The organism is Chromobacterium sp. FG22, from assembly GCF_057809415.1.
Genome location: NZ_JBMDJX010000007.1, coordinates 1 through 208,358 on the forward strand (window position 1 = coordinate 1; position 208,358 = coordinate 208,358).

Consider the following 208,358-nt stretch of genomic DNA (forward strand, 5'->3'; position numbering starts at 1 on the left):
GCGCCGATGATAGTGTGGCATTCGCCATGTGAAAGTAGGACACCGCCAGACGCCCCATTGCAAAGCCCAGCTCACACGAGCTGGGCTTTATGCATTGCATCGCCGTCTGGTGGACGATCCCTTTCCCGTTTCTGCTCCTTGTCTTTCCCTTCTGTCTTGATTTAGTTGCCGCTTGTCCAGCCAGGCTTGCCTGCGTTCGCTTCTCTATACAATCCTGAAAAAACAGCTTAAGCAATGGGAATGGAATGGGCCGGCGAACGACGTTGGGTGGTTTCACCATGGTTGAGCTATTGGTGACCATTGCGGTGGTGGGGATTGGCCTGGCATTGGCGGTGCCGGCGTTTAACCAATTCATCGACACCAATCGTTACCAGGCGTTGTCGCGCGCCTTGGTGGCGGACATGACCAATGCCCGCGCCGAAGCGATTCGCCGCGGCGTGCCGGTGGGCGTGTGCGCGTCGACCGATGGCAGCAGCTGTTCCAATGCGGCCAGCAATTGGTCGGTGGGCTGGCTGGTTTTCGCCGATCTCGATGGCAGCGGCGCGCCTTCCAGCAGCGAAATCCTGTCGGTGCATAACCCTGGCGGCGCCGCTGTCGCTTCGAGCACGGTGGCCGGTTTTCGTTTTGCGCCCAGCGGCGAGGCGAGGGGAGCGACGGCCAGCGGCACGCGCCTAACCACCACGCTGCAGATTCAGTTTCGTAGCCAGACCACTACGGCCAGCAGTACGGTGCAGGTGGCGCCGTACGGCTTGATCAGCGGGAATTGATATGCGCGCACGGATAAGAGCGGAGGCTGGGTTCTCCTTGCTGGAGGTGCTGATCTCAGTGCTGGTGGTGGCCCTGGGCATGCTGGCCATGGCCGGCATGCAGCTGAAATCCATCCGCGATTCGCATGATGCTTATATGCGCAGCCTGGCCTCGGAACTGGCGGTGGAGGCGGCGGAGCGGGTGAGGGCGGCGACCGGCGATCAGGTTTACGCCCTGAATACCGCCAGCAATCAGATGGATTTGAATGGCGCGCTGGGGTGCTACGCCTCCGGGGTGGCGACGTCGGATTGTACCGCCAACAGTTCCGCCACGCAGACCATGGCGACGACAGACACTTCTTACTTTTCATCCACGGCCAATAGTTTGCTGGGCTCGGGCTCGGTGCAGGTTCTGCTGAAAAAGGCGGACGGCAGTTCCGCGGCTACCTTGAGCGCGTGTAGCTACAGCCTGGCAGGGGCTTCCGGCACGGGTACGGCTTGTCAGGTTTCGGTCAGCGTCAGCTGGCAGGAAAAAGCGGCGAGCGGCACCACTCCCATGCAAACCCAGACCTTCGAGTACCGATTCCGATGAAAACCTTGGCGATGCGCAGCCGCCGTGAAGGCGGCATGACCTTGATCGAGCTGATGGTGGCGTTGACACTGGGCTTGATGGTGGTGCTGCTGGTCGGCCAGGTGTTCTATTCCAATAAGACCGTGTTTCGCAGCCAGGCGGCGCAGGCCGAGGTGCAGGAGAAAGGCCGTTTCGCCCTCCGCTGGATATCGGAGCAAGTGCGTCAGGCCGGCTATGTGGACACCACCAAGCTGGCCAATGGCCTGGCCGTCAATTTCCCCGCCAGCGGTACCACATTCACGAGCGCGGGAACGGTGTTGCTGGAGGCGAGCGGCACTTTGAACTACCGCTTTTACGGAAATAACGATAATCAGATCATAGATTGCCAGGGCAGTCCGGTGGCCAGCGCGTCGACGGCTTATAATTTCGCAATTGCCCGTACCGCCAGCGATGTGATGACCTGCACCACGGCGGGCAGCACCAGCACGGTGTTGAGCGGGGTGAAGCAATTGGTGCTGACGTATGGGGTGGATAGCAGCACGACGCCGGATAATATTCCAGAGAGTTATGCGGCGGCGGCAGCGGTTGCAGACTGGACCAAAGTGCATGTGGTGAGGGTCTGCATCCTGGTGGAGTCGGACACTCAGTACACCGCGCCCAGCGGCTACTCCGTGACCGACTGCAATGGCAGCGCCTATCCGGCGGCCGGGGTGTCCAATAGCGGCAAGCTGGCGCGTACCTTCCGGACCTCCATCTTCTTGCGGAACAATCTGTCATGACGGCCAAGGCGCAACAACAGGGGTTTTCATTACTGGTGGCCCTGATCTTCCTGACCGTGCTGGCGATGCTCGGTTTCGGGGCGGTGCGTTCGGCGCTGATGGAAGAAAAACTGGGCGGCAACAATCGCGAACGGGCCATCGCCTTCATGGCGGCAGAAGTGGCGATGCGTCAGGCCGAGACTTATATCGCCACGGCCGACAATCTGCCGGCAAGCGGCACCATGGCGAGCGGCACTGTCGCCGTGCCCAATTCGGCCGCGTCCGCCACCTATACCATTAGCTATGTCAGCACCAACGGGGGGCGCGATTACTACCGCCTGCTGGCGACGGGCTACGGCGGTCGCAAGACCCTGTTGAACACAACCCAGACGCAATTGGAGTCCGTTGTCTGGGTGGAGCAGTAAGGAGACGGAAGATGGCGCGCATCTTGATGCAAGGTTGCTTGAGTCTGATCTTGGCCCTGACCCAGGGGAGCCTGGCCTGGGCGTTGACCATTCCGACCCAGCCCTTATTGCAAAACACTTTGCAAGTGAACCCGATCAATCTGCTGGTGATGGGCAAGAGCCATAATCTGTTTGTCGCAGCTTACAACGACTATACGGATCTGGACGGTGTCGGGATGCCGGATATCGGCTACAAGCCCAAGTCCATCGACTATTACGGCTATTTCGACTCCTTCAAGTGTTACACCTATAGCTCGTCCAGCAGCGCTTTCATTCCCTATGCGACGACCAGCGACAAAACCTGCGACGGCTCGCACTGGAGCGGGGACTTCCTCAACTACGTCACCATGTCGCGCATCGACGTGCTGCGCAAATCGCTGTATGGCGGCAAGCGGGCCAGCGCTTCGCCCGCGACGCTGATCCGCTCCAACATCCCGCTGGACGCCCATGTCTGGGGCAAGTCTTTCGGCAGCGTCATTTCCACCAGCCCCACGGTGTCCTTGGCCTCCTACGTCGATACCACGCTAGGCGTGTCCAAGTATGAAAACGGCGCCGGCACTTCCACAAGCACCATCGCCAGCATGCTGTCGGCGGGCCGCAACATCGTCATGGTGAACATGGATAGCGGCACCTATCCGGGTACGCCGGTGCTGCGGATCGCGGCGATGGATCCCACCAAGAACGTGATGACGGACTGGGTCAGCACCGAGAGCAACGGCAAGCTGTCTCAGAACTTCACCGCCTTGACCATGCAAGTGCGGGTGTGCGTGGCGGGCTTGCTGGAGAGCAATTGCAATCAGTACGGCAGCAATTACCTGCCCACCGGTCTGCTGCACAAATACGGCATCAGCAGCAATATGGAGTTTGGCTTGCTGACCGGCTCGTATGACTCGCCGCAGTTGGGTGGGGTGCTGCGCGATGCCATTGGCAAGTTCGGCGACGAATTGAACAGCGACGGTACTTTTAAGGCTGGGGGTACGGCCGATACGATCGACCGCCTCAGGATCAATAAGCCCAGCTCCAGTTACGACACCTCCACCAGCGGCAGCGGCAACTGGGGCAACCCGGTGGCCACCATGTATTACGAGGGCCTGCGTTATCTGGCGGGCAAGAGCGGGCCCAAATTCATCACCGGCACCACCTCGATCGATACCAGTACTTTGGGCCTGCCCAAGATCACCAGCTGGACCAACCCCTATAACGGCAGGGCCTGGTGCACCAAGCCCTTTGTCACTGTGATCAGCGAGGCTTTGACCTCTTACGACAGTCAGATGCCGGGCTCGCCCTGGGGCTTCTCCTACAGCAACGATTTGAGCGGGATGAACGTCAGCCAGTTGGGCAACACCTTGTGGGGCTACCAGTTTGGCAGCGGTAGTAAGAACGTGATGATAGGAGAGGTGTCCGGCGGCACCTCCGACGGTTTGCCGACCAGCAAGCCCGCCTCCAATTTCGATGTCCGCGGCTTGTCGCCGGAGGAGCCGACGCGGCAGGGCAGCTTTTACGCGGCGATGGCCGCTTATTATGCGCGCACCAATATCCTGGTGACGCCGACCAGTCCGCCCAGCGGCGCCACCTTGGCGCCGGTGCGCACTTTCGCGGTGGGGCTGTCTTCGCCCCTGCCCAAGATCACCGTGCCCTTGACCGGCGGTTCGGTGACGCTGGTGCCTTTCGGCAAGGTGGTGATTGGCGCAAGCAATACCTTGACCATTACCAACTTCTTCCTGACCAGCGCGGCCAGCGACGGCAGTTCCTATTCCTTTCAGGTGAACTTCGACGATAGCGAGTTCGGCAGCGACTACGACCTGGATGCTATCGCGACTTATCAGATCAGCAAGGTGGGCAGCAATCAGGTGCAGGTGACGGTCAACTCCACCTATGCGGCCAGCGGCTACGCAAACCATCTGGGTTTCATCATCTCCGGCGTGCAACCCTTGGCCGGGGCCTCCACCGAGAACAAGGCCGGCGCCTACCTGGTGGTGCGTGAGAACGAGTCAAGCAGCGCTACTCAGTGCATAGGCACCAGCAGCGGGCAGTCAGGCTATAACCCGCTGAATTACGGCCTCAGCAGCGGCTCTTGCCGTGTGCTGCCCTTGACCTTTACCGCCACCTTCACGCTGGATCCGACCAAGGGCTCGACTACGCTGTTCGAGAGCCCGTTGTGGTATATGGCCAAGTACGGCGGTTTCACCGACAACAAGACCAATCCCAGCAGCCCCAACTCCTTTGACCCGAACAATGTCTGGCAATGGGACGCGGACGGCGACGGCAACCCCGACAATTACTCGCTGGTCAGCAACCCGTCCAAACTGAACGCCCAGCTGGATCAGGCCTTCCAGAACATCAGCAATCAGAACGGGTCAGGTTCGGCCGGGGTGGGCAGCAAGTCCACGATCAGCGGCGATACTTATTACTATGAAGCCTCGGTCAACAGCGCGGACTGGTCCGGGGACTTGAGCGCCCGCAAGATTCTGGTCAGCGGCACCAGCCTGTCCCTGAGCAATCCCCTGTGGAACGCCAAGCTGAAGGTGAACAGCGACACCGGCCGCCAGATCATCACTTCCAGCGGCGGCATCGGCGGCGGGCAAGCCTTCCAGTGGTCCAGCCTGAACACCGTGCAGCAGCAGGCTCTGCGGGCTTCCTCGTCCGAGCTCAGCTCAGTGACGCAAAGCCGGCTGACTTATCTGCGCGGCAGCCCGGCGAACGAGGGCTACGGCAGCACGCAGTTCCGGCCGCGGCCTGCCACCAAGCTGGGAGACATCGTCAACTCCTCGCCGGCTTACATCCCGGCACCGGCGAACGGCTCCAGCGATCCGAACTACAGCAGCACCAGCTACCAGTCCTTCGTGACGAGCAAGGGCAGCCGTTCCTCCATGGTGTACGTGGGCGCCAACGACGGCATGCTGCATGGCTTTCAGGCTACCACCGGCGCAGAACTGCTGGCCTACATCCCCTCGCCGGTGTTCGGCAACCTGAACCTGCTGGCCAGCAACTCCTATACCCATAACTTCTATGTCGACTCGACCCCGGTTGCCGTCGACGCCCAGATTGGCAGCACCTGGGGCAGCTATCTGGCCGGCGGCCTGGGCGCGGGCGGTAAGGGCTTGTATCTGCTGGATATCACCAATCCGGACGCCTTCAGCGAAAGCAGCGCCGCCTCCATCGCCAAATGGGAGTTCAACGCCACCAACGATCTGGACATGGGCTATGTGTTCGGCGCGCCGCAGATCATCAAACTCAATGACAACAAGTGGTATGTGGTCAGCCACAACGGCTACAACAGCACCAACGGCGACGCCGCCCTGCTGATTCTGTCGCTGGATTCCAGCGTCAGCTGGGTCCTGAACAGCAATTACTACAAGCTGTCCACCTTGTCCGGCACCGCGGTGTCGCCTAACGGCCTCTCCACCATCGAGCCGGTGGATCTGGACGGCAACGGCACGATAGACGTGGTCTACGCCGGGGATCTGAAGGGCAATATGTGGAAGTTCGACCTCAGTTCCAGCACGCCGTCCAATTGGAAGGTGGCCTTGAACCGCGTGCCCTTGTTCAGCGCCAAAGACAGCAGCGGTGTGGCCCAGCCCATCGTGCTGGCGCCGGTGACCGCGCCCATGCCAGTCAGCAACGGCGCCACTTCGGCGAGCAACACCAACCGGATGGTGATGTTCGGCACCGGCAAATACATAGAAAGCTGCGACAAGACCAGTAGTTGCACGCCGGAATCCAACAGCCACAGCGTATACGGCATTTGGGATTGGGGCGCGCCGGTCTGCGATCGCCGTCTGTTGTTGCAACAAACCCTGTCCACCAATGTGATCAGCGGCACCACTTACCGGCAGGCCACCAATACCTCGATCAGCTGGAAAGACTACACGCTGGCCAGTGCGACGGCGAACCAGAGCTGCTCGACGCAGTACGGCTCGATCAGCTCCACCGCCGGCAAGCTGGGCTGGTACGAGGATTTGAACATTAGCGGCGAGCGGGTGGTGGGGATGCTGAACTATTATTCGAAGACGCTGGAATATCAGACCTATATCCCTTCTTCGGACAACAGCGATATTTGCACGCCCAAGGACGCCGCCTATATTCTGCGGGTGCAGTACGACAACGGCGGCGCCGGGATCAAGCCCAAGCTGGCGGACACCGTGGCGCAGACGACGGATTCCTCCGGCAACTACAAGCCCATTATCGGCAAGCAGATGGGCGGCTCGTTGGGCACCACCGATTTTGTTCTGAGCGGCAAGGTCTACTCGCTGTCCAGCAGCACCACGGGCAGCACCTCGATCACGGGCTGGAACCTGGGGCGCAGCTGGAAGCGCGTCACCTGGCGCGAACTGACCAATAACTGAGGATGGGGAATGGGATATCGCAGCAAAGCGGCGAGGCGAGTCAATCGAGGCTTCACCTTGATAGAGCTGATTATCGTGGTGGCCATTGTCGGCATTTTGGTCAGCATCGCCTTGCCGTCGTACACCAACTACGTGCAACGCACCTATCGGGCTGAAGTGCAGACCGAGCTGCAAGCCATCGCCCAGGCGCAGGAAAAATACTTCACGCTGAATAATGTTTATGCGTCCTCGCTGACCGCGCTGAGCTACGCCTCCTCCAGCATTAGCAGCCAGGACAGCCGCTACACCATCACCATGGGCGATCTGAGCGCCTCCGCCACATTGGCCAACGGCCAGGGCTATACCTTGCAGGCGGCCCCGGCCGGCGGGCAAGTGGGAGAGAGCTGCGGCACGCTGAGCCTCAATAGCCTGGGCAGCAAGAGCGCTGCCAGCGGCACCGTCAGCAATTGCTGGCGCTGAGGGCGAAACGAGACAGCCGCGGATCGGAGTCCGCGGCTTGGCTAGCGGCAGCGGTGGGGGGCTGTGGTATCCTTCGCAACTTGATGTCCATGGGGGCGTGGCCGCCCATGGACGATTGCCGAGTTTGAAGGAAGCCGATGTCCTACCCGACACCTTTGTTCGAAAATAAAGTCTGCACTCAGGAACAGCTGGCGGACAAGCTGGCGGCCTTGCCGCGCCCCATCGTCTTCACCAATGGCTGCTTCGATATCCTGCACCGCGGGCATGTGACCTATCTCGCGCAGGCGCGCGCCTTGGGCGCCAGCCTGGTGCTGGGTTTGAACACCGACGCCTCGGTGCGCCGCCTGGGCAAGGGCGACGACCGGCCCATCAATCATCAGGACAACCGCGCGGCGGTATTGGCCGCCTTGGAAAGCGTCAGCCTGGTGATCTGTTTCGACGAAGACACCCCGGCGCAGCTGATAGAGCAGGTGCGTCCCGATGTGCTGGTCAAGGGCGGTGACTGGACGCCGGACAAGATCGTCGGCAGCGCCGAGACGCTGGCGCGCGGCGGCCAGGTGCACTCCATTCCCTTCCTGTTCGACACCTCCACCACCTCCACCTTGAATAAAATTCGGGCCAGCGAGGCCGGCCGGTGAGCGAACACGCTTTCGCGGTGCTGCGCCGTCTCGCCGACGGCCGTTTCCATTCCGGCGAAGACATCGCCGGCGAACTGGGCTGTTCCCGCACCCTGGTCTGGCAGGCGGTGCACGCCATCCAGCAAGACCTGGGCGTCACCGTATTCAGCGTGCGCGGTCAGGGCTATCGCTTGGAAGCGCCGTTTGAATGGCTGGACGTGTCGGCCATCCGCGACGGCCTGAGCGAGGCGGCGGCGGATACCTTCACGCTGGCGGTGGCGGAGCGCACCGACTCCACCAATTCCCAGCTGCTGGCGCGCGCCGCCAGTGGCGGCCTGCACGGCCTGGTGTTGGCGACGGAGCTGCAAACCGCCGGCCGCGGGCGCTTGGGGCGGCGCTGGCAGGCGCGGCTGGGCTCGGGCCTGACGTTCTCCCTGCTGTGGCGCTTCGACCGCGGCCTGTCCCAATTGGCCGGCCTGTCCCTGGCGGTAGGGGTGGCCTTGGCGCGGACGCTGCGGCGGCTGGGCGCGCCGGTGGCCTTGAAGTGGCCGAACGATGTGTTGTTGAACGAGCGCAAGTTGGCCGGCATCCTGATAGAACTGTCCGGCGACGCGCTGGGCCCGACCGCGGTGGTGATCGGCATCGGCATGAATGTGGGCGAACCGGGCGAAGTGGATCAGCCGGTGGCCTGTTTGGCCGAGGCGGGCGTCAAGCTGGCGCGCAGCGCGTTGCTGGCGGAGTTGCTGAACGAACTGCACCGGGTGCTGAGCGATTTCGACCGTCATGGCTTCGTGCCCTTGCGGCAGGAGTGGATGAGCTTGTCCGCGCATCAGGACGCGCCGGTCTGCCTGAGTTTTTCCCATGGCGAGCCGGTGCAGGGCGTGGCGCGCGGCGTGGCCGAGAGCGGCGCGCTGCTGGTGGACACCGCCGACGGCGTGAAGACGTATCACGCCGGCGAGGTCAGTTTGAGGAAACTGGCATGAAGTTGTTGATCGACGCCGGTAATAGCCGGGTCAAATGGGCGGTGCATGATGGCCGTGACTGGCTGGTGCAGGGCGCGGTGGAGCACGGCGACATCGCCAGCCTGGCTGAAGTCTGGCGACAATGGCCGATCACGGCCGCCTGGGGCGCGTCGGTGGCGCGGGCGGAGGCGGCGCAAGCCTTGGAGGCGGCAACGCCCTGTCCCTTGCGATGGGTGCGGGCGGAAGCCGGTTTCGGCGATGTGCGCAACGCCTACCGCAACCCGGCCGAGCAGGGGGCCGACCGCTGGCTGGCGGTGCTGGCCGCGCGGCAACTGCACCGGGACGATGTGATCGTGGCCTGCGCCGGCACCGCGCTGACCGTGGAGGCCTTGACGGCCGAGGGTGATTATCTGGGCGGGCTGATCGTGCCCGGGCTGAAGCTGATGTTGAGCAGCCTGGCGCGCAACACCGCCAATCTGGACCGTTCCGCCGGCGTGGTGACGCCGTTCCCGCAAGGCACGGAAGACGCCTTGGCCAGCGGCGCGGTGTACGCGCTGACCGGCGCGGTGGAAACGCAGCGTCGGCAATTGCAGGCGCATACCGGACGCGCTCCGGTGCGGGTGCTGTTGACCGGCGGCGACGCGGCGCGCTTGGCGCCTTGGCTCGCCGGGCCGGTCGAGATCGTGGATAATCTGGTGTTATTGGGCTTATTAAGAGTGGCCGACGAAAAATGAAGTGGTTTCTAGCCTTGGTCGTGGTGCTGAATTTGCTGGTGGCGATGTATGGCTCGTTCAAACAGCGTCCGCCGGCGGACGTGCGGGCGCAGGAAGTGAGCCCGGAACTGGTCAAGCTGCTGCCTGCCAATTGGAAGCCGAACGCCTCCGCGCCGGCCGCGTCCGCCCCGGCGGCGGAGCCGCTGCGCGAATCCTCCGCGCCCAAAGCGGACAAGCCGGCCGCGGCCAAGCCTAAGGCCCAGGAAGCGTCCGCGCCGAAAACAGCGGCCGCCAAGGCGGAGGTCGCCAAAACGGAGACCGCCAAGCCGGAGCCCAAGGCCGAAACGGCCAAGCCGGCGGAAGCCGCCGCGGCCTGCCTGCAATGGGGACCGCTGGACGACAAGCTGCTGGCCAGGGTCAAGGGCGGCGTGCCGCAGCTCAAGCTCAAGGCCGGCCAGCTGAGCGAGGCCAGCAAGGAAGAAACCGCCGGAGGCGGGCGCTTCTGGGTCTATTATCCGCCGCTGGCCACCCAGGCGGAGACGTCGACGCTGTCGTCGGAACTGAAGGGCAAGGGCTTTGACAACTACATCGTCAAGAACGACGACTTCAAAGGCCATCTGTCGCTGGGCCTGTTCGGCAAGGAAGACGCGGCCAAGGGTCTGGCCGCGCGGCTGAAGGCGGCCGGCTACGACAAGGCGCTGGTGCAGCAGAAGGGGCAGAAGGCGAGCAAGACCACGCTCAGCTTCAAGACGCTGGACGCGCAGCAGGCCGACAAGCTCAAGGGGCTGCAAAAGCGGCTGACGCCGGGAATCGGCCTGAAATCCTGCGGATGAGACGGATAGTCTTGATCTGACCGCTTGCCAGCGCCGGCGCGGCGATGCACTATCAAGCATCGCCCCAAGCGGGCGCAGGCGCAGGTCTTCATTTCTCCGATGACGGCGGCCTCTGGCCGCCGTTGTTCATTCTGTCAGCAGGATATGTCCAGACGAAGCAACATCACCCGGCTGTTGGACCGGGGCCGTTTCAATGACCGCACCTTGCGGCATTTGGGATGGTCCATGGCCTTCATCGCCGGCGCGCTCAACGCCGGCGGCTTTCTCGCCGTGCACCGCTACACCTCGCACATGTCCGGCATCGTGTCCGGCATGGCCGACGAGTTCGCGCTGGGCGAGGTGACGCTGGGCCTGTCCTTGCTGGTGATGCTGCTGTGCTTCATCGCCGGCGCCATGCACAGTTCCTGGCTGATTCTGTGGGCGCGCCGGCAGCGTCTGCGCGGCGGTTACGGCGTGTCCATGATGGAAGAGGCCGGCCTGCTGCTGCTGTTTGGCCTGCTGGGGGCCGCGCTGTCCTTGCACAAGGGCTTTTTCACTCCGCTGACCGTGATGCTGCTCTGCTTCATCATGGGCATGCACAACACCATCGTCACCAAGCTGTCCGGCGGCCTGTTGCGCAGCACCCACATGACCGGCATCGCCACCGACATCGGCATCGAGCTGGCCAAGCTCAGCTACTACGGCCGGGAAAGCATGCCCAAGGTCAAGGACGTGCGCGCCAACCGCGTCAAGCTGCGCACCTATCTGCTGATCCTGCTGTCGTTTTTCGGCGGCGGCGTGGTGGGCGCGCTGGGCTTCAAGCATATGGGATACAGCTTCACCCTGCCGCTGGCGCTGCTCTTGTTTCTGCTGGGGCTGCGCCCGGTCTGGTACGACGTGAGGCTGCGTTTCCGGCTGTGGCGCATCCAGCTGGAAAGCCATTGATTCGATTGGCTCTTGTGCGTCCGCGCGCATCGCGGCAAACTTCGGGGTTCCGCCCCAAGGGGGGCGGCAGCCTCAAGCCGTCGGCTGTGCAAGATGGACGGTAATCGTCGGGACGCCTGAGCCCGGCGTACTCTCTCGCGGAGAGTATTCATGAGCGAAACCATTTACGGCGACGGCGCGATCCGCCGTCAGGGCCTGTACGGCTCTTCCATTGAAAACACCTATGCCGGCGTGCTGTCCTTCATGCGCCGCAACTATAGCCGAGATCTGACCGGCGCCGACGTGGTGGTGTCCGGCATTCCGCTGGACCTGTCCACCACCTTCCGCTCCGGCGCGCGGCTGGGTCCGCAGGCGATTCGCGCCGCCAGCGTGCAGCTGGCCGAGTTGAGCCCCTTCCCCTGGGGCTTCAACCCCTTCGACGATCTGGCCGTGATCGACTACGGCGATTGCTGGTTCGACGCGCATAATCCGCTGACCATCAAGCCCTCCATCATCGAGCACGCGCGCACCATCCTGGCCTCCGGCGCCAAGATGCTGACCTTCGGCGGCGACCATTTCATCACCTACCCGCTGCTGATCGCGCACGCGGAGAAATACGGCAAGCCGCTGGCGCTGCTGCATTTCGACGCGCACTGCGACACCTGGCCGGACGACGAGCCGGACAGCCTGAACCACGGCACCATGTTCTACAAGGCGGTGAAGGATGGCCTGATCGATCCGAAGAAGTCGGTGCAAGTGGGCATCCGCACCTGGAACGACGACTTCATGGGCATGAATGTGCTGGACGCGCCCTGGGTGCACGACAACGGCGTGGACGCCACCATCGCGCGCATCAAGGAAGTGATCGGCGACAGCCCGGTCTACCTGACCTTCGACATCGACTGTCTGGACCCGGCCTTCGCGCCGGGCACCGGCACCCCGGTGCCGGGCGGCCTCAGCAGCGCTCAGGCTTTGAAGATCGTCCGCAATCTGGGCGATCTGAACATCGTCGGCATGGACGTGGTGGAAGTAGCGCCCGCGTACGACAATAGCGAGGTGACCGCCCTCGCCGCCGCGCATCTGGCCTGTGACATGCTGTGCCTGATGCGCAATAAGAAGCTGGCCGGCACGCTTTAAATCGTTGACGCATGCAAGAACGCCGCTCTCATCAAGCGGCGTTTTTATTTGCGCGGAACCAGGACCAGGCGCGCGCCGGCTGCGCCGCCGGCTGCGCCGCCGGCTCGCGCCGCAGCTCCATATAGCGTTCGCCGTCGCGCAGTTCGGCAAAGCCCAGCCGGCGGTAGAACGGGCGCGCGTCGCGGGACACCAGCAGAAAGCGCCGCAGCTGCTGCAGCTCGGGGTGGGCCAGCGCCGCCTCCATCAAGGCGCGGCCGACGCCGAGGCGACGGGCCTCGGCCAGCACGAACACATCGGACAAATAGGCGAAGCTGGCGTAGTCGGTGACGATGCGGGCAAAGCCCAGTTGCCGTTGTCCGCGGTAGGCGCCGAACACCAGCGAGTGCGCTATGGCCTTGTCCAGCTGCTCCGGCGTCAGGCCTTGCGCCCAATGGGTTTGAGACAGGAAGCGCTGAATCATGTCGCGGTCCAGCCGGCCGCGCTCGCAGCTGATCTCCAGATGGGCCATGGCGGCTCCGTGCGATGACGACGCCGCCAGTATCCGCGCTCGGCATCACCGCCGGATGACGGGGAGATGGCGGTATCGTTGCAGCGTTGCTAGAGCGCCGGCCAGCGGACCGCCAAAAGCAGCAAGAGGCCGATTTCGCACAACTCAATGCCCGCGCCCAGGCAGTCCCCGGTCATGCCGCCCAGCTTGCGCAGCAGGAAGCGCCGCCAGGCCAGCGCCGCCAAAGGCGCCAGCAGCAATGCCGGGGCCAGCCAGGCCGACAACACCGCCAGCAGCGCCGCGTTGACCGCCAGGCTGGGGCCGTGCCGCCGCCAGGCGAAGCGCTCGCCGCTGCCGGGCGCGATCGCCGGCAGGCTGGCCGACCAGTACACCGCGAAACAGCGGCACCAGGCGGGGATCAGCAGCAGGCCCCAGGGCGGCGCCGGCTGTTTGGCCAGCAACATCAGCAAGACCAGCTTGGCGACGATGGCCAGGATCAGCGCCAGCGCGCCGAAGCTGCCGACGTGAGGATCTTTCAGCACCTCGAAGAAACGTTCGCGCGAACGGTGGGCGGCGCCCAGCGCGTCGGCGAGATCGCCCAAGCCGTCCAGATGCAGGCCGCCGGTGACCCAGGTCCACATCAAGAGCGCCAGCAGCGCCGCCAGCCAAGGATCGCTCAGGCGGCCCAGGGTCAGCGCCGCCAGCAATAGCGCGCCGACGATCAAGCCCACCGCGGCGAACCAGCGAGCGCTGTCGGCCAACCACTCGGGCTTGAACTCGCGCAGCTGCGGCGTGGGCAGGCGGGTCAGGAACTGCAGCGCCAGAATCAGTCCGCGCACGGTGCTTCCAGCCGCATCAAATAGGCCGGGTGCCCGTCCAGGATGGATAATTGGGCAAAGCCGCCGCGCTGCACCGTCATCAGCTTGGCCACCGCAAAATCGGCGCCCAGCAACTCCGCCAGCAAGGTGGTGATGACGCCGCCGTGGGTGACCAGCACGCGGTGGCTGCCGCTGGCCGTGGTCATCCACTCGGACAGGCCGGCCAGCACTCGGGTGCGGAAGCCATCGTAAGCTTCGCCGCCCGGCGGCGTCAGCTCCCCGGCCGCCAGTTTGGCGCGCCAGTCCGGATAGCGCTGCGCCAGCACCTGCACGTCCATGCCGTCCCAGTCGCCAAAGTCCATTTCCGCGAAGCGCGGGTCCACTTTCAGCGTCAGCGAGCCGTGCAGAGCGTGCTGGACCGCGAACTCGCGGCAACGCTGCAAAGGCGAGCTGGCCATCGCCGTCACCGGCGCCAGCGCGCAAATGCGCTGCCAGCTTTGCGCCATCTGAATGTGTCCGGTGGCGTTCAGCGGCAGATCGCAACTGCCGATCAAGCGGCCCTCATGATCGATTTCGCCGTGACGCAACAGGGTCAGGGTATAGGGGTTCATTCCGCTTTTCCGGTGATGCCCGCCTCGGCGAAGGTGGCCATCTCGTTGTGCAGGCGGATGGCCATTTGCAGCAAGGGCACGCACAAGGCAGCGCCGGATCCCTCGCCCAGATGCATGCCCAGGTCCAGCACCGGCTCCAGCTTCAGCGCGTGCAGCGCCAGCAGGTGGCCGGTTTCTTCCGAGCGGTGGCTGGCCAGCAGCCAATCTCCCGCGCGCGGCTCCAGCGCCAGCGCGCAGAGCGCGGCGGCGCTGGAAATGAAGCCGTCCACCAGCGCCGGCGCGCCTTGCGCGGCGCTTTCCAGATAGAAGCCGGCCATGGCGGCGATTTCCAGGCCGCCCAGCTCGGCCAGGATGTCCAACGCGGACAAATCGCGCTCGGCGACGCGGGCCAGCGCGGTGCGCACCACTTGGCGCTTGGTGTCCAGGCCGGCCTCGTCCAGGCCGGTACCGCGGCCGACGATGCGCTCCGGCGGCAAGTCCGCCAGCCGGCAGATCAGCGCGGCGGACGCGGTGGTGTTGCCGATGCCCATGTCGCCGGCGATCAGCAAATTGGCGCCGCCGTCCAGCGCGCGGCGCGCGGCCAGGCGGCCCACTTCCAGCGCGGCCTCCGCCTGTGCCGGCGTCATTGCGGCCTCCCTGGCCAGATTGCCGGTGCCGGCCCGCACTTTGGCGTGGACGATGGGCAGCGCGGAGACGTCGCTGAGCACGCCGGCGTCCACCACCTCCAGCCTGGCATCCAGGCTTTGCGCCAACACGCAGATGGCCGCGCCGCCATTGGCGAAATTGCGCACCATTTCGCCGGTCACCACCGAGGGATAGGCGGACACGCCTTCCGCCGTCACGCCGTGATCGCCGGCGAATACCGTGATCGCCGGCCGCAGCGCGTCCGGGCAGACCTTGCCCTGCCAGGCGGCGAAGCGGCAGGCCAGCTCTTCCAGCCTGCCCAGGCTGCCCGCCGGCTTGGTGAGTGTGGCCTGGCGGGCGCGGGCGGCCTGGTAGGCGGCGAAATCGGGTGAGCGAAAGGTATCGATGAATGTCATGAGATGGCCAACTCCAGCCTGGATGAGAGAGTGATTCAGCGGCGACTTTAAGCGATAGCCCGCCACCGGGGCAACCCGCAGCCGGTGGACGATTTGATCCTAACTAAACATATTTCTTTTGGCGCCATCCCGTCGGGATGCTCTCCGGTATAATCCGGAACCTAGCAGGTGTCCGCGGCTCAAGCGCCGCGGATGAAACGGGAAGCCGGTGCAAGACCGGCGCTGCCCCCGCAACGGTAAGGCCTGGCGTGTGAAGAGGTTCAACCGAGTCGCGCTCGACGCGCGAGACGTTGAACCTCAACGCCCAGGCGATGCAAGGGCCACTGTCCATCGGATGGGAAGGCGCATCGCCGCAAGGCCGAGCCCGGAGACCGGCCTGCTGGCATGCGCGATCATGGAAACCACACTCGCGCCCGCCCAATGGCCGCCCGGAAGGCGGCCGCACTGGAGTATCGCGGGGAGGCGATCCGACAGACGGCCCGGCGTCCTGCCGCGGCGTCCCCCTTTTCATGCCTTCTTCGCACTCTTCCTAACCATGCCGCCCTGGCGGCCAGATTCCATGTGGAGTGTGTTTCATGTTCAAACCCCAACAATGCGCCTTGCTGGTCTCGCTGGCCTGCGCCGGCCAGGCCTATGCCGCCAATGTGCCCGAGTTCGCCGGGGATCCGGTAGTGGTGACGGCGGGCCGTGTGGCGCAACCGCTGTCGCGCACGCTAGCCGATGCGACCGTGATCACGCGCGAGGAAATCGAAGAAAGCGGGGCGCAAACCCTGCAACAAGTGTTGTCGCGTCAAGCGGCTGTTTCTATCGCCAGCAATGGCGGCCCAGGCAGCGCCAGCAGCATCTATATCCGTGGCAACAAGGATAGCCATACGGTGGTGCTGGTGGACGGCGTGCGAATTTATTCCGCCACGCTCGGTACCACGACGATTCAGAATATTCCATTGGCCCAGATCGAGCGCATTGAAATTCTGCGCGGGCCTGCGTCCAGTTTATACGGCGCAGACGCCATCGGCGGGGTGATTCAGATCTTCACTCGTAAAGGCGAGGGCGAGCCGCGATGGAACGCGGGGGTGGAGTTTGGCAGCCGAGGCACCGGCAAGCTAAGCGCCGGCGTAGCGGGGAAGTCGGGAAATACCGCTTATAGCCTGCAGTTGTCGCACGCTCAGTCCGATGGTTTTTCGGCGACGAATTCACGCAACACGTATTACTACAACCCGGACAACGATGGGTATCGCAATGATAGCTATGCCGCTAGCCTGACGCAGACCTTGTTGCCGGGCCATGATTTGACTGTGCGTCTATTCCAGACCTTTGCGGAGGCTGACATTGACTATACCAGTGCGTGGAAGGGGCAGGATCGCTCCAAGTCGCGCCTGACTGGGCAGAGCGTTGAATCAAAAAATCGTTTCAACGATGTCTGGACAAGCACTCTGCGTTTTGCCCGCAGTCAGGACAAGTCCGAGGAGTTTCATAACGGCAATTTCGATCGACGTGCCAGCTTTTTTCAGACAACGCAGAACGAATGGCAATGGCAGAACGACTTGAATACCAAGGTTGGCGTATTTATTTTGGGCGCCTCCCATTTGGACCAGAAAATCGCTAGCGATGGTATCTATACCAAAAACACCCGCACCACCAATGCCGGATTCGTGAGCTACCAGTTGGAGTTGGGCAAGCATCTTCTGCAAGCTAGCCTTCGAAACGATCATGATGATCAATTCGGGGGGAAGATGACCGGTAAAGCCGGTTATGGCTATCGTTTCGCCGATGGTTGGCTTGCGCGTGTAGGTTATGGCACAGGGTATAAAGCACCGTCCTTTAACGATCTGTACTATCCGGGCAGCGGCAACCCCAATCTAAAGCCGGAAAGTTCAAAGAATACAGAGCTGGCCCTGCAATACCGAAAAGATGGCCGTTCGGCTAGCTTGACCCTATTCCAGAACAAAGTGGAGCAGTTGATTCAGTGGGCGCAAACCGACCCCACGGATTTCAATTCATGGCGCCCGAGCAATGTGGATCGCGCAACGATCCGGGGGCTGTCATTGGAGGCGGGGGCCCAATGGCTCAGTATCGACTGGCAAGGTAACTTGACGCTGATGGATGCGCGAGACGATAAGACAGGCAATTGGTTGGCAAACCGGCCGCGCCAGAGTGCCAGCGTATCCGCCGCCAAGCAGTGGGAAAAATGGACGCTGGGAGCGGAGCAGCAAGTCGCGTCGCGTAGAGCGGGAGATGCGGCTAATTCGGAGGCCAAAGCGCTGCATGGTTACGGCGTGACCAATATTTTTGCCAATTATCGTTTTGCCAAAAATTGGACTGCCACGGCTCGAGCGGACAATCTGTTCAATCGTGAATATGAAACCGCTTATGGGTACAACACCGGCGGACTGGGTATTTTCCTTGGGGTTCGTTTCAGTCAGTAAGGAATTCCCATGCCCCACCTGATCACCGGCGGCGCGCGCAGCGGCAAGAGCCGCTACGCCGAAACCCTGGCCTTGGCCCACCCGGGTCCGGTCTGCTATCTGGCGACGGCCGAGCTGCGCGGCGGCGACGCCGAGTTCGCCGCTCGCGTCGAACACCATCGTCGACGGCGTCCGGCGGCGTGGTCGCAAGCGGAGGCCGGCCGCGGCTTGGCCGCCGAGCTGCTGCGTCGCGACGCGGCGGGCGGCCTGCTTTTGGTCGACTGCCTGGGCATGTGGCTGATGCGCTTTTTCAACGAGGACGGCGGTTTCGACACCGCCGGTTTCGAACAGGAACGCGCCGCGCTGCTGGCGGCATTGGAACAGGCCCGAGGCGAGGTGCTGCTGGTCAGCAATGAAATCGGCTGGGGCGTGGTGTCGGCCAATGCCCAGACCCGATGCTTCGTCGACGAGCTGGGGCGGGTGAATCAAGCGGTGGCGGAGGTCTGCCAGCGGGTGACGCTGGTGGCCTGCGGCTTGCCGCTGGTGTTGAAAGGCGAGATATGAGACGGTTGCCGGTTCTGGCCTTGCTGCTGGGCGCGCTGCCGGCTTTGGCGGCGGTCAGCGCCCAGGACGGCGGCGGCCAGACCATCACGCTGGCGCAGCCGGCGCAAAGGATTCTGACCCTGGTGCCGCACGCCACGGAAATGCTGTACGCGGTGGGCGCCGGCGACAAGCTGGTGGCCACGGTGGAACATAGCGACCATCCGGACGCCGCCAAGCGTTTGCCGCGGGTGGGCCGCTTCACCGGCTTCAGCCTGGAGGCGGTGATGCGGCAGCGGCCGGATCTGGTGGTGGCCTGGCGCGACGGCGGCGCGCCGCGCGAACTGGAGCGCTTGCGCGGCCTGGGCATTCCCGTCTATCTGAGTCACCCTTTGCAGCCGGACGACGTGGCCAAGGAAATGCTGGCCTTGGGGCGGCTGGCGGGCGTGGACGCCGCGGCCGGCAAGGCGGCCGCGAGCTATCGCCAGCGCCTGGCCGAGTTGCGCCGGCGTTACGGCGCGCGCGCGCCGGTGCGGGTGTTCTATCAGGTTAGCCAAACGCCCATTTTCACCGTCAGCGATCAAAGCTTCATGGGGCCGCTGATCAGCTTATGCGGCGGCGTCAACGTGTTTGGCGATGTCCGGCAGCCGGCGCCGCAAGTGTCCGCCGCCACCGTGGTGGCCGCGCGTCCGCAGGCCATTCTGGCCGGCGACGAGGCCAGCCTGCGGATGTGGCGTCGTTGGCAGACGCTGCCGGCGGTTGCCAAAGACGCCTTGTTCGCCTTGCCGGGCGACGCCATGGTCGTGCCCGGCCCGCGGCTGGTGGACGGCGCGGCGGCCCTGTGTCTCGCGCTGGACACAGCGCGGCAGCGGCTGGGTTTGACGGCCAAGTAAGCGCCGGCTATCCTCGCCGCCATGGACAAGGAACTGGAATATCTCGAGTCGCGGGTGACGGCGTTGGTGGCGCGCATTCGCGAACTTGAAACACAAAACGGCCGTTTTGCCGAAGCGCTGTCCGAAGCGCTGCGCGACAATGCGGAGCTGAACTTCAGAGTGAACGAAACCCGCGCGCGGGTGGCGGCTCTGGTCGAGCGCCTGCCCAAGGCGTCGGAGGATGCGGAATGAGCGACGTGGCTCAGGTTGAAATCGAACTGCTGGGACGTTCCTTCACCATCGGCACCCCGGCGGAAGAAAAGGAAACGCTGCAAGAGGCGGTGCGTCTGCTGGCCGGCAAGATCGAAATGATCCAGCAGCACGGCAAGGTGATGGACGCCGACAAGATCGCCATCATGGCCGCCTTGAACATCGCCCACGATTTGTTGAAGACAAAAGTGGGAGAGGGCTTGGAGATGGCGGCGTTTCAGCGTAAAATACGCAGTATGAGCGAAGCAGCCGACCAGGCGCTCCGCGAAAGCCAGCAAGCGCTGTTTTAAACCGCAGCCCGCTGGCGAACACCAAGGTCAGTACCCCCTGCGGTGTTTGTGAAGGCACACAATTCCTTTGTACCAATGCGTTCGCTTCAGGCTGCCAGCGTGAGTCATGGGCGTGCCGCGTCCTCTTGAGGATGCGCCCGAAATGACTGGCAGGCGGCCCTCCCTGGAAACAGGGTACAAGCGAATTTTGCCCGAACGACACTCGCGGGGGCTCCCCCCTCTGCCATGACCGCACCCTCTCTTGTTTCCGATCCGTTTCCCGTCGACAAGCCCGCATTGCGCAGGAAAATTCGCCGCGCGCGTCAGGCTCTGAGCGCTTCTTACCGTTTGCAGGCGATGCGGGCGATCGCGCGTCACGCCTCGAGGCTGCTCAAGCGCGACAAGCGCGTGGGCGCTTATCTGGCCGCCGGTTCGGAGCTGGATCTGGAAATCCTGATGAGCGCAGCGCTGTGGCGCGGCGCGGAAGTCTATCTGCCGCAGATTCCGCGGCGCGGCCGCCGGCTGTGGTTCAGCCGTCTGGGCGCGGCTGACCGCTGGTATCTGCATCCGCGCTACCGGATCGCCGAATACGATGGCCCGGCGCTGCGCGCCGAACGACTGGACGTGTTGTTTGTGCCGCTGCTGGCCATCGACGACGAGGGCTATCGCATGGGGCAGGGCGGCGGCTTCTACGACACCACGCTGGCCTTCCGCCAGCGCGCGCGCTTACTCGGCAAGCCCTTGCTGGTGGGCGTGGCCTACGATTGCCAGCGCGTCGAGCGCGTGCCGCGCGAGCCCTGGGACGTCCGGCTGGATTATTTGCTGACCGAATCCGGTTTGCGCCGGCTGCCTTTGAGCCCCCTATGCCGATAGCCATCGTCTTCCTGGCCGTTTTGCCGGCCTTGGCCCTGCTGGGGCGGCTGGAGTGGGCGGTGGCGTGGCTGTATCTGAGCTTGAGTCTGCTCTGCTTCATTCTGTACTGGCGCGACAAGCGGGCGGCGGAGCGCGGCGGGCCGCGCACGCCGGAAGCCCGGCTGCTGTGGCTGGGTGTGCTATGCGGCTGGCCCGGCGGCCTGATGGCACGCCGGCTGTTTCGCCACAAAACCGTCAAGCAGCCGTTCCGGCTGCTGTTCTGGTGCGGCGCGGCGCTGAATCTGGCCTTGCTGGGCGGCTGGCTGTATCTGCGCGCGGCTTAGCGCCAGGGGCGGCGGCCGTAGTCGCCGTAATAGCCGTAGACGGGCGTCACCACGACGGGCGCCGGGCGCACCACCACCGGCGCGGGTCTGACGACTACCGGCGCCGCCCGGGGCGGCACCACCACGCAGGCGCTCAAGGCACCGCTCAGCAACAGGCCCATCACCAGCTGTTTTTCATGCGTTTTCATGGTCTTCCCTTTCCATATCGCTTCAGAACCCCCTTTCGGGGCGGTGAAGACAGCCTAAGCCGCAATCTTTCCAGTAAGATTGAGCAAGCGTTAACCCTTTCCCTGACTGATTAACAGACATTGCCCATGCGATACTGGCTGATGAAGTCCGAACCGGACGATACCTCGATCGACGATCTCGCCGCCGAGCCCGAACGCTTGTTCGAGTGGACCGGCGTGCGCAATTACCAGGCGCGCAACTTCATGCGCGACGGCATGAAAGAGGGGGACCGGCTGCTGTTCTGGCACTCGTCCTGCCCGGAGCCGGGCGTGGCCGGCCTGGCGGAAATCGCCGCTGCCGCGCATCCGGACTCCAGCCAGTTCGACCCGGAAAGCCCTTACTACGACCCCAAGTCCTCTCCCGACGCGCCGCGCTGGCTGGCGGTGGACGTGCGTTTCCTGCGCAAGACCCGGTTGCTGTCCCCGGCCGAGCTGCGCCGACACCCGCCGCTGGCGGAGATGACGGTGCTCAAGCGCGGCAACCGGCTGTCCATCACCCCGCTGAGCGAGGACGAATGGCGCTATATCACTGAACAGCTGCTGGCATGCTGAGCGTGCCGCTGATTTTGGCGCTGCTGGCCTGCGGCGCGGTGGCCGGCTTTCTGGCCGGCCTGCTCGGCGTCGGCGGCGGCCTGGTCATCGTGCCCGTGGTGTTGGGGGTCTTGTCCGCCGCGCATCTGGGCGGCGACCATGCTCAGCATCTGGCGGTGGGCACCTCGCTGGCGGTAATGGTGTTCACCAGCCTGTCCAGCGTGCGCGCTCATCACAAAAAGGGCGCGGTGGACTGGCGCATTGTGCGGGCGATGGCGCCGGCGATGGTGGTCGGCACCTTGCTGGGCAGCCTGATCGCCGGCGCGATTTCCGGGCTGGCGTTGAAATGGTTCTTCGTCGGCTACGCCTACCTGGTCGCCGTGCAGATGTTCTTCAATCTCAAGCCGCAAGCCAGCCGCGGAATGCCGGGCCAGGCCGGGCAGTGGGGCGCCGGCGGCGCGATAGGCATGATTTCCAGTTGGGTGGGCATAGGCGGCGGTTCCATGAGCGTGCCTTATATGAGTTGGTGCAATGTGCCGGTGCACACCGCCATCGCCACCAGCGCGGCCTTGGGCTGGCCCATCGCCGTGTCCGGCGCCGTCGGCTATCTCTACAGCGGCTGGAGCGTTGCCGGCTTGCCGGCAGGCGCCTTGGGTTTTATCTATCTGCCGGCGATGCTGGCGCTGATGCTGATGACGGTGCTGATGGCGCCGCTGGGCGCGCGCGCCGCGCACAAGCTGCCGGTGGCCCGTTTGAAGCAGGTGTTCGCCGCCTTGATGGCGACGATGGCCAGTGAGATGTTGTATAGCCTGCTGCGCGGCTAAGAACCTGTTCATAGTCTGCTGTGCTTTGGCGATACGGCGTTAAAAACCAGCTCAAAATGCTCAGTACCCCTCGGACATTCCGCTTTTTCGCTAATTTTCGCCTTGTCTCGCACTGGCTCACGAGACTTTCAACAGGTTCTGAGAAACCGAACTTTTGATGGAGAAGCCATGCTGTATCCGCCGATAGAACCGTTTGCCAGCGGCATGCTGCCGCTGGACGGCTTGCATTCCATGTATTGGGAGCAGTGCGGCCTGCCGCAGGGGTATCCGGTCCTCTATCTGCACGGCGGGCCCGGAGACGGCTGCGTGCCGGCCTGCCGCCAGTTGTTCGACCCCGGTTTTTACCGCGCGGTGCTGTTCGACCAGCGCGGCAGCGGCCGCTCCTCGCCGCGCGGCGAGCTGCGCGACAACAGCACCGCCCATCTGGTGGCGGACATCGAGCGGCTGCGCGAGCAACTGGGCATAGAGCGCTGGCTGGTGTTCGGCGGCTCCTGGGGCAGCACGCTGGCGCTGGCTTACGCCCAGGCGTATCCGGAGCGGGTCAGCGGCCTGATTCTGCGCGGCATTTTCCTGGGCGAGCGCCGCGAGATCGACTGGTTTCTGCACGGCATGGGTCAGTTCTTTCCCGAGGAGTGGCAACGCTTCGTCGCGCCCATCCCGGAGGCGGAGCGCGGCGATTTGCTGGCCGCCTATTACCGGCGGCTGACCGATCCGGACCCGGCGGTGCACCTGCCGGCCTGCCGCGCCTGGGGCCGCTACGAGGGCGCTTGCGTCGCGCTGCGCCCCAATGCCGACGCCGCCGAGCGCGCCGGCAGCGAATACGTGGCCTTGTCGCTGGCGCGGCTGGAGGCCCATTACTTCGTCAACCGCGTGTTTTTGCCGGAAGGCGCGCTGCTGGATGGGCTGGCGCGCATCCGCCACATTCCCGCCGCCATCGTGCAAGGCCGTTACGACGTGGTCTGCCCGCCCTCCACCGCGCTGAGGCTGGCCCAGGCCTGGCCGCAGGCCCACTACGAACTGGTGGAAGCCGCCGGCCACTCTGTGTGGGAGCCGGGCATACTCGAGGCGCTGCTGCGGCAACTGGAGCGTTTCCGCGACGCCCATCTGGCCGGCCGGGTCTAAGAACGTGTTTACGATCTCGCGAGCGAAGGCGAGGCAAGGCGAAAACGCTTGAAGAGGCGGAATATGCAGGTGGCGCATGAGCATCCTGAAAGCGTTTTCAACGCGGTATCGCCGAAGCGCGGCAGACTTTGAATCGCTATCTAAGCCCGCGCAACTATTTGGCGCGTAGGCCGGTCGAATCTGGTTTTCGACAAGGAAAGACTGGCAATTGAAAACCATCGTTCTCTGCGCCGCGGCCTTACTGGCCGGAATGCCCGCCGCCGCCTCCGCCTATAGCGACGAGACGCGCTTCCCCTTTGCCGGCCAGCCCGGCGAACTGCCGCTGGAAGTGGTGTTGCGCTTCGCCAAGAATCGGCTGGGCGAAGACGGCCAGTTCGAATACCGCAGCCTGAAAGTGATCCAGACCAGCCCGCCGGAAGCCTTCGACAAGGCCAGCATCGCGCTGCTGCGCGAAGGCCTGATGGACGACAGCGTCAAGGGCATGCGCCAGCGCTTCCAGCTCTCCCGCGAAGGCAATGTCTGGACCATACGCTCGGTGAAGGAGGATTTCTCCTGCTGGCGCGGCCGCAAAGGCTGGGGCGTCAAGCCCTGCCCTTGACGGCGACGGGTCAAGGAGCCGGCCAAGCATTTGTTTTTTTGGGGTCTTATCGCGGAAGCGAAGACGCCGTTATAATGGGGGCAACCTTTTTGCGGACGGGCTATCCGGAGCGGAGCGCATCACTGGCGCCTCCGGGCAGCCCGCCTTTTGTATTTCAGAGTCCAGATAAAGATCGCCATGCAAGAACAATACAGCCCGCGCGCGGTGGAAGCCGCCGCCCAGCAGAAATGGCAGAAGACTGCCGCTTTCAAAGCCGTGGAAGACGCGTCGCGTCCCAAATACTACGCGCTGTCGATGTTCCCCTATCCGTCCGGCAAGCTGCACATGGGCCATGTGCGCAACTACACCATCACCGACGTGCTGGCCCGCTTCAAGCGTCTGCAAGGCTTCAACGTGCTGCAGCCCATGGGTTGGGACGCCTTCGGCCTGCCGGCCGAGAACGCCGCGATGAAAAACGGCGGCGCGCCGGCGGCCTGGACCTACGCCAACATCGAATACATGAAGCAGCAGCTGGACAGCCTGGGCTTTGCGCTGGACTGGGAACGCGAGCTGGCCACCTGCAAGCCGGACTACTACCGCTGGGAACAGTGGCTGTTCACCCGTTTGTTTGAAAAAGGCGTGATCTATAAGAAAAACGGCGTGGTCAACTGGGACCCGGTGGATCAGACCGTGCTGGCCAACGAGCAAGTGGTGGACGGCCGCGGCTGGCGTTCCGGCGCGCTGGTGGAAAAGCGCGAAATCCCGATGTACTACTTCCGCATCACCGACTACGCCGAGCAGCTGCTGGCGGATCTGGACAAGCTGGACGGCTGGCCGGAACAGGTCAAGACCATGCAGCGCAACTGGATAGGCAAGAGCTTCGGCTCCGATGTGGCCTTCGCCTACGACGAAGCCAGCATCGGCCACGCCGGCCAACTCAAGGTCTACACCACCCGCCCCGACACCCTGATGGGCGCCACCTATGTGGCGGTGGCTGCTGAACACCCGCTGGCCAGCCAGGCCGCGGCCGGCAACGCCGAGCTGCAAGCCTTCATCGCCGAATGCAAGGCCGGCTCCGTGGCCGAGGCCGACGTGGCCAAGATGGAAAAGAAGGGCATGGACACCGGCCTGTTCGTCGTTCATCCGCTGACCGGCGCCAAACTGCCGGTATGGGTGGCCAACTACGTGCTGTGGGGTTACGGCGAAGGCGCGGTGATGGCGGTGCCGGCGCATGACGAGCGCGATTTCGAGTTCGCCAACAAATACCGCTTGCCGATCCAGCAGGTCTACGCGCCGGCCAGCGGCGAAGACAACTTCGACGCCGCCGCCTGGCAGGACTGGTACGCCGCCAAGGACGACAGCATCCGCACCGTGGGCAGCGGCAAATACGACGGCCTGAACTTCGCCGCCGCCTTCGACGCCATCGTCGGCGATCTGGAAGCCAAGGCCTCCGGCCAGAAGAAAACCCAATACCGCCTGCGCGACTGGGGCATTTCCCGCCAGCGCTACTGGGGCTGCCCTATCCCCATCATCCACTGCCAGAGCTGCGGCGACGTGCCGGTGCCGGAAAAAGACCTGCCGGTGACGCTGCCGGAGAACGTGATTCCGGACGGCGCCGGCTCCCCGCTGGCCAAGATGCCGGAATTCTACGAAACCAGCTGCCCGAAATGCGGCGGCGCGGCCAAGCGCGAAACCGACACCATGGACACCTTCGTCGAGTCCAGCTGGTACTACGCGCGCTACGCCTCGCCCAAGTGCGACACCGCGATGGTGGACAAGAAGGCGGCCGACTACTGGCTGCAAGTGGACCAATACGTGGGCGGCATCGAACACGCCATCCTGCACCTGCTGTACGCGCGCTTCTTCCACAAGCTGATGCGCGACGAGGGCCTGGTGTCCAGCGACGAGCCGTTCAAGAGCCTGCTGACCCAGGGCATGGTGGTGTGCGAAACCTTCTATCGCGAACTGCCCAACGGCGCCACCGACTGGATCGCGCCGCAGGACGTGGTGCTGGAGCGCGACGCCAAGGGCAAGATCGTGGCCGCCAAGCATCGCGTGGACGGCCTGCCGGTCGTGGTGGGCGGCATCGAGAAAATGTCCAAGTCCAAGAACAACGGCGTGGACCCGCAGGAATTCATTGAAAACTACGGCGCGGACACCGCCCGTCTGTTCATGATGTTCGCCGCGCCGCCGGAGCAGAGCCTGGAATGGTCGGACGCCGGCGTGGAAGGCGCGTTCCGCTTCCTCAAGCGCTTGTGGAAGGCGGCGAACGAGCATGTCGCAACCGGCCTGGCGCCGGCTTACCGCGGCGGCGAACTGAGCGCCGGCCTGAAAGACCTGCGCTTCAAGCTGCACGCCACCATCCAGAAAGTGGCCGACGACTACGGCCGCCGCCAGCAATTCAACACCGCCATCGCCGCGGTGATGGAACTGCTGAACACCTACGACAAGACCGACACCTCCGGCGACGCCGGCCGCGCCGTGGCGCAGGAAACGCTGGAAGCCGTGACCCTGTTGCTGTCCCCCATCGTGCCGCATATCTGCGACGCGTTGTGGAACGCCTTGCGTCCGGGCAGCGAATTGCTGCAACAAGCTTGGCCGAAAGTGGACGAGAGCGCGCTGATCAAGAGCGAGATCGAACTGATGGTGCAAGTGGGCGGCAAGCTGCGCGGCAGCGTCACCGTGGCCGCCGACGCGGCCAAGGACGCGATCGAGGCGGCGGCGCTGGCGCATGAAAACGTGCAGAAGTTCATGGAAGGCAAACCGGCCAAGAAAATCATCGTGGTGCCGGGCCGCCTGGTCAACATCGTGGTGTAAACCGGCGTGGCTTAGGCTCCGGGACGCGGATCGCGCCCCGGGCCGGGCCAGGCAAGCATTGTTTCCCGATAAGGAATCGCGAATGAGACTTTCCCTGCAATGGCTGTGGCTGGCGCTGCTGGCCCTTACGCTGAGCGCCTGCGGCTTCCACCTGCGCGGCCTGGGCGGCCCGATGAAGCCGCTGCCGTTCGCCTCGATGTATTTTGACGGCGGCAACACCGCGGTGGCCGGCGACGTGCGCACCGTGCTGGCGCGCGACCCGCGTCTGCAAGTGCTGGGCAATCCCAAGCAGGCCGAGGCGGTGGTGACCATCCTCAGCGAAAATCAGTCCAAGGACATCCTGACCCTGAACGTGGGCGGCAAGATCAACGAGTACCAGCTGACTTACACCGCCGTGGTGCGCACCGTGCTCTTCGGCGTGCCGGTGGAGCCGGACATGACGGTGGTCGTGCGCCGCAGCATGAACTACTCCGACAGCGCCATCCTCGGCAAGGAGCAGGAAGAAGCGCTGATCTGGGCCGATGCCCGCCGCGACGCGGCCGAGCAGATCGTGCGCCGGCTGGCCTATCTGAAAAAGCCGGCCGCCGCGCCGCTGACCGGCCCGCAAAGCCTGAAGCCCGCCGATGCCCAGCCTAAGCCCTGACGCGCTGATCGCGGCGCTGGGCAAGGGCCTGGCGCCGCTTTACCTGATCCACGGCGAGGAAGCGCTGCTGGCGCTGGAAGCCGCCGACGCGCTGCGCCAGGCGGCGCGCGAGCAAGGCTATCAGGAGCGAGAAGTGCTGACGGTGGAGGCCGGTTTCGATTGGTCGCAATTGCGCGACGCGATGAGCAGCGTCTCGCTGTTCGCCGAGCGCAAGCTGCTGGAAATCCGCATTCCCAACGGCAAACCCGGCACCGAAGGCGCGGAAGCGCTGCAACAGCTGGCGGCGCAGCCGCCGCAGGACACGGTGACCTTGATCACCCTGCCCAAGCTGGAGCGCGCGCAGCAGCAGTCCAAATGGTTCCAGGCGCTGGAAAAGCTGGCGGTGACGGCGGAGGCCCGCCTGGTGGGGCGCGCCGAGCTGCCCGGCTGGATCACGCGCCGGCTCAAGGCCCAGGGCCAGGTGCTGGGCGGCGAGGCGCTGGCTTTCTTCGTTGATCGCGTGGAGGGCAATCTGCTGGCCGCGCGCCAGGAAGTGGACAAGCTGGCCTTGCTGTATCCGGCCGGCGAACTGACGCTGGAGCAATTGCGCGCCGCGGTGGCCAATGTGGCCCGCTTCGACGTGTTCCATCTGTCCGAATCCTGGCTGGCCGGCGACGTGCCGCGGGTGCTGCGCATGCTGGACGGCCTGATGGCCGAAGGCGAGGCGCCGGTGCTGGTGTTGTGGTCGCTGACCGAAGACGTGCGCATGTTGCTGCGTCTGCGCCAGGGCCTGAAGGATGGGCGCAACGCGCGCGACATGGCGCGCGAACTGCGTTTGTGGGGCGACAAGCAGCGTCTGGCCGAACCGGCCTTGCGCCGCATCGGCCCGCGCAAGCTGATGACCGCGCTGGACGAATGCGCGCGCATAGACCGTCAGATCAAGGGCGTGGAAGTCGGCGACCCCTGGCAGACCATGCGCGGGCTGGCGGGCCTGCTGGCCGCTTGATCCGGCGGGACATTCACCAAGATTCGCGCCCCGTGCGCGGCAAACAGGAGAGCACCATGGCTTTATTCGATACCTTGAGCGGTTTGCTGTCCGGCGGCGCGGAAGGCGGCGCCGGCGAAGCCCTGCAAAGCTTGTTGCAACAACAAGGCGGCTTGTCCGGACTGCTGGAACAGTTCCAGCAAGGCGGTCTGGGCGAGCTGGTGTCGTCGTGGGTGGGGCAGGGCGGGAATCTGCCGGTGTCCGCCGAGCAGATCCAGCAAGTACTGGGCGGCGATCAACTCGCCGGCATCGCGGAAAAAGTGGGCCTGGACCAGGGGCAAGTGTCGCAATTGGTGGCCGAACATCTGCCCGGTCTGGTGGACAAGCTGACCCCCAACGGCCAGCTGCCACAGGGCGATGATTTGCTGTCCCAGGGCGCGGATCTGCTCAAAGGCTTATTCCGCTGATCCCTCCCATCCATGCAACAACGCCGGCCGCGAGAGACTCGCCGCCGGCGTTTTTCATGCCTTTGGCCGGCCCGCTTGCAAGCGGGATCAGGCCGGCGCAAGGAATCCGTTCCGAGAACGTGTTTACGATCTCGCGCGCTAAGGCGAGACAAGGCGAAAACAGCTGAGGAAGCGGAATGTACATAAGGCACATGAGCGCTTCCAAGGTGCACTCACCGAGCCACGTTCCACGACGCGCAGCAGATCGTAAATAGATTCTTAATGATGATGACCGGCCGCGCCGGCGGTCACCGTCAGCTCCGCCGCCGGGCTTTTCAAGTCATGGGCGTCCTGGCCGGGGGCCGGAATGTCCGCCCAATTGGTTTCGCCCTGTTCGCACAGCTGTTTCACCTTGAAGTAGAGCTTGCCCGGCTGGGCGGCGATCTTGGCCTGGAATACGAACTCATCGTAGAAATTGGACGGCAGCTTGCCGCCCTTCCAGGTGATGCGGCTCACATCCTCGCTCACCTTGCGGCCGTAATTGTCGAAAGGCTTGACCGCGCTCTTGCTCACCTCCACTTCCCAGCCGGCTTTCGGCATCGGCTGCGCCAGACGCACGCCCTCCGGCATTTCCACGCTGATGGCGGTGGTGGGGCTGCCGTTGCAGCCATGGCCGATTTTCAGCACGCCCTTGTAATAGCCGCCGCTGGCGGCGGTGGGCGTTTCCAGGGTGACGTGGGCGAGGGCGGAGCCGGAAGCGGCCAGCAAGGCCAGCAGGGCGATCTTTTTCATCGTAGCTCTTTGCGGATCAGGGTTAGCGCGCGTGTCGGCCATTGGCGGCGACAAATGCGAATGAGGATTAGCCGCATCAGTTTAGCGCCTGCTCATCCCCCTAGCATGCGACAAAGTGTCGCAGAGTCGGCATGAGAATAATGCAAATTGCGATGGCTTTGTCATGGCCGCTATACTGGTCGCCCGCCCAATGGTTCAGGAGTCGTCATGATGGTCCGTGCCTTATCCACCGCAGCGTTGATGATGTTGTCCACTCATGACTGCGCCGCCGGCGGCTACAGCGGCCTTGGCGCCGCCAGCGTCAGCGCGGAGGAGGTGGCGCGCTACCGCGCCGCGCCCTTGCCGGCGGAGCTGAGCCGCAAAGTGCAGAATATGCTGGACCTGCGCGCGCCCGGCGCCGGCGTGTTGTCCCCGGACGGCAAGGCCTTGTATTTCAGCTGGCGCGTCACCGGCGTGCCGCAGGTCTGGAGGCTGGACGGTCCGCAACGCTTTCCGGTGCAGCTTACCGGCGGCGAAGACGCCACCCTGATCCAGGACGTCAGTCCGGACGCGCGCTGGCTGGTGCTCAGCCGCGACCGCAAGGGCGAGGAAAATCCCGGCCTCTATCTGCAAGCCGCCGCCGGCGGCGCGCTGCGCGAAGTCCAGCACAAGCCCGGCGTGCAGACCCAGTTCCAGTTTCTCAGCAAGGACGGCCAATGGCTGTACTACCGCAGCAACGACGAGCGGGCCGACAGCTACACCCTGTATCGCTATCGGCTGGCCGACGGCCGCCGCGAGCGGCTGTTCGGCGAGCGCGGGGCCTGGAGCATCGCCGACCACCGCGACGACGGCCGTCTATTGCTGCAAAAGACGCTGAGCAACGCCAGCGCGGAATTCTATTTATGGACGCCGGACGGCAAAGCCTTGCAGCCGCTGCTGGGCCAGGGCGAGGCCGTCGACTATCGGATGGACTTCGGCCTGCGCGACGGCGAATACCTGGTGCGCAGCAATAAGTTCGGCGAATACCACCGTCTTTATCTGTGGAGCGCCGGCGTTTTCCAGGCGCTGACGCCGGAAGCGCGCGGCGACGTGGAGAACCTCAACATCGACCATGAGCGGGGCCGTGTCTACTACACGCTGAGCCAGGATGGTTACGGCAAGGCCTTGGCGCTGGACGGCCGCCGCGGCTATCGCGCGCTGAAGCTGCCGGCCTTCCCCGGCGCGGCCCAGGTCAACGTCGTCAACCTCAGCCGCGACGGCCGCTACGTCAACTTCAGCGTGGAAACCGACACCGCGCCGGCCAGCAGCCACGTTTGGGACAGCAAGCGCGGCAAACTCAGCCAATGGCTGTTGCCGTCCGCGCCGGAACTGGATACCCAGGGCTTCGCCAAGGTCAGCCTGGAAAGCTACCCGGCGCGCGACGGCACGCCGATTCCGATGTTCGTGCGCCGGCCGACGCGCTGCGCGGCCACGCCCTGCCCGGTGGTGGTCCACTTTCACGGCGGGCCGGAGAGCCAGAGCCGGGCCGGCTTCTTGCCGCAGGCCCAGTTATTCGTCGACGCCGGCTTCATTTATGTGCAGCCCAATGTGCGCGGCTCCGTCGGCTACGGCAAGAGCTGGCTGGACAGCGACAACGGTCCGCGCCGGCTGCAAGTGCTGTCCGATATCGAAGACGCCGCGCGCTACATCCGCAGCCAGTGGGGCGCGGACGGCGTGGCGCCCAAGATCGGCGTGATGGGCGGCAGCTACGGCGGCTATTCCACGCTGGCGGCGATGACCATCTTCGCCGGCGCCTACGACGCCGGCGTGTCCAATGTCGGCATCGCCAATCTGGTCAGCTTCCTGCAAAACACCGCGCCCTACCGCCGCGCGCTGCGCGCCGCCGAATACGGCGACCTGGAGCGCGACCGCGCCGCGCTGGAGCAATTGTCGCCCATCAATCACATCGACAAGCTGCGCGACCCGCTGCTGATCATCCAGGGCGTCAGCGACCCGCGGGTGCCGGTGGGCGAGGCGCTGCAAATGTACCGCGCGATGGCCGGCAAGGGCGTGGACGGCGGCCTGATCCTGTTCCCGGACGAAGGCCACGGCGCGGCCAAACGGGAAAACCAGGTGCTGCAACTGGGCCATAGCCTGTGGTTTTTCCAGCGCCACCTCTTGGGGCAGAATGAGGGCGGCGGCGCCAAAGCCGGGCGCGCCGAATTGGGAGAGCAACATGAGTCCACAGGCGCTTGAAGACTACCTCCATCAACACATCCCGCTGTCCGCCGCGATGGCGGTCCGCGTGGCCGAGGCCAGCGGCGAGCGCGTGATCCTGAGCGCGCCGCTGGCGCCCAATATCAACCACCGCGCCACTGTGTTCGGCGGCAGCGCCTCGGCGGTGGCCATCCTCGCCGCCTGGTGCCTGGTGTTCATACGCTTGCGCGAGCGCGGCCTGGCCGGCCGCGTCATCATTCACGGCAACGACATGCGCTACGACAAGCCCATCGTCGCCGACTTCCTCGCCCGCGCCGCCGCGCCGGACGCCGCCGACTGGGACAAGCTGGAGCGGGCTTTGCGGCGCGGACGCATGGGGCGCTTGCGGCTTGCCGTGGCGCTGGAGTGCGGCGGCGAAGCGGTGGGCGGCCTGAACGGCGAGTTCGTGGTGCTGCCCGGCGAAGGAGATTCCCAGCACTGAAGCCCCCCGGCGCAGCGCTATCGCTTATCAAACTTTAAATCCAATCTGAATAGCTTATTTTTTGTGCTAAAAAGAAATATCTTGTGCCGGGTTGGGTTGAGCGATAGCCAAAATAACCGCGCCCCGGCGTTTCGGCCGCAGCCGCGCCGCAACGCCAGCGGACGCAGGCTGGGGGAGGCCGATGGCTTCAAAAGCGCAAAAAGAGCTGGAACTGGTGCTGCGTTTATTGCAGCGCAAGGGTTTGCACGCAGTGGACCGGCAGTCCTGGCCGCCGCCGCTGCCGGATGTGGGCGCCACCCTCAGCGACGGCCGGCGGATCGCTTTCGAAGTGACGGAAGTGCATGCGGACGAGCACTTGTTCGGCGGCGGCAAGGGCTGTCTGCGCGCCCGCGAAGTGCGCCAGGCGCAGCAGGGCGAGGACGCGGCGATCAGCGTGCCCAACGCGCCCATCGCCGCGATCAAATACCGTATCCAAGCCAAGTGCGTGAAGCGCTACGCGGCCAAGCCCGGCTATGAATTGAGCCTGCTGCTGGCGGCCAATATCCCGCAGTTCGGCGGCGTGGCCGCCACCACCCTGTTTCCCGCCTTCATCCAGGAAGCGGCGCTGACCGCCGCCACCCATCATCTGTTGGAGTCGTCCGCCTTCGAGCGCGTCTACCTGCATCTGATCCAGCCCGGCGTCTTGTACGAGTGGAGCAAGCAAGACGCCTGGGTGGAAATGGCCAAAACAACGGAGGAGGCCGTCCGTCCGCCTTTTTGGGCGGAACCCATGCTCGGCGGCGTCTGTTGGCAAGGCGGCGCGTCCTGAAGGTTAGGACGCGCGTTTTCATTCCGGCTCGTGTTTGCGGTAGCCGTCGTTCCACACACTCCTTAAGCGTGACGCGCAAGGAAAGGCGGCGGGGCTTGGTGGGTATCGCCTATCGGCTCCTCCCACCCTACAAATACCCCCGACCAAACCTCCTGCCGTAGGGTGGGTGGAGCGCAGCGATACCCACCACCAGACGCTTAGCGGTTTCGCAGGCGGATGCGGCGGAAGCGCGCTTCCAGGCTGAAGCGCTGCCCCAGCGCCAGGTAGATCTGGTGTTGGCTATCGACATGGCGGTAGACCCGGACCCGGTCGGCGCCCAGCAGCATCATGATTTCCAGATAGTTGAAGAAACCCATCCACTGACCGCGTCCAGCGCGGTCGTCAAAATCAATGTCGCGCGCCACGCGGCTGAGCAGACCTTTGCCGACGTATTCCCGATTGTCCTTCAGCCATTGCAACAGGTGAGCCGCGCATTCGCGGCCATAGGCGTGGTCGGCGAGGAGATCCTTGCTGGGCGTGGGCATTTGCCAGTAATGCGGGTAGGTGCGGCCGGGGCAGAAGCGGACGAAGGGGAGCAGCGCTTCCTGTTGTCCCAGGGCGTTCAATTTGTAGCGACGGCGCGGGGGAAAGTTTTGAGGCTGTTGCATGGTGTTTCTCCTGCTGTGACACAAGATAAACCACCTGCCGGGGAAGGCTGAGGTATTGGGCAGGCGCGTGGCAGGATTGGCGTACCGGACTGTCTCCAAACCGGCGAGTGCCATGGCACTCCCCCACCATGCGCCTGCCAAATGGCGCGGCCATGGTAAAGCAGCCTGCGCAGTTGCTGCGTAGGCCACAAAGATGGAGATGTACCGGGACGCCAATCCCGGGTGCCGCGTGTAGGCGGCAACGGGGGGATTGTTGCCGAGCGGCGGGCGGGGGTCAAGGCGAGGCGGCTTCTTCTTGATCGTTTCAAGATATCCACAGATGGGGCGGAATGGGAAAGTTATCCCCAGTCAACCCATATGGCTAAGCCGCTCGCCACTTTCAAACGGGTCGGCGTTGCGTTAGCGGCCGGGCGCCGGCCCCCATTTCGCCAGAGTCTCGCGCTCCTCCTGGGTCATCTGGGTCAAGTTGGCCAGCGGCATGTATTTGGACGCCACCGCCTGCTTGATCCGGTGCGCGTTGATGAGAATCTCCTGCGCATCGTCAAACTTCAGGCCGGCCGGCGGCGCCACGAAACCGGCCTGACTGGGCGTGGCCGAGTGACAGGAGAGGCAGCGGTTTTGAATGATGGCGTGAATCTGTCGCAGACGGGCGTCGGCCGCCGTTTGCGCCGCCGCCGGTTCAGGGGCGTCCGCCGCGGCTTGCGGCGCCGCGGGCGCGGTATTGGGCGGGGGCGGCGCGGCCAATACCGCCACGCCGACCAGCAGCAGGCCGCCCAGCGCAGGCAGCAGCGGCCGCTGGCGGCCGGAGTGGCGCAGCACGAAGTATTGGCGGATCAGCGCGCCGGACAGGATGAACAGCACCATGATCAGCCAGGCGTGGCGGCTGCCGAAGGTGAAGGCGTAGTGGTTGCTGATCATCAGGAACACCACCGGCAGCGTGAAATAGGTGTTGTGCACCGAGCGCTGCTTGCCGCGCAGCCCATCCAGCGGATTGGGTTTGTCGCCGGCCTGGATGGCGCGCACCATGCGGCGCTGACCGGGGATGATCCAGAACAGGACATTGGCCGACATGCAGGTGGCCATGACCGCGCCGGTGATCAGGAAGGCGGCGCGGCCCTGGAAGATGTGGCTGCTGGCGTAGGCCGCCAGCGCCATCAGCAGCGCCACGGCCAGGCTGAGCGCGCCGTCGCGGTTCATGTCCGGGCTGATGCGGCGGCAGAGCTGATCGTAGGCCAGCCAGCCGCCCAAGAGGAAGGCGACGGCGATTAAGGCGGCCGCGCCGCCGGACAAGGCCGCCGCCCAGGCCCAGGGGCTGGCGGGGTTGACCAGGTAGAAGGCGGGATTGAGCAGGTAGAGCAGGGAGAACAGGCCAAAGCCGGACAGCCAGGTGGCGTAGGATTTCCAGAATGACCAGTGCAGTTTGTCGTCCAGCGGGAAGGGCGGTTGGCCCAGGTATTTCTGGTTATGGTAAAAGCCGCCGCCGTGTACGGCGAACATCTCGCCGTGCAGGCCGCGCCGGGCATCGGCGGCGGCGGGCGGCGACAGGCTGTTGTCCAGCATGACAAAGTAAATCGATTCGCCTATCCAGGCGATGGCGGCGATCACGTGCAACCAGCGCAGCAGCAGGTTGCCCAGCTCCAGCAGGTAGTTTTCCATGGCGAGGTTTCCGGGTGGGGGACGGGAACAGCGTCAACTGCCGCGGTAGGTGGAATAGCTCCACGGCGTCAGGACCAGCGGCACATGGAAGTTTTCGTCCGCCTTGGCGACGCCGAAGCGCAGCAGCACCTGATCTAGAAAGCGCGGTTCTGGCAGCTTCACGCCTTGGGCGGCGAAGTAATCGCCGGCATGGAACAGCAGTTCGTACACGCCGGCGCGCAGTTGCTCGCCTTCCAGCAGCGGACGTTCGCAGCGGCCGTCGCTGTTGGTCGTCGCCTCGGCCAGCAACAGCCGTTGTTCTCCGTCCAGCCGGTACAACTGGCAGCGCACGCCCGCCGCCGGCTTGCCGTGCATGGTGTCCAGCACATGGGTGGTCAATTTGCCCACGGTTGTTTCTCCTTTGTTGTGCGGCCCGATCTGGCGGACCTGTTGTCGATCTTGTTGTTCGCGATGGCGATTTAAAATTGTCGACAATTTGTGTTGACGATAGTGTTTGCCAACGACAATAATTGTCAACAAAATTCTGAAGGCATAGAGCGGGATATGGAAATACCGGGAGAGGACATGTTGCATTCCGCTAACGGAACGCAGGCCGCGGCGCCCAGAGCGTCCACCTTGGTGGGCGACGGCGCGCCGAGCAATGACGCCGATCGCTTGTACTGGGAAATCTTCGACGCGGTGATAGACCAGCGCTTATTGCCGGGGGTCAAGCTGACCGAGGCGGTGCTGTGCGACGCCTTTCAATGCTCGCGAAGCAGCGCCCGCAGCGCGCTGGCTCAGCTGGCGCATGACAAGATCGTCGACATCCTGCCCAACCGCGGCGCTTTCGTCGCCAAGCCGGACGAGAAGGAAACCCGCGATGTGTTCGAGGCGCGGCGCATGGTGGAGGCGGCGATTCTGGACAAGCTGCTGGCCTTGCCCGATCTGGCCGAGCGCCTGCCGCCGATGCGGCGCATGGTGGCCGACGAGCGCGCGGCTTTCGAGCGCGGCGACCGGGTCAGCTGGATCCGTCTGTCCAACGCCTTCCATGTGCAGCTAGCGCGGCTGGCCGACAACGAGGTATTGACCGAGTTGATGCACGGCCTGTGTTCGCGCACTTCGCTGATCATCGCTTTGTACGATGTGCCCGGCCGCAGCGCTTGTTCCTTCGACGAGCATGAGGCGATTCTGGCGCGGCTGGAGGCCGGGGACCGCGCCGGCGCGGCGGCGGCGATGCACCATCATCTAGAGGATTGCGAGCGGCGGATGAAGGTGGAAACCCACACCCATTTGGACCCGTGGACGGTGTTCAATCTTAAGCGCTGACAGCGGGAAGGATGGCCATGCAGGCGGATTATCCACGCGATTTGATCGGCTACGGCCGCGATCTGCCGGAGGCCAATTGGCCGGGCGCGGCGCGCATCGCCGTGCAGTTCGTGCTCAATTACGAGGAAGGCGGCGAGAGTTGCGTGTTGCACGGCGACGCCGGCTCCGAGCAGTTCTTGTCGGAAATCATCGGCGCGGAGGCCTACCCGGCGCGGCATCTGTCGATGGAGTCGATTTACGAGTACGGTTCGCGCGCCGGGGTGTGGCGCATTCTGCGCGAGTTTGAGCGGCGCGGCCTGCCCTTGACGGTGTTCGGCGTCGGCATGGCTTTGGAGCGGCATCCGGAACTGGCCGGCGCGCTGGCGGAGCTGGGCCACGAGATCGCCGGCCACGGCTATCGCTGGTTGCATTATCAGCAGGTGGACGAAGCGGTGGAGCGCGAGCACATGCGGCGCTGCGTGGAGGCGATCCGTCGTTTGACCGGCCAGCGTCCGTCCGGCTGGTACACCGGCCGCGACAGCCCCAATACGCGCCGGCTGGTGGCGGACGACGGCGGCTTTCTCTACGACTCCGATTACTACGGCGACGATTTGCCGTTCTGGACCCTGGTGCGACGCAGCGACGGCGGCGAGCAGCCGCATCTGATCGTGCCTTACGCGCTGGACACCAACGATATGCGCTTCGCTACCGCGCAGGGCTTCAATACCGGCGAGCATTTTTTCAGCTATCTGAAAGACGCGTTCGACGTGCTTTACGCCGAAGGGGCGGACAAGCCGCGCATGTTGTCGGTGGGTCTGCATTGCCGCTTGATCGGCCGGCCCGGCCGCTTTGCCGGCCTGTGTCGTTTTCTCGATTATCTGGAGCGTCATCCGCGGGTATGGATCTGCCGGCGGCTGGACATCGCCCGGCATTGGCGGGAGACGCATCCTTTCACCGGAGAGCGGCCATGTCCTTGACGCTGGAACGCATCAACGCCCTGCCGACGGAGCAGTTCGTCACCGCGCTGGGCTGTGTTTTCGAACACTCGCCGTGGGTGGCGGCGCAGGCTGCCGGCCTGAGGCCGTTCGCCAGCGTGGCGGATCTGCACGGCTGCATGCGGCGGCAGGTGGAGGAGGCGGGCGTGGAGGCGCAATTGAAACTGATCCGCGCCCACCCGGAGCTAGCCGGCAAGGCCGCGCTACGCGGGGAGTTGACCGCCGAATCCGCCGCCGAGCAAGGCGGCGCCGGCCTGGATCAGTGTTCGCCGCAGGAACTGGAGTTGTTGCGGCGGCTGAACGCTGACTACCGGGCCCGTTTCGGTTTTCCCTTTATCCTGGCGGTGCGCGGCTATGGGCGCGCCGGCGTCATCGCCGAGTTCCAGCGGCGGCTGGCTGCCGAGCCGGAGGCGGAACGGCTGGCCTGTTTGCAGCAAATCTATCGGATCGCCGGCCTGCGCTTGGCCGAACTGATTTCTTCCTGATCCCGCGACTAGACCGGAGCCGCCATGTCCAGCCAGATTCTCGTCATGTACTTGTTGTCCATCCTGGTGGTGATCGCCGTGCCCGGCCCCCTGTCGCTGTTCATGGTCGCCACCAGCGCCGAGCATGGCCTGTTGCGCGCCTGGCCGGCGTTTGCCGGCGGCGTGCTGGCGTCTTTGTCGCTGCTGCTTTTGTCCGCCTTGGGCGTGGGCGCGCTGATTCTGGCCTCTCCCGGTCTGTTCTCCGTCCTGCAGACGCTGGGGGCCGGCTATCTGCTGTGGCTGGGTTTCAAGACCTGGCGCGGCGCCGGCCGGACCGCGGCGGCTCAGGGCAGCCGAAAGGCGGCGCCGGCGCAATGGTTTTCCCATGCTTTTCTGCTGGGCATCAGCAATCCCAAGGACATCGCTTTTTTCGTGGCGCTGCTGCCGCAGTTCATCAACGCCCAAGCGCCGCTGGCGCCGCAACTGGGCTGGATGGCGGCCGGCTGGGTGGCGATCGATTTATCGTGCAAGACCGCGTACGGCCTGTTGGCGGAGCTGTTCTTCCAGCGTCTGGCGGTACTGCGGCTCGTCTTCCTGAAGGTTTCGGCCTTGTTTTTTCTCGCCTTGGGGCTGGCGCTGATTTGGAGCCGGCTGGCGGCATGAACGGCGTACGGCGCGCGCGCCGACGTCATTGATAAGGAGAAAGTCTGATGGCGCTTGTCAATCACCCGGCGGGAACGGCGCTGCACGCCCCGGCGGTCGAGGTGCCGGAGTTCGCCCGGCGTTACGCCAATCTGGCCGCGGCGGATTTCGGCGCGAGGGTCCTGGCCTGTTCCGATCAGTGGTTCGCCGCGGCGGAACGGATGCTGCAAGCGTCCGAGCCGGTGTTCATCGTCGGCGAGTTCGACGATCACGGCAAATGGATGGACGGCTGGGAAACCCGCCGCCGCCGCAACGGCGGCTACGACCACGCGGTGATCAAGCTGGGCCTGCCCGGGGTGATCAAGGGGCTGGATATCGATACCAGCCACTTCAGCGGCAACTACCCGCCGGCGGCCTCGGTGGACGCCTGCCGTTCGGCCGGCGATCCGGATGAAGACAGCGAGTGGGTGGAAATCCTGCCGGCGACCTCCTTGGGCGCCAGCGCTCATCATTTCATCGCCATCGACGATGCGCGCGATTGGACCCATCTGCGTTTGAATATTTACCCGGACGGCGGCGTGGCGCGTTTCCGCGTCTACGGCCAGCCCGCCTGCGACTGGGCGCGGCAGGACCCGGCCGCGCTGCATGAGGTGTCGGCGCTGGAAAAGGGCGGCCGCATCGTCGCCTATAACGACGCCCATTTCGGCGTGCCCTTCCGGCTGATCATGCCGGGGCGCGGTGTGAATATGGGCGACGGCTGGGAAACCCGCCGCCGCCGAGAGCCGGGCAACGACTGGTGCATCGTCGAGCTGGGACATGCGGCGCTGGTGGACAGCATCGAAGTCGACACCGCGCATTTCAAGGGCAATTACCCGGATCGGGTCTCGGTGCAGGCGGCTTACGTCCGTCATGGCACCGATCAATCCATTGTGACCCAAGCCATGTTTTGGGAACACTTGTTGCCGGAGCAGAAAACCGAGATGGACCGGCAGCATTTTTACGACAAGACCATGCTGCGCGATCTGGGCGCGGTCACCCATGTGCGGCTGAACATCTTCCCGGACGGCGGGGTCAGCCGGCTGCGGATTTGGGGACGGCTGGCGGATTGAGCCGCTCGCCCTTGCCGACGGCGTTCTGTTGAGGAGCGAGGCATGAGGATTCTAAGCTTGGAACCGTTGACCAAACAGGCGTTCGCCCCGTTTGGCGATGTGATCGAAATCGACGGCAGCGATTGGTTTCCCATCAATCATGGCAGCACTCGCCGCTATCACCGGCTGGGCCTGGTGGAGGCCGGCGGCGGCCAGCCCGGCATCAGCATGGCGCGCGGCGACGCGCATGGCCTGCCGTTGGAGATCCGCATGCTGGAACGGCATCCGCTGGGCAGCCAGGCCTTCATTCCCTGCAGCGGCGCCGCCTGCGTGGTGGTGGTGGCGCCGGCAGGCATGGGCGACCGTCCGGACGAAGACCGGATCCGCGCCTTCCTGGCGCGCGGGGATCAGGGGGTCAACTACCACCGCGGCACCTGGCACCACCCGCTGACTTGTCTGGAGCAGGTGGGCGATTTCATTCTGCTGGACCGCATCGGCGCCGGCGACAACTGCGACGAGGCCGTCTTGTCGCGCCCCTGCCTGATCAAACCGGGCGGCGCGGGCTGAGCCTGCGCCGCCTTCCCTTATTTGCTGTCAAGGAGTCGATTGTGTAATACCCGCAAGTCGCCAGGACCGCGTGTTTGAAAAAGCGGCCCGGCATCTACCAAGGAGACGAGCATGGATGGCAAGCAGACGGTGCACCCGGTGGATCAGCCCCTGCCGGCAGGCAAGCTGTTCACCCTGGGCCTGCAGCATGTGTTGGTGATGTACGCCGGCGCGGTGGCGGTGCCGCTGATCATCGGCGGTTCCCTGGGCTTGCCCAAGGAGCAGATCGCGTTCTTGATCAGCGCCGATTTATTCTGTTGCGGGCTGGTGACGCTATTGCAGTGCGTGGGCTTCCGCAGTCTGGGCATCCGGCTGCCGGTCATCATGGCGGTGACTTTCGCCGCCGTGGGCCCGATGGTGGCCATTGGCGGCAACCCGGCGCTGGGCCTGCCCGGCATCTTCGGCGCCACTATCGGCGCCGGGGTGCTCAGCCTGTTGCTGGTGCCGCTGATGGGGCGCTTGATCGGCCTGTTTCCGCCGCTGGTCACCGGGGTGGTGATCACGTCCATCGGCCTGTCCATCATCCGCGTCGGCATAGACTGGGCCGCCGGCGGCAGGGGCAACCCGGATTACGGCCATCCGCTTTATCTGGGGGTGTCGGTGGCGGTGCTGGTGTTCATCCTCTTGATCACCCGCTATCTGAAAGGCTTTTTCTGCAATATCGCGGTGTTGCTGGGTTTGCTGTTCGGCTTTGTCCTGGCCTTGCTGCTGGGCAAGGTCAATTTGGGCGGCCTGGGCGAGGCGGCCTGGTTCGCGCCCATTGCGCCCTTCCGTTTCGGCATGCCGCGTTTTGAGCTGTGGTCCATCCTGACGCTGACCGTGGTGATGCTGATCATCTTCGTGGAGTCCATGGGCATGTTTCTGGCGCTGGGGGAGATCGTGGAGCGTCCGGTGGACAGGGCGGCCTTGGTGCGCGGTCTGCGGGTGGACGCGCTGGGCACGGTGATCGGCGGTCTGTTCAATTCCTTCCCGCATACCTCGTTTTCCCAGAACGTCGGCCTGGTGGGCGTCACCGGGGTCAGCAGCCGCTGGGTGTGCGTGATGGCCGGCGGCATCCTGGTGGTGTTTGGCCTGGTGCCCAAGATGTCGCTGATCGTGGCCTCGATTCCGCCCTTTGTGCTGGGCGGGGCCGGCCTGGTGATGTTCGGCATGGTGCTGGCCACCGGCATCAAGATTCTGGGCAAGGTGGACTATCAGACGCAGCGGCATAATCTGCTGGTGGTGGCCATCAGCCTGGGCCTGGGCATGATTCCCACGGTGTCGCCCGGTTTTTTCCGGCAGCTGCCGGAGGTGCTGGCGCCGCTGCTGCACAGCGGCATCCTGTTGGCCACGGTCAGCGCGGTGGCGCTGAATGTCTGGTTCAACGGCCTGGCGCGGCCGCGGGAGACGGCGTCGTCAGGCGTCGCGCTTGGGGAGGCCGCGCATTAGCGGGGGCGGGGTTGCGGCGGCCTGGGATCAGGCCGTCTCGGCGCCCGCCGCCGCGATCTCGCGCTTGTCGCCGTACATTTTGCGGTCCGCCACCGTCAGCAGCTCGTCGATCAACAAGCCGTCCTCCGGGTAATAGGCGATGCCGATGCTGACGCCCACCGTGATCAGGTTATCGTTGACCTCGTAGGGCTGATGAATCACCTGTTTCAGGCGATTGACGATTTTGTCCGCCTCGCGGTTGGATTCTATGTCTTCCATCAGCACCACGAACTCATCGCCGCCCAGCCGCGCCACCGTGTCTTCGCCGCGCAATTCTTCCTTGATGCGGGCGGCGATCAGTTGCAGGATGCGGTCGCCGGTGATGTGGCCGTAGGTGTCGTTCACCGGTTTGAAGCGATCCAGATCCAGGAACAGCAAGGCCAGCCGCTTGCCGCTGCGGTCCACCCGCGAGATGGCGTGTTGCAGCCGGTCGTAGAACAGATTGCGGTTGGCCAGGCCGGTCAGACGGTCGTGATTGGCCAGGTAGAACAGTTGGTTTTCGCGCTGGCGACGTCCGTGCGCCAGTTGCAGATAGTGGTGCGACACTAGCAGCAGGCCGGCCAGCAAGGCCAGCGACAGGAATAGCAGCATGCCCCATTCAAACGCGCCTATCTGCCGCCAGCCCAGTTGCTGGCTGATGGTGAGCAAGAGCGGCTGGCTGGCGCCGCCCAACGGATGGCGGGCTTCCAGCCGGGGGAAGAGCAGGGTTTCCAGGGCGCTGGCACGTGCCGCGTCGCGCAGCAGGGTGGGCGGGCCGGGCGGCGGGTCGTTGCGGTGGAACAGGCGCACTTCCACGCCCTCGCGCAGCGCCAGCGGGCTGGGCAGCAGGCTGTCGGCGCGTATCGCCATGGCGGCGAAGTGGGCCGGCGCCAGCGGGGCGGCCAGCGGTTTGCTCAGCATATCGTCCATGGTGCGGATCAGCAGATAGCCGGCCGGCAGGCCGGGCAACTTGATCTGACTGGAGATTTCCATCCGTCCGCTTTCCAGCGCGTTCTGAAGGGCTTGGCGCGCGGCTTGCAGCCGGCCCAGGTCCGCGGCCAGCAGGCCGGGCTGGGGCATGGGTTCGATGAAGGCGAGCGGGAACAGGCCGAAGCGGCCTTCCCAGCCGTCGCCGCTGGCGGCGGGCAGGGGCAGCGCCTGGCCGTACAGCTGCTTCAAGCGTTGTCTGAACATCGGCAATTGGCCGGGACTGATGCGTTCGATATGCCCCAGCCACTGGATCTGGGGATAACGGCGCAGCAGTTGCCGGGCCAGCCTTTTCTCGGACGGCAGGCTCCAGCTGCGGTCCAGCGTGCTGAAGGTGGCGTAGCTGTCCAGCACGGTTTCATGGCTTTGCAGTTTTTGATTGAGCTGTTCGGACAGCAGCAGGGCGTCGCGGTTGAATTGCTGCTCCGCGCCCAGCAGCGCGTGACTGGCGACCGACAGGGCCACTAGCGCACTCAGCACCAGCCATATCGCGATGCATCCTGCATAAACCAGCCGTGTCCGCATGTAGCAACCGTAGGAAGGGGGAAAGAGGGGATGACAGATTTTATAAGAAGGAGCGGCTATTTTTTAGCTTTGACTGATGAAAAAGCGGGTTTTAAGTAGTTGTACGTAAAACAATACTGTGGTTTTTCGGGATGAGATTGAAATCAAACGGCCCGCCAGGGCGGGCCGTTTGGGCGTTGAAGAGACGGGGCTTTGCTCTTTGAAGGCTGTTTTAAAGCGCTGTCTCGCCGTTGCTCAGCGCGCCTGCGCCCAGTCGGCGATCAGGCGTTGCGGCGTGCCGCAGGCTTTGCGCTTGAGCACGAAGTTGCGGCATTTTTCCAGGAACTGGCCGCGGTTTTCCACCATGTCCTGGCGCATCTCCAGCAGCTCGGTCTGGCGGCAGCGCTCCATGCGCTCCAGATCCAGCTCGGCCTTGCGCGCGCGCTGCGGGCGGAAGCGGTCGTCGCTCAGCGCCAGTCCGGCGGCCTGCCGCAGCCAGACGCCGAAGTCGTGCGGGTCGTGCGGGCCGATGTCGTGGACCATGCCCAGACGCCAGGCTTCGCGCGCGCTCAGCGGCAGGCAGGCTTCGGTCAGCTGCCGGGCCTGTTCCTCGCCCACCGCGCGCGGCAGGCTGTAGGTCCAGTATTCCGAGCCGTACAGGCCCATGGTCTTGTAGTGCGGGTTGAGCACCACGCCGCCGCGGGCGAACACCAGATCGGCGGCCAGGGCCAGCATCACGCCGCCGGCGCCGGCGTTGCCGGTCAGGCCGGACACCACCAGCTGCCGCGCGGTCAGCATTTCCTGGCAGACGTCGTCTATGGCCTGGATATTGGCCCAGGCTTCCAGCCCCGGTTCCGGCGCGGCCTGGATCACGTTGAGGTGGACGCCGTTGCTGAAGCTGCCGCGGCCGCCGCGCACCAGCAGCACGCTGGTGTCCTGGGCCTTGGCCCAGCGCAGGGCCTCGCTCAGCCGTCGGCATTGCTCGGTGCTCATCGCGCCGTTGTAGAACTCGAAGGTCAGCTCGCCGACGCGGCCGTATTCGCGGTAGCGGATGGGCTGATAGCTTTCCTCGCAGTGAGGATGGGTGGCGAGGCTCCAGTCCAGCCGCGGCACGTCGTCCAGCAAGCCGGCCAACACATGGCGCGCCGGGCGTTTGAAGGTTTCTTCGCCGGCCTCCGGCTTGCGGCGCAGCGCGCCCAGCCACAGGCTGTGCTCGCCGGCGCCTACCAGCACGGCGTCGTCGTGCACCGCCAGCAGTTGGCCAGGCTGGCCGGCGCGGTAGTCCAGATGGGCGTCGTAGACGTAGTAGTCGCCGCCGGCCAGTTGCGTCAGCACGCCGGGCTGACCGTCGGCGGCGTCGATGCGGCGCTTGATCTCGGCGGCGGGCTGTTGCCACAGGAAGGCGCGGTCGCTTTGCCGCATATTGGCTTGCAGCCGGCCGCGCACATGCGCTTGGCCGTAGTCCAACGGCGCGGGCTTGAAGCCGGTGCCGAACTTCTCCACCACGTCGCGGATGCAATACAGGGCGGCGTCGCTGACCGGGCCGTTGTAGAGCTCGGATTTGCGCACGTCCGGCGGCATGTCGAATTCGCAGCTGGACCAGATCGGGCCGGCGTCCATTTCCTCCACCGCCTGCAGCGCGGTGACGCCCCAGCGTTTTTCCCGCAGCGTGATGGCCCAGTCCAGCGCCGAGGCGCCGCGGTCGCCGACGATGCCGGGGTGGATGATGACCACCGGCCGGCTGGCGTCGCGCCACAGGGTTTCCGGCACCCGGTCCTTGAGGAAGGGGCAGATGACGAGATCGGCGCCGGATCGCTGGATGTTGGCGCTGACTTCCTGTTCATTGGTGAACAGCTGCACGCTGACTTGGTGACCGGACTGGCGCAATTCCAGCCAGGCGCGCTGGGTGAGTCCGTTGAACGCCGACGACAACAAGATGATTTTCAATGACCGCATGACCGCTCCTTGCCCAAAAATGAATGTATGGCCGGCGGCGGGACGCTGCCGCGCGAACCGTGCGCATGGGCGAGGATGATAGTTTTAGTTCTGATAATGACAAATGACTAAAGTCAAGCTTGATGCGATTGAAAATCAGAACGCAGCTTTCTGCCATCAATGATTACAGATGCTTTGGTTTTATGATCTGTATATATGGCGACGGCGCGCGGGGAGGGAAGGGCGTGCCTAGTCCTGCTGGTGCAGGCATTGCTTGATGCCGGCCAGCTGCCGCCGGCTGACCGGCAGAGGCTGGCCGATATCGGCCAGGCGCACCTGCCATTGTTCCTCGCCGTCCGCGCTGGCGCGGAACAGCTCGCGCAGCGCGTGGCGCATCACCAAGCAATTGCGGTGGATGCGCACGGCGGCGTCGCCCAGCCGCTGTTCCAGCGCGATCAGGGTTTCGTCCAGCAGGTATTCCGCGTCCGGGGTCACCAGGGTGACGTATTTGAGTTCGGCCTTGAGGTAGCGGGCCTGGGAGAAGGGGATGGGCAGCAGGCGGTCGCGCTGGCGCACGGTGAAGCTGGCTTCCGGCTGCGGCGCATCGCCGCGCTGGCGGCCGGCGCGCTCCAGCGCCTGACGCAGGCGTTCGCGCCGCACCGGCTTGAGCAGGTAGTCTATGGCCTCCAGTTCGAAGGCGCTGACCGCGTACTGTTCATGGGCGGTGGTGAAGATCAGCTGAGGCGCCAGCGGCTGGCGCCGCAGTTGCTGAGCCAGTTCCAGGCCGGAAACGCCGGGCATGGAGATGTCGGCCAGCACGATGTCGGCCGGGTTTTGCGCCAGCCAGCTCATGGCCTGGCGGCTGTCGGTCAGGCAGTAAACATGCTGCAGGCCTTGCTCGCGCAGCAGTTGGCGCAGGCGCTCGCAGGCCAGCGGTTCGTCGTCCACCACCAGCGCGCGCCAATCTTGCCAGGGGCTTACAGCACCCATTGCGGCTTGCCCAGCTTTTCCACCAGCATGCGCCAGGCTTGCAGGATTTTCTGGAACTTGTTGTTGGTGGGGGCGAGGTCGCGCACCTTGCTCAGCATGTCGTGGGCGCGGCGCATATGGCTTTCGTGCCAGCCCTGGCGGTGGACGTAGGCCATGGTGGCGTTGATCAGGTTGAGCATGACCTGGATGTTTTGCGGCATTTCCTCGTGGGCTTTGACGAAGCGCTCGATGGCGGAGTCGAATTGCCCGGCCTGGGCTTCGCGCACCGCCTGGTTGTTGAGTTCCAGCACCGATTGCACATTGTCGGCGATCAGCTGGCGGCCGTCCTCACCCAGGCCCACTTCTTCGAACATGTCGCCGAAGCGCGCCAGCAGTTCCTCGTCGTCGTGATGGTTGCGCACCAGATCGCGCATCACGCTGTTGCCGGCGTCCTTGTGGCCCTGGGCGTAGCAGGCGCGGGCGAACTCCATCTGCGCGTCGCTGCTGAGTTTGGGCGCCAGCTGGCGGAATTTGGTCTCGGCGTCGCTAAACAACTGACGCGCCTTGTCGCGGTTGCCCTTTTTGTTTTGCAGCTGGCTGTCCACCACGCCGGCCATCCATTCGCCTTCTTCGTTGTAGCGGTAGTCGCGGCGCAGATTGGACAGGGTGCGGCCGACGTTGGCGGTGTCGCCGCGCGCCAGTTGCACCCGCGCCAGCGCGGCGTAGTGGGTGGGGCTGCGGTGCCAGGTGTATTTGGCGATGTCCAGCGTGGTCTGGCAGGCGCCTTCCGCCACTTCCAGCTGATTATTGAGCAGGGCCACTTCCGCCAGCTGCTGCTGGCGGCGGAACACCACCGGCGAGATGTCGGTGGCCTGTTTCAAGGTGGCCTGGGCTTCGTCCAGATTGTGGTTGCTGCGGTAGAGCTTGGCCAGCCAGTCGTAGGCTTCCATCACCCGGTCGTTGTCGGTGAGCACCTCTTCGAACAGCAGCCGCGCCTCGTCGTAGGCTTTCAGCCCGGTCAGCGATTTGGCCAGGCCCATCTTGGCCCAGGGCACCGGCTTGATGCGCAGCACGTCCATGTACAGGGAACGCGCGCTGTCGAAGTCGCCTATCTTCAGCGCCAGCGAGCCCTTGAGCTTCATGAAGTCCAGCGTGAATTCGCCGCGCTCGCCGATCAGGCGCGTGCAGACTTCGATGGCGCTCAGGTATTCGTGGCGCATGATGGCCTCGTCCACCAGACGGAAGGCTTCGCGGCGGCGCATCGCCTTTTCCAGCCGCTCGCGCAGCACTTCGCCGGTGAAGGGTTTGAGCAGGTAGTCGTCGGGCCCCAGTTCCGCGGCGGAGATCACGCGCTGGGAGCGGCGCTCGCCGGTGACGATCATGAACACGCAGGACTGCTTGATCAGATTGCGTTCCTTGACCTCTTCGAACAGGTAGAGGCCGTCGTAGCCGTTGCCCAGATCGTAGTCGCACAGCACCACGTCGAACTCGTACTTGCCCATCTTGGCCAGCGCGTCGCCGGCCTTGCTGGCGTACTCCACCTTGTCAGCGCCGAAGGAGGAAAGGGTCATCGCCAGCGCGCGCTGCATTTCCGGCAGGCTGTCTATGATCAGGAACAGACGCTTGCTGTACGGATCGTCGTAGCTTTTCCGCGGCGCGGCGCCGGTCTTGCTGGCGGCGGCGACGCTCTGGAAGGTGGTCGAGTTGGTGTTGGCTGTGCTCATCTCGCTATCTTTGACGATTCTCCGCAAACTGTCATCAGTGCGACTTACAAAAATCGCTCAAGCGGCCGCCGCCGCGGCGAGAGGCTTAGCCGGCGCTCAGCTTGGCGTAGCGCAGATCCAGCCACTTCACGCCGTGCTCGGCGAAGTTGATTTGCAGGCGCACATCCTCGCCGCCGCCTTCGGCGTTGATCACCACGCCGCTGCCGAACTTGGCGTGTTCCACCGATTGGCCGATGCGGAAGCCCTGGCTGTTGTCGGCGGCCACGCGGCCCACCTTCGGAACCGCGCGCCAGGATGCATTTGTCGATGCATTTGTCTTGGCCGTCGCTTTCACTTTAGCAGATAGGTCGTGGGTGAGCTCCGCCGGGATTTCGTCGACGAAGCGCGAGCGGATGGGGTAGCGGCTCTGGCCGTGCAGCATGCGGCTTTGCGCGTTGGACAGATAGAGGCGCTGACGCGCGCGGGTGATGGCCACGTACATCAGCCGGCGTTCTTCTTGCAGGCCCTTGCCGTCGTTCATGCTGTTTTCATGCGGGAACAGGCCTTCTTCCAGGCCGGAGACGAAGACGGCGTCGAATTCCAGGCCCTTGGCGGCGTGCACCGTCATCAGTTGCAGCGCGTCGCTGCCGGCTTCGGCCTGGTGTTCGCCGGCTTCCAGGCTGGCGGCGCTGAGGAATTCGGTCAGCGCTTGCGCCGGCTCGTCCGGCATGAAGCCGGCGGCGGCGTTGATCAATTCGTCCAGGTTGGCCAGGCGCTCTTCGCCTTCTTTCTTGTCTTGCTCGTACATCGCGCGCAGGCCGGAGTCGTCTATGGCCAGGCTGACGGCTTCGGCCAGCGGCAGCTCGCGGCCGCGTTCGCGCATGCGTTCCACCAGCAGCACGAACTCGCCCAGTTTGGCCGCGGTGCGGCCGCCGCCGGAGGCGCAGGCGGCCTGCCACAGGGTGACGCCCTGCTCGCGGCTGACCGCTTGCAGGCCTTCCACCGTGCGCGCGCCGATGCCGCGCGCCGGCACATTGATCACGCGCAGCAGCGCGTTGTCGTCTTCCGGGTTGGCGATCAGGCGCAGATAAGCCAGCGCGTGTTTGACTTCCTGGCGTTCGAAGAAGCGCAGGCCGCCGTAAATGCGGTAGGGAATCTGGGCGTTGACCAGCACGTGTTCCAGCAAGCGCGACTGGGCGTTGGAACGGTAGAGAATGGCCATGTCGGACAGATTGAAGCCGTCCCGCTTGAGGCTGCGCACCTCGTCGCTGATGAACTCGGCTTCCTCGCCGTCGGAGTAGGCTTCGAACAGGCGGATCTTTTCGCCCTCGCCGGCGTCGGTCCACAGATTCTTGCCCAGCCGGCCGTCGTTCTGCTCGATCAGCGCGTTGGCGGCGTTGAGGATATTGCCCATCGAACGGTAGTTCTGTTCCAGCCGCACCGGCTCGCTGACCGAGAAGTCGTTGAGCAGGGAGCGCATATTGCCCACTTCCGCGCCGCGGAAGGCGTAGATGCTCTGGTCGTCGTCGCCGACGGCGAACAAGGAGCCGCCGTCGCCGGCCAAGAGCTTGAGCCAGGCGTACTGCAGGCGGTTGGTGTCCTGGAACTCGTCCACCAGGATGTGGCGGAAGCGGCTGCAATAATGCTGGCGCAGCGCCTGGTTGGCGCTCAGCAGCTCGTAGCTGCGCAACAGCAGTTCGGCGAAGTCCACCACGCCTTCGCGGCGGCATTGGGCGTCGTAGGTGGCGTACAGCTCCACCAGCTTGGCTTCGTAGGGATTGAGCGCCGGCGGCAGCTTGTCGGCGCGCAGGCCGGCTTCCTTGCTGCCGTTGATGAAGCTTTGCACCGCGCGCGGCGGGAATTTCTCGTCGGACAGTTCCAGGCTTTTCAGCAGACGCTTGATCGCCGCCTGTTGGTCGGCGGAGTCCAGAATCTGGAAGGTCTGCGGCAGGCCGGCGTCGCGGTAGTGGGAGCGCAGGAAGCGGTTGCACAGGCCGTGGAAAGTGCCTATCCACATGGTGCGCACGTTGACCGGCACCATGGTCGCCAGCCGGGTCTGCATCTCGCGCGCGGCCTTGTTGGTGAAGGTTACCGCCAGAACGCCGCTGGGACTGGTTTGTCCGGTGGACAACAGCCAGGCGATGCGGGTGGTCAGCACCCGGGTCTTGCCGCTGCCCGCGCCGGCCAGCACCAGCGCGCTCTTGTCGGGCCAGGTGACGGCGCGCAGTTGTTCTGGATTGAGGCCGGCGAGGAGATCTGTCATGGCGAGGTGTCTATCTGGTTCAGGCAAAACGCCATTTTACACCAGGCGTCGGCATCGTCGGCATTGCGTGGGTAAAAGCGAAAATGGCAGCCGGGAGGCTGCCATTTCGAGGAGGGCGGGTTCAGCGTTCGGCGCTTCTCGCCCAGTCGAAGCTGGGGCGGAAACTATCCGTCAAGGTCAGCGCCATGCTGGCGGTGATATGGTCCTTGTCCTGGTAGCGCACTTTGCCGTCGCGGCTGGCGAAGCAGGTCTTGGCGTCGCAGAACTGATCCAGGGGGTCCCACAAGCGGATGTTGGGGTGACGGGCGGCGACGCGTTGCAGCAGCTGAACAATCTGCAGGCGATGTCGCTCAACGTCCGCGCGCGGCGCGTTGCAGGCCGCCGCGCCCAAGCGGGCCACGCATTCCGGCGGCGACTTGCTCATCTCCGCCTCCGGCAGCACCAGGACGATTTTCAGTCCCAGGCCGGCCATGTCTTGCGCGCTGCGGTCCAGCGATTGCTCCAGGACCTGCAGCGAGGAGGCGCGGTCCAGCGGAGCGACGCCGGCCTTCATGCCGCCGGATACGCTGGGGACGCCTTCGAGACCGGCGGCCACCAGACCGGTCATGGCCGGTCTGCCCGGCAGATCTTGGGCGGTATAGCTGTTCCAGCGTGCGTTGAGCAGCACGCCGGTGACGCCTTGGGCCGCCAGCTGCGGCAATTCCGCGCGCACGGCCCGCGCGAAGCTGGGGCACCAACTGCGTTTTTTGCCTTCGCCCACCGGCATGGCGTCGGCCAGCGGCGGGCAACCGTGGTAGACCCGGCGCAGGATGGCGATGCCGCGCTCCTTGGCCAGCGCGTCGTACAGCGGCATCAGATGGTCGGTGTGGGAATCGCCCCAGGCCAGCAGTTTAAGCGGCGCGCCGGGCGCGCCGATCAGGCATTGGGCGCGCGGGGACAAGGGGACGCCGGCGGCCGGCATGCCGCAATCGCCGACAAAATGGAAAGCGTCGCGCTTGGCCTGCAGAATGCTTTGCTGTCCCGGCCAAGGAAAGTGCTTGGGCAAATACATGGCGACCGTGCCCAGCAGCCATAGGCCGAGGGTGATGCCGAGGCCGGTTCGCAGCGTGGACCGGGTGTCGCGCAGCTTCCGCCATTGTCCCCGGCGCAGCGGTTGTTCCACATAGCGGTAACTCAGCCAGGCCAGCGCCAGCGCCAAGACGCCGCCCAGAAGCGCGTCGCGGCCCAGATCGCGTTCGCCCAGGCCCCAATAGCGGCCCAGCGCCAGCAAGGGCCAGTGCCACAGATAAAAGCCGTAGGACAGAAGGCCGATGCTGGTCCAGGGACGGGAGCCGATGCAGCGGCTTATCGGATTGGACGGGTCCAGCATGCCGGCCAGAATGAACAGCACGCTGCCGATGACCGGCAGCAACACGATGACGCCGGGAAAGACCATGCGTTCATTCAGCAGCGCGATGGACGCCAGCAGCAGCGCCAGACCCAGCGCGGCGATGGGCAAGGCCAGGCGCCGGCCTCCGCGCGGGGGCGGCAGCAAGGCCAGCAGGGCGCCGGCGGCGAATTCCCAGGCGCGGGCGGGCATCAGGTAAAAGGCTTGCGGCGTATCGCGATAGCTTAGCCATAAGCTCAAGCCCAGCGATCCGAGCAAGACCGCGCCCAGGGCCAGACGCATGCGCAGGTCGGTGACATGGCGATCCCCCTTGCTCAGGCGGAAGACGCTCCATAGCAGCAAGGGCCAGACCAGATAATATTGCTCCTCCACCGCCAGCGACCAAGTGTGCAGCAAGACTTTGAGGTCGGCGTCGGAGTCGAAATAATCAAAAGCGTGCTTGAGAAAGTGATGGTTGGCGGACAGCGTGGCGACCGCGCGGACTTCCCGTCCCAGCTTGATCTGGTCGTCCGGCAGCATCACGAAGTAGGCCAGCGCCAGACTGACGGCCAGCACCAGCGCCAGCGCGGGCGCAAGCCTGCGGATGCGGCGAGCGTAGAAAGCCTTGAAGTCGATGCGGCCTTGCGCAAGCAATTCCTGCCGCAGCAGGCCGCTGATCAGGAAGCCGGAAATGACGAAGAATATATCTACGCCGACAAAGCCGCCGCCGAATCCGGGCAGGCCGATGTGGAAAGCGACCACGCTGAGCACGGCCAGCGCGCGCAGGCCGTCGATGTCCGGCCGATAAGCTTTGGCGTCGATACAGGAGTGGGGAGTGAGCGACATAGTGCGGAAAGCTCAAGCCATGATTCTGGCTTGAATAATAAAAAACCAAACATTCTATCCTTATTCCTGCTCAAGCTCCCGGTTTTATCACCATTAGAAAGTATGTCGTAAGCATGACCAGGAAGGCCGGATAGCCCAGGCATTCCCAGTAGCGGGCGTAGCGCCAGTAGCGCGCGGGCAGCGGCTGGCCGGCGGCGACGGCGGCGCGCGCCATCGCCGCCATGCGGGTTTGCAGCCGCAGCACCGGCAGCCAGCACAGGCCGGCGAACAGGAACAGGCCGATGGAGGCGAGCAGCCAGCCGCTGGCGAGCGGCCAGCCTGCCTGCCGCGCCAGCCACAGGCCGGATAGCGGTTGGAAGATCACCGCCGGCATGGTGAACCACCAGTCGGCGCGCACCACCAGCCGCGCCACTTCGGCCTGGGCCGCGGTCTGGCGGCCGCGGTTGGCGAAGAACAGGTAGAAGGCGGAGCCGAAGCCGGTGCCCACCATCAGGGTGGCGGACAGGATGTGCAGGGTTTTGACCACGAGATAGGCGTTCATGCGGAAGTCTCCCGGCGGGCGCCCAGCCACAGCAGCATGGCCAGGATGGGCAGGTTTTTCACTAAGGGGGCGAACGGATGCAGCCAGTTTTCCGGCAGCCAGAGCACCAACGTCAGGCTGTAGCCGGCGACGACGGCGGCCTGGGTTCGCCACAAGGCGCGGCAGGGGCGTCCCAGCGTCAGCAGGCCGAAGACGAGGTCCAGGCCGCAGGCGGCGAGGAAGAGCGGCGCGGCCCAGGCGGCGGGCAAGGGCAGCCGCTGCAGCATGGCGACGGACGCGTCCCAGGCGCTGAGCGGCGGCTGCAGGCCGCTCCACAGCCACAGCGCCGCCAACGCGTATTCGATGTTGCGCGTGGAGGGCGTCATGGCGCTTCCCGGAATTGGCCGCTGGCCAGCGGCGCGCGTTGCAGCAGCGCGCCGAGGGTGGACGGGTCGCCGCAGCTGCCGTGGTTCAGCATCTCCAGGGTGTCGCGGCTGATCAGGCTGGACGGCCAGCGTTCGGCCAAGGCCGCCAGTGTCCGGCTGGCCTGGGGCGGCAGGTTGAGGATGTAGGCAGGGGCGTTCAGTCCTTGCAATCGACGCAGCTGGCGCAGGTAGTCGGCCAGGGTCAGCGCCTCGGCGCCGACGAACTCGATGACGCCTTCCGGCGCGTCGTCGGCCAAGGCCAGCCGCGCCAGCCCCTCCACCGCGTCGTCCAGCGCCAGCGGCTGGAGGCGCTGATTGCCGCCGTCGGGCAGCAGCCACAGGGGCAGCCGCGCCAGTTGCAGCAATAGCCGGCTGCTGGCGCCTTGCGGGCCGTAGATCAGCGAGGGCCGCGCGATGCGGGCTTCCAGGCCGCTGGCCAGCAGGGCGGCGTCGCCGCGGCCCTTGCCGGCCAGGAACGGGGTGGCGGCCTGTGGATCCGCGCCCAAGGCCGACAGTTGCACCCAGCGGCGCACATCGGCTTGATAGGCCATGCTGGCCAACTGCAGCGGTCCCAAGTGATGAACGGCTTCCAGCGCGCCGGCTGGGCGGTCCAGCAACTGGCCGGCGGCGTTGACCACCGTGTCGACGCCTTCCAGCCATTGACGCCAGTCGGCGCGCGGCTGGCGCAGGTCCAGCTGCCGGCGCGAGGGCGCGCTGACTTGGTGCCCGTCCCGTTCCAGCCGCTGGCGCAGCGGCCGTCCGATGAAGCCGCCGCCGCCCAAGAGCAGTATCTTCATTGCGCGGTCTCCTGAGGCGCGGCGGGCAGGGGCTGGGCCTGCCGCGCGACGGGGCGGGGCGCCACCTGCCGCCAGACCAGGCGCAGCAGCACCAGCAACTGGGCCACCACGCCCAGCAGCGCCCACATCAGGATGGCGCGGATGTCCAGCCATAGAGAGGCGGAAGGGGCGTCCGGCGCGAACAGCAGCACGGCCAGCAGCGGTCCAGCCAGGATCAGGATCAAGAAGGCGCGCTGCCAGAACGGGCCGCCGGCGCCGTGCTCGCACAGGGCCTGGGTCACTTGCCGCAAGGGGCCGGCCAGCAGCCACCAGCACAGCAGGCTGCACAGCAGGGGGACGATGATCATGCTGGTGATGAATCCGCTCATGGTGTTATCCTTTGTTTCTGAAATTTCTGTCAAAACAGAAATGTGATGGCAAAAAAAATGCGCGGGGTTTCCGGCGGCGCAAGGCCGCCCGGCGCCGCCCGCGTGCGCGGCGAACTTATTTATCCCGTCCCAGCAGTTTCTGAATGCTGGCGCCCATCTTCAGCACCCGGCTCAGCGTGGCGGTGGACAGGCGCAGCATTTCCCTAGTCCAGGAGGTGAGAGTGTCCATGAACTGCCAGGTGTTGCGGATGCGTTCCTGCGCCAGCGGGCTCTCCTGCTGGAAGTCAGGGCTGTCCATGCATTCCTTCAGCACCAGCAGGGTGGGCTCGATTTCACGGCGCTGCCGCTCCGCCACGATGATGCGGAACAGTTCCCAAACGTCGCCCGAAGTTTCAAAGTGGTCGCGGCGGTCGCCCAGCACGTGCACGATGCGGATCAGCTGCCAGTTCTGCAGCTCTTTCAGGCTGTTGCTGATGTTGGAGCGGGCCACGTTGAGGGTGTCGGCCAGTTCTTCGGCGTTCAGCGGGCGGCCGGTGATGAAGAGCAGCGCGTGTATTTGAGCGACGGTGCGGTTCACGCCCCAGCGGGTGCCCATTTCGCCCCAGTGCAGCACGAAGCGTTGGGATACGGGTGTCAGTTCCATGGTGCTTACGATAGTTGTTTCCGAAATTTCTGTCAATACGGAAATTCATTGGCATGGAGCGGGACGAAGTGCCGCGAAAGCAAGGCCGCGCCCGGACAGGGGCGCGGCGCCGTTGGCGTCAGTGCTGATGGAACAGGGCGTTGTGTCCGGCGGCGCCGGTTTCGGCGGCTTGGGCCTTGCGGCCGCGGATGCGGTCCCACACCTTCTCGTGGAAGTAATAGGCCACGGTGTTGACCAGCGGTTCCACCAGGGCCAGCAGGCTGGAGACGCCGATATTGCCGGTCAGCAGATAAGCCACGCTGAAGGCGACGGTGAAGTGGCAGATGGCGAAAGTAATGGTCTTGAGCATGGCAGGGCTCCACGTTGAGTATTTATTGAATGATAGTCATTATCATTTGAGTGGGCCAGTTGAATATTTTGCTCAGAGCGATAGCATTTTTCTAATGAATTTTTGGCTTTGATTGCGGAGGGTCGCCAGCGGCGGTGGGAAGCCGCCGCTGCGAGGGGTTTGCCGTCTGTTCACGATCGCGCGAGCGCAGGCGAGACAAGGCGTTGCGGCAAGGGGACGATGGATGAGGCTGCGAAGCCGCACCCACCGGGTTAGGCCGCGCGACGCGCGGCGGTTCTTACATCTTGACGCCCAGTTCGCGCAGGCGCTCGTTCAGATAGCTGTCCGCGGTATAGCGTTCGGACAGCACCACTTCCGGACGCGGGTGCAGGAAGAGCGGCAGCGAGATGCGGCTCTTGGTCGCGCCTTCGCCGCTGGGGTTGACCACGCGGTGTTGGGTGGACGGATAGTAGCCGCCGGAGGCCTCTTGCAGCATGTCGCCGATATTGACCACCAGGGTGCCGAAATCACAGGGCACGTCCAGCCATTCGCCTTGCTTGTCCTGCACTTGCAGGCCGGGCTCGTTGGCGGCGGGCAGGATGGTCAGCAGATTGATGTCGCCATGGGCGGCGGCGCGCAGCGAGCCGGCCGGCTCCTGGCCGGTGAGCGGCGGATAGCGCAGCACGCGCAGCAGGGTTTTCTGGCTGTCGGCGATCATGTGGGACAGCGGCTCGGTGTAGCTGGCGGCGATATGGGCCGGTGTGTATTGCTGCACCCAGGACAGCAGCTCCTGCGCCAGCTGGTTGGCGACGGCGTAGTAGTGGTCGGCGTCGGCCTTGAGTTCCGGCGGCACGCGGCCCCAGGGGTAGATGTGGAAGTATTCCTTGATGTCTTTCAGGCTTGCGCCCTTGGCGGTTTCCGATACCTCCGGGGAGAACCAGCCGTCCTGACGTTCCATGGAAAAGGCGTAGTCGTATTTGGTCTGGCTGTTGAAGAAGGCCAGCCAGTCGGCGTAGATCTTTTCCACCAGGCTTTGCGGGATCGGATGGTTGACCAGCACGCCGAAGCCGGTTTCGTGCAGGGAGCGGGTGAATTGTTCCGCCGCGTCCGGCGCGTGGTAGTCGACAACTCTGACATTCATGGGGTGGGGTTCCTGAGGATTGCAGGACGCTGCCATTCAATGGCGGGGCAGGCGCCGAGGGCTGGGATTTTACCCGCGGCTCCCGGCATCACCAAGCGCGGGCCGCGGGGGTGTCGCGTCGCGGCAACGTCGGTTCAGCCGCCGGCGCGGATGAAGGGCGAGGAGCCGCCGCCGACCGTGGTGTCGGTGCGGAGCCGGCCCGCGCGCAGCAACTGCTGGACGCGCCAGAACAGGATGTCGGAGGACAGCAGCGCTTCCCGGATGTGGACGAGGGCGTCGCCGACCAGGCGGGACACCGCGCGCGGCTGCTCGCCGCTCAGCTCCAGCAACAGCGCGTCGTAGCGGACCAGCGGCGCTTCGACGACGTCATCGTCTTGCAGGCGGCGCAGGCCTTGGCCGTGTTCGCGCCAGCGGCGCCATTGCGAGGCCAGCGTCTGGCGTTCGCCGGCCGCCAGCGGGCGCTCCCGCCGCCGGTAATCCGCCAGCCGTTCCAGCGGCAGCATGGCCATGCTCCATTCCGCCATCTCGTCGCCGGCCTGCCAGACGGGCTCCGGCGCGGCGCAGACGGTCAAGGGACAGTCCGCCGGCAGTTGCTCGGCCAGCAGCGCCAGCGCCAGGCGGTCGCCGGCGTTGCGGCCTTGCCAGACGGTGAGCGGCCGCGGCCGCTCCAGCAGCCGCAGCAGCGCTTTGCGGCCGGCTTGATGCCGGCGCAGCCAATCGTCCTCGTATTCCGGCAGCCAGGGCTGGGCCTGCAGCAGTTGCTGATGCCAGGCCAGGCGCAGGCCTTGATCGATGGCGTCGGCGTCCAGCAGAGGCCCGGCGCTCAGGTCTTCGATGAAGGGTAGGACCTCGCCGTCCAGCAGGCCGTCGCGCCGCAGCGCGTTCAGCATGCCGGCGGCGGAGTCGCCGACGGCGAGGTGAACCCGCTCCGCGCTCATACGCGCTGGTCCATGTCCAGCGCCGGGGTGCCTTCGGCACGGGCCACCACGCGGGCGGGCACGCCGACCACGGTGGTGTGGGCCGGCACGTCTTCCAGCACCACGCTGCCGGCGCCTATCTTGGCGCAGGCGCCCACCAGGATGTTGCCGAGAATGGAGGTGTTGGCGCCGATCAGCACGCCGTCGGCGATCTTGGGATGGCGGTCGCCGTGTTCCTTGCCGGTGCCGCCCAGGGTCACGCCCTGCAGCAGCGAGACGTTGTCGCCGATGACGGCGGTTTCGCCCACCACCACGCCGGTGCCGTGGTCCAGCATCACGCCCTGGCCGATGCGCGCGGCCGGGTGGATGTCGGCGCCGGTGACTTCGGAGATGCGGTTCTGCAGAAAGAGCGCCAGGGTTTTGCGCTCCTCCCGCCACAGCCAGTGGGTGATGCGCTGGCACTGGATGGCGTGGAATCCCTTGAAGTAAAGCAGCGGGGTGGAGTAGTTGTCGCAGGCCGGGTCGCGGTCGAAACAGGCGCTGATGTCGGCGCGGGCGGCGGCGCTGATGGCCGGATCGGCGTCCAGCGCCTCGCGGAACAATTCCATCAGCGCGCGGGCGTCCATCACCGGGCTGGCGAGCTTGCTGGACAGGTGGAAGGCCAGCACGTCTTCCAGGGTGGTGTGGCGCAGCACGGTCATGTGCAGGAAACTGGCCAGCATGGGCTCGTCTTGCGCGGCTTGTTCGGCTTCCCGCCGGATGGCGGACCAGAGCGGGTCGCCGTTTGCTTCGTTCATTTTGCGAAACTCCCTTGCGCTGGGGCGGCGCGCCTCAGCGGTCTTTCAATTGCCAGAATAGTGCGCGGTCGAACGGGGACCACCAGGCGGTGCGCGCGCCGCTGGCGGCCAGCGCGTCGCGCACCCACTGGTTGCAGGTGGTCAACGGGCTGTAGCGGCCGTTGGCCAGGTAAAACGCGTCCTGATCATGATAATGATAGCCCGGCATCCACAGGGCCTGGCCGGCCGCGTCGCGGGCGACGGCGGCCTGGATGAAGCCGGTCAGCCGCCGGTATTGTTCCGGCGCGAGCAGCAGGCGCCGGGTGGCGGCGCCTTCGCGCGGCGTCGGCAGGTATTCCACGTGCAGCACGGCGCCGTCCAGCCCGGACAGCGCGTAGAGCGCCTTGCCTGGGGTGAGGTCGGACCAGTTCTGCGTTTCCAGGTAAAAGCTGCGGCTGCCCCAGCCTATGCCCACATAGGGCAGTTTGTCCAGATTGGCCCCGGTCCGCGGATGGCGCGGGGAAAAGGTCTCGTCCCAGTCCATGTCCGGGGCGCGGCGGGGCAGCAGCAGGCCGGCGTGCACGCCGTTGCTGTCCAGGTAGACCGGTATGCCGGACTCGGCCGGCCGCCAGTCCCGGTTGACCGGCAACAGGCCCAGGGTCAGCGCGGCGAGCAGATAGAGGGCGATCAGGGCCAGCAGGCCTAGCGCCGCGCGGGACAACAGGCGCGGCAGCCGGGCCGCCGGACGGGGCGGGCGGGATGGCATGCGCGGCTTACAACAGGACGACGTCGAATTGTTCCTGGGTGTAAGTGGCTTCCACCGACAGCGAGATCGGCTTGCCGATGAAGTCGATCAGCATCGCCAGGCTTTGCGATTCCTCGTCTATGAACATGTCGATCACCGATTGCGCGGCCAGAATGCGGTAGCCCTTGGCGTCGAACTGGCGCGCCTCGCGCACGATTTCGCGCTGGATCTCGTAGCACACGGTTTGCGCGGTCTTGATCTCGCCGCGGCCCTGGCAGGTGGGGCAGGGCTCGCACAGCACGTGGGCCAGGCTTTCGCGGGTGCGCTTGCGGGTGATTTCCACCAGGCCCAGGCTGGTGAAGCCGTTGAGGGTGACGCGGGTGCGGTCGCGCGCCATCGCCTTGGCCAGCTCCGCCAGCACCGCGGACTGGTGCTCGTCGTTGTCCATGTCGATGAAGTCGACGATGATGATGCCGCCCAGATTGCGCAGCCGCAGTTGCCGGGCGATGGTCTGGGTGGCCTCCAGATTGGTCTTGAAGATGGTTTCGTCGAAATTGCGGTTGCCGACGAAGCCGCCGGTGTTGACGTCTATCGTGGTCATCGCTTCGGTCTGGTCGATGATCAGATAGCCGCCGAACTTGAGGTTGACGCGGCGCGCCAGCGCCTTGTCGATCTCGGCTTCGATGCCGTGCAGCTCGAACAGCGGGCGTTCGCCGCTGTAGCGCTCGATCTTGTCCACGGCGATCTGCACGTATTGCTCGGCGAACTCCACCATGCGGCTGTAGTTCTCGGTGGAATCCACCACCACCTTGTCGGTGAAGTCGCTGACCATGTCGCGCAGCACGCGCACCGCCAGCGGCAGGTCCTCGTAGAGCAGGCTTTGCGCCGGCAGGTGCTGGGACTTGTGGCGGATGTCGGACCACAGCTTGGACAGGTAGTCGATGTCGGCGGCCAGTTCGTCGTCGCGCGCGGTCTCGGCGCTGGTGCGGATGATGTAGCCGCGCGGGCTATTGGCCGGCAACAGCTTTTCCAGCCGGGACTTCAGATTGTGGCGCTCGCTTTCGCTGTCTATCTTCTGCGAAACGCCGATGTGCTCTTCCTGCGGCAGGTGAACCAGGAAGCGGCCGGCCAGAGAGATCTGAGTGGACAGGCGCGCGCCCTTGGTGCCGATCGGGTCCTTGATCACCTGCACCAGCACGGTCTGGCCTTCGAACAGCATTTTTTCGATGCGTTGCGGCTCGGTCGGGTGCTGGCGTTGTTCCAGCACGTCGGCGATGTGCAGGAAGGCCGCGCGCTCCAGGCCGATTTCAATGAAGGCGCTCTGCATGCCGGGCAGCACGCGCTTGACCTGGCCCAGGTAGATGTTGCCGACGATGCCGCGGCTGGCGGCGCGCTCCACGTGCAGCTCCTGGACGACGGCGTCTTCCAACACCGCGACCCGGGTTTCCTGCGGGGTGATGTTGACCAGGATTTGTTCTTTGGGGCGCGGCAGATCGCGCGGCAGGGGTATCGATTGATGCAGCATGGTGGTTCCCCGCGCGCTCATGGAAACTGAAAGCCGAATTCGCTCAGCAGCGCCGCGGTTTCGAAGATAGGCAGGCCCATCACGCCGCTGTGGCTGCCGTGGATGCGCTCGACGAAGACGCCGGCCTTGCCCTGGATGCCGTAAGCGCCGGCCTTGTCGAAAGGCTCGCCGCTGTCCAGATAGCGCTCGATGTCCTGCTCGCTGAGCGGACGGAAGAACACCTCGGTCACCGAGGTCTTGAGTCTGACTTGTTCGCCTTCGCGCACCGCCACGCTGGTGATGGCCTGATGGCCACGGCCGGAGAAGGCGCGCAGCATGCGGCGGGCGTCGTCGGCGTTTTCCGGCTTGCCGAAGATTTCGCCGTCCATTGCCACCGTGGTGTCGGCGGCCAGCAAGGGCCGGGACGGCAGTCCGCAAGACTCCACCACCTGCCAGCCAGCCTCGGCCTTGGACAGCGCCAGCCGTTCGGTATAGGCGACGGCGGACTCGCCGGGCCGCACCGATTCGTCGATGTCGGCGTGGATGCGCTCCAGGTGCATGCCCAACTGTTCCAGAATTTCGCGGCGGCGCGGGCTGCCGGAAGACAGGTAAATCCGGGTGTCATTTGCGGTCATGATAGTCTGCTCATTTGTTCTTTCGGTCGTCGTCTAGGTTACCAGACGCGTGATGCCGCAACCATCGAATCCATCAGACGCCGGGCGTTTTCAGGCCGGCAAGCTCCCATTCAAATGGCGTCAATTTCCTGTTTTTAAAGGCGTGGAAGCGGCGTGCGGACGGGTTTTTTTCCGGCGGCCTGCTGCGGCGGAGCGCGCTGCCCGGTATCATGGCGGCTTGCTTCCCCATCTCCTGTCGTCATACCCCGATGCCCAAGTCCAGCGTTTCCCCGTTTGCCCGCGCCGCCACTTTGGCGGCCATTCTGTTGATCCTGTTCAATCCCTTGGGCATTGATCTTTACCTGTCGGCGATGCCGGCGATGCAGCGGCATTTCCAGGCCGACGTCGCGATCAGCCTCAGCGTGTTCATCTTCAGCCTGGGGCTGGGGCAGTTGCTGTTCGGCCCGCTGGCGGACCGGATCGGCCGCAAGCCGGTGGCTCTGGGCGGCCTGCTGCTGTATGCGGCGGCGGCCTATCTGGCCAGCCGCAGCGACAGCCTGGGCGGTTTCCTGGGCCTGCGCGCGCTGCAAGGCCTGGGCGCCAGCGCCAGCTCGGTGTGCGCGTTCACCCTGGTGCGCGATTGCTTCTCCGGCAACGCGGCGGCCCAGCGCTACAGCCTGCTCAACGCCGCGCTGAACGTGGTGCCGGCGATGGCACCCTTGCTGGGCGGCTGGCTGACCGCGCGCTGGGGCTGGCAGTCCTGCTTTCTGGCGCTGGCCGGCAGCGCGGTGCTGGCGGCGGCGTGGCTGGCCTGGAAAATGCCGGAAACCCGGCCCGCGGCTTCCAGCGCCGCCGGGCCGGCGATGGGCATGCGCCAGGTGCTGGCGACGCCGGCGCTGCGCCGTTACGGCGCTTGCTGCTGCGCGGCGCTGGCCTTGATCGTCAGCTATGTGACGCTGGCGCCGGCGGTGCTGATCGAGCGCGGCGGGGTGGACAGCACCACCTTCGGCCTGCTGTTCGGCGGCAACGCTCTCTTGGTGATGGCGGCCAGCTTCCTGGGTCTGAAGCTGATCGGCCGCTTCGGCCAGAAGGCGATGTTGCGTTACGGCCTCAACATCATGTTGCTGGCCGGCGTATTGCTGCTGGCGCTGTCCGGCCAGCCGGGCGCTTGGCATTATATGTTGCCGATCGGCGTGCTGAGCGTGGGCTTCGCCTGGACGCTGGGGCCGGCCAGCGGCATGGCCATGGCGCCGTTTTCCCAGGGCGCCGGCCGCGCCGCCGCCTTGCTGGGCTGCGGTCAGATGCTGTTCGCCGCCGGCGTGTCGGCGGGGCTCGCGGCGCTGCCCTTGCCGGGCGAATGGGCGCTGGGCGCGACGGTCCTGCTGCTGGCCGGCCTGTGCCGCTGGCTGACCCGGCCCGCGGCGGCGATTCGGGAAAATCCTCACTGATTTTCAAGCGTTTGGCATGTATTGTGAGATTTGTGGCGCGGGTCCGGCTTTAGCTCTTGTCGGGCAGCCTACAATCGGCAGACAATTGGCCCAAATTTGAGAGTTGACTTCGACAATGAGGCGCGGCGGCAAATCACCCGGCGCTTCTCCGTTCTTTGCACTGATTAGCAGATTTCATGAACAAACATATTCCGCGCAAGCGTTTCGGCCAGAATTTCCTGCAAGACGCCAGCGTCATCGCCAACATCGTGCATGCGGTGAACCCGCAGCCGGACGACGTCGTCATTGAAATCGGTCCCGGCCTGGGCGCGATCACCAAGCCGCTGCTGGCGGCGCTCAAGCACTTGCACGTGGTGGAGATCGACCGCGACATCATCAGCCGCCTGCAAAAGGAGTTTCCGGCCGAGCGTCTGAGCATCCACGCCGGCGACGCGCTGGCCTTCGACTTCGCCTCCGTGGCGGAGGGCAAGCTGAAGATCGTCGGCAATCTGCCCTACAATATTTCCACGCCCTTGCTGTTCCATCTGGCCACTTACGGCCAGAAAGTCACCGACATGCATTTCATGTTGCAAAAAGAGGTGATTGAACGCATGGTGGCGGAGCCGTCCACCGCCGATTACGGCCGGCTGACGGTGATGTTGCAGTACCGTTTTGAAATGGAGAATATCCTGCACGTGCCGCCGGAAGCGTTCTGGCCGCCGCCGAAGGTGGATTCCGCCGTGGTGCGGATGATTCCGGCGCCGGGCCGCTGCGGCGTGGCCAGCGACGAGCTTCTGCTGGAGCAGGTGGTGACCACGGCGTTCTCGCAGCGGCGCAAGACGCTGAAGAACAATCTGAAGGGCCTGCTGGACGCGGACGGTTTCGCCGCGCTGGAAATGGACCCCGGATTGCGGCCGGAGAATCTGCCGGTGGAGGATTACGTCCGCCTGGCCAATTATCTGAGCGCGAAAGGCCACAAGGCCAAACGTCAGTAACGGGGCTTTGGCAACGTAAAAAAATACGAGCGGGCGTTCAGCGCCCGCCGCACTACAAAGAGTCGTCCGTCCCCGTCCTTGTCGGCGGGGGCTGTCTATCACAGGAAGTGAAAAAGGAGAAACTTCATGCGTATTCGCTCCACCCTGATCTGTGCCGCCACTCTGGGCGCCTTCTGCGCCGCTCCGGCCATGGCAGCCGAACTGACCGGCACCCTGAAGAAGATCAAGGATTCCGGCGTGATCGTCCTGGGCAACCGCGACGCGTCCATTCCGTTTTCCTACTACGACAACAACCAGAAGCCGGTGGGCTACTCGGTGGACTTGGCCAACAAAGTGGTCGAGCAGGTGAAAAAAGAGCTGAAAATGCCCAACCTGCAGGTCAAGTACAATCTGGTGACCTCGCAGACCCGCATCCCGTTGGTGCAGAACGGCACCGTGGACCTGGAGTGCGGCTCCACCACCAATAATGTGGAGCGTCAGAAGCAAGTGGCGTTCTCGGTGGGCATCTTCGAGATCGGCACCCGTTTGCTGACCGCCAAGACCTCGGGCATCAAGGACTTTCCGGATCTGAAGGGCAAGAACGTGGTGACCACCGCCGGCACCACCTCCGAGCGCCTGATCAAGGCGATGAACGCCGACAAGAAGCTGGGCATGAACATCATCTCGGCCAAGGATCACGGCGAATCCTTCCTGATGCTGGAGTCCGGCCGCGCCGCGGCGTTCATGATGGACGACGCGCTGCTCTACGGCGAGATGGCCAAGGCCAAGAGCCCGGCCAACTGGGTGGTGACCGGTAAGGCCCAGTCCTACGAGATCTACGGCTGCATGATGCGCAAGGAAGACCCCGCCTTCAAGAAGGTGGTGGACGCCGCGCTGAGCAACACCTTCAAGTCCGGCGAGGTCAACAAGATCTACGCCAAGTGGTTCACCAGCCCGGTGCCGCCCAAGGGCCTGAACCTGAACTTCCCGATGTCCGATGAGTTCAAGGAGCTGATCGCCAAGCCGACCGACAAGTCTGCCGAGCAGATGTAAGTCGCGGTTGGCGCGCCGCCGCCCCGTCCTCCCCGCTGTCTGGCGCGGAGCCCGGGGCGCGCGGCCGTACCCGCTTTCTTTGTGTGTGGCCGGGCGTTTGCGCCGGCCGCGGCCCGCCTGCGCATGAGCGCGCCCGGCGGGCTGGCGTTGTGGGAGTGAAGCATGAATTACCACTGGGACTGGATGGTGTTTTTCAAGTCCACCGGGGTGGGTAGCGAGATCTATCTGAACTGGTTCGTCACCGGCCTGGGCTGGACCATCGCCGTGGCGCTGGCTGGCTGGGCGATCGCCCTGGCCTTGGGCTCGGTGCTGGGCGTGATGCGCACGGTGCCGAATCGCTGGGTGGCCGGCATCGCCGCCGCCTATGTCGAGTTGTTCCGCAATGTGCCCTTGCTGGTGCAATTATTCGTCTGGTACTTCCTGATCCCGGACCTGCTGCCCGAGGGCGCGCAGACCTGGTTCAAGCAGGACCTGGCGCCGGCCACATCCGCCTTCTTGTCGGTGGTGGTGTGTCTGGGCCTGTTCACCGCGGCGCGGGTGTGCGAACAGGTGCGCACCGGCATCGAAGCTTTGCCGCTGGGGCAGCGCAACGCTTCGCTGGCCATGGGTTTCTCCCTGGCGCAAACCTATCGCCACGTGTTGCTGCCGCAGGCTTTCCGCATCATCATTCCGCCGCTGACCAGCGAGTTTCTGAATATTTTCAAGAACTCCTCGGTGGCCTCGCTGATCGGCCTGATGGAACTGCTGGCGCAGACCAAGCAGACCGCGGAGTTCTCCGCCAACATCTTCGAGGCCTTTACCTTGGCCACCATCATCTATTTTGTGCTCAATATGAGCCTGATGACGCTGATGGCCTGGATTGAACAGCGGGTGCGCATTCCCGGCATGATGGGGGGCAAATGATGGATTTCGATTTCAGCCAGATCGGCCCGGCCTTGCCGGGACTGTGGCAGGGCATGCAGCTGACGCTGAAGCTGCTGGTGATGGCGGTGGTGGGCGGCGTGGTGCTGGGCACTCTGCTGGCGCTGGCCAGGCTGTCCGACAACCGGGTGCTGGCGCCGTTGGCCAAGTTCTACGTCAATTACTTCCGTTCGATTCCGCTATTGCTGGTGATCTCCTGGTTCTACCTGGTGGTGCCGCTGTTGCTGAACTGGATCACCGGCAATTTCGAGCCGGTGGGGGCGTTCACTTCCTGCTTGGTGGCTTTCGTGATGTTCGAGGCGGCGTATTTCTCCGAGATCGTCCGCGCCGGCATCCAGGCCATTCCCAAGGGACAGGCCGGCGCCGCCTACGCGCTGGGCATGAATTACGGCCAGGTGATGCGTCTGGTGATTCTGCCGCAGGCCTTTCGCAAGATGACGCCGCTCTTGCTGCAACAGTCCATCATCCTGTTCCAGGACACTTCGCTGGTGTACGCTGTCGGCTTGATGGATTTTCTCAACACCGCCCGCTCCAAGGGCGACGTCGTCGGCTTGCCGCATGAGTTCCTGCTGTTTGCCGGCGCAGTCTATTTCGTGATCAGTTTCGGCGCTTCGCGGCTGGTGAAGCGTATGCAAAAGAGGTTGGCTGTATGAGCGCAATGATTTCCCTGAAGCAAGTCAGCAAATGGTATGGCCAGTTCCAGGTCCTGACCGATTGCACCACCCAGGTCGCCAAGGGCGAGGTGGTGGTGGTGTGCGGGCCGTCCGGCTCCGGCAAATCCACCCTGATCAAGTGCGTGAACGCGCTGGAGCCGTTCCAGAAGGGCGAGATCATCGTCGACGGCATTTCGGTGGGGGCGCCCAAGACCGATCTGCCCAAGCTGCGCAGCCGCGTGGGCATGGTGTTCCAGCACTTCGAACTGTTCCCGCATCTGTCCATTACCGAGAATCTGGCCATCGCCCAGGTCAAGGTGCTGGGCCGCGGCCAGGACGAGGCGCGCGACAAGGGCTTGAAATTGCTGGACCGGGTGGGACTGAAGGCGCATGCCGACAAGTTTCCCAGCCAGCTGTCCGGCGGCCAGCAGCAGCGGGTGGCGATTGCGCGCGCGCTGGCGATGGATCCGATAGCGATGCTGTTCGACGAGCCCACCAGCGCGCTGGACCCGGAGATGATCAACGAAGTGCTGGACGTGATGACCGAACTGGCGCACGAGGGCATGACCATGATGTGCGTGACTCACGAGATGGGCTTTGCCCGCCGCGTGGCCAATCGCGTGATCTTCATGGACCAGGGCCATATCGTGGAGGATTGCGACAAGGACGAGTTCTTCGGCAATCTGGACGGCCGTTCCGAGCGCGCCCGTCACTTCCTGTCCAAGATCCTGCAGCACTAAGAACCTATTCACGATCTAGCGAGACAAGGCGAAAACGGGCGAAAAAGCGGAATGTACAGGTGGTACATGAGCATTTTGAGCTTGGTTTCAACGCCGTATCGCCGACGCGCAGCAGATCGTAAACAGCTTCTAAGCCAGGTTCTGGTCAAAGTAAAAGCCCGCCGTTTGGCGGGCTTTTCGTTTGGACGGCGCGATCAGTTGCCGTTCTTGATCTGTTGGCTGACCTGGTTCTCCTCCTGATTCAGCGTTTTTTGCTCCTGCTTGGTGATGTGGCCGTGATCGAGTTTGGCCATGTCTTGCTCCTGCTGGCGGATGTCGCGGTCTTCGCCGTGCAGCTTGCGCGCTTCGTCGCGGCTGATCTTGCCTTCCTTCAGTTCGCGGTGAATGCGGCGGTCCTGATGATGCAGGCGCTGATTGACTTCCTCGCGGCGCGGATGCTCCTTCTGCCATTCGGATTCGGCCCGGGCCTGGGCGGCGAGCAATAGGCTGGCGGCGAGCAGGCCGGTCAGCAGCAGGGGGCGAGCGTTCGTTTTCATCTTGATCTCCTGGGATGGCAATGATTGCCAGATGTCATCCTAGAAGGGGGCAGGGCAAGTGTTTGTTAAGGCTGTTTAATCTGTGTTGCCCGCGGCGGGCTTAGACATGAAAACTAAGAAATCTCCGTCCGCGGGCGCATGGCGGTTCAGAAAATCCAGTTTGGCTGCGCGGTCCAGCCGCTTGAACGCGTATTCGGCCTTCAGTGCCTCGGAGCGGCCTGCGCAGACCAGCACCAGGGCCAGCGCCTGCGGCGGGTTGAGCCGGGTGTAGCGCGCGCCCTTGCCGGCGGCGTGCTGGGCGTAGCGGCGCGCCACATCGGTGGTGACGCCGGTGTAGAGTGCGCCGTCGCGGCAGCGCAGCACATATAAAAACCAGGGCCGGGGGGAAGCCCGGCCCTGCGTGTCCCGCGCGTCGGCGGATTTAGATGCTGGCATCCAGATTGGCCAGCGGGCTGATCAGCACCCGTTCGGTGCGGTTGCCCTTTTGCACGGTGACGCGCAGCTTCCATTCGCCGACGGTGATTTCATCGCCTTCGCGCGGAATGCGCTCCAGGCAGTCCATCAGCAGGCCGGCCACGGTGTGGAAGTCTTCGTCTTCGAAGTCGCCCAGCACGATGTGCTGCTCCAGCGTCACCAGCTCCAGGCTGCCTTCCACGTCGAAGCTGCCGTCGGCCTGCGGCACGATGGCCGGCAGTTCGTGACGCTCGTGTTCCTCCGGAAACTCGCCGGCGATCGCCTCCATCAAGTCCTTCTGGGTGACGATGCCTTCCAGGCTGCCGAACTCGTTGACCACGAAGGCCATGTCCGCCGAGTGCTGGCGGAAGCTCTCCAGCGCCTTGAGCACGGTGACGGTTTCCGGCAGCACCAGCGGCTGGCGCAGCGCGGCGTCGATATTCATGTCGCCGCCGTCCAGCAACTGGGTCAGCAAGTCCTTGCGCGCGACGATGCCTTGAGGCTCGTCGATGCTGCCGTCCTTGATCACCACCAGTCGAGAGTAAGGACTGTCGCGCAGCACTTTGCGCTGCGCGTCCTGGCTCTGGCTCAGGTCCAGGCGGTGCACGTCGGCGCGCGGCGTGGCGATCACGCGGATCGGCCGCTCGGCCAGGGTCAGCACGCTGTGTATCATCGCGCGTTCGTTCTGGGCGAAAGCTTCCTGCGGCTCGGCGTCCTTGCTGTCCTCCACCTTGCCTTCGTCGGCGCTGGGGCTGGTCAGCTTGCTGCCCATCAGGCTGAGCACCGCGTTGGCGGTGCGTTCACGCAAGGACTGGTTGCGGTTCAGGTAGCGGATGCGATTGGCCTGCGACACCTGGTTGAAGGCTTCAATCAGCACCGAGAAGCCGATGGCCGCGTACAGATAGCCCTTGGGAATATGGAAGCCGAAGCCTTCCGCCACCAGGCTGAAGCCGATCATCAGCAGGAAGCCCAGACACAGCATCACCACGGTGGGGTGGGCGTTGACGAAGGCGGTCAGCGGTTTGCTGGCGGCGATCATCATCAGCATGGCGACGATGACGGCCAGCATCATCACCGGCAGGTGTTCGGCCATGCCGATGGCGGTGACTACCGAGTCGATGGAGAATACCGCGTCCAGCACCAGAATCTGGGCGACGACGGTGCCGAAGGCGGCGTAAGCCTTCTGGCCGTTGCTCTTCACTTCATCCACGCCTTCCAGGCGTTCGTGCAGTTCCGTGGTGGCTTTGAACAACAGGAATACACCGCCGCCCAGCATGATGAGATCGCGCCCGGAGAAGGGCTGGCTGAGCACGTGGAACAGCGGCGAGGTCAGCGTCACCAGCCAGGAGATGCTGGCCAGCAGCACGAGACGCATAATCAGGGCGAGCGACAGGCCGGTGATGCGGGCGCGGTCGCGTTGGTGCGGGGGGAGCTTTTCCGCCAGGATGGCGACGAAGATCAGGTTGTCAACGCCCAGCACCACCTCCAGGATGATCAGCGTGAGGAGGCCAAGCCAGGCGGAAGGGTCAGACAGCCACGAAACGTCCATGATGAAAACGAAGATTCCTTATAGATAAAAACGGGGTAAAAATAGCACAGTCGGGGCGCGATTAACAAAAATCCATTGCGCCCGGCCGCGGCGGCAAGAAAAAACCCCGCCGAGGCGGGGTGGCTCGGGAGGCGGTTTACAAGCCGCCGTAGGAATGCAGGCCGGCCAGGAACATATTGACGCCGAGGAAGGCGAAGCTGGTGACGAACAAGCCCACCACCGCCCACCATGCCAGCGGCGCGCCGCGCCAGCCCTTGACCAGGCGGATATGCAGCCAGGCGGCGTAGTTCAGCCACACGATCAAGGCCCAGGTTTCCTTCGGGTCCCAGCTCCAGTAACCGCCCCAGGCGTCGGCGGCCCACATCGCGCCCAGAATGGTGGCGATGGTGAAGAACAGGAAGCCGACGGCGATGGCCTTGTACATCACCTCGTCCAGCACTTCGGCCGGCGGCAGCTTGTCCTTGAGCCAGCCCTTCAGCGCCAGCAGTTCGGCGATGCCGAGCATGGCTGCGATGGCGAAGGCGCCGTAGCCGACGAAGTTGGCCGGCACGTGTATCTTCATCCACCAGGATTGCAGCGCCGGGATCAGCGGCTGGATCTCATGGGCCTGGCGGTCGAAGGTGTACCACAGGATGAAGCCGACCGAGGCGCAGATCACCAGCAGCACGAAGGCGCCCATCTGGCGCGCCGCGTACTTGGCCTCGTAGTACAGATACATCAGCGCGGTGATCAGCGTGAACAGCACGAAGACTTCGTAGAGGTTGGAGACCGGGATGTGGCCGATGTCCGGGCTGATCAGATAGCTTTCGTACCAGCGGGTGAACAGGCCGGCGAGACCCATGACCGACGCGGCCCAGGTCAGGCCGCTGCCCATGCGGTTCAGCGTGTCGGAGCGGGTCAGCAAGCCGGCCCAATACGAGAAGGCGGCCAGGAAGAACAGCGTGCACATCCACATGATGGAGGATTGGCTGGACAGCATGTATTTGAGCAGGAAGGCGGTCTGGCCGCGCGCCAGCTCGTGCTGATACACCTGGATCGCCAGCAGCGAGATACAGCCGGCCAGCGGGAAGAACCAGCGCCAGGCTTTCCAGAACCAGCCCAGGCCGATCAGTCCCAGCGCGGAGCCGGCCAGGATGGCCTGTTCGTAGCCGTCCATGTAATGGTTGTACAGCGCGTAGCTGTAGCCGGCGGCGGCCAGCACCAGCAGCGCGTAGAGCCAGTCGGCCGGGGTCAGCCGTTTCAGTAGCGGCTGCCGCGAGAAAGAAGCGTGGGCCAGTTCCATCATGCACCTCGTACCAGCTGTTTGATAAGTTGAGTATGGCGCGCAAAGTCGCCGTCCAGATCGCGATTATGCCGGTTTGACGTCATCGCGACCCGTACTTTGGAACCGTTGACGCGCACCCACAGGCGCAGCTCGCGCACATAGAACATCAGGATGATGCCGAAAACCAGCAGCACCGAGCCCAGATAGACCAAGGTCTTGCCGGGCGAGCGGGTCAGTTGCAGTCCGGAGGCCTGCACCTGCTCGAAGCCTTCCAGCTGCAGGAAGACCGGCGCGCCGTAGTCGTGCAGCGAGCTGGCCGCCACCAGGCTGTCCAGCAAGAAGCGGTAATGCTCGCTGTCCAGCTTCATCGGCGGCAGGCCGGCTTTTTCGTCGGCCACCGACATCACGTCCACCACCGCGCCTTGCAGGATCTTGATATAGGTTTGCGCCACCGCCTGGCGCTTGTCCTGCGGCACGCGGTCGTCCAGGAATTTCTCCAGGCCGACGAAGCCGCTGTCGCCAAAGCGCGCCAGCACCCATTTGACGCTGTCGGTGAACTGCTGCTGCATCGCCGGGCTGATGGCGTCGCCTTTCAGCGCCTTGTGCGCGGCGCGGCGGGCGATCTCATCGTAACGCGCCGGGTCCAGCAAGGCGGCGCGCAGGCGCATGAAGCGCTCCACGCTCATCTCCTCGTCCAAGGGGATGCGCACGTACTGGAACGGTTCGGCCACGGTCTTGCGCACGCCGGCCATCATATAGCTGGCGCCGTCCTGCTGGATGGGCGCCATATAATGCATGAACTCCACCGCCTGGCCCTGGGCGTCGCGCAGCTTGAAGCTGATCGACGGGCCCTGGTTTTTCAGCTGCTTGTCCTGTTTGACCTCGCGCGCGTCGTGCATGCGCTGCGACAGCGTGCGCTGGCCTTCCTGCGGCTTGCCGATGTTTTCGATATTGAAGACGCGCAGCTCGCCCACTTCCAGCGTGTAGTCCTTGCCGTTGGCTTTCAGCGGCTGGCTGGACATCGACACCGCCGGAATCTCGGTCGGACGCGCTTGCGGCGCGGCCAGATTCCAGGCCTTGAACTTGAGCGGGGACGCGCCGTCGCCGAAGCTGGACTGGTAGATGGCGATGCCGTCGACGATCAGCGGGTGGTTGACCTTGACCGTGGCCTCGGTGGTTTTGCCGCTGGCCTTGTCGGTGACCACGATGTCGCTGGCGAACAGCTTGGGCATGCCGTTGCTGTAGTAATCGACGTGGAACTTCTTCAGGGTGATGATGAAGGGCAGTTCCTGCACCAGATAGCCGTTGCCGGCGTTGAGGAAGGTGACGTCGGCGCTCTTGTTCTCCGCGATGGTGACGTTGCCGCGGAAGGACAGATTGTTCGAGCCCAGCCGGCTGGCCGCCGGAATCTGGTTTTGCGGCACGTCGCGGGTCTCCGGCACCACGCGGCCGGTGAGCTCGCCGATTTTCAGCGGCAGGTTGCCGTCCAGCAGGCCGCCGATGCAGATCACCACCAGCGCGATGTGGGCGAAGAAATAACCGAGCTTGCCGGCCGCGCCCTTCTTGGCCGCCAGCACCAGGCCGCCGTCGGCGCGAGGCTGCTCCTTGAGACGGAAGCCTTGCGCCTGCAAATAGGCGCGCGCGGCGTCGGCGTCGAAGCCTTCGGCCTGGAAACTGACGCTGTGCTTCATCGCCGCCAGGGAGTTGTCGGAGGCTTTTTCGCGGTAGGCGCGCATGTCCTTGATGAAGCCGGGACCGTTGCGCAGAATGCACAAGCTGGTGGACAGCACCAGGAAGGTGAGGATGGTGAGGAACCACGCCGAATGGTAGACGTCGTACAAGCCTAGCCATTCAAACGCTTGAAACCAGAATTGCCCGAACTCGAAAGCGTAGTTGGGATAGGGTTCGTTCTGTTTCAGAACCGTCCCGATCACCGAGGCGATGGCCAAGATGGTCAGCAGGCCGATGGCGAATCGCATCGAACTGAGCAACTCATACCAGGCGTGAGCCAGGCTGTTGCGGCTAGTTTTTTTCATAGTGGCGTAAAGTGCAAAAAGGAAAGCCCGTGGACGGGTCTTCCCTTTTGAGCCGGCGTGCCGGGCAAAGTTGCCGGCGCGCCCCGGAGCGCGGGCGGCGGAGCCCCCGCAGGGGCGGCCCCTGAGGGGCCGTCAGGCTCGGCCGGTGCGGCCGGGCTGCTCAACGCTTAGCGCAAGCCGGAAATGTATTCGGCCACCGCTTTCATTTCGGCGTCGCTCATGCGATTGGCGATGTCCTGCATCGGGCCGTTCTTGCGGTTCGCGCCGCCCTTGAATTCGTTCAGCTGCTTGACGATGTAGCCGGCGTGCTGGCTGCCCAGACGCGGATACTGGTCGGGCAGGCCCTTGCCGGCGGGACCGTGGCAGGACATACAGGCGGGAACCTGAGTGCCGGCGTTGCCGACGCGGTAAATCTTGGCGCCCAGCGGCATTTGCGCCTTGTCGGAGGCTTCGCGGTCCTTCGGCTTCTGCTCGCTGTAGTAGGCGGCGACATTGCGCATATCGTCCTCGGACAACATGGAGGCCATGCCCAGCATGGTCGGGTCCTTGCGCACGCCGGCCTTGAACGCCTTTAACTGGGTGTACAGATAGTGCGCGTTCTGACCCGCCAGCGTGGGGTTGGCCGCGGCTACGCTGTTGCCGTCAGTGCCGTGGCAAGCCGCGCAAACCGTTTCTACGATCTGTTTGGCCTTCACCGGGTCCGCCTTGACGGCTACCGGCGCAGCCGCCAACGCGTTTCCGGCCAGGGTTGCAGCCGCCATCGCCAACAGCATCATACGTTTCATGGTCGCTCCTTTAGGGGCTATCCCTAAATATCTGTAAAAGTGGCAATTTCAAACCTGCTATTCTATACCAACTGATTTCACCCTTACTACTATGTCGACTTTTCAAAACGCCCGATTTTATACCACCGTCAACCACATGAAGGACTTGCCGCCTACCCGAGCGGAGGTCGCTTTCGTGGGACGCTCCAATGCCGGCAAGTCCAGCGCCATCAACACATTGGCCAATCACGGCCGCCTGGCGCGGGTGTCCAAGACGCCGGGCCGCACCCAGCACATCAATTTTTTTGAGCTGGGTAACGAATGTTTTCTAGTCGATTTGCCCGGTTATGGCTATGCCGAGGTGCCTGAAGCGGTTCGCGCGCACTGGGTGGAACTGCTGGGACGCTATCTGCAGTCGCGCCAGAGCCTGATCGGTCTGCTGTTGATCATGGACGCACGCCATCCTTTGAAAGAGCTGGACCGCAAGATGCTGGAGTTCTTCCGGGTGAACCGGCGACCGGTGCATATCCTGTTGTCCAAAGCCGACAAACTGTCGCGCCAGGAGCAATCCAAGGTGCTGGCCCTGGTCAAGAGCGAGCTGAAAGACTATCCGGACGTCAGCGTGCAGATGTTCTCCAGCCTGAAGAAAAGCGGGGTAGAGGACGTGGAGCGGGTGGTGAACGGCTGGTTCGAGCAGTACATGGGACAGCCGGCCGCGGACGAGGCCGCGCCGCCGGAACTTTAGGAACAGGCCCGCACCTAAACAAGCAGGTGGCCAACACCTCCCGCTTGCCTCCCTGAGCGGGGCCTGGATTGATCAGGCTTACCCCGGCAGCAGCTTGCCGGGGTTTTTTATCGTCGGCGGAAACGAAAAAGGCGAAGGAGATTTCTCCTTCGCCTTTGTCATGAACCCGGCTTGATGGCTTACAAGCTGGTGACTACGGTCTCCACGTGCAGGTTCTCGGCGGCGTTGCGCACCGCGTCGCTGGAGCGGAAAGGCCCCAGGCGCACTTTGTAGACGCCTTCCTGATTCACGATGCCAAGTTTGGACTCGTACTTGTCGTCCATCTCGCCCAGCATTTTCTGCACCATCGCCTCGGCGTTGGACAGTTTGGAGAAGCTGCCCAGTTGCAGATACTTGGGCGTGTCTTCTACGCGTCGCGCGGTGTTGACGGGACGGGTGCTGGCGATGTTCTCGCCGCCGGCGTCCGGCCATACGCGTTCGATGGCGATCTTGGCGCTGCCTTGCTTGATGAAGCCCAGGCGGTAGGCCGCCGCGTAGGACAGGTCCATCAGGCGGCTCTTGTGGAAGGGGCCGCGGTCATTGACGCGCACCACCACGGATTTGCCGTTGTTCAGATTGGTGACCCGGGCGTAGCTCGGGATCGGCAGCGTAGGATGGGCGGCGGTCATGGCGAACATATCGTATTTCTCGCCGGAGGACGTCTTGCGGCCGTGGAACTGCTTGCCGTACCAGGAGGCGCGGCCCGTGGCTTGATAGGGCTTTTCGCGCGTGTCGGGACGGAAGCTCATTCCCAGCGCCGTGTAGGGCAGATTGGCCGACTTGATCAGCGGCTCTTCCTGCGGCACGGCGTCCGGCACCAGGTTCAGGTTGACCGGGATATGGTCCGCGGGACCATCGTTCTGGAAATAAGCTCCATTCTTGGCAACGGTTTTCTTGTTGCCGGTCGACGAGGACGCCGACTGGTTGGTGGCGCTGGCCGTCTTCACGGTGGAACAGGCCACGAGTACGAGACTGACGAACACAAGCCACAGCCATCGGAGTACTGATTGCATAGATCTCCCTTATGCTGTCGGAACCACTGCAAAACCTTGGCGCGCCGTTTCAACGTCGGCGCTTCGCGCTTGCTTGCAAGCGCCAAGTCCAGGCTTTCCAGAGTCCCTTGTTGGGCCGATCTGCGAACCGCTTCAGCTTCCCCCTGCGAAATCGAGCTGTCGCCAAGCCTCGAACACCGTCACCGCGACCGCGTTCGAAAGATTGAGACTTCTTGATTCTGGACGCATCGGCAAACGAATCCTCTGCTGCGGAGGCAAAGACTCCAGCACTTCAGGCGGCAGACCGCGGGATTCGGGACCGAACAAAAAAACGTCCCCAGGTTGATAGGATATCCGGTCATGGCGCTCGGAGCCCTTGGTGGTGGCGGCGAAAATACGCCGTCCGCGCAAAGTCTCTTGACAAGCCGCCCAATCCTCATGAACCACTACGCGAGCGTACTCGTGGTAATCGAGTCCCGCGCGTCGAAGCTTGGCGTCCTCCAAAGGGAAGCCCATGGGTTTGACCAGATGCAGTTCACAGCCGGTGTTGGCACATAAACGAATCACATTGCCCGTGTTGGGCGGTATTTCCGGCTGAAAAAGAATTACAGTGAACATCGTTGGCAGCCTGGATTGTTCCAAAGAATCAAAATCTTGGTCAAGTTTTAGGAGAAAAGGCCCTGGCGAGCACCCAGCCATCGACCCGTTTTGCCCCCTGTTTTTTCAAAATTTCGGCCAGCGCCGACAGGGTGGCGCCGCTGGTGGCGACGTCATCGACAATGGCGATGGAAAGCCCGTCACAGCGGCAATTTACGCCGAAAGCATGGCGGAGGTTTTTCCGGCGTTCGGCGCGCCCGAGCGAGGCCTGGGACGGAGTGTTGTATTTTCGCCAACAAACCTCGGCGCTCAAACGGCTCGCCATTGTAGCAGCGAATGCTTTTGCCAACTCATGACTTTGATTGAAACCGCGCTCGGCAAGTCGTTCTTTTGCCAGTGGAACGGGAATGACAAGGTGATAGTCTTGGCGGCGCGGACGGGCGAAATCGGCGAGCAGGCCGCTAAGCGCCGCGCCCATCTGCAGCTGTTTTCCGTATTTGAAGGCGTGGATCAGCGCGGCGAGCGGGTAGTCGAAGCAGTAGGGCGCGTACAGCGCGTCGAAGGCGGGCGGGCGGCGTTGGCATTGGCCGCACAGGCCGGAAACCGGCAGGGGTTCGGCGCAGCGCGCGCATTGCGCGGACGGCAGCGCCGGCAGCCGGCGGCGGCAGTCGGCGCAGAAACCCCGGCTTGCCCGCCAATCCCCGCAGAGCCAGCAGGGTTGATTAAATATTGTGCACTTGTCAATTATGAGGCTTGTCAGGTTTGACAGCATGGCGCCCTCCCCAGCAAGATGCGCTGATTCGCCCCACGCCCGGCCGGGCGTGGCACTCTGACGGTCCTGACGGCGCAAGCCGGAATTATCCTTGCCTGATCAAGGTCTTCCATCGCCGGACAGCGACCACAGCCAGGATAGACCATGCATTCTTCCGCTATCGAATTCAAGCCTTCCGCCACCCCGCACCCGGAGTCTCCCAGCTGGACTGTGGCGGAAATCGAAACCCTGCTGGCGCTGCCCTTCATGGAGCTGGTGTTTCGCGCGGCCGAGATTCATCGTCAGTTTTTCGACCCCGCCAAAGTGCAGCTGTCCACGCTGATTTCCATCAAGACCGGCGGCTGTCCGGAGGACTGCGGCTACTGTCCGCAATCGGCGCATCACGACACTCCGGTGCCCAATCAGCCGATGCTGACGGTTGATGAAGTTTTGAGCGCCGCGCGCGCGGCCAAGGCCAACGGCGCCAGCCGCTTTTGCATGGGCGCGGCCTGGCGCGGCCCCAAGGACGCGGACTTGGAGAAAACTTTGGAAATGGTCAAGGAAGTCAAAGCCTTGGGCCTGGAAACCTGCGCCACTTTCGGTTTGCTGAAGGGAGGCCAGGCGGAAAAACTGAAGGCGGCGGGCCTGGATTATTACAATCACAATCTGGACACCTCGCCGGACAAATATTCCGATATCATTGCCACGCGCGACTACGAAGACCGCCTCGACACTTTGGGAAAAGTACGCAGCGCCGGTCTGTCGGTGTGCTGCGGTGGTATTGTTGGCATGAATGAAACCCGCAACGATCGCGCAGGTCTGATTGCACAGCTAGCGAATCTTGAGCCGCAACCGGAATCGGTGCCTATCAACAAGCTGGTCAAGGTTGAGGGCACGCCGCTGGAAGGCGCCGCGCCGCTGGACTGGACCGAGTTTGTGCGCACCATCGCGGTGGCCCGCATCGTGATGCCCAAAACCTATGTGCGATTGTCCGCCGGACGCCGTGAAATGGATGAGTCCACGCAGGCTTTGTGCTTCCTGGCCGGGGCCAATTCCATCTTCTACGGGGACAAGCTGTTGACCACCGGCAACCCCGAGGTGGACGCCGACCGGCTCTTGCTGGAAAAGCTTGATCTGACGCCGCTTTGAGCGGTTTGGGCGGCGGATTCGCGGGCGATGTAAAAAATGTATATATAAGGAATAGCTTGGGCGGACGGCGAGGCCGGTTTCCGCCAAGCCCATTACACGGGATATTTCGAGCCGATATGCGCCTTCAAGACCTGCCTGCCGCCCTGATGGATCTTTCCGCCACCCACCGCCGCCGCCAACGCGCGGTCGTCGACAGCCCGCAGGGGGTTGAAGTGGTGGTGGACGGACGTTCCTATGTTTCTTTCGCCAGCAACGATTACCTCGGGCTGGCCGATCACCCGGCCCTGGTGCGCGCCGCGCAGCAGGGCCTAGAGCGTTGGGGAGTGGGCGGCGGTTCATCGCATCTGCTGGCCGGCCACTTCAGCGTGCAGCAAGAAGCCGAGGAGGCGCTGGCGGAATTCGTCGGCCAGCCGGCGGCATTATTGTTCGGCTCCGGCTACGCGGCCAATCTGGCGATTGTCAGCAGCTTGCTGGATCGCGGCGACGCGGTGTTCGCCGACCGGCTGAACCACGCCTCGCTGAACGACGCCTGTAGGCTGAGCCGCGCCGAGTTCAAACGCTTCCATCACAACGATTTGACGCAGCTGGAGCGCTTGCTGGCCGAGTCCGACGCCAAAACCAAGCTGATCGCGGTGGAGTCGGTGTACAGCATGGACGGCGACGAAGCGCCGCTGCCCGCGCTCTTGGCGCTGGCCGAGCGTTACGAGGCCTGGCTGTACGTGGACGACGCCCATGGTTTCGGCGTGCTGGGCGAGGGCCGCGGCGCGCTGGCCGAGCACGGCCTGTCCAGCCCGCGCCTGATTTACATGGCGACCCTGGGCAAGGCCGCCGGCGTGGCCGGCGCCTTCATCGCCGGCGGCGCTGATCTGGTGGAATGGCTGATCAATGCGGCCCGCAGCTATATCTACACCACTTCCCAGCCGCCGGCGCTGGCCTGTGCGATCTTGGCCAGCCTGCGCCTGATTGCCGAGGCCGACGAGCGGCGCGCGCGCTTGCGCGAATCGATAGCAATCATCAAATCCGGACTATCCGAGTCCAAATACTCCGCAGGGGCTTCCCGAACGCCGATTCAGCCACTTATCATAGGCGGCGATGAACAGGCGTTGGCCTTGGCCGCCCGTCTGCGCGACCAGGGTTTGTGGGTGCCGGCGATCCGCCCGCCCACGGTGGCCGCAGGGACGGCGCGCTTGCGTCTGTCCTTGTCGGCCATGCACCAGCCGGAACACTTGCAGCGCCTGCTGTCCTGTATTCAGCACGCCGCGGCGTCCTGAGCCGACGCGCCCATGGGGAGGGGCGCGCCGGCATGGCCGGATTTTCCAGCTAACTCATACTACGATAATCACATGAAGAGCATGGCTGAATATCTGGCGACGCCAGAGCAGGCCGCCGCTATGGCGCTGTCTCTGCTGCAAGAGCAGGGAGGGGTGCGCGTTGCCGCGGTCTGGCGGCAGCTGGGGGCGGCTTGGCAGCTTTTGGCCGCGCTGGGCGACGCCGACGCCTTGCCCGGCGCGGAAGCGCTGGCGAGCGGGGACAGGCTGGACGCCGGCTGCGAGGCGATGCCCTTGCGCGCCGGCGAGCAAGTGCTGGGTTGGCTGGTGTGGCGCGGCGACGCCGGTCCGGCGTTGAATCCGTCCGCCGCCTTGCTGTGCGCCCATCTGCTGTGCGCGCGGCTGGGCGCGGAGCAGGTGGCCTCGCGCGAGGCCAACGAGGCCTTGTTCGATATTTCTCAGCTGGCCGAAGAGTGCGGCACCATCGATCAGGTATTGCCCGGCCTGCACCGGCAGATGATGCGGCTGATGGACGCCAGCAACTTCTACATCGCCCTGTACGACGATGAAGCCCAGGTCATTCACTTTCCCTTCTACATAGACCAGCGCGATCCCGCGCCGCCCGCCAGCGACGCCATTTTCCCGCTGAGCGGCCACGCCCAGTCCCTGACCGCCTGGTTGATACGCGGCGGCAAGCCGGTGGTGTTGAGCCGGGAGCGCCTGCTGGAAGTGTGCCAGCAGGAGGGCCTGAGCCGGCAAGGGCTGTTGCCGGCCAGCTGGATGGGCGCGCCGCTGGCCAATGCCGGCGGCCATGTCATCGGCGCGGTGGTGCTGCAGCTGTACGAGGATCAAACGCCGCTGACCTCGGCCGAGCAGCAGTTGTTTCTGTTCGCCGCCCGCCATGTCGGCTTCGTGCTGGAGCGGGTCTTGCACCGCAGCCAGCTGGAGCGTCAGGTCTGGCTGCGCACCAGCGAGCTGGAGGGCGCCAACGCGAGGCTGCGCGCCGAGGTGGCCGAGCGCAAGCGCGCCGAGCGTTTCCAGGGCGCCTTGTTCCGGATCGCGGAACTGTCCAATACCAGCTTGTCGCTGGAGGCCTTTCTCGGCGGCCTGCACCGCTTGCTGGCCGAGATGGTACCGGCGCGCAATTGCCTGGTGGCCTTGTACGACCAGACCGAGGATTGCATCAGCTTCCCCTATTGCGCAGACGAATACGCGCCGCCGCTCAAGCCGCACCGGCCGGGCAAGGGCTTCGTCGAACAGGTGCTGCACAGCGGCCGGCCCTTGTTGATCGACCCCTATTCGCAACAGAATCGCCAGCCGGACGCCGACGAAGAACTGCCCCGGCCCAAGAGCTGGCTGGGCGTGCCCCTGTATTGCGGCACCGATCTTCTGGGCGTGCTGGCGGTGCAAAGCTATGAAGACGACGTGGTCTACAACTTCCGCGACCAAGAAGTGCTGGAGTTCGTCGCCAACCACATCGGCGCGGCGCTGACCCGGGTCAAGGCGCTGGAGAGCCTGCAAACCGCTTACGTGGAACTGGAGCAGCGGGTGCGTGAGCGCACCAGCGAGCTGGACGCGGTCAACGCCCAGCTGGAGTTCGACAGCCTGCACGATCCGCTGACCAAGCTGCCCAACCGCAGCTATTTTTCCAAGGCTTTGCGCCGGGCCTGGGAGGCGTACGCGAATGGCGGCGGCGAACGCTTCGCGGTGCTGTTCATCGATCTGGACCGCTTCAAGCTGGTCAACGACACCCTGGGCCATCTGGCCGGCGACCACCTCTTGTTCGAGGCCGGCGCGCGCATCCGCTCCTGCCTGCGTCATTACGATTTCCTGGCGCGGCTGGGCGGCGACGAATTCGCGGTGCTGATGTTCGGCATGGACGGCGGCGGCGACTGCGAGCGCATCGCCCAGCGTATCGTCAGCGAGTTCGAACGGCCGGTGATCCTGGCGGGGCGGGAGGTGTTCTCCACCGCCAGCGTCGGCGTGGTGCTGGCGGACCATGAGCATTACCACAAGGCCGACGATCTGCTGCGCGACGCCGACCACGCGATGTATTGCACCAAACAGCAAGGGCGGCAGGGCTATACCCTGTTCAACCACGAGTTGCGCATCAACCAGGCGGACCAACTGGCGATGGAGAGCGAACTGCGGCGCGCGCTGGAGGAGGAGGGGCAGCTGCAGCCGTATTTCCAGCCCTTCATCGACGGCGACAGCGGCGAGCTGGTGGGCTTCGAGGCCTTGGCCCGCTGGCAGCACCCGCAGCGCGGCCTGATTTCGCCCGGCCTGTTTTTACCCATCGCCGAGGAAAGCGGGCTGATCACCCGGCTGGACCGCTATATGCTGAACGCGGCCTGCGCCCAATTGAGCGCGTGGCGCGTTCAGGGCCGGGTGGGGCCGGAGGTGGCCTTGCACATCAATCTGTCCTCGGCCCATTTCCACGATCCGGAACTGGCGGCCTGGATAGGAGAGCGCATCCGGCATTACCGGCTGCCGCCGGCGACGCTGCACCTGGAAATCACCGAGAGCGCGCTGATCGATCAGCCGGAAATCGCCGCCACCGTGATGCACGCGCTGCATGAACTGGGCGTGAGGCTGGCGCTGGACGACTTCGGCACCGGCTATTCGGCGCTGTCCTATCTGCACCGCTATCGTTTCGATGTGCTGAAGATAGACCAGTCCTTCGTCTTCGATCTTGACCGCACCCAGGAGTCGGCGGCCATTGTGCGCGCCATCCTGGCGCTGGCCAAGGCGCTGGATCTGGAGGTGGTGGCCGAGGGCGTGGAAACCGCCGCCCAGCTGGCCATGCTCAAAAAAATGGGCTGCGGCAAGCTGCAGGGTTTCTACTTCGCCGCCCCGGCGCCGGCGGAGGGCGTGGACTGGGAGCGGCTGGCCCGCTTCCGGCAGGAGTTCCAGAGTGAGCGCTAGCGGATGGCGGCGTTGGCCGCTGGCGTTCAACCGCTGGCGCTACAATCTGTACGCGCCGGTCTACGACCGGGTGGCGCAGGCCTTCGCCGCGCGCCGGCGCCGCTCCATCGCCCTGCTCAACCCGCAGCCGGAGGAGCGCATCCTGCTGGTGGCGGCCGGCACCGGCCTGGATCTGGATTTCATGGTGCGTTGCCGACATGTGGCCGCCATCGACATCTCGGACGGCATGCTGGAGCGGCTGAGCGCCCACGCCGCGGCGCTGGGCATGGCGGTGGACGCCAGGGTGATGGACGCGCAGGCGCTGGATTTTCCCGACGCCAGCTTCGACGCGGTGGTCTTGCATTTGGCGCTGGCGGTGGTGCCGGACCCGCAAGCCTGCATCCGCGAAGTGGAGCGCGTGCTCAAGCCCGGCGGCCGGGCGGCGGTGTTCGACAAATTTCTGCCCGACGGCCGGCGGCCGTCCTTATTGCGCAGCGCCGGCAATCTGCTGTCGCGGGCGATCGCCACCGATATCAACCGCCGGCTGCAAGATATCCTGGCGGCTTGTCGTTTGAGCAAGGTTCATGACGAAGATGCCGGACTAGGTGGTTTCTTTCGCATCGCGATCTTGCGAAAATGAAGGTTTCACCCCATCTGGTCGTCCATGAGTCTGTTTGTTGAAACGCTGGGCCAAGGCCCGGACGTGGTCCTGTTGCACGGCTGGGGCCTGCATGGCGGCGTGTTCAGCCGCGTGGCGGCGCGCTTGGCCGCCAGTCATTGCGTGCATCTGGTCGATCTTCCCGGTCACGGCGCTTCCGCCCCGCTGGCCTCCTTCGACGCCGACGCGGTGGCCGATCTGCTGGACCAGGCCTTTCCATTGCCGCTGCAATTGGTGGGCTGGTCGCTGGGCGGTTTGATCGCCCAGCACTGGGCCGCTCGCCATCCGGACAAGATCAAAAGCCTGGCCTTGGTGGCGACCAGCCCGCGCTTCGTGCGCGACGACAGCTGGCCGCACGCGCAGGAGCGCAAGTCCATCGAAGCGGTGGCCGCCAGCCTGGACGGCGCCTTCGAACAGACGCTGGAGCGTTTTCTCGCCTTGCAGATGATGGGCGCGCCGTCGGCGCGCGACACCCTGAAGGCCTTGCGAGCGGACTTGTTCGCCCACGGCAGGCCGCAAGGCCTGTTGCCGGCGCTGGAACTGCTGCTGACGGCGGACGCGCGCGCGCTGGCCGGACGCATTCACTGCCCGGCGGGCCTGTTCTACGGCGCTCGCGACGCCATCACCCCGATAGGCGCCGGCCGTTGGCTGGCCGACGCGCTGGGCGACGCCCGGCTTTATGAATTTCCGCAAGCGTCGCACGCGCCGTTTCTGTCGCACGAAGCCGAATTCGTCGCCGCGCTTGCCCAGCATTTGGAAGCCCATGCATGACTGAAGCGTTTTACACCGACAAGGCGCGAGTGCGCGCCTCGTTCGAAAAGGCCGCCGCCAGTTACGACTCCGCCGCGGTCTTGCAGCGCGAAGTCTCCGACCGGATGTCCGAGCGGCTGGACTACATCAAGTTTCAGCCGCAAGTGGTGCTGGACGCCGGCGCCGGCACCGGCTACGGCTCGGCCCAGCTGCGCGCCCGCTACCCGGACGCGCGCGTGGTGGAGCTGGATCTGGCGCAGGCGATGCTGCAAGCCTCGCGCGCCAAGCAGCAAAGCGGCGACGGCCTGTTGAAGAAACTGTTCCGCCCCAGCCTGCCGTGGCAGGTGGTGGCCGACGTCGAGCGCCTGCCGCTGGCCGACGCCAGCGTGGACATGATCTGGTCCAGCCTCACCATCCAGTGGGTCAATGTGCCGGACAGCGTGTTCGCCGAATTCCGCCGCGTGTTGAAGCCCGAAGGCATGCTGATGTTTTCCACCCTGGGCCCGGACACCCTGCATGAGCTGCGCGGCGCTTTCGCCGGCGTGGATCGCGCCACCCACGTCAACCAGTTCATCGACATGCATGATCTGGGCGACGCGCTGATGCGGGCCGGTTTCGCCGAGCCGGTGATGGACATGGAGAAAATCGTGCTGACCTACGGCCGCGCCCGCGAGGTGATGGCGGACCTGAAGGCCATAGGCGCGCACAACGCCACCAGCGGCCGCGGCCGCGGCCTGATGGGCAAGCACGCCTGGCAGCGGGTGGAGGCGGCCTACGAGAGCCTGCGCCGCGACGGCAAGCTGCCCGCCACCTACGAGGTGGTGTACGGCCACGCCTGGAAGGGCGGCGACAAGAAGCTGGCCAAATTCAGCGAGGACGGCCGCCAGGTGATCGAGTTCGTCAAGAAGCGGCCGGACTAAGGCGATGCTGACCATCCGCCTGGCCGCGCCCAAGGATGCCGGCTGCCTGGCCGCCTTGTCGATTCAAGTGTGGCTGAGCACCTACGTCACCGACGGCGTCCGCCGGGACATGGCCGACTATGTGCTGAGCGAATTCACGCCGGCCAATTTCGAGGCGCTGATCGCCAGCCCCTCGCATCATCTGCTGGCGATGGAGCAAGACGGCTTTCTGCTCGGCTACGCGCTGATGAAGCTGGACAGCTCATGCCAAGGCTGCGACTTCCCCACCGTGGAAGTGTGCAGGATCTACCTGGTGGAAAGCCGCACCGGAGAGGGCCTGGGCCGGCGTTTGCTGGAAGCGGCGCGGCAATGGGCGCTCGCCCTTCCCGAACCCGCGCGTTTGTGGCTGACGGTGTGGCACCGCAACGAGCGCGCGATCGCCTTCTACCGCCGGCTGGGCATGACCGTCCACGGCGAATGCCATTTCGAATTGGAGGGCGCGCGGCATCTGAATTACGTGATGCTGGACTGCGCGCCCGTTGGGGCGGTTCCAACCACCGCCGATGCCTGAAAGCCCGATGAAATCATGATGAGCAAACACACACTCCGCCCCTGGCTGTTGGCGGGCATGGCCGCGCTGTTGTCGGCTTGTTCCACCTTGTCCTCCCCTCCCGCGGCGCAGCCGCCCAAGCCGGCGCTTAAGCCCAAGATCGGCTTGGCGCTGGGCGGCGGCGCGGCCAAGGGCTTTGCCCACGTCGGCGTGATCAAGGTGCTGGAAGCCGCCGGCCTCACGCCTGATCTGGTGACCGGCACCAGCGCCGGCAGCGTGGTCGGCAGTCTGTACGCCTCCGGCCTCAGCGGCATGCAGCTGCAAAGCAGGGCGATTCAACTGGACGAATCCAATCTGACCGATTGGACCTTGTCGAGCAAGGGCGTGATCAAGGGCGAGAAACTGCAGAACTGGATCAACGCTCAGGTGGCCAACAAGACCATGGAGCAATTGCCGCGGCCGTTCGGCGCGGTGGCCACCGAACTGGACAGCGGCCGCAAGGTGGTGTTCCGCCTGGGCAACACCGGCCAGGCCGTGCGCGCCTCGGCCAGCATTCCCAACGTCTTCCTGCCGGTGAAGATAGGAAACAAGAGCTATGTGGACGGCGGCCTGGTCAGCCCGGTGCCGGTCAGCGCCGCGCGCGAGATGGGCGCGGACTTCGTCATCGCCGTCGATATCTCGGCGCGGCCGCGCAAGGGCGCCGCCACCGGCTTTCTGTCCATGCTGGATCAGAGCCTGAACATCATGAACGGGCCGGCGCTGGCGCAAGAACTGAAGCAGGCCGACGTGGTGATCCGCCCGCAAGTGCAGAATATCGGATCCGCTCAATTCGACGCGCGTCATCAGGCTATTCTGGAAGGAGAGCGCGCCGCGCAGGCGGCGCTGCCGCAGATCAGGCAATTGCTGCAGCAAAAAGCCGTTGCCATGAATAAGTAATGGCATAATGCTGCCGGGCTGGCCCTGCATTGCAGCATGGCCGGCCGCCTTCCATCAGCAACCGCAGGCCCGGCCTGCCTGGAGACCTGAATGATCAAGCTTTACGGCGCTGCGCTGTCCCCTTATTACAACAAGGTCAAAATCGCCTTGCTGGAAAAGGGCGTCAACTTCCAAGAAATCCTCACCGCCCCTTCGCAGCAGGAAGAACTGCTGGCGAAGAGCCCGATGGGCAAGATTCCTTTTGTCGAAGTGGGCGGCCACGCCATGGCGGAGTCATCGGTGATCCTGGAATGGCTGGAGGACGCCTATCCCACCGCCTCCTTGCTGCCGCCGACGCCGAACGGCCGCGCCCACGCGCGCCAGCTGAGCGCGATGCTGGATTTGTACGTGCTGATGCCGGCGCTGCCCTTATACCGCCATTGGCTGTTCGGCAGCCCGCTGGAAGCGGGCGCGATCGACGCCGCGCGTCAGCAGATCGCCCGCGGCGTGGCCGCCTGCGCCCAGTTGCTGGATTACGGCCCTTGGGCCTGTGGCGAGGATTTCAGCAGCGCCGACATCGGCGCCGCCTGCGTCCTGCCGGCGCTGGAGCAGATGGGCAAGGCCTTGCTGGGCGAAGACCTGACCGCCGGCTTCCCCGATCGCGACGCCTATCTGCAGCGCCTGTCCGCCCGCAAGAGCGTGAGCCGGACCTGGAGCGAGCGTGAGGCGTCCTTGACCGCGTTCCGCGCGCGTCAGCAGCAATAGGGTAAACCGCAGGACAGGACCGACCCGCTTGCCGGCATTCGGCGTTTGAGTAATTATAGAGCTCAAACTCCAATCAAGTGTTTGCCCCTGACGCAAACGCCTTGCCCAAGCGGGAGGCCGTGATGAAGTTCGATATTCAGCTGCTGTTGTTGGCGATGGCGCCGGTGTTTCTGGCCTTCGTCGCCGGCGAGTTGTGGCATTTGCGCCGGCAGGGCCGGCTCAGTCTGTACGATTGGCGCGATTCAGTGTGCAGCGCCTGTCTGGGCTTGCTGCACCAGGGGGCGGACAAGCTGGCCTGGGTGCTAGTGCTGCCCTTGTACGCGTGGATTTTCCAAGAACACCGGCTGTTTCAATTTTCCGACTCCTGGCTCAGCTTCTTGCTGTTGTTCATCGGCCAGGATTTCCTCTATTACTGGTTCCATCGCGTCAGCCACCGCGTGCGTTGGCTGTGGGCCGCCCACAGCGTGCACCACAGCTCCACCCGGATGAATTTCACCACCGCCTTCCGCCAGAGCCTGATGTATCCGCTGGCCGGCATGTGGGCGTTCTGGCTGCCGCTGGCCTGGCTGGGCTTTCCGCCGGAGCAGGTGGTCGGCGTGGTGTTGCTGAACCTGGCCTTCCAGTTCTTCGTGCATACCCAGGCCTGCCCCAAGCTGGGTTGGCTGGAATACGTTCTCAACACCCCGTCCATCCATCGCGGCCACCATGCCAAGAATCCGCGCTACATCGATCACAACTACGCCGGCGTGCTGGTGGTCTGGGACCGCCTGTTCGGCACCTATGTGGAGGAAAGCGCCGACGATCCCTGCGACTACGGCACGGTCAAGCCGGTGAACAGCTTCAATCCGCTATGGGTCAGCGTGGTGGAATGGCGCGATATGTTGTGGGAAGCCTGGCGCGCGCCCAACTGGAAGGACCGCTGGACGGTCTTGTTCGGCCCGCCGGAAGAGGCGGAGGCGGCCGCGGCGCGCTGGCGCTGAGGGCATGAAAAAAGCGGACCGGGAGGTCCGCTTTTGCGTGGCATGGTCTTGCCAGCCTGTGTGGCTAGCAAGCATCAGCGTCAGCGCTGAGCCAGTCGGCGCAACGCTACAGCAGGATGCTAAACCAGCACCTTGCCGTTCTTGGCCGGCAAGGTCTTGCCCTTGGGCTTGCGATCCATGCGCACGGTGCCGGTCTTGCCGTCCAGCGAGTACTTGACGTCGTAGCCGACGACCTTCTCGCTGCTTTCGTTCACTTCATTGCAAATGGTCTGGGTGCTGTTGACCTGATCGCGTTGCTGCATGCCTTCCTGCACCTTGTTGCCGGCCAGGCCTCCCGCCAGCGCGCCGATCACGGTGGCGGCCTTCTTGCCGTTGCCGCCGCCCACCTGATTGCCCAGCACGCCGCCGATCACGCCGCCTATCACCGAGCCGGCGATGCGGTTTTGATCCTGGACCGGCGCCTGATGGGTGACCTGCTCCTGATGGCAGACCTGCTTGGGCGCGTTGACGGTTTCCTTGATCGGCGTCACCGCCAGGATGCGGGCATGGGTGGCGTGGACCGGAGCGGCCGGCTTGGCCGGCGCGCTGGGTTCGGCGGTTTTCTCCGCCGGTTTGGCCGCTTGGGCGGCTGCGACGGGCGCGGCCGCGGCGACGACCGCCGGGGCGGAGGCCACGGCGGGCGGCAGCACCGCCACCGCGGCGGATGCGGCTGCCGGCGCGCTGGCGGTTTGCTGCGGCGCGGCCGCGGTCTGAGGATTGGATTTCACGGCTTGATAGCCGGCCACGCCCAGGCCGCCGAGCGCGATGCCGCCGCCCAGCACGCTGGCGATCAACAAGGATTGTTTCATGGTTCGTCTCCAAAAGCGGGCCGTCTATGCGGCCGTAATCATGATGAGTGAGATGAAATTCAGACACTTCATGGTGGCAGACAGTTGCAAATCAAATGTTTTCCATTTGTTACTAAAAGTGGCGAATCGTTAGCGTTTGCGGCGGCGGCTCCGATGTTGCAGCGGCGCTAGCAATTTGATTTAAATCAATATATCAGCGAGTGAACGCTTGCTTATATGCAAAATGGCATGCTGGGCCCCGTGATGGGGGGCGTGGCAGAAATTTGCAGTAGTCTGCAGGTAATTGAGCAATTAGAGCAAAGTTTTTGTTTAAATAATCGAATTTAATTTCATTGTATCCAATATATGACGCTATTAAGGCATAAAAATCCAATGTCTTCATTTGACGCGAGGCGAGCATGAGTGCTTAATGTCCAGCTTGTTGATGTTTGCAACAGAAACGAAGCGGCTTGCCTGAATTGTCATGCTGTTGGTATTAATGTTGCTGGAAAATGATGATTTTAGGGGGCAGCCTTGACTGATATCTCCACCGAAGCCGGTTTGAAGCGCGGTTTGAAAAATCGCCACATCCAATTGATCGCCTTGGGCGGCGCGGTCGGCACCGGCCTGTTCTTGGGCTCGGCCAGCGTGCTGAAGGCCGCCGGTCCGTCCATGATTCTGGGTTATGCCGTCGCCGGCCTGATCGCCTTCATGATCATGCGCCAGTTGGGCGAAATGGTGGCACAGGAGCCGGTGGCCGGCTCGTTCAGCCACTTCGCCTACCGTTACTGGGGCGATTTCGCCGGCTTCCTGTCCGGCTGGAACTACTGGGTGCTGTACATCCTGGTCAGCATGGCGGAACTCACCGCCGTCGGCGCCTATGTCCAGTACTGGTGGCCGCATGTCCCCGCCTGGGTGTCGGCGCTGGTGTTCTTCGTCTGTATCAACGGCATCAATCTGGCCAACGTCAAGGTTTACGGCGAGGCGGAGTTCTGGTTCGCGCTGATCAAGGTGGTGGCGGTGATTGCCATGATTCTGTTCGGCGGCTACCTGCTGCTGACCGGCACCGGCGGTCCGCAAGCCTCGTTCAGCAATCTGTGGAGCGATGGCGGCTTCTTCCCGCATGGTTTCAGCGGCCTGTTCATGATGATGGCGGTGATCATGTTCTCCTTCGGCGGCCTGGAACTGATTGGCCTGACCGCGGCCGAGGCGGATAACCCGCGCACCACCATTCCCAAGGCGGTGAACCAGGTGATCTACCGCATCCTGATCTTCTACATCGGTTCGCTGGTGGTGCTGCTGTCGTTGTACCCGTGGAGCAAGGTGGCGTCCGGCGGCAGCCCCTTCGTGATGATCTTCCAGCAAATCGGCTCCGGGCTGACCGCCAATCTGCTCAACTTCGTGGTGCTGACCGCGGCGCTGTCGGTGTACAACAGCAGCGTTTACGCCAATAGCCGCATGCTGTATGGCCTGGCCAGACAGGGCAACGCGCCCAAGGCCTTGATGCAGGTGGACCAGCGCGGCGTGCCGGTGCCGGCGATCCTGGTGTCGGCGTTGGCCACTTTCGCCTGCGTGATCCTCAACTATGTGCTGCCGGGCGAGGCCTTGGGCATTTTGATGTCGCTGGTGGTGGCCGCGCTGGTGACCAACTGGGCGATGATCAGCCTGACGCATTTGAAGTTCCGCCGCGCCAAGGTCGAAGCCGGCGAGCAACTGGTGTTCAAGTCCTTCTGGTTCCCGCTGACCAATTGGATCTGCCTGGCTTTCATGGCGATGATTCTGTTGATCCTGCTGCTGACCCCGGGCGCCGCGGTATCGGTCTATGTGTTGCCGATATGGCTGGGGCTGCTGTGGGTGGGCTATCGCGCCAAAGCCAAGGGCGCGCCGGCGGCGGAGCCCGTGCGCCAGACCTCCTGAGTGTTTTCACGACGCTCGCGCAGCGAGCGTATCGGCAGGGCCGCCTTATTCGGGCGGCCCTGCTTTTTGCCCCGCGCGGTCCGCCGCCTCGATTCGCATTTAATTAGACTTATTGTCTAATTTACTTGGTGTTGATGATGGTCTTATGAATCATCACCAGATGTTTTGAAAAAGGTTTTTGACCTTTTGTCGTATTTTGTTTAGTCTGAACGTGGTTTGTTTGAAGTTGATGTATGTAATAAGGATGTCTTGCTTGCTTTTTGGACTTTTTGTCTGATTGACGGGTGGTGAGGGCCTTGCTGCATTGATGAAGCAATACCGTCCCATTCACAAGAGAGCCTGCTTACGATGGCGCGAGCTGGGGCGAGACAAGGTTTTGCGGCTGAGAAAGCGGAATGCGCGCATGGCGCACGAGCAATGCCAAGCCGGATTCAAAGCCGTATCGCCGCACGCCGCTGATCGTAAACAGCTTTCCATCGGCAGGAGGCGCCAAGGTGAGCGTTACCCCCACTTCCACCGGTTTGAAGCGCGAGCTGAAAAACCGCCATATCCAATTGATCGCGCTGGGCGGCGCGATCGGCACCGGTCTGTTCCTGGGTTCGGCCAGCGTGTTGAAAGCGGCCGGACCGGCGATGATTCTCGGCTACGCCGTCGCCGGCTTCATCATTTTCCTGATCATGCGCCAATTGGGCGAGATGCTGGCCGAAGAGCCGGTGGCCGGCTCGCTCAGCCATTTCGCCGGTCGTTACTGGGGCAAGTTTCCGGCCTTCCTGTCCGGTTGGAATTACTGGGCGCTGTATGTGCTGGCCGGCATGGCCGAACTGACGGCCGCAGGCGAGTACGTGCGCTATTGGTGGCCGGATGTGCCCACCTGGGTCACCGCGCTGGTCTTCTTCACGGCGATCACCGGCGTCAATCTGAGCAGCGTCAAATACTATGGCGAGACGGAGTTCTGGTTCGCGCTGATCAAGGTGGGCGCGGTGATCGCGATGATCGTGTTCGGTGGCTATCTGCTCTTGTCCGGCAAGGGCGGCCCGCAGGCTTCGGTGAGCAATCTGTGGAGCGACGGCGGCTTCTTTCCGCACGGCGTAGGCGGCCTGTTCATGACGATGGCGGTGATCATGTTCTCCTTCGGCGGCTTGGAGCTGATCGGCATGGCGGCGGCGGAGACCCAGGACCCGCAGAAAACCATTCCCAGAGCGGTGAATCAGGTGATCTACCGCGTGCTGATTTTCTACATCGGCTCGCTGCTGGTGCTGTTGTCCCTGTATCCGTGGAGCAAGGTGGCCGCCGGCGGCAGCCCCTTCGTGATGATTTTCGAGCAGATCGGCGCCGGCTTCGCCGCTCACGGGCTTAATTTCGTGGTGTTGACCGCGGCCTTGTCGGTGTACAACGGCGGCGTCTACGCCACCAGCCGCATGCTGTTCAGCCTGGCTCAGCAGGGCAATGCGCCCAAGAGCATGGCCAGGCTGGACAAGCGCGGGGTGCCGGTCAACGCCACCTTGTTGTCGGCGTTGGCGACCTTCGCCGGCGTGGTGCTCAATTACCTGCTGCCCAGCGGCGCGCTGGCCTTATTGATGTCGCTGGTGGTCACCGCCCTGGTGATCAACTGGGCGCTGATCAGCCTGACTCACATGAAGTTCCGCCGCGCCCAGGGCGGCCGCAAGCTGGTGTTCGCCTCGCTGTGGCATCCGTTCTCCAATTGGCTGTGCCTGGCCTTCATGTTGATGATCCTGGGAGTGATGCTGTTCACGCCGGGGGTGGCGGTGTCGGTGTACGTATTGCCGGCCTGGCTGCTGGTCCTGTGGCTGGGTTTCCGGCTGAAGCGGCCGGGGGCGGACGCGGCCGGTCTGGCCGTCGACAAGGCGTGAATCCGCATGCCGGGCTTGACGTACTGGGGCGTAAACCGGCATGCTTCCACGCTTATGAAGCAAACGATCCCATTCCAGACCAAAACGTGGTGGTGGCGCAGCTAATCGGCGCGCCAGGGATGTTCGCATCTGTTTTCCGGGCCGCCGTCATGGGCGGCCTTGTTGTATCCAGCGTTACCCCGTGCGGCGGCAAATTGTTCTGACTCAGGAGTTGTCATGTCTCGCACACAATGGGGTTCCCGCCTCGGTTTCATTCTGGCTTCGGCCGGCGCCACGGTCGGCCTGGGCTCCATCTGGAAGTTTCCCTACGTCACCGCGATGAACGGCGGCGGCGCGTTTCTGCTGATCTATCTATTGCTGACCTTCACGCTGGGCATCGCCTTGCTGCTGGCCGAGATCGCCATCGGCCGCGCGGCGGCCTGCGGCGCGGTGAGCGCCTTCGCGCGGCTGGGTTCGCGCCGCTGGAAGCTGGTGGGCTACGCCGGCGTGCTGTGCGGTTTCCTGGTGTTTTCCTTCTACAGCGTGGTGGGCGGCTGGACGCTGGGCTATCTGCTGCGCGCGGTGGACGGCCGGGTGATGAGCAACGACCCGGCGGCGCTGGCGCGCTTGTTCGGCGATTACGTGTCCGATCCCTTCGAATCCCTGCTGACTCACGCCCTGTTCACCGGTCTGACGCTGCTAGTGGTGATGTGCGGGGTGCAAAAGGGGATTGAGCGCGCCGGCAAGGTGTTGATGCCGCTGCTGTTCCTGCTAATGCTGGGCCTGATCGCCCGCTCGCTGACCTTGCCGGGCGCAGGGGCCGGCGTGGCGGCCTTGCTGACGCCGGATTTCTCCAAGGTGACGCCGGGCATGCTGGTGGAAGCGCTGGGCCTGGCCTTCTTTTCCTTGTCGGTGGGCGCCGGTTGCATGATCGCCTACGGTTCCTATCTGGGCCGGGACGCGAAACTGGCGGGCGCCGCGCTGTGGGTGACCGGCCTGACCACGCTGACCTCGGTCTTGGCCGGCCTGATGATCTTTCCTGCGATCTACGCCTTTGGGCTGGACCCTCAGGCCGGACCGGGCCTGACCTATATGACCATGCCGGTGGTGTTCAACCACCTGCCTTTCGGCCAAGCCCTGGCGGCGGCCTTCTTTCTGCTGCTGCTGATGGCGGCGCTGACCTCCTCGGTGTCCCTGCTGGAACTGGTGGCGGTGTTTCCCATCGACGAGTGGGGTGTCAGCCGGCGCAAGGCGACGCTGCTGATCTGCCTGCTGGTGTTTTGCGCCGGCATTCCGGCGGCGCTGTCCTTCGGGCCCTTGGCGGACTGGAAGCTGTTCGGCCGCAATGTGTTCGAGTTGATGGACTACACCGCGTCCAACATCCTGCTGCCGCTGGGCGGCATCGGCACCGCCTGCTTCGCCGGCTGGGTGATCTGGCCGACCATGCGCGCCGAGCTGCAATTGCCCGCGGCGCTGAGCGCCGGCGTGCGCTTCATCTATTGCTGGGCGGCGCCCATTCTGATCAGCCTGGTGCTGGTATACAATATCTGATTCGCTTTGCCGTTGGCATGGGCAAGAAAGGGGGGCGCCATGATTAAAACCGAGTCCGACATCCAGGGCATGATCTTGGCCGGCGCCCTGACCGCGCAAGTGCTGCAGGCGGTGGAGGAGAAGATCCGGCCCGGGGTCAGCACGCTGGAGATCGACGCCTTTTGCGAGCGTTACATCGTCGAGCGATTGGGCGCGCGGCCGGGCAGCAAGGGGCAGTACGGCTTCCCGTTCAGCGTCAACACCTCGGTCAATCAGGTGGTGTGCCACGGCTGGCCGTCCGAGCGGCAGCGCCTGAAGCGCGGCGACATCGTCAACGTCGACGTCACGGTGCTGAAGGACGGCTATTACGGCGACAGCAGCAAGACCTTCGCCGTCGGCGAGATCAGCCCGTACGCCCAGCGCCTGGTGGACGTCACCCAGCGTTGCCTGTATCTGGCCATCGCCAAGGTCCGCCCGGGCGCGACGCTGGGCGACATCGGCCACGCGATCCAGCAGCACGCCGAGGCGCAGGGCTATAGCGTGGTGCGCGAGTATTGCGGCCACGGCATCGGCGCCGCCATGCACGAGGAGCCGCAAGTGCTGCATTACGGCCGGCCCGGCCAAGGGCTCAAGCTGGAGGCCGGCATGACCTTCACCATCGAGCCGATGATCAATCAGGGCGGCAAGGACGTGAAGGTGTTGCCGGACGGCTGGACGGTGGTGACGCGGGACCGCAGCCTGTCGGCTCAGTTCGAGCACACCCTCCTGGTCACCGCCGATGGCTGCCGCATCCTGACCTTGCGCGAAGAGGAAAAAGCGGGCCTGGCGGCGCTGGGTCTGCTGGCGGCTTAGACCTGCTAAGCACACCCCTGATCCTGCTTGCGCCTCCTGGCCGCACCCTTTGTACGGCCTGCGCCGGCGCGCCTTGGCTCGGCTTCTCCGCGAGGCGTTGCGGGCGGCTCTTAAGCCCGTTCCGTCCATCGTCGCCGACGCGCAGCAGATCGTAAACAGATTCTTAGAGCCAGCGCAGCAAGCCGTAGACGATAAAGCTGACCACAATGGCGAGCAGGGTCTTGCCGTTCTTCCACGCCACCGCGATGGCGACCAGAGTGCCGATCAGATAGGCATTGCCCAGCGACAGATCAATGCGCCCGGCCGGGGCCAGCGCCATCGGCGCCACCAGCGCCGACAGCACCGCCGCCGGCACATAGTGCAGCGCGCGGTTCAGCCAGTCCGGGAAGGCCAGCCGCTGGCCGAACACCAGAAAGCTGGCGCGGATCAGCAAAGTGGCCGCCAGCATGCCGAAAATCATCCACCAATGGTTCATGCCGCCTCCTTGCGCTTGCCTTCCAGCAAGAGTCCGGCGCCGACGCCGAGCAGCGCCGCCAGCATCAGGTCCAGCTTGTAGGGCAGGCCGCGCGCCAGCAGCGCGGTCAGGCCGGCTACCGCCGCGGCCGCCAGCGTGGGCCGTTTTTTCAATTGCGGCGCGACGATGGCGGCGAAAGTGGCCACCATGGCGAAGTCCAGGCCCAGCTGCGCCAGCCCCGGCACCGAGCGCCCCAGCAGCACGCCGGCCAGCGTCCACGCCTGCCAATTGCCGTACATCGCCAGCGAGGAGCCCAGCCAATACCACTGGCCGCCGGCTGCGGCCTGGGTGCGGAAACGGTGTTCGACCACGGCGAAGGTTTCGTCGGTGAGCCAGAACGCCAGCGGCCAGCGCCAGGCCAGCGGCCATTGCCGCGCATAGGGCAGCAGGGTGGCGCTGTACAGCGCGTGGCGCAGATTGACCACGAAAGTGGTCAGCCAGATCACCGGCAGCGCGGCGCCGGCGGCCACCAGGCTGACGGCGATGAATTGCGAGGAGCCGGCGAACACCAGCAAGGACATGGCTTGGGTGCTCAGCGGGCTGAGCCCGGCGGCGATGGCCAAGGTGCCGAAAATCACGCCGAAGGGCGCGGCGCCTATCAGCATGGGCAGGCTGTCGCGCGCGCCTTGCAAGGCCCAGGCGGCGGGGGTAGGGCGGGTCATCGGGGCGTATCCTTGCGGCAATGAGATGGATTCATCATGCCGCCGAAACCGGCCGCCGTCTTGAACGATTTTGCGGGGGATGGCCGCGTGGCTTTGAGCTGCTTCTCAGGGCCTGTTCAAAGTCTCGCGAGCAAGGGCGAGACAAGGCGAAAACGAGCGAAAAAGCGGAATGTACAGCTGGTACATGAGCATTTTGAGCTTGTTTTTAACGCCGTATCGCTGAAGCGCAGCAGACTTTGAACAGGTTCTCAGCGGCGCAGGCCCAGCGCGCGTTGATAGGCCGCCGGCGCCAGGCCCACGGTGTGGCGGAAGGCGCGGGTCAGATGGGCCTGGTCGGCGAAACCCAGGCTGAGCGCCACCGCGCCGGGCGTTTGTCCCTGCGCCAGCAATTGGCGCGCGCGATTGACGCGCAGCTGATTGCGCCAAGCCACCGGCGGCAGGCCGAAGTGCTGGCGAAACTGGCGGCACAGCTGCCAGGGCGAGAGCTGGGCCGCTTCCGCCAGCGTCTGCAGCGACAGATTGTCGCTGACGGCGTCGGCCAGCATCTGCCGCGCCAGCTCCACCGCGCGCGGGGCGGCCGCCTGCGTCTGGCCGCGCACCTGCATATGGCGTTGCAGCACCGCGCCGAACATGCGCTGCAACGCAGATTCGCGCAGCAGCCGGTCCCGGCTGTCGCGCAGCAGGCGATGCAGTTGGTCCATGCCGGCGGCCAGCGGCGCGTCCAGCACCACGGTGTCGCGAAAGTAAGGCAGGGCGTGGGCGTCGCCGCTGATGTCGGCGGCCAGCTTTTGGAGGAAGTCCGCGGACGGATAGAAGCCGCGATAGGCCCAGCCGCGCGCGTCGGCGGTTTCGCCGGTATGCACTTCGCCGGGATTGATCAGCACCAGCGCGCCAACGCCGGCGCGGTGGGTGCCGCCGCGGTGGCGGTAGGACTGTGCGCCCAGGGTCAGCGCGTTGACCACGTATTCTTCATGAAAATGCGGCGGAAACACCCTTTGGGCGTAGCTGGCGTCCAGGCATTCCAAGGCGCCGATGTCGTCGGCGCGGAAGAAATCGGAACGATCGGACGCCGGGCGGGACATGGCGGGGCGTCGCGGCCGGCCTTAGGAGCCGGCCATGAAGGTGCGGATGCCGGAACCGACGAACTGCACGCCGATGCAGATCAGCAAAAAGCCCATCAGCCGCGTCATCACTTCGCGGCCGCCGCGGCCCAGACGCTGGGCGATCAGCTGCGAGGATTTCAGCGTCAGCCACATGCCGAAGCAGGTGCCGCCGATGGCGGCGAAGGTCATCGCGAAGGCCAGCGCCTTGGCCGGCAGCGTGGTCAGTTCGGCGATCTCGGTGGAAATGCCGATGACCACGGCGATGGTGCCGGGGCCGCTGATGCCGGGCATGGCCAGCGGGAAGAAGGCGTAGTCCTCGCGTTCGCCGGTCTTGGGCGCGTTGCCCGGATCCTGAGACAGGAACAGCATGCGGTAGCCGAGCACGGCGACGACGAAGCCGCCGGAAATGCGCAGCGCGCCGTAGGAAATGCCGAAGGCGGACATGATCACGTTGCCGGCCAGCAGGCTGACCACCATGATGGCGGCTGCGAACACGCAGGCGCGGCGCGCCTGATTGTCGCGCGCAGAGTCGCTCATCTCGCGGGTCAGGGTGATGAACAGCGGAATCTTGGATAGCGGGTTGGTGATGGTGATCAGGCTGAGCAGCCCGCCGAACAGGAATTGGAGCGACAACGTCTTGAGCATGGCACTACGCTGATGAAGCGAACATTACATGGAATGGACGCAGTCTGCCTGAGGCCGCGGGCAAGTGACAAGGGAAATTCTGCGGCCGGCGGCGCGAAGCGCGCGCGGCATGACATTGGCTGTGGCATTATGCCGCACAGCTGCCTGCGGCGGCTGTGCTAGAGTGCGGAAAACCCGAGGAATCCATTATGCAAAAGACATTGAGCGCCCTGTTGGGCCTGTGCCTGCTGAGCGCCGGCGCGATGGCGCACGAATTCAAGCTGGGCGATATGAAGATCGGCCATCCATGGAGCCGGGCGATGCCGGAAAGCAGCCCCACCGGCGGCGTTTACCTGTCGCTGAGCAATCGCGGCAAGGCCGCGGACAAACTGTTGTCCGCCAGCACGCCGCGCGCGGACAAGGCCGAACTGCACACCCACATCAACGACAAGGGCGTGATGCGCATGCGCGAAGTGGCCGGCGGCGTGGCCGTGGCCGCAGGCCAGGAAGTCAAGTTCGCGCCCGGCAGCTATCACGTGATGCTGATGGGCCTGAAGCAGCCGCTGCGCGTGGGCGACCGCTTTCCGCTGACATTGCGATTCGAGAAAGCGGGCAGCGTGACCGTGGAAGTGGTGGTGGAAGACGGCGTGGCCGCCGCCGCGCCGGCCGAGCACGCGCATTGAACGGCAAGGCGCGATGCTACCGGTAACGTTGCGCCGAAGTTACATCGTGCAGTGCAGCAATCGGCGTGGGCTGGAGTAAATGCTTTACCCCGCGCCGGCGACTAGGCAGACTTGGCCTCGGGAATGTGTTGAGAACAAGACGTCATTGCCACTGCCGGCGCCCTGAACAAGGTCAAAACGCCAAGTCTGCACAAAGAGAGAAACGATGGAGGAGCGAGCGCTTGCGCCCGCACACAACAAAATCCAGGGACGCCGGCAGTTCCTTTCCCCTCCCATGATGTATGCTGTCAGCCATCTTCTTGCCGACCGCGTTTTCCCGCATGACACCCTCTATCCCCCCCGCCAAATCTCCGCGCCTGAGCATTGAATACTGCACCGGCTGCCGCTGGCTGCTGCGCGCCGCCTGGATGGCGCAGGAGTTGCTGACCACCTTCGAGAAGGAGTTGGCGGAAGTGGCCTTGCAGCCCGGCAGCGGCGGCGTGTTCCGCGTCGAACTGGACGGCGAGCTGCTGTGGGACCGCAAGGCCGACGGCGGTTTCCCCGACATCAAGCTGCTGAAGCAGCGGGTGCGCGACCGGGTGGCGCCGCAGCGTTCGCTGGGCCATAGCGACGGCGCCGTTTCCTGACCCGGCCGTCGCCATGAGCGAGCCGCTGCGCAAAATCATCCACGTCGATTGCGATTGTTTCTATGCCGCCATCGAGATGCGCGACGATCCCGCCTTGCGGCCCTTGCCGCTGGCGGTGGGCGGGCGGCCGGAAAGCCGCGGCGTGATCGCCACCTGCAATTACATCGCGCGCCGCTACGGCGTGCGCTCGGCGATGTCGTCGGCGCGCGCGCTGCGCCTGTGCCCCGATCTGCTGATTCTGCCGCCCGATATGGCGCGCTACCGCGAAGCCAGCCAGAAGATCATGCGCATCTACGAGCGCTACACGCCCTTGATCGAGCCCTTGTCGCTGGACGAGGCCTATCTGGATGTGACGGGTCAGCCGCATGAGCAGGGCAGCGCCACGCGGATGGCGGAGGCGATACGCCGCCAGATCCGCGAGGAGGTGGGCATCACCGCCTCGGCCGGCATCGCGCCCAACAAATTCCTGGCCAAGGTGGCCAGCGACTGGAACAAGCCGGACGGGCAATTCCTGATCCGGCCTCAAGACGTGGCCTGTTTCGTCGCCGCGCTGCCGGTGGAGAAGATACACGGCGTGGGCCGGGTCACCGCGCAGCGGCTGAACGAGCTGGGCATACGGCGCTGCGGCGATATGCTGGCCTGGGAGCTGGCCGATCTGCTGCGCCACTTCGGCCGTTTCGGCGAGCGTCTCCACGAGCTGGCGCGCGGCGTGGATCCGCGGCCGGTGTCCACCGACCGCAGCCGCAAATCGATCAGCGTTGAGGAGACCTACGCGGTGGACCTGCCCGACGTCGCCGCCTGTCTGTCCAAGCTGCCGGAACTGATAGACCGCTTGAGCGCGCGCATCGCGCGCAGCGGCAATCCCGCGTTCAAGGGCTTGTCGGTCAAGCTCAAGTTCGACGATTTCAACCAGACCACGGTGGAACACGCCGGCGGACAACTGTCGTCGGCGCGTTTCGGGGAACTGCTGCGAGTGGGATTCGAGCGCGGACGGCGGCCGGTGCGTCTGGTCGGCGTCGGCGTCAAGCTGGCGGACGAGCACGACCTGCCGCGTCAGTTGCGCCTGTTCGGCCGGGACGGCCGCCCCTTGCCGGACCTGCCGGCGGCGGACGCCGCCGCGGGCGAGGCGGAGCCGCCAGCGCGAGACGCCGACCCGCCCCCGAACGGCTGAGGCGGGTCGGCGCAAGGCTGGATCAGGGGGTTTTGAAGTCGCCGGCGTAGACCTGGAACAACTGGGCCGGGTCTATATGCTTGCGCAGCGCGGCGTTGACCTGTTCCACCGTCAGCGCGGCGATGGCGGCGTCCACCTTGGCGTTGAAATCCATGCCGCGGCCGATCTGCAACTGGCCGTCCAGAGCGCCGCTCAGCGCGCCGTCCTGGGCGCGGGCGATCTCCCTTTCCTGCTGCAGCGCTTTCTTGGCATCGGCCAGTTCGGTGGCGTTGACGCCGTCGCGGATGAAGTGGGTCAATTCCTCGGCCACCCCCTGTTTCAGCTTGTCCAGATTCTGCGGCGCGTAAATGGCCACCAGGCTCAGGCTGGCCACCGGCTCGAAGCTGCCGGCCTTGAACTGGCTGCCGGCGTAGTAGCTGATGCCGTCCTTCTGACGCAGGCGGTCCAACAGCCGCGATTTGACACCGCCGCCCAGAATCTTGTTGGCGACCAGCATCGCCGGGTAGTCCGCGTCGCTGTCACGCATCGCCAGCGGCGCGGTGGCCAGGTAGAAGGCGTTGGCCTTGTCCTTGGCCAGCAGTTGCCGCTGGCCCGGTTTGGCCGGCGGCAGCTGGCTGGGCGCGCGGCTGTACGCCACGGGGCTGTTCCAGCCGCCGAACAGTTTTTGCAGCTGGCTTTGCGCCGCCTTGGCGTCGAAGTCGCCGACCAGGGCGAAGCGGGCGTGGTTGGCGCCGTAGAACTGGCGGTGGAAGCGCTTCAGATCGTCCAGCTTGGCGGCTTTCAATTCGGCGGCGGCCTCGTCCAGCGTCGGACGGTAGCGCAGATCGCCCTTGCGATAGATATTGAGCGCCTGGCCCACGGCCTGGGTGGCCATGGCCTGAGGCTCGTTGCGCTGGGCATCGATGGCGGTCAGTTCCTCCTTGCGCAGCAGTTCGAACTCCCGTTCCGGGAAGCTGGGCTGCTTGAGCAGGCCGGCGATCAGGTCCAGCAAGGCCGGCAGATGCGTGCGGGTGGTTTCAAAGTCCACGCTGACTTCTTGGCCGGAGCCGGAGATGCTGAGCTTGGCTTTCAATTGGTCCAGGCGATTGCTGATTTTGGCGCGGCTGAGTTTGCCGCTGCCGCGCTCCAGCATGTCGGCGGCGAGGCCGGGAACGGCGCCGCGGCCGAACAGGCTTTTCTCGTCGCCGAAGGCGAGGCTGAAGCTGCCGTTGACGGTTTCGCCGCGGGTTTTCTTGGCCAGCAAGGCCAGCTTGGCGCCGTTGGCGAGCGTGGTTTTCTCGGTGCGGGCGTCGATATTGGCCGGGCTGGGGTCGAAGGCTTCGCCCTGGCTGATCGCGGCGCGGCCCTTGTAGCCGTCCACCAGCTTGGCCACGTCCGGCGTGGCCGGTATCACGCTGCGTTCCGGTTTGGCGGTGGGCACGAACTGGCCGTAGGTGCGGTTGGACGGCTTGAAGTAGTTCTCGGCCGCCCGTTCCACGTCCTTGACGCTCAGCGCCTCGATGCGGTCGCGGGTCAGGAAGAACAATCGCCAGTCGCCCTTGGCGATGGCTTCGGACATTTCCACCGCCAACTGCTGCGGATCGTTCAAGGTCTTGTCGATCTCATTGAGCAGGCTGGCCTTGGCGCGCTTGAGTTCGGCCTCGGTCACCGGCTTGCTCTTGAAGCCTTCGATGGCGGCGAGCAGGGCCTGGCGCGCGTCGGCCAGCTTCTGTCCCTTGTTCAATTCCGCCCAGAAAATGATGTAGCCGGGTTCGGCCAGCGCAAAGGGCCAGGCCTCGACGCCTACGGCTTTCTTGCCGCCCACCAGCGTCTGGTACAGCCGGCCGTTGGGCGTGCTGGCCAGGATGTCGGCCAGCGCGAGGACGGCGGCCGCGTCCGGGTGGCTGCCGGCGGAGATCGGATAGAGCACCGCAGCCAGCTGGGTGTCGCCGACGCGCTCCACGGTCAGCTCGCGCGCGCCGTCGCGCTGCGGTTCTTCGGTCCAGGTCGGCGTCAGCTGGCGCTGCGGCTTGGCGATCTTGCCGAAGGCCTGCTGGACGACGGCCAGCGTCGCCGCCGGGTCGAACTTGCCGCTGATCATCAGCACCGCGTTGTCCGGCTGGTAGTACTTGCGGTAGAAGGCCTGCAGATTGTCGATGCGGACCTTTTCCACGTCCGAGCGCGCGCCTATGGTGTTGTGGCCGTAGTTGTGCCAGTCGTAACTGACTGCGGTCATCTGCTTCCACAGCACGCGGCGGGGATTGTTCTCCCCCATCTCCATTTCATTGCGCACCACCGAGAACTCGGTGTCCAGATCGCTCCTGGCGATCTTGCTGTTGACCATGCGGTCCGCTTCCATCTCCAGCGCCCAGCGTAGATTGGCGTCGCTGGCGGGGAAGGTTTCGTAGTAGTTGGTGCGGTCAAGGAAGGTGGTGCCGTTGAACTGCATGCCGCGCTTGCCCAGCTCCTGCATCAGATTGCCGCTGCTGGGCGTACCTTTGAACAACATGTGCTCCAGCAAGTGGGCCATGCCGGTTTCGCCGTAGCTTTCGTGGCGGCTGCCCACCAGATAGGTGATGTTGACGGTGGTGGTGGGCTTGGAGGCGTCCGGCGCCAGCAGGACGCGCAGGCCGTTGGGCAGCCGGTATTCGGTGACGCCTTCCACGCTGGTGTAGGCTTGCAGCTGGCTTTGGCTGGCGGCGGCGGGTTCGGCGGCGATGGCCGGCAAGGTGTGGCCCAGGGACAGGGCGAGCAGCAGGCTCAGGGTCTTGATGCGCATGCGGTGGCGTTTCCTCTGGCATGAATGCGGGATGGCGGCGCGCGATGGCGCCGGAATGCTATAGGCTTGCGATTTTGCTTGCCTTCGTCAAGTCGGAAACCTTCCGGGCATGACGTAAGTCTGGGGCAAACAGGGGTAGGCCGCCGCGGTGGGGCATTGGTTCCCGCCATGGAACTTAGAGCCTGTTTATGATCTCGCGAGCAAGAGCGAGACAAGGCGGAAATGACCGAAGAAGCGGAATGTACATACGGTACATGAGCATTCTGAGGTCATTTCCAACGCCGTATCGCCGAAGCGCAGCAGATCGTAAACAGGCTCTCAGCGTTTTAGATTGCTGATGCTCATCAGCATGCCCATGCCGACGAACAGGGTGACGGTGGCGGTGCCGCCGTAGGACATGAAGGGCAGCGGCACGCCCACTACCGGCAGGATGCCGGACACCATGCCCATATTGACGAAGGCGTAGACGAAGAAGGACAGGGTGATGGAGCCGGCCATCAGCCGGCCGTACAGCGTTTGCGCGCTGGCGGTGATCATCATCGCGCGGCTGAGCACCAGCAGGTAGAGCGTCAGCAGCAGCACATTGCCGGCCAGGCCGAATTCCTCTGAATACACGGCGAAGATGAAGTCGGTGGTGCGTTCCGGGATGTAATCGAGGTGGGTCTGGGTGCCGTTGAGCCAGCCCTTGCCCCAGGGGCCGCCGGAGCCGATGGCGATCATGGACTGGATGATGTGGTAGCCGTCGCCCAGCGGGTCGGTGGTGGGGTCTATCATGGTCAGCACCCGGCGGCGCTGGTAGTCGTGCAGCAGGTTCCAGACGATGGGCAGGCTGGCCGCGCCCAGGCCGATGCCGGCGAAGATCACTTTCCACGGCAGGCCGGCGAAGAACAGCACGAAGAGGCCGGCGGCGGCGATCAGCAGGGTGGTGCCCAGGTCCGGCTGCTTTAGCACCAGCGCGCTGGGCACGGCCATCAGCAAGGCGGCCACCAGATAGTGCCACCAGCGCATCGACAGCTCGTATTTCTGGAAGAACCAGGCCAGCATCATCGGCAGCGCGATCTTCATGATCTCGGACGGCTGGATGCGGGTAATGCCCAGTTCCAGCCAGCGGGTGGAGCCGTTGACGGTGACGCCCTTGAAGTGGACGGCCAGCAGCAGGAGCACGCCCAGGCCGTAGATGGGCGGCGCGAAGTTCATGATGCTTTGCGGCCGCATGCGGGCGATGATCCACATGATGATCAGCGACAGGCTGGTGTAGATCAGCTTGTTGTCTATCTTGTCGAAGGACTGGTTGTTGGCCGAGTACAGCAGCACCATGCTGACTACGAAGATCATGCCCAGGAACAGCATCAGCCAGCCGTCCAGCGGCTCTTTGACCTGTTCCCAGACGCGTTTAATTAGAGAGGTCTGCATTGTCGTTGGCGGTGTCGGTGGGCATGGTCTTCAGCGTGCCTTCGATGTCTTTCGGCACTTTGCCCAGCAAGTAGTAATCGAACAGCGCGCGCACGATGGGCGCGGCGGCGGCGGCGCCGAAGCCGGCGTTCTCCACGATCACCGCCACGGCGATGCGAGGCTTGTCCACCGGGGCGAAGGCGATGAACCAACTGTGGTCGCGGTATTGCTCGGCCAGCGCGGAGGCGTTGTACTTGGCGCCCTGTTTGATCTGCACCACTTGAGCGGTGCCGGTTTTGCCCGCCATCGAGTACTGCAGGCCCACGCCCAGCCGCGCGCCGGTGCCGCGCGTCATCACGCCTTCCATGCCGCGCTTCACGTATTCGAAGTTTTCCGGTTTGAACGGGATCTGGCGGGTGGGCATCGGTTCAATGATGCGCGCTTTGCCGCTGCGGGTGTCCACCACTTGCTGGACCAGGTGCGGTTTGAACACCTGGCCGTCGTTGGCCATGATGGCGGTGGCGTTGGCCATTTGCAGCGGCGTATAGGCGTTGAAGCCCTGTCCGATGCCGATGCTGACCACGTCGGCCGGATACCAGCGGCGGAACTCTTCCTTGTAGCGGGAAAAGCGGCGGGCCTTCCACTCCTTGGACGGCAGCACGCCGATGGATTCGCCGTCCAGGTCGATGCCGCTCTTGCTGCCCAGGCCGAACTGCGCCAGCGCCGGGTGGATCTTGTCTATGCCCATGTCCCAGGCCAGCTTGTAGAAGAAGGTGTCGCTGGAGACTTCGATCGCGCGCTGCAGATTGATCATGCCGTTGCCGGCCTTCTTGCTGTCGCGGAACTGGTGGCTGGAGCCGGGTAGGGTGAAGTAGCCGGGCGCCGGGCGGATGTCGCGCATGCCGATGGCGTGGTTTTCCAATGCGGCCATCGCCATGAAGGGCTTGAAGGTGGAGCCGGGCGGGTAGGTGCCGCGCAGCGCGCGGTTGATCATCGGCTTCTGCCAGTCGCTGTTCAGATTGGTCCAGGTCTGGGTGTCGATGCCGTCGATGAACAGATTGGGGTCGAAGCCCGGCTTGGACAGGAAGGCGAGCACGCCGCCGGTGGACGGTTCTATCGCCACCAGCGCGCCGCGGCGGCTGCCGAACAGCTTGTCCGCCATTTCCTGCAGCCGGATGTCCAGCGCCAGCTTCAAGGTGTTGCCGTTGACCGGCGGCGTGCGTCGCAGCGAGCGCACCGCGCGGCCGCCGGAGTCGGTTTCCACTTCCTCGAAGCCGACCTTGCCGTGCAGATCGTCCTCGTACACCGCCTCCAGGCCGGTCTTGCCTATGTAGTTGGAGCCCTTGTAATTGGCGGTTTTCTCTTCTTCTTCCAGCCTTTCCTTGTCGCGCTGGTTGATGCGGCCGATATAGCCGAGCACATGGCTGGTCATTTCCTTGAACGGATAGTCGCGGAACAGCCGCGCCTTGACCTCCACGCCGGGAAAGCGCCAGGACTGGGCGGCGACGCGCGCGGCCTCTTCCTCGCTGAGCTTGGTTTTCAGCGGGATGGATTCGAAGTTCTTGCTCTCGATCAGCAGGCGCTTGAACTGGCGCTCGTCGCGCGGGGTGATGTCCACCAGCTTGCGCAGTTCGGCCTCGGTGGCGGCCAGGTCCGCGATCTTGCTGGGCGTCAGCTCCAGCGTGTAGGCGGAGTAGTTTTGCGCCAGCACCACGCCGTTGCGGTCCAGGATCAGGCCGCGGTTGGGCAGGATGGGCACCAGCGAGATGCGGTTGTTCTGGGCCAGCGTGGAAAAGTGTTCGTGCTGCAGCACTTGCAGCCAGATGAAGCGCGTGAGCAGCACCAGGAACATCAGCACGATCAGCGCGTAAGCGACGATCAGGCGCAGCTGGAACTGGCTGTCTTCGGCCTGCGGGTTCTTGAAGCGGGTGGGTTGAGGCATGGACGGTTCGCGGCGCTAGACCGCGTTATGGCGGTAGGGCATCAGCATCAGCTTGGTCAGCAGCGGCCATAGCAGGGCGCCGATCAAGGGCGGCAGGAAATAGCCCCAGCCGACGAAGGCGGAGCCGGTGAGCATGCGCACCACCACCATGATCAGCTGGTTGGTCAGCAGCAGGCCCAGCACCACCAGCGTCTGCTGGCCCAGGTTGAACATCACCACCTGGCGCTGGCGCGCCAAGGCCAGATAGGCGGTGATCGAATAGGCCAGCGCGTGCTGGCCGAACAATCCCGCGGTGGAGATGTCGGCCACCAGGCCCAGCAAGAAGGCGGTGCCGATATTGACCCGGCGCGGCTGGTTGATCACCCAGTACAGGATCAGCATGCCGATGAAATCCGGCAGCCAGCGCGTGCTGCCGTGCGGCAGCGGGATCAACTCGATCAGGACGGCGAAGATGAAGGTGAACAGGATGAAGCGGCGCTTCACCGGTTTGAGCAGTTCCTTGGGGCGCTCGAACGTCATCGGGGCTTACTCCTCGGCGGCGGCTTTCTTGCCGCCCCTGCTCTTTTTGACGATGGGGGCCGGTTCCGGCGGACGCGGCGGCGCCTGCTTGTCGCCCAGCACCAGCATGTAGCGGGTTTGCTGCACGCCGGCCAAGGGCGCGGTGGCGATGCGGGCGAAGGTGGCGCCCTGGTTGCGCTCCACCCGGGTTACGCGGGCCACGGGGATGCCGGCCGGATAAACGCCGTCCACGCCGGACGTGACGATGTGGTCGCCGTCCTTGATGTCCGCGCTTTGCGGCAGGTAGCGGATTTCCACGCCGCCGCCGTAGCCGTACAGGATGGCGCGTTGGCCGGTGCGGGCCACCATCACCGGCACCATCTGGTTCTTGTCTATGACCAGGGTCACTTCCGCGGTCAGCGGCTGCACCCGGGTGACCTGGCCCAAGAGGCCGCTGGCGTCCACCACCGGCTGGCCGGCTTTCAGATTGGCGTCGCTGCCCTTGTCGATGATGATTTTGTAGGAAAACGGATCGCGGCCGGTGTACAGGGTTTCCGCCATCTGCGCTTGCTGGTGGTAGCTGGACTTGATGCCGTTGAGCTTGCGCACTTCGTCCAGCTCGCGCTGCAGGGTTTGCAGCCGCGACAGCTGCGCCGACATTTCCAGCTGGCGCACGCGCAAGGCGGTGTTTTCCTGCTTCAGTTCGGTTTGGGAGCTGAGAAAATCGCTGACGTGGCGCATCGCCTGCGCCGGCATGTTCACCGCGCGCTGCACCGGGTACAGCGCCAGCGAGGTGGCTTCGCGCGCCTGTTCCATCAGGCCGAAATAGCTGTCGCCGACCAGGAGCGCCACCGAGGCGGCCACGGCCATGGCCAAGCGCGCGCCGGGCGGCGGCCCGGAGCGGAAAAAGCTGGGGGTGTTGGCAAAGTCCATCGGCTCAGACCTCGCCCCTTGACGCGGGGCGCTGTGCTTCAAAAACGGGCGCGCTTGTCGCGCGCCCGCCATCATCGCTTGCTTTACGAGCGGCCGCCGCCGCCGGAGCCGGGCTCAGGCGGTCGTCGGTCGTTCCGGTTTAGGGGACGTTGGTGAAAATGGTGCCAATCTTGTCCATCTTCTCCAGCGCCTTGCCGGAGCCGCGCACCACGCAGGTCAGCGGTTCTTCGGCCACGAACACCGGCAGGCCGGTTTCTTCGGCCAGCAGGCGGTCGATGTCTTTCAGCAGCGCGCCGCCGCCGGTCAGCACCATGCCCTTGTCGGCGATGTCGGCGCCCAGTTCCGGCGGGGTCTGTTCCAGCGCGATCTTCACCGCGGATACGATCTGGTTCAAGGGCTCGGTCAGCGCTTCCAGGATTTCGTTGGAGGACACGGTGAAGGCGCGCGGAATGCCTTCGGCCAGATTGCGGCCCTTGACTTCCATTTCGCGCACTTCGGCGCCCGGGAAGGCGGAGCCTATGGTCTTCTTGATTTCCTCGGCGGTGGTTTCGCCGATCAGCATGCCGTAGTTGCGGCGGATGTAGTTGATGATGGCTTCGTCGAACTTGTCGCCGCCGACGCGGACGGAGTTGGAGTACACCACGCCGCCCAGCGAGATCACGCCGACTTCGGTGGTGCCGCCGCCGATGTCCACCACCATGGAGCCGGTGGGCTCCTCAACCGGCAGGCCGGCGCCGATGGCGGCCGCCATCGGCTCTTCGATCAGTTCCACGCGGCGCGCGCCGGCGGCCAGCGCCGAATCGCGGATCGCCTTGCGTTCCACCTGAGTGGAGCCGCAGGGCACGCAGATCACGATGCGCGGGCTGGCGGCGAAGAAGCGGTTGGGGTTCACCTTCTTGATGAACTGCTTGAGCATCTGTTCGGTGACGGTGAAGTCGGCGATCACGCCGTCCTTCATCGGGCGGATCGCCTGGATGCTGCCCGGGGTGCGGCCCAGCATGCGCTTGGCTTCCAGGCCCACGGCCAGGATGGATTTCTTGTTGGTGGGCGCGTCGCTGTGAATGGCGACGACCGAGGGCTCGTCCAGCACGATGCCTTTGGCGCGCATGTAGATGAGGGTGTTGGCTGTGCCAAGGTCAATGGCGAGGTCGTTGGAGAAGTATCCGGTCAGCGAACGAAACATTGGGCGATCCTGGTCAGTTTTCGTCATGTGGCGGACGCGCCGTCGCGTCCGCGCTTAATCTGTTGTTTGTTGTCTACTCGTACGACCCGAGTCTAACCGCCGCGTGGCAAAACGACGCTTGGCGCCCACTGGGCGACGCCGGCTAAGCGGCTTCGCCCGCTGGCCTTGCGCATCATTTTCCGACGCCGTGTCGGTTCGATAAGGCCTGCACGATCCGGCCCCGGCGCGGCGGCTTGCCGCCTGTCGGCCGCGCGGTGAAAGCGTTGCCGAAATTACGCCGTGGCGTGATGTCGATCTTGGGAGAATCAAGCGGGCTATGATACCCTATAACGCTTGAAATATTAAAGGTTTTGAACGAGGACACCATGTCGCTGACGCATCAGGATGTCGCACGAATTGCCAAGCTTGCCCGCATCAATGTCAATGAAGCGGAAATTGCCGCGACAAGCAAGCAACTCAATAATATTTTCGGCCTGATCGAACAGATGCAGGCGGTGAACACCGACGGCATCGAGCCGATGGCCCATCCGCAGGATGTCTCTTTGCGTTTGCGCGAAGATATCGTTACCGAAACCAATCAGCGCGAAGCTTTCCAGGCCGTGGCCCCGCAAGTGGAAAAGGGCTTGTTCCTGGTCCCCAAGGTCATCGAGTGATGCTCTGATTGCCTGCGCCGGTTTAGGTTCCCGCCCGCGCGGGAGGCCGGTGCCGGTCGCTGTCTGAAAGGACGGCGACGCCATTCCCGGATAGCTAAAGATTCCATTTGAAATGACACAGTCTACTTTAAAGCAACTGTCGCGGCAGCTGGCGGCCAAGGAAGTCTCCAGCCTTGAGCTGGCCACCCAATATCTGGACCGCATCGAGGCGCTGAACCCGGCGCTCAACGCGCTGGTCACCGTCGACCGCGCCAAGACCCTGGCCGAAGCAGCGGCCGCCGACGCGCGCATCGCCGCCGGCAACGCCCATGCGCTGACCGGCGTGCCCATCATCCACAAGGATCTGTTCTGCCAGCAGGGCTGGAAAACCAGCTGCGGCTCCAAAATGCTGGACAACTTCGTGTCGCCGTACAGCGCCCACGTGGTGGAGCAGTGTCAGGCCGCCGGCATGGTGACGCTGGGCCGCGCCAATATGGATGAGTTCGCGATGGGTTCGTCCAATGAGAACTCCTTCTACGGCGCCGTGAAAAATCCCTGGGATCAGAACGCGGTGCCGGGCGGCAGCTCCGGCGGTTCCGCCGCCGCCGTGGCCGCGCGGCTGACGCCGGTGGCCACCGCCACCGACACCGGCGGTTCCATTCGCCAGCCGGCCTCCCATTGCGGCGTCACCGGCATCAAGCCGACCTACGGCGTGGTGTCGCGCTACGGCATGGTGGCCTTTGCCTCCTCGCTGGATCAGGGCGGCCCGATCGCGCAGACCGCCGAGGACTGCGCGCTGATGCTGAACGTGATGGCCGGCTTCGATCAGCGCGACTCCACCTGCTTGGAGCGCGCCCGCGAAGATTACGCCCGCGACCTGAATCAGCCGCTGGCCGGCCTCAAGGTGGGCCTGCCGCGCGAATACTTCGCCGCCGGCCTGAGCGCCGACGTGGCGCGCGCGGTGGACGAGGCGGTGACGGTGCTGAAACAGCAGGGCGCGCAGGTGGTGGACATCAGCCTGCCCAATACCGAGTTGTCCATCCCGGCCTATTACGTGATTGCGCCGGCCGAGGCCTCCACCAATCTGTCGCGTTACGACGGCGTGCGCTACGGCCATCGCGCCGCCGAGTACAAGGACCTGGTGGACATGTACGAGAAGACCCGCGCCGAAGGCTTCGGCAGCGAGGTCAAGCGCCGCATCCTGGTGGGCAGCTATGTGCTGTCGCACGGCTATTACGACGCCTATTACCTGAAGGCCCAGAAAATCCGCCGCCTGATCGCCAACGATTTCAAAGCCGCTTTCGAGCAGTGCGACGTGATCCTGGGGCCGGTGGCGCCGACCGCGGCCTTCGACATCGGCGCGATGAACGACGATCCGGTGCAGATGTATCTGTCCGACATCTACACGTTGTCGGTGAACCTGGCCGGCTTGCCGGGCATGAGCGTGCCGGCCGGCTTTAGCGCGAATGGCCGCCCGATCGGCTTGCAGATCATCGGCAACTACTTCGGTGAAGCCAAGATGCTGAACGTCGCGCATCAGTTCCAACTTGCGACTGATTGGCATAGCCGCGCGCCGGTTTTGTAATTGAATGAATTAGCCGCGGAAGTGCAGGGAAGGATATGGACAGACCCCGGCTCCCAAGAGGTGGGTGAGCTAGGGGTCGCCGTTTTGCTTCCGTGTTTTCCGTGTGCTTCCGTGGCAAAAAATAATAGAAGGATTTTCCAACCATGAAATGGGAAGTCGTCATCGGTATCGAGGTGCATGTGCAGCTCAATACCGTCTCCAAGATTTTCTCCGGCGCCAGCACCGCCTTCGGCGCGGAGCCGAACACCCAGGCCTCCGCGGTGGAGCTGGCCTTTCCCGGCGTGTTGCCGGTATTGAACAAGGCGGCGGTGGACAAGGCCATCCGCCTGGGCCTGGCGCTGGACGCCAAGATCAACCAGAAGAACGTGTTCGCGCGCAAGAACTACTTCTATCCCGACCTCCCCAAGGGCTACCAGATCAGTCAGATGGATCTGCCCATCGTCGAGGGGGGCAAGCTGAAAATCCTGGTGGGCGAGCAGGAGAAGGTCATCGGCGTGACCCGCGCCCATATGGAGGAGGATGCCGGCAAGAGCCTGCATGAAGACTTCCACGGCCTGTCCGGCATCGACCTCAACCGCGCCGGCACGCCCTTGCTGGAAGTGGTGTCCGAGCCGGACATGCGCTCGGTGGACGAGGCGCTGGCCTATGTGAAAGCGCTGTACGCGCTGGTGACCTGGCTGGGCATCTGCGACGGCAATATGCAGGAAGGCAGCTTCCGCATGGACGTCAACGTGTCGGTGCGCCCGGAGGGGCAGAAGGAATTCGGCACCCGCCGCGAGATCAAGAACCTCAACTCCTTCCGCTTCCTGGAGCAGGCCGCCAAATACGAAATCCAGTGGCAGATCGATACCCTGGAAGACGGCGGCAAAGTACAGCAGGCCACCGTGCTGTTCGACCCGGATACCGGCGAGACCCGGATGATGCGCAGCAAGGAAGACGCGCACGATTACCGCTACTTCCCGGACCCGGACCTGTTGCCGGTGCGCATCTCCGACGAGCAGATCGCCCGCATCCGCGGCGAGATGCCGGAGCTGCCGGCGGCGATGCAAGTCCGTCTGGCCGAGGCCTACGGCGTGTCCGCCTACGACGCGGCGTTGCTGACGTCCAGCCTGGCTCTGGCCCAGTATTTCGAAGCCGCGGCCAAGGCCTCCGGTCAGGGCAAGCTGGCCGCCAACTGGATCAACGGCGAGATCGCCGCGCGGCTGAACCGCGACGGCAAGGAGATCGCCGATTGTCCGATCTCGGCCGAGCGCCTGGTTGGCCTGATCGCGCGCATCGCCGACGGCACGCTGTCCAGCAAGCTGGCCAAGCAGGTGTTCGACGCCTTGTGGGACAGCGAACTGTCCGCCGACGCCATCATCGAGCGCGACGGCCTGAAGCAAGTGTCCGACGTCGGCGCCATCGAGAAAATGGTGGAAGAAGCGATCGCCGCCAATCCCAAGGCGGTGGAAGAATTCCGCGCCGGCAAGGAAAAGGCGCTCAACGCCTTGGCCGGCCAGGTGATGAAAGCCTCCAAAGGCAAGGCGAATCCGGCTCAGGTGCAGGATATTCTGCGACAGAAGCTGGCCTGAGAACCTATTCCAAAGTCTGCTGCGCGTCGGCGGGATAGTTAGACAAGGGCGTTGAAACCGTCTTCGAAATGCTCATGTACCGTGTGTACATTCCGCTTTCTCAGCCGTTTTCGCCTTGTCTCGCTCTTGCTCGCGAGACGTGGAACAGCTTCTGAGCCAACGGAACTTCAGGGCGGCGGCGCCGATCGTGGCGCCGCCGCCCTGTTTTTGTGTTGCGGCGCGACAAGTGGTCTTGCTCTGGACTGTCCTTGGAAATATTCCCAGGCCCGGGGTGTGGTGTTTCGGAAATGGTTCGAGTGTTAACAGCTCACTTTGACTGATGTTTTTAAGCCTCTGATTTGACAAGGAATCCGCTTTTTGCCTGGTCCGCTAAGTCATTGTCTCAAAAGGTGAATTAGAACTTCTCGATGTTGACCGTGGGGAAGTTCTTTCTTATAGTGGCGGAAAGTGGGGCGAAGTGGGTGAAAGTGGGGCATTTGTCCCAGGGGGCGACGGCCCCTTAGGTTTATTCGGTCAGCGGGCTCGAAATCATGATTGGTGGCGTCAGCATCTTGTCTCTCGATAGCAAGGGGCGTTTGGCTATTCCGGCTAAACACCGCGAGACACTGCTGTCCGCTTTCGGGCACAAACTGATCGTCACCCTCGAGTCCCAAGACCACTTGCTGATCTACCCCGAACCCAACTGGCGTCCGGTCGAAGCCCGCCTGCTAGCCCTTCCCACCGGCAATCCCACTCTGAAACGTTATCAGCGCCTCGTGCTCGGCCACGCGGAAACGCTGGAAATGGACAGCGCCGGACGCATTCTGCTGCCCGCGCGCCTGCGCGATCTCACCGGACTCGACAAAGACGTCGCGCTGGTGGGCATGGGCAACCGCTTCGAGCTGTGGAATGCCGAGGAATGGGACAACCAGACCGCTGACGCCCTGGCCATCGATCAAACCGATCTGGCCCAACACCTTGGAGACTTTACGCTGTGAGCACCACCCCTTTCGTGCACCTGACGGTGCTCTTGACCGAAGCGGTCGACGCGCTTGCCATCCGGCCGGATGGCACCTATGTCGATTGCACTTTCGGTCGAGGTGGCCACAGCCGCTTGATCCTGTCGCGACTGGGGCCGCAGGGCCGCCTGGTCGCTTTCGACAAGGACCCCGAAGCCATCGCCGTGGCCACGCGGCTGGCGGAGGAAGACCCGCGTTTTCAAATCGTGCACAACGGTTTTGAAACGCTGGCGCAGGAATTGGACCGCCTGGGCATTCCCCAGGTGGACGGCGTGTTGATGGATCTGGGCGTGTCATCGCCGCAGATCGACGACGGGCGGCGCGGTTTCAGCTTCCGCTTCGACGCGCCCTTGGACATGCGTATGGATACCACCCGCGGCATCACCGCGGCCGAATGGTTGGCGACGGCAGACGAGGCCGATATCAGAGAGGTCATCAAGACTTATGGTGAAGAGCGGTTTGCTCGCAAGATCGCAGCAGCCATTGTTGCGCAAAGGGCTGACGCCCCCCTCCAGACCACGCGTGAGCTCGCCGTGCTCGTTGGGCAAAACGTCCGTACTCGGGAACCGGGTCAGGACCCCGCAACGCGTACCTTCCAAGCGATCCGGATCTTTGTGAACCGCGAGCTGGACGAACTCAAGGCGGTGCTGCCGCAGGCGGCGCGCCGCCTGGCGGAAAACGGCCGCCTGGCGGTGATCAGCTTTCATTCGCTGGAAGACCGCATCGTCAAGCAATACCTGCGCGACGCCAGCAGCGAGGAAAAGCTGCCGGCGTGGGCGATGGTGCGCGCGTCCGATATGGCCCAGCCGCCGCTGTCCACCGTGGGCAAGCCGGTGCGCGCCGGCGATGAGGAGGTGCGCGCCAACGCGCGCTCCCGCAGCGCCATCATGCGCGTGGCCGAGCGCACCGCCGCGCCGTGGCGGGAGATCGACGCATGAACAAGCTCAACGCGATACTGCTGGTCATCGTGGTGCTGTCCGCCTGGTCGGTGGTCACCTCGACCCACGTGTCGCGCAAGCTCTACAGCGATTTGCAGAAGGAACGCAAATCCGCCCAGCAGCTGGAGATCGAGTTTGGCCAGCTGCAGCTGGAGCAGAGCACCTGGGGCGCGCACGCGGTGATTGAGAAAGCCGCGTCCAGCCGCCTCGACATGCATATCCCGGACCCGCGCCAGACCCAGGTGATCTCGCCTGGGAAGGGGATGTGATGCGCACTTACTCCCCTCGCCACCAGCAACGCATCCCGGACGCCAGCCCCGCGCTGCGCATGAAGCCGGGCCGCGTGCGCTTTGTGCTGCTGATGCTGGCGCTGCTGTTCCTGGCCTTGATCGGCCGCGCGGTCTATCTGCAAGTGGTGCAGCAGGACTTCCTGCAAAACCAGGGCGAGGCGCGTTTCCGCCGCGCGCTGACGCTGGAGGCCAACCGCGGCGTGATCACGGACCGCAACGGCGAACCGCTGGCGATCAGCTCGCCGGTGCAGACCATCTGGGCCAGCCCGGCGGACATGGAGCCGGTGCCGCCGGCCAAGCTGCGCGAACTGGCGGCGATGCTGGATCTGTCGCCGGAGGAGCTGTCGGCCAAGCTGTCCGACCGCAAGAAGGAATTCGTCTACGTCAAACGCCAGATCAGCCCTGAGCTGGCCGACAAGGTGATGGCGCTGGGCGTGCCCGGCATCGCCAAACAGCAGGAATTCCGCCGCTTCTACCCGGCCGGGGAAATCGTGTCCCACATCATCGGTTTCACCGGCGTGGACGGCAAGGGCCAGGAAGGCGTGGAGCTGGCGCGCGAGAAGATGCTGGCCGGCAAGGACGGCCGCCGCGTGGTGCTGAAGGACCGCCGCGGCCACATCATCGAAGACGTCGCCGCCATCGAGCCGCCGCGCGACGGCCAGAAGCTGGCGCTGGCGGTGGATCACCGCATCCAATACTTGGCTTACCGCGAGCTCAAGGCCGCGGTGGAGCTGAACAAGGCCAAGGCCGGCAGCGTGGTGGTGGTGGACGCCCACACCGGCGAGTTGCTGGCGCTGGCCAATTACCCCTCGTTCAACCCCAACAACCGCAGCGGCGTGACGCCGGAAATGATGCGCAACCGCGGGGTGATCGATCTGTTCGAGCCGGGCTCGACGATGAAGCCGTTGTCCATCTCGCTGGCGTTGGAAAACGGCAAGGCCGGACTCAACACGGTGCTGGACACCCACACTTACATGATAGGCCCGGCCACCATCCGCGACGTGGCGCCGCGCCCCAGCCTGGACATTCTCGGCATCATCCAGAAATCGTCCAACGTCGGCACCAGCAAGCTGGCGCTGATGAGCTCGCCGGAACAATCGTGGAAGCATTACGACGCGCTGGGCTTTGGCCGCGCGCCGGAAACCGGCTTCCCCGGCGAAGCCGGCGGCCGGCTGCGCGACTGGCACAACTGGCGGCCCATCGAGCAGGCGACGATGTCCTTCGGCTACGGCATCTCGGTCAGCCTGATCCAGATGGCGCGCGCCTACACCGTGTTCGCCAACGACGGCGTGATGCTGCCGATCTCGCTGTACAAGACCGCCACCCCGATGCCGGGCAAGCGGGTGCTGAGCGAAAAGACCGCGCACGAGATGCGCGATCTGCTGATCGCCAACAGCCAGCCGGGCGGCGGCGCCGTCGGCGGCCGCATCATCGGCTACAGCGTGGGCGGCAAGAGCGGCACCGCGCGCAAGCTGGAAGGCCGCGCCTATGTGGCCAACAAGCACCGCGCGCTGTTCATGGGCTTCGCGCCGGGCAAAGCGCCGCGCGTGATCGTGTCGGTGATGATAGACGAGCCCTCCGCGGGCAAATATTACGGCGGCGCGGTGGCTGCGCCGGTGTTCTCGCAGATCGCCGGCGGCGCGCTGCGGGTGCTGAACGTGCAGCCGGACGAGCCCTCCAACAACACTTTATTGCCGGAATCCACCCCGGTGCCGGTGGATTTTTGATCAGATCATGAAAAGCCGTTTGACCCCCATGCCGGACTGGAATCCGGCCGACATCAAACAATTGGGACTGCCCGTCAAACGGGTGGAGACCGACAGCCGCCGCGTGCTGCCCGGCGACGTGTTCCTGGCGTGCCCCGGCCTGCATTCCGACGGCCGCGACTACATCCAGGCCGCGCTGGCGAAAGGCGCGGCCGCGGTGTTGTGGGACGACGCCGGCGGCTTCGCCTGGAACCCGCTGTGGCAGGCGCCCAATCTGCCGGTGCCGCATCTGCGCGACCGCATCGGCATGCTGGCGGCCGAGGTTTACGGCTATCCCAGCCGCGCGCTGCGCGTGATCGGCATCACCGGGACCAACGGCAAGACCTCGATTTCCCACTGGCTGGCGCAGGCTTTCTCGCTGCTGGGCCAGAAGGCGGCGCTGATCGGCACCGTCGGCAACGGCTTTTACGGCGAACTGACCGAAACCACCCACACCACGCCGGACCCGGTGACCATCCAGCAAAAGCTGGCCGAATACCGCCGCCAGGGCGCGCATGTGGTGACCATGGAAGTGTCCAGCCACAGCCTGGATCAAAGCCGCGTCAACGGCGTGGACTTCGCCACCGCGGTGCTGACCAACCTGACTCGCGACCATCTGGACTACCACGGCTCGATGGAAGCCTACGGCGAATCCAAGAAGAAGCTGTTCTTCTGGGAAGGCCTGAAGCACGCGGTGATCAACGCCGACGATGAATTCGGCCGCCAGCTGGCCGCCGAAATCGACCCGGCTGAGACTCAGGTGGTGACTTACGGCCTGGAGCAGGGCGATGTGCGTCCGCTGGCGCTGGCCGCCACGCTGGACGGCCTGCAACTGACGGTGACCACGCCCTGGGGCGTCGCCGATGTGCGCACCGGCCTGGTGGGCCGCTTCAACGCCGCCAATCTGCTGGCCTGTCTGGCCACGCTGTGCGTCAACGGCGTCAGCCTGCGCGACGCGGCCGCGGTGATGGCGCGCATCCAGCCGGCGCGCGGCCGCATGCAGAGCGTGGGCGGCGCGCACGAGCCGCTGGTGGTGATCGACTACGCCCACACGCCGGACGCGCTGGAAAAAGCCTTGTCCACGCTGGCCGAGATCCGCCCGGAAGGCGGCCGCCTGTTCTGCGTGTTCGGCTGCGGCGGCGACCGCGATCCGGGCAAGCGCCCGATGATGGGCGCCATCGCCGAGAACATCGCCGACGTGGCGGTGCTGACCAGCGACAATCCCCGCACCGAAGACCCGCAAGCCATTCTGCGCGACGTGCTCGCCGGCATGGACGCCGCGCGCACCCACGTCGAGGCGGACCGCGAAGCCGCCATCCACTGGGCGGTGAGCCAGGCGCGCGCCGGCGACGTGGTGCTGGTGGCCGGCAAGGGGCATGAGGAATACCAGGACATCGCCGGCGTCAAGCGGCCGTTCTCCGACTTCCGCGTGGCGGAAGAAGCGCTGACCGCCTGGGGAGAGCGCGCATGATGACGCTGCTGCAGGCCGCCGAACTGGCCCGGGGCGCTTTGAGCGGCCCGGACGGCGACATCCTGCGCGTGGTGACCGACAGCCGCGAGGCCGGCCCCGGCGATCTATTCGTCGCGCTGAAGGGCGAACGCTTCGACGCCCACGATTTCGTCGCCGAGGTGACGGCCAAGGGCGCGGCCGCGCTGGTGCGCGCGGATTTCGAGCTGTCCGGCGTCAGCCTGATCCGTGTGGACGACACCCTCCTGGCCCTGGGCCGGCTGGCCTCCGGCTGGGCGCAACGCCAGCCGGCGCTGCGCATCGGCGTCACCGGCTCCAACGGCAAGACCACGGTCAAGGAAATGCTGGCCGCCATTCTGCGCCAATATGCAGGCGCGGACGCGGTGCTGGCCACCGCCGGCAACTTCAACAACGACATCGGTCTGCCGCTGACCCTGCTGCGGCTGACGCCGGCGCATCGCTACGCGGTGCTGGAGATGGGCATGAACCATCACGGCGAGCTCCGCTATCTGACCGGCCTGGCCCGGCCGCGCATCGCGCTGGTCAATAACGCGATGCGCGCCCACTTCGGTTATTTCGGCTCCACCGAGGAAGTGGCGCGCGCCAAGGCGGAAATCTTCGAAGGACTGGACGCCGACGGCACGGCGGTGCTGAACGCCGACGACGCCAATCTGGCGCTGTTTCGCCGCGCGGCGGACGGCCGCCGCCAGATCGCCTTCGGCCTGGGCGCCGAAGCCGACGTCCGCGCCGTCGACATCGAACTGAGCGCCTTGAGCAGCCGCTTCACGCTGCGTTGCGCCGACGGCGAACGGCGGATCGAATTGCCGGCGCCGGGCGAACACAATGTGCGCAACGCGCTGGCCGCGGCCAGCCTGGCCTTGGCCGCCGGCGTGCCGCTTGACGACATCGCCGCCGGCCTGGCCGCCTTTGGCGGCGCCAAGGGCCGTTTGCAGCTCAAGCAAAGCCCGCGCGGTCTGAGCGTGATCGACGACAGCTACAACGCCAACCCGGATTCGATGAAGGCCGGGATCGACGTGCTGGTCCGCCTGCCGGCGCCGCGCTGCTTCGTGATGGGCGACATCGGCGAACTGGGCGAAGCCGCCGACGCGCTGCACGCGGAAGTGGGCGAGTACGCGCGGACGCGCGACGTGGACTTGCTGCTGACCTTGGGCGAGGTTTCGCGCCACGCCGCCGCCGCCTGCGGCGCGCGCGGCAAACATTTTGATTCGATTGACGAGTTGTACGAGTTTCTCGACCGGCAGTTGCCGTCGGGTGCCTCCGTTCTGGTCAAGGGGTCGCGCTTCATGCGCATGGAACGGGTGGTGGAACACCTGATGCAACAATTTAGAGAGGAACAATAACGTGCTGCTCTGGCTGGCTGAACTGCTGGGCTCCCACATCCGGGCCTTCAACGTCTTCAACTACATCACGCTGCGCGCGGTGATGGCGGCGCTGACCGCGCTGGCGATCTCCTTGCTGCTGGGGCCGTGGGTGATCCGCAAGCTGACTGAGCTCAAAGTGGGCCAGGCGGTGCGTAACGACGGCCCGCAAACCCATCTGGTCAAGGCCGGCACCCCGACCATGGGCGGCTCGCTGATCCTGCTGGCCATCGGCCTGACCACGCTGCTGTGGGCGGACTTGTCCAATAAATACGTGTGGCTGCTGCTGGCGGTGATGTTCGGCACCGGCGCGCTGGGCTTTTACGACGACTGGCGCAAGGTGGTGTACAAGGACCCGAAAGGCGTGTCCGCCAAGTTCAAGATGGCCTGGCAGTCCGCCATCGCCATCGGCGCCGGCGTGTTCCTGATCGCCACCGCCAAGCTGCCGGCGTCCACCGAGCTGATCGTGCCCTTCGTCAAGACCATCTCCTATCCGCTGGGCGCGATCGGTTTTTGCATCCTGACCTATTTCGTCATCGTCGGCACCTCCAACGCGGTGAACCTGACCGACGGCCTGGACGGTCTAGCTGCCCTGCCCACCGTGATGGTGGCGGCCGGCCTGTCCATCTTCGCCTATGTCGCCGGCCACGCGGTGTTTTCCAAATATCTGGGCCTGCCCTTCATTCCCGGCGCGCACGAGGTGGTGGTGTTCTGCGCGGCGATGTGCGGCGCTTGCTTGGGATTTTTATGGTTCAACGCCTATCCGGCCCAAGTGTTCATGGGCGACGTCGGCGCGCTGGCGCTGGGCGCGGCGCTGGGCACCGTGGCGGTGATCGTGCGTCAGGAAATCGTGCTCTTGATCATGGGCGGCCTGTTCGTGGTGGAAGCGCTGTCGGTGATGATCCAGGTGGCTTCGTTCAAGCTCACCGGCAAGCGGGTGTTCCGCATGGCGCCGCTGCATCACCACTATGAGTTGAAGGGCTGGAAGGAAACGCAAGTGGTGGTGCGTTTCTGGATCATCACCATGATGCTGGTGTTGGCCGGCCTGTCCACCATCAAGCTGCGTTGAGGAAGACTATGGACTACGCGAATCGTCACGTCGTGGTGGTGGGCTTGGGAGGCTCGGGCCTGGCGGCCGCGCGCTACCTGGCCGCGCACGGCGCGCGCGTGAGCGTGGCCGACGCCAAGCCGTCGGCCGAGCGCGTGGCCGAGCTGCGCGCCTTCCTGCCGCAGGCGGAAGTGCGCGCCGGCGATTTCAGCGCCCAGACCTTCGCCGACGCCGACTTGTTGGTGCTGAGCCCGGGCGTGCCGCTGAAACACCCGGCCGTCGCCGCCTACCGCCAAGCCGGCGGCGAGGTGATCGGCGATATCGAAGTGCTGGCGCGCGCGATCCGCGGCGACGGCAGCAAGGTGATCGCCATTACCGGTTCCAACGGCAAGAGCACGGTCACCAGCCTGGCGGGCCATCTGTGCGCCGCCGCCGGCCTGGACGCGGTGGTGGCCGGCAATATCGGCCTGGCGGTGCTGGAAGCGCAGCTGGAACGCGAGCAAAGCGGCAAGCGCCCCGACGTGTGGGTGCTGGAGCTGTCCAGTTTTCAACTGGAATCCACATTTACGCTGGAGGCCGACGCCGCCACGGTGCTGAATATTTCCGAGGACCACCTGGACCGTTACGACGATCTGCTGGACTACGCCCACACCAAGACCCGGGTGTTCCACGGCGCCGGCGTCCAGGTGCTGAACTGCGACGACGCGCTGGTGCGCGCGATGGTTCGCCCTGGCCGCGCGGTCAAATGGTTTTCGCTGACAGAGGATGCCGGATACGCGTTGCGGCAGGATGACGGCCGCTACTGGCTGAGCCTGGACGGCGAGCGGGCCTTCGATTGCGCCGAGATGCGTTTGCAAGGCCTGCACAACGCCGCCAACGCGCTGGCCGCGCTGGCCTTGTGCGAAGCCGTGGGCGCGCCGCGCGTCGCGCTGCTGCAAGGACTGAAAACCTTCCATGGTTTGGAGCATCGCGTCGAGCTGGTAGACGAAATCGCCTCGGTTGCGTTTATCGATGATTCCAAGGGCACCAATGTCGGCGCCACCGAAGCGGCGCTGAACGGCATGACCCGTCCGGTGGTGTTGATCGCCGGCGGCGACGGCAAGGGCCAGGACTTCGCGCCGCTGGCGCCGGCCTGCCGCCGCATCGCCCGCGCCGTGCTGTTGATCGGCCGCGACGCCGGCAAGATCCGCGCCGCGCTGTCCGCCACCGGCTTGCCCTTGCACGACTGCGAGACGCTGGAAGAAGCCACCCGCCGCGCGGCGGAACTGGCGCAGCCGGGCGACGTGGTGTTGCTGTCGCCGGCCTGCGCCAGTCTGGACATGTTCCGCAACTACGCGCATCGCGCCCAGGTGTTCATCGACGCCGTGCGCGAGTGGAAAGCGCGGCAAGCGGAGGCGACGCGGCCATGATCGTGCACGGAGCCCGGCGTTACGCCGCCATCAAGCCGTTCGACGAGGCGCTGTCCTGGGCGCTGGCCCTGCTGTTGTCGATCAGCCTGGTGATGGTGTACTCGGCGTCCATCGCCTACGCCGAGGCCGACGCGGCCACGCACAACCGCTACTTCTACCTGATCCGTCACATGATCTTCATGACGATCGGGCTGAGCGCGGCCTATATCGCCTTCCAGATTCCAACGGCGTTCTGGCAGAAGTACTCCGGCAAGATTTTCCTGATCGGACTGGTCTTGCTGGTGCTGGTGCTGATTCCCGGCATCGGCAAGATGGTCAACGGCTCGCGGCGCTGGATCAATCTGATCGTGCTGAACCTGCAGCCGTCGGAGGTGATGAAGTTCGCCACCGTGCTGTACGCGGCGGATTACACCGTGCGCAAGAGCCATTTGCTGCACAGCTTGAAGGAAGGCTTCGCGCCGATGTTCGCCGCCATGGTGGTGGTGGCCTTCCTGCTGCTGCGCGAGCCGGACTTCGGCGCGCTGATGGTGGTGATGAGCATCGCGATGGGCGTGCTCTTCCTCGGCGGCATCAATATGCGCATCTTCAGCGGGCTGGCGGTGATGGCGGTGGGCGCCATCGTGGTGTTGATCATTTCCTCGCCGTACCGGCTGAAGCGGGTGCTGGGCTTCATGGACCCGTGGGACGACCCGTACGGCAAGGGCTACCAGCTGTCGCACTCCTTGATCGCCATCGGTCGCGGCGAGTGGTTCGGCGTCGGTCTGGGCGGCAGCATAGAGAAATTGTTTTACCTGCCGGAGGCGCACACCGACTTCATCATGGCGGTGATTTCGGAAGAGTTCGGCTTTGCCGGCATCTGCGTGGTGGTCGGTCTGTACGCCTGGATCGTGCGCCGCGCCTTTCACATCGGCGTGGAGTCGAAAAAGCTGGAGCGTTACTACCAGTCGCTGGTGGCGCAGGGCCTGGGCATCTGGCTCGGCATCCAGGTGTTTTTCAACATCGGGGTGAATATGGGCCTGCTGCCGACCAAGGGTTTGACCTTGCCGCTGATGTCTTTCGGCGGCTCGGCGATGTTGATGAATTTGATCGCGGTGGCGGTGCTGCTGCGAGTTGATTATGAAAACCGCCGCATCATGCGCGGCTACAAAGTGTAGCCGCGCATGAGCAGCGCTGTCAGGCGCCTTAGGGCGTAAGCCCGTAGGCGGCGGTTTCTGCGAGCCCGAAGGGCGAAGCAAAAACCGGCGCATGATGCGCGGCAACGAGAGTTAACGGAACGGATAGAGATGGCGAATCGCACGGTCATGGTGATGGCGGCTGGCACGGGTGGACACATCGTCCCCGGCCTCGCCGTGGCCAAGGAATTGCAAAGCCGGGGCTGGAAGGTGGTGTGGCTGGGCACCCGGCGCGGCATGGAGAACAAGCTGGTGCCGCCGACCGGCATTCCGCTGGAGCGGCTGAATTTCCACGGCGTGCGCGGCAAGGGCCTGCTGGGCTCGCTCAAGGGCGCGTTGCAGCTGGCCGGCGCTTTCTTCAGCAGCGCGGCGCAGATTTTCCGTCACCGCCCGGACGTGGTGCTGGGCATGGGCGGTTACGTCTGCCTGCCCGGCGGCGTGATGGCGGGCCTGCTGTGGAAACCGCTGGTCCTGGTCAACGCCGATGCCGGCCTGTTGTTGAGCAATAAGGCCTTGCTGCCCTTCGCCAAGAAACTGGCCTGCGGTTTCGATGGGGACGCGGCGCGCAACGGCAAGGCGCTGGTCACCGGCAATCCGGTGCGCGGCGAGATCGAGGGCATCGCCGCGCCGGCGGAGCGCTTCGCCGGCCGCAGCGGTCCGCTGAAGGTCTTGGTGGTGGGCGGCAGCCTGGGCGCCAAGGTATTGAACGAAACGCTGCCGCAGGCGATGGCCAAGCTGCCGGCCGACAAGCGGCCGCGACTGACGCATCAGACCGGCGAGGCGAATTTCGGCGCGGTCGAGGCCGCGTATCAGGCCGCGGGCCTGCGGGAGCAAGTGGAACTGCTGCCCTTCGTCGACGATATGCCGCAGCGCCTGGCCGAGTGCGACCTGGTGATCTGCCGCGCCGGCGCGATCACGGTCAGCGAATTGTGCGCGGCCGGCGTGCCCAGCGTGCTGGTGCCGCTGGTGGTGTCCACCACCGGCCATCAGCGCGACAACGCCGAGTGGATGGCGCAGGCCGGCGCGGCCTGGCATCTGCCGCAGAAAGAATTGAACGCCGACGGGCTTGCGGGCCTGCTGGCGGGTTTGGATAGAGAGCAGTTGCTGGACAAGGCCGAACGCGCGCGCGCGCTGGCGCGTTCCGGCGCGGCCGGCCGGGTGGCCGACCTGTGCCAGCAGCTGGCCCGGGAATGACAGAGCGTCATACGAGCGCTCAAGCAGAGACACAGACATGAAACACAGGGTCAAACACATACATTTCGTCGGCATCGGCGGCGTGGGCATGTGCGGCATCGCCGAGGTGCTGCACGGCCTGGGCTTTACCGTGTCCGGCTCCGACATGGCGGAAAGCGCCACCAGCAAGCGGCTGATCGATCAGGGCATCCGCGTGTTTTACGGCCACGACGCCACCTATATGCACGGCGCCGACGTGGTGGTGACCTCCACCGCGGTCAAGGCCGACAATCCGGAAGTGCTGGAAGCGCGCGCCAACAAGATCCCGGTGATCCCGCGCGCGCTGATGCTGGCGGAACTGATGCGCTTTAAGCAGGGCATCGCCATCGCCGGCACCCACGGCAAGACCACCACCACCAGCCTGACCGCTTCGGTGCTGGGCGCGGCCGGCCTGGACCCCACCTTCGTTATCGGCGGCAAGCTGACCGCGGCCGGCACCAACGCGCGCCTGGGCTCCGGCGAGTTCCTGGTGGCCGAGGCCGACGAATCGGACGCCTCCTTCCTGCATCTGACTCCGGTGATGGCGGTGGTGACCAATATCGACGCCGACCACATGGACACCTACGACCACAGCTTCGACAAGCTCAAGCAGGCTTTCGTCGACTTCCTGCAGCGGCTGCCGTTCTACGGCCGCGCGGTGCTGTGCGTGGACGATCCCCATGTGCGCGAGATCCGCGGCCGCATCACCAAGCCGGTGACCACCTACGGCCTGGACGATTCCGCCGACATCTACGCCGAGAACGTCCGCGCCGCGGCCGGACAGATGCATTTCGACGTGGTGGTGAAGAACGGCAAGGAAGTGCGTTTCCCGGTGGTGTTGAACATGCCGGGCCGCCACAACGTGCTCAACGCGCTGTCCGCCATCGCCATCGGCCTGGAGTGCGGCGCCAGCGTGGAAGCGATCCAGCAAGGCCTGGCCGAGTTCGCTGGCGTCGGCCGCCGCTTCCAGCGTTACGGCGAAGTGCCGGCCAAGGACGGCGGCAGCTTCACCCTGGTGGATGATTACGGCCATCACCCGGTGGAAATGGCCGCCACGCTGGCCGCGGTGCGCGGCGCCTTCCCGGACAAGCGTCTGGTGCTGGCCTTCCAGCCGCACCGCTACACCCGCACCCGGGATCTGTTTGAAGACTTCGTCAAAGTGCTGTCCAGCGTGGACGCCTTGCTGCTGTCCGAAGTCTACGCCGCTGGCGAAGCGCCCATCGTGGCCGCCGACGGCCGCGCCTTGGCGCGCGCGGTGCGGGTGCAGGGCAAGGTGGAGCCGGTGTTCGTCGAGGACATCGCCGAGATGCAGCAGACCATTTTCGATCAAGCTCGCGACGGCGACGTGGTGGTGACCATGGGCGCGGGCTCCATCGGCGCGGTGCCGGCCAAAGTGGCGGCGGGCGCGTGATGATGAATGACAAGGACAAGGCAATGAAGCAGTACGGCAAGGTGGCGGTGATGATGGGCGGCAGTTCCTCCGAGCGCGAAGTGTCGCTGATGAGCGGCGCCGGCGTGCTCAAGGCCCTGCAATCCCGCGGCGTGGACGCTCACAAGTTCGATCCGTCGGAACAGCCGCTGAGCGCGCTGAAGGACGAGGGTTTCGCACGAGTGTTCAATGTGCTGCACGGCCCCTTCGGCGAAGACGGCACCCTGCAGGGCGTGCTGGAAAGCATGGGCCTGCCGTATACCGGTTGCGGCGTGATGGCGTCGGCGATCTGCATGGACAAATGGCGCACCAAGCTGCTGTGGCAGGGCGCCGGCCTGCCGATCCCGGCCTTCGAACTGCTGGACGAGAACAGCGACTTCGCCGCGGTGGAAGCCAAGCTGGGCCTGCCCATCTTCGTCAAGCCGGCCACCGAGGGCTCCAGCATCGGCGTGACCAAGGTCAAGCAGCCGGGCGAACTGAAGGCGGCGTTTGAAGAGGCGCGCAAATACGACAGCATCGTGATCGCCGAGCGTTTCATCGGCGGCGGCGAATACACCTGCGCGGTGATCGGCGACACGGCGTATCCGACCATCAAGATCGAACCGGCGACCGAGTTTTACGACTACGACGCCAAGTATTTCCGCGACGACACCGTCTACCGCTGCCCGTCCGGCCTGAGCGAAGACGTGGAGACGCGCGCGCGCGAACTGTCGCTGGCAGCTTTCCGCGTATTGGGCGGCCGCGGCTGGGGCCGGGTGGATTTCCTGATGGACGAAGCCGGCGGCATTTACCTGCTGGAAGCCAACACCAATCCGGGCATGACCAGCCACAGCCTGGTGCCGATGGCGGCGCGGGCGATGGGCATCAGTTACGAGGATTTGTGCCTCAAGGTGCTGGATATGGTGCATGTGGGATAACCATCGGCTGCTTAGAGGCCTGGCCAATCTGATGCTGGCCGCCGCAGCGCTGATGTTGCTGTATGCAGGAGGGTTCTGGTTGACGCACGCTCCGGTGTTTCCGGTGAAGAAGATCCAGATTCGCGGCGACATGAAACGCGTGACGCCGGAACAGCTGAAGTTCATTGCCGAGCATGAGCTGTCCGGCACCTTCTTCACGCTGGACATCGACAAGACGCGGGCGGCCTTCGGCAAATTGCCGTGGGTGCGGGATGCCCAGGTGCGGCGGCGCTGGCCGGACGCGCTGGACATCTCGGTGGAAGAGCATGTGGCGCTTGCGCGCTGGGGAGAGAACGGCCTGGTCAATACCCGAGGAGAGCGGTTCGACGCCGCCAGCGACCAGGACCTGCCGGTGTTTTACGGGCCGGCGGGGGCAGAGAAGGACATGAGCGAAATGCTGGGAGGGCTGCGGCAGGATCTGGCCCCGGCGGGCGTCAAGCCGGCGGCGCTGTGGCTGTCCAGCCGCCGCGCCTGGAAAGTGGGGCTGGACAACCAGGTGCAGCTGGAGCTGGGACGCAACGACGTGAGTCCGCGCGCCCGCCGCTTCGCCCAGTACTGGAAGAGCAAATTGGCGGCGTTGCCGTATCACGTGGAATACGTGGATATGCGCTACCCGAATGGATTCGCCGTGCGGATGCCCGATTACAAGGCGCCGCCGGCCAAGGGAAACAAGTAATTAGCAGTTGGAGCGACAGGTGAGCAAACCAAAGGAAAGCAAGAACATGCTGGTTGGCCTCGACATCGGCACATCCAAGATCGTGGCGATCGTCGCAGAAGTCCTGGAGGACGGCCAACTCAATATCGTCGGCATGGGCCACACCCCGTCGCGCGGTTTGAAGCGCGGCATGGTGGTGAACATCGAATCCACGGTGCAGGCCATCCAGCGCGCGCTGGAAGAGGCGGAACTGATGGCCGACTGCAAGATTCACGAAGTGTTCGCCGGCATCGCCGGCAGCCACATCAAGAGCGTGAACTCGCACGGCATGGTGGCGATCAAGGATCGCGAAGTCACCAAGATGGACATCGACCGCGTGATTGAAACCGCGCGCGCGGTGACCATCCCGCCGGACCATCAGGTGCTGCACATCCTGACCCAGGAATACAGCATCGACGGTCAGGAGGGCGTGCGCGAACCGCTGGGCATGAGCGGCGTGCGGCTGGAAGCCAAGGTGCACATCGTCACCGGCGCGGTGTCCGCCGCCCAGAACGTGACCAAGTGCGTGCGCCGCTGCGGTCTGGAAGTGTCCGACCTGGTGCTGCAGCCGATGGCCTCCGCCATCGCGGTGCTGTCGGAAGACGAAAAAGATCTGGGCGTGTGCCTGATCGACATCGGCGGCGGCACCACCGATATCGCGGTCTACGCCAACGGCGCGATCCGCCACACCGCGGTGATTCCGATCGCAGGAGATCAGATCACGAACGACATCGCCATGGCCTTGCGCACCCCGACCAAGGAAGCCGAGGACATCAAGATCCAGCACGCGGTGGCGCTGGTGGCGATGGCGGACCCGAGCCAGATGATAGAAGTGCCGGGCGTGGGCGAGCGCGGGCCGCGGCAGATGTCGCGCGCCACGCTGGCCGAAGTGGTGGAGCCGCGGGTGGAAGAGTTGTTCCAACTGGTGCAGCAGGAACTGCGCCGCAGCGGCTTCGAGGATTTGCTGTCCTCCGGCATCGTGCTGACCGGCGGCGCCAGCCTGATGCCCGGCATGGTGGAGCTGGCGGAGGAAGTGTTCCACATGCCGGTGCGCGTCGGCGTGCCCAAGTATGTGGGCGGCCTGGCGGAAGTGGTGAAGACCCCGCGCTTCTCCACCGGCGTCGGCCTGCTGTTGTACGGCAAGGATCAGATTCAAACGCATGCCGGCCCCAAGGTGGAGACGGCGGGTGTGGGCCAGATGTTCACGCGCATGAAGGCGTGGTTCGCTGGCAATTTCTAAGCGCTACGCGGCCGGCGCACTCGCTGGCCACGATAGCGATCGGGCAGATGTATATGAAGTCGGTAGCTCATCTTTATTGAGGAGAGGAAAATGAGCGGAATGGTCTTTGAAGTTATGCAAGAAACCGCCAATGTGGCGATCATCAAAGTCATCGGCGTCGGCGGCGGCGGTTGCAACGCCATCGACAATATGATCGACGGCAATGTGCACGGCGTGGAGTTCATCTGCGCCAACACCGACGCTCAGTCGCTGCTGCGCAACAAGTCGCCGCAGAAGCTGCAGTTGGGCAACAATCTGACCCGCGGCCTGGGCGCGGGCGCCAATCCGGAAGTGGGCCGCAGCGCGGCGCTGGAAGACCGCGAACGCATCGCCGAGATGCTGCGCGGCTCCAATATGGTGTTCGTCACCGCCGGCATGGGCGGCGGCACCGGCACCGGCGCGGCGCCCGTGGTGGCCGAAGTGGCCAAGGAAATGGGCATCCTGACCGTGGGCGTGGTCACCCGGCCGTTCGAGCACGAAGGCAAGCGCATGAAAGTGGCGCAGAACGGCATCGAGGATCTGAAAAAGCACGTCGATTCGCTAATCGTGATCCCCAATGAAAAACTGATGGAAGTGCTGGGCGACGACGTGACCATGCGCGAAGCCTTCCGCGCCGCCGACGACGTGCTCAAGGGCGCGGTGGCCGGCATCGCGGAAGTGATCACTTGCCCGGGCCTGATCAACGTCGACTTCGCCGACGTGCGCACCGTGATGAGCGAAATGGGCCTGGCGATGATGGGCTCCGCCTACGCCTCCGGCATCGACCGCGCTCGCGTGGCCGCCGAACAGGCCGTGGCCAGCCCGTTGCTGGACAATATCACGCTGGAAGGCGCGCGCGGCGTGCTGGTCAACATCTCCACCGCGCCTGGCTGCCTGAAGATGAGCGAGTATCGCGAAATCATGGGCATCGTGCGCCAGTACGCGGACGAAGACGCGCAGATCAAGTTCGGCACCGCCGAAGTGGAAGACATGCCGGAAGACACCATCCGCGTGACCTTGATCGCCACCGGCCTGGGTCAGAAGAAGACCGCGCGCAATACCGAGGAGCGTCCGGAATACATCAAGATCGTCAAGACCGGCACCGACGACCGCGCGGTGGAAGTGGTCAGCTACGACGACTTCGACACCCCGGCCATCATGCGCCAGGGCCGTCGCCGCGCCGCGCCGTCCATGGACTTCTCCAACCCGGAAGTGAGCGAAAGCTACGACATCCCGGCCTTCCTGCGCAAGCAGGCGGACTGAGGCGGAGCCGCTATAGAAGAAAGCTATTTAATACTGCAAATCAATCAATAAAGTGCGGTTTTTGACTGTGCTAGAATCGGGCATTCCCATTCGTTCGAGAAGCCCGACATGATATTGCAGCGCACGCTGAAACAAGCGATAAGCGCCACGGGTGTGGGTTTGCACTCCGGCGAGCGGGTGAAGCTCACCCTGCTGCCGGCCGCGCCCGACACCGGGATCGTCTTTCGCCGCACCGACTTGCCCGAGCCGGTGACGGTGAAAGTGGATCCATCGCTCGTCAACGACACGCGACTCTCCTCCACGCTGGTGACAGACACCGGCGTGCGTGTCGGCACGATCGAGCATTTGATGTCGGCCCTGGCGGGCTTTGGCATCGACAACCTCGTGATTGAGGTCACGGCGGCGGAGATCCCCATCATGGACGGATCCGCCGCCCCTTTCATTTACCTGTTGCAGACCGCGGGCGTGGTCGAGCAGCACGCCAAGAAGCGCTTCATCCGCGTCACCCAGACGGTGGCCGTGGAAGAGCGCGGCGTGTGGGTGAAGCTGGAGCCGCACGAGGGCTTCAAGGTCACCCTGTCCATCGACTTCAACCATCCGGCCTTCAATCTGGCGCCGCAGACGGTGGCGGTGGATTTCGCGCGTCATTCCTATACCGACGAGATCAGCCGCGCGCGCACCTTCGGCTTCATGCACGAGGTGGAGTACATGCGCAACCACGGCCTGGGCCGCGGCGGCAGCCTGGACAACGCCATCGTCATTGACGACGAATACGTGCTGAATCCGGAAGGCCTGCGTTTCCCGGACGAATTCGTTCGCCACAAAATCCTGGACGCCATCGGCGACCTCTACATCATCGGCCACCCGTTGATCGCCGCCTTCTCCGGCCACAAATCCGGCCACGCGATGAACAACAAGCTGTTGCGCAAGCTGCTGGAGACGCCGGAAGCCTGGGAATACGTCAGCTACGACGACCCGCTGGACGCGCCGTCCAGCTTCCACCGGCTGCCGGAGGTGGCCTAGCGGTGTTTGGTTTCTGGCGCCTGTGGCTGCTCGTCACCATCCTGCTGCTGGGCTGGGCAGGCGTCTGTTACCTATTGACCCGCAATCCGCTCTACCTGCGCTATCTCGGCCGCATCGCCCGCTGGAGCGGCGGCCTGGTGGTGCTGGTCAGCGCCTTCTGGCTGATTTACCGGCTGCTGTCCTAAGAGCCTGTTCAAGGTCTTGCGAGCAAGGGCGAGACAAGGCGAAAACGAGCGAAAAAGCGGAATGTACGAGTGGTACATGAGCATTTTGAGCTGGTTTTTAACGCCGTATCGCTGAAGCGCAGCAGACTTCGAACAGGTTCTAAGCGGGCCGGAGGAGTAATGAACCCATGTCAAAATTGACTCATTTCGACGCCGGCGGCCAGGCCCATATGGTCGACGTCGGCGCCAAGGCGCACAGCCGCCGCCGCGCGGTGGCCGAAGGCCGCATCCGCATGTTGCCCGCCACCTTCGCGCTGGTGAAGGACGGCGGCCATAAAAAAGGCGATGTGCTCGGCATCGCCCGCATCGCCGCCATCATGGCGTCCAAGAAGGCCGCGGACCTGATTCCGCTCTGCCACCCGATCGCGCTGACCCGGGTGGCGGTGGACTTCGAACTGCTGGAGGCCGACAACGCCGTGCGCATCGAGGTCACCGCCGAATGCAGTGGCCAGACCGGGGTGGAGATGGAGGCGCTGACCGCGGCCAACGTCGGCCTGCTGACCATTTACGATATGTGCAAGGCGGTGGACCGCGGCATGGTCATCGACGGCGTGCGGCTGCTGGAGAAAGAGGGCGGCAAGAGCGGGCATTGGCGGGTGGAAGGCTGATCCTGCTCGGTTTTGCAAGCCGCGTCATGCGTCGTTACAAGCTTTGCTGCGCGCCGGCCCGCGACGCTTGACGCCCCCGCTCGGCGGGCTTGTCCCGCCAATAGCCGGCCAAGAGCGAGCCGGAAATATTGTGCCAGACCGAGAACAGCGCGCCGGGCAAGGCCGCCAGCGGGCTGAAGTAGGCCTTGCCCAGCTGGGCGGCCAGGCCGGAGTTCTGCATGCCCACCTCGATCGCCAGCGTGCGGCACACCGATTCGTCGAAGCCCAGCAAGCGTCCTCCCCAATACCCGCCCAACAGGCCGATGGCGTTGTGCAGCATCACCGCCAGAATGCTCAGCCCGCCCACCGCGGCGATATGGTTCTTGCTGCCGGCGACGATGGCGGCGATCAGCGCGACGATGGCCAGCATCGACAACAGCGGCAGCAAGGGCTCCAGCCGGCGGACCTGGGGCGCGAAGAAGCGATGGGCCAGCAGGCCCAGGCCTATCGGCAGGATGACGATCTGCAGAATGCTTAGCAGCATCGCCGCCACTTCCACCTTGATCGCCGCGTCCACGTACAGCCGGGTCAGCAGCGGCGTGGCTATCACCCCAACCAGCGTCGACAGCGAGGAAATGGTGACCGACAGCGCCACGTCGCCGCGCGATAGATAGATGATCACATTGGACGCGGTGCCGCTGGCGACGCTGCCCACCAGAATCATGCCGATGGCCAGCTGCGGCGGCATCTGGAACAGCCGCGCCAGCGCCCAGGCTGCCAGCGGCATTACCAGATAGTGCAGACCCAGGCCGGCCAGCACCGGCGCCGGCCGGCTCAGCACCCGTTTGAAATCGTCCAGCGTCAGCGTCAGCCCCATCGCGAACATGATCACCGCCAGCAGCAGACCGGTATGCGGCAGCAGCGGAGTGAACGCCGCCGGCCGCTGATAAGCGACGGCGGACAGCAGCAGGGCCCATAGCGGGAACAGACGGGTGATTGTGGCGAGCACGGCGACTCCTGGCGGCGGACGATGCGCCCATCATAGGCGATGCGCCCCGGTGTCTGGCAAGCCCGCGCGCGAGCATGGCTGATCCAGCGTCAGCCGTCGGCTGCGCAATCGTCTTTTGCCAGCGGCGGCGCGGCGCGGTTTAATCGGGTCTTCGATTCCATGGAGCGCGCGATGCAAGCGACGATTGCCGGCAAGACCGTGGCTGGCTGGCAGGCCAGCCACCCCTTATTGACGCCCATGATGGCCTTGCAGCCTTTGAGCTGGTTCAACCCCGCGCTGGCGCCGGCGGCGGAAGCGCTGGCCGATGTGGGCCTGAGCCGGGCCGACGTCGCGGACGCCGATGCGCGCTTGCGCCGCTTCGCGCCCTATCTGGCGCGGGTGTTTCCGGACGCGGCCGCCAGCGGCGGCGTCATCGAATCGCCGCTGCTGCCGCTGCCGGCGATGCGCGCGGCCTTATGGGCCGAGGCCGGGTTGGCGGACGGCGGCGGCCTGTGGCTGAAGGCGGACAATCTGCTGCCGATTTCCGGCTCCATCAAGGCGCGCGGCGGCATTTACGAGGTATTGAAGCACGCGGAAAGCTTGGCGCTGAGTCATGGCCTGCTGCGGGAGGGGGACGACTACGCCGGACTGGACAGCGCCGAGGCGCGGGCCTTCTTCGGCGGCTACCGGGTAGCGGTGGGCTCCACCGGCAACCTGGGCCTGTCCATCGGCATCATCAGCGCCAAGCTGGGCTTCCAGGCCAGCGTGCATATGTCGGCGGACGCGCGGCAGTGGAAGAAGGACTTGCTGCGCAGCCATGGGGTCGAGGTGGTCGAGTATCCGTCCGATTACAGCGTGGCGGTGGCCGAAGGCCGCAAACAGGCGGCGTCCGATCCGCGCTGTCATTTCGTCGACGACGAGAATTCAGTCAATCTATTCCTTGGTTACGCGGTGGCGGCGGAGCGTCTGCGCGGCCAATTGGCGGAGCAGGGCGTCCGGGTGGACGCCGAACACCCGCTGCTGGTGTATCTGCCCTGCGGTGTCGGTGGCGGGCCGGGCGGGGTCGCCTTCGGCCTCAAGCTGGTTTTCGGCGACGCGGTGCATTGCCTGTTCGCCGAACCTACCCACGCGCCCTGCATGCTGCTGGGCGTTTACACCGGACTGCATGATGAGGTGGCGGTGCAGGATTTCGGCATCGACAATCTGACCGCCGCCGACGGCCTGGCGGTGGGCCGCCCGTCCGGCTTCGTCGGGCGCGCGATGCAGCGGCTGATAGACGGCTATTACACGGTGGACGATGGCGAGCTCTACCGCTTGCTGGCCATGCTGGAGCGCGAGCAGGGCTTGCGGCTGGAGCCGTCGGCGTTGGCCGGCATGCCGGGGCCGTTGCGGGTGTTGAGCGAGTCCCAAGGCTATCGCCAGCGGACGGGCTTGAGTCCGGAGCGGCTGTCGCGCGCCAGCCATCTGGTGTGGGGCACCGGCGGCGGCATGGTGCCGCCGGCGGAAATGGACGCCTATCTGGCGGAAGGCCGGCGGCGGCTGTCGGCGTGAACGATGCTGGCGATATGCTGAATCTTCCCCCGCGCGCCGGCGTCCGGCTGGACGGCGCGCAATGGTCCAATCTGCACACCTTCGCGGCGGCGGCGCGGCATCTGAGCTTTGCCCGCGCCGCCGAGGAACTGTGCCTGAGCGCCAGCGCGGTCAGCCATCGCATCGCCCGGCTGGAACGGGCGCTGGGCACCCGCCTGTTCCTGCGGCTGACCCGCAGCCTGAGGCTGAGCGAGGACGGCGAACGCATCTATCAGGCCTGGCTGGCCGGTCAGACTCAGCTGGAGGCGGCGCTGAATCCGCAGGACGACGCCGAGCCGGCCGGCGCGGTGGCCCTGTATGCGCGGCCCTCGCTGGCGCAATGTTGGCTGGCGCCGCGGCTGGCGGATTTCGCCGCGCGCTATCCGCGCATTGCGCTGGACATCCGCAGCGGCAACGAGATGGTGGACTTCCGCGCCTGGAATATAGACCTGGCGCTGTATTACTCGGCCGGCGAGTTTCCCGGCCTGGACGCGCAGCGTCTGATGGACGAGCAGGTGGCGCCGGTGTGCAGCCCGGAGTACGCGGAGCGGCACGGCTTGCGCGACAATCCGGCGGCCCTGGCCGCATGCCTGCTGCTGCACGACGCCCAGGCCTGGGAACGAGCGGCTCACGACGCCGAATGGCGGGAGTGGGCGCGGCGGCAGAACGTGGCCTTGCCGCCGCGGGGCATCAGCTTCGACCGTTCCGACCTATGCGCGCAAGCGGCCGCGCATCACGCCGGCGTGGCGCTGGGTCGGCGTCGCTTGGTGCAGCGGCAGCTGGAACGCGGCGAACTGATGCTGCCGCTGGGGCCGTTCGAGCCGCTGGGCCCGCAGGCGTATTATCTGGTGCGCGCGCCGCAAGCGCCGTCGCCGCGGGTGCGGGCGGTGATGGACTGGCTGCGGGTTTGCGCGGCGGATTAGGCGTCCTTGCCCTTTTCGCGCCTGCCCTCTCGCGCGCCTTCCCGGCGGCGTGCTAGTCTGCTTCAGTTCAATGTCATGTCTGCCGCGGGAGGCGCTTGATGATCACCCTGTATCAGTTCGGCCCGGCCATGGGCTTGGTGGACCCCAGCCCCTTCGTGATGAAGGCGGACCTGCTGCTGAAGCTGTCGGGCCTATCCTACCGCCGCGTGCGTGGCGATATGCGCAAGGCGCCCAAGGGCAAGCTGCCTTATATCGACGACGACGGCCAGATCGTGGCGGACTCCACGCTGATCCGCCTGCATCTGGCGGACAAGCACGGCCTCACGCTGGACGCTGGTCTCAGCGAGGCGCAGAAGGCGCTGGCCTGGAGCGTGGACTGCATGCTGGGCGATCATTTCTACTGGGGCATCGTGCATGAACGCTGGATGGTGGACGAACACTTCGCGCGCGGGCCCAGCGTGTTTTTCAAAGGCGTGCCGGCCTTGCTGCGCGGCTTGGTGACGACGCTGGTGCGGCGCAAGGTGCGCGCCAATCTATGGGGGCAGGGCATGGGCCGTTTCAGCGCGGCGGAGCGCTTGCGGCTGCTGGAGGCGGACGTGGCGGCGCTGTCGGCTCTGCTGGGCGACAAACCCTATTTCATGGGCGAGACCGCCACCTGGATAGACGCCAGCGTTTACGCCTTCGTCAGCGGCGCCTTGACCGACGCGATGGGGGAAACCCCGTCGCGGGCGCTGGTGGCGGCGCGGCCGAATCTGGCGGCCTACGCGGAAAGACTGAGGGCCGAGTTTTACAGTGGATAGGCCGGCTGGGTCGCGCCGCAGTAAGAACCTGTTTACGATCTGTTGCGCGTCGTGAAGCGTTGCTCGGTGAGGACAAGCTCAAGATGCTCATGTACCACGTGTACATTCTGTTTTCTCAGCCGTTTTCGCCTTGTCTCGCCTTAGCTCGCGAGAGCGTAAACACGTTCTAAGACAAAAACAAAGGGGAAAACATGAAGATGAGCAGACTGCTGCCCTTGGCGGCCTTGCTGTGCGCGGCCGGCGCCTGGGCGGACGGCGGCCTGGATTACGGCCGTTACGGCATTGATTTGAACGGCATCGATCCGGCGGTGAGAGTACAGGACAATCTGTCGCTGCACGCCAATGGCCGCTGGATCCAGCGCACGGTGATTCCGGCCGAGCGTTCCTCGGCGGGCGTGGCGGAGGCCTTGGCGGACCGCAATCTGGAACGGCTGCGCCAGTTGATCGAACAGGCCGGGCAGGGGACGGATGCCGAGGCGGGGCAGATCGCCGCGCTGTATCGCAGCTTCATGGATGAGGATGCCATTGCTCGGCGCGGGCTGCAGCCGCTGCGCGAATCGCTGCGGGCCGTGGCCGGCCTGGGCTCGGCGGCGGAGGCGGTCCGCTATATGGGCCGCCTGCAGGATCAGCCGGTGGATACGCCGTTCCGCTTCTATGTGAGCCAGGACCCCAAGGATTCCGCCGCCTACCTGGCCGGCGTCGGCCAATCCGGTCTGGCGATGGACCAGGACTACTATCTGGGCAAGTCCGCCGACTTCGCCGCCGCGCGTAAGGCCTATTTGAGTTATCTGGAGCGGCTATTCGCGCTGGCGGAACTGGACCAGCCGCAAAGCCGCGCCCGCGACGTGCTGGCTTTCGAGACCCGGCTGGCGAAAATCCAGTGGACCAATGTCGAGAACCGCGACATCCAGAAAACCTACAACAAGCTGAGCCTGGCCGAGTTGGCGCGCCGGCAGCCCGGCTACGATTGGCCGGCCTTGCTGGCCGACGCCGGCCTGGACGCCGCCAAGCAGTTGAATCTGGACCAGCCCGGCTATCTGAGCAAGCTGGCGCCGCTCTTGCGGGCCGCGCCCGCGTCCACGCTGCGCAACTACCTGCTGGCGCGCACGCTGGACGCTTACGCGCCCAGCCTGACGCCGGCCTTCGTCGACGCCCACTTCGACTTCTACGGCAAGACCCTGGAAGGTCGCAAACAGAACCGCCCGCGCTGGAAACGCGGCGTGGGCATGGTGGAAAGCGGCCTGGGCGAGGCGCTGGGCAAACTCTATGTGGCGCGCTATTTCACGCCGGAGGCCAAGCGCCAGGCCGACGAACTGGTACGCAATCTGCTGCAGGCCTACGACCAGTCCATCGACACTCTGGACTGGATGAGCGCCGTCACCAAGCGCCAGGCCCATATCAAGCTGTCCAAGTACACGCTGAAGATAGGCTATCCGGACAAGTGGCGCGATTACGGCGGCCTGCAGCTGGCGCCGGACGATCTGGCCGGCAATGTGCGGCGCATCGCGGTGTTCAACTACCGCTATATGAGCGGCAAGCTGGGCCAGCCGGTGGATCGCAAGGAATGGAGCATGACGCCGCAGACGGTGAACGCCTATTACAATCCGGCTAATAACGAGATCGTGTTCCCGGCGGCCATCCTGCAGGCGCCGTATTTCGATCCCGGCTTCGATCCGGCGGTCAACTATGGCAGCATAGGCGCCACCATAGGCCACGAAATCAGCCATGGTTTCGACGACCAGGGCAGCCAGTTCGACGGCGACGGCAATATGCGCAACTGGTGGACCGCCAGCGACAAGGCGCGCTTCAAGGCGGCCACGCGCAAGCTGGTCAAGCAATACGGCCGCTACCAGCCGGTGCCCGGCCACCATGTCAACGGCGAACTGACCCTGGGCGAGAACATCGCCGACAACGCCGGCCTGGAAGTGGCCTACAAGGCCTATCATCTGGCGCTCGCCGGCAAGGACGTGCCGGTGCTGGACGGCATGAGCGGCGACCAGCGTTTCTTCATCGCCTTCGCCCAATCCTGGCGCAGCAAGAGCCGCGACGAAGCCACGCTCAAACAGCTGGTGTCGGACCCGCACACGCCGGACCTGTGGCGGCCCATCGGCACCGCCAGCAATATGGAGCCGTTCTACCAGGCCTTCGGCGTCAAGCCGGGCGACAAGATGTATCTGTCGCCCAAGCAGCGCTTCCATTTGTGGTGGTGAGTCATTCCCAGATCGTAAACCGGTTCTCAGACTGAGCGTTTGAGCTGGCCGGGCGTAAGCCCGGCATGGCGGCGGAACATGGCGATGAAGGCGCTGTCCTGCGCATAGCCCAGTTCCGCCGCCACCCGGCTGACGCTTTCCCCCTCGGCCAACAGTCGGCTGGCCTCCATCATTTTCAATTGCCGCCGCCAGGCGCTGAAGCTGAGCCCGGTCTGTTGCTGGAACAACCGGTTGACGGTGCGGGCGCTGGCGCCGGCTTGGGCGGCCAATTGCTCCAGCGTGGCCTCGTCGCCGGGCTGCTGCAATAGCTGCTCGGCAATGCGCAGCAGCCGCCGGTCTTGCGGCAGCGGCAGGCTCAGCGCCTGCTCCGGCGCGCGGCCGGCCTCGTCCAGCAACACCTCCACCAGCCGCTGCTGCGCCGGCTCTAACGGCGACAGCGGCCATTCCGCCACCCGCACGATCAATTCCCGCAACAGCGGGCTGACGGCGATGATCTGCGGCCGCCGCGGCAGCGCGGGATAGACGACCGGATCGAAGTACAGGCTGCGATAGGCGAAAGGCTTGCCGGTTTCGGCCTGATGCCACAGCCCCGAGGGAATCCAGGCGGCCATTGTCGGCGGCAGCACGCAGCGGGTGTGGCCGATGCGGATTTGCAGCACGCCGCTGACCGCGTACATCAGCTGCGCGCGGCGATGGCGGTGCAGGCCGGAGTCATGCGGCGCCGGCGCGTCTATGGCCATGCCGACGATGGGATCGGCGAGCTGGTCCGGGTCCGGCGCCGTGGCGGGCAGGTAGCGCGGCATCTTGTCCGATTCTCAATGTTTTGTGGCTATCCATCGATAATAGGCGTGCCTTCATCCTCCTACAATCCCTGTTCGTTGTTTTTAGGAGGACAAAATGAAAACCGCGATCCGGGCAGCGCCGCTGGCGCTGCTGATTGTATTGCTGGGTTTCCCACAATTGAGTGAAACCATTTACGCGCCGGCCTTGACCGAGATCGCCCAGGCTTACCATGTCAGCGCCGGTCAGGCGCAGTTGACGATGAGCGTCTACTTTCTGGCTTTCGCCTTCGGCGTGGTGTGCTGGGGCCGGCTGGCCGATCTATACGGACGGCGGCCGGCCTTGCTGGCCGCCCTGGCCTGTTACGGCGCGGGCGCGGTGCTGGCGGTGATGAGCCGCGATTTCACCGCGCTGCTGCTGGCCAGGCTATTGCTGGCCTTCGGCGCCAGCGCGGGTTCGGTGGTGGTGCAGACCATGTTGCGTGACCGCTATCAAGGCCCGGCCTTGCTGACGGTGTTCGCCACCGTCAGCGCGGTGTTGTCGCTGTCGCCGGCCTTGGGCCCGCCGCTGGGCGCCGTGCTGGTGGCCGGTTTCGGTCATCAGGGCGTGTTCGCCGCCTTGTGCGGCTTGGCGGCGCTGTTGCTGCTGTTGTCCTGGAAGCTGGCCGGCGAGACCCGGCCGGCGGACCTGCCGCCGCCGGCGGCCTTGAGCGCGGTGGCGGCCAGGATGGCGCGAGATCCGCGGGTGCTGGCCACGGTATGGCTGGTGGCCGGCTTCAATCTGCTGTTGTTCGGCTTTTACACGCTGGCCCCGTTCACGCTGCAATTGCTGGGCATGCCGGCCTGGTTGTTCGGCCTCAGCGGTTTGCTGGTGGCCGCCGGCGGCCTGTTCGGCGGCGCGGTCAATCGCCGGCTGGCGGCGCGCGGCGGCGCGGAGCGCTTGCCACGCCTGGCCTTGATGGCCGCCGGCGCGGCGGCCCTGGTTCAGTTGCTCAGCGGCTGGCCGGGTCTGCTGCCGGCCGCGGCCGTCGGCGTGCTGTTGCTCAGCCAACTGGCGATTTCCGCGGCCTTCGGCTGCGCGATTCCGCCGCTGCTGGCGGGGGCTCTGCGGGATTACCGCCAGGTGCAGGGCACGGCCGGCGCCTTATTGGGCCTGATGTACTACCTGCTGATCGCCGGCGGTCTGGGTTTGCTTGGCGCGGCTTATCAGCCGTATGTCTTGTACCAGCCCATGGTCATGGCGCTGCTGTGCGCGGCGATGTGGCCGGCGGCGCGGCGATTGAATCGGTAGGGAGTTGAATATTCTGTCTGCTTCATGGCATTGTGTTGAAAATTTCAAACAGCCATGGAGAGCAGAGCGATGAAACAGGCCAGCGATATCATTGTGTTCCAGCGTCACGACGTGGCGCTGGAATCGTTTGTGGCGGCCGAGGATCGCCGCGTCGCCGGCGAATGCCGGCAAAGCGTGGCCAACCATTATTCCGATCCCAGCGGGCAGTTCCACGCCGGCATCTGGAGCGGCGGGCTGGGCTGCTGGAAAGTGCGCTACAGCGAACACGAGTTCTGCACGCTGTTGCAAGGACGAGTGAAGGTCAGCGACGAGGCCGGGAACAGCGTGGAGTTGAAGCAGGGCGATCACTTCGTGATCCCCGCGGGCTTCGTTGGCACCTGGCAGGTGCTGGAGCCGGCGTGCAAGACTTACGCGGTGTTCGAAGCGCGACAGGCCGAGTGAACCGCGACAAGCAACAGCCCCGCATTGCGGGGCTGTTTTTCGTGGCGGCGGGCCGGGCTTAAAAGGTGAAGCCGGCGCCGATATACATGCCGTCGGCAAGACGACGATTGCGGTTGTTGTCCTTACGCTCGATGTCGAAGTAGCGATAGCCGGCTTCCACGGTGAACGGTCCAATGGGGTTCCAGCGCACGCCGGCGGCCAGGTCGCTGACGTTCTTGACGCTGCCGCTGGCCATGCTGTCGCCGGCGTAATAGGCCTGGCCGTAGAGGCTGAGCTTGGGCGCCAGCTGGATGTTGGCGCGGCCGCCGAGCAAGGCGGCGGTGCCGGAACCGCTGTCCGGGTTCAGGCCCATCAGCTTGCCGCCGCCGGCCAGGGTGACCGGGCCCAGCGGAATCGCGAACTCCAGGCCGGCGCCGCCGGCATTGCCCTTGTGGTCGCTGTTCAGGTAGTCGATGGAAAGCCCCAGGCCCAGGCCCTGCGGGGTGCGGCTGAATTGCTGGAAGTCCTTGCCGGCGATAAAGCTGTAATCGGCGGCGTGGGCGGCCGCAGTCAGGGCGAGCAGCGCGGCGGCGGCGCTCAGATGCAGAGTTTTCATGGGTCACTTCTCTTGGGTGAGTTAGACAACAAGGGAAGTGACCACTTTTTAAGTAACAAGTTCGGCGAGCCGCCAAATATTCGAGTGTGAATTATTCACTGGCCAGCAAATTCTCCAGCTCCAGCAGCCGGGTTTTGAGGGCGGCCACTTCGGCTTCCAAGGCGGCGACGCGGCCGGCGATGCCCACCTCGATCACGCCGCAGCCGTTGTCGCCGGCGGCCGGCAGCGATTGCGGCTCGCCGCTGAGCAGATGGGCCCAGCGCGCCTCGCGCTCGCCGGGCTGGCGCTCCAGCTTCAGCACCAGCGGCGGGTATTTGTCGGCCAGCGCGTTGAGAGCGGTTTCCACTTCCTCCACGCCGCTGAAGCCGTAGATGCGGCCGGAACGGGTGCGGATTTCCGCCGAGGTTTGCGGTCCGCGCAACATCAGCAGGGCCAGCGCCGCCAGCCGCGCGCCTTCGATATTCCATTCGTAATTGAGCCTGTGCTCGTATTTGGCCACCCGGCTGCCGGCCGGCAGCCGCTCGCTCGCCAGCTTCTTGGCGATCAGGCTGTCCAGCGCCGCGCTGATGTCCGCTTCGGACAGCTGCATCACCGGTTCGCGGCTGGTCAGCTGGTTGCAGGCCGAGGCCAGGCCGTTCAAGGTCATCGGGTAGGCGTCCGGGGTCAGCGCCTGTTTTTCCACCAGGGCGCCCAGCACGCGCACTTCATGCGCTTCCAGTTGATGTGTATCCATCCATGTCTCCGCTTGAGGCTGCCGACGCCGGGGGCGACGGCTGGCCGGATTGGCATTTAGCGATTCTAGCGCGGTTGGCAGGCCCTACGCACGGTGAGATCATGGTCTTGGCTTGACAGCGGCCGGCGCGCTTGCCACGCTGTGCGGTTTTTGTCGATGGTGGGGAGGGGGCGATGACGCGAGTGGACGTGTTGCTGGTGGAACTGGGACTGGCGGCTTCGCGCACGGCGGCGCAGAATCTGATCGCCGCGGGGCGGGTCCGTTGCGACGGCGCGCCGGTGAGCAAGCCCAGCCAGAAATGCGCGCCGGGCAGCCGCTTCGAGATCGCCGCCGATCCATCCGATCGTTTCGTGTCGCGCGGCGGCTTGAAAATGCTGGGCGCGCTGGAGTCGTCCGGCCTGGACCCACGCGACGCGCTGGCGCTGGACGTGGGCCAGTCCACCGGCGGTTTCAGCGACTGCCTGCTGCAGCAGGGCGCGCGGCGAGTGGTGGGCGTGGACGTGGGGCACGATCAATTGCATCCGCGGCTGCGGACGGACGCGCGCCTGCGTTATTTCGAAGGGGTGAACGCCAGGGCGCTGGACCACGCGGCCCTGTTGGCGGCCAACGAGGGTTTGCCTTTCGACCTGATGGTGTGCGACGTGTCCTTCATTTCGCTGACCCTGGTGCTGCCCTCGGCGCTGCCCTTGATCCGTCCCGGCGGTCACTTGCTCAGCCTGGTGAAGCCGCAGTTCGAGGTGGGGCGCGAAGGTTTGGCCAGGGGCGGCATCGTACGCGACGAGAGCCTGTACCCGCGCGTGCGGGACAAGATCAGCGAGGCGGTGCGGGAGCAGGGCTTTGAGCTGCTGAAGTGGTTCGACAGTCCGATCACCGGCGGCGACGGCAACCGCGAGTTCTTCATCTACGCGCGCAAGCGCTGAGCGGCGCGAGGCGACACCTTGTTATGATGAAGGCATCGCCAGGGCCGCGCGTCGCGGTTATTATTCCGCTTGGCCGAACTCGCTTTGCTCGCTGCGCAGAACCATGACGGGACAGTTGGCGCGGCGCAGCAGGTTCTGGGCGAAGCTGCCCAACAGCAGATGGGCGATGCCGCTGCGGCCATGGGTGCCGAGCACGACCAGGCCGGCTTTGTGGCTGTCCGCGTAGCGCACCAGCAGTTCCGCCATGTCGGCGCCGCCGTCCCAGCTTTCCGCCATGTGGATCTGCACCTGTTCCACGCCGGCTTCCACCGCCTGTTTGCGCGCCTGTTCCAGCACGCGGTTGCCGTCGCGGAAGGCTTGATCGTGCAGTTCGTGGGTGCCGAGCAGGCCGACGCCTTCCACCGCCAGATCGCGCAGGCTGGCGATGTGGAACAGGGTCAGGCTGGCTTTGCAGAACTTGGCGACGCGGATGGCTTCCAGCAGCGCCTTGTCCGAATTGCTGCTGCCGTCCAGCGCGGCGATGATGTGTTGGTACATGTCCGATGTCCTTTATGGCTGGTGAGACAGGAGGATTATCGTGACAGCATATCGCGGCGGGCGGCCCAGGCCAAGCCGGCATGGACCGGGTTTGACCTGGCGCAAGGCGTTGACGGCGGGGCGAGGCGGTGTTTTACAATGACATCCTCAGTTAAAGGTTTGATTTGAAATGTTTGTTTTTCTATTGATCGTGGGCGCGTGTTTGCTGGCTTTGCTGGGGTGGATAGTGTACTCGCGCCGCGCGCCGCGCCAGGTCACGAGGACGCGCGCCGAGGACAAGGTGTACGCCTTGAATACCCAGATCCGCAGCGTGGAGCCGCCTGAGCATTCCACCGGAGCGGCCTTCGGCGTGTTGCTCAAGGCCGCGCGCGGCGACCGCGCCGCGGTGGAAAAGTGGATCGTGGCCGAGCAATACCGCGGCAGCGTGCCGGTCAGCCGCGAGGAGGCGATCGAACTGCTGGCGCGGCGGCTGCTGTTGAGCCGCAACTGAGGCGCTTGGCGCGAGACAATGCAAACAGGCCCGCATCAGCGGGCCTGTTTGCATTGGTCAATGGGTTCTCAGGCCAGCAGACCCAGGTATTGACGCTCCCATGGCGTGACCTGGCTGTGGTAGTGAGTCAGTTCCACCTCCTTCACCGCCAGATAGGCGGCGCTGAACTCCGCGCCGAACAGCTGCGCGGCGGCGTCGCCGCCGGCCATCGCCTCGCAGGCGGCGTCCAGGGTATTGGGCAGGCTGGCGCGTTCGCTCTTGAACACATTGCCGGTGGCGGGCTCGCTGGGCTGCAAGCGGTCTTCTATGCCCAGCAGGCCGGCGCCCAGGCTGGCCGCCAGCGACAGATAGGGGTTGGCGTCGCAGCCGGGCAGCCGGTTTTCCACGCGGCGGCCTTCCGGGCCGGACACCGGCACCCGCAGCCCCACCGAGCGGTTGTCCAGGCCCCAGCTCAGATTGACCGGCGCGGCCATGCCTTTGACGAAGCGGCGGTAGGAATTGGGGCTAGGGCAGAACAAGGGCATCAGTTCCGGCAGATAACGCTGCAGGCCGGCGATGAAGCCGTAGAAGGTTTCCGAGGCTTCGCCGTCGGCGCGGCTGAAGACATTGTCGCCATGCTGGTCCACCACGCTTTGGTGCAAGTGCATCGAACTGCCCGGCTGGCCCGGCAGCGGCTTGGCCATGCACACCACACTGAGGCCGTGGCGGTTGCCGATCTCCTTAAGCGCGGTCTTGAACAGGAAGGTTTGGTCGGCCAGCGCCAGCGCGTCGCCGTGTTTGAGGTTGATTTCAAACTGGCTGGGGCCCATTTCGTGGACGAAGGTGTCGGTGGCGATGCCCAGCATTTCGCAGGCGCGGTAGAGATCGTCGAAATAGGCTTCCAGATCGTTGAGGGAGGAGAAGCTGAAGGAGTCGAAGCCGGCTTCGCGGCGGCCGCTGCGCAGCGTGGGCGGCTGAAACGGCTGCTGCGGGTCGCCGTGGGCGGCGAAGACGTAGAACTCCAGCTCCGGCGCCACCACCGGCGTCCAGCCGAGCGCCGCGTAGCGCGCCAGCACCGCTTTCAGCGCCGAGCGCGGCGCCAGCGGCGCCAGGCTGCCGTCGTGGTCCACGCAGTCGCAGATCACGCTGGCGCGCGGGGTCTTGGCCCACGGCACCTGGCGCAGAGTGGCGAAATCCGGAACCAGGGTGACGTCCGGATCGTGCTCGCCGTAGTAGCGGTAGTCCGGGAATTCGCCGATGCAACTTTGGATGGGCACCGCCCGCGCGATGCGCAGCGGCTGCCCCTTGATGAAGGCCTTGGCCGGCAAAGTTTTGCCGCGGGCAAAACCGTGCACGTCGGCGAAAGCCAGTTCTACGTCACGAACATTTTGTTGAATCAGCCATTCGGCCAAGTCCGCCGGGATGGTGGCCTGGGACATGAATCTCTCCCGATGCGCTTGCGCATTATTGTTTGCATGTTTGGGTCTGTCTGTCCGTGGCTTTGTTTTATTTTTGGAGCGTTTGCTCTGCGCACATTATGCCATCAGGCAGGGGCGGGAGGGCAAGCCCGGAATGAAGGCGGCAAAAAGCCCCGGCGGAGCGGGGCTTGGGGAAGGCTGGGAAGGGGTTTACGATCGCGAGCTAGGGCGAGACAAGGCGTTGCGGCCGAGAACGCGGAACGTACTCGTGGCGCATGAGTACTTCGACTTTGTTTTCAACGCCGTATCGCCGCCAACAGGCTCTTAGAGGCGGAAACGGCCCACGGTCTGTTGCAGGGTGTCCGCCTGTTGATCGATGGCGCGAACCGCCCCCACCGCGTTGCTGACCGAATTCTGGGTTTCCTCCACCACGCCGGCCACCTGCTCGACGTTGCCGGCGATATTGGTGCCGGCCTGGCTCTGCTCGCCCATCGCCACCACCACATTGTGCACATGCTCCAGCGCCTGGCTGGCCTGCTTGCTGATGGCGTCCAGCGTCTGGGCCGCCTGCTGCACCTGCTCCACGCCGCCTTCCACCGCCGGGCGGATGTCGTCCATCTGGCTGGACACGCTGCCGGTTTCGCTGACCACCGCCTGCACAATGGTGGAGATCTCGTCGGTGGCGGAGGCGGTGCGCTCGGCCAGCTTGCGCACTTCGTCCGCCACCACCGCGAAGCCGCGGCCCATCTCGCCGGCGCGCGCCGCTTCGATCGCCGCGTTCAGCGCCAGCAGATTGGTCTGGTTGGCGATGTCGCGGATGGTTTCGGCGATGCCGCTGATGTTGCGGGTGCGTTCGGCCAGCTTGCCCACCATATCGCTGGCGCTATGCACTTGGCCGGCGATGTTGCGGATGCCCTCGGCGGCCCGCGCCGCCAGCGCTTCGCCCTGGCGCGCCAGCTCCACGGTGTCGCGCGAGCCGGATTCGGTGTCGCGGGCGCTGGCGGTGACGTGGTCTATGCTCACCGACAGCTGCTCGATGGCGGCGGCGGCGGAACTGGTGGAGGAGCTGGCCACGCCGGAAACGTCGTGCACCTTGTCCATATCGCTGGACAGCTGACGGCTGGCCTGGTTGATATTGGTGGCGGCGAGGCTAATCTCCTCGATCATCTGGCGCAGTTTCAGCTGCATTTCGCGCATTGCCGCCAGCAGGCTGTGTGGCGGGCCCTGCACCACGATGTCGGTGCCCAGATCGCCGTCGGCGATGGCCTTGACCACCTGCGCCGCGTAGTTGGGATCGCCGCCCAGAGACTGCATGATGCTGCGCGAGACCAGCAGGATCAGGCCGGCCAGCGTGATCACGCCGATGGCGGCGATGATCAGCAGTGTGCGCGCCTGGCTCCAGAACAGCTGGTCGATGTCGTCGATGAAGATGCCGGTGCCCACCATCCAGCCCCAGGGCTCGAAGCGCACCACGCCGTTGAGTTTGGGAAACTCCCCCTTGCTGCCCTTGCGCGAGGTCTGGATGGTCACCAGGCCGTAATGCTCTTTCTGCAAGGCCTCTTCATAGACCGCCACCGTGGTGCGGCCGTCCGGCAGCGTGCTGCCCATGTCCACCTTGCCCACCCGGTCTTTGTTGGGGTGGAACATCACCACGTTTTGCGGATTGCGGCCGAAGAAGTAGATGTCGTCCACCTTGAGCGCGTTGAGGGCGGCGATGGCTTGTTTTTGAGCGTCGGCGCGCGGCAGGCCTTTTTCCTCCAGTTTCTGGAAGTGGCTCATGGTGCCTTCCGCCATGCGCAGCAGGTGGGTGATTTGCTCGCGCTTTTCCTGGCCCAGCGTGGCTCGGGTGGAGAGCAGCGCCACGGCCGCGATGCTGAGCAGCGCCAGCAGGCTGGCCGCCATGATGATGAACAGTCTGGTATTGACCCGCATGATGTTCGCTTTTCGAAGGTGGATGTCTGATTGTGGGCTGTCGGCCCTGTCTTTGCCGGCGGCAAGGACAGGGCCGGGATTATCGCCTGTTCTAGTATGGTTTTATGACATTACAAGCAACAAGATCAAGGGTTTGGTATTAATACGGAAGGATGAACGCCGCCGGCGGCGGCGTTGCGACGGGGTTTTCAGTCGTGGACTTGCAGCCGGCCGCTGGCGATGGCGGCCTTGAACACCTGGTAATCGGCTTCCACCTGGTCGGCGTAGGCCAGCGCGTAGCCGGCGATGGCCTGGTCCAGCTTGTCGCTGTCGCCCACATAGCCGGCCAGTTGGGCGGCTTGGCCGCCGGATTTGGAGTGCGCGCGCGCCAGCGCCCAGGCGCAGGCCTGGCCGTAGGCGGTCAGCGCTTCCGGCGTGGCGAAGGCTTCCAGCGACGGCGCCGCCTTCATGTCGCGCAACTGGCGCACGTAGAAGTGACGGCCGGCCGGGCCGGTGGTCCAGCCCAGGAACAGATCGCTGGCTGCCTGCATCAGGCGCTGGCCGAACACCACCCGCTTGCCCTGATGGCCGTGCACGCAGGCCTGGGTGTAAGGTTCCAGCACCGAGGGGCGCGCCTCCTTCAATTGCAGGAACAGCGGCTGGTCGAAGTTGTCCTGCAACAGCATCACCAGACAGCGGGTGCCCACGCTGCCCACGCCCACCACCTTGAACGCGCAATCCACCAGCCGGAAGCGCTCCAGCAACTGACGGCGGTCTTCCTTCAAGGTGTCGATGTAGTTGTCCAGCATCGGCTTGACCAGGGCCTCGGCGTCGTCGGCGGACAGCCAGCTGTCGTCGTTGTCCAGCAGGGTGTTCTTGTCGTGCAGATGGAAGATCACCGGCGGGTTGTCGCGCAGCCGCAGGGTGCCGTCTTCCAGCTCCGTCATCTTGGGCAGCAGTTTTTCCTGGGTCTGGTGTCTGGCCTTGTCGGACAGCTTGAGCATTTGCTGGCGGATGGCGTCGGTGGGCGCGCGCTCCAGCAATTGTTCGAAGCCCACCTTGGTGTACCACAGCTCCAGTTGTCCCATGCGGGCGTATTCATTGACGCGGCGGCGGTAGACCTCGCTGGCGCGGCACACCATGTCCCGCGCCTGGCTTTCGCTGAAGCCCTGGCCGCGCGCGGCCAGCACCAGGCTGACCGCCAACCGTTTCAGATCCCATTCCCACGGACCGTGGTGGGTTTCATCGAAGTCGTTGATGTCGAAGATCAGCTGCCGTTCAGGGGAGGCGAAGAAGCCGTAGTTCATCAGGTGGGCGTCGCCGCAGATCTGCAGCTTCAGGCCGCTGGAGGGATTGGCGGCCAGATCGGCGGCCTGGATCATGGCGAAGCCGCGGAAAAAGGTGAAGGGCGAAACCTGCATCCGGCTGTAGCGCAGCGGAATCAGGCCCTGCACCCGGCCCTGCGAGGTGTGTTCCACCATGGCGAGGATGTCGCGCGGCGCGCTGAGCCGGTTTTCGGCTTGCAGCGTGCGGGAGCAGGCTTGGCGCAGCGCCTTGCCGGCGGCGTAGTGCAGTTCGTACTTGGCGTGGTAATTGGACATGCGGGCTCCTGGACGAAGATCTCCTGTCCAGTGTAACCGCTGGAGAATTTTTGTCAGCGGGACTGGCTGTCAAACGCCGGCTCCGCTTATCCACAAGCTTGTCCCCGTTTCATCCACATTACACACAGCGCGCCGTGGGTTTCAAAAGTTGTGCACAAGCGGAAAAGGCAAGCGGACGCAATCAAACCGGGGGTCTGCCGGGGTCTTTTCAATGTTATCCACAGTTTTGTGCACAGTTTGCGCACACTCTCCACAGCCGCGGGGCCGCGGCCGGCGCTGTCCACAGCCCGGCCGGGGGAGGGACTCAGGCGCGCTGAGCGCAATCCGCGACCAGCTTGCGCCATGCCTTGCTGTAACTGAGGCCATGGGTGTTCACCGTCAGCTTGCTGGCGTCGCCGTCCGGGCGGATGAGGATTTCCAGCCCGTCTTTCTGGGTGGCCGGATTGGTCAGACGCACGGTCTCGCCGCCGTCTCGGCCGCGCTCGCGTTCGATGTATTCGCTGGGAATGCGCAGCTTGCGCATGCGTTCGTCCAGGCAGCTGGCCACGGCGGGCGGCGAGGCCTTGGCCTTCAGCGTGGCGACGGGGTCGCTCAGATTGGCGAGCGCAGGCATGACCGCGCAGCTCAGGGCGACGCCCAGCGCGGCTTGAAGCAATAGGGATTTGCAGTGTTCGATCAGAATGGGCATGGCGTTCTTGCGTCGGGACGGGATATGGGGTTGGAAGCCCGGCGCCGCGCGCAAGTTCGAGTTAGGCCGGTTGCAGGTGTTAAGGAGTTTGAGACGGCGGAGCCGCGGCGGACTGGGCGCCGCTTATTCAGCCATGCAACGCGGCGGATTCGCCGACGATGGCGAGCAGCAGCCAGATTTGCCAATAACTGCTGCGCGCCAGCGAGTCGGCGCCGCGCAGTTCCAGACTGCGCTGGATGCGCAGCTGGCTTTGCCAGCGCATCAGGCCGCGCGAAGCGCGGACTTCCAGCAGCAGCAGCGGGGCCAGGGTCAGCAGTTTGAGCATGAACAACGGTTGTTGCAGCCGGGCGGGGTCCAGCGAGAGCAGGCCCAGGCCGCTGACGGTCCACAGCGTCAGCGCCAGCAGCCACCAGCGGTGGCAGCGAAACAGCTGCGGGGTCTGATTGGGGAATTGCTGCTGGCGCAGCAGGCCGGCTCGGCTCCAGAGGGCGGCCAGGCCGGCGCCCAGAGCCAGTAGATGCAAGCTTGCCAGCAACCAATGCCACAACATGGTCCGACTCCCGCCCCCAAGAGATGCCCTACACGGTAAACAGGGGCGAGGCGGCTGGCAAGCTTATTCGGCTAGCCGTTTGACCGGCGCGGGGCTCAGCCGTCGAAGCGCTGGCCGGCTTGAGCGCGGCGCAGGAAATCCAGCATCGCCGGCACGCGCTCGGAACCCTCGACCGGGGACCAGGCGGCCAGGTTCTGGTCCTGCAGCGGCAGATACGGGCCGTGCTTGACTTCGAACACCACGCTGCCCGGTTGCAGCGACACCACCGAGTGCCAGGTGTTGGCCGGCATTTCGAAGACGCGCGCGCCGTCCGCGCCCAAGCGATGGCGGCCTTGCACCACGCCGGCCTCGTCGAACACGATCACCTCAAAGGCGCCGCTGAGCGCGATCAGCATCTCCCAGCTGTGGTCGTGGCGGTGCGGGCGGACATAGGTGTCCGGCTCCATGGCGATGGCCAGGCGCTGGATCGGGTCTTCCAGCTGGACGTGGAAATTCTGGTTGGCGCGCAGGCGCGGCGCACAGGCGGCTTTGGCCGACAGCGCGGCCAAGTCTTGTTGGTTCAGGGTCAGCATGGAATCGCCCGGTATGGAAGCAAAGCAGCGATTATCAATGAAAACGCCGCCGGCAGCGAGGCCGGCGGCGTAGCGAAAGCCGCTCAAGCAAGCGGCCTTCGATGCGGTGGGATCAGGAGCGGATATGGCCGTCGCCCAGCACGATCCACTTTTGGCTGGTCAGACCGGTCAGGCCCACCGGGCCGCGCGCGTGGATCTTGTCGGTGGAAATGCCGATTTCCGCGCCCAGCCCGTATTCGAAGCCGTCGGCGAAGCGGGTGGAGGCGTTGACCATCACGCTGGCGGAGTCCACCTCGCGCAGGAAGCGGCGGGTGCGGCCGTAGTCTTCGGACACGATGGCGTCGGTGTGGTGGCTGCCCCAGTGGTTGATGTGTTCGATGGCCTCGTCCAGATCTTTGACCACCTTGACGGCCAGGATGGGCGCCAGGTATTCGCTGGCCCAGTCCTCTTCCCCGGCCGGGCGCACCTTGTCGCCCAGGATGGCGCGGGTGCGTTCGCAGCCGCGCAGCTCCACGCCTTTTTCCCAATAGGCCGCAGCCAGGCGCGGCAGGATGAATTCCGCGAAGGCGGTGTGCACCAACAGGGTTTCCATGGTGTTGCACGTGCCGTAGCGATGGGTCTTGGCGTTCAGCGAGATGTCGAAAGCCTTGTCCGGGCTGGCGGTGTCGTCGATGTAGACATGGCAGTTGCCGTCCAGATGCTTGATCACCGGCACCCGCGCCTCGGCGCTGATGCGGGCGATCAGGCCCTTGCCGCCGCGCGGCACGATCACGTCCACGTATTGCGGCATGGTGATCATCTCGCCCACCGCGGCGCGGTCGGTGGTGGCCAGCACCTGCACCGCCTCGGCCGGCAGGCCGGCTTCGCGCAGGCCCTCGTGCACGCAGGCGGCGATGGCCTGATTGCTGTGGAAGGCCTCGGAGCCGCCGCGCAGCAGCGCGGCGTTGCCGGATTTCAGGCACAGGCCGGCGGCGTCGGCGGTGACGTTGGGGCGGGCCTCGTAAATGATGCCCACCACGCCCAAGGGCACTCGCATCTTGCCCAACTGGATGCCGGACGGACGGTAGGCCATCTCGCTGACCTCGCCCACCGGGTCCGGCAGCGCGGCGATTTGGCGCAGGCCTTCGGCCATGCCGGCGACGGTATTCTCGTTCAAGGCCAGGCGGTCCAGCAGCGCCGGCTCCAGGCCGGCCTTGCGCGCAGCCTCCATGTCCAGGGCGTTGGCGGCCAGCAGCTGCGCCTGCTCGCGCAGGATGGCGTCCGCCATCGCCAGCAGCGCGCGGTTCTTCTGCGCGGTGTCGGCGCGGGCCAGTTCGCGGCTGGCTTTGCGGGCGGCCTTGCCCGCCTGTTGCATATAGTCTTTGACGTTCATCGTGGAAACTTCCGAGAGCCAGAATAGAGGATTGACTCTGAGAGTAAACCAAAGCGGGGAGGGCGGCCAGAGCGGTGCGCGCGCCGCTGGAGCGCGCGGGAATGCGAAGAGGGTGGGGCGGGCTTGTTAGATGATTGAGGGATAAGAGTATTTCACAATATTATTTATGGATATAACAGTCCTTGGGTATAGTCGGGAACATCTCGGGAACATCGCCGATCATCCATTCAGAAAAGGTCTGTCCATGAAGCTCCGTCTCGCCCTGGCCGCCCTGTTGCTGGCCGCGTCAGGCTCCGCGCTGGCCGACGCCACATTGCTCAACGTGTCCTACGACGTGATGCGCGACTTCTACAAGGACTACAACCCGGCCTTTCAGAAAGCCTATAAGGCCAAGACCGGCGAAACCGTCACCCTGCAGCAGTCGCACGGCGGCTCCAGCAAGCAGGCGCTGGCGGTGGCCAACGGCCTGGCCGCCGACGTGATCACCATGAACCAGGCCACCGATATCGACCTGCTGGCGGGCAAGGGTCTGGTGCCGGCCAACTGGGCCAGCCGCCTGCCCAACCACGCGGTGCCGTTCACCTCCACCATCGTGTTCCTGGTGCGCAAGGGCAATCCGCAGCAAGTGCGCGACTGGAGCGATCTGGCCAAGCCGGGCCTGAAAGTGGTGATCCCCAATCCCAAGACTTCCGGCAACGGCCGCTACAGCTATCTGGCGGCCTGGGGCTATGCGCTGAAACAGCCAGGCGGCAACGAGGCCAAGGCCCAGGATCTGGTGGGCCGCATCTTCAAGAACGTGCCGGTGCTGGACGGCGGCGGCCGCGCCGCCACCACCACCTTCATGCAGCGCCAGATTGGCGACGTGCTGGTGACCTTTGAAAACGAGGCGGAAATGATCGCCCGCGAATTCGGCCGCGGCGGCTTTGAACTGGTTTACCCCAGCGTGTCCGTGCTGGCCGAGAACCCGGTGTCCGTGGTGGACAAGGTGGTGGACCGCAAGGGCAGCCGCAAGCAGGCGGAAGCCTATCTGCAATACCTGTGGAGCCCGGAAGGCCAGAAACTGGCCGCCGACAACTACCTGCGGCCGCAAGACCCGGCGGTGGCCAAGCAGTTCGCCTCCCGCTTCCCGGCGGTGAAAACCTTCACCGTGGCCAGCGTGTTCGGCTCCTGGACCGCGGTCAATCAGAAGCACTTCGCCGACGGCGGCAGCTTCGACCAGATCTTCAGCAAGAAATGAGCGCGTGATGGCGGCCAGCGGCTTCAATCTGATCAATAAGCGCCACTCGGTGCTGCCCGGCTTCGGCCTGTCTTTCGGCATCACCCTGTTCTGGCTGGGCCTGATCGTGCTGCTGCCCTTCGCCGCGCTGCTGTGGTCGGCGCACGGCATGGGCTGGGCGGCCTTCGTCGACGCGGTGGCCCATGAGCGCGTGGCCGCCGCCATCCGCCTGTCCTTCGTTTCCGCCGGCATCGCCGCGCTGATCAATCTGCTGTTCGGCTTCCTGGTGGCCTGGGTGCTGGTGCGCTACCGCTTTCCCGGCAAGCGGCTGATAGACGCGCTGGTGGACCTGCCGTTCGCGCTGCCCACCGCGGTGGCCGGCATCGCGCTGACCACGCTGTACGCGCCCAACGGCTGGATAGGCCAATACCTGGAGCCGCTGGGCCTGAAAGTGTCGTTCACCCCGCTGGGCATCATTGTGGCGCTGACCTTCATCGGCCTGCCCTTCGTGGTGCGCACGGTGCAGCCGGTGCTGGAAGACCTGGAGCGCGAGCTGGAAGAAGCCGCCACCTGTCTGGGCGCCGGGCGCTGGGACATTTTCCGGCGCGTGATCTTCCCGGCGGCGTTGCCGGCCTTGATCACCGGCGGCGCAATGGCCTTCGCCCGCGCCACCGGCGAATACGGCTCGGTGATCTTCATCGCCGGCAATATCCCGATGGTGTCGGAGATCGCCCCGCTGATCATCGCCGCCAAGCTGGACCAGTTCGACCAAAACGGCGCGGTGGCGGTGGCGCTGGTGATGCTGGCCATCTCCTTCCTGTTCCTGTTCGCCATCAACCTCATCCAATGGTGGGCCGCGCGCCGCCACGGCGCGGGTAAATGACATGCAAAGCCTGACCACTGAATCGCGCACGGTGCGCTATCTGCTGACCGGCCTGGCACTGGCCTTCTTGTTCCTGTTCCTGCTGGTGCCGCTGCTGGCGGTGTTTTGGGAAGCCTTCCGCAAGGGCTGGGACCTGTACCTGGCCGCGCTGGTGGAGCCGGACGCATGGGCGGCCATCAAGCTGACGCTGACCGCCGCCGTCATCGCCGTGCCGCTGAACCTGGTGTTCGGCGTGGCGGCGGCCTGGGCCATCGCCCGCTTTGAATTCCGCGGCAAGAGCTTCCTGACCACGCTGATCGACCTGCCGTTCGCGGTGTCGCCGGTGGTGGCCGGCCTGATGTACGTGCTCTTGTTCGGCGTCAACACCGCGCTGGGCGGCTGGTTGCAGCAGCACGGCCTGCAAGTGATCTTCGCCGTGCCCGGCATCGTGCTGGCCACCGTCTTCGTTACCTTCCCCTTTGTGGCCCGCGAGCTGATCCCGCTGATGCAGGCCCAGGGCGCGGACGAGGAGCAGGCGGCGCTGGTTCTGGGCGCCTCCGGCTGGCAGACCTTTTGGCGCGTGACCCTGCCCAATGTCAAATGGGGCCTGCTCTACGGCGTGATCCTGACCAATGCCCGCGCAATGGGGGAATTCGGCGCGGTCAGCGTGGTGTCCGGCCATATCCGCGGCCAAACCAATACCATTCCGCTGCATGTGGAAATCCTGTACAACGAGTACAACTTCGTCGGCGCCTTCGCCTGCGCTTCGCTATTGGCCTTCCTCGCCCTGGTCACCCTGGGCGTCAAGAGCCTGGTGGAGTGGCGGATGGCGCGACAGAGCGACGCCGCCGCGGAACGCAGCGCGGCCGCTCGCCTGGCCGCCGCCGGCCGCGCCATAGCCAAGGACCAGCCCGCATGAGCATAGAAATCCGCAATATCCGCAAACAGTTCGGCGACTTCGTCGCGCTGGACAGTGTCAGCCTCAACGTGGAAGCCGGCGAACTGCTGGCGCTGCTGGGGCCGTCCGGCTGCGGCAAGACCACCTTGCTGCGCATCATCGCCGGCCTGGAACAGCCGGACGCCGGGCAGGTGCTGTTTTCCGGCGCCGACGCCACCCACACCCATGTGGCTGAGCGCGAAGTGGGCTTCGTGTTCCAGCATTACGCGCTGTTCCGCCACATGACGGTGTTCGACAACGTGGCCTTCGGCCTCAGCGTCAAGCCGCGCAAGAGCCGGCCCGGCAAGGACGAGATCCGCGACAAAGTGATGCAGCTGCTGAAAATGGTGCAGCTGGACTGGCTGGCGGACGCCTATCCCGGCCAGTTGTCCGGCGGCCAGCGTCAGCGCATCGCGCTGGCGCGCTCGCTGGCGGTGGAGCCCAAGGTGCTGCTGCTGGACGAACCCTTCGGCGCGCTGGACGCCAAGGTGCGCAAGGACCTGCGCCGCTGGCTGCGCGATCTGCACAACGATATGCACATCACCAGCGTGTTCGTCACCCACGATCAGGAAGAAGCGCTGGAGGTATCGGACCGGGTGGTGGTGATGGACCACGGCCACATCGAGCAAGTGGGCCGTCCGGACGACATCTATGAAAACCCGGCCACGCCCTTCGTCACCCAGTTCCTGGGCGATGTGAATTTGTTCCACGGCCGCATCGAGCGCGGTCAGCTGCAGATCGGCGGCTACGCTCATGCATTGGAAGGGCTGACGCTGGCCAGCGGCGACGAAGCAGTAGCCTATGTGCGCCCGCATGATCTGGACCTGTCGCGCCAGGCCGACGGCGCGCTGGCGCAGGGCACGGTGGAGCATATCCACGCGGTGGGGCCCATTGTGCGGGTGGAGCTGGTGCAGGCCGACGGCCGGAGCATTGAGGCGGCGGTGAGCAAGGAGCGTTATCGCGAGTTGGGCGTTTTGCCCGGCGACAACCTGTATGTGACGCCGAAGAAGTTGTCGGTGTTCGCCAAGCAGGAAGGTCAGGATTACGTGATTTGAGTGCTTGTCGCTTCCATTCAAATCAAAACGCCCCGGAAGTCGGGGCGTTTTTTGTTTGAAAGATGGTTGGGTCTAGCTTGTTGGTGGGTATCGCCTATCGGCTCCACCCACCCTACAAGACCATCCACCGTAGGGTGGGTGGAGCGCAGCGATACCCACCGCAAGGCGCTTAGCGGTTTCGCAGGCGGATGCGGCGGAAGCGCGCTTCCAGGCTGAAGCGCTGTCCCAGCGCCAGGTAGATCTGGTGTTGGCTATCCACATGGCGGTAAACCCGGACCCGGTCGGCGCCCAGCAGCATCATGATTTCCAGATAGTTGAAGAAGCCCATCCACTGGCCGCGTCCGTCGCGGTCGTCAAAATCAATGTCGCGCGCCACGCGGCTGAGCAGGCCTTTGCCGACGTATTCGCGGTTGTCCTTCAGCCATTGCAATAGGTGGGCCGCGCATTCGCGGCCGTAGGCGCTGTCGGCGGGGTAATCCTTACGGGGCGTAGGCATTTGCCAGTAATGCCGATAGGTGCGGCCGGGGCAGAAGCGGACGAAGGGGAGCAGTGCGCTCTGTTGTTCCAGAGCGTTCAATTTGTAACGGCGGCGCGGGGGAAAGTTTTGAGGCTGTTGCATGGTGTTTCTCCTGCTGTGACACAAGATAAACCACCTGCCGAGAGAAGCGGAGGTATTAGGCAGGCGCGTGGCAGGATTGGCGTACCGGGCTAGCATTAAACCGGTGAGTGCAGGGCACTCTCCCACCACGAGCCTGCCAAGTAGCACGCCCATGGTAAAACCGGACTCGCACCGGGAAGTGTGAGCCCTCTGTCAACTTACGGGACGCCAATCCCGGGTGCCGCTTGTGGGCGGCAACGTGGGGATTGTTCCTGAGGGAGTGCTTGGGGTTAAGGTGGGGTGGTTGGTTCAGCCAGGTGCGTGGGAGAGGATGAGGCAAGTGCGTGGCGGGATTGGCGTACCGAGTGAGCTCCAAACCGGTGAGTGCATTACACTCTCCCGCCATGCGCCTGCCAAATGACGTAGCAAGGTTGGGATTGTTGCCGAGGGTAAGAGGTGGATCAAGGCGGCGTGGTTGCTTTGGCTAGGTGGGTGGGTTTTGTATCCGCTGCGCGGATGATGTTTTTGGTGCCGCTTGCCTCGCTCGGTCAGGGCTGCCCTGGCAATCAAAATCATCATCCGCGCAGTGGATTCCAGGTCTTGAGGACTCGTCCCATTCGAAAAGATCGTAAACACGTTCTCAGCCGATGCGAGCGGTTAATTGACGTGCGGCCTGAATCAGCGGTCCGGAGTAGGCGCGAATCTGCGCATCGCTTAGCGACTCCGCGTCAACACAGATGCTCACCGCGGCCACCGGGTCTCCGCGCAGGTCCGCCACCGGGGCCGCCAAGCAGCAGGTAGCGCTGTCTATCTCGCCGCGGGTGGTGGCGTAACCCAGGCGGCGGGCGCGCTCCAACTGCGCGCGCAGAGCCTGGATGTCCGCCTCGTCCAGCAAGGCCAGCCGCTGTTCCGCGTCGAGGTAGTTGTCCAGGTAGGCGTCCGCGCGCAGGCTGAGAATGGCCTTGCCGGCCGCGGCTCTATGCATGGGCAGCGTCTGTCCGATATGCACTGGGTAACCATTGCCCAGATACGACTTCAGGCAGCCCAGCACCACGACTTTATTGCCCACCGGCAGGCTGAGCAGCACGGTTTGGTGAATCTCGTTCTTGAGGATTTCCGCGATGGGATGAAAGTAGGGGAGGAGGCTTTGCCGGCTGTAGATGGCGGAGGCCATCTGGAAAATCTTGGAGCCGATGCAGTAGGCGCGTTTGCGTCCGGGGTCGAGCGACACCATCTGCGTTTCCAGCAGGCTGCCCAGAATGCGGTAGCAACTGGCGGGGGGGATGCCGGTCTGCTCGCTGATTTCACTCTGGGTCAGCGGGTAGGAGGCATTGACCAGTAATTGCAGGATGGCGATGGAGTGGTCCACCGCTGGAGCGGTTGGTCTGTCTTGCAAGAGTGGGCCCAATCACGAAAGCCCATGCGGTCCGGAAACCGCGCGGGCGGGGTTCAAACTGAGAACCTGTTTACGATCTGCTGCGCGGCGGCGGGATAGTTTAGACAAGGGCGTTGAAACCAAGCTCAGTGCTCATGTACCACGAGTACATTCCGCTTTTTCGCTCGTTTTCGCCTTGTCTCGCCTTAGCTCGCGAGATCGTAAACACGTTCTTAGAACAGGCTCTATGGCAACTGGCGGCAGGTCCGAGCTTACCGCCAGTCCTCCAATATCATGTCCGCTCCCTTTTCCGCCACCATCATCGTTGGCGCGTTGGTATTGCCGGACGTGATGTTGGGGAAGATGGACGCGTCGATGACGCGAAGTCCGGCGACGCCGTGCACTTGCAGGCGGCTGGAAACCACGCTGCGCTCCGGGTCCGGCCCCATGGCGCAACTGCCGCACAGGTGGTAGATGGAGCCGGCTTCTTGGCGGAAGAAGGCCAGCAGGCTGTCGTCGTCTTCGCCCAGTTTTTCTCCCGGCATGATTTCCGCCACCGTGATGTCGCGCAGCGCGCGGCTGGCCGACAGGCGACGGACCAGCCGGCAACCGGCCACCGCTTCGCGCAGGTCGTGCTCGGTGGCGAGGTAGTTTGGCCGAATCGCCGGCGCGGTCTGGGGAGAGGCCGTTTCGATGTGCACTTCGCCGCGGCTGCTGGGCCGGCAAGGGTTGACGCACATCAGGTAGCCAGAATAGGGCTCCGGTTTCAGCCGGGCTTGCGGGTTGTTGGGAATCGTGTAGGACAGCGGGTTGAAATAGAGTTGCAAATTGGCCCGTTCCGCCTGCGCGTCGCCGCGGAAAAACCCGCCGGCCTGGTTGACGCTGAGCGAGAGCGGCCCGCTGCGGCTGGCCAGGTAGCGCAGCCCGGCCCAGGCTTGCCGCAAGGGGTGGCCCAGTTCGTCATTCAGCGTTTTGCGCCGGGATTTGAAGTAAAACGAGGCGCATAAGTGGTCTTGCAGGTTCCGCCCCACCGCCGGCAGATGGCGCAGCGGCGGAATGCCCAGCGCGGCCAGCCGCGCCGAGTCGCCAACGCCCGAGAGTTGCAGCAATTTGGGCGAATCCACCGCGCCGGCCGCCAGAATCACTTCCTTGCGCGCGATAAAGGTTCGCTCTGCTCCCTGTTGCAGTACGGTCACGCCGCGGGCGCGCAAGCCTTGATCAAACAGGATGCGTTGGGCGTGGCAGTGTGTTTCCAGCCGCAGATTGGAGCGGGACAGGGCCGGCCGCAGGTAGGCGCGGCTGCTGGAGGCGCGCACGCCGTCGTCGATATTGGCTTCGTAGAGACCGGCGCCTTCGAAGCGCTCGCCGTTGAAGTCAGGATTGCGCGGCAGGCCCAGTTCGTCGCAGGCGGCCAGATAGTCGGCGCAGATGGGATGGGCGCGCGGGCCCAGCGGGCTTAGGCCGATGGCGCCTTGGCCGCCGCGCCAGCGGGTCTCGCCGCCTGGGTGACGTTCCAGTTTTTTGAAGTAGGGCAGCACGTCCTGATAGCTCCAGCCGGGGTTGCCGGCGGCCGCCCAGTCATCAAAGTCCGCGGCCTGGCCGCGCACGTAGATCATGGCATTGATCGAGCCGCTGCCGCCCAGCACCTTGCCGCGTGGCGCGTACAGGGCGCGCCCGTTCAAGTTGGGTTCGGCCTTGGTGTAGTACATCCAGTTGCTGGCCGGATTGTAGTAGCTGTTGACATAGCCCACCGGCAGGCGGAACCAGAAGGAGTCGTCTTTGCCGCCGGCCTCCAGCAGGAGCACGCTATGGCGGCCGTCTTCGCTGAGCCGGCTGGCCAGAATGCAGCCGGCGGAGCCCGCGCCGACAATGATGAAGTCGTATTCGTTCATAGCGCCCCGCCATTGTTCCATCGGTTTTTCCAGGCCTCGCGGGAGGGGGTGCGCACGTCGAATGGTTGTTTATCCATCAACAGGTGCAGGCTGTCGCCCTGGTAGGGCGAGTGGGCGCGCACGACATCCATATTCAGTTCCACGCCCAGGCCTGGCGCATCGGAGGGGATGATGTAGCCCTCGTCCCAATGAATGGGGTGCTTGAGGATTTGGGCATGGAAGCCGCTCCAGTCCATGATGCTTTCCTGGATCAGGAAGTTGGGACTGGCGGCGGCCAGTTGGATGCTGGCGGCGGCGCCCACCGGGCCGTTGTACAAATGAGGGGCGATCTGCACGTAGAAGGCTTCAGCCATGGAGGCGATTTTCTTGGCTTCCAGCAGGCCGCCGACGCGGCCGACGTTCATTTGCAGGATGGAGGCGGCTTTGCCGCGCAGCAGGTCCAGGAACTCGTATTTGGTGGTCAGCCGCTCGCCGGTGGCCACCGGGATGCTGGTGGCCGCGGCCACTTGGGCCATGGCGTCGGTTTGTCCTGGCGGCACCGGTTCCTCAAACCACAGCGGGTCGTATTTCTCCAAGCGTTTGGCCAGACGGATGGCGGAGGCCGGCGTCATCTGGCCATGGGTGCCGAACAGCAGGTCGCAGCGGTTGCCGACGGCCTCGCGGATCTTGGCGCAGAATATTTCACAGCGCTCCATCAGTTCCAGCGACAGGTGGTGGCCGGAGTAGGCGGTGTACGGGCCGGCGGGGTCGAACTTGAGCGCGGTGAAGCCCTTGGCGGCGAATTGCGCGGCGCATTCCGCCGCCAAGTCCGGGTCGTCGTAGTCGTAGCGGCCTTGTTGGTCGAGGGGGTAGAGATAAGTGTAGGAGCGCAGCCGCTCATGCACCTTGCCGCCCAGCAGTTGGTGCACCGGCTGGTTGGCGGCTTTGCCGATGATGTCCCAGCAGGCCATTTCCAAGCCGCTGACGATGCCCATCATGCTGAGGTCCGGGCGTTGGGTGAAGCCGCTGGAATAGCATTCGCGGAAGAAGCGTTCCACATGGTGCGGATCATGATTCAGCAGATAGCGCTCGAATACGTCCTGAATCGCCGGCGTCATCACCTTGGGGTGGAAGGTGGCGGCGTAGACTTCGCCAACGCCTTCGATGCCGCAATCGGTCTTCAGCGTGACGAAAATCCAGTACATGCCGCCAAGGTGCGGCGGCGGCACGGCGACTACATGGGTGTCCAGTGAGATGATTTTCATAGCTTCTCCTCCTGTTGTTCTTGCGGGGAACTCGAAAAACCTGCTGCGCGGTCCGATAGCGGCGTTGCTCCGCGCTCGCTCCCTCGCGGTACTCCTTGTACTATCTCGGTCGCTGTGCGCGGTGCGTCTTGCTCTCGAACCGCTCGCGACGGTTTTTCGAGGTCCCCTTGCGATCGGGTAAAGGCGTAAACGCCCGCCGCGCCGGCGCAGCCGCTCAGCGCGATGTAGCCGAAATACAGTTGGTCGCCCAGTGCGCCGGGAAAGCGCGCGGAGATCCAGCTGTTGAGCAGCGGTAGAAAGATATCCGGCAGATAGCCGATCACGGACACGAGGCCGATGGCGAGGCCGGTGATGCGCAAGGGAATGCGGCAATCGTCCAGCAGTGACCAATACAGGCCGCGTATCGCGTAGGTCAGCACGCCGATCAGCAGCACCAGGGTCAGTAGCGCGTAAACGCCGGCGGCAGCCGGCAGCAGGATGAGCCCGAACAAACCCAGAGAGGAAAACACCATGCTGCCGGCCAAGACGCCAGCGCGGGAGTACTTGTCTCCCAGGAAACCGCCGCCGATGCCGCCTATTGGCCGCATCCACAGCTTGGCCACGGTGATGAAACCGGCCGCGACGGCACTGAGCCCGTAGTGATGTTGCAGGTAGGCGGAGAATGAGTAAGTGGCCCAGAATAGCTGGTAGCCGCACAGCACAATCAGCGACATCAGCCACACTTGGCGCTGGCCCAGCAGCAGCTTCAAGTCTTGCCACTGGGAGCTGGCCGCCGTCTCTTGGCCTTTGGTCCCGCCGTGTCCCCGGTCCAGAAACAGCCAGATCAGTATGGCGATCAGCAAGCAAGCGAAGGCGTACAGATAGATCACTTGTTGCAGCGCTTGTTTGCCGCTGCCGTGTTGGCCGATGTGGTAGGTGAACAGCGCCAGGGCCAGGGTGGCCAACAGGGCTTCCACCAGGCCGCGGCCGCCGTCCAGCACCCCAAAGAAGCGGCCTTGTTCATTGGCTGCCGCCAGCATCTTGACGGCCTTGAGCAGGGCGGCCCAAAAGGTCAGCCCCGCCGCCACTCCCCAGCCGACAAAGATGATTTTCAGCGCCAGGTGACCGGGAAAGGTGGAGAACCATAGTCCCAGTCCGCCCACCGCCGCTAGTGAGAAGCTGATCAACAGTCGCGGCGACAGCCGGTCGGCCAGCCAGCCGCTGGGCAGGTAAGCCAGCGCGTAGACCACGCCCAGCATGGAGTAAAACACCCCAAGGTCGGTCGCGGTAATGCCGAAGCTCTCCAGTATGGTGGTTTCAAAGTTCTGTCTCAGGTAGAGCAGCGGGTAGAGGGTTCCCGCCGCCGCCAATAACAGGCCGAACTGGAAATAGCGCCCACGGCCGAGCGCGGCGCGCTCCGGCTCCAACTCCAACACACGCGTTTGCTTCATGCATGCTTCTCCTCTGTCGCCTGCCGGGACTCCGGCATGGGTAGACCGCCTTTCTTAGAACGTGTTTACGATCTCGCGAGCTAAGGCGAGACAAGGCGAAAACGGCTGAGAAAGCGGAATGTACGCGTGGTACATGAGCATTTCGAAGCTGTTTTCAACGCGGTATCGCCGACGCGCAGCAGATCGTAAACAGGTTCTTATGGCGGATTTATCGTTATGAGCTTGGGCAATCAGTACTTCATGATGACCAGGCGGGTCTGGGTGAACTCCAACATGCCGTGCTTGCCGTCGTCGCCGCCCAGCCCGGAGCGTTTCCAGCCTGCGTGATAGCCTTGGTACGGGTCCGCGGGGGTGCGGTTGACGTAGAGTTCGCCGGCCTCGATTCGGTTGGCGAAGCGCATCACGGTGCGGTAGTTGTCGGTATACAGCACCGAGGCCAGGCCGAACTGATGGTCATTGGCCATGGCCAGCGCCTCGTCGGCGGCATCGTATTTCAGCACGCACAGCACCGGGCCAAAGATTTCCTCCTGCACGATTTCCATGTCCTGGCGGCAGCCGGTCAGCAAGGTTGGCGGGTAGAAATAGCCCTTGCCATTGGGTAGTTTCCCGCCGGTTTCCAGCACCGCGCCGTCGTCCACCGCGCGCGCCACCATCTGGTGGATATTCAAACGTGAGGAGGCGTTGACCAGAGGGCCCATATAGTTGGGGTATTCGGCGCGGTTGCCCCATTGCCGCGCGGCGAAGCGTTCCTTCAACAAGCGCACGAAGTCGTCGTACACCGACGCGTGGACATAGGCCCGCTCTACCGAGGTGCAGACCTGGCCGCAATGGCTGAGCGCGGAGGCGACGATGTCGTTGACCGCCTGCACCAGATTGGCATCCGGCTCGATGATGGCTGGGGTCTTGCCACCCAGTTCCAGGGAGGACTTGGCAATGTTGACCTGCGAATACTCCAGCACTTTGCGGCCGGCGCCGACACTGCCGGTCAGCGTGATCATGCCCACTTGGGGATGGGTGCAGATGGTTTCGGCCACTTGATGGCTCATGGCCAGGATATTGATCACGCCGGGAGGCAGGCCGGCCTGTTGTACCGCCTTGGCGATCTCGAAGGCCGAACATGGGGTGTTGTTGCTGGGGCGCACCACCACGGTGTTGCCGGTGATCAGCGCGGGCGCGATCTTGCGCAGCAGGGTGTAGACAGGGAAATTGAAGGGAATCAGGCAGGCCACTACCCCAATGGCCTCGCGCATCAACAACAGGTTTTCATCGGGGTTGTCGCTTGGAATGACCTCGCCCTCTAAGCGGCGCGCCCATTCCGCATGATAGCGGGTGATTTCCGCGGCGTAGCGGGCCTCGGCGGTGGCGTCCGCCAGGCTCTTGCCGGACTCGGCGGCCAGCGCCCGGCCGATTTCGTCAGCGCTATCCTCCAGCGCCTTGGCCAATTTTTGCAGGTATTGACCGCGCTCGACGCTGGGCCGCGCCGCCCAATCCTTTTGCGCGCGGGCGGCCGCGTCCACGGCCGCTCGCGCTTCTTCGGCGCTGGCGGATGGAACGTGCGCCACCACTTGTTCGGTGGCGGGGTCTTGCACCTCGATTGAGCCCGCGTTTAGGGAGTCGGCAAACTGGCCGTCAATGAAATTCTGGTAGTAACGCATCTCTCTGGTCTCATGCAGGTGTCCGCACCCATCACATCAGCCAAGTCAGATAGCGTCAAACAGTTTCAAATATGGTTTAAAAATTTCACTTATGGAATTTCTATGGGCTATTTGAGCCCCTCAAGCGTAGCGACCATCATGGCCAAGCAAGGCTTGGGAGGCTTAGAGGAGGACGCCGCGAGCGGCGGCCTCTCAGGGCCTGTTTACAGACTACCCTCTGTCCTCACGCAAACGCCAAAGCCCCGGTCAAATCCCCCGGCGGCTGCGCGCCGCGCGCGCGGAAGGCCGCATTGCGCGCGCTCACCCCCTCCAGCTCCGGCAAATCATGCAGCCGGCTGATGAAACGGATGATGGACGTCGTATCGTAAAAGGTGTGATCCACATGCCCGCGCTTGGCGAACGGCGAGGCGATGATTGCCGGAATCCGCGAGCCCGGCCCCCAGCGGTCCCCCTGCGGCGGCGCCACATGGTCCCACCAGCCGCCGTTCTCATCGTGAGTGATCACCACCAGCATATGCTTCCACTGCGGCCCGCTCATCAAATGCTGCAACACATTGGCCACATGACGGTCGCCGGACTCCACATCGGAATAACCGGCGTGCATGTTCAGATTGCCCTGCGGCTTGTAGAAGGCCACCGCGGGCAGTTTGCCGGCCACGGCGTCGGCGATGAAGCGGTTGGAAATCGGGCTGTCGCCCAGGCCGCCGTCCAGCAGATGGCGCTCGCGGGCGGCGCTGCCGGGTGCGAACTGGCGGAAGTAGTTGAAGGGCTGGTGGTGGTACTGGAAGTTGGGCGCGTCGCCGCCGCCCTTGCCGTCCAGCGCGGCCTGCCAGCTGCCGCCGTACCAGGCCCAGTCTATGTGCTTCTCGGACAAGAGGTCGCCTATGGTGCGGTAGCTTTGCGGCGGCAGGGTGCTGGGGTCTTGCGGGTCGGCGTAGCGCTTGTCGCCGCCTTCCGCCGGCCGCACGAAGCTGGGCTGGTAGGGCGGGGCCATGGTGTTGACCGCGTAGCCGTCCGGGGTGATGGCGCCGTTGTTGACGAATTTGGGCGGGCCGTCCAGCGCGGAGGCCGGGGATTTGGGGTCCAGCGCCAACTGGCGGCCGGTGGGCCCGTCGGCCAGTACGGCGATTTTCTTCTTGGCCGGGGTCTGGGCGGCGTTGAAGTATTCCGGGGTGCGCGCGGAGATCAGGAACTGGTGGTTGAGGTAGGAGCCGCCGAAGGCCGCCATGAAGAAGTTGTCGCACAGGGTGAAGCGGCGGGCGATCTGCCATTGGTTGAGCGTGCGCGCGGTGTCCGGGTAGTTGCCCATCACCAGCGCGCCGGAATCGGCCCAGGCGACGAACTGGTCGTTGCGGCCGTCGTTGATCTGCATCTGGTTGTGATAGAACAGATGACAGAGATCGCGGGTGATCACCGCCTCCGGCAGCGGCTGGCCTTCGGCGTCCTTTAGCGGGAAGGGCGCGTTGGGCAGGCCGTGGATGTCTTTTTCTTCGATGAAATAGCGCTTGCCGGCCACGGTCTGGCCGGTGGGCACCAGGCCGCCCCAGATCTTGGGCAGGCCGGACAGCGGCTGACCGTCGCGGTCGCGTTGCTGCGCCTGTTCCGGCTTGACCGCGCTCAGCGGCTGGGCCACGCCGGGGAAGTTGCCGTAGAGGTTGTTGAAGCTGCGGTTTTCCAGGTAGATCACCACCACGTTTTTGATATTGGCCTTGAGCAGCGCGTCCAGCTTGCCGCGGCGCGGGTGGCTGCTGGGCGCGGCGGCGGCGGGCAAGGCGCAACTGGCGCCGATGGCGGCCAGGCCTTCGAACAGGCGGCGGCGGGAGGGGTCTTGCGGGGCGTCCGTTTCGGCTGGCAACGAGCTGTCCTGTTCATCGGCGGCGGTCATGATGCGTCCTTGTCTGAGAGCGTGCGGTGTGGTCCATCATCCCGCCGCCGTGTTGCGGCAGGATGTCGGCGTTTAGTCGGCGCGCAGCGCGGCGGCGCGCGCTTCCGCCAGCGGCTGGCGAATTTCCTCCGGCAGGAATTCGCGGAACAGCGTGTCCGCCGGCGGCTGATCGCGCAGCAGCTCTATCGGGTCGCGGCCGTCTATGCTGCCGAGATTGGGCGCGTGAACGAAGTAGCCCAGCAGCCGTTGCAGCCGCGGCGGCAGCGTGCGGGCCAGTTCGCGGGAAACGGCGAGATATTGGTTTTCCGCCTGGCGCAGCCAGCCCAGGTTGTAGCTGATGACCACGCCGGTGCGCGCTTGGTCGCTGTGGTTGGCGCCGCCGCAGTGGGTCAGCGAGCCCAGGTAGATCAGCACCGAGCCGGCGGGCATGGCGGCGCTGATGACTTCTTCCGGACGGGCTTCTCGCGGCTCGGGCCAGCGGTGGCTGCCGGGCACGACGCAGGTGGCGCCGTTCTGTTCGGTGAAGTCGTCCAGCGCGTACATGCAGTTGATCATTTTTTCCGATCCGGGCGCGGTGCCGGGGAACATCAGATCGTCGCTGTGCAGGAATTGGCGCGGTTCGCCGGGGCCGATGCTGATGGCCTGGGTAAGGTTGAGCTGGTATTCGCGGCAGCCGCGCAGCAGGAAGGCGTCCATCACTTGCAGGATCAGCGGATGGGCGGCGAGTTCTCGGGTGACGGGCACGCGTTCGATCAGACCGCTGATCCTGCGCGTGGCGTAGCCGTAGAAATCGCCCTGACAGGGGGCGGAGCGGTCCAGCAACGGTTGCAGCTGGGCGCGGAACTGGGCCAGGCTTTCCGGGGTCAACAGCTGTTCTATCACGATGCCGCCGTCTTGTTCTAACGCGGCGATCAGGGTTTCCGGCGCGGTGTCCGGGCGGAAGCGTTGCAGGCTGGGCATGTGGTGGATTCCATCGTTTTATCTAAATGAACCGGCGGCCGGGCCGCGGCGGTGTGAATGTCGAGCGATGTTATCTTCCGGATAGTCGTCGTGTTTGTGGAGCCGGCCTTTAGATCAGGTGGCGGACTATCTATGTAGTGAATGTATTTATTAATGTGAATGAGCGCTTGCCGCGGCTTGTGCGCGGCGGAGCGTCACCTTACCCTGGGCCTTCTCCGCCACCTAAGTTTTGGAGTCCACATGAGTGTGTCTTTGTTGAGCCGTTACGCTTTCTTCTCCTGTTGCCTGTTGTTCACCTTGTTCAGCCTGCCTTTCGTCCATTACGAGTGGTTGTGGCCGTTCACGCTGGCGGCGGCCGCGCTGACGCTGCTGGGGGTGTTCGATCTGCTGCAAACCCGTCACGCGGTGCGGCGTAATTACCCGATCCTGGGCAATATCCGTTACCTGGTGGAAAGCATCCGTCCGGAAATCCGCCAGTATTTGCTGGAGTCCGACCGCGAGCAGCTGCCGTTTTCGCGCGCGCAGCGCTCCCTGGTGTACGCGCGGGCCAAGAACGAGGGCGCGGACAAGCCGTTCGGCACCTTGATCGATGTGTACCAGCCGGGCTTCGAGTTCATCAGCCATTCGATGCGGCCGGCGCCGCTGAGCGATCCGGCCGGTTTCCGCGTGGAGATCGGTGGCCCGCAGTGCGCGCAGCCGTATTCGGCGTCTCTGTTCAATGTGTCGGCAATGAGTTTCGGCGCGCTCAGCGCCAACGCCATCCGCGCCTTGAACCAGGGCGCGCAACGCGGCGACTTCTATCACGACACCGGCGAGGGCAGCATCAGCCCTTACCACTTGGAACATGGCGGCGCGCTGGTGTGGGAGCTGGGCAGCGGCTATTTCGGCTGCCGCGACGCGGCCGGCGGTTTCGACGCGGAGCGCTTCGCCGAGCAGGCGCGCAATCCGCAGGTGAAAATGATTGAGATCAAGCTGAGTCAGGGTGCCAAGCCCGGCCACGGCGGCATTCTGCCCAAGCACAAGGTGACGCCGGAAATCGCCGCCACCCGCGGCGTGCCGCTGGGGCAGGATTGCGTGTCGCCGTCGCGCCACAGCGCGTTTTCCACGCCGATCGAACTGATGCGCTTCATCGCCCGGCTGCGCGAGCTGTCCGGCGGCAAGCCGGTGGGCTTCAAGTTCTGCCTGGGCCACCCGTGGGAGTTCATGGGCATCGCCAAGGCGATGCTGGAAACGGGGGTTCTGCCGGATTTCATCGTGGTGGACGGCAAGGAGGGCGGCACCGGCGCGGCGCCGCTGGAGTTCACCGACCACATCGGCGTGCCGCTGCGCGAGGGCCTGCTGTTTGTCCACAATGTGCTGGTGGGGCTGAATCTGCGCGACAAGATCAAGATAGGCGCCAGCGGCAAGCTGGTCAGCGCCTTCGACATCGCCAGCGTGCTGGCCATAGGCGCGGACTGGGCCAATTCCGCGCGCGGCTTCATGTTCGCCATCGGCTGCATCCAGAGCCAGAGCTGCCACACCAACCGTTGTCCCACCGGGGTGGCGACGCAGGACGCGCTGCGCCAGCGCGCGCTGGTGGTGCCGGACAAGGCGGACCGGGTGTTTCATTTCCACCGCAACACCATGAAGGCGCTGGCGGAGATGCTGGCCTCGGCCGGGCTGGAACATCCGTCACAGCTGCGGCCGCACCACTTGGTGCGCCGCGTCAGCGATACCGAGATCCGCCTGTTTTCGCAGCTGCACGTCTTTTTGCAGCCGGGCGAGCTGCTGGAGCCGGAGATCAAGGCGGCCTTTTACGGCCGCATGTGGCAGATGGCGCGGGCGGACAGCTTCGAGGCCCAGGGAGCTTGAGCGCGTGGCGGCCAGCCTTGGCCGCCACGCTCAGCGACAGCAGTCGCTGATCAGTTCCCGAAGCCAGATCAGCGCCGGGTCGTCGTCGGTGCGTTGGTGCCAGACGATGGAATAGCCATAGTCCTCGCGCGGCATGGGTAGTTCGAACTCTTGCAAATCGTATAGCGCCAGCAAATCGGCGAAATGCCGGGTGAAGCGCGAGGGCACCGCCATCAGCAGATCGGTGTCCCGCATCGCCGCCAGATTGCCGATGAAGCTGGGAGTGTGCATCAGGATGTCGCGTTTGCGTCCCTGCCGCGCCAGTGCGATGTCGATCAGATTGTTCTCGGTTTTCAGAAAGTCCACTTCGATGTGCGGGAAGCGCAGATAGTCCGCCAGGCCGATATCGGCGGCCTTGGCCAAAGGGTGCCGGGCATGGGCCACGCCGACGAAGTGCTCGCGAAACAGTTCCATGCAGCGGAACGGCGCCGCCGGCGGCGGCGCCAGCCCCCAGAAGGTCAGATCCAGTTCCCCGTTTTCCAATTGGTTCAGCAGCTGCGACGTGGGGCCGCTTAGCGTCAGCCGCACCTGCGGCGCTTGGCTGCGCAACCGGCGCACCACTTGCGGAAGCACCGTCGCCATCGTGTAGTCGCTGATGGACAGGCGAAACAGGCGCGGGTTATTGGCCGGCTCGAAGCGCGGCGCCGCCAGTATCTGCTCAATCCTCATCAAGACCTCGCCCACCGGAGCCACCAGCGCTTCCGCTCGCGGCGTCAGTACGAAGCCGCCGCGGCCTCGGATGAACAAGGGGTCGTCCAGCAATTGCCGCAGGCGGGTGAGCGCATGGCTCACCGCCGGCTGGCTGAGCGCCAGCTTCTGCGCCGCCAGCGTGACCGATCGCGTTTCCGCCAGGGTGGCGAACAAGACCAGCAAGTTCAAATCCCGGCGAATCAAATGCATGAAATGAATGGAACGGTTCATAAAGATGCATTTTACGCATTTATTTAACTAATGCAGTATGTGGCGGCATCTGCGACTGGATTGGTGAACGAGGAGGCGATATGAGTGTGCGCAAGCTGCCGCCGTTATGCGGGGGCAAGATCAGCGGGGCTTGGGGGCGCGGGGCGGCGGCGGGGCTGGCCATGGCGCTGAGCGCTTGCGCGGCGGGGCCGGACTTCCAGCGTCCGGCGCTCGAGACGCCGTTGGCGCGTTTGGAGACGCCGGACGGACCGGCGCTGGCCAGCCGGGTGGAGGAACAGGCGCTGGAGGCCGAGTGGTGGTCGCTATTCAACGACGCCGGCTTGAACGCGCTGCTGCTGCGCGCGCAGAACGGCAATCTGGAGCTGCGCATCGCCGCGTCCCGCATCGAGCAAAGCCGCGCCCAGCTGGGCCTGGCCCGCGCCGCCGGCTTGCCGCGGCTGGGCGTCGGCGGCAGTTATGCGCGCGAAGCCTTGAGCGGTAATGGGCCGATGGCCAGGCTGGGCGCGCGCGATACGGCCCACGATCTTTGGCAGGCCGGTTTTGACGCCAGCTGGGAGCTGGATTTGTGGGGACGCAATCAGCGCCGCCGCGAGGCCGCCGCCGCCGGCGCGCTGGCCGCCGTTTACCAGCGCGAGGCGGTGAGGGTGAGCCTGGCGGCCGATATCGCGCGCAGCTATTTATTGCTGCGCGGGGTGCAGGCGCAGCTGCGAATCGCCGAACAACATCGCCAATTGGCGGAGCAACTGGAACGGCTGACGCAGCGGCGCGCCGCCGCCGGCGCCGCCACGCAGGCGGAAACGGCGTCGGCCGGCGCCGAGCTGGCGACGGTGCAGGCGGGCATTCCACGGCTGCGGCAGCAGCAGGCCGCCTTGACGAATGCGCTGGCCCTGCTGCTGGGCGAGCCGCCGCGAGCCTTGAACGCCGAGCTGGCCGCCGGCCCCGAGTTGCCGGCCCTGCCGCGCCGGATCGCCGTCGGCCTGCCGTCGGAATTGGCGCGCCGCCGGCCCGACATCTTGCAGGCGGAGGCGCAGTTGCACGCGGCGACGGCGGCGATAGGCGTGGCGCAGGCGGATTTTTATCCACGGATACGGTTGAGTGGCAGCCTGGGCTTGCAGGCTTTCGAGGCCGAGGATTTCGGCAATTGGTCTTCGCGCAACTTCGCGGTCGGGCCGTCCTTGTATCTACCGATTTTTGAGGGCGGCCGCTTGCGGCGCATGCTGGAACTGAGCCAGGCGCAGCAGCAGCAAGCCGCCATTCAATACCAGCAGACGGTGTTGCGCGCCTGGCACGAGGTGGACAACGCCTTGTACGGCTATGCCAGCGAGCAGTGGCGGCAGCAGCGCGTGGAGCAGGCCTTCCGACTGCAGCGGCAGGCCCATGCGGCGGCGGCGCGCCGTTATCAGCAGGGCGCCAGCGATTATCTCGGCGTGTTGATCGCGCAGCAGAAACTCTTTGCCCGCCAGCGCGAGCTGAGCGACAGCCGAACCGCCATGGCGCTGGCCATGGTCAGCCTGTACAAGACACTGGGCGGCGGTTGGAACGCCGGCGCAGCGGGAGTTGAGCGATGACGGCTCCGGCTGCGGCGGCCGCGTCGCCGGCATTTGGTCCGCGTCTGGCCGCTGGCTTGGGCGGGGTGCTGTTGGCCGCGATGATGGCCGGCCTGGGCACCCGGGTGGGCGGTCTGGCGCTGGCCGATATGCGCGGCGCTTTGGGCTGGGGGGCGGACGAGGGCGCCTGGCTGCAAACCGTCTATCTGGCCGGCGAATTGGTGGCGATGCCCTTCTCCTGCTGGCTGGCGATCACCTTTTCGCTGCGGCGTTTCCATCTGGGCGTTGTGCTGGTGTTTGCCCTGCTGGCCCTGCTCATGCCCTGGGTGCGTGATTTTTCCAGCCTGCTGTTCTTGCGCGCGGCACAGGGTTTGGCCGGCGGCCTGCTGATTCCGGTGCTGATGATGGCGGCGCTGCGTTTTCTGCCGCCGCCCATCCGTCTGCACGGCCTGGCGCTCTACGCCCTGACCGCCACTTTTGCGCCCAACCTGGGGGTGTGGCTCTATGGGCAGTGGGGCGATGTGGCGGTGGATTGGCGCTGGATGTATTGGCAGAGCCTGTTGCTGGCCCCGCTGGCTTTATTGCTGGCGGCTTGGGGGCTGCCGCAGGATCCGCCGCAGCTGGGGCGCTTGCGCCAGGCCAACTGGTTCGGCCTGGTCTGCGCCGGCATAGGCCTGAGCATGCTGGCCATCGGCCTGGACCGCGGCGCGCGCTTGGACTGGTGGCGTTCCGATCTGATCATCCTGATGCTGGGCGGCGGCGCGGCGCTGGTGGCGGTGTTCTTGCTCAGTGAATACTTCCATCCGGCGCCGTTTCTGAAGCCGCAGTTGTTGGGGCGGCGCAATCTGGCGATAGGTTTTTCCGCCTTTGTGCTGCTGCTGATGGTGATGTTGTCCGGCTCCTTGTTGCCGGCGATCCACCTGGAGCGGATCTGGGGATACCGCAGCCTGCAAAGCGCGCCCATCGGCCTGATCATCGCGCTGCCGCAGCTGGTGTTGGGTTCGGCGGTGGCCTGGCTGCTGTATCGCCGCTGGGTGGACGCCCGCCACGTGTTTGCCGGCGGCCTGGCCTTGATCGGTCTTGCCTGCCTGCTGGGCACCCGGATCACCGTCGATTGGACCTGGCCGTATTTCCTGTTGATGCAAGGGCTGCACGCGTTCGGGCAGCCGATGGCGGTGGTGGCGATGCTGTTCTTGTGCACCAGCGTGGTGTCGCCGCCGGAAGGCCAGTACGTCGCCGGCACCGTCAATACCATTCGCGCTTTCGGCTCCTTGTTCGGCGGCGCGGCGCTCGGCCATTTCCTGAGCTTGCGCGAACGCTGGCACAGCGAGCACCTGGCCGACGCCGCCGGGCGGAACGCGGCCGCGCTGGCGCCCGATAGCTTGCCGGGCGGGCTGGAGGGCTTGGCCGGCGCGTTGCAGCAGCAGGCCTGGGTGCTGGCCGCCGCTGACGGTTACCGCCTGCTGGCCGCGCTTTCCTTCTTGTTGATCATTCCGGTGCTGTGCCTGCAACGCGTGCCGGCGCCCGGCGCGTCGCCGCCCGCCGCTGTTGCGGCGGGACCGCGTGCAGCCCATCCCATACTCAAGGACTGAATCATGAGGCTTGCTACAACCGTGAAATTCATCGGCGCGGCCGCGCTGTGCGCCGTCGCCGGCATGGCGCTGTATCTGTTCAACCGTCACGAGAGCTACGCCGCGCGGCAAGTCACCGACAACGCGTCCATCCAGGCGGATTTCACCCTGGTGGCGCCGCGGGTGGCGGGCCAACTGGCCGAACTGCGGGTCAAGGACCATCAGCAGGTCAAGGCGGGGGAGGTGCTGGCGGTGATAGACGACCGCGATTGGCGGGTGGCGGCGCAAAGCGCCGAGGCCAATGTCGCGGCGGCGCAAGCGGCGCTTGCCGGTTTGCAGGCGCAACTGCGGCGCCAGGCCGCCTTGATACAGCAAGCGGCGGCGGCGGTGAGCGCCGATGAGGCGGCCATCCGTCTGGCTCAGGCCAATTGGCGGCGTTATCGCGATCTGGCCGGCGACGGCGCCGGCTCGCAGCAGGAGGCGCAGCAGGCGGAGGCGCAGTTGCGCATTCACCAGGCGGCGCGCGAACGCGATGTCGCCGCGCAGTCGGCGGCGCGGCTGCAAGTGGATATTCTGCGGGCGGATCTGGCCAAGGCCCAGGCCACGCTGGCGCAAACCGAGGCGGCGCTGGCCGGCGCGCGTCTCAATCTGTCGCACACTCGCATCGTCGCGCCCATCTCGGGCACGGTGGGGCGGCGCACGGCGCGGGTGGGCGGCTATGTGACGGCGGGCAGCCCCTTGCTGGCGCTGGTGCCGCTGGAGGCGCTCTATGTCACCGCCAATTACCGCGAGACCCAACTGGCCAGGCTGCGGCCGGGGCAGCCGGTGGACATCATGGTGGACACCTTGCCGGGGGTGGCGTTGAAGGGCCGGGTAGCCAGTCTGGCGCCGGCCAGCGGCCTGAGCTTTGCGCCGGTGGCGCCGCAGAACGCCACCGGCAATTTCACCAAGGTGGTGCAGCGCCTGCCGGTGCGTATTGAGCTGGAGCCGGGTCAGCCGGCGCTGCGGCAATTGCGCGTCGGCATGTCGGTGCGGACTACGGTGGACACCGGCGCGGCGGAAACATCCTGAGGCCAGCGCTTATTCCACGCTGCGCGGGGCGGCGCCGCTTTCTTCGTCGTCCGCGTCCTTGGGCGGCGGCACGATGCGCCATTGGCCGTCCTGGCGGCTGAAGCGCATCCGTTGTTCGCGCTCCACCGGCTTGCCGGTGAGCTTGCGGGCCTGATAACTGACTTCGCAGTCCAGCGTGGCGTTTTCCTCGTCGTTCTGGCAGTCGTTCACCGCGGTGACGCGCAGGTCTTTGAGCGTGGACTCCACCATGGAGCGCATCAGCAGGGTGTGGGTGGATTCCGGCTTGGAATCGAATGAGGCGAGCGCCTGGGCCTTGAAAGCGGCTTCCGCCTCGGCCGGCGTCGGCTGTTCCGTCGGCGCGGCCTGGGCGAAGCCGGCGGCGAGACCGGCGATCAATATGATGATGTGTTGTTTCATGCCGCGACTTTAAGCCGGTTTGGCCGGCGGCGGCAAGCTGGGCGGCGGTCCCGGTCTTTACTTGCGGTGGTGGGCGATCAGCTTGGCCAGCGCGGCGCTGACCAGCGGATTGCTGACGCTGGCGGCGGCTTCTTCCATGCCGTCCAACGCGTTCTGGCTGATTTTCAGCTTTTTTTCACGCGGCTTGCGCGCCAGGCGGACATCCACCTTGACCCGGGTCTTGCCGGCGATGAAACCTTGCTTGGCCAGTTGCGGCAACAGGCCGGGGGCCAGCATGCGCAAGCGGGCGGCGATGATGCCGGTGTCGGTGTAAATCACCAGCTCGTCGTCGCGGATGCGCACGGCGCGGCAGCTGCCGACCAAGAGCGGCGGCAGCAGTTTCTGAAAGGCGCGGTCCAGCTTCATCAGCTCTTTGGCCTCGGCGGTGAGCCGGGTCAGGGTGCTGTCTTTGCTGGCGATGTCGTTGAATTGGCGTCCGAACATGGCGGGCAGTCTAGTGAAAACAGTTCATTGTAGCCGCTGAGGGGGGCGCTTGGGGAGCCTTGGGCCGGTGGCGCCCCCAAGTCTTACTGTCCGCCTTCCACATCCTCCAGACTGAAGGTTTCGCTGTGGTCGTTGTAGGAGAAGATTTCCGCGTAGCGCCCCCAGCTGATCACGGTGTCCAGCGTCTCTTCGGCGGTTTCGTCGGACAGCGAGTCTTCCAGCTCCTGGGCGAAGCGCAGCCGCGGCGCGCGCTGGCCCGGGCGTTCCTGCAGCACTTTGCGGATGTGGGCGGCCATGGGCACGTGGCGCAGCAGGTGTTCGGCGAACTGCACTTTGCGTTCCTGGGTGCCGTAGTCGGCGAACAGCTTGCCGGCGGCGGTGAGCAGGATGTCGCCGTCTTTCAGTTCGGCGAAGCCCAGATGCTCCAGGATTTCCGCTACCGGGAACAACTCATCCACTTCCAGCCGCAGCTTTTCCGCGATTTCCGGCATGTCGGCCTTGCCGTGGTAGGGCGCTTGCGCCACTTCCTCGATCAGGCCGGCCATCAGGTTGGTGGAGACCTCGCTCAGCTGGCTGCCGATTTCCAGCGGCAGCTTGTGCAGGGTGTGAGCGCTGCGGCGCGCGGTCATCAGCGCGTAGATGTCGTCCACCATTTTGCGGAAGGCCGGGTCCAGCCGGTTGCGGCGGTGCGGGAAGGGCACCTTGATTTCCGCCACCACGCGGCCGGGGTTGGACGACAGCACCAGGATGCGGTCGCACATGAACACGGCTTCTTCGATGTTGTGGGTGACGATGAGCACGGACTGGATGGGCAACTGGCCTTCGCTCCACAGATCCAGCATATCGGTGCGCAGCGTTTCGGCGGTGAGCACGTCCAGCGCGGAGAAGGGCTCGTCCATCAAGAGCAGGGTGGGGTTGACCACCAGGCCGCGGGCGAAGCCGACGCGCTGGCGCATGCCGCCGGACAGTTCGCGCGGGTAGGCGTTTTCAAAGCCGTCCAGGCCGATCAGGTCGATGGCGGCCAGCGCGCGGCGGCGGCGTTCCTTGGCTTCCACGCCCAGCGCTTCCAGGCCGGCCTCCACGTTTTGCAGCACGGTCAGCCAGGGGAAGAGCGCGAAGGTCTGGAACACCATGGCCACGCCTTCGGCCGGGCCGGTCAAGGGCTTGTCGTGGTAGCGGACGTCGCCGCTGCTGGGCTTGATCAGGCCGGCGATGATGCGCAGCAAGGTGGATTTGCCGGAGCCGGAACGGCCCAGCAGGCCGACGATTTCGCCTTCGCGCAGCGTCAGGTTGACGTCGTCCAGCACCTGGATTTCGTCATTGCCCTTGTTGAAGCCGCGGCAAACGTTTTTCAGCTGGAAGATTTCCCGTCCCGGGGTGGTGGTGTCTAGTGTCATGGTTGCCCCCTTAGCTGAGACGGAGTTTGTTTTCGGCGATGGCGTACAGCGGACGCCATAGCAGGCGGTTGAACAGAACGACGAAGATGGACATCACGGCGATGCCGAGCAGGATCTTGGGGTAGTCGCCGGCGGCGGTGGTCTGGGCGATATAGGCGCCCAGGCCGTGGGCGGCCAGTTTGTCGTCGCCCCAGGACACGTATTCGGACACGATGCTGGCGTTCCAGGCTCCGCCCGACGCCGTTATCGCGCCGGTGACGTAGTAGGGGAAGATGCCGGGCAGCATCACTTGCCGCCACCATTGCCAGCCGCGGATGCGGAAATTGGCCGCGGCTTCGCGAAAATCGTTGGGGAAGGCGCTGGCGCCGGCCACCACGTTGAACAGGATGTACCACTGGGTGCCCAGCACGATCAGCGGCGACAGCCAGATGTCCGGATTGAGCTTGAAGTGGACGATGAAGACCACGAACACCGGGAACAGCAGATTGGCCGGGAAGGCGGCGAGGAACTGGGCCAGCGGCTGGATTTTTTCCGCCAGCGCCGGGCGCAGGCCGATGTGCACGCCCAGCGGCACCCAGATCAGCGAGGCCAGCAGGATCAGCAAGGTGACCCGCAGCAGGGTGATCAGGCCCAGGCCCAGCACGCGCAGCACTTCGGCCGGGCCCACTTCGGTATGGATGAAGGTCAGCAGCTTCCAGCTGGCCAGCAGGCCCAGCGCCGCCACCAGCAGCCACCAGACCACGTCGATGCCGCGCGACACCGGCGTTTGCGCCTCCGAATGCAGGCCTTGCGGCAGGCTGTAGTTGAGGCGCAGCCGGGCGGTTTTGCGCAGCAGTTTGCCAAAGGGCTTGAGCAGCAGCTGGATGGCGCGGGTGCGCTGGATCAGCTTGAGCACCCAGGATTCCGGCGCGGATTGGCTGGAGGTGTCTTCCAGGCGGAATTTGTCGGCCCAGGCCACCATGGGGCGGAACAGGAACTGGTCGTAGACGACGATGACCACGGTCATGGTCAGGATTACCCAGCCCACCGCGGCCAGATCCTTGTGCTGGATGGCCATGGCCAGATAGGAGCCGACGCCGGGCAGGGTGACGGTCTTGTCGCCCACGGTGATGGCTTCCGAAGCCACCACGAAGAACCAGCCGCCGGACATGCTCATCATCATGTTCCAGATCATGCCGGGCATGGAGAACGGCACTTCCAGCTTCCAGAACTTCTGCCACGGCGTCAGCCGCAGATTGAGCGAGACTTCTTCCAGATCGCGCGGCACGGTGCGCAGCGATTGGTAGAAGCTGAAGGTCATGTTCCAGGCCTGGCTGGTGAAGATGGCGAAGATGGCGGCGAACTCCGCGCCCAGCACCCGGCCGGGGAACAGCGCCAGGAAGAAGGTGACGGTGAAGGAGATGTAGCCCAGCACCGGCACCGATTGCAGGATGTCCAGCATGGGCACCAGCAGCAGGCCGGCGCGGCGGCTCTTGGCCGCCAGCGTGCCGTAAACCAGGGTGAAGACCAGCGCGGCGGCCATGGCGGCCAGCATGCGCAGCGTGGTGCGCAGCGCGTATTCCGGCAGATTGGCCGGGTCCAGCGTGATGGGAACGGTTTGCAGCGCGGTCAGCGGCGCCCAGGTTTCACGGATGCCGGTGGTGGCCATCAGCAGGAAGCCGAGCAGGAGCGGAAACGCGATCAGGTCCCAGCGGTTGGGAATCAGCCGCTTGGCCGTGGCGGGCATGAAATGGCGGACAACGGCTGTCATCGGGCCTCTCCGGTTTATCGCCGCCGACGCCGGCGGTGTGTAGTCTGTTTTGTCCGGGCGGAGTTGCGGCGGAAAGCCGGCCCGACGATCTGGGGTTGCGGCGCGACGCGCGGCCGGGATCGGCCCGCCTGCCTTCACAGCATAGGCCAGCATCAGGGACGGCGGGCTGTCGCGGAGGCTGGTTTGTGGCGGGAAAATGCGCGTGGCGTAGGCGCTGGATACTAGCAGAGTTGCGTGGACGGGAATGTTACCGGCGCCGCAGATTTGTTGGGCTTTTGTGACGGATTGTACTGTTTGAAACTGAGTGGCGTTTCGCCACCCGCTCCCGGCGTTCCGAGCGGGCGGCGGCGCCAATGCTTACAAGACGTTGACGGCGGGGCTGCCGGCCGCCACTTCCACGGTTTTGACGCTGGCGGTGGCCGGGTTGGGCGCCGCGCCGCCGTTCAGCGCGCCCACCTTGTGGAAGGCGCAGCTGAGTTTGGCCGGCGTCAGCGTGACCAAGGCGTAACCCTGGGCGTCGCTGTCCACGTATTTGAGCCAGCTGTTGAAGCTTTGCAGGGTGTTGGTGAAGGTGTTGACCACCTGGCCGCTGACCGTGGTGTAGATCAGCGGTTTGGCCTTGGAGAAGGCCGGCACGGTGTCCACCACGTTTTTGAAATAGCTGAACAGCGAGTTGCTGGACACGCCGGCGGTGACCAGGTCCACCATCACCGGTGCGGGGCTGGCGGCGTCGTAGTCGTCCATCACCGGGCTGGCGAAGAAGGCGTGGATGTCGCCGGTGAGCGCCACCACATTGGCGACGCCCTGGGCTTTCAGATAGGCCATCAGCGCTTTGCGTTCGGCGTTGTAGCCGTCCCATTGATCGGCGTTGAGGATGAATTTATCGAAGAACATCGACGGCGGCAGGCTGGCGTCCAGGCCGGGCTTGATGGCGGCGTTGAACACGCCGGCGGAGATCGCGCCGCCGCTGAGGGTGTTCAACAGCGGCTGGGTGTTGGCGTAGCTGACCACGGGGGTGGAGCCGCTGGTGTTGGCGGCGGCCAGGTCCAGATAGAGCGCGCCTTGCAGCTGGGCGATCTGCGGCTGGGTCAGCGTCAGGCCCATGCCGGCCAACTGCGGCGCCAGGCCCTGGGTCAGCAGCGAGGCCACCGCGACGGTGCCGTCGAAACCCATGCGCAGCAGCGAGACTTCATTGCCCCATAGTTTCCAGGTGGTGGAGGCGGACTTCATCTGGTTCTGCCACCAGGCGCGCTGGGTTTCGCCCAGGATGGAGACATTGAGCAGATTGCCGCCGGTGGAGGCCATCTTGCTGGCCTCCACCTGAGCCAGGGTGTTTTTCTGCACGAAGTAGCGGCTGCCGATTTCGCCGCCGGCCTGGGTCTCCGGGATGATGTGGTCGCTGCGGTACAGGCGCTCGTCGGTCATCACCAGGGTGGCCAGGTCGCCGAAGGTGAAGCTGCGGTAGATCTGGATGTTCTGGAACGAGGGGTTGTTCAAGTCCAGCCGTACGTCGGCCGGCATGTTTTCGAACCAGGCCTGGCTGGCGCTGCGGCGGCGCGCGGTTTGCGGCGAGCTGTCGTCGGTGGCGGTGTATTCCTGGCGGTCCTGCCAGCAGTCGTCGGAAAACTCGTGGTCGTCCCAGATCGCAATCATCGGGAAGCTGGCGTGCAGCTTTTGCAGGCGAGCGTCGTTGCGGTAGGACTTGTACAGCGCGCGATAGTCCGCCAGCGTGGTGGCGTAGCGGGCGCCGTCGGCGCGCAGGGTGCCGTTGGGCAGGCTCAGCGCCGGGTGGCGGGTTTCGTTGCCGCCGCTCTGGAAGCCGGCGCCGACGGTTTCGTAGATGTAGTCGCCCAGGTGGACGATGAAGTCCAGGTCCTGATTGGCCAATTCCTCGAAAGCGCCCCAGTGGTTGACGCTCCAGTCCTGACAGGAAATGAAGGCGAACTTGAGCTGGGACAGCGGCGCGCCGGCGGCCGGCGCGGTCTTGGTGCGGCCGGTCATGCTGACCGCCGGGCCGGTGAGGAAGCGGTAGTAGTAGGTGGCGGCGCTGCCAAGGCCGGTGACCTTGTGGCGTATGGTGTAGTCCCAGTCAGGCTGGGCGCTGAGCGCCACGTTCACCAGCAGGGTGGAGAAGTCCGCGCGGTCGGACAATTGCAGCGTGACTTTGACGTTCTGGCCGCCGTCGCCGCCGTCGACACGGGTCCACAACACGATGCTGTCCGGCTTGGGGTCGCCGGAGGCCACGCCCTGGCTAAAGCCGCTGCCGTTGACGCCGATCGCGGCGCCGGAACCCCCGGGCAGGCTGCCCGCGCCCCCGCCGCCGCATGCGCTCAAGCCGCCGGCGGCGACGGAGGCGGTCAAGAAGCCGCTCCACTTCAGAAACTGTCTGCGATCCATCGATGTCTCCCCTCTATTGTCCTGCGTGCTTGTGTCTGAATCGGGCCGTGGGCGGCCCTTGTCGGAAAGGCGCTATTGTTTGAGGGGATTATTAAAGTGGCATGACAGCGGGTGTCAATTTAATTGAGTGTTTGCTCGAATTAGTCCGGAAAACGTGGGTTAAAACCAACACTTGTTTGAGTTTGATCCGCTTCCGCCCGCCAGCGCCGCGCCGGGGCGGCGCGCTTTGGGACGCGGCCGCGCCGCGGCGGGCGGTTTTCGCGCGCGCATCCGGCGGCGGCCGGGCGCGGAGGAAAATAAAGGCCGCGCGCAGCGCCTGCCCCCTTGATACAGCGCAAGCGCGCCCCCATAAAATAAGACTGCTAATGTGCTACACTTTCAGGCATTTTTGCGGACACCTTACCTAAACAGCCCGCTGGTCTCTGGATTCGATTACATGATTTCTTCTTTGCTTAAAAAAGTATTCGGCAGCCGCAATGACCGGCTTCTGAAGCAATTCCACCAGACGGTGGTGCGCATCAATGCTCTGGAAGAGGGCTTGAAAGCGTTGTCCGATGAGGCTTTGGCGGCCAAAACCGATGAGTTCAAGCAACGTCTGGCCAAGGGCGAGACGGTGGACGGCCTGTTGCCGGAAGCCTTCGCGGTGTGCCGCGAAGCCTCGCGCCGGGTACTGGGCATGCGCCATTTCGACGTGCAGCTGATCGGCGGCATGGTGTTGCACTACGGCAAGATCGCCGAGATGCGCACCGGCGAGGGCAAGACCCTGGTGGCCACGCTGCCGTCCTATCTGAACGCGCTGACCGGCGACGGCGTGCACGTCGTCACCGTCAACGACTACCTGGCCAGCCGCGACGCCGGCATCATGGCCAAGCTGTACAACTTCCTCGGCCTTTCCGTGGGCGTCAACCTGTCCCAGATGCCGCACGACGAGAAGCAGAGCGCCTACGCCTGCGACATCACCTACGGCACCAACAACGAATTCGGCTTCGACTATCTGCGCGACAATATGGTGTTCAGCGTGGAAGAGAAGGTGCAGCGCAAGCTGGCCTACGCGGTGATCGACGAGGTGGACTCCATCCTGATCGACGAAGCGCGCACCCCGCTGATCATCTCCGGCCCGGCCGACGACAATATCGACATGTACCAGCGCATGAACGCGGTGCCGCCGATGCTGAAGCGCCAGGAAACCGAAGAGGGCGAGGGCGATTACTGGGTGGACGAGAAAGCCAACTCGGTGATGATGTCCGAAGCGGGCCACGAGCACAGCGAAGAAATCCTGACCCGTCTGGGCCTGCTGAAGGAAGGCGACAGCCTGTATTCCGCCACCAACATCACGCTGATGCACCATCTGATGGCCGCCTTGCGCGCCCACTCGCTGTTCCACAAGGACCAGCACTATGTGGTGCAGGACGGCGAAGTGGTGATCGTGGACGAATTCACCGGCCGCCTGATGTCCGGCCGCCGCTGGTCCGAAGGCCTGCACCAGGCGGTGGAAGCCAAGGAAGGCGTGGAGATCAACCGCGAGAACCAGACGCTGGCCTCGATCACCTTCCAGAACTACTTCCGTCTGTACGGCAAGCTGGCCGGCATGACCGGCACCGCCGACACCGAAGCTTACGAATTCCAGAGCATTTACGGCCTGGAAACCGTGGTGATCCCGACCAACCGGCCCATGGTCCGCAAGGACGCGCAGGACAAGGTCTACCGCTCCGCCAAGGAGAAGTACGACGCCATCCTGGCCGACATCAAGGACTGCCACGAGCGCGGCCAGCCGGTGCTGGTGGGTACCACCAGCATTGAAAACTCCGAACTGATCGCCAATCTGCTGCAAAAGGCCAAGCTGCCGCACAATGTGCTGAACGCCAAGGAACACGCGCGCGAAGCCGACATCGTGGTGCAGGCCGGCAGCCCTGGCGTGATCACCGTGGCCACCAATATGGCCGGCCGCGGCACCGACATCGTGCTGGGCGGCAATCCGGAGCCGGAGATCAAGGGCGTCGAATCCGACGACAGCTTGTCCGCCGAGGAGAAGCGCGCGCGCATCGAGAAGATCCGCGCCGATTGGCAAGTGGTGCACGATCAGGTGCTGGCCGCCGGCGGCCTGCACATCGTGGGCACCGAGCGCCATGAATCGCGCCGTATCGACAACCAGCTGCGCGGCCGTTCCGGCCGTCAGGGCGACCCGGGCTCCTCCCGTTTCTACCTGTGTCTGGAAGACCCGCTGCTGCGCATCTTCGCTTCCGACCGCGTCGCCGCGATCATGGACCGCCTGAAAATGCCGGAAGGCGAGGCGATCGAGCACCCGTGGGTGTCCCGCTCCATCGAGAACGCCCAGCGCAAGGTGGAAGGCCGCAACTTCGACATCCGCAAGCAATTGCTGGAATACGACGACGTCGCCAACGACCAGCGCAAGGTGATCTACCAGCAGCGCAATGAAATCCTGGTGGAAAGCGATGTGTCCGACGTGGTGGTCAATATGCGCGAAGGCGTGTTGTCCGACCTGGTGGACCTGCACCTGCCGCCGGAATCCATGGAAGAACAGTGGGATCTGCCGGGCCTGGAGAAAACGCTGGAAGCCGAATTCCTGCTGCCGATCAAGGTCAGTGAATGGCTGAAGGCCGAGCCGGCGCTGGACATCGAAAGCATCCGCGAACGCATCATCGAGCAAGCCGCCGAGACCTATCAGGCCAAGGTGGAGCTGGCCGGCGACGGCGTGATGCGCCAGTTCGAGCGCAGCCTGGTGCTGCAGATGCTGGACAATCACTGGCGCGAACATCTGGCGGCGATGGATCACCTGCGCCAGGGCATCCACCTGCGCGGTTACGCGCAGAAGAACCCTAAGCAGGAATACAAGCGCGAAGCCTTCGAGCTGTTCGCCGACATGCTGGAGCGCATCAAGCGCAGTGTGGTCAATGTGCTGATGACGGTGCAGATCCGCAGCCAGGAAGACGTGGACGCAGTGGAGCCGCATCAGGTGGGCGAGTACGAAATGCAGCACGCCGCGCCGGGTTCGGCGCTGGGCGAGGACGAGGACAATCCGCTGTCCCCGGACGCGCTGGCGGCGCAGGGCCTGCGCATCGGCCGCAACGACGCCTGCCCATGCGGCAGCGGCAAGAAGTACAAGCAGTGCCACGGCCGCCTGGAGTGATCCGGTAGCCGCAGGGCCAAAAGCCGACGCGCGAGCGTCGGCTTTTTTCATGCCCGCGCGCTTTGCAAGCGGACGGCGCGGTGTTAGCATCGTCGCGGGTCAACAGTTCACCCAGGCGTCGCCGGTGCCCTCACCACGCTAAACCTGTCTTGGCTAGATTCATCCCGCTTGGCTCGAACCCGTGCCAGGCCGTAACGGCGACCGCGGCAGTCCCTCCCGACCTTGGCACGACGACAGGATTCGAACCATGTCTCGTACGCTTTATCCCTTTTATTGCAGCGACATCTCCGCGCTGGCGCGTTCGCTCAAACAGCAATGGGCGCAGGAAAGCGCTCCGCCCAGCCATGTGCACATCCTCAATATGCTGGCGCGTTCCGCCGGCTTCCAGAACTTCCAGCACTGGCGGGCGGAATGCGAACGTCCGGCGCCGCCGGCCGGCCTGTCCGCGGCGACGACGCGGCTGTTGCGTCATTACGACGCCGAGGGCCGCTTGACGCGCTGGCCTAAGAAATTCAGCGAACAGCGCGTCTGCCTGTGGGTCTTGTGGGCCAGCCTGCCGGGCGGGGAGCAGTGGTCCGAGCCGGAGGCGAACGCCTTGATCCGCGCCGAAGAAGCCTTTGGCGACCATGTGTTGCTGCGGCGCGAGCTGGTGGAGCAGGGCTTGCTGGGGCGGACGCCGGATTGCCGGCGTTATTGGCATGTGGCGCAGGCCTTGCCGGCGGAGGCCGAGGCCTTGGCGGCGGAAGTGAGCCGGCGCAGAGCCGGCCGCTGAGGAGGCTTGGGCGGCGGCCGGCGTCAATGGCCGTCGCCGAGCGGTTTACAACTGGGCTTTGATCGCCGCTTCCAGTTTTTTCTCGTCCAAGAGGCCGGTGAGCTTGGCGGCGATCTTGCCCTTGCGGTCCAGGATCAGGGTGTAAGGCAGGCCGCCGGTGGCGTTGCCCAGGCTGCGCATCAGGTTCAGCGTGTCGCTGTCGCCCAGCAGGATGGGATAACTTATCTTCAGCTGGCCGACGAAGGCGCTGACTTCTTCCTTATTGTCCAGCGCCACGCCCACCACTTCCACGCCCTTGGGCGCCAGCTTGGCGCGCAGGCGGTTCAGCATCGGCATTTCCTCGCGGCAAGGCCCGCACCAGGTGGCCCAGAAATTCAGCACCGTGACCTTGCCCTTATAGGCGGCGATGGTGGCGTCGCCGCCTTGCAGCTTGGTGAAATGGGTTTGTTCCAGCGTGGGCGCGGCCATGGCGAAGAGCGGCAGCAGCGCGATCAGCGCGGGGGCGAGCAGTCGTTTCAGCATCTTGTTGAGCTTCCGGTAGGTGTTTGAAGTGTATTGGATATCCGACAAGGTCAAAGTTCTCGACGTGAACCAAACAAATGTTTCATGTTAAAATGGTCGATTGACCTTTTTGCGGAGTGGGCATGTCTATCCTCGTCTGCGGGGCCCTCGCATACGATACCCTGTTCTCGTTTCATGGCCGTTTTGACAGCCAGATCCTGCCGGATCAGCTGCACAAAATTTCCACGACCTTCCTGGCCCCGACCATGCGCCGCGAATTCGGCGGCATGGCCGGCAATATCGCCTACAGCCTGTGTCTGTTGGGCGAAACCCCCATCGTCATGGGCGTGGTGGGTGAGGATTTCGAGCCGTATCGCCAACATCTGAAACGCGCCGGCGTGGACGACCGCTTCATTCGCTTGATCCGCAAGCAGTATACCTCGCAGTGCTTCGGCATCGCCGACAAGGATGGCAATCAATTGATGGCCTTCCATCCCGGCGCCATGGATTTTGCCACCGAAAACCACATATCGGATATTCCGGGGCCGATCGAGCTGGCGATTCTGTCGCCCGGCGGCTACAGCGCCTTCCTGCAGCATTCCAAGGAATTGGCCGCGGCCGGCATTCCCTTCATCTTCGATCCGGGCCAGGAGCTGCCGCTGCTGTCGCGCGACGAGATCCACGAGATCGTCGAACTGGCCAGCTATGTGGCCATCAACGACTACGAGAGCGAGCTGATGCGCGAACGCGCCGGCCTGTCGGTGGAGGACTTGCGCAAAAAGGTGGACGCGCTGATCGTCACCCGCGGCTCCAAGGGCGCGGAGATTTACGTCGGCGACACCGTGCACCTGATCCCGCGCGTGCAAATGCCGATCAAGCCGGTGGACCCGATGGGCTGCGGCGACGCTTTCCGCGCCGGCCTGCTCTACGGCATCAGCCGCGGCCTGGACTGGAAGATCACCGGCCGTCTGGCCAATGTGATCGGCGCGATCAAGGTCACCACGCCGGGCTGCCAGAATCACTTCTTCGACTGGGACTCGCTGAAGGACTTGTATCAGCAGGCTTACGGCGAACCCTGGCCGTTGTGACGATGCGGCCCGCGGGCCAAACCGACAAGGACGCGCAAGCGTCCTTTGCTTTTTGACGGTCCCAACACAACAAGTCTTGAATTCATCCCGCGCCACCCCCACCATTAGCGAATTCAATTCGAAAACCCAAGGGGATTCCATGCCGCCCGTTCCGCATCTGGCAACCGCACTGACCGGCCCGCTTTACGAACTGGAAAGCCGCATCCTGACTGCCCAGCCTCAGATCGAACACTGGTTCCGCAGTCAGTGGCATAACCACGCGGCGCCGTTCTACGGCTCGGTGGACCTGCGCAACAGCGGTTTCAAGCTGGCGCCGGTGGACATGAACCTGTTTCCCGGCGGCCACAACAACCTGAACCGCGACTTTCTGCCGCTGGCGGTCCACGCCGCGCAAAGCGCGGTGGAAAAAGTGTGTCCGGAAGCGCGCAGCGTGCTGCTGATACCGGAAAACCACACCCGCAACACCTTCTACCTGCAGAACATCGCCGCGCTGGTGCATATTTTCGAACAGGCCGGCCTCAAGGTGCGCCTGGGCTCGCTGAACCCGGAAATCACCGAGCCGACCGAGCTGCAATCGGCCAACGGCGACATCGTGCGCTTGGAGCCCATCGAACGCCGCGGCAACCGCCTGGTGCTGGCGGACGGCTTCAACCCCTGCGTGGTCCTGCTCAACAACGATTTGTCCGGCGGCATTCCCGACCTGCTCAAAGGCCTGGAGCAGAACCTGCTGCCGCCGCTGCACGCCGGCTGGGCGGTGCGCCGCAAGAGCAACCACTTCGCCGCCTACGACAAGGTGTGCGAGGACTTCGCGCGTTTGATCTCCATCGATCCCTGGACCATCAATCCCTATTTCGCCAGCTGTAGCGGCCTGGATTTCCACGCCCGCACCGGCGAGGAGCAATTGGCGGACGAGGTGTCGCGGATGCTGGACAAGATTCGCGTCAAATACCGCGAATACGGCATAGACAACGATCCCTTCGTCATCGTCAAGGCGGACGCCGGCACCTACGGCATGGGCGTGATGAGCGTGAAGAGCCCGGACGAGGTGCTGGGTCTCAACCGCAAGGCGCGCAACAAGATGTCGGTGGTCAAGGAAGGCCTGGAGGTGTCCGAGGTCATCGTGCAAGAGGGCGTGTACACCTTCGAAACGGTGGAGGACGCGGTGGCCGAGCCGGTGGTCTACATGATGGACCGCTATGTGACCGGCGGTTTCTACCGCGTGCACACCGGCCGCGGCATCGATGAAAACCTGAACGCGCCGGGCATGCACTTCGTGCCGCTGTCGTTCGAAACCGCCTGCCTGCCGGACAAGCAGGGCACGCCGGACTGCGCGCCCAACCGTTTCTACGCCTACGGCGTGATTTCGCGGCTGGCGCTGCTGGCCGCCTCGCTGGAGCTGGAAGCCACCGATCCGGACGCGGACGAATGAAAGCCTGGCTGAGCCTGGCGCTATTGGCGGCGACGGCCTCGGCGGCCGCCGACGAGGCCTTGACGCCGCAGGCGCTGGAGGAACTGGTGCAGTGCGCGTCGTTCGAGCGCTACCAGGCCTTGCAGCCGGCCTTGCTGGACGTGGTGTTCGACAAGGGGCCGGACTGGATACGCAAGAACGAGCAGGCCAGCACGCTGGGCGTTTACGCCTATGATCTGAAACGGCCGATCCGGGTGTTCGGCGCGGAGACGACGCGGCTGGCGCTGCACAAGGAGTTCGTGTCGGTGCCGCTGCCGTCCGCTTGGACAATGGCCGAAGCCGCGTCCCGGCTGCGGCTCAAACGCGCGCCGATCCGGGCGACGGAGCAGTATTACCGCTTCGTCGGCGCGGGAGGGCCGATGCTGTCCGTCTACGAGATGTCCGCCAATCCCTTGGCGGCGCTGCTGGGCGCGCCGCAGCAGGGCGAAGCGCTGCGCTACCTCGGCTGCTCCTATAATGGGGCCGACGAGCCCACTTTCCTTTCCGTCGCCGCACAGGCCGACGAGATGATGCAAACGGCGCGCAGCGGCATGGAACGCATGCTGCGCGACGCCGCCAAGCCAAGCGAGGACCGATAATCATGCGCATCCTGTTCATTGCCGATCCGCTGGATCACTTCAAGCTTTACAAGGACACCACCTTCGCGATGATGCAGGAGGCCGCCGCGCGCGGCCATGCCCTGAGCTTCGCCCAGGCCCATCAATTGTCGGTGGAGGGCGGCCGCGTGCTGGTGGACGCGCGCGACCTGAGCCTGACCGGCCAGTACGAGGGCGAGCATCCGGCCTGGTTCAAGCTGGGCGAAGTGCATCGCCAGCCCTTGCAGTCCTTCAGCGCCACCGTGATGCGCAAGGATCCGCCCTTCGACATGGAATACCTGTACGCCTCTCAGCTGTTCACGCTGGCGGAGGGGCAGGGGGCCAAGGTGTTCACCAGCGGCCAGGCGCTGCGCGATTTCAACGAGAAGCTGGCCATTTTGCAGTTCCCGGAGCTGACCGCGCCCACGCTGATCACCGGCGAGGCGCACCGCCTGCGCGCCTTCATCAACCAGCATCAGGACGTGATCCTGAAGCCGCTGGACAGCATGGGCGGCGACAGCATTTTCCGGCTGCGCCCGGACGACGCCAACCTGTCTGTGATCATTGAAACCATCACGCTGCGCGGTAAGCGCACGGTGATGGCGCAGCGCTACATTCCGGAGATCCGCGACGGCGACAAACGCATCCTGGTGATAGACGGCGAGCCGGTGGAGTGGTGCCTGGCGCGCATTCCGGCGGCGGGGGAGACCCGGGGCAATCTGGCCGCCGGCGGTCGCGGCGAGGCGCGGCCGCTGACCGAGCGCGATCGCGAAATCGCCAGGACGGTGGGACCGGAGCTGAAAAAGCGCGGCATCCTGCTGGCCGGGCTGGACGTGATCGGCAACTATCTGACCGAGGTCAACGTCACCAGCCCCACCTGCTTCCGCGAAATCATGGACCAGACCGAGATCAAGGTCGCCGGCCTGTACATCGACGCCTTGGAGCGGCGTTGCCAGCCGCACTGACACGGTTTGCGACGACTTTATAAACACGGCCGGCGGCAACGTCGGCCGTTTTGATTTTTATTGTCGTCATCTTGAGCTGGCATGCTGGAGCGCCGGCCGCCATCCGATGCCGTTTCCGACGACCCAACCGCATGGATCTAGCAATGAAAGAAAGCCCGTTCAAAGGCAAAACCGGGATCACCCGCCTGATCAACGCCTTCGGCTACTCGCTGGACGGCCTCAAGGCGGCGTTCCGGCATGAGGACGCCTTCCGCCAGCTGGTGCTGCTGGCGGCGGTGCTGATCCCGCTGGCCTTCGTCATTCATGCCCAGCCGCTGGAGCGCGCCTTGCTGGTGGCCAGCTCGCTGGCGACGCTGATCATCGAACTGCTGAACTCCGCGATCGAGGCGGCGGTGGATCACACCTCGCTGGAGCGGCATCCGCTGGCCAAGCGCGCCAAGGACATGGGCAGCGCCGCTCAATTGCTGGGCCTGATCAATCTGACCGCGGTGTGGTGTCTGGTGTTGTTTGCCTGAAGCGGGTAAGGTGACGGCTGCCTGAACCCAGAGGGAGCCGTCCGATGATGTCGCCAGTGGAATCCGGAGTCGAGGAGTGGGTGTTGAACATCGTGCTCTGGCTCAAGTTGGGCGTGGAAGCGCTGGGCGCGCTGGTGATAGGCGTCGGCATCCTGGCCCTGGGCGCCCGCTATGTTCGCCGCTGCCTCAGCGCCAACCATGACGATTACAACCAGGTGCGGCTCAGCTTCGCCCGCTTCCTGGCGCTGGCGCTGGAGTTGCAATTGGCGGCCGACATCCTGTCCACAGCGGTGGCGCCCAGTTGGGACCAGATCGGCAAGTTGGGCGCCATCGCGGTGCTGCGCACCGCGCTCAATTATTTTTTGGGCAGGGAAATTCGCGAAGCCGAGACGGCGCGCCGGCCCACAGAGCCGCCGGCCGCGTGATCCGGCGCTTGGCGCAAGCGTAAGCGAGGCCTCAATGAAAACAGCCCTGCCGCGGTGTCCCGCGCAGGGCTGTTGTCGTAAGCGGAGCCCTTAAGCCGGCTCGGCTTCCTTGCCTTCCGGCGGCGCGATCACCTCGCTGTAACCACACTCTTTCTGCGGGCAGACTTTCTCGGTGCCGCGGCGCTTGGTGGTCTTGATGGTCAGGATCGGCCAATTGCACTTCGGGCACGGTTCGGCCACCGGCGGGTTCCAGGTGGCGTACTTGCACTTGGGATAGGTGTTGCAGCTGTAGAACAGCTTGCCGTAGCGGCTCTTGCGCTCGATCAGCTGGCCGGCCTTGCATTCCGGGCATTCCACGCCGGTTTCGCGCGGCTTTTCCAGCGGCTCGATGTGCTTGCACTTCGGGTAGTTGGCGCAGCCGATGAACTTGCCGTAGCGGCCCTTCTTGATGTGCAGCTCGCCGCCGCACTCCGGGCAGCTGCGGCCTTCGATCACCGTCGGCGCTTCCGCCTCTTCCGCAGCCTGTTCGGCGGTTTCGCCCATATTGCGGGTGTAATCGCAGTCCGGATAACCGGTGCAGGCGATGAAGCGGCCGCGCTTGCCGAACTTGATGGACAAGGGCTTGCTGCATTTTGGACAGGCTTCGTCCAGGCTCTCGGTGGTGACCTCGGCGCGGGAGATGCTCTCCTTCTCCGCGATCTGCTTGGAGAAGTTCTTCCAGAAGCTGTCCATCACCGGCACCCATTCGCGCTGGCCGTTGGCCACTTCATCCAGCTGGTTTTCCAGCTTGGCGGTGAAGTTGTAGTCCACGTATTGCGCGAAGTGCTCGGTCAGGAATTTGTTGACGATGTCGCCGGTGTCGGTGGGCAGGAAGCGCTTCTTGTCCAGTACCACGTATTCGCGGTCTTTCAGCGTGGAGATGATGCTGGCGTAAGTGGACGGCCGGCCGATGCCGAATTCTTCCAGGGCCTTCACCAGCGAGGCTTCCGAATAACGTGGCGGCGGCTGGGTGAAGTGCTGGGTGCCGTAGAGCTTGTCCACCGGCAGGGTCTCGCCCTCGTCCAGCAGCGGCAGCTTGGCGTTGTCCTCGTCCTCGGCGTCGTCCACATCTTCTTCATACACGGCGAGGAAGCCGGCGAAGGTCTGCACCTGGCCGGTGGCGCGGAAAACGCCTTCGCCGACGGCGATGTCTATGCTGGTGGTGTCGAACTTGGCCGGCGCCATCTGGCAAGCCAGCGTCCGCTTCCAGACCATGTCGTAGAGCTTGAACTGATCCGAGGTCAGGAAGGGCTTGACCATGTCCGGGGTGCGCAGGATGGACGTGGGGCGGATCGCCTCGTGCGCTTCCTGGGCGTTCTTGGACTTGTTCTTGTAGGCCACCGGGTTCTTGGGCAGGTAGTCGCCGTCGAATTTCAGGCCGATATAGCCGCGGATCTCCTCCACCGCCTCGCCCGCCAGCGCCACCGAGTCGGTACGCATATAGGTGATCAGACCGACGGTGCCCTGGCCGATGTCTATGCCCTCGTACAGCTGTTGCGCGGTGCGCATGGTGCGGTCGGTGGTCATGCCCAGCTTGCGCACGGCTTCCTGCTGCAGCGTGGAGGTGGTGAACGGGGCGGCGGGGCTGCGAGATTTCTTTTTCTTCTCGATGCTGCTGACCACCGCCGGGTGGCCTTCCAGCCGCGTCAGTATGCTGGCCTGCTCGGCCTCGTTGGGGATGTCGAACTGTTCCAGCTTCTTGCCGGCCATCGAGGTCAGCTTGGCGCCGAACTTGGTGCGGCCCTTGTGGCTGTCCAGATGCACAGACCAGTATTCCTGCTCGACGAAGGCGCGGATTTCGTTCTCGCGCTCGCAGATCAGCCGCAGCGCGGGGCTTTGAACCCGGCCGGCGGACAGGCCGCGGCGGATCTTCTTCCACAGCAGCGGCGACAGGTTGAAGCCCACCAGGTAGTCCAGCGCGCGGCGGGTCTGCTGGGCGTCCACCAGGTTCTGCGCGATTTCGCGCGGGTTCTGGATCGCTTCCAGCACCGCGTTCTTGGTGATCTCGTGGAAGACCACGCGCTGGGCGGTCTTGTTCTTCAGCAGCTTCTTGCCGTTGAGGATCTGCACCAGATGCCAGGAAATGGCCTCGCCTTCGCGGTCCGGGTCAGTCGCCAGATAGATGTGTTCGGCGTCGCCCACCGCTTTGACGATGGCGTCGACGTGTTTGCTGTTGCGCGCGATCAGCTGGTATTTCATCGCGAACCCTTTTTCAGGGTCCACTGCGCCGTTCTTGGGCACCAGATCGCGCACATGGCCGTAGGAGGCCAGGACTTCAAAGTCAGGGCCTAGGTATTTCTTCAGCGTTTTCGCCTTGGAAGGCGATTCGACGATCAAGAGACTGGTGGGCATATTATCTTTTCTATGTGCAATCGCCGGCATGCCGGCCGATCCGTCCGGACCGGGCGTTTCTGCCGCGCGGCAGAAGGGCGCCAGGCCCGTGCGTGGGCTGCTGCGTTCCCGTCGACAAGGAGGATGAAGGCTTCACCCTGAAAATTTCGCGTCGACAGAAAATATATTCGTCAAATAAAACAAGAGCGCAAGAGCGCTCTTGGATCGGCCGCCGGAACCGGCGGCCAAGGGCGGCATGTTAAGCCCGCTCCATGAGGCTGACAAGTCATTGCATGGTGGGTTCGCCATGCACGGCATCCAACAGCGCCTCGCCCAGCAGAATGGGCAGTTCCGCCTGTTGCGCCCACAACACCATCAAGGCCACCAGCTTGGCGCTGCCGACGTTGATGTCGTCGCCGTGCAGTTCCATCAGGCGGTCGATGACCATTTCGCGCTGCGCGGGCGTCAAGGCGCCGTGATCCTCCAGGAACTGCAGCAGGCCGCGCACGTCGGCGGGCAGGTGCTCCAGCTCGTCTTCGGCGTAAACGCGCATGCCGCTGGCTTCGTTGGCGCCGACGTAGCCGCTGCCGTCCAGGCCGCTGATGCCGTCCAGCCAATCCAGCGCGTCGTTGATCTCCTCGTCCTCGAAACCGGCGGCCTCCAATTGGCGCATCAGCGCGCCGCGGTCGCCGAAAGCGTCCGGATCGCGGAATTGTTCAAACAGGAAGGCGAGTACGTCAAACATCAATCTATCTTCTTAAAGTGCGGGTTAGCGCGGTTCAGCCCGGTTTCAGGCGCTGAAAAAGCCCGCCGGGATGGCTGGCCACCAGGCCGGCCAGCTCAAGTTCGAGCAGCATCGCGTAAAGCTCCCCCACAGTCAACCCGAGCGTGGTCGAAAGCGCATCCATACTGATGGGGTCGAATCCCATGGCTTCAAGCAGCGGCGATTCCGCCACGGGGGCCGCCGGCTTGACGCTGGGGCGTTTGCGTTGCAGCCTGCCCACTTCGTCCAGCACGTCGTCCACGGTTTCCACCAGTTTGGCGCCGTCCTTGATCAGCCGGTGACAGCCGCGAGACTGCGGATTGTGGATGGAACCGGGGATGGCCATCACTTCGCGGTTGTTCTCCATCGCCAGCCGCGCGGTGATCAGCGAGCCGGAGCCGATATTGGCCTCCGCCACCAGACAGCCGCGGCTGAGGCCGGCGATGATGCGGTTGCGGCGCGGGAAATGGCCGGCCAGCGGTCCCATGCCCAGCGCGAACTCGGACAGGATCAGGCCTTCCTCGGCGATGCGGTGCGCCAGCTGGCGGTTGCTGGCCGGGTAGACGCGGTCTATGCCGGTGCCGACCACGGCGACGGTGGCGGGCGGCTGTCCGAGCGCGCCGTGGTGGGCGGCGGCGTCGATGCCGCTGGCCAGGCCGCTGACGATGCAATAGCCGTGCTCGGCCAGTTCGCGGGAAAAGCTTTCCGCGTTCTGCCTGCCCTGCGGCGTGGCGGCGCGGCTGCCCACGATGGCGAGCATGGGCTGGGTCAGCAGCTCGCGCCGGCCGCGGGCGAACAGCAGCGGCGGCGGCGAGTTGGATTCGGCCAGCTGCGGCGGGTAGTCGTCGTCCAGCAGCGACAGCAATTGGCAGCCCGGCGTTTGCGCCCATTCCAGCGCCGCCTCGGCGGAGGCGGCGGCCTCGCGCCGCTGCAGGGCCTCGGCCGCTTCTTTGCCGATCAAGGGTTCGGTCTGGCGGCTGTTGGCGTTCAAGGCGGCGTCGGCGCCGCCGAAGGCGTCGATCAGCCGTAAAAAGCCGGCTGGACCGATGCCGGGGGTCAGCGCCAGCAACAGCCAGTCATGCGGCGGAGCCTTCATTCTTGCTCGGGGCTGGCCACGCCGTCGCCCACGTAGATCGGGCCGCGGCTGTCCAGCACCAGCGCGTAGGACACCTTGTCGAACACGCGGTAGACGAAGGCGTTGCCGGCGCGCTCCGCCGGCAGCGTCACCGTGCGCTTGCCCTGTTCGTCCTTGATTTCCAGCGGGCGGCCTTTTTTGAACAGGCCGAACACATGACCGTTTTCGACGCCCTGCGACTGGCCCAGATTGAGTACAATAGTGGAGTATTGGGCCGCGCCATCCACGCCGTTGTAGACCGAGACCACCTTGCCGCTCAGATGAGCGTCGGCCGGATGCGGGGCGTAGTTGTTGAAGTTTTGCTGCGGCGCGCGCATCAGATGGTCGCCCACCAGGATTTCCTCGCTGACGTTTCTGACTTTCAGCGTCTGAACGTCGCCTTGGGGCTTGTCTGCGGTCAGGTCGCCGCTGTAGGTCGCTTCTACGCCCAGCACCTTCTTGGTGTCCGGGTCCAGCAGCGGCTTGCCCAGCCGGTAAGCCTGCCAGGTGCCGGCCTCGTTGACGCCGGTGGCGTAGACGCGGTCCCCGGTGGCGACGGTGAGGTGTTCTTCCGGTCCGGCGATCAGCTTGGGCGATTGCAGGAACTGCGCCATGTCCACCACCAGCGGCCGTTTGAGGAAGGGCTCGATCGCCGAAGCGGGAATGCTGGCCACCGCCTGATCCAGCGTCTCGACGCGGGCCTGCGGCGAGAGTTTGACTTCGCGCTGCGCGCCTCGCGCCAGCGACAGCCGCGGCTGGCCGTCCACATAGTCCAGCGCCAGCACGTCGCCCGGGTAGATCCAGTGCGGATTCTTGATTTCGCCCTGGTTCATCCGCCACAGACGCGGCCATTTCCAGGGGCTGCTCAGATAGCGTCCGGAAATGCTCCACAGCGTGTCGCCGCGCTTCACGGTGTAGCGGCTGGGCGCGTCAGCCTTCAACTGGAGATCGGCGGCGAAGGCGGGCGCGGCGAGCCCGAGGGCCAAGGCGAAGGATATAATGCTTTTACGCATGGGAAATGCCCCAATATGAAGGTGGACGGACACCTGCGGGGGTGGCCCGCATACAAGGAATCGCGTTTCGAACATGTCTATTATCGGCGTGCCGATCGCGATACGACAACTTGATGAGTGAATGAAACGACGGGGAGTCATTAAATCCGATGGCATTGTTGAATATTTTGCATTACCCGGATGAACGGCTGCACACCGTGGCCAAGCCGGTGGAGGTCTTCGACGAGGCCTTGCAGATCCAGATCGATAATATGTTCGAGACCATGTACGAGGCCAAAGGCATCGGCCTGGCCGCGACTCAGGTCGATTTCCACCACCGCCTGGTGGTGATGGACATTTCCGAGGAACGGAACGAACGCCGCGTGTTCATCAACCCGGAAATCCTGAGCAAGGATGGCGAGACGGAATATGAAGAAGGCTGTCTGTCCGTGCCCGGCATTTACGACAAAGTGACTCGCGCCGAGCGCGTCAAGGTGAGCGCGCTGGATCGCAACGGCAAGCCGTTCGAACTGGAGGCCGACGGCCTGCTGGCGATCTGCATCCAGCACGAGATCGACCATCTGGACGGCAAGGTATTCGTAGAATATCTGTCGCAGATGAAGCAGACCCGCATCAAGACCAAGCTGAAAAAGCGTGAAAAACAGAATATGTGACCGTGGCGCCGTGGGCGCCCCGTCCGGAATGGTTTGAATGAAATTGATCTTTGCCGGTACGCCGGAGTTTGCCGCCGCCGCGCTGCGCGAGTTGATCGCCGCCGGCCATGAAATCGCCCTGGTGCTGACCCAGCCGGACCGTCCGGCCGGCCGCGGCATGAAATTGAAGCCCAGCCCGGTCAAGGCGGTCGCGCTGGAGCACGGCCTGCGTGTGGAGCAGCCGGCGTCCTTGCGCAACGACGAAGCGCAGCAGATGCTGCGCGACATCGGCGCCGACTTGATGGTGGTGGCCGCCTACGGGCTGATCCTGCCGCAGGCGGTGCTGGATATCCCGGCGCGCGGCTGTCTGAACATCCACGCCTCGCTGCTGCCGCGCTGGCGCGGCGCGGCGCCGATACAGCGCGCCATCCTGGCCGGCGACGCCGAAACCGGCATCACCATCATGCAGATGGACGTGGGCCTGGACACCGGCGACATGTTGTCCATCCATCCGGTGACCATCGCCGACGACGAAACCGCCGCCACGCTGCACGACAAGCTGGCCGTGGAAGGCGCGCGCGCCATCGTCTCCACGCTGGCCGGATTGGACGGGATCGCCCCGCTCAAGCAGCCGGAAGCGGGCGTCACTTACGCGCAGAAGCTGAGCAAGGCCGAGGCCTTGGTGGACTGGAGCCTGCCGGCGGAAGAAGTGGCCCGGGCCATCCGCGCCTACAACCCGGCGCCGGGCGCGCATACGCTGCTGGCCGGCGAAGCGCTGAAACTGTGGATGGCCGGCGCGGAGGCTGGCCAGGCCGAGCCGGGCGTGATCGTCGCCGCGGACGCGGACGGCGTGCTGGTGGGCTGCGGCTCCGGCCTGGTGCGCTTGAGCGTGCTGCAGGCGGCCGGCGGCAAGCGGCTGGCCGCGCGGGACTTCGTCGCCGGCAGAAGCCAGCTGGCGGGCACGCGGCTGGGCGTGTGAGCGGATAGACTGAGGCGAGAGGAAAGGGGGCGGCAATGACGGACAACTGGTTCAAGACCACCTTGCTGATGGCGGCGATTTTGGCGCTGTTCGCCGTGATCGGCGGCATGATAGGCGGCAAAAGCGGCATGATTCTGGCCTTGCTGTTCGGCGGGGCGATGAATGTGTACGCTTGGTGGAATTCCGACCAGATGGTGCTGCGCATGTACAACGCGCAGGAGGTGGACGCCCAGAGCGCGCCGGAATTCTACGGCATGGTGGCGGAACTGGCGCAGCGCGCCGGCCTGCCTATGCCGCGCGTCTACGTGATTCACGAAGAGCAGCCGAACGCCTTCGCCACCGGCCGCAGTCCCGAGCACGCGGCGGTGGCCGCCACCAGCGGCATCATGCGCATGCTGGACTATCGCGAGCTGCGCGGGGTGATGGCGCACGAACTGGCCCACGTCCAGCACCGCGACACCTTGATCTCCACTATTTCCGCCACCATGGCCGGCGCGATATCCGCGCTGGCCAACTTCGCCATGTTCTTTGGCGGCCGCGACGAAAACGGCCAGCCGGTGGGCTGGCTGCCGCGTCTGGCCATCGCCCTGCTAGCGCCGCTGGCGGCCAGCCTGATACAGATGGCGATTTCCCGCGCGCGTGAATTCGAGGCCGACCGCGGCGGCGCCGAGATTTCCGGCGACCCGCTGGCCTTGGCCTCCGCCTTGCAGAAGATCGAGTACTATGCGCAGGGCATTGTGATGCCCACCGCCGAGGCGCACCCGGAAACCGCGCAGATGATGATCATCAATCCCTTGTCCGGCGGCGGCGGGATGGGCGATCTGTTCCGCACCCATCCGCAGACCGCGGACCGCATCGAACGGCTGCAAGCGATGGCGCGCGGCGTATATTAATTGAAGAGCGTCGGGCGGCCGCGCGCCGCCTTGATCGCGCAAGGCCAATGCCGGAGGGCATTGGCCTGTTTGTTATGGTTTGATAGAAAGCACCCATGCATCATATTCAGCAATTGGCCGCCAATATTCTGTTGCGCGTCGAATCCGGAACCAATCTGACCGAGGCCTTGGCCGAGGCTCAACGCAAGGCGCCGGAGTTGACGCCGTCCGAGCGCGGCGCTTTGCAGGATCTGGCCTACGGCAGCCTGCGCCACTTGGCGCGGCTGCGTTTCTACTTGCGCCAACTGGTGGCCAAGCCCTTGCCCGAGCCGGTGCTGGAGCGGGTGCTGATCGTGGCCTTCTATCAGCTCTCGCACACCCGCGCCGCCGAGTACGCGGTGGTGAACGAGGCGGTGACCCTGGCCAGCCGGCTGGCCAAGGGCAATTTCAAGGGCCTGGTCAACGGGGTGCTGCGCAACTTCCTGCGCCAGCGCGCCGCCTTGGAACGCGCGGCGGAAAAGGACATCGAGGCCAGCTTCAACCACCCGCTATGGTGGATCAAGGGCTTGCAGCGCGCCTATCCGGACGCCTGGCAAGCCGTGTTGGACGCCGACAACGGCCATCCGCCGATGACTTTGCGCGTCAATCGCCGCCATGGCGACGCCGCGGCCTATCTGGAGCGGCTGCGAGCCGCCGGGCTGGACGGCGAGGCTTTGGACGGCGGCTCGATCACGCTGGCGCGGCCGGTCAATGTGCGAGACTTGCCGGGCTTCGCCGACGGCGAAGTCTCGGTGCAGGATTGGGGCGCGCAGCAGGCCGCGCACTGGCTGGACCTGCGCGCCGGCCAAAGGGTGCTGGACGCTTGCGCGGCGCCGGGCGGCAAGACCGGCCATATCCTGGAGAGCGCCGATGTCGAAGTGACCGCGCTGGACATCGACGAACAGCGGCTGCAGCGCGTGGCCGACAATCTGGAACGCATCGGCGCGACCGCGCGGCTGCATGCGGCCGACGCCGGCCAGCCGGACGGCTGGTGGGACGGCCGGCCCTTCGACCGCATCCTCGCCGACGTGCCCTGTTCCGCCAGCGGCGTGGTGCGTCGCCATCCGGACATCAAGTGGCTGCGCCGCCCCGGGGATTTCGCCGCGCTGGGCGTGCAACAGGCCGCCATGGCCGACGCGCTGTGGCCTTTGCTCGCCTCGGGCGGCAAAATGCTTTACGCTACGTGCTCCATTTTCCCCGAAGAGAATCAGCAACAGCTAGACTCCTTTCTGAATCGCCATGCGGATGCCGCGTGCCTGAGACAGGAGCAGTTGCTTCCTTGTGAGCGTCATGACGGCTTTTATTACGCGTTGCTTGAAAAACGTTAGCCTGCTGCTGTGCTTGCTGGCCGGTCTCGCCATGGCGGCGCAGGCCGAAACCATCAGCTCGCGTCGGGCTGAGGCCGAGGTGACGGCGGACGGCCAGTTGTCCGTCAGCACCCGGTTTCAGACGCGCTTGACGCCCAGTCTCAGCGACGCGCTGGAACAGGGCGTGGTGCTGCCGTTCCGGCTGGAGTTCCAGCTGACCAAGCCGCGTTTGACCGCTTACTATCTGAATTTCAGCGAGTGGTTCGATCCGCACGCCCAGTTGGGCTTCAAGCTGTCCTATCAGTCCTTGACCAATCGCTACCGCGTCACCATCGGCAATCTCTCCAACTACTACCCCACCCTGCGCGAAGCGCTGGGCGCAGTGGGCGCTATCCAGGGCTGGCGCGTGCTCAATTCCGGCACCCTGGACCCGCGCGCCTCGGGGCGCGTGGCCGGCCAGGTGCGGCTGTTGCTGGACATCGGCGAACTGCCCAAGCCCTTTCAATTGAACGCGCTGGGCTCGTCGGACTGGTCGCTGTCGTCCGACTGGGTCAAGCTGGACGTGAAGGACGGCGGCTGATGCGTTACGCGGTGATTGCGCTGGCGACGCTGGGCGCCATCCTGCTTTATCTGCTGGCCTTGGCCACCGGCAACGCATCCAAACTCAACGAATACTACTGGTGGGTGTTCGGCCTGAACGGCCTCCTGCTCGCCACGCTGCTGGGCGTGGTGGCGCGGCAGCTGCTGCGCCTGCGTCAGCGGGTGCGGCAACGGGTGTTCGGCGCCAAGCTGACCCAGAAGCTGGTGATGATGTTCGCGGTGGTGGCCCTGGTGCCGGGCATCCTGGTGTTCACCGTTTCCGCACAGTTCCTGACCCGCAGCATCGAAAGCTGGTTCGACGTCCGCGTCGAGTCGGCGCTGGACCGCAGCCTGGGCTTGGCGCGCAACTCGCTGCAGTACGTGCAGGAAGACCTGGGGCGCCGCACGCGTTCGGTGCAGGACGATATCGAGTCCTTGCCGGAAGGCCTGCTGCCGGCGAGGCTGGAGCGCTTGCGCGAGCAACTGGGATTGCGCGAGCTTGCTGTCTATAGCCGCAGCGGTCAGCTGCTGGCCTTCGCCGGCGGACTCAGCGAGCGAGTGCCTCCTCCGCTGTCGCGCGAGAGCATAGGCAAGCTCAAACCGCGCCAGACGCTGGACAGCTTCGAGAACGACGGCGGCAGCGGTCTGGTGCTGAAGTCGCTGCTGATTTACCGCAATCTGGACAGCCAGCAACGCGTGTTGCAGACCCTGCAATCCGCTCCCGGCCGCATCGCCCAGGACGCGGAGCAGATTGAGACCGCGCGCGCGGAGTATCGCCAGCTGCTCTTGGGCCGCGAGGGTCTGACCACCTTCTACATGCTGACGCTGGCGCTGTCCGCGCTGCTGGCGTTGACCGCGGCGCTGGCCTTCGCCTTATTCCTGTCAGAGCGCCTGTCGGCGCCCTTGTCCGAGCTGGCCGCCGGCACCCGGGCCGTGGCGCAGGGCGACTTTTCCAAACGCCACCCGGTATACCGGCGCGACGAACTGGGCATGCTGACCACCTTGTTCAACCGGATGACGCAGCAGCTTGAGGACGCGCGCCACGCCGCGGACCTCAGCCGCAGCGAACTGGAAAGCAGCAAGCTTTACCTGGAAAGCATTCTGGCTAACCTGAGCGCCGGGGTGATCGCCTTCGGCGCCGATTGGCAGCTGCGCGCCGCCAATACCAGCGCCTCACGCATTCTGGGCGTGGACTTCGCCGAGGTGTCGGATCAGGATTTCCCGCACTGGGCCACTTCGATTCCAGCGGTGGCGCCGCTGGTGGAGTGCGTGCTGGAGTACGCGTCCAAGAACAGCGACAGCGACTGGAAAACCCAGCTTAACTATTTGACGGTGCAGGGCGAGCGCACCTTGCTGGTGCGCGGCGCTCATCTGCCGGAGGCGTCTGCGGTGGGCTATGTGGTGGTGTTCGACGATATCACCGAACTGGCGCGCGCTCAGCGCGACGCGGCCTGGGGCGAGGTGGCCAAGCGGCTGGCGCATGAGATCCGCAACCCGTTGACGCCTATCCAGCTATCGGCGGAACGGCTGGCGATGAAGCTGCAGGACAAGCTGGCCGGCGCCGACGCCGACATGCTGCGACGCTCCACCGACACTATCATCAAGCAGGTGGGCGCGCTCAAGGCCATGGTGGACGCCTTCCGCGATTACGCGCGCGCACCGCGCACCAAGTTGACCGAATTGGACCTGAATCAAGTGGTGCGGGAGGTGATGGCTCTTTACGAATCCAACTCTGCTGTTAAGATGGCGCTTGATGAAAGGCCGTTGATGATCATGGCGGATGCGGCATTGTTGCGGCAGGTTTTACATAACCTGATTCAGAACGCGCAAGATGCGGTCCTTGACGTTGACATCCCGATGATTCAAATTAGCAGCCGAAAAGAAGAAGGCTATGCGCTCGTTTGCGTGGAGGATAACGGTCCGGGCTTTGCTCCGGAGATCCTGCAACGCGTGTTCGAACCCTATGTGACCAGCAAGACCAAAGGTACCGGTCTTGGCCTGGCGGTGGTCAAGAAGATTCTTGAAGACCATCACGGGCAGATCAAAGTGGGTAATCTCGAACCGAATGGCGCGCGCATCCTTCTCTCCCTGCCATTGCTGGAGGCCTAATGCGTAGCAGCGATATTTTGATTGTTGACGACGAGATCGGTATCCGTGAATTGCTCTCCGAGATACTGCAGGATGAGGGGTACACCGTCGCGCTGGCGGAAAACGCCGAGGTAGCCAGACAGTTGCGCAACCAGACGCGTCCGGCGTTGGTGTTGCTGGACATTTGGATGCCGGATTGCGACGGCGTGACTTTGCTCAAGGAATGGGCCAAGTCCGGTCAGCTGAACATGCCGGTGGTGATGATGTCCGGTCACGCCAGCATAGACACCGCGGTAGAGGCGACTCGCATCGGCGCTTTCGACTTCCTGGAGAAGCCGATCGCGCTGCAAAAGCTGCTGACCACGGTGCAGCGGGCGCTGAAATACGGCGATATGCAGGCCAACACCTCGCTCAATCTGGACAAGCTCGGCCGCAGCGAGCCGATCCAGGAGCTGAAGCGGCAGCTGGAACGCGTGGCCAAGGTCAAGTCGCCGGTGCTGCTGACCGGCGAACCGGGCTCCGGCTTCGAACTGGTGGCGCGCTTCTTCCATCAGGGCAACACCCCGTGGGTGACGCCGGCCAAGCAGGAGCAATTGGCGGACGCCCCGCTGGAGCTGCTGCAAAAAGCCAATAACGGCGTCTTGTTCCTGCCGGAGATCGGCCAGTACGGCCGCCGCGTGCAACAAGGGCTGCTGTTCCTGCTGTCCAAGCTGGACCGCTTCAATGTGCGGCTGCTGTGTTCCTGCAGCCGCCCGTTGCAGGAACTGCTGGTGGATCCCGAGTGCGACAACCGCCTGCTGACGGCCTTGTCCAGCGTGATTGTGCCGATTCCGCCGCTGCGCGAGCATTCCGAAGACATCATCTTCATCGCCGAGCAGATCCTGACCGAGCTGGTGGAGTCCAAGCAGGTGCCGGCCCGCAAGCTGACCACGGCGGCGCTCAACGCCTTGAGGCAGTACGATTGGCCGGGTAATCTGGAGCAGCTGCGCAGCATCATCAAGAGCCTGGCGCTGACGTCGGAGTCGGACGAGGTGGACGCGGGCGAGGTCAACAAAGTGCTGGCGCAGTTCCGCCATGAGAAGCCGGTGGAGGAGTCCGGTTTCGACTTCAATATGCCGCTGCGCGAACTGCGCGAGCAGTTGGAGCGGCGCTACTTCGAGTACCATATCTCGCTGGAGAACGGCAATATGAGCCGGGTAGCGCAGAAGGTGGGCCTGGAGCGCACCCATCTGTACCGCAAGCTCAAGCAACTGGGCATCAAGTTCGCCCGCAAGACGGTGGAAGAATAAGTCCGCGTTTCCGTTAGAACCGTTCAAAGTCTCGCGAGCAAGAGCGAGACAAGGCGAAAATGGCTGAAGAAGCGGAATGTACATACGGTACATGAGCATTCTGAAGGTGTTTTCAACGCCGTATAGCTGAAGCGCAGCAGACTTTGAGCATAAGGCCAGCCCGGATACGGCTGGCCTTATGCTTTGGGCGATGGCGCGGTGGCGGCGTTCGGATTAGGCTAGCAATCATGATTGAACTCAACGACGAGGCGCTATTGCGCTATAGCCGGCACATTCTGCTGCCGGAAATCGACATCGCCGGCCAGCAGCGCTTGAGCCGGGCGCGCGCGCTGATCGTCGGCGCCGGCGGGCTGGGCTCGCCGGTGGCGCTTTATCTGGCCAGCGCCGGAGTAGGGTATATCAGCATCGCCGACGACGATGTGGTGGAGCTATCCAATCTGCAGCGTCAGATCATTCATGACAGCGCCAGTCTGGGGCGTTTGAAGGCGGAGTCCGCCGCCGAGCGCATGCGAGCGATCAACCCCGAAGTGACGGTAACGCCGCTGGCGCGGCGTTTGGGCCCAGAGGAGCTGGCGCAGTTGGCCGCCGGCCACGATCTGGTGCTGGACTGCAGCGACAATTTCGCCACCCGCCACGCGGTGAACCGCGCCTGCGTCACCGCCGGCACACCGCTGGTGTCCGGCGCCGCGGTGCGTTTCGCCGGCCAGCTGGTGGTGTTCGATCCGCGCGATGCCGCGTCGCCCTGCTATCACTGTCTGTTTCCGGACGAGGGCGAGGCCGGGGACGGGCCGTGCGCGACTTTCGGCGTGCTGTCGCCGCTGGTGGGGGTGATAGGCAGCTTGCAGGCAGTGGAGGCGGTCAAGCTCTTGGCCGGCATTGCGCCGCGTTTGGGCCGGCTGACTCTGTACGACGGGCTGAGCGGAGAGTTCCGCCAGATCAAGGTGCCGCGGGATCCCGCTTGTGCGGTGTGCGCCGCAGGATGAAAAACGCCCCGTTTGACCGGGGCGTTGGTTTTGCCGGGGCGAGCGGGCATCACAGATGCTGCTGCACCAGCTTGCGTACTTCCTTGAAGTCCATTACGCCGACGTAGCGCTTGATGATCTTGCCCTGTTTGTCGATCAGGAAGGTGGTCGGCGCCAATTGGATGTCGCCGAAGGCCTTGGCGATCTCGCCATTGCCGTCCAGCGCGACGAAGAAGGGCAGCTGGTATTTGTCCACGAAGCTCTTCACGTAATTGGGCGGATCGTAGCTCAGCGCCACCGCGATGGTTTCATAGCCCTTGCCGGCGAACTCCTGATGCATTTTCTTGATTTCCGGCATTTCCTCAACGCAGCCCGGGCAGCTGGTGGCCCAGAAATTGACCAGCACCACCTTGCCCTTCAGCGATTCGGTGCTGGCGGTCTGGCCGCTGAGCGAGGTGTAGTTGACCTGGGGTGCCGGCGAGCCGGCGAACAGCGTCATATAGGCGACGACGGCGACCAGCGCGATGCCCAGCAGCGCGAGCAGACCTTTCTTCATTTCCTTATCCTGCGGTAAGGTCCGGGCGCGGCCCGGACGGTTCATGCCATGGCGATCAAGCCTGTTCGGCCAGCATTTGTTCCAGTAGTTCCTTCAGCTTGCCGTCCAGCGCCACCGCCTTGCCTTGTTTGGCGTCAAACACTGCGAAAGTGACGTCGGCCTCGGCCACCAGCTTGCCGCTGCCGACCAGGGTGACGCGTTGATGCATCACCGCGCTGCGGGTGCCTATCGATTTGACGCCGGTGTCGATTTGCAGCTCGTCGCCCATGGTGGCCGGGTAGCGGTAATCGATATTGATGTTGACGACCACCAGCGCCAGGCCGGACTGCAGGAACCAAGGCAGGTCGCCGCGGCTCTCGAAGTAGTTCCAGCGCGCCTCCTCCAGAAACTCCAGATAGCGGGCGTTGTTGACATGGCCGTACAGGTCCAGATGATAGCCGCGCACTTTGATCTTGGTATTGTGCTGCATGATGGTGTTTTCCCCTTTGCTCGTGATGGCGCGCTGCGCCGCCATGGACGGCGACGCCGCGGCGCCCATGTTATTCGCCCAGTTCCAGCGGCACGAAGGCCTCGCGCTCCAGCGCCTCGTCCACCAGGTCGGTGACGATGGAATGGATTTCCAGCGAGAACCATTGCTGAAACAGTTCCAGCGACAGCTCTTCCGGCCACAGGCTGTCGTCGTCGCACCAGTCGGACAGCTCGGCTGCGAATAATTGTTGGTAACGCTCGAAAACAAAGGCTTGGGCGTCGGCGTAATCTTCCGCCGCCGGGATCAGTAGCGCGTTGCAGTCCTGGCCCAGGTGCTGCAGCGAGATTTCCTCGTCCAAGCCGCCGGGCAAGGATTGCAGCCAGGCGTGGAAGGGGGCGAGTGGGCGGATTAGGGCGATGCTGCGATTGACTTCGTACATGGAGATTCCTTGATGATGTGTCAGCGACTGGACAGTTGATTGTCGCGAGTGAAAACGAATTTCTGGCGGATGCGTTGCGAGCTGGATTGCTCCGCGAGCGAGGCCGGGAACGGCGCGTAGGGCGCGGCCAGTTCTACGATGCGGCGCGCGGCTTCGTCCAGCACGTCGAAGCCGGAGCTGCGCAGCACGCGCACGTCGCGCAGGCCGCCGTCGGCTGCAATCAGCACTTCCAGCGTCACGGCGCCGTGAATGTTCTGGCGGCGGGCGGCTTCCGGGTAGTTGAGGTTGCCGATGCGCTCCACTTTCAGCCGCCAGTCTTCCTGGTAGCGGGCCCAGGGGTAGCCGCGGGCGCTTTCGGCCAGCTTGCCCTGTTTGCCGCCGCTTTCCTGCTCTTTGTCGGTCAGGCCGCTGTCGCCCAACTGCCGGCTCAAGTCGCCGACCTGGGCCAGCAGGCTGCCGGCGCTGACATGTCCGACCGTGCCGGACTGCGCGGCCGGCAGCGCCGGTTTTTTGCCGGCGTCAGGCGGCCGGGCCATGGTTTGTTGCCGCGGCGACGCGTCGGCGGGTTCGGGCGTGCCGGGCTCCGCCGGCGCGGCGACCGGCTTCGCGCGATGGCTGGCCAGCTTGTCGGTCTGAGCGCTATTGCCGGCCCCCAGATTGTTCTGCTCCGCCAGCCGGCGGGTTTTGGGCGTCTGGCGGCTGGGCGTCTGGTTCAACTGCACATTGATGATCTGGGCGGAGACGGGCGCGGGCGGGCTGGAGCGTGGACGAATCTCCAGGCTGAACAACAGCGCATGGACCAGCAGCGAAGCGAGCAGCGTCAAGCCCAGCGGCAGCATGGTGGCGCTGGAAGTCGAGGGCGAGAGCGGACTAGTGGACATGGATGGCTGTTGTGTTGGCTTTCACCGGGTAAGCGGAGTTCGCCGAAGGCGGAACCGGGCGCAGCTGAAAGTGTAGCACGGCGGCCAGTAAAAACGCCGCGCTGAGCGCGGCGTGGCGATGCATCAAGCGTACGGGGTATTATTTTTCCAGCAGGCTGCGCAGCATCCAGGCGGTTTTCTCGTGAACTTGCAGACGCTGGGTCAGCAGGTCGGCGCTGGGCTCGTCGGCGGCGCGTTCCACCACGGCGAAAATGCTGCGCGCGGTGCGACATACGGTTTCATGGCCGTCCACCAGCTGGCGGATCATCTCCTCGGCCTTGGGCGGGGCGCCGGCGGCTTCCTGGATCGCGGTCAGCTTGGCGTAGTCGGCATAGCTGCCCGGCGCGTGGTGGCCCAGCGCGCGGATGCGTTCAGCCACGGCGTCCACCGCCAGCGCCAGTTCGTTGTACTGGGTTTCGAACATCAGGTGCAGGGTGTTGAACATCGGCCCGGTGACGTTCCAGTGGAAGTTGTGGGTTTTCAGATACAGGGTGTAGGTGTCGGCCAGCAGGCGGGACAAGCCATGAGCGATTTCCTGGCGGTCTTGTTCGTTGATTCCAATATCCATCGCGATATCCTCATAAGTGAAGGGAGAGCGGAAGCCTCCCGTCGGCTGACGCCGGCGCGGCGGCTTTTGGACTACACTCTCCCGTTTTGCGGGAAAAAATCATGAAACCTTGGCTGGACTGCCGCAACGGCGCTGTCCGTCTGACGCTGCATGTGCAGCCCGGCGCCAGGAAAACCGAGGCGGCGGGCGAACACGGCGACTGCCTGAAAATACGTTTGGCGGCGCCGCCGGTGGACGGCAAGGCCAATGCCGCGCTGTTGGCCTGGCTGGCGCAGCGCTTCGCCGTGGCCAAGCGCGACGTTCAACTGCTGTCCGGCGACAAGAGCCGGCACAAGGTGGTCTTGCTTCAGTGCGAGATCACCGAGGAAGACGCGCTGCGGCGGCTGGACTTTCAGTGAAGGCGCCGGTCGGGCGGCGTGGTTTTGTCCACCCGGGTATATTCTCCATCGATGATGTCGGGGTCGGCGGCGGGTCCGGGTCCGGTCGCCGCGCGAGCGTTGACGGCAATGCTGGGGCCTTTGAAAGGCAGCAGCAATAGTACGGCGGCCAGGTCGCTGATGACGCCTGGTATCAGGAACAGCACGCCGGCCAGCAAATAACGCAGCGGCCAGAGCAAGGAATACAGCGATACGCGGTCGCCCTGGCGCATCACGCTGCCCAGGGTGAACAAGGCGCCGATCTGCTGGTTGCGCAACATCCACAAGCCCAGCAGCGAAGACAGCACGACGAAAACGAAGACGGCGAGCCCGCCGAAGTGGTCCGCCAGCGCCACCAGAGCGGCGATTTCAGCGAAGGGGTACAGCAACAGCAGGATGAGGAAGGTGCGCATGGGCAACTGAATCCGGTAAGTGGGTTTCGCGATCAGGCGGCGGACGCGTAAACCTGATCCCTTGTTGTACACATGGGTATGGCTTGGCGGCTTTCAAGGCCGGTCTGGAATTATCGTTCGGGCTTAGATGATATCGCGGCGCTTCGGTTCCCGTTTCAAGCGGGCTTTTCCGCCCGTGCCGCTGTCATTGTCATGAAAAAAAATGCAAAAACCCGTTGACGACCCTGAACTGTTTCATTATAGTTGCGCTCTCTCTTGGGTCGTTAGCTCAGCTGGTAGAGCAGCGGACTTTTAATCCGTTGGTCGCAGGTT

At 64.7% G+C, this 208,358-nt stretch carries 199 protein-coding genes, 1 other RNA gene and 1 riboswitch; of the genes, 116 read left to right on the forward strand and 84 right to left on the reverse strand.

Annotation, left to right across the window (positions count from 1 at the left end; genetic code table 11):
- Positions 1 to 245: 245 nt before the first annotated feature.
- The 12 genes from ACODSD_RS08765 (at position 246) to speB (ending at position 12,509) form a co-directional block, all read left to right on the forward strand.
- A complete protein-coding gene (locus tag ACODSD_RS08765; protein WP_255701165.1) occupies positions 246 to 767 on the forward strand; it encodes a GspH/FimT family pseudopilin in 522 nt (173 codons plus the stop codon).
- Position 768: 1 nt separating this feature from the next.
- The gene (gene pilV / locus ACODSD_RS08770; protein WP_488877192.1) at positions 769 to 1,338 is read left to right on the forward strand and encodes a type IV pilus modification protein PilV; all 570 of its coding nucleotides are present in this window, start codon (positions 769 to 771) and stop codon (positions 1,336 to 1,338) included.
- A complete protein-coding gene (locus tag ACODSD_RS08775; RefSeq protein ID WP_486636345.1) occupies positions 1,335 to 2,096 on the forward strand; it encodes a PilW family protein in 762 nt (253 codons plus the stop codon). Before pilV ends, ACODSD_RS08775 begins: the two co-directional genes overlap by 4 nt.
- Positions 2,093 to 2,500, forward strand: a complete 408-nt coding sequence (locus ACODSD_RS08780; RefSeq protein WP_486636346.1) for a pilus assembly PilX family protein — start codon at positions 2,093 to 2,095, stop codon at positions 2,498 to 2,500. Before ACODSD_RS08775 ends, ACODSD_RS08780 begins: the two co-directional genes overlap by 4 nt.
- An 11-nt stretch (positions 2,501 to 2,511) precedes the next feature.
- Positions 2,512 to 6,885: a pilus assembly protein gene (locus tag ACODSD_RS08785; RefSeq protein WP_488877193.1), complete on the forward strand. Its 4,374-nt coding sequence runs from the start codon at positions 2,512 to 2,514 to the stop codon at positions 6,883 to 6,885.
- Positions 6,886 to 6,894: 9 nt separating this feature from the next.
- On the forward strand, positions 6,895 to 7,344 hold the full coding sequence (locus ACODSD_RS08790; protein WP_488877194.1) for a type IV pilin protein: 450 nt from the start codon (positions 6,895 to 6,897) through the stop codon (positions 7,342 to 7,344).
- A gap of 137 nt (positions 7,345 to 7,481) precedes the next feature.
- Complete coding sequence (gene rfaE2, locus ACODSD_RS08795; protein ID WP_107801147.1) at positions 7,482 to 7,982, forward strand: D-glycero-beta-D-manno-heptose 1-phosphate adenylyltransferase; 501 nt, start codon at positions 7,482 to 7,484, stop codon at positions 7,980 to 7,982.
- Complete coding sequence (locus ACODSD_RS08800; protein WP_227106353.1) at positions 7,979 to 8,944, forward strand: biotin--[acetyl-CoA-carboxylase] ligase; 966 nt, start codon at positions 7,979 to 7,981, stop codon at positions 8,942 to 8,944. The genes rfaE2 and ACODSD_RS08800 overlap by 4 nt, the downstream gene beginning before the upstream one ends.
- Complete coding sequence (locus ACODSD_RS08805; protein WP_488877195.1) at positions 8,941 to 9,657, forward strand: type III pantothenate kinase; 717 nt, start codon at positions 8,941 to 8,943, stop codon at positions 9,655 to 9,657. The genes ACODSD_RS08800 and ACODSD_RS08805 overlap by 4 nt, the downstream gene beginning before the upstream one ends.
- Positions 9,654 to 10,469: an SPOR domain-containing protein gene (locus ACODSD_RS08810; protein ID WP_488877196.1), complete on the forward strand. Its 816-nt coding sequence runs from the start codon at positions 9,654 to 9,656 to the stop codon at positions 10,467 to 10,469. The genes ACODSD_RS08805 and ACODSD_RS08810 overlap by 4 nt, the downstream gene beginning before the upstream one ends.
- A gap of 144 nt (positions 10,470 to 10,613) precedes the next feature.
- Complete coding sequence (locus ACODSD_RS08815) at positions 10,614 to 11,393, forward strand: YoaK family protein (RefSeq protein ID WP_107801143.1); 780 nt, start codon at positions 10,614 to 10,616, stop codon at positions 11,391 to 11,393.
- A 150-nt stretch (positions 11,394 to 11,543) separates the two neighbouring features.
- Positions 11,544 to 12,509: an agmatinase gene (speB, locus tag ACODSD_RS08820; RefSeq protein WP_227106359.1), complete on the forward strand. Its 966-nt coding sequence runs from the start codon at positions 11,544 to 11,546 to the stop codon at positions 12,507 to 12,509.
- A gap of 31 nt (positions 12,510 to 12,540) precedes the next feature.
- Here speB and ACODSD_RS08825 read toward each other — a convergent pair whose 3' ends face one another.
- The 4 genes from ACODSD_RS08825 to cobT form a co-directional block, all read right to left on the reverse strand.
- Positions 12,541 to 13,017, reverse strand: coding sequence for a GNAT family N-acetyltransferase (locus ACODSD_RS08825; RefSeq protein ID WP_488877197.1), 477 nt, complete (start codon positions 13,015 to 13,017; stop codon positions 12,541 to 12,543).
- An 89-nt stretch (positions 13,018 to 13,106) separates the two neighbouring features.
- The gene (gene cobS, locus ACODSD_RS08830; protein ID WP_486636348.1) at positions 13,107 to 13,835 is read right to left on the reverse strand and encodes an adenosylcobinamide-GDP ribazoletransferase; all 729 of its coding nucleotides are present in this window, start codon (positions 13,833 to 13,835) and stop codon (positions 13,107 to 13,109) included.
- Positions 13,823 to 14,425 (reverse strand): histidine phosphatase family protein, encoded by a 603-nt coding sequence (locus ACODSD_RS08835; protein WP_107801139.1) that lies wholly within the window; start codon positions 14,423 to 14,425, stop codon positions 13,823 to 13,825. Before ACODSD_RS08835 ends, cobS begins: the two co-directional genes overlap by 13 nt.
- Positions 14,422 to 15,465: a nicotinate-nucleotide--dimethylbenzimidazole phosphoribosyltransferase gene (cobT, locus tag ACODSD_RS08840; RefSeq protein WP_235085084.1), complete on the reverse strand. Its 1,044-nt coding sequence runs from the start codon at positions 15,463 to 15,465 to the stop codon at positions 14,422 to 14,424. The genes ACODSD_RS08835 and cobT overlap by 4 nt, the downstream gene beginning before the upstream one ends.
- A gap of 149 nt (positions 15,466 to 15,614) precedes the next feature.
- Positions 15,615 to 15,859, forward strand: a riboswitch (cobalamin riboswitch).
- Positions 15,860 to 16,040: 181 nt separating this feature from the next.
- Here cobT and ACODSD_RS08845 point away from each other — a divergent pair.
- The 8 genes from ACODSD_RS08845 to ACODSD_RS08880 all read left to right on the forward strand — a co-directional run bounded on the left by ACODSD_RS08845 (position 16,041) and on the right by ACODSD_RS08880 (position 21,017).
- The gene (locus ACODSD_RS08845) at positions 16,041 to 17,891 is read left to right on the forward strand and encodes a TonB-dependent receptor domain-containing protein (RefSeq protein WP_488877198.1); all 1,851 of its coding nucleotides are present in this window, start codon (positions 16,041 to 16,043) and stop codon (positions 17,889 to 17,891) included.
- 9 nt (positions 17,892 to 17,900) lie between these two features.
- Positions 17,901 to 18,434 carry a bifunctional adenosylcobinamide kinase/adenosylcobinamide-phosphate guanylyltransferase gene (cobU, locus tag ACODSD_RS08850; protein ID WP_488877199.1) on the forward strand — a complete coding sequence of 178 codons (534 nt, stop codon included), beginning with the start codon at positions 17,901 to 17,903 and terminating at the stop codon, positions 18,432 to 18,434.
- Positions 18,431 to 19,303, forward strand: a complete 873-nt coding sequence (locus ACODSD_RS08855; RefSeq protein WP_488877200.1) for a cobalamin-binding protein — start codon at positions 18,431 to 18,433, stop codon at positions 19,301 to 19,303. Before cobU ends, ACODSD_RS08855 begins: the two co-directional genes overlap by 4 nt.
- 21 nt (positions 19,304 to 19,324) lie before the next feature.
- A complete protein-coding gene (locus ACODSD_RS08860) occupies positions 19,325 to 19,534 on the forward strand; it encodes a hypothetical protein (protein WP_048409989.1) in 210 nt (69 codons plus the stop codon).
- On the forward strand, positions 19,531 to 19,842 hold the full coding sequence (locus ACODSD_RS08865; protein ID WP_019101793.1) for a cell division protein ZapA: 312 nt from the start codon (positions 19,531 to 19,533) through the stop codon (positions 19,840 to 19,842). The genes ACODSD_RS08860 and ACODSD_RS08865 overlap by 4 nt, the downstream gene beginning before the upstream one ends.
- A gap of 31 nt (positions 19,843 to 19,873) precedes the next feature.
- A non-coding RNA gene (ssrS, locus tag ACODSD_RS08870) (6S RNA) lies at positions 19,874 to 20,057 on the forward strand.
- A gap of 61 nt (positions 20,058 to 20,118) precedes the next feature.
- Positions 20,119 to 20,694 (forward strand): 5-formyltetrahydrofolate cyclo-ligase, encoded by a 576-nt coding sequence (locus tag ACODSD_RS08875; RefSeq protein ID WP_488877201.1) that lies wholly within the window; start codon positions 20,119 to 20,121, stop codon positions 20,692 to 20,694.
- On the forward strand, positions 20,685 to 21,017 hold the full coding sequence (locus ACODSD_RS08880) for a DUF1294 domain-containing protein (protein ID WP_107801133.1): 333 nt from the start codon (positions 20,685 to 20,687) through the stop codon (positions 21,015 to 21,017). The genes ACODSD_RS08875 and ACODSD_RS08880 overlap by 10 nt, the downstream gene beginning before the upstream one ends.
- Here ACODSD_RS08880 and ACODSD_RS08885 read toward each other — a convergent pair.
- Positions 21,014 to 21,205 (reverse strand): hypothetical protein, encoded by a 192-nt coding sequence (locus tag ACODSD_RS08885; protein ID WP_235085075.1) that lies wholly within the window; start codon positions 21,203 to 21,205, stop codon positions 21,014 to 21,016. The genes ACODSD_RS08880 and ACODSD_RS08885 overlap by 4 nt on opposite strands.
- A 126-nt stretch (positions 21,206 to 21,331) precedes the next feature.
- Here ACODSD_RS08885 and ACODSD_RS08890 point away from each other — a divergent pair, with 126 nt between their 5' ends.
- The 8 genes from ACODSD_RS08890 to ACODSD_RS08925 all read left to right on the forward strand — a co-directional run bounded on the left by ACODSD_RS08890 (position 21,332) and on the right by ACODSD_RS08925 (position 29,189).
- Positions 21,332 to 21,796, forward strand: a complete 465-nt coding sequence (locus ACODSD_RS08890) for an EVE domain-containing protein (protein ID WP_486636351.1) — start codon at positions 21,332 to 21,334, stop codon at positions 21,794 to 21,796.
- Positions 21,790 to 22,599 carry a sulfite exporter TauE/SafE family protein gene (locus ACODSD_RS08895; protein ID WP_107801130.1) on the forward strand — a complete coding sequence of 270 codons (810 nt, stop codon included), beginning with the start codon at positions 21,790 to 21,792 and terminating at the stop codon, positions 22,597 to 22,599. Before ACODSD_RS08890 ends, ACODSD_RS08895 begins: the two co-directional genes overlap by 7 nt.
- 168 nt (positions 22,600 to 22,767) lie before the next feature.
- Complete coding sequence (gene pip, locus ACODSD_RS08900; RefSeq protein ID WP_488877202.1) at positions 22,768 to 23,721, forward strand: prolyl aminopeptidase; 954 nt, start codon at positions 22,768 to 22,770, stop codon at positions 23,719 to 23,721.
- 208 nt (positions 23,722 to 23,929) lie between these two features.
- Positions 23,930 to 24,319 carry a hypothetical protein gene (locus ACODSD_RS08905; RefSeq protein WP_107801128.1) on the forward strand — a complete coding sequence of 130 codons (390 nt, stop codon included), beginning with the start codon at positions 23,930 to 23,932 and terminating at the stop codon, positions 24,317 to 24,319.
- Between the two features lie 177 nt (positions 24,320 to 24,496).
- Positions 24,497 to 27,115 (forward strand): leucine--tRNA ligase, encoded by a 2,619-nt coding sequence (gene leuS, locus ACODSD_RS08910; RefSeq protein WP_488877203.1) that lies wholly within the window; start codon positions 24,497 to 24,499, stop codon positions 27,113 to 27,115.
- An 82-nt stretch (positions 27,116 to 27,197) separates the two neighbouring features.
- Complete coding sequence (locus ACODSD_RS08915; RefSeq protein ID WP_107801126.1) at positions 27,198 to 27,758, forward strand: LPS-assembly lipoprotein LptE; 561 nt, start codon at positions 27,198 to 27,200, stop codon at positions 27,756 to 27,758.
- Positions 27,739 to 28,743: a DNA polymerase III subunit delta gene (gene holA, locus ACODSD_RS08920; RefSeq protein ID WP_107801125.1), complete on the forward strand. Its 1,005-nt coding sequence runs from the start codon at positions 27,739 to 27,741 to the stop codon at positions 28,741 to 28,743. The genes ACODSD_RS08915 and holA overlap by 20 nt, the downstream gene beginning before the upstream one ends.
- 56 nt (positions 28,744 to 28,799) lie before the next feature.
- Positions 28,800 to 29,189 (forward strand): YidB family protein, encoded by a 390-nt coding sequence (locus ACODSD_RS08925; protein WP_107801124.1) that lies wholly within the window; start codon positions 28,800 to 28,802, stop codon positions 29,187 to 29,189.
- A gap of 258 nt (positions 29,190 to 29,447) precedes the next feature.
- Here the strand turns inward: ACODSD_RS08925 and ACODSD_RS08930 are convergent, their stop codons facing one another.
- Positions 29,448 to 29,960 (reverse strand): YcnI family copper-binding membrane protein, encoded by a 513-nt coding sequence (locus ACODSD_RS08930; RefSeq protein WP_227106373.1) that lies wholly within the window; start codon positions 29,958 to 29,960, stop codon positions 29,448 to 29,450.
- A gap of 207 nt (positions 29,961 to 30,167) precedes the next feature.
- Here ACODSD_RS08930 and ACODSD_RS08935 point away from each other — a divergent pair, with 207 nt between their 5' ends.
- The 3 genes from ACODSD_RS08935 to ACODSD_RS08945 all read left to right on the forward strand — a co-directional run bounded on the left by ACODSD_RS08935 (position 30,168) and on the right by ACODSD_RS08945 (position 33,424).
- Positions 30,168 to 32,174, forward strand: a complete 2,007-nt coding sequence (locus ACODSD_RS08935; protein WP_488877204.1) for a S9 family peptidase — start codon at positions 30,168 to 30,170, stop codon at positions 32,172 to 32,174.
- Positions 32,155 to 32,616: a YiiD C-terminal domain-containing protein gene (locus ACODSD_RS08940; RefSeq protein ID WP_488877205.1), complete on the forward strand. Its 462-nt coding sequence runs from the start codon at positions 32,155 to 32,157 to the stop codon at positions 32,614 to 32,616. The genes ACODSD_RS08935 and ACODSD_RS08940 overlap by 20 nt, the downstream gene beginning before the upstream one ends.
- Before the next feature lie 181 nt (positions 32,617 to 32,797).
- Entirely contained in the window at positions 32,798 to 33,424 is a 627-nt protein-coding gene (locus ACODSD_RS08945; RefSeq protein WP_488877206.1) for a hypothetical protein, read from the forward strand.
- A gap of 197 nt (positions 33,425 to 33,621) precedes the next feature.
- Here the strand turns inward: ACODSD_RS08945 and ACODSD_RS08950 are convergent, their stop codons facing one another.
- The 3 genes from ACODSD_RS08950 to uraH form a co-directional block, all read right to left on the reverse strand.
- Positions 33,622 to 34,071 (reverse strand): hypothetical protein, encoded by a 450-nt coding sequence (locus tag ACODSD_RS08950; RefSeq protein WP_253313556.1) that lies wholly within the window; start codon positions 34,069 to 34,071, stop codon positions 33,622 to 33,624.
- Positions 34,072 to 34,470: 399 nt separating this feature from the next.
- Positions 34,471 to 35,727, reverse strand: a complete 1,257-nt coding sequence (locus ACODSD_RS08955; protein ID WP_488877207.1) for a urate hydroxylase PuuD — start codon at positions 35,725 to 35,727, stop codon at positions 34,471 to 34,473.
- Between the two features lie 33 nt (positions 35,728 to 35,760).
- On the reverse strand, positions 35,761 to 36,114 hold the full coding sequence (uraH, locus tag ACODSD_RS08960; RefSeq protein WP_107797751.1) for a hydroxyisourate hydrolase: 354 nt from the start codon (positions 36,112 to 36,114) through the stop codon (positions 35,761 to 35,763).
- A gap of 177 nt (positions 36,115 to 36,291) precedes the next feature.
- Here uraH and ACODSD_RS08965 point away from each other — a divergent pair, with 177 nt between their 5' ends.
- The 7 genes from ACODSD_RS08965 (at position 36,292) to ACODSD_RS08995 (ending at position 42,234) form a co-directional block, all read left to right on the forward strand.
- Positions 36,292 to 37,032, forward strand: a complete 741-nt coding sequence (locus ACODSD_RS08965) for a GntR family transcriptional regulator (protein ID WP_488877208.1) — start codon at positions 36,292 to 36,294, stop codon at positions 37,030 to 37,032.
- Between the two features lie 17 nt (positions 37,033 to 37,049).
- Positions 37,050 to 37,988 (forward strand): allantoinase PuuE, encoded by a 939-nt coding sequence (puuE, locus tag ACODSD_RS08970; RefSeq protein ID WP_488877209.1) that lies wholly within the window; start codon positions 37,050 to 37,052, stop codon positions 37,986 to 37,988.
- Positions 37,979 to 38,491 carry a 2-oxo-4-hydroxy-4-carboxy-5-ureidoimidazoline decarboxylase gene (gene uraD, locus ACODSD_RS08975; protein ID WP_488877210.1) on the forward strand — a complete coding sequence of 171 codons (513 nt, stop codon included), beginning with the start codon at positions 37,979 to 37,981 and terminating at the stop codon, positions 38,489 to 38,491. Before puuE ends, uraD begins: the two co-directional genes overlap by 10 nt.
- A gap of 24 nt (positions 38,492 to 38,515) precedes the next feature.
- Positions 38,516 to 39,133 (forward strand): LysE family translocator, encoded by a 618-nt coding sequence (locus tag ACODSD_RS08980; protein ID WP_488877211.1) that lies wholly within the window; start codon positions 38,516 to 38,518, stop codon positions 39,131 to 39,133.
- Between the two features lie 47 nt (positions 39,134 to 39,180).
- A complete protein-coding gene (gene alc / locus ACODSD_RS08985; RefSeq protein ID WP_486636361.1) occupies positions 39,181 to 40,221 on the forward strand; it encodes an allantoicase in 1,041 nt (346 codons plus the stop codon).
- Positions 40,222 to 40,263: 42 nt separating this feature from the next.
- Entirely contained in the window at positions 40,264 to 40,767 is a 504-nt protein-coding gene (locus ACODSD_RS08990) for an ureidoglycolate lyase (protein WP_488877212.1), read from the forward strand.
- Between the two features lie 111 nt (positions 40,768 to 40,878).
- Positions 40,879 to 42,234 carry a nucleobase:cation symporter-2 family protein gene (locus ACODSD_RS08995; protein WP_319792913.1) on the forward strand — a complete coding sequence of 452 codons (1,356 nt, stop codon included), beginning with the start codon at positions 40,879 to 40,881 and terminating at the stop codon, positions 42,232 to 42,234.
- A 27-nt stretch (positions 42,235 to 42,261) separates the two neighbouring features.
- Here ACODSD_RS08995 and ACODSD_RS09000 read toward each other — a convergent pair whose 3' ends face one another.
- The 18 genes from ACODSD_RS09000 to ACODSD_RS09085 all read right to left on the reverse strand — a co-directional run bounded on the left by ACODSD_RS09000 (position 42,262) and on the right by ACODSD_RS09085 (position 61,624).
- Complete coding sequence (locus ACODSD_RS09000; protein WP_488877213.1) at positions 42,262 to 43,719, reverse strand: diguanylate cyclase domain-containing protein; 1,458 nt, start codon at positions 43,717 to 43,719, stop codon at positions 42,262 to 42,264.
- Between the two features lie 279 nt (positions 43,720 to 43,998).
- The gene (locus ACODSD_RS09005; RefSeq protein ID WP_488877214.1) at positions 43,999 to 45,699 is read right to left on the reverse strand and encodes a hydrogenase maturation protein; all 1,701 of its coding nucleotides are present in this window, start codon (positions 45,697 to 45,699) and stop codon (positions 43,999 to 44,001) included.
- Between the two features lie 228 nt (positions 45,700 to 45,927).
- Positions 45,928 to 46,668 (reverse strand): LytR/AlgR family response regulator transcription factor, encoded by a 741-nt coding sequence (locus ACODSD_RS09010; protein WP_107797761.1) that lies wholly within the window; start codon positions 46,666 to 46,668, stop codon positions 45,928 to 45,930.
- Positions 46,656 to 48,371, reverse strand: coding sequence for a tetratricopeptide repeat-containing response regulator (locus ACODSD_RS09015; RefSeq protein WP_107797762.1), 1,716 nt, complete (start codon positions 48,369 to 48,371; stop codon positions 46,656 to 46,658). Before ACODSD_RS09015 ends, ACODSD_RS09010 begins: the two co-directional genes overlap by 13 nt.
- Before the next feature lie 85 nt (positions 48,372 to 48,456).
- Positions 48,457 to 50,613, reverse strand: a complete 2,157-nt coding sequence (locus tag ACODSD_RS09020) for a UvrD-helicase domain-containing protein (RefSeq protein ID WP_107797763.1) — start codon at positions 50,611 to 50,613, stop codon at positions 48,457 to 48,459.
- Positions 50,614 to 50,734: 121 nt separating this feature from the next.
- The gene (locus ACODSD_RS09025) at positions 50,735 to 52,825 is read right to left on the reverse strand and encodes an acyltransferase family protein (RefSeq protein WP_488877215.1); all 2,091 of its coding nucleotides are present in this window, start codon (positions 52,823 to 52,825) and stop codon (positions 50,735 to 50,737) included.
- 70 nt (positions 52,826 to 52,895) lie between these two features.
- A complete protein-coding gene (locus ACODSD_RS09030) occupies positions 52,896 to 53,366 on the reverse strand; it encodes a DUF2269 family protein (protein WP_488877216.1) in 471 nt (156 codons plus the stop codon).
- Positions 53,363 to 53,731 carry a DoxX-like family protein gene (locus ACODSD_RS09035; protein WP_488877217.1) on the reverse strand — a complete coding sequence of 123 codons (369 nt, stop codon included), beginning with the start codon at positions 53,729 to 53,731 and terminating at the stop codon, positions 53,363 to 53,365. The genes ACODSD_RS09030 and ACODSD_RS09035 overlap by 4 nt, the downstream gene beginning before the upstream one ends.
- Positions 53,728 to 54,567: an NAD-dependent epimerase/dehydratase family protein gene (locus ACODSD_RS09040; RefSeq protein ID WP_488877218.1), complete on the reverse strand. Its 840-nt coding sequence runs from the start codon at positions 54,565 to 54,567 to the stop codon at positions 53,728 to 53,730. The genes ACODSD_RS09035 and ACODSD_RS09040 overlap by 4 nt, the downstream gene beginning before the upstream one ends.
- Positions 54,564 to 54,935: a hypothetical protein gene (locus ACODSD_RS09045; RefSeq protein ID WP_253313544.1), complete on the reverse strand. Its 372-nt coding sequence runs from the start codon at positions 54,933 to 54,935 to the stop codon at positions 54,564 to 54,566. Before ACODSD_RS09045 ends, ACODSD_RS09040 begins: the two co-directional genes overlap by 4 nt.
- A 115-nt stretch (positions 54,936 to 55,050) precedes the next feature.
- Entirely contained in the window at positions 55,051 to 55,578 is a 528-nt protein-coding gene (locus ACODSD_RS09050; protein WP_107797769.1) for a GbsR/MarR family transcriptional regulator, read from the reverse strand.
- A 118-nt stretch (positions 55,579 to 55,696) separates the two neighbouring features.
- A complete protein-coding gene (locus ACODSD_RS09055; protein ID WP_019102374.1) occupies positions 55,697 to 55,927 on the reverse strand; it encodes a DUF2061 domain-containing protein in 231 nt (76 codons plus the stop codon).
- A gap of 277 nt (positions 55,928 to 56,204) precedes the next feature.
- Positions 56,205 to 57,047, reverse strand: coding sequence for an isopenicillin N synthase family dioxygenase (locus ACODSD_RS09060; RefSeq protein ID WP_107797770.1), 843 nt, complete (start codon positions 57,045 to 57,047; stop codon positions 56,205 to 56,207).
- 134 nt (positions 57,048 to 57,181) lie between these two features.
- Complete coding sequence (locus ACODSD_RS09065; protein ID WP_488877219.1) at positions 57,182 to 57,985, reverse strand: DUF3658 domain-containing protein; 804 nt, start codon at positions 57,983 to 57,985, stop codon at positions 57,182 to 57,184.
- A complete protein-coding gene (gene cysE / locus ACODSD_RS09070) occupies positions 57,982 to 58,761 on the reverse strand; it encodes a serine O-acetyltransferase (protein WP_107797772.1) in 780 nt (259 codons plus the stop codon). The genes ACODSD_RS09065 and cysE overlap by 4 nt, the downstream gene beginning before the upstream one ends.
- Positions 58,762 to 58,795: 34 nt before the next feature.
- Positions 58,796 to 59,506: a TIGR02117 family protein gene (locus ACODSD_RS09075; RefSeq protein ID WP_488877220.1), complete on the reverse strand. Its 711-nt coding sequence runs from the start codon at positions 59,504 to 59,506 to the stop codon at positions 58,796 to 58,798.
- Between the two features lie 7 nt (positions 59,507 to 59,513).
- Positions 59,514 to 61,010 (reverse strand): ribonuclease G, encoded by a 1,497-nt coding sequence (rng, locus tag ACODSD_RS09080; RefSeq protein WP_048413615.1) that lies wholly within the window; start codon positions 61,008 to 61,010, stop codon positions 59,514 to 59,516.
- A 17-nt stretch (positions 61,011 to 61,027) separates the two neighbouring features.
- Complete coding sequence (locus ACODSD_RS09085; RefSeq protein ID WP_107797774.1) at positions 61,028 to 61,624, reverse strand: Maf family protein; 597 nt, start codon at positions 61,622 to 61,624, stop codon at positions 61,028 to 61,030.
- 209 nt (positions 61,625 to 61,833) lie between these two features.
- Here ACODSD_RS09085 and ACODSD_RS09090 point away from each other — a divergent pair, with 209 nt between their 5' ends.
- The 6 genes from ACODSD_RS09090 to ACODSD_RS09115 all read left to right on the forward strand — a co-directional run bounded on the left by ACODSD_RS09090 (position 61,834) and on the right by ACODSD_RS09115 (position 67,371).
- Positions 61,834 to 63,051 (forward strand): multidrug effflux MFS transporter, encoded by a 1,218-nt coding sequence (locus ACODSD_RS09090; protein WP_488877221.1) that lies wholly within the window; start codon positions 61,834 to 61,836, stop codon positions 63,049 to 63,051.
- A 176-nt stretch (positions 63,052 to 63,227) separates the two neighbouring features.
- Positions 63,228 to 64,025: a 16S rRNA (adenine(1518)-N(6)/adenine(1519)-N(6))-dimethyltransferase RsmA gene (gene rsmA / locus ACODSD_RS09095; protein ID WP_227106436.1), complete on the forward strand. Its 798-nt coding sequence runs from the start codon at positions 63,228 to 63,230 to the stop codon at positions 64,023 to 64,025.
- Between the two features lie 126 nt (positions 64,026 to 64,151).
- Positions 64,152 to 65,057, forward strand: coding sequence for a glutamate/aspartate ABC transporter substrate-binding protein (locus tag ACODSD_RS09100; RefSeq protein ID WP_019102383.1), 906 nt, complete (start codon positions 64,152 to 64,154; stop codon positions 65,055 to 65,057).
- A gap of 162 nt (positions 65,058 to 65,219) precedes the next feature.
- Positions 65,220 to 65,960, forward strand: coding sequence for an amino acid ABC transporter permease (locus tag ACODSD_RS09105; RefSeq protein ID WP_227106438.1), 741 nt, complete (start codon positions 65,220 to 65,222; stop codon positions 65,958 to 65,960).
- Positions 65,957 to 66,631, forward strand: coding sequence for an amino acid ABC transporter permease (locus ACODSD_RS09110; RefSeq protein WP_107797779.1), 675 nt, complete (start codon positions 65,957 to 65,959; stop codon positions 66,629 to 66,631). Before ACODSD_RS09105 ends, ACODSD_RS09110 begins: the two co-directional genes overlap by 4 nt.
- A 5-nt stretch (positions 66,632 to 66,636) precedes the next feature.
- Entirely contained in the window at positions 66,637 to 67,371 is a 735-nt protein-coding gene (locus ACODSD_RS09115; RefSeq protein ID WP_235089846.1) for an amino acid ABC transporter ATP-binding protein, read from the forward strand.
- A gap of 194 nt (positions 67,372 to 67,565) precedes the next feature.
- Here ACODSD_RS09115 and ACODSD_RS09120 read toward each other — a convergent pair whose 3' ends face one another.
- The 6 genes from ACODSD_RS09120 to ACODSD_RS09145 all read right to left on the reverse strand — a co-directional run bounded on the left by ACODSD_RS09120 (position 67,566) and on the right by ACODSD_RS09145 (position 73,994).
- Positions 67,566 to 67,907, reverse strand: a complete 342-nt coding sequence (locus ACODSD_RS09120) for a hypothetical protein (RefSeq protein WP_199225780.1) — start codon at positions 67,905 to 67,907, stop codon at positions 67,566 to 67,568.
- Between the two features lie 75 nt (positions 67,908 to 67,982).
- Complete coding sequence (locus ACODSD_RS09125; RefSeq protein ID WP_227106440.1) at positions 67,983 to 68,342, reverse strand: GIY-YIG nuclease family protein; 360 nt, start codon at positions 68,340 to 68,342, stop codon at positions 67,983 to 67,985.
- Positions 68,329 to 69,909 carry a TerC family protein gene (locus ACODSD_RS09130; RefSeq protein WP_107797782.1) on the reverse strand — a complete coding sequence of 527 codons (1,581 nt, stop codon included), beginning with the start codon at positions 69,907 to 69,909 and terminating at the stop codon, positions 68,329 to 68,331. Before ACODSD_RS09130 ends, ACODSD_RS09125 begins: the two co-directional genes overlap by 14 nt.
- Positions 69,910 to 70,045: 136 nt before the next feature.
- On the reverse strand, positions 70,046 to 71,191 hold the full coding sequence (gene ccsB, locus ACODSD_RS09135) for a c-type cytochrome biogenesis protein CcsB (RefSeq protein WP_107801571.1): 1,146 nt from the start codon (positions 71,189 to 71,191) through the stop codon (positions 70,046 to 70,048).
- On the reverse strand, positions 71,191 to 73,209 hold the full coding sequence (locus tag ACODSD_RS09140; protein ID WP_107797783.1) for a cytochrome c biogenesis protein ResB: 2,019 nt from the start codon (positions 73,207 to 73,209) through the stop codon (positions 71,191 to 71,193). Before ACODSD_RS09140 ends, ccsB begins: the two co-directional genes overlap by 1 nt.
- A gap of 167 nt (positions 73,210 to 73,376) precedes the next feature.
- Complete coding sequence (locus ACODSD_RS09145; protein ID WP_107797784.1) at positions 73,377 to 73,994, reverse strand: c-type cytochrome; 618 nt, start codon at positions 73,992 to 73,994, stop codon at positions 73,377 to 73,379.
- Positions 73,995 to 74,085: 91 nt separating this feature from the next.
- Here ACODSD_RS09145 and yihA point away from each other — a divergent pair, with 91 nt between their 5' ends.
- Positions 74,086 to 74,718, forward strand: a complete 633-nt coding sequence (gene yihA / locus ACODSD_RS09150; protein ID WP_107797785.1) for a ribosome biogenesis GTP-binding protein YihA/YsxC — start codon at positions 74,086 to 74,088, stop codon at positions 74,716 to 74,718.
- Positions 74,719 to 74,897: 179 nt separating this feature from the next.
- Here yihA and ACODSD_RS09155 read toward each other — a convergent pair whose 3' ends face one another.
- The 3 genes from ACODSD_RS09155 to ACODSD_RS09165 form a co-directional block, all read right to left on the reverse strand.
- Positions 74,898 to 75,770, reverse strand: a complete 873-nt coding sequence (locus tag ACODSD_RS09155; protein ID WP_107797786.1) for a septal ring lytic transglycosylase RlpA family protein — start codon at positions 75,768 to 75,770, stop codon at positions 74,898 to 74,900.
- 132 nt (positions 75,771 to 75,902) lie between these two features.
- A complete protein-coding gene (locus ACODSD_RS09160) occupies positions 75,903 to 76,367 on the reverse strand; it encodes a tRNA (cytidine(34)-2'-O)-methyltransferase (protein ID WP_081555202.1) in 465 nt (154 codons plus the stop codon).
- Between the two features lie 40 nt (positions 76,368 to 76,407).
- Positions 76,408 to 77,118, reverse strand: a complete 711-nt coding sequence (locus ACODSD_RS09165) for a ComFC family protein (protein WP_488877222.1) — start codon at positions 77,116 to 77,118, stop codon at positions 76,408 to 76,410.
- 144 nt (positions 77,119 to 77,262) lie between these two features.
- Between ACODSD_RS09165 and bioB the strand changes: the two genes are divergently transcribed.
- From bioB to ACODSD_RS09215, 10 genes are all read left to right on the forward strand, one after another.
- Positions 77,263 to 78,246: a biotin synthase BioB gene (gene bioB / locus ACODSD_RS09170; RefSeq protein WP_107797787.1), complete on the forward strand. Its 984-nt coding sequence runs from the start codon at positions 77,263 to 77,265 to the stop codon at positions 78,244 to 78,246.
- 116 nt (positions 78,247 to 78,362) lie between these two features.
- The gene (bioF, locus tag ACODSD_RS09175) at positions 78,363 to 79,517 is read left to right on the forward strand and encodes an 8-amino-7-oxononanoate synthase (protein WP_488877223.1); all 1,155 of its coding nucleotides are present in this window, start codon (positions 78,363 to 78,365) and stop codon (positions 79,515 to 79,517) included.
- 72 nt (positions 79,518 to 79,589) lie between these two features.
- A complete protein-coding gene (locus ACODSD_RS09180; RefSeq protein ID WP_107797789.1) occupies positions 79,590 to 82,439 on the forward strand; it encodes a bifunctional diguanylate cyclase/phosphodiesterase in 2,850 nt (949 codons plus the stop codon).
- On the forward strand, positions 82,429 to 83,058 hold the full coding sequence (locus tag ACODSD_RS09185) for a class I SAM-dependent methyltransferase (protein ID WP_488877224.1): 630 nt from the start codon (positions 82,429 to 82,431) through the stop codon (positions 83,056 to 83,058). The genes ACODSD_RS09180 and ACODSD_RS09185 overlap by 11 nt, the downstream gene beginning before the upstream one ends.
- 24 nt (positions 83,059 to 83,082) lie before the next feature.
- Complete coding sequence (bioH, locus tag ACODSD_RS09190) at positions 83,083 to 83,847, forward strand: pimeloyl-ACP methyl ester esterase BioH (protein WP_107797791.1); 765 nt, start codon at positions 83,083 to 83,085, stop codon at positions 83,845 to 83,847.
- Positions 83,844 to 84,746, forward strand: a complete 903-nt coding sequence (gene bioC / locus ACODSD_RS09195; RefSeq protein ID WP_107797792.1) for a malonyl-ACP O-methyltransferase BioC — start codon at positions 83,844 to 83,846, stop codon at positions 84,744 to 84,746. Before bioH ends, bioC begins: the two co-directional genes overlap by 4 nt.
- A 4-nt stretch (positions 84,747 to 84,750) precedes the next feature.
- On the forward strand, positions 84,751 to 85,296 hold the full coding sequence (locus ACODSD_RS09200) for a GNAT family N-acetyltransferase (RefSeq protein ID WP_253313535.1): 546 nt from the start codon (positions 84,751 to 84,753) through the stop codon (positions 85,294 to 85,296).
- 15 nt (positions 85,297 to 85,311) lie between these two features.
- Positions 85,312 to 86,211, forward strand: coding sequence for a patatin-like phospholipase family protein (locus tag ACODSD_RS09205; RefSeq protein WP_107797794.1), 900 nt, complete (start codon positions 85,312 to 85,314; stop codon positions 86,209 to 86,211).
- A 90-nt stretch (positions 86,212 to 86,301) separates the two neighbouring features.
- On the forward strand, positions 86,302 to 86,955 hold the full coding sequence (locus ACODSD_RS09210; RefSeq protein WP_488877225.1) for a glutathione S-transferase family protein: 654 nt from the start codon (positions 86,302 to 86,304) through the stop codon (positions 86,953 to 86,955).
- A gap of 122 nt (positions 86,956 to 87,077) precedes the next feature.
- Complete coding sequence (locus ACODSD_RS09215) at positions 87,078 to 87,935, forward strand: sterol desaturase family protein (protein WP_488877226.1); 858 nt, start codon at positions 87,078 to 87,080, stop codon at positions 87,933 to 87,935.
- Between the two features lie 119 nt (positions 87,936 to 88,054).
- Here ACODSD_RS09215 and ACODSD_RS09220 read toward each other — a convergent pair whose 3' ends face one another.
- A complete protein-coding gene (locus ACODSD_RS09220) occupies positions 88,055 to 88,783 on the reverse strand; it encodes a glycine zipper 2TM domain-containing protein (RefSeq protein ID WP_488877227.1) in 729 nt (242 codons plus the stop codon).
- 513 nt (positions 88,784 to 89,296) lie between these two features.
- Between ACODSD_RS09220 and ACODSD_RS09225 the strand changes: the two genes are divergently transcribed.
- The 4 genes from ACODSD_RS09225 to map all read left to right on the forward strand — a co-directional run bounded on the left by ACODSD_RS09225 (position 89,297) and on the right by map (position 94,911).
- A complete protein-coding gene (locus ACODSD_RS09225; RefSeq protein ID WP_235084993.1) occupies positions 89,297 to 90,679 on the forward strand; it encodes an amino acid permease in 1,383 nt (460 codons plus the stop codon).
- Between the two features lie 494 nt (positions 90,680 to 91,173).
- Positions 91,174 to 92,550, forward strand: coding sequence for an amino acid permease (locus ACODSD_RS09230; RefSeq protein WP_233246631.1), 1,377 nt, complete (start codon positions 91,174 to 91,176; stop codon positions 92,548 to 92,550).
- A 216-nt stretch (positions 92,551 to 92,766) separates the two neighbouring features.
- The gene (locus tag ACODSD_RS09235; protein WP_488877228.1) at positions 92,767 to 94,080 is read left to right on the forward strand and encodes a sodium-dependent transporter; all 1,314 of its coding nucleotides are present in this window, start codon (positions 92,767 to 92,769) and stop codon (positions 94,078 to 94,080) included.
- 39 nt (positions 94,081 to 94,119) lie between these two features.
- On the forward strand, positions 94,120 to 94,911 hold the full coding sequence (map, locus tag ACODSD_RS09240; protein ID WP_107797799.1) for a type I methionyl aminopeptidase: 792 nt from the start codon (positions 94,120 to 94,122) through the stop codon (positions 94,909 to 94,911).
- Positions 94,912 to 95,074: 163 nt separating this feature from the next.
- Here map and ACODSD_RS09245 read toward each other — a convergent pair whose 3' ends face one another.
- The 4 genes from ACODSD_RS09245 to ACODSD_RS09260 all read right to left on the reverse strand — a co-directional run bounded on the left by ACODSD_RS09245 (position 95,075) and on the right by ACODSD_RS09260 (position 97,835).
- Positions 95,075 to 95,386 (reverse strand): AzlD domain-containing protein, encoded by a 312-nt coding sequence (locus tag ACODSD_RS09245; protein WP_486636379.1) that lies wholly within the window; start codon positions 95,384 to 95,386, stop codon positions 95,075 to 95,077.
- Positions 95,383 to 96,087: an AzlC family ABC transporter permease gene (locus ACODSD_RS09250; RefSeq protein ID WP_107797801.1), complete on the reverse strand. Its 705-nt coding sequence runs from the start codon at positions 96,085 to 96,087 to the stop codon at positions 95,383 to 95,385. Before ACODSD_RS09250 ends, ACODSD_RS09245 begins: the two co-directional genes overlap by 4 nt.
- Positions 96,088 to 96,335: 248 nt before the next feature.
- Complete coding sequence (locus ACODSD_RS09255) at positions 96,336 to 97,169, reverse strand: AraC family transcriptional regulator (RefSeq protein WP_488877229.1); 834 nt, start codon at positions 97,167 to 97,169, stop codon at positions 96,336 to 96,338.
- A gap of 21 nt (positions 97,170 to 97,190) precedes the next feature.
- Entirely contained in the window at positions 97,191 to 97,835 is a 645-nt protein-coding gene (locus ACODSD_RS09260; RefSeq protein ID WP_048408368.1) for a MarC family NAAT transporter, read from the reverse strand.
- 188 nt (positions 97,836 to 98,023) lie between these two features.
- On the opposite strand from ACODSD_RS09260, the gene ACODSD_RS09265 reads away from it, so the two are divergent.
- From ACODSD_RS09265 to dinB, 3 genes are all read left to right on the forward strand, one after another.
- Positions 98,024 to 98,497, forward strand: coding sequence for a copper chaperone PCu(A)C (locus ACODSD_RS09265; protein ID WP_107797803.1), 474 nt, complete (start codon positions 98,024 to 98,026; stop codon positions 98,495 to 98,497).
- A gap of 320 nt (positions 98,498 to 98,817) precedes the next feature.
- The gene (locus tag ACODSD_RS09270) at positions 98,818 to 99,123 is read left to right on the forward strand and encodes an Rdx family protein (protein ID WP_107801578.1); all 306 of its coding nucleotides are present in this window, start codon (positions 98,818 to 98,820) and stop codon (positions 99,121 to 99,123) included.
- Between the two features lie 13 nt (positions 99,124 to 99,136).
- Positions 99,137 to 100,294: a DNA polymerase IV gene (gene dinB, locus ACODSD_RS09275; protein ID WP_488877230.1), complete on the forward strand. Its 1,158-nt coding sequence runs from the start codon at positions 99,137 to 99,139 to the stop codon at positions 100,292 to 100,294.
- Positions 100,295 to 100,316: 22 nt separating this feature from the next.
- Here dinB and ACODSD_RS09280 read toward each other — a convergent pair whose 3' ends face one another.
- The 6 genes from ACODSD_RS09280 to ACODSD_RS09305 all read right to left on the reverse strand — a co-directional run bounded on the left by ACODSD_RS09280 (position 100,317) and on the right by ACODSD_RS09305 (position 109,000).
- On the reverse strand, positions 100,317 to 103,052 hold the full coding sequence (locus ACODSD_RS09280; protein ID WP_488877231.1) for a M16 family metallopeptidase: 2,736 nt from the start codon (positions 103,050 to 103,052) through the stop codon (positions 100,317 to 100,319).
- A gap of 318 nt (positions 103,053 to 103,370) precedes the next feature.
- The gene (rodA, locus tag ACODSD_RS09285; protein WP_107797806.1) at positions 103,371 to 104,465 is read right to left on the reverse strand and encodes a rod shape-determining protein RodA; all 1,095 of its coding nucleotides are present in this window, start codon (positions 104,463 to 104,465) and stop codon (positions 103,371 to 103,373) included.
- Positions 104,446 to 106,386: a penicillin-binding protein 2 gene (gene mrdA, locus ACODSD_RS09290; protein ID WP_107797807.1), complete on the reverse strand. Its 1,941-nt coding sequence runs from the start codon at positions 106,384 to 106,386 to the stop codon at positions 104,446 to 104,448. Before mrdA ends, rodA begins: the two co-directional genes overlap by 20 nt.
- Before the next feature lie 15 nt (positions 106,387 to 106,401).
- Positions 106,402 to 106,905 (reverse strand): rod shape-determining protein MreD, encoded by a 504-nt coding sequence (mreD, locus tag ACODSD_RS09295; protein ID WP_107797808.1) that lies wholly within the window; start codon positions 106,903 to 106,905, stop codon positions 106,402 to 106,404.
- Between the two features lie 6 nt (positions 106,906 to 106,911).
- Positions 106,912 to 107,817 (reverse strand): rod shape-determining protein MreC, encoded by a 906-nt coding sequence (mreC, locus tag ACODSD_RS09300; RefSeq protein ID WP_107797809.1) that lies wholly within the window; start codon positions 107,815 to 107,817, stop codon positions 106,912 to 106,914.
- Positions 107,818 to 107,956: 139 nt separating this feature from the next.
- Complete coding sequence (locus tag ACODSD_RS09305) at positions 107,957 to 109,000, reverse strand: rod shape-determining protein (protein ID WP_043592385.1); 1,044 nt, start codon at positions 108,998 to 109,000, stop codon at positions 107,957 to 107,959.
- A 365-nt stretch (positions 109,001 to 109,365) separates the two neighbouring features.
- On the opposite strand from ACODSD_RS09305, the gene gatC reads away from it, so the two are divergent.
- From gatC to moaC, 21 genes are all read left to right on the forward strand, one after another.
- On the forward strand, positions 109,366 to 109,653 hold the full coding sequence (gene gatC, locus ACODSD_RS09310; protein ID WP_043592439.1) for an Asp-tRNA(Asn)/Glu-tRNA(Gln) amidotransferase subunit GatC: 288 nt from the start codon (positions 109,366 to 109,368) through the stop codon (positions 109,651 to 109,653).
- A 112-nt stretch (positions 109,654 to 109,765) separates the two neighbouring features.
- A complete protein-coding gene (gene gatA / locus ACODSD_RS09315) occupies positions 109,766 to 111,217 on the forward strand; it encodes an Asp-tRNA(Asn)/Glu-tRNA(Gln) amidotransferase subunit GatA (protein ID WP_235084979.1) in 1,452 nt (483 codons plus the stop codon).
- A gap of 143 nt (positions 111,218 to 111,360) precedes the next feature.
- On the forward strand, positions 111,361 to 112,788 hold the full coding sequence (gatB, locus tag ACODSD_RS09320; protein WP_488877232.1) for an Asp-tRNA(Asn)/Glu-tRNA(Gln) amidotransferase subunit GatB: 1,428 nt from the start codon (positions 111,361 to 111,363) through the stop codon (positions 112,786 to 112,788).
- Positions 112,789 to 113,318: 530 nt separating this feature from the next.
- Positions 113,319 to 113,765, forward strand: coding sequence for a division/cell wall cluster transcriptional repressor MraZ (mraZ, locus tag ACODSD_RS09325; protein WP_107797812.1), 447 nt, complete (start codon positions 113,319 to 113,321; stop codon positions 113,763 to 113,765).
- Positions 113,762 to 114,724 (forward strand): 16S rRNA (cytosine(1402)-N(4))-methyltransferase RsmH, encoded by a 963-nt coding sequence (rsmH, locus tag ACODSD_RS09330; RefSeq protein WP_488877233.1) that lies wholly within the window; start codon positions 113,762 to 113,764, stop codon positions 114,722 to 114,724. The genes mraZ and rsmH overlap by 4 nt, the downstream gene beginning before the upstream one ends.
- Positions 114,721 to 114,993 (forward strand): cell division protein FtsL, encoded by a 273-nt coding sequence (gene ftsL / locus ACODSD_RS09335; protein ID WP_107797814.1) that lies wholly within the window; start codon positions 114,721 to 114,723, stop codon positions 114,991 to 114,993. Before rsmH ends, ftsL begins: the two co-directional genes overlap by 4 nt.
- Complete coding sequence (locus ACODSD_RS09340; RefSeq protein WP_107797815.1) at positions 114,993 to 116,741, forward strand: peptidoglycan D,D-transpeptidase FtsI family protein; 1,749 nt, start codon at positions 114,993 to 114,995, stop codon at positions 116,739 to 116,741. Before ftsL ends, ACODSD_RS09340 begins: the two co-directional genes overlap by 1 nt.
- Before the next feature lie 7 nt (positions 116,742 to 116,748).
- The gene (locus ACODSD_RS09345; RefSeq protein WP_107797816.1) at positions 116,749 to 118,230 is read left to right on the forward strand and encodes a UDP-N-acetylmuramoyl-L-alanyl-D-glutamate--2,6-diaminopimelate ligase; all 1,482 of its coding nucleotides are present in this window, start codon (positions 116,749 to 116,751) and stop codon (positions 118,228 to 118,230) included.
- Entirely contained in the window at positions 118,227 to 119,588 is a 1,362-nt protein-coding gene (locus ACODSD_RS09350; RefSeq protein ID WP_488877234.1) for a UDP-N-acetylmuramoyl-tripeptide--D-alanyl-D-alanine ligase, read from the forward strand. Before ACODSD_RS09345 ends, ACODSD_RS09350 begins: the two co-directional genes overlap by 4 nt.
- Before the next feature lies 1 nt (position 119,589).
- Entirely contained in the window at positions 119,590 to 120,675 is a 1,086-nt protein-coding gene (gene mraY / locus ACODSD_RS09355; protein ID WP_107797818.1) for a phospho-N-acetylmuramoyl-pentapeptide-transferase, read from the forward strand.
- An 8-nt stretch (positions 120,676 to 120,683) separates the two neighbouring features.
- Complete coding sequence (murD, locus tag ACODSD_RS09360; protein ID WP_488877235.1) at positions 120,684 to 122,063, forward strand: UDP-N-acetylmuramoyl-L-alanine--D-glutamate ligase; 1,380 nt, start codon at positions 120,684 to 120,686, stop codon at positions 122,061 to 122,063.
- Positions 122,060 to 123,217: a putative lipid II flippase FtsW gene (gene ftsW / locus ACODSD_RS09365; RefSeq protein ID WP_019102074.1), complete on the forward strand. Its 1,158-nt coding sequence runs from the start codon at positions 122,060 to 122,062 to the stop codon at positions 123,215 to 123,217. The genes murD and ftsW overlap by 4 nt, the downstream gene beginning before the upstream one ends.
- A gap of 129 nt (positions 123,218 to 123,346) precedes the next feature.
- Positions 123,347 to 124,429, forward strand: a complete 1,083-nt coding sequence (murG, locus tag ACODSD_RS09370) for an undecaprenyldiphospho-muramoylpentapeptide beta-N-acetylglucosaminyltransferase (RefSeq protein ID WP_107797820.1) — start codon at positions 123,347 to 123,349, stop codon at positions 124,427 to 124,429.
- Between the two features lie 37 nt (positions 124,430 to 124,466).
- On the forward strand, positions 124,467 to 125,858 hold the full coding sequence (murC, locus tag ACODSD_RS09375; protein WP_235084966.1) for a UDP-N-acetylmuramate--L-alanine ligase: 1,392 nt from the start codon (positions 124,467 to 124,469) through the stop codon (positions 125,856 to 125,858).
- 23 nt (positions 125,859 to 125,881) lie between these two features.
- Positions 125,882 to 126,793, forward strand: a complete 912-nt coding sequence (locus tag ACODSD_RS09380) for a D-alanine--D-alanine ligase (protein ID WP_488877273.1) — start codon at positions 125,882 to 125,884, stop codon at positions 126,791 to 126,793.
- Entirely contained in the window at positions 126,783 to 127,508 is a 726-nt protein-coding gene (locus ACODSD_RS09385) for a cell division protein FtsQ/DivIB (RefSeq protein WP_019102324.1), read from the forward strand. Before ACODSD_RS09380 ends, ACODSD_RS09385 begins: the two co-directional genes overlap by 11 nt.
- Positions 127,509 to 127,527: 19 nt before the next feature.
- Positions 127,528 to 128,766, forward strand: coding sequence for a cell division protein FtsA (gene ftsA / locus ACODSD_RS09390; RefSeq protein ID WP_048408350.1), 1,239 nt, complete (start codon positions 127,528 to 127,530; stop codon positions 128,764 to 128,766).
- A gap of 90 nt (positions 128,767 to 128,856) precedes the next feature.
- Positions 128,857 to 130,047 (forward strand): cell division protein FtsZ, encoded by a 1,191-nt coding sequence (ftsZ, locus tag ACODSD_RS09395; protein ID WP_039755403.1) that lies wholly within the window; start codon positions 128,857 to 128,859, stop codon positions 130,045 to 130,047.
- Positions 130,048 to 130,158: 111 nt separating this feature from the next.
- Positions 130,159 to 131,070, forward strand: coding sequence for a UDP-3-O-acyl-N-acetylglucosamine deacetylase (lpxC, locus tag ACODSD_RS09400; protein ID WP_199225982.1), 912 nt, complete (start codon positions 130,159 to 130,161; stop codon positions 131,068 to 131,070).
- Between the two features lie 2 nt (positions 131,071 to 131,072).
- Positions 131,073 to 131,255: a hypothetical protein gene (locus ACODSD_RS09405; protein WP_019102328.1), complete on the forward strand. Its 183-nt coding sequence runs from the start codon at positions 131,073 to 131,075 to the stop codon at positions 131,253 to 131,255.
- A 167-nt stretch (positions 131,256 to 131,422) separates the two neighbouring features.
- Positions 131,423 to 131,902 carry a cyclic pyranopterin monophosphate synthase MoaC gene (moaC, locus tag ACODSD_RS09410; protein WP_107797824.1) on the forward strand — a complete coding sequence of 160 codons (480 nt, stop codon included), beginning with the start codon at positions 131,423 to 131,425 and terminating at the stop codon, positions 131,900 to 131,902.
- Positions 131,903 to 131,936: 34 nt separating this feature from the next.
- Here the strand turns inward: moaC and panS are convergent, their stop codons facing one another.
- On the reverse strand, positions 131,937 to 132,890 hold the full coding sequence (panS, locus tag ACODSD_RS09415) for a ketopantoate/pantoate/pantothenate transporter PanS (protein ID WP_488877236.1): 954 nt from the start codon (positions 132,888 to 132,890) through the stop codon (positions 131,937 to 131,939).
- Between the two features lie 171 nt (positions 132,891 to 133,061).
- Between panS and dsdA the strand changes: the two genes are divergently transcribed.
- From dsdA to ACODSD_RS09435, 4 genes are all read left to right on the forward strand, one after another.
- The gene (gene dsdA / locus ACODSD_RS09420) at positions 133,062 to 134,420 is read left to right on the forward strand and encodes a D-serine ammonia-lyase (RefSeq protein WP_488877237.1); all 1,359 of its coding nucleotides are present in this window, start codon (positions 133,062 to 133,064) and stop codon (positions 134,418 to 134,420) included.
- Positions 134,421 to 134,434: 14 nt separating this feature from the next.
- Complete coding sequence (gene dsdC, locus ACODSD_RS09425) at positions 134,435 to 135,361, forward strand: DNA-binding transcriptional regulator DsdC (RefSeq protein ID WP_488877238.1); 927 nt, start codon at positions 134,435 to 134,437, stop codon at positions 135,359 to 135,361.
- Between the two features lie 98 nt (positions 135,362 to 135,459).
- Positions 135,460 to 136,161 (forward strand): glutathione S-transferase family protein, encoded by a 702-nt coding sequence (locus ACODSD_RS09430; protein ID WP_488877239.1) that lies wholly within the window; start codon positions 135,460 to 135,462, stop codon positions 136,159 to 136,161.
- A 191-nt stretch (positions 136,162 to 136,352) separates the two neighbouring features.
- Positions 136,353 to 138,371 carry a M13 family metallopeptidase gene (locus tag ACODSD_RS09435; RefSeq protein WP_488877240.1) on the forward strand — a complete coding sequence of 673 codons (2,019 nt, stop codon included), beginning with the start codon at positions 136,353 to 136,355 and terminating at the stop codon, positions 138,369 to 138,371.
- 26 nt (positions 138,372 to 138,397) lie between these two features.
- Here the strand turns inward: ACODSD_RS09435 and ACODSD_RS09440 are convergent, their stop codons facing one another.
- Positions 138,398 to 139,174, reverse strand: a complete 777-nt coding sequence (locus ACODSD_RS09440; RefSeq protein ID WP_107797832.1) for an AraC family transcriptional regulator — start codon at positions 139,172 to 139,174, stop codon at positions 138,398 to 138,400.
- Positions 139,175 to 139,268: 94 nt separating this feature from the next.
- On the opposite strand from ACODSD_RS09440, the gene ACODSD_RS09445 reads away from it, so the two are divergent.
- The gene (locus ACODSD_RS09445; protein ID WP_488877241.1) at positions 139,269 to 140,441 is read left to right on the forward strand and encodes an MFS transporter; all 1,173 of its coding nucleotides are present in this window, start codon (positions 139,269 to 139,271) and stop codon (positions 140,439 to 140,441) included.
- 69 nt (positions 140,442 to 140,510) lie between these two features.
- Positions 140,511 to 140,882, forward strand: a complete 372-nt coding sequence (locus ACODSD_RS09450; RefSeq protein WP_235084944.1) for a cupin domain-containing protein — start codon at positions 140,511 to 140,513, stop codon at positions 140,880 to 140,882.
- Between the two features lie 58 nt (positions 140,883 to 140,940).
- Here the strand turns inward: ACODSD_RS09450 and ACODSD_RS09455 are convergent, their stop codons facing one another.
- The gene (locus ACODSD_RS09455) at positions 140,941 to 141,477 is read right to left on the reverse strand and encodes a YfaZ family outer membrane protein (RefSeq protein ID WP_107797835.1); all 537 of its coding nucleotides are present in this window, start codon (positions 141,475 to 141,477) and stop codon (positions 140,941 to 140,943) included.
- A gap of 91 nt (positions 141,478 to 141,568) precedes the next feature.
- Complete coding sequence (locus ACODSD_RS09460) at positions 141,569 to 142,210, reverse strand: YceH family protein (protein ID WP_107797836.1); 642 nt, start codon at positions 142,208 to 142,210, stop codon at positions 141,569 to 141,571.
- A gap of 173 nt (positions 142,211 to 142,383) precedes the next feature.
- On the opposite strand from ACODSD_RS09460, the gene ACODSD_RS09465 reads away from it, so the two are divergent.
- The gene (locus ACODSD_RS09465; RefSeq protein ID WP_107797837.1) at positions 142,384 to 143,130 is read left to right on the forward strand and encodes a TlyA family RNA methyltransferase; all 747 of its coding nucleotides are present in this window, start codon (positions 142,384 to 142,386) and stop codon (positions 143,128 to 143,130) included.
- Positions 143,131 to 143,190: 60 nt separating this feature from the next.
- On the opposite strand, the gene ACODSD_RS09470 is transcribed toward ACODSD_RS09465, so the two are convergent.
- On the reverse strand, positions 143,191 to 143,667 hold the full coding sequence (locus ACODSD_RS09470) for a universal stress protein (protein ID WP_107797838.1): 477 nt from the start codon (positions 143,665 to 143,667) through the stop codon (positions 143,191 to 143,193).
- 169 nt (positions 143,668 to 143,836) lie between these two features.
- On the opposite strand from ACODSD_RS09470, the gene ACODSD_RS09475 reads away from it, so the two are divergent.
- Complete coding sequence (locus tag ACODSD_RS09475) at positions 143,837 to 144,157, forward strand: hypothetical protein (protein WP_146176546.1); 321 nt, start codon at positions 143,837 to 143,839, stop codon at positions 144,155 to 144,157.
- Between the two features lie 68 nt (positions 144,158 to 144,225).
- Here ACODSD_RS09475 and ACODSD_RS09480 read toward each other — a convergent pair whose 3' ends face one another.
- The 7 genes from ACODSD_RS09480 to ACODSD_RS09510 form a co-directional block, all read right to left on the reverse strand.
- A complete protein-coding gene (locus ACODSD_RS09480; protein ID WP_488877242.1) occupies positions 144,226 to 145,575 on the reverse strand; it encodes a glutamine synthetase family protein in 1,350 nt (449 codons plus the stop codon).
- A gap of 303 nt (positions 145,576 to 145,878) precedes the next feature.
- Positions 145,879 to 147,486, reverse strand: coding sequence for a methyl-accepting chemotaxis protein (locus tag ACODSD_RS09485; RefSeq protein WP_107797841.1), 1,608 nt, complete (start codon positions 147,484 to 147,486; stop codon positions 145,879 to 145,881).
- Between the two features lie 188 nt (positions 147,487 to 147,674).
- Complete coding sequence (locus ACODSD_RS09490) at positions 147,675 to 149,066, reverse strand: DUF2252 domain-containing protein (RefSeq protein WP_107797842.1); 1,392 nt, start codon at positions 149,064 to 149,066, stop codon at positions 147,675 to 147,677.
- Positions 149,067 to 149,370: 304 nt separating this feature from the next.
- Positions 149,371 to 149,754, reverse strand: a complete 384-nt coding sequence (locus ACODSD_RS09495) for a hypothetical protein (protein WP_488877243.1) — start codon at positions 149,752 to 149,754, stop codon at positions 149,371 to 149,373.
- Positions 149,755 to 149,881: 127 nt separating this feature from the next.
- Positions 149,882 to 150,304 (reverse strand): DUF2214 family protein, encoded by a 423-nt coding sequence (locus ACODSD_RS09500; RefSeq protein WP_235084933.1) that lies wholly within the window; start codon positions 150,302 to 150,304, stop codon positions 149,882 to 149,884.
- Between the two features lie 95 nt (positions 150,305 to 150,399).
- Positions 150,400 to 150,876 (reverse strand): WbuC family cupin fold metalloprotein, encoded by a 477-nt coding sequence (locus ACODSD_RS09505; protein WP_107797845.1) that lies wholly within the window; start codon positions 150,874 to 150,876, stop codon positions 150,400 to 150,402.
- A gap of 112 nt (positions 150,877 to 150,988) precedes the next feature.
- Entirely contained in the window at positions 150,989 to 152,248 is a 1,260-nt protein-coding gene (locus tag ACODSD_RS09510) for a glutamate-5-semialdehyde dehydrogenase (protein WP_488877244.1), read from the reverse strand.
- 244 nt (positions 152,249 to 152,492) lie between these two features.
- Between ACODSD_RS09510 and ACODSD_RS09515 the strand changes: the two genes are divergently transcribed.
- The 4 genes from ACODSD_RS09515 to ACODSD_RS09530 are packed head-to-tail and all read left to right on the forward strand — an operon-like array spanning position 152,493 to position 156,318.
- On the forward strand, positions 152,493 to 153,485 hold the full coding sequence (locus tag ACODSD_RS09515; protein ID WP_227106492.1) for a sulfate ABC transporter substrate-binding protein: 993 nt from the start codon (positions 152,493 to 152,495) through the stop codon (positions 153,483 to 153,485).
- A gap of 7 nt (positions 153,486 to 153,492) precedes the next feature.
- On the forward strand, positions 153,493 to 154,347 hold the full coding sequence (gene cysT / locus ACODSD_RS09520) for a sulfate ABC transporter permease subunit CysT (RefSeq protein WP_048408327.1): 855 nt from the start codon (positions 153,493 to 153,495) through the stop codon (positions 154,345 to 154,347).
- A 1-nt stretch (position 154,348) separates the two neighbouring features.
- Positions 154,349 to 155,245 (forward strand): sulfate ABC transporter permease subunit CysW, encoded by an 897-nt coding sequence (cysW, locus tag ACODSD_RS09525; protein ID WP_048408326.1) that lies wholly within the window; start codon positions 154,349 to 154,351, stop codon positions 155,243 to 155,245.
- A complete protein-coding gene (locus ACODSD_RS09530; protein WP_488877245.1) occupies positions 155,242 to 156,318 on the forward strand; it encodes a sulfate/molybdate ABC transporter ATP-binding protein in 1,077 nt (358 codons plus the stop codon). Before cysW ends, ACODSD_RS09530 begins: the two co-directional genes overlap by 4 nt.
- A gap of 169 nt (positions 156,319 to 156,487) precedes the next feature.
- On the opposite strand, the gene ACODSD_RS09535 is transcribed toward ACODSD_RS09530, so the two are convergent.
- From ACODSD_RS09535 to ACODSD_RS09570, 8 genes are all read right to left on the reverse strand, one after another.
- On the reverse strand, positions 156,488 to 156,937 hold the full coding sequence (locus tag ACODSD_RS09535) for a hypothetical protein (RefSeq protein WP_488877246.1): 450 nt from the start codon (positions 156,935 to 156,937) through the stop codon (positions 156,488 to 156,490).
- A gap of 619 nt (positions 156,938 to 157,556) precedes the next feature.
- Positions 157,557 to 158,312 carry an IclR family transcriptional regulator gene (locus ACODSD_RS09540; protein ID WP_488877247.1) on the reverse strand — a complete coding sequence of 252 codons (756 nt, stop codon included), beginning with the start codon at positions 158,310 to 158,312 and terminating at the stop codon, positions 157,557 to 157,559.
- Between the two features lie 251 nt (positions 158,313 to 158,563).
- Positions 158,564 to 160,183 (reverse strand): GMC family oxidoreductase, encoded by a 1,620-nt coding sequence (locus tag ACODSD_RS09545; protein WP_488877248.1) that lies wholly within the window; start codon positions 160,181 to 160,183, stop codon positions 158,564 to 158,566.
- Positions 160,180 to 161,427 (reverse strand): mandelate racemase/muconate lactonizing enzyme family protein, encoded by a 1,248-nt coding sequence (locus tag ACODSD_RS09550; RefSeq protein ID WP_488877249.1) that lies wholly within the window; start codon positions 161,425 to 161,427, stop codon positions 160,180 to 160,182. Before ACODSD_RS09550 ends, ACODSD_RS09545 begins: the two co-directional genes overlap by 4 nt.
- The gene (locus tag ACODSD_RS09555) at positions 161,424 to 162,857 is read right to left on the reverse strand and encodes an MFS transporter (protein ID WP_488877250.1); all 1,434 of its coding nucleotides are present in this window, start codon (positions 162,855 to 162,857) and stop codon (positions 161,424 to 161,426) included. The genes ACODSD_RS09550 and ACODSD_RS09555 overlap by 4 nt, the downstream gene beginning before the upstream one ends.
- Positions 162,858 to 163,087: 230 nt before the next feature.
- The gene (gene aldA, locus ACODSD_RS09560; protein WP_488877251.1) at positions 163,088 to 164,512 is read right to left on the reverse strand and encodes an aldehyde dehydrogenase; all 1,425 of its coding nucleotides are present in this window, start codon (positions 164,510 to 164,512) and stop codon (positions 163,088 to 163,090) included.
- A gap of 223 nt (positions 164,513 to 164,735) precedes the next feature.
- Positions 164,736 to 166,397, reverse strand: coding sequence for an acid phosphatase (locus ACODSD_RS09565; RefSeq protein ID WP_488877252.1), 1,662 nt, complete (start codon positions 166,395 to 166,397; stop codon positions 164,736 to 164,738).
- 72 nt (positions 166,398 to 166,469) lie between these two features.
- Complete coding sequence (locus ACODSD_RS09570; protein WP_235084918.1) at positions 166,470 to 167,357, reverse strand: phytanoyl-CoA dioxygenase family protein; 888 nt, start codon at positions 167,355 to 167,357, stop codon at positions 166,470 to 166,472.
- Positions 167,358 to 167,597: 240 nt separating this feature from the next.
- Here ACODSD_RS09570 and ACODSD_RS09575 point away from each other — a divergent pair, with 240 nt between their 5' ends.
- The gene (locus ACODSD_RS09575) at positions 167,598 to 169,208 is read left to right on the forward strand and encodes an FMN-binding glutamate synthase family protein (protein ID WP_488877253.1); all 1,611 of its coding nucleotides are present in this window, start codon (positions 167,598 to 167,600) and stop codon (positions 169,206 to 169,208) included.
- Positions 169,209 to 169,238: 30 nt separating this feature from the next.
- On the opposite strand, the gene ACODSD_RS09580 is transcribed toward ACODSD_RS09575, so the two are convergent.
- Entirely contained in the window at positions 169,239 to 170,168 is a 930-nt protein-coding gene (locus ACODSD_RS09580) for a LysR family transcriptional regulator (RefSeq protein ID WP_488877254.1), read from the reverse strand.
- 80 nt (positions 170,169 to 170,248) lie between these two features.
- On the opposite strand from ACODSD_RS09580, the gene ACODSD_RS09585 reads away from it, so the two are divergent.
- From ACODSD_RS09585 to ACODSD_RS09595, 3 genes are read left to right on the forward strand one after another with little or no spacing between them, the layout of a single operon-like run.
- Positions 170,249 to 171,736 (forward strand): efflux transporter outer membrane subunit, encoded by a 1,488-nt coding sequence (locus ACODSD_RS09585; protein ID WP_488877255.1) that lies wholly within the window; start codon positions 170,249 to 170,251, stop codon positions 171,734 to 171,736.
- Positions 171,733 to 173,307, forward strand: a complete 1,575-nt coding sequence (locus ACODSD_RS09590) for an MFS transporter (protein ID WP_488877256.1) — start codon at positions 171,733 to 171,735, stop codon at positions 173,305 to 173,307. The genes ACODSD_RS09585 and ACODSD_RS09590 overlap by 4 nt, the downstream gene beginning before the upstream one ends.
- 3 nt (positions 173,308 to 173,310) lie before the next feature.
- Positions 173,311 to 174,357: an HlyD family secretion protein gene (locus tag ACODSD_RS09595; RefSeq protein ID WP_488877257.1), complete on the forward strand. Its 1,047-nt coding sequence runs from the start codon at positions 173,311 to 173,313 to the stop codon at positions 174,355 to 174,357.
- Between the two features lie 9 nt (positions 174,358 to 174,366).
- Here the strand turns inward: ACODSD_RS09595 and ACODSD_RS09600 are convergent, their stop codons facing one another.
- The 5 genes from ACODSD_RS09600 to ACODSD_RS09620 all read right to left on the reverse strand — a co-directional run bounded on the left by ACODSD_RS09600 (position 174,367) and on the right by ACODSD_RS09620 (position 180,801).
- Positions 174,367 to 174,774 carry a hypothetical protein gene (locus ACODSD_RS09600; RefSeq protein WP_488877258.1) on the reverse strand — a complete coding sequence of 136 codons (408 nt, stop codon included), beginning with the start codon at positions 174,772 to 174,774 and terminating at the stop codon, positions 174,367 to 174,369.
- 57 nt (positions 174,775 to 174,831) lie between these two features.
- Positions 174,832 to 175,257, reverse strand: a complete 426-nt coding sequence (locus tag ACODSD_RS09605) for a DciA family protein (RefSeq protein WP_048413534.1) — start codon at positions 175,255 to 175,257, stop codon at positions 174,832 to 174,834.
- 83 nt (positions 175,258 to 175,340) lie between these two features.
- Positions 175,341 to 176,654: an ABC transporter ATP-binding protein gene (locus ACODSD_RS09610; protein ID WP_253313501.1), complete on the reverse strand. Its 1,314-nt coding sequence runs from the start codon at positions 176,652 to 176,654 to the stop codon at positions 175,341 to 175,343.
- 10 nt (positions 176,655 to 176,664) lie between these two features.
- Positions 176,665 to 178,404 (reverse strand): ABC transporter permease, encoded by a 1,740-nt coding sequence (locus ACODSD_RS09615; protein WP_488877259.1) that lies wholly within the window; start codon positions 178,402 to 178,404, stop codon positions 176,665 to 176,667.
- 357 nt (positions 178,405 to 178,761) lie between these two features.
- Entirely contained in the window at positions 178,762 to 180,801 is a 2,040-nt protein-coding gene (locus ACODSD_RS09620) for an alkaline phosphatase D family protein (RefSeq protein WP_488877260.1), read from the reverse strand.
- Between the two features lie 436 nt (positions 180,802 to 181,237).
- Here ACODSD_RS09620 and secA point away from each other — a divergent pair, with 436 nt between their 5' ends.
- A complete protein-coding gene (secA, locus tag ACODSD_RS09625; RefSeq protein ID WP_227106503.1) occupies positions 181,238 to 183,949 on the forward strand; it encodes a preprotein translocase subunit SecA in 2,712 nt (903 codons plus the stop codon).
- Between the two features lie 247 nt (positions 183,950 to 184,196).
- Entirely contained in the window at positions 184,197 to 184,721 is a 525-nt protein-coding gene (locus tag ACODSD_RS09630; RefSeq protein ID WP_227106504.1) for a DUF2087 domain-containing protein, read from the forward strand.
- A 45-nt stretch (positions 184,722 to 184,766) separates the two neighbouring features.
- Here ACODSD_RS09630 and ACODSD_RS09635 read toward each other — a convergent pair whose 3' ends face one another.
- On the reverse strand, positions 184,767 to 185,243 hold the full coding sequence (locus ACODSD_RS09635) for a TlpA family protein disulfide reductase (protein ID WP_488877261.1): 477 nt from the start codon (positions 185,241 to 185,243) through the stop codon (positions 184,767 to 184,769).
- Positions 185,244 to 185,365: 122 nt separating this feature from the next.
- Here ACODSD_RS09635 and ACODSD_RS09640 point away from each other — a divergent pair, with 122 nt between their 5' ends.
- The 6 genes from ACODSD_RS09640 to ACODSD_RS09665 all read left to right on the forward strand — a co-directional run bounded on the left by ACODSD_RS09640 (position 185,366) and on the right by ACODSD_RS09665 (position 190,258).
- Complete coding sequence (locus ACODSD_RS09640) at positions 185,366 to 186,310, forward strand: carbohydrate kinase family protein (RefSeq protein ID WP_488877262.1); 945 nt, start codon at positions 185,366 to 185,368, stop codon at positions 186,308 to 186,310.
- Between the two features lie 139 nt (positions 186,311 to 186,449).
- Entirely contained in the window at positions 186,450 to 187,739 is a 1,290-nt protein-coding gene (gene gshA, locus ACODSD_RS09645; RefSeq protein WP_107797861.1) for a glutamate--cysteine ligase, read from the forward strand.
- Entirely contained in the window at positions 187,736 to 188,356 is a 621-nt protein-coding gene (locus ACODSD_RS09650) for a hypothetical protein (protein ID WP_488877263.1), read from the forward strand. Before gshA ends, ACODSD_RS09650 begins: the two co-directional genes overlap by 4 nt.
- 2 nt (positions 188,357 to 188,358) lie before the next feature.
- Positions 188,359 to 189,318, forward strand: coding sequence for a glutathione synthase (gene gshB, locus ACODSD_RS09655; RefSeq protein WP_488877264.1), 960 nt, complete (start codon positions 188,359 to 188,361; stop codon positions 189,316 to 189,318).
- A gap of 143 nt (positions 189,319 to 189,461) precedes the next feature.
- Positions 189,462 to 189,833 (forward strand): diacylglycerol kinase, encoded by a 372-nt coding sequence (locus tag ACODSD_RS09660; protein ID WP_043635597.1) that lies wholly within the window; start codon positions 189,462 to 189,464, stop codon positions 189,831 to 189,833.
- A gap of 44 nt (positions 189,834 to 189,877) precedes the next feature.
- On the forward strand, positions 189,878 to 190,258 hold the full coding sequence (locus tag ACODSD_RS09665) for a DUF1622 domain-containing protein (RefSeq protein WP_488877265.1): 381 nt from the start codon (positions 189,878 to 189,880) through the stop codon (positions 190,256 to 190,258).
- Between the two features lie 90 nt (positions 190,259 to 190,348).
- Here ACODSD_RS09665 and topA read toward each other — a convergent pair whose 3' ends face one another.
- The 4 genes from topA to ACODSD_RS09685 form a co-directional block, all read right to left on the reverse strand.
- Positions 190,349 to 192,649: a type I DNA topoisomerase gene (gene topA, locus ACODSD_RS09670; RefSeq protein ID WP_488877266.1), complete on the reverse strand. Its 2,301-nt coding sequence runs from the start codon at positions 192,647 to 192,649 to the stop codon at positions 190,349 to 190,351.
- Between the two features lie 265 nt (positions 192,650 to 192,914).
- On the reverse strand, positions 192,915 to 193,373 hold the full coding sequence (locus ACODSD_RS09675; protein WP_488877267.1) for a Smg family protein: 459 nt from the start codon (positions 193,371 to 193,373) through the stop codon (positions 192,915 to 192,917).
- A 34-nt stretch (positions 193,374 to 193,407) separates the two neighbouring features.
- Positions 193,408 to 194,487, reverse strand: a complete 1,080-nt coding sequence (gene dprA, locus ACODSD_RS09680) for a DNA-processing protein DprA (RefSeq protein WP_488877268.1) — start codon at positions 194,485 to 194,487, stop codon at positions 193,408 to 193,410.
- Positions 194,484 to 195,518 (reverse strand): LysM peptidoglycan-binding domain-containing protein, encoded by a 1,035-nt coding sequence (locus ACODSD_RS09685; RefSeq protein WP_235084894.1) that lies wholly within the window; start codon positions 195,516 to 195,518, stop codon positions 194,484 to 194,486. The genes dprA and ACODSD_RS09685 overlap by 4 nt, the downstream gene beginning before the upstream one ends.
- A gap of 149 nt (positions 195,519 to 195,667) precedes the next feature.
- Between ACODSD_RS09685 and def the strand changes: the two genes are divergently transcribed.
- The 8 genes from def to ACODSD_RS09725 all read left to right on the forward strand — a co-directional run bounded on the left by def (position 195,668) and on the right by ACODSD_RS09725 (position 204,286).
- The gene (gene def / locus ACODSD_RS09690) at positions 195,668 to 196,171 is read left to right on the forward strand and encodes a peptide deformylase (RefSeq protein ID WP_488877269.1); all 504 of its coding nucleotides are present in this window, start codon (positions 195,668 to 195,670) and stop codon (positions 196,169 to 196,171) included.
- 37 nt (positions 196,172 to 196,208) lie between these two features.
- Positions 196,209 to 197,129, forward strand: a complete 921-nt coding sequence (gene fmt / locus ACODSD_RS09695; RefSeq protein ID WP_488877270.1) for a methionyl-tRNA formyltransferase — start codon at positions 196,209 to 196,211, stop codon at positions 197,127 to 197,129.
- A 35-nt stretch (positions 197,130 to 197,164) separates the two neighbouring features.
- Positions 197,165 to 198,022, forward strand: a complete 858-nt coding sequence (htpX, locus tag ACODSD_RS09700; RefSeq protein ID WP_227106518.1) for a zinc metalloprotease HtpX — start codon at positions 197,165 to 197,167, stop codon at positions 198,020 to 198,022.
- A gap of 95 nt (positions 198,023 to 198,117) precedes the next feature.
- Positions 198,118 to 199,368, forward strand: a complete 1,251-nt coding sequence (gene rsmB, locus ACODSD_RS09705; RefSeq protein WP_227106520.1) for a 16S rRNA (cytosine(967)-C(5))-methyltransferase RsmB — start codon at positions 198,118 to 198,120, stop codon at positions 199,366 to 199,368.
- Positions 199,355 to 199,927, forward strand: coding sequence for a DUF4390 domain-containing protein (locus tag ACODSD_RS09710; protein WP_233246632.1), 573 nt, complete (start codon positions 199,355 to 199,357; stop codon positions 199,925 to 199,927). The genes rsmB and ACODSD_RS09710 overlap by 14 nt, the downstream gene beginning before the upstream one ends.
- Positions 199,927 to 202,035, forward strand: coding sequence for a sensor histidine kinase (locus ACODSD_RS09715; protein WP_488877271.1), 2,109 nt, complete (start codon positions 199,927 to 199,929; stop codon positions 202,033 to 202,035). Before ACODSD_RS09710 ends, ACODSD_RS09715 begins: the two co-directional genes overlap by 1 nt.
- Positions 202,035 to 203,303, forward strand: coding sequence for a sigma-54-dependent transcriptional regulator (locus ACODSD_RS09720; RefSeq protein WP_019100015.1), 1,269 nt, complete (start codon positions 202,035 to 202,037; stop codon positions 203,301 to 203,303). The genes ACODSD_RS09715 and ACODSD_RS09720 overlap by 1 nt, the downstream gene beginning before the upstream one ends.
- Positions 203,304 to 203,530: 227 nt before the next feature.
- Positions 203,531 to 204,286, forward strand: coding sequence for a HesA/MoeB/ThiF family protein (locus ACODSD_RS09725; RefSeq protein WP_488877272.1), 756 nt, complete (start codon positions 203,531 to 203,533; stop codon positions 204,284 to 204,286).
- Between the two features lie 49 nt (positions 204,287 to 204,335).
- Here the strand turns inward: ACODSD_RS09725 and ACODSD_RS09730 are convergent, their stop codons facing one another.
- The 5 genes from ACODSD_RS09730 to ACODSD_RS09750 all read right to left on the reverse strand — a co-directional run bounded on the left by ACODSD_RS09730 (position 204,336) and on the right by ACODSD_RS09750 (position 207,217).
- Positions 204,336 to 204,821: a TlpA disulfide reductase family protein gene (locus ACODSD_RS09730; RefSeq protein ID WP_107797876.1), complete on the reverse strand. Its 486-nt coding sequence runs from the start codon at positions 204,819 to 204,821 to the stop codon at positions 204,336 to 204,338.
- A 55-nt stretch (positions 204,822 to 204,876) separates the two neighbouring features.
- On the reverse strand, positions 204,877 to 205,290 hold the full coding sequence (locus ACODSD_RS09735) for an acyl-CoA thioesterase (protein WP_107801583.1): 414 nt from the start codon (positions 205,288 to 205,290) through the stop codon (positions 204,877 to 204,879).
- 70 nt (positions 205,291 to 205,360) lie between these two features.
- Positions 205,361 to 205,729, reverse strand: coding sequence for a VacJ (locus tag ACODSD_RS09740; protein WP_107797877.1), 369 nt, complete (start codon positions 205,727 to 205,729; stop codon positions 205,361 to 205,363).
- Between the two features lie 20 nt (positions 205,730 to 205,749).
- Positions 205,750 to 206,610, reverse strand: coding sequence for an energy transducer TonB (locus tag ACODSD_RS09745; protein ID WP_486636411.1), 861 nt, complete (start codon positions 206,608 to 206,610; stop codon positions 205,750 to 205,752).
- A 139-nt stretch (positions 206,611 to 206,749) separates the two neighbouring features.
- Entirely contained in the window at positions 206,750 to 207,217 is a 468-nt protein-coding gene (locus tag ACODSD_RS09750) for a Dps family protein (RefSeq protein WP_107797879.1), read from the reverse strand.
- A 101-nt stretch (positions 207,218 to 207,318) separates the two neighbouring features.
- On the opposite strand from ACODSD_RS09750, the gene ACODSD_RS09755 reads away from it, so the two are divergent.
- Positions 207,319 to 207,615: a DUF167 domain-containing protein gene (locus ACODSD_RS09755; RefSeq protein ID WP_107797880.1), complete on the forward strand. Its 297-nt coding sequence runs from the start codon at positions 207,319 to 207,321 to the stop codon at positions 207,613 to 207,615.
- Here ACODSD_RS09755 and ACODSD_RS09760 read toward each other — a convergent pair.
- Positions 207,609 to 208,046, reverse strand: a complete 438-nt coding sequence (locus ACODSD_RS09760; RefSeq protein ID WP_474455458.1) for an FxsA family protein — start codon at positions 208,044 to 208,046, stop codon at positions 207,609 to 207,611. The two genes, ACODSD_RS09755 and ACODSD_RS09760, sit on opposite strands and share 7 nt — an antisense overlap.
- Between the last annotated feature and the right edge of the window lie 312 nt (positions 208,047 to 208,358).

Bases quoted from the DNA above. Each gene is read 5' to 3' on its own strand.
- ACODSD_RS08765 (WP_255701165.1), top strand. From the start codon at position 246: ATGGGCCGGCGAACGACGTTGGGTGGTTTCACCATGGTTGAGCTATTG.
- pilV (WP_488877192.1), top strand. From the start codon at position 769: ATGCGCGCACGGATAAGAGCGGAGGCTGGGTTCTCCTTGCTGGAGGTG.
- ACODSD_RS08775 (WP_486636345.1), top strand. From the start codon at position 1,335: ATGAAAACCTTGGCGATGCGCAGCCGCCGTGAAGGCGGCATGACCTTG.
- ACODSD_RS08780 (WP_486636346.1), top strand. From the start codon at position 2,093: ATGACGGCCAAGGCGCAACAACAGGGGTTTTCATTACTGGTGGCCCTG.
- ACODSD_RS08785 (WP_488877193.1), top strand. From the start codon at position 2,512: ATGGCGCGCATCTTGATGCAAGGTTGCTTGAGTCTGATCTTGGCCCTG.
- ACODSD_RS08790 (WP_488877194.1), top strand. From the start codon at position 6,895: ATGGGATATCGCAGCAAAGCGGCGAGGCGAGTCAATCGAGGCTTCACC.
- rfaE2 (WP_107801147.1), top strand. From the start codon at position 7,482: ATGTCCTACCCGACACCTTTGTTCGAAAATAAAGTCTGCACTCAGGAA.
- ACODSD_RS08805 (WP_488877195.1), top strand. From the start codon at position 8,941: ATGAAGTTGTTGATCGACGCCGGTAATAGCCGGGTCAAATGGGCGGTG.
- ACODSD_RS08810 (WP_488877196.1), top strand. From the start codon at position 9,654: ATGAAGTGGTTTCTAGCCTTGGTCGTGGTGCTGAATTTGCTGGTGGCG.
- ACODSD_RS08815 (WP_107801143.1), top strand. From the start codon at position 10,614: ATGTCCAGACGAAGCAACATCACCCGGCTGTTGGACCGGGGCCGTTTC.
- speB (WP_227106359.1), top strand. From the start codon at position 11,544: ATGAGCGAAACCATTTACGGCGACGGCGCGATCCGCCGTCAGGGCCTG.
- ACODSD_RS08825 (WP_488877197.1), bottom strand. From the start codon at position 13,017: ATGGCCCATCTGGAGATCAGCTGCGAGCGCGGCCGGCTGGACCGCGAC.
- ACODSD_RS08835 (WP_107801139.1), bottom strand. From the start codon at position 14,425: ATGAACCCCTATACCCTGACCCTGTTGCGTCACGGCGAAATCGATCAT.
- cobT (WP_235085084.1), bottom strand. From the start codon at position 15,465: ATGACATTCATCGATACCTTTCGCTCACCCGATTTCGCCGCCTACCAG.
- ACODSD_RS08845 (WP_488877198.1), top strand. From the start codon at position 16,041: ATGTTCAAACCCCAACAATGCGCCTTGCTGGTCTCGCTGGCCTGCGCC.
- cobU (WP_488877199.1), top strand. From the start codon at position 17,901: ATGCCCCACCTGATCACCGGCGGCGCGCGCAGCGGCAAGAGCCGCTAC.
- ACODSD_RS08855 (WP_488877200.1), top strand. From the start codon at position 18,431: ATGAGACGGTTGCCGGTTCTGGCCTTGCTGCTGGGCGCGCTGCCGGCT.
- ACODSD_RS08860 (WP_048409989.1), top strand. From the start codon at position 19,325: ATGGACAAGGAACTGGAATATCTCGAGTCGCGGGTGACGGCGTTGGTG.
- ACODSD_RS08865 (WP_019101793.1), top strand. From the start codon at position 19,531: ATGAGCGACGTGGCTCAGGTTGAAATCGAACTGCTGGGACGTTCCTTC.
- ACODSD_RS08880 (WP_107801133.1), top strand. From the start codon at position 20,685: ATGCCGATAGCCATCGTCTTCCTGGCCGTTTTGCCGGCCTTGGCCCTG.
- ACODSD_RS08885 (WP_235085075.1), bottom strand. From the start codon at position 21,205: ATGAAAACGCATGAAAAACAGCTGGTGATGGGCCTGTTGCTGAGCGGT.
- ACODSD_RS08890 (WP_486636351.1), top strand. From the start codon at position 21,332: ATGCGATACTGGCTGATGAAGTCCGAACCGGACGATACCTCGATCGAC.
- ACODSD_RS08895 (WP_107801130.1), top strand. From the start codon at position 21,790: ATGCTGAGCGTGCCGCTGATTTTGGCGCTGCTGGCCTGCGGCGCGGTG.
- pip (WP_488877202.1), top strand. From the start codon at position 22,768: ATGCTGTATCCGCCGATAGAACCGTTTGCCAGCGGCATGCTGCCGCTG.
- leuS (WP_488877203.1), top strand. From the start codon at position 24,497: ATGCAAGAACAATACAGCCCGCGCGCGGTGGAAGCCGCCGCCCAGCAG.
- ACODSD_RS08915 (WP_107801126.1), top strand. From the start codon at position 27,198: ATGAGACTTTCCCTGCAATGGCTGTGGCTGGCGCTGCTGGCCCTTACG.
- holA (WP_107801125.1), top strand. From the start codon at position 27,739: ATGCCCAGCCTAAGCCCTGACGCGCTGATCGCGGCGCTGGGCAAGGGC.
- ACODSD_RS08925 (WP_107801124.1), top strand. From the start codon at position 28,800: ATGGCTTTATTCGATACCTTGAGCGGTTTGCTGTCCGGCGGCGCGGAA.
- ACODSD_RS08930 (WP_227106373.1), bottom strand. From the start codon at position 29,960: ATGAAAAAGATCGCCCTGCTGGCCTTGCTGGCCGCTTCCGGCTCCGCC.
- ACODSD_RS08935 (WP_488877204.1), top strand. From the start codon at position 30,168: ATGATGGTCCGTGCCTTATCCACCGCAGCGTTGATGATGTTGTCCACT.
- ACODSD_RS08940 (WP_488877205.1), top strand. From the start codon at position 32,155: ATGAGTCCACAGGCGCTTGAAGACTACCTCCATCAACACATCCCGCTG.
- ACODSD_RS08945 (WP_488877206.1), top strand. From the start codon at position 32,798: ATGGCTTCAAAAGCGCAAAAAGAGCTGGAACTGGTGCTGCGTTTATTG.
- ACODSD_RS08950 (WP_253313556.1), bottom strand. From the start codon at position 34,071: ATGCAACAGCCTCAAAACTTTCCCCCGCGCCGTCGCTACAAATTGAAC.
- ACODSD_RS08955 (WP_488877207.1), bottom strand. From the start codon at position 35,727: ATGGAAAACTACCTGCTGGAGCTGGGCAACCTGCTGCTGCGCTGGTTG.
- ACODSD_RS08965 (WP_488877208.1), top strand. From the start codon at position 36,292: ATGTTGCATTCCGCTAACGGAACGCAGGCCGCGGCGCCCAGAGCGTCC.
- puuE (WP_488877209.1), top strand. From the start codon at position 37,050: ATGCAGGCGGATTATCCACGCGATTTGATCGGCTACGGCCGCGATCTG.
- uraD (WP_488877210.1), top strand. From the start codon at position 37,979: ATGTCCTTGACGCTGGAACGCATCAACGCCCTGCCGACGGAGCAGTTC.
- ACODSD_RS08980 (WP_488877211.1), top strand. From the start codon at position 38,516: ATGTCCAGCCAGATTCTCGTCATGTACTTGTTGTCCATCCTGGTGGTG.
- alc (WP_486636361.1), top strand. From the start codon at position 39,181: ATGGCGCTTGTCAATCACCCGGCGGGAACGGCGCTGCACGCCCCGGCG.
- ACODSD_RS08990 (WP_488877212.1), top strand. From the start codon at position 40,264: ATGAGGATTCTAAGCTTGGAACCGTTGACCAAACAGGCGTTCGCCCCG.
- ACODSD_RS08995 (WP_319792913.1), top strand. From the start codon at position 40,879: ATGGATGGCAAGCAGACGGTGCACCCGGTGGATCAGCCCCTGCCGGCA.
- ACODSD_RS09005 (WP_488877214.1), bottom strand. From the start codon at position 45,699: ATGCGGTCATTGAAAATCATCTTGTTGTCGTCGGCGTTCAACGGACTC.
- ACODSD_RS09010 (WP_107797761.1), bottom strand. From the start codon at position 46,668: ATGGGTGCTGTAAGCCCCTGGCAAGATTGGCGCGCGCTGGTGGTGGAC.
- ACODSD_RS09015 (WP_107797762.1), bottom strand. From the start codon at position 48,371: ATGAGCACAGCCAACACCAACTCGACCACCTTCCAGAGCGTCGCCGCC.
- ACODSD_RS09020 (WP_107797763.1), bottom strand. From the start codon at position 50,613: ATGACAGATCTCCTCGCCGGCCTCAATCCAGAACAACTGCGCGCCGTC.
- ACODSD_RS09025 (WP_488877215.1), bottom strand. From the start codon at position 52,825: ATGTCGCTCACTCCCCACTCCTGTATCGACGCCAAAGCTTATCGGCCG.
- ACODSD_RS09030 (WP_488877216.1), bottom strand. From the start codon at position 53,366: ATGAACGCCTATCTCGTGGTCAAAACCCTGCACATCCTGTCCGCCACC.
- ACODSD_RS09035 (WP_488877217.1), bottom strand. From the start codon at position 53,731: ATGACGCCCTCCACGCGCAACATCGAATACGCGTTGGCGGCGCTGTGG.
- ACODSD_RS09040 (WP_488877218.1), bottom strand. From the start codon at position 54,567: ATGAAGATACTGCTCTTGGGCGGCGGCGGCTTCATCGGACGGCCGCTG.
- ACODSD_RS09045 (WP_253313544.1), bottom strand. From the start codon at position 54,935: ATGAGCGGATTCATCACCAGCATGATCATCGTCCCCCTGCTGTGCAGC.
- ACODSD_RS09050 (WP_107797769.1), bottom strand. From the start codon at position 55,578: ATGGAACTGACACCCGTATCCCAACGCTTCGTGCTGCACTGGGGCGAA.
- ACODSD_RS09055 (WP_019102374.1), bottom strand. From the start codon at position 55,927: ATGCTCAAGACCATTACTTTCGCCATCTGCCACTTCACCGTCGCCTTC.
- ACODSD_RS09060 (WP_107797770.1), bottom strand. From the start codon at position 57,047: ATGAATGTCAGAGTTGTCGACTACCACGCGCCGGACGCGGCGGAACAA.
- ACODSD_RS09065 (WP_488877219.1), bottom strand. From the start codon at position 57,985: ATGAGCGCGGAGCGGGTTCACCTCGCCGTCGGCGACTCCGCCGCCGGC.
- cysE (WP_107797772.1), bottom strand. From the start codon at position 58,761: ATGAACGAAGCAAACGGCGACCCGCTCTGGTCCGCCATCCGGCGGGAA.
- ACODSD_RS09075 (WP_488877220.1), bottom strand. From the start codon at position 59,506: ATGCCATCCCGCCCGCCCCGTCCGGCGGCCCGGCTGCCGCGCCTGTTG.
- rng (WP_048413615.1), bottom strand. From the start codon at position 61,010: ATGCTGCATCAATCGATACCCCTGCCGCGCGATCTGCCGCGCCCCAAA.
- ACODSD_RS09085 (WP_107797774.1), bottom strand. From the start codon at position 61,624: ATGACCGCAAATGACACCCGGATTTACCTGTCTTCCGGCAGCCCGCGC.
- ACODSD_RS09090 (WP_488877221.1), top strand. From the start codon at position 61,834: ATGGCGGCTTGCTTCCCCATCTCCTGTCGTCATACCCCGATGCCCAAG.
- rsmA (WP_227106436.1), top strand. From the start codon at position 63,228: ATGAACAAACATATTCCGCGCAAGCGTTTCGGCCAGAATTTCCTGCAA.
- ACODSD_RS09100 (WP_019102383.1), top strand. From the start codon at position 64,152: ATGCGTATTCGCTCCACCCTGATCTGTGCCGCCACTCTGGGCGCCTTC.
- ACODSD_RS09105 (WP_227106438.1), top strand. From the start codon at position 65,220: ATGAATTACCACTGGGACTGGATGGTGTTTTTCAAGTCCACCGGGGTG.
- ACODSD_RS09110 (WP_107797779.1), top strand. From the start codon at position 65,957: ATGATGGATTTCGATTTCAGCCAGATCGGCCCGGCCTTGCCGGGACTG.
- ACODSD_RS09115 (WP_235089846.1), top strand. From the start codon at position 66,637: ATGATTTCCCTGAAGCAAGTCAGCAAATGGTATGGCCAGTTCCAGGTC.
- ACODSD_RS09120 (WP_199225780.1), bottom strand. From the start codon at position 67,907: ATGAAAACGAACGCTCGCCCCCTGCTGCTGACCGGCCTGCTCGCCGCC.
- ACODSD_RS09125 (WP_227106440.1), bottom strand. From the start codon at position 68,342: ATGCCAGCATCTAAATCCGCCGACGCGCGGGACACGCAGGGCCGGGCT.
- ACODSD_RS09130 (WP_107797782.1), bottom strand. From the start codon at position 69,909: ATGGACGTTTCGTGGCTGTCTGACCCTTCCGCCTGGCTTGGCCTCCTC.
- ccsB (WP_107801571.1), bottom strand. From the start codon at position 71,191: ATGGAACTGGCCCACGCTTCTTTCTCGCGGCAGCCGCTACTGAAACGG.
- ACODSD_RS09140 (WP_107797783.1), bottom strand. From the start codon at position 73,209: ATGAAAAAAACTAGCCGCAACAGCCTGGCTCACGCCTGGTATGAGTTG.
- ACODSD_RS09145 (WP_107797784.1), bottom strand. From the start codon at position 73,994: ATGAAACGTATGATGCTGTTGGCGATGGCGGCTGCAACCCTGGCCGGA.
- yihA (WP_107797785.1), top strand. From the start codon at position 74,086: ATGTCGACTTTTCAAAACGCCCGATTTTATACCACCGTCAACCACATG.
- ACODSD_RS09155 (WP_107797786.1), bottom strand. From the start codon at position 75,770: ATGCAATCAGTACTCCGATGGCTGTGGCTTGTGTTCGTCAGTCTCGTA.
- ACODSD_RS09160 (WP_081555202.1), bottom strand. From the start codon at position 76,367: ATGTTCACTGTAATTCTTTTTCAGCCGGAAATACCGCCCAACACGGGC.
- ACODSD_RS09165 (WP_488877222.1), bottom strand. From the start codon at position 77,118: ATGCTGTCAAACCTGACAAGCCTCATAATTGACAAGTGCACAATATTT.
- bioB (WP_107797787.1), top strand. From the start codon at position 77,263: ATGCATTCTTCCGCTATCGAATTCAAGCCTTCCGCCACCCCGCACCCG.
- bioF (WP_488877223.1), top strand. From the start codon at position 78,363: ATGCGCCTTCAAGACCTGCCTGCCGCCCTGATGGATCTTTCCGCCACC.
- ACODSD_RS09180 (WP_107797789.1), top strand. From the start codon at position 79,590: ATGAAGAGCATGGCTGAATATCTGGCGACGCCAGAGCAGGCCGCCGCT.
- bioH (WP_107797791.1), top strand. From the start codon at position 83,083: ATGAGTCTGTTTGTTGAAACGCTGGGCCAAGGCCCGGACGTGGTCCTG.
- bioC (WP_107797792.1), top strand. From the start codon at position 83,844: ATGACTGAAGCGTTTTACACCGACAAGGCGCGAGTGCGCGCCTCGTTC.
- ACODSD_RS09200 (WP_253313535.1), top strand. From the start codon at position 84,751: ATGCTGACCATCCGCCTGGCCGCGCCCAAGGATGCCGGCTGCCTGGCC.
- ACODSD_RS09205 (WP_107797794.1), top strand. From the start codon at position 85,312: ATGATGAGCAAACACACACTCCGCCCCTGGCTGTTGGCGGGCATGGCC.
- ACODSD_RS09210 (WP_488877225.1), top strand. From the start codon at position 86,302: ATGATCAAGCTTTACGGCGCTGCGCTGTCCCCTTATTACAACAAGGTC.
- ACODSD_RS09215 (WP_488877226.1), top strand. From the start codon at position 87,078: ATGAAGTTCGATATTCAGCTGCTGTTGTTGGCGATGGCGCCGGTGTTT.
- ACODSD_RS09220 (WP_488877227.1), bottom strand. From the start codon at position 88,783: ATGAAACAATCCTTGTTGATCGCCAGCGTGCTGGGCGGCGGCATCGCG.
- ACODSD_RS09235 (WP_488877228.1), top strand. From the start codon at position 92,767: ATGTCTCGCACACAATGGGGTTCCCGCCTCGGTTTCATTCTGGCTTCG.
- map (WP_107797799.1), top strand. From the start codon at position 94,120: ATGATTAAAACCGAGTCCGACATCCAGGGCATGATCTTGGCCGGCGCC.
- ACODSD_RS09245 (WP_486636379.1), bottom strand. From the start codon at position 95,386: ATGAACCATTGGTGGATGATTTTCGGCATGCTGGCGGCCACTTTGCTG.
- ACODSD_RS09250 (WP_107797801.1), bottom strand. From the start codon at position 96,087: ATGACCCGCCCTACCCCCGCCGCCTGGGCCTTGCAAGGCGCGCGCGAC.
- ACODSD_RS09255 (WP_488877229.1), bottom strand. From the start codon at position 97,169: ATGTCCCGCCCGGCGTCCGATCGTTCCGATTTCTTCCGCGCCGACGAC.
- ACODSD_RS09260 (WP_048408368.1), bottom strand. From the start codon at position 97,835: ATGCTCAAGACGTTGTCGCTCCAATTCCTGTTCGGCGGGCTGCTCAGC.
- ACODSD_RS09265 (WP_107797803.1), top strand. From the start codon at position 98,024: ATGCAAAAGACATTGAGCGCCCTGTTGGGCCTGTGCCTGCTGAGCGCC.
- ACODSD_RS09270 (WP_107801578.1), top strand. From the start codon at position 98,818: ATGACACCCTCTATCCCCCCCGCCAAATCTCCGCGCCTGAGCATTGAA.
- dinB (WP_488877230.1), top strand. From the start codon at position 99,137: ATGAGCGAGCCGCTGCGCAAAATCATCCACGTCGATTGCGATTGTTTC.
- ACODSD_RS09280 (WP_488877231.1), bottom strand. From the start codon at position 103,052: ATGCGCATCAAGACCCTGAGCCTGCTGCTCGCCCTGTCCCTGGGCCAC.
- rodA (WP_107797806.1), bottom strand. From the start codon at position 104,465: ATGCAGACCTCTCTAATTAAACGCGTCTGGGAACAGGTCAAAGAGCCG.
- mrdA (WP_107797807.1), bottom strand. From the start codon at position 106,386: ATGCCTCAACCCACCCGCTTCAAGAACCCGCAGGCCGAAGACAGCCAG.
- mreD (WP_107797808.1), bottom strand. From the start codon at position 106,905: ATGACGTTCGAGCGCCCCAAGGAACTGCTCAAACCGGTGAAGCGCCGC.
- mreC (WP_107797809.1), bottom strand. From the start codon at position 107,817: ATGGACTTTGCCAACACCCCCAGCTTTTTCCGCTCCGGGCCGCCGCCC.
- ACODSD_RS09305 (WP_043592385.1), bottom strand. From the start codon at position 109,000: ATGTTTCGTTCGCTGACCGGATACTTCTCCAACGACCTCGCCATTGAC.
- gatC (WP_043592439.1), top strand. From the start codon at position 109,366: ATGTCGCTGACGCATCAGGATGTCGCACGAATTGCCAAGCTTGCCCGC.
- gatA (WP_235084979.1), top strand. From the start codon at position 109,766: ATGACACAGTCTACTTTAAAGCAACTGTCGCGGCAGCTGGCGGCCAAG.
- gatB (WP_488877232.1), top strand. From the start codon at position 111,361: ATGAAATGGGAAGTCGTCATCGGTATCGAGGTGCATGTGCAGCTCAAT.
- mraZ (WP_107797812.1), top strand. From the start codon at position 113,319: ATGATTGGTGGCGTCAGCATCTTGTCTCTCGATAGCAAGGGGCGTTTG.
- ftsL (WP_107797814.1), top strand. From the start codon at position 114,721: ATGAACAAGCTCAACGCGATACTGCTGGTCATCGTGGTGCTGTCCGCC.
- ACODSD_RS09340 (WP_107797815.1), top strand. From the start codon at position 114,993: ATGCGCACTTACTCCCCTCGCCACCAGCAACGCATCCCGGACGCCAGC.
- ACODSD_RS09345 (WP_107797816.1), top strand. From the start codon at position 116,749: ATGAAAAGCCGTTTGACCCCCATGCCGGACTGGAATCCGGCCGACATC.
- ACODSD_RS09350 (WP_488877234.1), top strand. From the start codon at position 118,227: ATGATGACGCTGCTGCAGGCCGCCGAACTGGCCCGGGGCGCTTTGAGC.
- murD (WP_488877235.1), top strand. From the start codon at position 120,684: ATGGACTACGCGAATCGTCACGTCGTGGTGGTGGGCTTGGGAGGCTCG.
- ftsW (WP_019102074.1), top strand. From the start codon at position 122,060: ATGATCGTGCACGGAGCCCGGCGTTACGCCGCCATCAAGCCGTTCGAC.
- murG (WP_107797820.1), top strand. From the start codon at position 123,347: ATGGCGAATCGCACGGTCATGGTGATGGCGGCTGGCACGGGTGGACAC.
- murC (WP_235084966.1), top strand. From the start codon at position 124,467: ATGAAACACAGGGTCAAACACATACATTTCGTCGGCATCGGCGGCGTG.
- ACODSD_RS09380 (WP_488877273.1), top strand. From the start codon at position 125,882: ATGAAGCAGTACGGCAAGGTGGCGGTGATGATGGGCGGCAGTTCCTCC.
- ACODSD_RS09385 (WP_019102324.1), top strand. From the start codon at position 126,783: ATGTGGGATAACCATCGGCTGCTTAGAGGCCTGGCCAATCTGATGCTG.
- ftsZ (WP_039755403.1), top strand. From the start codon at position 128,857: ATGAGCGGAATGGTCTTTGAAGTTATGCAAGAAACCGCCAATGTGGCG.
- moaC (WP_107797824.1), top strand. From the start codon at position 131,423: ATGTCAAAATTGACTCATTTCGACGCCGGCGGCCAGGCCCATATGGTC.
- dsdA (WP_488877237.1), top strand. From the start codon at position 133,062: ATGCAAGCGACGATTGCCGGCAAGACCGTGGCTGGCTGGCAGGCCAGC.
- dsdC (WP_488877238.1), top strand. From the start codon at position 134,435: ATGCTGAATCTTCCCCCGCGCGCCGGCGTCCGGCTGGACGGCGCGCAA.
- ACODSD_RS09430 (WP_488877239.1), top strand. From the start codon at position 135,460: ATGATCACCCTGTATCAGTTCGGCCCGGCCATGGGCTTGGTGGACCCC.
- ACODSD_RS09435 (WP_488877240.1), top strand. From the start codon at position 136,353: ATGAAGATGAGCAGACTGCTGCCCTTGGCGGCCTTGCTGTGCGCGGCC.
- ACODSD_RS09440 (WP_107797832.1), bottom strand. From the start codon at position 139,174: ATGCCGCGCTACCTGCCCGCCACGGCGCCGGACCCGGACCAGCTCGCC.
- ACODSD_RS09445 (WP_488877241.1), top strand. From the start codon at position 139,269: ATGAAAACCGCGATCCGGGCAGCGCCGCTGGCGCTGCTGATTGTATTG.
- ACODSD_RS09450 (WP_235084944.1), top strand. From the start codon at position 140,511: ATGAAACAGGCCAGCGATATCATTGTGTTCCAGCGTCACGACGTGGCG.
- ACODSD_RS09455 (WP_107797835.1), bottom strand. From the start codon at position 141,477: ATGAAAACTCTGCATCTGAGCGCCGCCGCCGCGCTGCTCGCCCTGACT.
- ACODSD_RS09460 (WP_107797836.1), bottom strand. From the start codon at position 142,210: ATGGATACACATCAACTGGAAGCGCATGAAGTGCGCGTGCTGGGCGCC.
- ACODSD_RS09465 (WP_107797837.1), top strand. From the start codon at position 142,384: ATGACGCGAGTGGACGTGTTGCTGGTGGAACTGGGACTGGCGGCTTCG.
- ACODSD_RS09470 (WP_107797838.1), bottom strand. From the start codon at position 143,667: ATGTACCAACACATCATCGCCGCGCTGGACGGCAGCAGCAATTCGGAC.
- ACODSD_RS09475 (WP_146176546.1), top strand. From the start codon at position 143,837: ATGTTTGTTTTTCTATTGATCGTGGGCGCGTGTTTGCTGGCTTTGCTG.
- ACODSD_RS09480 (WP_488877242.1), bottom strand. From the start codon at position 145,575: ATGTCCCAGGCCACCATCCCGGCGGACTTGGCCGAATGGCTGATTCAA.
- ACODSD_RS09485 (WP_107797841.1), bottom strand. From the start codon at position 147,486: ATGCGGGTCAATACCAGACTGTTCATCATCATGGCGGCCAGCCTGCTG.
- ACODSD_RS09490 (WP_107797842.1), bottom strand. From the start codon at position 149,066: ATGTCCAATTACCACGCCAAGTACGAACTGCACTACGCCGCCGGCAAG.
- ACODSD_RS09495 (WP_488877243.1), bottom strand. From the start codon at position 149,754: ATGCCCATTCTGATCGAACACTGCAAATCCCTATTGCTTCAAGCCGCG.
- ACODSD_RS09500 (WP_235084933.1), bottom strand. From the start codon at position 150,304: ATGTTGTGGCATTGGTTGCTGGCAAGCTTGCATCTACTGGCTCTGGGC.
- ACODSD_RS09505 (WP_107797845.1), bottom strand. From the start codon at position 150,876: ATGCTGACCCTGAACCAACAAGACTTGGCCGCGCTGTCGGCCAAAGCC.
- ACODSD_RS09510 (WP_488877244.1), bottom strand. From the start codon at position 152,248: ATGAACGTCAAAGACTATATGCAACAGGCGGGCAAGGCCGCCCGCAAA.
- ACODSD_RS09515 (WP_227106492.1), top strand. From the start codon at position 152,493: ATGAAGCTCCGTCTCGCCCTGGCCGCCCTGTTGCTGGCCGCGTCAGGC.
- cysT (WP_048408327.1), top strand. From the start codon at position 153,493: ATGGCGGCCAGCGGCTTCAATCTGATCAATAAGCGCCACTCGGTGCTG.
- cysW (WP_048408326.1), top strand. From the start codon at position 154,349: ATGCAAAGCCTGACCACTGAATCGCGCACGGTGCGCTATCTGCTGACC.
- ACODSD_RS09530 (WP_488877245.1), top strand. From the start codon at position 155,242: ATGAGCATAGAAATCCGCAATATCCGCAAACAGTTCGGCGACTTCGTC.
- ACODSD_RS09535 (WP_488877246.1), bottom strand. From the start codon at position 156,937: ATGCAACAGCCTCAAAACTTTCCCCCGCGCCGCCGTTACAAATTGAAC.
- ACODSD_RS09545 (WP_488877248.1), bottom strand. From the start codon at position 160,183: ATGAACGAATACGACTTCATCATTGTCGGCGCGGGCTCCGCCGGCTGC.
- ACODSD_RS09550 (WP_488877249.1), bottom strand. From the start codon at position 161,427: ATGAAAATCATCTCACTGGACACCCATGTAGTCGCCGTGCCGCCGCCG.
- ACODSD_RS09555 (WP_488877250.1), bottom strand. From the start codon at position 162,857: ATGAAGCAAACGCGTGTGTTGGAGTTGGAGCCGGAGCGCGCCGCGCTC.
- aldA (WP_488877251.1), bottom strand. From the start codon at position 164,512: ATGCGTTACTACCAGAATTTCATTGACGGCCAGTTTGCCGACTCCCTA.
- ACODSD_RS09565 (WP_488877252.1), bottom strand. From the start codon at position 166,397: ATGACCGCCGCCGATGAACAGGACAGCTCGTTGCCAGCCGAAACGGAC.
- ACODSD_RS09570 (WP_235084918.1), bottom strand. From the start codon at position 167,357: ATGCCCAGCCTGCAACGCTTCCGCCCGGACACCGCGCCGGAAACCCTG.
- ACODSD_RS09575 (WP_488877253.1), top strand. From the start codon at position 167,598: ATGAGTGTGTCTTTGTTGAGCCGTTACGCTTTCTTCTCCTGTTGCCTG.
- ACODSD_RS09580 (WP_488877254.1), bottom strand. From the start codon at position 170,168: ATGAACCGTTCCATTCATTTCATGCATTTGATTCGCCGGGATTTGAAC.
- ACODSD_RS09585 (WP_488877255.1), top strand. From the start codon at position 170,249: ATGAGTGTGCGCAAGCTGCCGCCGTTATGCGGGGGCAAGATCAGCGGG.
- ACODSD_RS09590 (WP_488877256.1), top strand. From the start codon at position 171,733: ATGACGGCTCCGGCTGCGGCGGCCGCGTCGCCGGCATTTGGTCCGCGT.
- ACODSD_RS09595 (WP_488877257.1), top strand. From the start codon at position 173,311: ATGAGGCTTGCTACAACCGTGAAATTCATCGGCGCGGCCGCGCTGTGC.
- ACODSD_RS09600 (WP_488877258.1), bottom strand. From the start codon at position 174,774: ATGAAACAACACATCATCATATTGATCGCCGGTCTCGCCGCCGGCTTC.
- ACODSD_RS09605 (WP_048413534.1), bottom strand. From the start codon at position 175,257: ATGTTCGGACGCCAATTCAACGACATCGCCAGCAAAGACAGCACCCTG.
- ACODSD_RS09610 (WP_253313501.1), bottom strand. From the start codon at position 176,654: ATGACACTAGACACCACCACCCCGGGACGGGAAATCTTCCAGCTGAAA.
- ACODSD_RS09615 (WP_488877259.1), bottom strand. From the start codon at position 178,404: ATGACAGCCGTTGTCCGCCATTTCATGCCCGCCACGGCCAAGCGGCTG.
- ACODSD_RS09620 (WP_488877260.1), bottom strand. From the start codon at position 180,801: ATGGATCGCAGACAGTTTCTGAAGTGGAGCGGCTTCTTGACCGCCTCC.
- secA (WP_227106503.1), top strand. From the start codon at position 181,238: ATGATTTCTTCTTTGCTTAAAAAAGTATTCGGCAGCCGCAATGACCGG.
- ACODSD_RS09630 (WP_227106504.1), top strand. From the start codon at position 184,197: ATGTCTCGTACGCTTTATCCCTTTTATTGCAGCGACATCTCCGCGCTG.
- ACODSD_RS09635 (WP_488877261.1), bottom strand. From the start codon at position 185,243: ATGCTGAAACGACTGCTCGCCCCCGCGCTGATCGCGCTGCTGCCGCTC.
- ACODSD_RS09640 (WP_488877262.1), top strand. From the start codon at position 185,366: ATGTCTATCCTCGTCTGCGGGGCCCTCGCATACGATACCCTGTTCTCG.
- gshA (WP_107797861.1), top strand. From the start codon at position 186,450: ATGCCGCCCGTTCCGCATCTGGCAACCGCACTGACCGGCCCGCTTTAC.
- ACODSD_RS09650 (WP_488877263.1), top strand. From the start codon at position 187,736: ATGAAAGCCTGGCTGAGCCTGGCGCTATTGGCGGCGACGGCCTCGGCG.
- gshB (WP_488877264.1), top strand. From the start codon at position 188,359: ATGCGCATCCTGTTCATTGCCGATCCGCTGGATCACTTCAAGCTTTAC.
- ACODSD_RS09660 (WP_043635597.1), top strand. From the start codon at position 189,462: ATGAAAGAAAGCCCGTTCAAAGGCAAAACCGGGATCACCCGCCTGATC.
- ACODSD_RS09665 (WP_488877265.1), top strand. From the start codon at position 189,878: ATGATGTCGCCAGTGGAATCCGGAGTCGAGGAGTGGGTGTTGAACATC.
- topA (WP_488877266.1), bottom strand. From the start codon at position 192,649: ATGCCCACCAGTCTCTTGATCGTCGAATCGCCTTCCAAGGCGAAAACG.
- ACODSD_RS09675 (WP_488877267.1), bottom strand. From the start codon at position 193,373: ATGTTTGACGTACTCGCCTTCCTGTTTGAACAATTCCGCGATCCGGAC.
- dprA (WP_488877268.1), bottom strand. From the start codon at position 194,487: ATGAAGGCTCCGCCGCATGACTGGCTGTTGCTGGCGCTGACCCCCGGC.
- ACODSD_RS09685 (WP_235084894.1), bottom strand. From the start codon at position 195,518: ATGCGTAAAAGCATTATATCCTTCGCCTTGGCCCTCGGGCTCGCCGCG.
- def (WP_488877269.1), top strand. From the start codon at position 195,668: ATGGCATTGTTGAATATTTTGCATTACCCGGATGAACGGCTGCACACC.
- fmt (WP_488877270.1), top strand. From the start codon at position 196,209: ATGAAATTGATCTTTGCCGGTACGCCGGAGTTTGCCGCCGCCGCGCTG.
- htpX (WP_227106518.1), top strand. From the start codon at position 197,165: ATGACGGACAACTGGTTCAAGACCACCTTGCTGATGGCGGCGATTTTG.
- rsmB (WP_227106520.1), top strand. From the start codon at position 198,118: ATGCATCATATTCAGCAATTGGCCGCCAATATTCTGTTGCGCGTCGAA.
- ACODSD_RS09715 (WP_488877271.1), top strand. From the start codon at position 199,927: ATGCGTTACGCGGTGATTGCGCTGGCGACGCTGGGCGCCATCCTGCTT.
- ACODSD_RS09720 (WP_019100015.1), top strand. From the start codon at position 202,035: ATGCGTAGCAGCGATATTTTGATTGTTGACGACGAGATCGGTATCCGT.
- ACODSD_RS09725 (WP_488877272.1), top strand. From the start codon at position 203,531: ATGATTGAACTCAACGACGAGGCGCTATTGCGCTATAGCCGGCACATT.
- ACODSD_RS09730 (WP_107797876.1), bottom strand. From the start codon at position 204,821: ATGAAGAAAGGTCTGCTCGCGCTGCTGGGCATCGCGCTGGTCGCCGTC.
- ACODSD_RS09735 (WP_107801583.1), bottom strand. From the start codon at position 205,290: ATGCAGCACAATACCAAGATCAAAGTGCGCGGCTATCATCTGGACCTG.
- ACODSD_RS09740 (WP_107797877.1), bottom strand. From the start codon at position 205,729: ATGTACGAAGTCAATCGCAGCATCGCCCTAATCCGCCCACTCGCCCCC.
- ACODSD_RS09745 (WP_486636411.1), bottom strand. From the start codon at position 206,610: ATGTCCACTAGTCCGCTCTCGCCCTCGACTTCCAGCGCCACCATGCTG.
- ACODSD_RS09750 (WP_107797879.1), bottom strand. From the start codon at position 207,217: ATGGATATTGGAATCAACGAACAAGACCGCCAGGAAATCGCTCATGGC.
- ACODSD_RS09755 (WP_107797880.1), top strand. From the start codon at position 207,319: ATGAAACCTTGGCTGGACTGCCGCAACGGCGCTGTCCGTCTGACGCTG.
- ACODSD_RS09760 (WP_474455458.1), bottom strand. From the start codon at position 208,046: ATGCGCACCTTCCTCATCCTGCTGTTGCTGTACCCCTTCGCTGAAATC.